General features: G+C 62.6%; 171 protein-coding genes and 1 pseudogene. 49 read left to right on the top strand and 123 right to left on the bottom strand.

Annotation, left to right across the window (positions count from 1 at the left end; translation table 11 throughout):
* The 3 genes from DWV00_RS27035 to DWV00_RS27025 form a co-directional block, all read right to left on the bottom strand.
* On the bottom strand, positions 1-970 hold a 970-nt coding region (locus DWV00_RS27035; RefSeq protein WP_147297990.1), incomplete at its 3' end, for an NAD(P) transhydrogenase subunit alpha.
* 257 nt (positions 971-1227) lie between these two features.
* Complete coding sequence (locus DWV00_RS27030) at positions 1228-2127, bottom strand: LysR family transcriptional regulator (RefSeq protein ID WP_115536684.1); 900 nt, start codon at positions 2125-2127, stop codon at positions 1228-1230.
* Positions 2127-2324: a hypothetical protein gene (locus tag DWV00_RS27025; protein WP_115536683.1), complete on the bottom strand. Its 198-nt coding sequence runs from the start codon at positions 2322-2324 to the stop codon at positions 2127-2129. The genes DWV00_RS27030 and DWV00_RS27025 overlap by 1 nt, the downstream gene beginning before the upstream one ends.
* A gap of 665 nt (positions 2325-2989) precedes the next feature.
* On the opposite strand from DWV00_RS27025, the gene DWV00_RS27015 reads away from it, so the two are divergent.
* Positions 2990-4429: a TetR family transcriptional regulator gene (locus DWV00_RS27015; protein WP_115536682.1), complete on the top strand. Its 1440-nt coding sequence runs from the start codon at positions 2990-2992 to the stop codon at positions 4427-4429.
* Between the two features lie 41 nt (positions 4430-4470).
* On the opposite strand, the gene DWV00_RS27010 is transcribed toward DWV00_RS27015, so the two are convergent.
* The 17 genes from DWV00_RS27010 to DWV00_RS26930 all read right to left on the bottom strand — a co-directional run bounded on the left by DWV00_RS27010 (position 4471) and on the right by DWV00_RS26930 (position 26945).
* The gene (locus tag DWV00_RS27010) at positions 4471-6114 is read right to left on the bottom strand and encodes a methyl-accepting chemotaxis protein (protein ID WP_245965057.1); all 1644 of its coding nucleotides are present in this window, start codon (positions 6112-6114) and stop codon (positions 4471-4473) included.
* A gap of 70 nt (positions 6115-6184) precedes the next feature.
* Positions 6185-7474, bottom strand: a complete 1290-nt coding sequence (locus DWV00_RS27005; protein WP_115536681.1) for an acyl-CoA dehydrogenase family protein — start codon at positions 7472-7474, stop codon at positions 6185-6187.
* 166 nt (positions 7475-7640) lie between these two features.
* A complete protein-coding gene (locus DWV00_RS27000) occupies positions 7641-8324 on the bottom strand; it encodes a TetR/AcrR family transcriptional regulator (RefSeq protein WP_115536680.1) in 684 nt (227 codons plus the stop codon).
* A 159-nt stretch (positions 8325-8483) separates the two neighbouring features.
* Entirely contained in the window at positions 8484-9875 is a 1392-nt protein-coding gene (locus DWV00_RS26995) for an NAD(P)/FAD-dependent oxidoreductase (protein WP_115536679.1), read from the bottom strand.
* Positions 9876-9888: 13 nt separating this feature from the next.
* A complete protein-coding gene (locus DWV00_RS26990) occupies positions 9889-11130 on the bottom strand; it encodes a thiolase family protein (protein WP_115536678.1) in 1242 nt (413 codons plus the stop codon).
* Between the two features lie 23 nt (positions 11131-11153).
* The gene (locus tag DWV00_RS26985; protein ID WP_115536677.1) at positions 11154-12707 is read right to left on the bottom strand and encodes a class I adenylate-forming enzyme family protein; all 1554 of its coding nucleotides are present in this window, start codon (positions 12705-12707) and stop codon (positions 11154-11156) included.
* 42 nt (positions 12708-12749) lie between these two features.
* Positions 12750-13880, bottom strand: coding sequence for a saccharopine dehydrogenase family protein (locus DWV00_RS26980; RefSeq protein WP_115536676.1), 1131 nt, complete (start codon positions 13878-13880; stop codon positions 12750-12752).
* A gap of 286 nt (positions 13881-14166) precedes the next feature.
* Positions 14167-14847, bottom strand: coding sequence for a c-type cytochrome (locus tag DWV00_RS26975; protein WP_115536675.1), 681 nt, complete (start codon positions 14845-14847; stop codon positions 14167-14169).
* Positions 14848-16356: a flavin monoamine oxidase family protein gene (locus tag DWV00_RS26970; protein ID WP_115536674.1), complete on the bottom strand. Its 1509-nt coding sequence runs from the start codon at positions 16354-16356 to the stop codon at positions 14848-14850. It abuts the gene before it with no gap.
* Between the two features lie 64 nt (positions 16357-16420).
* Positions 16421-17398: a WD40/YVTN/BNR-like repeat-containing protein gene (locus DWV00_RS26965; RefSeq protein ID WP_115536673.1), complete on the bottom strand. Its 978-nt coding sequence runs from the start codon at positions 17396-17398 to the stop codon at positions 16421-16423.
* A 78-nt stretch (positions 17399-17476) separates the two neighbouring features.
* Positions 17477-19837 carry an efflux RND transporter permease subunit gene (locus DWV00_RS26960; RefSeq protein ID WP_115536672.1) on the bottom strand — a complete coding sequence of 787 codons (2361 nt, stop codon included), beginning with the start codon at positions 19835-19837 and terminating at the stop codon, positions 17477-17479.
* Positions 19838-19924: 87 nt separating this feature from the next.
* Complete coding sequence (locus tag DWV00_RS26955; RefSeq protein ID WP_115536708.1) at positions 19925-21751, bottom strand: DUF1302 domain-containing protein; 1827 nt, start codon at positions 21749-21751, stop codon at positions 19925-19927.
* 72 nt (positions 21752-21823) lie between these two features.
* Positions 21824-23185, bottom strand: coding sequence for a DUF1329 domain-containing protein (locus DWV00_RS26950; RefSeq protein ID WP_115536671.1), 1362 nt, complete (start codon positions 23183-23185; stop codon positions 21824-21826).
* Between the two features lie 173 nt (positions 23186-23358).
* A complete protein-coding gene (locus DWV00_RS26945; RefSeq protein ID WP_245965056.1) occupies positions 23359-24090 on the bottom strand; it encodes a hypothetical protein in 732 nt (243 codons plus the stop codon).
* A gap of 23 nt (positions 24091-24113) precedes the next feature.
* Positions 24114-24752, bottom strand: a complete 639-nt coding sequence (locus DWV00_RS26940; RefSeq protein WP_115536669.1) for a hypothetical protein — start codon at positions 24750-24752, stop codon at positions 24114-24116.
* Positions 24753-24786: 34 nt separating this feature from the next.
* Positions 24787-25443 carry a c-type cytochrome gene (locus tag DWV00_RS26935; protein WP_115536668.1) on the bottom strand — a complete coding sequence of 219 codons (657 nt, stop codon included), beginning with the start codon at positions 25441-25443 and terminating at the stop codon, positions 24787-24789.
* 14 nt (positions 25444-25457) lie between these two features.
* Positions 25458-26945, bottom strand: coding sequence for a flavin monoamine oxidase family protein (locus DWV00_RS26930; protein WP_115536667.1), 1488 nt, complete (start codon positions 26943-26945; stop codon positions 25458-25460).
* A 374-nt stretch (positions 26946-27319) separates the two neighbouring features.
* Between DWV00_RS26930 and DWV00_RS26925 the strand changes: the two genes are divergently transcribed.
* Positions 27320-28339 carry an alcohol dehydrogenase gene (locus DWV00_RS26925; protein WP_115536666.1) on the top strand — a complete coding sequence of 340 codons (1020 nt, stop codon included), beginning with the start codon at positions 27320-27322 and terminating at the stop codon, positions 28337-28339.
* A 95-nt stretch (positions 28340-28434) separates the two neighbouring features.
* Here DWV00_RS26925 and DWV00_RS26920 read toward each other — a convergent pair whose 3' ends face one another.
* The 3 genes from DWV00_RS26920 to DWV00_RS26910 all read right to left on the bottom strand — a co-directional run bounded on the left by DWV00_RS26920 (position 28435) and on the right by DWV00_RS26910 (position 34185).
* Positions 28435-29583 (bottom strand): porin, encoded by a 1149-nt coding sequence (locus DWV00_RS26920; RefSeq protein ID WP_115536665.1) that lies wholly within the window; start codon positions 29581-29583, stop codon positions 28435-28437.
* 75 nt (positions 29584-29658) lie between these two features.
* Positions 29659-31347, bottom strand: a complete 1689-nt coding sequence (locus tag DWV00_RS26915; protein WP_220274742.1) for a fatty acid--CoA ligase — start codon at positions 31345-31347, stop codon at positions 29659-29661.
* 147 nt (positions 31348-31494) lie between these two features.
* Positions 31495-34185, bottom strand: a complete 2691-nt coding sequence (locus DWV00_RS26910; RefSeq protein ID WP_115536664.1) for a helix-turn-helix transcriptional regulator — start codon at positions 34183-34185, stop codon at positions 31495-31497.
* A gap of 222 nt (positions 34186-34407) precedes the next feature.
* Between DWV00_RS26910 and DWV00_RS26905 the strand changes: the two genes are divergently transcribed.
* The 5 genes from DWV00_RS26905 (at position 34408) to DWV00_RS26885 (ending at position 39367) form a co-directional block, all read left to right on the top strand.
* Positions 34408-35397, top strand: a complete 990-nt coding sequence (locus DWV00_RS26905; RefSeq protein WP_115536663.1) for a quinone oxidoreductase family protein — start codon at positions 34408-34410, stop codon at positions 35395-35397.
* 1 nt (position 35398) lies between these two features.
* Positions 35399-36247, top strand: coding sequence for a TauD/TfdA dioxygenase family protein (locus tag DWV00_RS26900; RefSeq protein WP_115536662.1), 849 nt, complete (start codon positions 35399-35401; stop codon positions 36245-36247).
* Between the two features lie 87 nt (positions 36248-36334).
* Positions 36335-37390 (top strand): beta-keto acid cleavage family enzyme, encoded by a 1056-nt coding sequence (locus DWV00_RS26895; protein WP_115536706.1) that lies wholly within the window; start codon positions 36335-36337, stop codon positions 37388-37390.
* Positions 37391-37454: 64 nt separating this feature from the next.
* On the top strand, positions 37455-38777 hold the full coding sequence (locus tag DWV00_RS26890; protein WP_245965055.1) for an MFS transporter: 1323 nt from the start codon (positions 37455-37457) through the stop codon (positions 38775-38777).
* A gap of 29 nt (positions 38778-38806) precedes the next feature.
* A complete protein-coding gene (locus DWV00_RS26885) occupies positions 38807-39367 on the top strand; it encodes an RBBP9/YdeN family alpha/beta hydrolase (RefSeq protein WP_115536705.1) in 561 nt (186 codons plus the stop codon).
* 80 nt (positions 39368-39447) lie between these two features.
* On the opposite strand, the gene DWV00_RS26880 is transcribed toward DWV00_RS26885, so the two are convergent.
* The 3 genes from DWV00_RS26880 to DWV00_RS26870 all read right to left on the bottom strand — a co-directional run bounded on the left by DWV00_RS26880 (position 39448) and on the right by DWV00_RS26870 (position 40780).
* Positions 39448-39966 (bottom strand): metal-dependent hydrolase, encoded by a 519-nt coding sequence (locus DWV00_RS26880; protein WP_115536660.1) that lies wholly within the window; start codon positions 39964-39966, stop codon positions 39448-39450.
* 86 nt (positions 39967-40052) lie between these two features.
* A complete protein-coding gene (locus DWV00_RS26875; RefSeq protein ID WP_115536659.1) occupies positions 40053-40208 on the bottom strand; it encodes a XapX domain-containing protein in 156 nt (51 codons plus the stop codon).
* Positions 40209-40219: 11 nt separating this feature from the next.
* The gene (locus tag DWV00_RS26870; protein ID WP_115536658.1) at positions 40220-40780 is read right to left on the bottom strand and encodes an NADPH-dependent FMN reductase; all 561 of its coding nucleotides are present in this window, start codon (positions 40778-40780) and stop codon (positions 40220-40222) included.
* A 123-nt stretch (positions 40781-40903) separates the two neighbouring features.
* On the opposite strand from DWV00_RS26870, the gene DWV00_RS26865 reads away from it, so the two are divergent.
* Positions 40904-41701, top strand: coding sequence for an AraC family transcriptional regulator (locus DWV00_RS26865; protein WP_115536704.1), 798 nt, complete (start codon positions 40904-40906; stop codon positions 41699-41701).
* 18 nt (positions 41702-41719) lie between these two features.
* On the opposite strand, the gene DWV00_RS26860 is transcribed toward DWV00_RS26865, so the two are convergent.
* Both DWV00_RS26860 and DWV00_RS26855 read right to left on the bottom strand, forming a co-directional pair.
* Positions 41720-42883, bottom strand: a complete 1164-nt coding sequence (locus DWV00_RS26860) for a M20 aminoacylase family protein (RefSeq protein ID WP_115536657.1) — start codon at positions 42881-42883, stop codon at positions 41720-41722.
* Between the two features lie 37 nt (positions 42884-42920).
* Positions 42921-44153, bottom strand: coding sequence for a diaminopropionate ammonia-lyase (locus DWV00_RS26855; RefSeq protein WP_115536703.1), 1233 nt, complete (start codon positions 44151-44153; stop codon positions 42921-42923).
* Positions 44154-44316: 163 nt separating this feature from the next.
* On the opposite strand from DWV00_RS26855, the gene DWV00_RS26850 reads away from it, so the two are divergent.
* Both DWV00_RS26850 and DWV00_RS26845 read left to right on the top strand, forming a co-directional pair.
* Positions 44317-44796: an Lrp/AsnC family transcriptional regulator gene (locus DWV00_RS26850; protein WP_115536656.1), complete on the top strand. Its 480-nt coding sequence runs from the start codon at positions 44317-44319 to the stop codon at positions 44794-44796.
* A gap of 200 nt (positions 44797-44996) precedes the next feature.
* Entirely contained in the window at positions 44997-46955 is a 1959-nt protein-coding gene (locus DWV00_RS26845; RefSeq protein WP_115536655.1) for a putative bifunctional diguanylate cyclase/phosphodiesterase, read from the top strand.
* A 45-nt stretch (positions 46956-47000) separates the two neighbouring features.
* On the opposite strand, the gene mdtD is transcribed toward DWV00_RS26845, so the two are convergent.
* On the bottom strand, positions 47001-48401 hold the full coding sequence (gene mdtD, locus DWV00_RS26840) for a multidrug transporter subunit MdtD (RefSeq protein WP_115536654.1): 1401 nt from the start codon (positions 48399-48401) through the stop codon (positions 47001-47003).
* A 184-nt stretch (positions 48402-48585) separates the two neighbouring features.
* On the opposite strand from mdtD, the gene DWV00_RS26835 reads away from it, so the two are divergent.
* Together DWV00_RS26835 and DWV00_RS26830 are read left to right on the top strand one after the other, a co-directional pair.
* Complete coding sequence (locus tag DWV00_RS26835) at positions 48586-49446, top strand: LysR family transcriptional regulator (protein WP_115536653.1); 861 nt, start codon at positions 48586-48588, stop codon at positions 49444-49446.
* A gap of 176 nt (positions 49447-49622) precedes the next feature.
* Entirely contained in the window at positions 49623-49943 is a 321-nt protein-coding gene (locus tag DWV00_RS26830; RefSeq protein ID WP_245965054.1) for a hypothetical protein, read from the top strand.
* Positions 49944-50115: 172 nt separating this feature from the next.
* Here DWV00_RS26830 and DWV00_RS26825 read toward each other — a convergent pair whose 3' ends face one another.
* Positions 50116-51237, bottom strand: coding sequence for a porin (locus DWV00_RS26825; RefSeq protein ID WP_115536652.1), 1122 nt, complete (start codon positions 51235-51237; stop codon positions 50116-50118).
* A 59-nt stretch (positions 51238-51296) separates the two neighbouring features.
* Positions 51297-51833 carry a hypothetical protein gene (locus tag DWV00_RS26820; RefSeq protein ID WP_115536651.1) on the bottom strand — a complete coding sequence of 179 codons (537 nt, stop codon included), beginning with the start codon at positions 51831-51833 and terminating at the stop codon, positions 51297-51299.
* A gap of 430 nt (positions 51834-52263) precedes the next feature.
* Here DWV00_RS26820 and DWV00_RS26815 point away from each other — a divergent pair, with 430 nt between their 5' ends.
* The gene (locus DWV00_RS26815; RefSeq protein WP_115536650.1) at positions 52264-53511 is read left to right on the top strand and encodes a LysR family transcriptional regulator; all 1248 of its coding nucleotides are present in this window, start codon (positions 52264-52266) and stop codon (positions 53509-53511) included.
* 36 nt (positions 53512-53547) lie between these two features.
* Here the strand turns inward: DWV00_RS26815 and DWV00_RS26810 are convergent, their stop codons facing one another.
* The 6 genes from DWV00_RS26810 to DWV00_RS26785 form a co-directional block, all read right to left on the bottom strand.
* A complete protein-coding gene (locus DWV00_RS26810; protein ID WP_115536649.1) occupies positions 53548-54453 on the bottom strand; it encodes an NAD(P)-dependent oxidoreductase in 906 nt (301 codons plus the stop codon).
* Positions 54450-55163: a substrate-binding domain-containing protein gene (locus DWV00_RS26805; protein WP_115536648.1), complete on the bottom strand. Its 714-nt coding sequence runs from the start codon at positions 55161-55163 to the stop codon at positions 54450-54452. The genes DWV00_RS26810 and DWV00_RS26805 overlap by 4 nt, the downstream gene beginning before the upstream one ends.
* Positions 55164-55182: 19 nt before the next feature.
* The gene (gene ligK, locus DWV00_RS26800) at positions 55183-55866 is read right to left on the bottom strand and encodes a 4-carboxy-4-hydroxy-2-oxoadipate aldolase/oxaloacetate decarboxylase (protein ID WP_115536647.1); all 684 of its coding nucleotides are present in this window, start codon (positions 55864-55866) and stop codon (positions 55183-55185) included.
* Entirely contained in the window at positions 55859-56899 is a 1041-nt protein-coding gene (locus tag DWV00_RS26795; protein WP_115536646.1) for an amidohydrolase family protein, read from the bottom strand. Before DWV00_RS26795 ends, ligK begins: the two co-directional genes overlap by 8 nt.
* Positions 56900-56983: 84 nt before the next feature.
* A complete protein-coding gene (locus DWV00_RS26790) occupies positions 56984-58336 on the bottom strand; it encodes an MFS transporter (protein ID WP_115536645.1) in 1353 nt (450 codons plus the stop codon).
* Between the two features lie 138 nt (positions 58337-58474).
* Positions 58475-59770, bottom strand: coding sequence for a gallate dioxygenase (locus DWV00_RS26785; RefSeq protein WP_115536644.1), 1296 nt, complete (start codon positions 59768-59770; stop codon positions 58475-58477).
* Between the two features lie 359 nt (positions 59771-60129).
* On the opposite strand from DWV00_RS26785, the gene DWV00_RS26780 reads away from it, so the two are divergent.
* Positions 60130-61026, top strand: coding sequence for a LysR substrate-binding domain-containing protein (locus DWV00_RS26780; protein WP_115536701.1), 897 nt, complete (start codon positions 60130-60132; stop codon positions 61024-61026).
* A 445-nt stretch (positions 61027-61471) separates the two neighbouring features.
* Here DWV00_RS26780 and DWV00_RS26775 read toward each other — a convergent pair whose 3' ends face one another.
* Together DWV00_RS26775 and DWV00_RS26770 are read right to left on the bottom strand one after the other, a co-directional pair.
* Positions 61472-62710, bottom strand: a complete 1239-nt coding sequence (locus tag DWV00_RS26775) for a MalY/PatB family protein (protein ID WP_281272671.1) — start codon at positions 62708-62710, stop codon at positions 61472-61474.
* A gap of 53 nt (positions 62711-62763) precedes the next feature.
* Positions 62764-63261, bottom strand: coding sequence for a GNAT family N-acetyltransferase (locus tag DWV00_RS26770; RefSeq protein ID WP_115536642.1), 498 nt, complete (start codon positions 63259-63261; stop codon positions 62764-62766).
* 75 nt (positions 63262-63336) lie between these two features.
* Here DWV00_RS26770 and DWV00_RS26765 point away from each other — a divergent pair, with 75 nt between their 5' ends.
* Positions 63337-64308: a LysR family transcriptional regulator gene (locus DWV00_RS26765; protein ID WP_181885600.1), complete on the top strand. Its 972-nt coding sequence runs from the start codon at positions 63337-63339 to the stop codon at positions 64306-64308.
* A gap of 19 nt (positions 64309-64327) precedes the next feature.
* On the opposite strand, the gene DWV00_RS26760 is transcribed toward DWV00_RS26765, so the two are convergent.
* Genes DWV00_RS26760 through DWV00_RS26740 form a run of 5 tightly spaced genes read right to left on the bottom strand, consistent with a single transcriptional unit; the run spans position 64328 to position 69607 of the window.
* Complete coding sequence (locus DWV00_RS26760; protein ID WP_115536640.1) at positions 64328-65770, bottom strand: aldehyde dehydrogenase family protein; 1443 nt, start codon at positions 65768-65770, stop codon at positions 64328-64330.
* A gap of 18 nt (positions 65771-65788) precedes the next feature.
* Positions 65789-66436 carry an RraA family protein gene (locus tag DWV00_RS26755; protein ID WP_181885598.1) on the bottom strand — a complete coding sequence of 216 codons (648 nt, stop codon included), beginning with the start codon at positions 66434-66436 and terminating at the stop codon, positions 65789-65791.
* A 41-nt stretch (positions 66437-66477) separates the two neighbouring features.
* On the bottom strand, positions 66478-66822 hold the full coding sequence (locus DWV00_RS26750) for a RidA family protein (protein ID WP_115536638.1): 345 nt from the start codon (positions 66820-66822) through the stop codon (positions 66478-66480).
* A gap of 56 nt (positions 66823-66878) precedes the next feature.
* Positions 66879-68186, bottom strand: coding sequence for an NAD(P)/FAD-dependent oxidoreductase (locus DWV00_RS26745; RefSeq protein ID WP_115536637.1), 1308 nt, complete (start codon positions 68184-68186; stop codon positions 66879-66881).
* A 41-nt stretch (positions 68187-68227) separates the two neighbouring features.
* The gene (locus tag DWV00_RS26740; protein WP_115536636.1) at positions 68228-69607 is read right to left on the bottom strand and encodes an MFS transporter; all 1380 of its coding nucleotides are present in this window, start codon (positions 69605-69607) and stop codon (positions 68228-68230) included.
* Between the two features lie 400 nt (positions 69608-70007).
* On the opposite strand from DWV00_RS26740, the gene DWV00_RS26735 reads away from it, so the two are divergent.
* Entirely contained in the window at positions 70008-71012 is a 1005-nt protein-coding gene (locus DWV00_RS26735) for a LysR family transcriptional regulator (RefSeq protein ID WP_115536635.1), read from the top strand.
* Between the two features lie 200 nt (positions 71013-71212).
* Here the strand turns inward: DWV00_RS26735 and DWV00_RS35120 are convergent, their stop codons facing one another.
* Complete coding sequence (locus DWV00_RS35120) at positions 71213-71377, bottom strand: type II toxin-antitoxin system CcdA family antitoxin (protein ID WP_115536634.1); 165 nt, start codon at positions 71375-71377, stop codon at positions 71213-71215.
* A 144-nt stretch (positions 71378-71521) separates the two neighbouring features.
* Between DWV00_RS35120 and DWV00_RS26725 the strand changes: the two genes are divergently transcribed.
* Both DWV00_RS26725 and DWV00_RS26720 read left to right on the top strand, forming a co-directional pair.
* Positions 71522-73498 (top strand): aconitase family protein, encoded by a 1977-nt coding sequence (locus tag DWV00_RS26725; protein WP_115536633.1) that lies wholly within the window; start codon positions 71522-71524, stop codon positions 73496-73498.
* Between the two features lie 82 nt (positions 73499-73580).
* Positions 73581-75032 (top strand): MFS transporter, encoded by a 1452-nt coding sequence (locus DWV00_RS26720; protein WP_115536632.1) that lies wholly within the window; start codon positions 73581-73583, stop codon positions 75030-75032.
* Positions 75033-75083: 51 nt separating this feature from the next.
* On the opposite strand, the gene DWV00_RS26715 is transcribed toward DWV00_RS26720, so the two are convergent.
* A complete protein-coding gene (locus DWV00_RS26715) occupies positions 75084-75989 on the bottom strand; it encodes a LysR family transcriptional regulator (protein ID WP_115536631.1) in 906 nt (301 codons plus the stop codon).
* A 100-nt stretch (positions 75990-76089) separates the two neighbouring features.
* Between DWV00_RS26715 and DWV00_RS26710 the strand changes: the two genes are divergently transcribed.
* Complete coding sequence (locus tag DWV00_RS26710) at positions 76090-79671, top strand: indolepyruvate ferredoxin oxidoreductase family protein (protein ID WP_115536630.1); 3582 nt, start codon at positions 76090-76092, stop codon at positions 79669-79671.
* Between the two features lie 13 nt (positions 79672-79684).
* On the opposite strand, the gene DWV00_RS35000 is transcribed toward DWV00_RS26710, so the two are convergent.
* The 22 genes from DWV00_RS35000 to tssB form a co-directional block, all read right to left on the bottom strand.
* A complete protein-coding gene (locus DWV00_RS35000) occupies positions 79685-80500 on the bottom strand; it encodes a DUF2846 domain-containing protein (RefSeq protein ID WP_342767011.1) in 816 nt (271 codons plus the stop codon).
* Positions 80501-80573: 73 nt separating this feature from the next.
* On the bottom strand, positions 80574-81233 hold the full coding sequence (locus DWV00_RS33805) for a hypothetical protein (protein WP_147297988.1): 660 nt from the start codon (positions 81231-81233) through the stop codon (positions 80574-80576).
* Positions 81234-81383: 150 nt separating this feature from the next.
* Positions 81384-82493, bottom strand: a complete 1110-nt coding sequence (tssA, locus tag DWV00_RS26700; RefSeq protein WP_115536628.1) for a type VI secretion system protein TssA — start codon at positions 82491-82493, stop codon at positions 81384-81386.
* Positions 82490-86635, bottom strand: a complete 4146-nt coding sequence (locus DWV00_RS26695) for a type VI secretion protein IcmF/TssM N-terminal domain-containing protein (protein WP_115536627.1) — start codon at positions 86633-86635, stop codon at positions 82490-82492. Before DWV00_RS26695 ends, tssA begins: the two co-directional genes overlap by 4 nt.
* 37 nt (positions 86636-86672) lie before the next feature.
* Positions 86673-87431 carry a DotU family type IV/VI secretion system protein gene (locus tag DWV00_RS26690; protein WP_115536700.1) on the bottom strand — a complete coding sequence of 253 codons (759 nt, stop codon included), beginning with the start codon at positions 87429-87431 and terminating at the stop codon, positions 86673-86675.
* 14 nt (positions 87432-87445) lie between these two features.
* Positions 87446-88777: a type VI secretion system baseplate subunit TssK gene (gene tssK / locus DWV00_RS26685; RefSeq protein ID WP_115536699.1), complete on the bottom strand. Its 1332-nt coding sequence runs from the start codon at positions 88775-88777 to the stop codon at positions 87446-87448.
* A gap of 81 nt (positions 88778-88858) precedes the next feature.
* Complete coding sequence (locus tag DWV00_RS34725) at positions 88859-89440, bottom strand: hypothetical protein (protein WP_245965053.1); 582 nt, start codon at positions 89438-89440, stop codon at positions 88859-88861.
* Positions 89437-90858, bottom strand: coding sequence for a dicarboxylate/amino acid:cation symporter (locus tag DWV00_RS26675; protein WP_115536626.1), 1422 nt, complete (start codon positions 90856-90858; stop codon positions 89437-89439). Before DWV00_RS26675 ends, DWV00_RS34725 begins: the two co-directional genes overlap by 4 nt.
* Positions 90855-91565 carry a cysteate racemase gene (gene cuyB / locus DWV00_RS26670; protein WP_115536625.1) on the bottom strand — a complete coding sequence of 237 codons (711 nt, stop codon included), beginning with the start codon at positions 91563-91565 and terminating at the stop codon, positions 90855-90857. Before cuyB ends, DWV00_RS26675 begins: the two co-directional genes overlap by 4 nt.
* Positions 91566-91573: 8 nt before the next feature.
* On the bottom strand, positions 91574-92851 hold the full coding sequence (locus tag DWV00_RS26665; RefSeq protein ID WP_115536624.1) for a dicarboxylate/amino acid:cation symporter: 1278 nt from the start codon (positions 92849-92851) through the stop codon (positions 91574-91576).
* A gap of 38 nt (positions 92852-92889) precedes the next feature.
* Entirely contained in the window at positions 92890-93864 is a 975-nt protein-coding gene (locus tag DWV00_RS26660) for a substrate-binding periplasmic protein (RefSeq protein WP_115536623.1), read from the bottom strand.
* Between the two features lie 20 nt (positions 93865-93884).
* On the bottom strand, positions 93885-94091 hold the full coding sequence (locus DWV00_RS26655; RefSeq protein WP_245965052.1) for a hypothetical protein: 207 nt from the start codon (positions 94089-94091) through the stop codon (positions 93885-93887).
* 42 nt (positions 94092-94133) lie between these two features.
* On the bottom strand, positions 94134-94520 hold the full coding sequence (locus tag DWV00_RS26650) for a DUF4280 domain-containing protein (protein ID WP_115536621.1): 387 nt from the start codon (positions 94518-94520) through the stop codon (positions 94134-94136).
* 2 nt (positions 94521-94522) lie between these two features.
* Entirely contained in the window at positions 94523-95251 is a 729-nt protein-coding gene (locus tag DWV00_RS26645; RefSeq protein WP_181885597.1) for a toxin-antitoxin system YwqK family antitoxin, read from the bottom strand.
* 76 nt (positions 95252-95327) lie between these two features.
* Positions 95328-97253: a type VI secretion system tip protein TssI/VgrG gene (gene tssI / locus DWV00_RS26640; RefSeq protein WP_115536620.1), complete on the bottom strand. Its 1926-nt coding sequence runs from the start codon at positions 97251-97253 to the stop codon at positions 95328-95330.
* 1 nt (position 97254) lies between these two features.
* Positions 97255-99957: a type VI secretion system ATPase TssH gene (tssH, locus tag DWV00_RS26635; protein ID WP_115536619.1), complete on the bottom strand. Its 2703-nt coding sequence runs from the start codon at positions 99955-99957 to the stop codon at positions 97255-97257.
* 15 nt (positions 99958-99972) lie between these two features.
* Positions 99973-101103 carry a type VI secretion system baseplate subunit TssG gene (tssG, locus tag DWV00_RS26630; protein ID WP_115536618.1) on the bottom strand — a complete coding sequence of 377 codons (1131 nt, stop codon included), beginning with the start codon at positions 101101-101103 and terminating at the stop codon, positions 99973-99975.
* Positions 101058-102821 (bottom strand): type VI secretion system baseplate subunit TssF, encoded by a 1764-nt coding sequence (tssF, locus tag DWV00_RS26625; protein WP_115536617.1) that lies wholly within the window; start codon positions 102819-102821, stop codon positions 101058-101060. Before tssF ends, tssG begins: the two co-directional genes overlap by 46 nt.
* 5 nt (positions 102822-102826) lie before the next feature.
* Positions 102827-103276 (bottom strand): type VI secretion system baseplate subunit TssE, encoded by a 450-nt coding sequence (gene tssE / locus DWV00_RS26620; protein WP_115536616.1) that lies wholly within the window; start codon positions 103274-103276, stop codon positions 102827-102829.
* 66 nt (positions 103277-103342) lie between these two features.
* The gene (locus DWV00_RS26615) at positions 103343-103831 is read right to left on the bottom strand and encodes an Hcp family type VI secretion system effector (protein WP_115536615.1); all 489 of its coding nucleotides are present in this window, start codon (positions 103829-103831) and stop codon (positions 103343-103345) included.
* Between the two features lie 77 nt (positions 103832-103908).
* Positions 103909-105402: a type VI secretion system contractile sheath large subunit gene (gene tssC, locus DWV00_RS26610; protein ID WP_115536614.1), complete on the bottom strand. Its 1494-nt coding sequence runs from the start codon at positions 105400-105402 to the stop codon at positions 103909-103911.
* A 63-nt stretch (positions 105403-105465) separates the two neighbouring features.
* Complete coding sequence (tssB, locus tag DWV00_RS26605; RefSeq protein WP_115536613.1) at positions 105466-106023, bottom strand: type VI secretion system contractile sheath small subunit; 558 nt, start codon at positions 106021-106023, stop codon at positions 105466-105468.
* Positions 106024-106907: 884 nt separating this feature from the next.
* Here tssB and DWV00_RS26600 point away from each other — a divergent pair.
* Positions 106908-108128 (top strand): DUF5621 domain-containing protein, encoded by a 1221-nt coding sequence (locus DWV00_RS26600; RefSeq protein WP_115536612.1) that lies wholly within the window; start codon positions 106908-106910, stop codon positions 108126-108128.
* 198 nt (positions 108129-108326) lie between these two features.
* Here the strand turns inward: DWV00_RS26600 and DWV00_RS26590 are convergent, their stop codons facing one another.
* Entirely contained in the window at positions 108327-109310 is a 984-nt protein-coding gene (locus DWV00_RS26590; protein WP_115536611.1) for an aldo/keto reductase, read from the bottom strand.
* A gap of 120 nt (positions 109311-109430) precedes the next feature.
* Between DWV00_RS26590 and DWV00_RS26585 the strand changes: the two genes are divergently transcribed.
* Positions 109431-110351, top strand: coding sequence for a LysR family transcriptional regulator (locus DWV00_RS26585; RefSeq protein WP_115536610.1), 921 nt, complete (start codon positions 109431-109433; stop codon positions 110349-110351).
* 899 nt (positions 110352-111250) lie between these two features.
* Positions 111251-111820 (top strand): cytochrome b, encoded by a 570-nt coding sequence (locus tag DWV00_RS26575; RefSeq protein WP_115536608.1) that lies wholly within the window; start codon positions 111251-111253, stop codon positions 111818-111820.
* Positions 111821-111822: 2 nt separating this feature from the next.
* Here the strand turns inward: DWV00_RS26575 and DWV00_RS26570 are convergent, their stop codons facing one another.
* The 4 genes from DWV00_RS26570 to DWV00_RS26555 all read right to left on the bottom strand — a co-directional run bounded on the left by DWV00_RS26570 (position 111823) and on the right by DWV00_RS26555 (position 117889).
* Positions 111823-115023, bottom strand: coding sequence for a bifunctional diguanylate cyclase/phosphodiesterase (locus DWV00_RS26570; RefSeq protein ID WP_181885596.1), 3201 nt, complete (start codon positions 115021-115023; stop codon positions 111823-111825).
* Between the two features lie 77 nt (positions 115024-115100).
* Positions 115101-115538, bottom strand: coding sequence for a type 2 periplasmic-binding domain-containing protein (locus DWV00_RS26565; protein ID WP_220274741.1), 438 nt, complete (start codon positions 115536-115538; stop codon positions 115101-115103).
* Between the two features lie 10 nt (positions 115539-115548).
* Positions 115549-116559, bottom strand: a complete 1011-nt coding sequence (locus DWV00_RS26560) for a hypothetical protein (protein WP_147297987.1) — start codon at positions 116557-116559, stop codon at positions 115549-115551.
* 283 nt (positions 116560-116842) lie between these two features.
* A complete protein-coding gene (locus DWV00_RS26555; RefSeq protein ID WP_245965051.1) occupies positions 116843-117889 on the bottom strand; it encodes a lysozyme inhibitor LprI family protein in 1047 nt (348 codons plus the stop codon).
* A gap of 243 nt (positions 117890-118132) precedes the next feature.
* Between DWV00_RS26555 and DWV00_RS26550 the strand changes: the two genes are divergently transcribed.
* Positions 118133-119263 carry a branched-chain amino acid ABC transporter substrate-binding protein gene (locus DWV00_RS26550; protein ID WP_115536604.1) on the top strand — a complete coding sequence of 377 codons (1131 nt, stop codon included), beginning with the start codon at positions 118133-118135 and terminating at the stop codon, positions 119261-119263.
* A 175-nt stretch (positions 119264-119438) separates the two neighbouring features.
* Here the strand turns inward: DWV00_RS26550 and DWV00_RS26545 are convergent, their stop codons facing one another.
* Positions 119439-119906 carry an MEKHLA domain-containing protein gene (locus DWV00_RS26545; protein ID WP_115536603.1) on the bottom strand — a complete coding sequence of 156 codons (468 nt, stop codon included), beginning with the start codon at positions 119904-119906 and terminating at the stop codon, positions 119439-119441.
* A gap of 359 nt (positions 119907-120265) precedes the next feature.
* On the opposite strand from DWV00_RS26545, the gene DWV00_RS33800 reads away from it, so the two are divergent.
* The 3 genes from DWV00_RS33800 to DWV00_RS26530 all read left to right on the top strand — a co-directional run bounded on the left by DWV00_RS33800 (position 120266) and on the right by DWV00_RS26530 (position 123103).
* Entirely contained in the window at positions 120266-121579 is a 1314-nt protein-coding gene (locus DWV00_RS33800; protein WP_147297986.1) for a DUF6402 family protein, read from the top strand.
* A 588-nt stretch (positions 121580-122167) separates the two neighbouring features.
* Positions 122168-122722 carry a flavodoxin family protein gene (locus DWV00_RS26535; protein ID WP_115536602.1) on the top strand — a complete coding sequence of 185 codons (555 nt, stop codon included), beginning with the start codon at positions 122168-122170 and terminating at the stop codon, positions 122720-122722.
* An 81-nt stretch (positions 122723-122803) separates the two neighbouring features.
* Positions 122804-123103: a superoxide dismutase gene (locus tag DWV00_RS26530; RefSeq protein ID WP_115536601.1), complete on the top strand. Its 300-nt coding sequence runs from the start codon at positions 122804-122806 to the stop codon at positions 123101-123103.
* A gap of 182 nt (positions 123104-123285) precedes the next feature.
* Here DWV00_RS26530 and DWV00_RS26525 read toward each other — a convergent pair whose 3' ends face one another.
* Both DWV00_RS26525 and DWV00_RS26520 read right to left on the bottom strand, forming a co-directional pair.
* Positions 123286-124452 (bottom strand): hypothetical protein, encoded by a 1167-nt coding sequence (locus DWV00_RS26525; RefSeq protein WP_115536600.1) that lies wholly within the window; start codon positions 124450-124452, stop codon positions 123286-123288.
* 174 nt (positions 124453-124626) lie between these two features.
* Positions 124627-125694, bottom strand: a complete 1068-nt coding sequence (locus DWV00_RS26520) for a serine endopeptidase (protein WP_115536599.1) — start codon at positions 125692-125694, stop codon at positions 124627-124629.
* 234 nt (positions 125695-125928) lie between these two features.
* Between DWV00_RS26520 and DWV00_RS26515 the strand changes: the two are divergent.
* Both DWV00_RS26515 and DWV00_RS26510 read left to right on the top strand, forming a co-directional pair.
* Positions 125929-126245, top strand: a pseudogene (locus DWV00_RS26515) (transporter substrate-binding domain-containing protein); the annotation flags it as partial.
* Positions 126246-126463: 218 nt separating this feature from the next.
* Positions 126464-127330: a crotonase/enoyl-CoA hydratase family protein gene (locus tag DWV00_RS26510; RefSeq protein ID WP_115536598.1), complete on the top strand. Its 867-nt coding sequence runs from the start codon at positions 126464-126466 to the stop codon at positions 127328-127330.
* A gap of 45 nt (positions 127331-127375) precedes the next feature.
* On the opposite strand, the gene pdeR is transcribed toward DWV00_RS26510, so the two are convergent.
* From pdeR to DWV00_RS26485, 5 genes are all read right to left on the bottom strand, one after another.
* A complete protein-coding gene (gene pdeR / locus DWV00_RS26505; RefSeq protein WP_115536597.1) occupies positions 127376-129379 on the bottom strand; it encodes a cyclic di-GMP phosphodiesterase in 2004 nt (667 codons plus the stop codon).
* A 244-nt stretch (positions 129380-129623) separates the two neighbouring features.
* The gene (locus tag DWV00_RS26500; RefSeq protein ID WP_115536596.1) at positions 129624-131390 is read right to left on the bottom strand and encodes a diguanylate cyclase domain-containing protein; all 1767 of its coding nucleotides are present in this window, start codon (positions 131388-131390) and stop codon (positions 129624-129626) included.
* A complete protein-coding gene (locus DWV00_RS26495; RefSeq protein WP_115536595.1) occupies positions 131387-132508 on the bottom strand; it encodes an extracellular solute-binding protein in 1122 nt (373 codons plus the stop codon). Before DWV00_RS26495 ends, DWV00_RS26500 begins: the two co-directional genes overlap by 4 nt.
* Before the next feature lie 277 nt (positions 132509-132785).
* Complete coding sequence (locus tag DWV00_RS26490) at positions 132786-134588, bottom strand: methyl-accepting chemotaxis protein (protein ID WP_115536594.1); 1803 nt, start codon at positions 134586-134588, stop codon at positions 132786-132788.
* 270 nt (positions 134589-134858) lie between these two features.
* Positions 134859-135158, bottom strand: a complete 300-nt coding sequence (locus DWV00_RS26485) for an ArsR/SmtB family transcription factor (protein ID WP_115536694.1) — start codon at positions 135156-135158, stop codon at positions 134859-134861.
* A 460-nt stretch (positions 135159-135618) separates the two neighbouring features.
* On the opposite strand from DWV00_RS26485, the gene DWV00_RS26480 reads away from it, so the two are divergent.
* Positions 135619-136602, top strand: a complete 984-nt coding sequence (locus DWV00_RS26480) for a GlxA family transcriptional regulator (RefSeq protein ID WP_115536593.1) — start codon at positions 135619-135621, stop codon at positions 136600-136602.
* On the opposite strand, the gene DWV00_RS26475 is transcribed toward DWV00_RS26480, so the two are convergent.
* Positions 136554-137495, bottom strand: a complete 942-nt coding sequence (locus DWV00_RS26475) for a LysR family transcriptional regulator (RefSeq protein WP_115536592.1) — start codon at positions 137493-137495, stop codon at positions 136554-136556. The two genes, DWV00_RS26480 and DWV00_RS26475, sit on opposite strands and share 49 nt — an antisense overlap.
* A gap of 242 nt (positions 137496-137737) precedes the next feature.
* On the opposite strand from DWV00_RS26475, the gene DWV00_RS26470 reads away from it, so the two are divergent.
* The 3 genes from DWV00_RS26470 to DWV00_RS26460 are packed head-to-tail and all read left to right on the top strand — an operon-like array spanning position 137738 to position 141920.
* Complete coding sequence (locus DWV00_RS26470) at positions 137738-139297, top strand: MFS transporter (protein ID WP_245965050.1); 1560 nt, start codon at positions 137738-137740, stop codon at positions 139295-139297.
* Between the two features lie 11 nt (positions 139298-139308).
* Positions 139309-140385: an HlyD family secretion protein gene (locus DWV00_RS26465; RefSeq protein ID WP_115536590.1), complete on the top strand. Its 1077-nt coding sequence runs from the start codon at positions 139309-139311 to the stop codon at positions 140383-140385.
* A complete protein-coding gene (locus DWV00_RS26460; RefSeq protein ID WP_115536589.1) occupies positions 140382-141920 on the top strand; it encodes an efflux transporter outer membrane subunit in 1539 nt (512 codons plus the stop codon). Before DWV00_RS26465 ends, DWV00_RS26460 begins: the two co-directional genes overlap by 4 nt.
* A gap of 7 nt (positions 141921-141927) precedes the next feature.
* Here DWV00_RS26460 and pcaD read toward each other — a convergent pair whose 3' ends face one another.
* The 5 genes from pcaD to pcaH all read right to left on the bottom strand — a co-directional run bounded on the left by pcaD (position 141928) and on the right by pcaH (position 145664).
* Positions 141928-142713 carry a 3-oxoadipate enol-lactonase gene (pcaD, locus tag DWV00_RS26455; protein WP_115536588.1) on the bottom strand — a complete coding sequence of 262 codons (786 nt, stop codon included), beginning with the start codon at positions 142711-142713 and terminating at the stop codon, positions 141928-141930.
* A gap of 26 nt (positions 142714-142739) precedes the next feature.
* Complete coding sequence (locus tag DWV00_RS26450; protein WP_115536587.1) at positions 142740-143378, bottom strand: 3-oxoacid CoA-transferase subunit B; 639 nt, start codon at positions 143376-143378, stop codon at positions 142740-142742.
* Between the two features lie 10 nt (positions 143379-143388).
* Positions 143389-144078: a 3-oxoacid CoA-transferase subunit A gene (locus tag DWV00_RS26445; RefSeq protein ID WP_115536586.1), complete on the bottom strand. Its 690-nt coding sequence runs from the start codon at positions 144076-144078 to the stop codon at positions 143389-143391.
* A 165-nt stretch (positions 144079-144243) separates the two neighbouring features.
* Positions 144244-144909 (bottom strand): protocatechuate 3,4-dioxygenase subunit alpha, encoded by a 666-nt coding sequence (gene pcaG, locus DWV00_RS26440; RefSeq protein ID WP_115536585.1) that lies wholly within the window; start codon positions 144907-144909, stop codon positions 144244-144246.
* Positions 144909-145664, bottom strand: a complete 756-nt coding sequence (gene pcaH / locus DWV00_RS26435) for a protocatechuate 3,4-dioxygenase subunit beta (RefSeq protein ID WP_115536584.1) — start codon at positions 145662-145664, stop codon at positions 144909-144911. Before pcaH ends, pcaG begins: the two co-directional genes overlap by 1 nt.
* 142 nt (positions 145665-145806) lie before the next feature.
* Here pcaH and DWV00_RS26430 point away from each other — a divergent pair, with 142 nt between their 5' ends.
* The 3 genes from DWV00_RS26430 to pcaC all read left to right on the top strand — a co-directional run bounded on the left by DWV00_RS26430 (position 145807) and on the right by pcaC (position 148765).
* Complete coding sequence (locus DWV00_RS26430) at positions 145807-146790, top strand: LysR substrate-binding domain-containing protein (RefSeq protein ID WP_115536583.1); 984 nt, start codon at positions 145807-145809, stop codon at positions 146788-146790.
* Positions 146791-146983: 193 nt separating this feature from the next.
* A complete protein-coding gene (locus DWV00_RS26425) occupies positions 146984-148345 on the top strand; it encodes a 3-carboxy-cis,cis-muconate cycloisomerase (protein WP_115536582.1) in 1362 nt (453 codons plus the stop codon).
* Positions 148346-148378: 33 nt separating this feature from the next.
* Positions 148379-148765: a 4-carboxymuconolactone decarboxylase gene (gene pcaC, locus DWV00_RS26420; RefSeq protein ID WP_115536581.1), complete on the top strand. Its 387-nt coding sequence runs from the start codon at positions 148379-148381 to the stop codon at positions 148763-148765.
* 171 nt (positions 148766-148936) lie between these two features.
* On the opposite strand, the gene DWV00_RS26415 is transcribed toward pcaC, so the two are convergent.
* Together DWV00_RS26415 and DWV00_RS26410 are read right to left on the bottom strand one after the other, a co-directional pair.
* The gene (locus DWV00_RS26415) at positions 148937-150085 is read right to left on the bottom strand and encodes a porin (protein WP_115536693.1); all 1149 of its coding nucleotides are present in this window, start codon (positions 150083-150085) and stop codon (positions 148937-148939) included.
* Between the two features lie 176 nt (positions 150086-150261).
* Positions 150262-152163, bottom strand: coding sequence for a bifunctional sugar phosphate isomerase/epimerase/4-hydroxyphenylpyruvate dioxygenase family protein (locus DWV00_RS26410; RefSeq protein ID WP_115536692.1), 1902 nt, complete (start codon positions 152161-152163; stop codon positions 150262-150264).
* A gap of 350 nt (positions 152164-152513) precedes the next feature.
* On the opposite strand from DWV00_RS26410, the gene aroQ reads away from it, so the two are divergent.
* The 4 genes from aroQ to DWV00_RS26390 all read left to right on the top strand — a co-directional run bounded on the left by aroQ (position 152514) and on the right by DWV00_RS26390 (position 156097).
* The gene (gene aroQ / locus DWV00_RS26405; protein ID WP_115536580.1) at positions 152514-152969 is read left to right on the top strand and encodes a type II 3-dehydroquinate dehydratase; all 456 of its coding nucleotides are present in this window, start codon (positions 152514-152516) and stop codon (positions 152967-152969) included.
* Complete coding sequence (locus tag DWV00_RS26400; RefSeq protein ID WP_115536579.1) at positions 152966-153838, top strand: shikimate dehydrogenase; 873 nt, start codon at positions 152966-152968, stop codon at positions 153836-153838. The genes aroQ and DWV00_RS26400 overlap by 4 nt, the downstream gene beginning before the upstream one ends.
* A 126-nt stretch (positions 153839-153964) precedes the next feature.
* A complete protein-coding gene (locus tag DWV00_RS26395) occupies positions 153965-155317 on the top strand; it encodes an MFS transporter (RefSeq protein ID WP_115536578.1) in 1353 nt (450 codons plus the stop codon).
* 99 nt (positions 155318-155416) lie between these two features.
* Positions 155417-156097, top strand: a complete 681-nt coding sequence (locus DWV00_RS26390) for a TetR/AcrR family transcriptional regulator (RefSeq protein WP_115536691.1) — start codon at positions 155417-155419, stop codon at positions 156095-156097.
* Positions 156098-156126: 29 nt separating this feature from the next.
* Here DWV00_RS26390 and DWV00_RS26385 read toward each other — a convergent pair whose 3' ends face one another.
* On the bottom strand, positions 156127-157275 hold the full coding sequence (locus DWV00_RS26385) for a 4-hydroxyphenylpyruvate dioxygenase family protein (protein ID WP_115536577.1): 1149 nt from the start codon (positions 157273-157275) through the stop codon (positions 156127-156129).
* A gap of 283 nt (positions 157276-157558) precedes the next feature.
* On the opposite strand from DWV00_RS26385, the gene shiA reads away from it, so the two are divergent.
* Positions 157559-158863: a shikimate transporter gene (gene shiA / locus DWV00_RS26380; protein ID WP_115536576.1), complete on the top strand. Its 1305-nt coding sequence runs from the start codon at positions 157559-157561 to the stop codon at positions 158861-158863.
* 89 nt (positions 158864-158952) lie between these two features.
* A complete protein-coding gene (locus DWV00_RS26375; protein WP_115536575.1) occupies positions 158953-159723 on the top strand; it encodes an IclR family transcriptional regulator domain-containing protein in 771 nt (256 codons plus the stop codon).
* Positions 159724-159795: 72 nt separating this feature from the next.
* Here DWV00_RS26375 and DWV00_RS26370 read toward each other — a convergent pair whose 3' ends face one another.
* The 18 genes from DWV00_RS26370 to DWV00_RS26285 form a co-directional block, all read right to left on the bottom strand.
* Positions 159796-160014 carry a pentapeptide MXKDX repeat protein gene (locus DWV00_RS26370; protein ID WP_115536574.1) on the bottom strand — a complete coding sequence of 73 codons (219 nt, stop codon included), beginning with the start codon at positions 160012-160014 and terminating at the stop codon, positions 159796-159798.
* Positions 160015-160169: 155 nt separating this feature from the next.
* Entirely contained in the window at positions 160170-160964 is a 795-nt protein-coding gene (locus DWV00_RS26365) for a molybdopterin-dependent oxidoreductase (RefSeq protein ID WP_115536573.1), read from the bottom strand.
* A 45-nt stretch (positions 160965-161009) separates the two neighbouring features.
* Positions 161010-161639 carry a cytochrome b/b6 domain-containing protein gene (locus DWV00_RS26360; protein WP_115536572.1) on the bottom strand — a complete coding sequence of 210 codons (630 nt, stop codon included), beginning with the start codon at positions 161637-161639 and terminating at the stop codon, positions 161010-161012.
* Between the two features lie 307 nt (positions 161640-161946).
* A complete protein-coding gene (locus tag DWV00_RS26355; RefSeq protein WP_245965049.1) occupies positions 161947-163467 on the bottom strand; it encodes a methyl-accepting chemotaxis protein in 1521 nt (506 codons plus the stop codon).
* A 106-nt stretch (positions 163468-163573) separates the two neighbouring features.
* Positions 163574-164734 carry a porin gene (locus DWV00_RS26350; protein WP_115536571.1) on the bottom strand — a complete coding sequence of 387 codons (1161 nt, stop codon included), beginning with the start codon at positions 164732-164734 and terminating at the stop codon, positions 163574-163576.
* 95 nt (positions 164735-164829) lie between these two features.
* Positions 164830-166290: an NAD-dependent succinate-semialdehyde dehydrogenase gene (locus tag DWV00_RS26345; RefSeq protein ID WP_115536570.1), complete on the bottom strand. Its 1461-nt coding sequence runs from the start codon at positions 166288-166290 to the stop codon at positions 164830-164832.
* Between the two features lie 23 nt (positions 166291-166313).
* Positions 166314-167045, bottom strand: coding sequence for a GntR family transcriptional regulator (locus DWV00_RS26340; RefSeq protein WP_115536689.1), 732 nt, complete (start codon positions 167043-167045; stop codon positions 166314-166316).
* Between the two features lie 16 nt (positions 167046-167061).
* Positions 167062-168153 carry an ABC transporter ATP-binding protein gene (locus DWV00_RS26335; RefSeq protein WP_115536569.1) on the bottom strand — a complete coding sequence of 364 codons (1092 nt, stop codon included), beginning with the start codon at positions 168151-168153 and terminating at the stop codon, positions 167062-167064.
* A 16-nt stretch (positions 168154-168169) separates the two neighbouring features.
* Positions 168170-168964, bottom strand: a complete 795-nt coding sequence (locus DWV00_RS26330; protein WP_115536568.1) for an ABC transporter permease — start codon at positions 168962-168964, stop codon at positions 168170-168172.
* 86 nt (positions 168965-169050) lie between these two features.
* Positions 169051-169938, bottom strand: a complete 888-nt coding sequence (locus DWV00_RS26325; protein WP_115536567.1) for an ABC transporter permease — start codon at positions 169936-169938, stop codon at positions 169051-169053.
* Positions 169939-170018: 80 nt separating this feature from the next.
* Positions 170019-171050 carry an ABC transporter substrate-binding protein gene (locus DWV00_RS26320; RefSeq protein ID WP_115536566.1) on the bottom strand — a complete coding sequence of 344 codons (1032 nt, stop codon included), beginning with the start codon at positions 171048-171050 and terminating at the stop codon, positions 170019-170021.
* 69 nt (positions 171051-171119) lie between these two features.
* On the bottom strand, positions 171120-171434 hold the full coding sequence (locus DWV00_RS26315) for an NIPSNAP family protein (protein ID WP_115536565.1): 315 nt from the start codon (positions 171432-171434) through the stop codon (positions 171120-171122).
* Between the two features lie 88 nt (positions 171435-171522).
* Positions 171523-172995 (bottom strand): aldehyde dehydrogenase, encoded by a 1473-nt coding sequence (locus tag DWV00_RS26310; RefSeq protein WP_115536564.1) that lies wholly within the window; start codon positions 172993-172995, stop codon positions 171523-171525.
* A gap of 41 nt (positions 172996-173036) precedes the next feature.
* On the bottom strand, positions 173037-174080 hold the full coding sequence (locus DWV00_RS26305; RefSeq protein WP_115536563.1) for an LLM class flavin-dependent oxidoreductase: 1044 nt from the start codon (positions 174078-174080) through the stop codon (positions 173037-173039).
* Positions 174081-174188: 108 nt separating this feature from the next.
* A complete protein-coding gene (locus DWV00_RS26300) occupies positions 174189-175145 on the bottom strand; it encodes a flavin reductase family protein (RefSeq protein ID WP_115536562.1) in 957 nt (318 codons plus the stop codon).
* Entirely contained in the window at positions 175138-176022 is an 885-nt protein-coding gene (locus DWV00_RS26295) for an alpha/beta fold hydrolase (RefSeq protein ID WP_115536561.1), read from the bottom strand. The genes DWV00_RS26300 and DWV00_RS26295 overlap by 8 nt, the downstream gene beginning before the upstream one ends.
* Entirely contained in the window at positions 176012-176599 is a 588-nt protein-coding gene (locus DWV00_RS26290; protein WP_115536560.1) for an amino acid synthesis family protein, read from the bottom strand. Before DWV00_RS26290 ends, DWV00_RS26295 begins: the two co-directional genes overlap by 11 nt.
* 82 nt (positions 176600-176681) lie before the next feature.
* The gene (locus DWV00_RS26285) at positions 176682-176897 is read right to left on the bottom strand and encodes a hypothetical protein (protein WP_115536559.1); all 216 of its coding nucleotides are present in this window, start codon (positions 176895-176897) and stop codon (positions 176682-176684) included.
* Between the two features lie 13 nt (positions 176898-176910).
* Here DWV00_RS26285 and DWV00_RS26280 point away from each other — a divergent pair, with 13 nt between their 5' ends.
* On the top strand, positions 176911-177600 hold the full coding sequence (locus DWV00_RS26280) for a GntR family transcriptional regulator (RefSeq protein ID WP_115536558.1): 690 nt from the start codon (positions 176911-176913) through the stop codon (positions 177598-177600).
* Between the two features lie 64 nt (positions 177601-177664).
* Here the strand turns inward: DWV00_RS26280 and DWV00_RS26275 are convergent, their stop codons facing one another.
* Together DWV00_RS26275 and gcvA are read right to left on the bottom strand one after the other, a co-directional pair.
* The gene (locus DWV00_RS26275; protein ID WP_115536557.1) at positions 177665-179197 is read right to left on the bottom strand and encodes a GGDEF domain-containing protein; all 1533 of its coding nucleotides are present in this window, start codon (positions 179195-179197) and stop codon (positions 177665-177667) included.
* Positions 179198-179310: 113 nt separating this feature from the next.
* Positions 179311-180258 (bottom strand): transcriptional regulator GcvA, encoded by a 948-nt coding sequence (gene gcvA / locus DWV00_RS26270; RefSeq protein WP_115536556.1) that lies wholly within the window; start codon positions 180256-180258, stop codon positions 179311-179313.
* 142 nt (positions 180259-180400) lie between these two features.
* Here gcvA and DWV00_RS26265 point away from each other — a divergent pair, with 142 nt between their 5' ends.
* A complete protein-coding gene (locus tag DWV00_RS26265; RefSeq protein ID WP_115536555.1) occupies positions 180401-181180 on the top strand; it encodes a hypothetical protein in 780 nt (259 codons plus the stop codon).
* Between the two features lie 35 nt (positions 181181-181215).
* On the opposite strand, the gene DWV00_RS26260 is transcribed toward DWV00_RS26265, so the two are convergent.
* From DWV00_RS26260 to DWV00_RS26240, 5 genes are all read right to left on the bottom strand, one after another.
* A complete protein-coding gene (locus DWV00_RS26260) occupies positions 181216-181635 on the bottom strand; it encodes a gamma-glutamylcyclotransferase family protein (protein ID WP_115536554.1) in 420 nt (139 codons plus the stop codon).
* Between the two features lie 169 nt (positions 181636-181804).
* Positions 181805-182989 carry a fumarylacetoacetate hydrolase family protein gene (locus DWV00_RS26255; protein WP_115536553.1) on the bottom strand — a complete coding sequence of 395 codons (1185 nt, stop codon included), beginning with the start codon at positions 182987-182989 and terminating at the stop codon, positions 181805-181807.
* Between the two features lie 98 nt (positions 182990-183087).
* On the bottom strand, positions 183088-183435 hold the full coding sequence (locus tag DWV00_RS26250) for a RidA family protein (RefSeq protein ID WP_115536688.1): 348 nt from the start codon (positions 183433-183435) through the stop codon (positions 183088-183090).
* A 37-nt stretch (positions 183436-183472) separates the two neighbouring features.
* Positions 183473-184792 (bottom strand): NAD(P)/FAD-dependent oxidoreductase, encoded by a 1320-nt coding sequence (locus tag DWV00_RS26245; RefSeq protein ID WP_115536552.1) that lies wholly within the window; start codon positions 184790-184792, stop codon positions 183473-183475.
* Between the two features lie 134 nt (positions 184793-184926).
* Complete coding sequence (locus DWV00_RS26240; protein ID WP_115536687.1) at positions 184927-186009, bottom strand: branched-chain amino acid ABC transporter substrate-binding protein; 1083 nt, start codon at positions 186007-186009, stop codon at positions 184927-184929.
* Here DWV00_RS26240 and DWV00_RS33795 point away from each other — a divergent pair.
* Together DWV00_RS33795 and DWV00_RS26235 are read left to right on the top strand one after the other, a co-directional pair.
* Positions 186008-186268, top strand: coding sequence for a hypothetical protein (locus DWV00_RS33795; protein WP_147297984.1), 261 nt, complete (start codon positions 186008-186010; stop codon positions 186266-186268). The two genes, DWV00_RS26240 and DWV00_RS33795, sit on opposite strands and share 2 nt — an antisense overlap.
* A 161-nt stretch (positions 186269-186429) precedes the next feature.
* Positions 186430-187314 (top strand): LysR substrate-binding domain-containing protein, encoded by an 885-nt coding sequence (locus DWV00_RS26235; protein ID WP_245965048.1) that lies wholly within the window; start codon positions 186430-186432, stop codon positions 187312-187314.
* 32 nt (positions 187315-187346) lie between these two features.
* On the opposite strand, the gene DWV00_RS26230 is transcribed toward DWV00_RS26235, so the two are convergent.
* Positions 187347-188147, bottom strand: coding sequence for an AraC family transcriptional regulator (locus DWV00_RS26230; protein ID WP_115536686.1), 801 nt, complete (start codon positions 188145-188147; stop codon positions 187347-187349).
* A 126-nt stretch (positions 188148-188273) separates the two neighbouring features.
* Here DWV00_RS26230 and DWV00_RS26225 point away from each other — a divergent pair, with 126 nt between their 5' ends.
* Positions 188274-189491 (top strand): YbfB/YjiJ family MFS transporter, encoded by a 1218-nt coding sequence (locus DWV00_RS26225; RefSeq protein WP_115536550.1) that lies wholly within the window; start codon positions 188274-188276, stop codon positions 189489-189491.
* A 36-nt stretch (positions 189492-189527) separates the two neighbouring features.
* Here the strand turns inward: DWV00_RS26225 and DWV00_RS26220 are convergent, their stop codons facing one another.
* From DWV00_RS26220 to DWV00_RS26205, 3 genes are all read right to left on the bottom strand, one after another.
* A complete protein-coding gene (locus tag DWV00_RS26220) occupies positions 189528-190160 on the bottom strand; it encodes an RBBP9/YdeN family alpha/beta hydrolase (protein WP_115536549.1) in 633 nt (210 codons plus the stop codon).
* Positions 190161-190401: 241 nt separating this feature from the next.
* On the bottom strand, positions 190402-191838 hold the full coding sequence (locus tag DWV00_RS26210; protein ID WP_115536548.1) for a YeiH family protein: 1437 nt from the start codon (positions 191836-191838) through the stop codon (positions 190402-190404).
* 151 nt (positions 191839-191989) lie between these two features.
* Positions 191990-192838: an IclR family transcriptional regulator domain-containing protein gene (locus DWV00_RS26205; protein ID WP_181885595.1), complete on the bottom strand. Its 849-nt coding sequence runs from the start codon at positions 192836-192838 to the stop codon at positions 191990-191992.
* 189 nt (positions 192839-193027) lie between these two features.
* On the opposite strand from DWV00_RS26205, the gene pcaF reads away from it, so the two are divergent.
* A complete protein-coding gene (gene pcaF / locus DWV00_RS26200; protein WP_115536546.1) occupies positions 193028-194230 on the top strand; it encodes a 3-oxoadipyl-CoA thiolase in 1203 nt (400 codons plus the stop codon).
* Positions 194231-194279: 49 nt separating this feature from the next.
* Here the strand turns inward: pcaF and DWV00_RS26195 are convergent, their stop codons facing one another.
* Both DWV00_RS26195 and DWV00_RS26190 read right to left on the bottom strand, forming a co-directional pair.
* Positions 194280-195536: an MFS transporter gene (locus DWV00_RS26195; protein ID WP_115536545.1), complete on the bottom strand. Its 1257-nt coding sequence runs from the start codon at positions 195534-195536 to the stop codon at positions 194280-194282.
* Between the two features lie 153 nt (positions 195537-195689).
* A complete protein-coding gene (locus DWV00_RS26190) occupies positions 195690-196598 on the bottom strand; it encodes a LysR family transcriptional regulator (RefSeq protein ID WP_181885594.1) in 909 nt (302 codons plus the stop codon).
* A gap of 310 nt (positions 196599-196908) precedes the next feature.
* Between DWV00_RS26190 and DWV00_RS26185 the strand changes: the two genes are divergently transcribed.
* Together DWV00_RS26185 and DWV00_RS26180 are read left to right on the top strand one after the other, a co-directional pair.
* Positions 196909-198309 (top strand): KamA family radical SAM protein, encoded by a 1401-nt coding sequence (locus DWV00_RS26185; RefSeq protein WP_115536544.1) that lies wholly within the window; start codon positions 196909-196911, stop codon positions 198307-198309.
* Between the two features lie 236 nt (positions 198310-198545).
* Positions 198546-198740: a hypothetical protein gene (locus DWV00_RS26180; protein WP_115536543.1), complete on the top strand. Its 195-nt coding sequence runs from the start codon at positions 198546-198548 to the stop codon at positions 198738-198740.
* A gap of 67 nt (positions 198741-198807) precedes the next feature.
* Here the strand turns inward: DWV00_RS26180 and DWV00_RS26175 are convergent, their stop codons facing one another.
* The gene (locus DWV00_RS26175; RefSeq protein WP_115536542.1) at positions 198808-199398 is read right to left on the bottom strand and encodes a dimethylsulfoniopropionate lyase; all 591 of its coding nucleotides are present in this window, start codon (positions 199396-199398) and stop codon (positions 198808-198810) included.
* Between the two features lie 13 nt (positions 199399-199411).
* Positions 199412-199583 (bottom strand): 4Fe-4S dicluster domain-containing protein (locus DWV00_RS26170; RefSeq protein WP_181885593.1); only part of this gene is annotated, 172 nt, incomplete at its 5' end.

Below are 199583 nucleotides of genomic sequence, written 5' to 3'. Positions count from 1 at the left end.
CGATCGTCACGCCGTACTTGGTCACCACCTTGTCTGGCTCCGTCAGCGGGCAGTTGCCGCCGCGCACGCCGGGCATGCCGGCCAGCTCGGTGCCACGCCCGGCGGCCAGATCGACGATGACCGAGCCCGGGCGCATCGCCTGCACCGTTTCGCTTGATAGCAACATCGGCGCGTCGCGGCCCGGGATCAGGGCCGTGGTAATGACGATGTCGGCGGCCTTGGCGCGCTCGTGCACGGCAGCCGCTTGACGCGTGAGCCACGACAGCGGCATCGGACGCGCATAGCCGCCGACGCCTTCCGCCGCGTCACGCTCTTCCTGCGTCTCGTAGGGCACGTCGAGGAACTTGCCGCCCAGCGATTCGATCTGCTCTTTGACGGCGGGCCGCACGTCGGAGGCTTCGATCACGGCGCCCAGGCGCTTGGCCGTGGCAATGGCCTGCAAGCCCGCCACGCCCGCGCCGAGAATCAGCACGCGGGCCGCCTTCACCGTACCGGCGGCCGTCATCAGCATCGGCATGAAGCGTGGGTAGAGATCGGCCGCGAGCAACACGGCTTTGTACCCGGCGATGTTCGCTTGGGAGGACAGAACGTCCAGGCTCTGCGCGCGCGTCGTGCGCGGCGCGGCTTCGAGCGCGAAGGCCGTCACGCCGGCTTCGGCCAGGCGCGCCCGGTTCTGCTCGTTGAAGGGATCCAACATGCCCACGAGCACGGCCCCGCGCTTCATCCACGCCAATTCCGATTCCGTGGGCGATTGAACTTTCAAAACGAGATCGGCGTTGAGAGCGGTAACCGCATCGGCAAGCTCCGCACCCGAAGCGGCCAACGCTTCGTCGGTGAAACTCGCGGCGATGCCCGCGCCCCGCTGAACGGTAACGCGATGCCCCTGACTGACGTACTTCTTCACCGTCTCGGGCGTCGCGGCTACGCGCGCTTCATGCAAGCGCGTCTCGGCTGGCACTCCGATGTGCATGTCGTGTTTGAAAAATTAGGTTTGCGCAACAGGTATGGGACCACCCGAAGGCGGCGTGATCCCGCTTGATTTACCGGCACCCGTTTCAGGCGTCATCGACGTCGGTCCCGGGCCGGCATCACGCAATCGAGCCGTACATGCTGATAAGCGCTTTCACCGAGAGGATATTCGGCAGCGCGCCATTCCCTAACTTTATTGTCGTGATGGCGGGTTATAAGCCTTTGTGATGCCGGACGACAACCCCGCTACCCGAGAAACTAGGTGCTCGTCTCCCGCATAAGACGGCAGACTTGCTCCCGCAGCCAGCGATGCGCGGGATCCTCCGAGACGCTCCGGTGCCAATAGCATCGCGCTTCGATACGCGGAATGTCGAAGGGCAACTCGAGAATCCGTGCGTCGTAGCGCTGCAGCAGCCTGAGCGGCGCTGTCAACACGAGGTCGGTGCGCATGGCGATCAAAGGCGCCACCAGATAATGCTGCACGCGCGTGAGGATCGTTCGGCTAAGCCCCATCTTGCCGAGCTCGGCATCGACGAGACCGATCCCTTGCCGGCGGCTCGACACATGGATATGACCGAGCGCGAGGTAGTCGTCGATCGTGAGTTCATCGCGTGCGTACGGATGATCGGGCCGCAACATGCAGGCGTATCGGTCCTGATCCACCGACTCCTGTTCGAGGGAGGGGTCGTTGATCAGCGGCGCGTCGATGGCAAGCGTGACCGCGCCATTGGCAAGCGCATCCGGAATGGCGCTGCGAGGCGTGAAGTAGCTTTCCACGCGAATGCCGGGCGCAAGCCGTTGCAGCACCTCTTCAAGGGCGGGCAGCAACAGCGCCTCCGTGAGGTCCGTCATGCTCAGCCGAAAGACGCGCTCCGACACGGCGGGATCGAATCGCTCGCCCGCATGCGCACTCGACTCGAGCAGTTGCAGCGCTTCGCGTACGCGGCCGACGATGTTCTCCGAGAGCGGCGTCGGCACCATGCCGTTCGGTGTGCTGACGAAGAGCGGATCGTCGAACACGCGGCGCATGCGCGCCAGCGTGTTGCTCACGGCCGGCTGCGTGATGAACAGCTTCTCCGCGGCCCGCGTGAGATTGCGTGTCGAATAGATCGCGTCGAAGACGACGAACAGGTTCAGATCGATCTTGGACAGAGACACTATGACAGTTCCTCTCTAGCACGGCGGCTTCCATCGGACGCCATCGGCATGTCACCCGCGGTCAACTCGCAAATGCTGTCGGCGAACCGCCGCAAGGCCTGAAGCGTTCCATACACGCTTTTGTATTCTTGGCGGCCGATCCGCCCATCGAGCACGACTTGCATGCCCGCCTCGCGAGCAATCTCTTCGATGTTCATGGCAACTCCTCATCTCATGCCGGCGTATCGGCCGGCCCTCCTTCGATCGCGCCTTCGACTCTTTCACGCTTCATTTAGTAGGCCATGGCCGGCCGCTCCAACTCCGGAGGAGAGACAGACCACGATCCGTTCGCGTGCCGGAAAAAGAAGATCGCCAGCGCACCGGACGATCCAACGGATTCGACACGAACGCAACGCGTCGGCCGGGACCTCGCGTAACTGAGGCGGGTCACGCATATCGGCGACGCCGGCGTCGGAGCCAGCCACTTGTCGATCAAGCTCCGCAAAGATACTACGTTGCTGTTCATCTCCTGCTCCTTCACCTTCGGCCATCCCCATTCATGCGACGATTTATCTTCTATTAATCACATATTATCGACCTACCAACCACGTATTATTGACCTAATAATAGTTGTTGATGGACCTACAAGCAAGATGATCTTCGAGAGGAGAACTACCGACTTGTGTGAACAAATTCTCTCTATCGCCCTGTCGGAAAAAGGCTTCTTCGCTCGGTGGCGTGGGCTTATCCACGCGCGAAAGGCCTGCGATCATCCGTTATTTTTTATCAATCCGGTCGTTCGAGCTTGCGTCTTTGCGCTCCACTCCATGTCGAAGCGACCTATAATTCGGTGTAACCAGGGAAATTTCACAGGGAGTCCGACGTGCAACGGAAAGAGCGAGAAACACTGCCTTTCGAGGGTGGCGGGCATGCCGATTCGGTGACGGGATCGGTCGCGCGAAGAAACCGGGAACTCCGTTTCACGCAGATCATCGTGGCCGCCCGGGAGGCATTCCAGGAGGATGGATACGCGGGGTTCACGACGCGCGGCGTCGCGGGCCGCGTCGGCATCACGCTGGGAAACCTTCAGTACTACTTCCGAACGAAGGAAGAATTGCTCCGCGCGGCGCTCGAAACCTACGTGCGCGAAATACTGGACGACTACGCGGCCATCGCGACCCGGCCCGGCGCCGTTGCCGCGCGGCGTTGCGCGGCGCTCGTGGAGCGCTTTCTTCGCGATATCAACGAGACCGATCTGCCGCGGTTCCTATTTGAAATCTGGGCCTTCGCCCAACACGAGCCGTTTGCGGCAGACCTGATCGATGAGTGGTACGCCAGGTATCGCAGCATGTTCGCCGGCCTCCTATCGGAGATTCATCCGAGTCTAACGAGCGAGCAATGTTTGACGCGTGCGGCCGTTCTCGTCGCCCAGACGAACGGCATGGCGATATTCGCGAATCGCGGTGCGGCACGGGACAAGGATTCCGCCGAATTCGCCCGCATGACCAAACGCGCAGTGAAAATGATCGTCGGCCTGTCGGGGCAGGCACTCGAAAGCCGGCCCGCCGCCGGCCGCGCGCGCAATCGCCGGCCAGCCCATGAGGGCAGCGCGTACGCCAATGCCACCGATCCGAAAGGACAGATCGAGGAGGCACAGTTCCAGTTGACCGTGCGGCAAGACGGGCAGGAGCGCCTGTATTACCGGCCGACGGTTCGCGGGCGGCGCCGGGAAGTGAAGATCAACGAGATCGTTTCTACCGCGGCCAATCTCTTGGCAACGGAAGGCTACGCGAACTTTACCCAAGCGCGCGTAGCCAGAGAACTCGGCATGCTGCCGTCGGCGCTTCAGAATTACTTCCCCATGCATGAGGATCTGCTGCGCTCGACCATCGACGCATTGATCCAGGTCTTTCTGGACCGCTACGCCGAGATGGCAAAGCCGAGCGGCAAACCCGCCCTGGAACGGCTGCGCGAAATCGTCTCGGACGTTTTCGAAGAGGCCCTCGATCCGCAAGTGTGCCGCTTCTCGTTCGAATTTCTTGCGCTGGCCGGGCACTCGGAGACCACGCGCGAACTCGTCGCGCACTCCTATTTCACCTATCGGTCGATCTACGTCAACCTAGTGCGCGAGATCGACGCATCCGCTACCGCGCGCGAATGCATTGTTCGAGCCACACTGATCGCGGCGCAAATGGAAGGCGCGGCGACCTTGATGTTCGGCGCGAAGTCACAGCCGCCGAACGTGGACCGCGTATTCGAATTGATGATCGAGATGGCGGCCCGCATCGCGCAAGGCGCCGTCGACGCGAAGACGGCGCTCTAACGCCGGATGCCTCGCCGCAATCGTCGAAAGAGTATGGGGTGTTAGTGCACCGTCGATCCGTAGAGCAGGCCCGCCTCCGCTCGACTCCGCATCGACGGACTCGCGCCCACGCCGGCACCGGCACCGGCACCGGCACCGGCATTCGCCAGCTTGAAGACCGATACGGCATCGTTCAGGACCCTCGCCTGCTCTTTGAGCGCCTGAGCTTCCCGTGCGGCCTCTTCGACCAAGACGGCATTTTGTTGCGTCACCTCGTCCATCTGAACGATCGCTTGGTTGACTTGTTCAATGCCGCGCGTCTGCGCCTCCGATGCCTCGGCAATTTCACCGACGATCGCCGAGACCTGTTCGATCGCAAGCCTCACCTCGCCGATCGTCTCGCGGGCCTGTGTTGCCTGTTTCGCGCCGTCTTGAATCATCGCCACCGACGAACCGATCAGTTCTTTGATTTCCTTTGCGGCGGCGGCCGAACGTTGTGCCAGACTGCGAACTTCGCTCGCAACGACGGCAAAACCACGGCCTTGCTCTCCGGCGCGGGCTGCCTCGACCGCGGCATTCAGCGCGAGGATGTTCGTTTGGAACGCAATGCCTTCGATCACGCTCGTGATGTCGGTGATCTTGTTCGAGCTGCCGCTGATTTCCTCGATCGTCCCGACCATGTGCCGTACCGCGTCGTTGCCCGCATCCGCCATGCTCGTGGCACGCGTGGCGAGCACGTTGGCCTCTCGCGCGCTGTCGGCGTTGTGCTTCACGGTTTCCGTCAATTGCGTCATGCTCGTCGCGGTTTGCTCGAGCGACGTAGCCTGCTTTTCTGTTCGGTCCGACAAATCGGCGTTGCCGTTCGCGATTTCCCGCGAGGCCACGGCCACCGATCCCGCGATGTCCTTGATCCCGCGCACCGTATCGCTCAGTTGGCGGGCCATCCGGTTCAACGCTTGGAGCAAATCCCCGAATTCGTCGCTGAGCTCCGCCGCGATTTCGTTCTCCAAGTTGCCGGCGGCAATCTGGTTCGCGACCGATAGCGCCTTGCCGAGCGGATGAGAGATGGCGCGTATCAGGTAAATCGAAACGCCGATGGTCAACGCAATGCCGACGCCGACCAGCCCGATCGCGATCCACAGCACGCTAAGATACGTCGATTGACTATCCACGACGAACTGCTTGGCCCGCGCAAGATGCAGAGCGGCATCCTGCGCCAGTAAGTCCGTGAACTGCGTGCCGATCGGAATGAGCTTCTTGATGACGGGAATAGCGACGTCATCGTTGCCCGAGTTCAAGGCGTCGATGGCGTCGTCCGTGACTTTCGTGAATTGCGGGAGCAGATCTCGGATCTGCATCGCGAGCGCTCGCTCCCGGCCGTTACGGATTCCCTTTCCGTAGTAGCGATTCCAGGCGTCGGCGATCCGCGTCTGATCGGCGCGAATGGCCTCGATGGCCCCCCTCGTCACGGTGGGATCGGCAAACATTTCAATCCGAGCGATCTGAAGTGTGAGATCCGACTGAGCGGCTCGCACTTCCGACAGCTCGTTGACGGGCACCACATGCCCCGAGAACGCATCGTCCAGATTCGCATTCAGGGTGTAGAGCCCATAGAGCCCGAACAGCCCGATCGCGGACATCAAAATCACGCACGCGCTCGAGCCGAAAGCGATTTTCAGCTTGATGCTCTTTGAAATATTTTTCACGTCGTTCCCCGTATAACGCCGATGCCGCCTGGAAGTGCCCTTTCTTTTGTCTTTGGTCAACGCACGATGCTCACTCGCGCGCCCAACCGTTCTCGTAGAGCTTGCCTGCGAGCACGCCCAATCGCGACGTGAGAATGTAGTTCTCGCCGTCCTCGATCAGCGCGGAACGCACGTCGCGGAAGAGCTTCTCGATCGGGAATTCGCGCGTGGTGGCGTTGCCGCCGAAGAGCTGGAACGCCTCGTGGGTGATCTTCATCGCTTCCTCGGTGACGCTGACCTTCGCCTGTGCCGTCGCATAAGGATGGCTGCGCGGCGCCATGCGGGAAAAAGCCAGGCTGCGGCGGGCGATGGCACGCGCCATCTCGAGACGGCGCAGCATCTCGCCGATGCGCAGATGCGTCATCTGATGCTCCATCAGCAGCGCGCCGCCCTGCTTGCGCTCATGGCAATAGCCGAGCGCGAGGTCAAACGCCGCCCGTGCCGCACCCACGAACACTTGGCACATGTGCGTCCCGGCGTACGACCACGCCGACGCCAAGTTGCCGAGGTACTCGTCCTTCAACGCAATGGCGAAGCGCTTCGGCACCTTGACGTTGTCGAAAAAAATCTCGCCCTGGGGCAGCGCGCGCTGGCCGATCTTGTCGAGCGGCTTGCCGCGAGAAACGCCGGGCAGATCGAGCGGAACGATCATCCCGATCCCGTTCGTGAATGGGCCGTGCTCACCGGCACCGTGAAATCCGTCGCCGTAGTCCGCCGCCATATAGGCGAGCGCGACCTGCGCCACCGAGCCGTTCGAGACCCACGCCGAACTCTGCCCGTTGATGACGATCTCTTGCTCGCCGACCTTCGCCGTCACGTTGCCGATCGGCTGCTTCCCATGTGCGCTGAGCTCCGCCCGATACAAGATCGCGGCATCGGAACCGCGATCAGGCTGCGTATTCATCCAGCAGCCGATTTTGCCCGTACACAGGTCGATCAGTTCTTGATTGCCGATCGATTGCGCCATCATCAACGGCATCGTGGCGCAACCCATCGACACGGCCAAGCCGGAATCGCCCCAGCCAAGCTCCTCGCCGATCAGCGATTCGATCCGCACGGCCGTCTCGGGCGGAAACTCCGCGATCAGCCGTGGATCGAGGCCGAGCTTCGCGCTTTCGACCATGACACCCCAAAACGGCGACCCCGGCGCGATCACCTCCTCCGGCGCCATCCGATCCAGTTCACGGCCGACCGGCCGCAGCACTTCGCGTGCGAAGCGATGGACTGTCGCTTGGATCGCGTTCTCCTCTTCACTGAGCGGGGTTTCGAAACCGGTGATGCCGACGGTGGGCAACTCGGCAGTCTTGTGCAGATGAATCATTTCGGCGCTCCTCCTTTACTGGATCCGTACCAACCGAACGACTCGTGCATTCGGTTGCACTAAAATAGGTCATGTTGCAAAAGTTAGGTCACTATACAAAACACAAGAGGCAAAAAAAAGACAGGGTAATCCCCTGTCCTTCAATCGCTGCTACAGCTTGCGGCGGCTATTCCTGAGGGGCCTCGGGCAACTCGCCCCAAATGAGCTGCTTCGCGGCGGCTAGGAAGCGCGCATCGAGCCCGCGCGTATAAGCGCGCTTGCTCCGTCCCGTTCCCATATGGAGCGTCAAGCCGTCGGCCATTGCCATGAGCAAGGCGGCGATTTGCACGCTTCCCGCCGCGCTGTGCTTGGGATTGGCGGCTCGGATCAGTTTGCCGAGTTCGCGTGTCAAAGTCTCGTACCATTCGTCGAGCAGTCCCGCGCACTCCGCATCGGTCGAGGCGAACGAAACGAAGTGCCACCACAATGCTACGTTCTTCGAATCCTTTGCGTCGCTCGCCGCTCGCTCCATCATCGCCTCGAGCACGTCTTTCGCCGGCACGTTGTTGTCGAGCGCATGCTTCAGCGCATCGAGATACGCGGTGATGATCGGCGCCATCACCGCGCGCAACACCGCGGGTCGCGTCGGGAAGTAGTACTGGAGATTGCTGACGCTGATCCCCGCGCCGAGTGCAACGGCACGCAGCGAGAATTCGAGCGGACCGCCTTCGAGCAGCAGCTTTCTCGCCACGCGGACGATCGTATTGCGGGTACGCACGCCTTGGGCGCGCAAGCCGTCGGGGTCAGCGGCTGCCTGAGCCGCGCTCGATGTGCGCCGTTTTCTGCTGCGCTGCTCGCTGGGCAGTGTCATCGTTGTCGTCTTAGTCTGGACGTTTCCGCCTTTTTGAGGCGATGTAATCGGGCTGGCGTTGAGTTGGGCGGAAATGACTATACCCGATGCCAGCCTCGATTTCCAATATGCGTCGCGACGCCGGGCGGCCCGTCCCGATTCAGCGGCGCGCCGCCCGCCTCAAGCGTTTTCGTCGCTAACCGCGGGAGGCGTTCCCGCGGCCGGCGCGTTTCGGGCCGCGGCACGCGCCTTGCCGTTCACGCGGCCGTCGAGCAGGTTCGCGATGCCGAGCATGCCGTTGATCAGGCACCATCGCAGCGGCTCGGGCAGCATCGAGGGAGGCGTATGACGCAGCGCCGCCAGCAGCGGATGCTCGCTGCCGCAAATCCGTTCGGCCAGCAGATGCCCCATCAGCGACTGGGTCCCGACACCGTGTCCCGAACAGCCGGCCGTGTACAAAATGTTGCCTTGCGCGCCGGCTTCTCCCACGACCGGCAACGCATCGCCGGCAATGCTCGCATAGCCGCTCCAGAACGCGCGGATGCCGAGGCCGCCCAACGAGGGGAAGCGCTCGCGCAACGCAGCTTCCAGCGCATGATTCGCCTTGGCGTCGGGAACGTTCGGCGTTGCCGACCCATAGGGGTAGCGGATTCGCTTCGTCGTCACGACCAGCGTATTGCGCGCCGTCAAGCGGTGGCTTTCCATCGTCCAATGCGCCGTGACGATGCCCTCGCGGCGAGGCCAGCCCAACGCGGCGAGCTGCGCGGCGGAAAGCGGCTCGGTTTCCATGGCCGAGACCTGCATCGGGATCACTTTGCTTTGCAGCAGGCCGAGCTGCGGCGTATAGGCATTGGTGGCGAGCACAACCACCGGGGCGCTCGCACTACCGCGCGCGGTACGTACCTTGACAGTCGCCCCCTCGTCATAGGACAGGACCGCGGTGTTCTCGTAGAGATCGACGCCCGCTCGCAGCGCGGCGCGCCTCAGCCCCATGACGTACTTGCCCGGGTCCAGCGTACCGCCGAGCGGCGTGTAGCTCGCGAACAGGAACGCCGGCGGTATCCCGCGCGCGCGCATCGCTGCCCCGTCGAGAAACTGCGTCGGCGAGCCGAGTTCGGTGCACTGCTGCTGGTTCTCGCGCACTCGGTGTTCCTGAGACGGGTGAACGCCCGCGCGGATGATCCCCGATGCGTTGTAGTCGCAGTCGATCCCGTATTCGCGTAGCTTGCGTTCGACGTAGCGCACGCCCTCGTCGTAATAGCTGACGATGTTCTTCGCACGCTCTTGACCCACACGCTTGAGGAACATCTCGAACTCGAGCCCCATCGCCCCGGCGAGGTAACCGGCGTTGCGCCCGCTCGCACCAAAGCCCGCGAACTCGCGTTCGAGAACGATGACCTTCGCGCCGCGCGCGGTCAACTCGAGCGCCGTGGACAGGCCCGCGAACCCACCTCCGACGACCACGACGTCCGCGCCGATCGCGCCCTCGAGTTCCGGCCGCGGATCGTCGGGCCTTTCGAGCCACCCGCCGATCGGACGATAGCGCTCCGAACCCCCGTTGCTGCTTCCCATATCTGCCTCTCGTTCAATCCCTGCTCAAAATATGAACCGCGAGCGCGGCCTCTTCGACGCCTTGCAGGCCGCCTCCGTTCTCCTGAATGGCATGGCGAGCAGCGGGCACCTGCCGGGCGCCCGCCTCCCCGCGCAACTGCGTGACGAGCTCGTAGAGCTGCCCGATGCCGGTGGCACCTAGCGGATGGCCTTTCGATTCCAGGCCGCCCGAGGTGTTGATCGGGACGCGCCCGCCGAGCGTGAAATCGCCGCGCTCGGCGGCGGGCCCGCCCTCGCCGAGCGGCGCCAATCCGAGGTTTTCGGCTTGGATGATTTCGCCCATGGCCGAAGCGTCGTGCACTTCGGCGACATGCATATCCTCGGGACCCAGGCCCGCCTGCTCGTACGCCTGGTTGGCCGCGAGGCGGCCGATGTTCTTTTCCGGTTCGTCCAGCCTTCGATTCGTGAAGCTGCGGATCACGCTGGCCGCGACACGGATGCAACGGTTCCGGTCGGCACCGATGCGGCGCAGCCCTTCTTCGTTACAGAGAATCGCCGCCGCGGCTCCATCCGATATCGGCGCGCACATCGGCAGCGTGATCGGATAGGTGATCGGCGGCGCGGCGAGCACTTCGTCGATCGTGAACGGCTGACGGAATTGCGAATACGGGTTGTAGGTCGAATGCAAATGATTCTTCGACGATACGGCGGCGATCTGCCGCTGCGTGGTGCCGTACGTCTTCATGTGATGCCGGCACAGCGCGGCATAGATTTTCATGAAGCGGCTGTACGGCCGATCCGATTCCGAGCCCGGCGGCGGCTCGATCCCTTCCCCGAGCTTCGCCAGCGTCTCGAAGTTCTCGTCGACGCGGGACACGTCCCAGCCCGCTTCGAAGAGCGCGAACGATTTTGCCTTGTCCGCGACGTTCATCTTTTCCGCGCCGAGCGCCAGCGCGACATCGCAGGCACCGGACTCGATATGCCTGACCGCCAGATGGACGGCGGTGCTGCCCGAGGCGCAGGCATTCTCGACGTTGAATACCGGAACGCCGTCGATTCCGATCTTGCTGCACACGACCTGCCCGGGAATCGACAACTGACCCTGCAGCGCCCCGTTGGTGATGCCGGAGTAGAACACCGCGCCGATGGCGTCGGTCCCGCAGCCCGCATCTTCCAACGCGCCGTTCAGCGCCTCGCTCGCTAGCGCGTCGACGCTGCGCTCGAGGTGCCGACCGAACACGGTCATGGCGATGCCTGCGATGTAGATGTTGCTCATGGTTTTTCGTTCGTAGAAAAAGGTCAAATCCTGCGTTGCAGCCCCTGCCAGTACTGCTCGCGCAGGTCTTTCTTCAGCACCTTTCCGACCGTGCTGCGCGGCAGCGCAGGGACGAAATCCACGCTCTTGGGGGCTTTGACGGAACCGAGCTTTTCCTTGCACAGCGCGACGAGTTCCTCGGCGCTGACCGATTGCCCCGCATTGAGCTCGACCACGGCTTTCACGGCTTCGCCCCATTTGTCGTCGGGCACGCCGATCACGGCGCAGTCCTGGACTGCCGGGTGCGCCCAGATCACTTGCTCGACTTCGCTCGGATAGACGTTGAAGCCGCCGCTGATGATCATGTCCTTCTTGCGGTCGGTGATGTGCAGATAGCCGTCTTCGTCGAGATGGCCGATGTCGCCCGTGTGCAGCCAGCCGCCGATCACCGTCTCGGCCGTCTTTTCGGGCGCCTTGTAGTAGCCCTTCATGACGAGGTCGCCCCGCACGCAGATCTCGCCGGTTTCGCCTTGCGCAAGGATGTCGCCGCGATCGTTCATGATCTCGACGCGCACAAGCGGATTGGGACGGCCGACCGACGACAACCGTTCGTCGGAAGCCAGCGCGCCGTCGACGAAATGCTCGGCCGGCGTCAGATACGAAATCGACGCCGGGGCTTCGGTCTGCCCGTAGCCGCCGGCCATGACCGGGCCGAACACTTCGATCGCGCGCTTGAGCTTCTCGACCGACATCGGGGCGGCCCCATAGAGGAAGCACTTGAGCGACGAGAAATCCTGCTTCTCGATGCCAGGGATGTCGATCAGACGGTAGATGACCGTCGGCGGCAGAAACAACTCGGTGACGCGGTGCTTGGCGATCGCGCCGATCAGCAGCGCGGGATCGGGCTTCGTCAGCACGACTACCGTCCCCCCTCGCGCCGTGCAGGGCAGCGAGAGCATCCCGGCCGTATGCGTCATCGGCGCCGCGGCGAGATTGACGGGACGCCCCGACTCGTATGGAAACGCCATCATGAATTGCGCGAAGTACGTCTGAAACGCGCGGTGCGTATTCATCACGCCCTTCGGGGCGCCCGTCGTGCCCCCCGTTGCGGACAGCGTCACGACATCGTGCATGTCGTAGTCGATCGCAGGCGGCGCCGACGGCTGACCCTCGCTCCACGTCGCCAGCGACGGCGCCCACGGCACATCGGCGTCGATGCACACCCAGAGCTTCACTTTCGGCAAGCTCGGGCGCAACGTTTCTATCGCCGCCGCGAACGCTTGCGAGAAAAACAGCGCTTCGCAGTCGAACGCATCGAGGATGTATTGGTTTTCGGCCACCGCGTTGCGCGCGTTGACGGGGAGGTAGGTCATCCCCGCACGCCACATGCCGAGCGCGCAGCTCCAGCCGACGACGTCGTTGTCGGACCACACCGCCGCCTTCGTCCCTTTTCTGAAGCCGGCGGCAACCAGCCCGTTGGCGATCCGGCAAGACAGATCGCCGATTTCCTGAAACGAAAAACTGCGTTCGTCTTGGATATAGGCAACGCCGCGAGGATTGATGCGCCACCCTCGGTCGAAGAAATCAATGATTGCCATTTGCTGTCTTCCCTTGATTGAATACCGGCACGGCTCTGGCGATCATTGCTGCTGCACCGACGCACGCGCGAGGCCGCGTTGTTCGAGGAAGCCGAGCAGGTAGCGGTGGCCGAACGCCTTCGAACCCGATGCGAAGCCGACCTTCGCGGTTTCGCCGTCGAGCAGCTTGATGGCGGCCGCCGCGTGCAACGCACCGGTGGCGATGTACGGCGTGATGCCGTAGACGGTTGCCCGTACCGATGCAAGCTGGCCACGGCCGATCGCGAAATCGACGCTGCGCTGAATCGTCGTGCGTTCGCGCGGCGGCATCGACGGCGTTGTCGAATCCACGACCTGCTTCAGAATCGCATCTTGCTGTTCGCGCGGCAGATGCTTGTACTCGGCTTCCCACTTTTGCCCGAAGCCATGGACCACCCGCATCACGTTGTTGTCGTAGAAGCCGACACTCGAAATGCAGCTGCGCACCCGCGAATCGTGCTGGAAGTGCACGGGCAGCGACGTGCCGCCCCACGGCAGACAGAACACCGGCTGCATGAACTCGGGCGCGACCACGTTGAACGACGCATCGGGCGCGTGCGGCTCGAGCTTCTTTTCCCAGAGGTAGCAGGAATGCTGGCGCGCGCCTTCGAAGATCGTGGCCGTCGAGCCCACGCTCACGCCCGCGGCGGCACGGGGGCCTCGTGTCAGCGTAGCCGTTTCCAGCGCATCGACGCCGGGCGTCTCGAGCGCGAGCTCCGCCGCGATTTCGGCATACGAGTACATGTAGGCAATCGACGGCGCGACGAGCAGCCCGGCCTGACGATAGTGCTCGCCGAACTCGTCGCGCACGCCGCGGATATAGCTCTGCTCGCCCGTGGTGTCGATGTGGTGGCAGCCTGCCTTCAGTGCCGCTTCGACGCCGACGAGGCCGAAGTTGTAGAACGGCCCCACGGTGTTGCAAACCACCTTGGCGCCGCGGAACGCGGCCGTGAGCGCCTCGACGTTGTGTTCGGCCTCGATGATCTCGTACTCGGCCGATTCGAGGCGCACGACGCGCTGCGCCATCATCTCCTGGGTGCGCTTTGCGTTGCGCGCCACGGCGGTGAAAGGAATGTTCTGGTCGATCAGCCAGTCCATGATCAACATGCCGGTATAACCGCTTGCGCCATAGACGACGACGGGATGCTTTGCCATGTGTGTCTCCTGAGACGTAAAAAACGCGAGAGTGAAGTCAGTCGGATGTGAATCAGTGAATGAGTAGATGAGCAAGTGCCCTGGTAGGCGCGAGGCCGTCGGTCGAATCCTTGGCCACATTTCGCTTACGTTTTAGAACACATTACCTATCTTAGTCAACATTGAATAACTTTGAGTCTTTAAAAAACAGGGGGATTCCCTGTCACCATGCATTGCTTCGATGCGATCGCTATCGACGACGCTGCGGCTCCCGTTGCCGGGGCCTTCGTCACCGCCATCGGCTTTGCTATTGCGTACCGACAGCGTGTCCGTCAGGCGAGAGGCTTGCGATATAACGGGCCACCGCTCGGATATCGTCCGTGGACAACGTGGACGCGATACCGTTCATCGGCCCGGCCGGGTCGAGACGCTGCCCCGTCTTGAACGCGGCAAGCTGATTCGCCAGATACCCTTCGCCCTGACCCGCTAGGCGCGGCGTCTTCTCCTTACCCATCAGGGCAATGCCATGGCAAGCTTGACAACTGCTCGCTCGGATCAAAGCCAGACCTCGCTGTTTCAGCGCCGCGTCGGCTTGAACGCTTTCGTTTCGCGCCGGGGTTTGCCGTGCGAAGTACGCCGCCATGGCTTCCATCTGATCGTCCGTGAGCGATCTCGCCAGCGGTCCCATGTAGGGGTTGCGGCGCTTATCCTCGGCGAACGCGTGCAACTGAGCGATGACATAAGCCTCCGGCTGACCCGACAGCGACGGGTACCAAGAATTGGACGACTGGCCGTGCGCGCCGTGGCAGAAGAAACAGGTCTCTTGAGGTTGCGGCCAGGAACCGGCGTTGGCCTCGTTCGCCTTACCGATCTCGCCCATCGCTTTTTCGAACTGCATGCCGTCGAGCAAGTCCCGTCCATAGAGCGCACCTACGCCCGAGAGCCCCGCGATTGCGACAATGGCACCGATGATGATTGCGCGCTTCATCTAGGCCACCTCGCTCGGCTGCGCCAGCGCCGCCAGCGCTTGCAAGGCCGCGCGGTGTCCGGATCGCACGGCACCGTCCATCGAACCGGCCCAGATGTCGGCCGTTTCCGTCCCCGACCAGATCAACGCGCCCACCTCGGGACGCAGGTATTCGCCCCACGTGGTCCAGAAGCCGGGCGGCAGCGGATGAATGCATTGCAAAGTCCACGGATCGACTCGGCCCCAATCGTAGTCGTGGTATTGCGTCGGATGCAGCGCCTTTTCCCCGAATGCTTTGGCATAGACGGCGGATAGCGCTTGCTCCGCCCCCTTGGAATCGCTCGGCAACGCGCCCGGCGGAACGAACGCGGCAATCACGCCGAGCGATGCGTCGGGCGGCGAATTGTCGTAGGCGAGAAATACCGGCCCGCCGACTTGAAAGATCTCGCCGCAGTAGCCGTCGTCGCGCCAGAACGGCTTGTCGTAGACGTGCACCGTTTTGCGCATCGGCGCGTTGGCGGGCCAACGTTGCTGCAGCTGTGCGCGCCCTTGCGGAAGCGGAGGATCGAAGGCAATCTGATTGCACAGCGCCGGATTGATTGCGGTGATGACCCGGCGCGCGCGCACGACGCCTTGATCGGTATGCAATTCGACGACGCTGCTATTCCAGCCCGAGATCTTTCGGACCGGGCATGCGAGCCGCACCTTGCTGCCAAGTTCGTTTGCCATCTTGATGCTCAGAACCTGTGAGCCGCCGACGAAGCGCGTTTCCTGCGCACCGCCTTTGATTGCTTCCAGCTGGTCGTACTTGCAGCTCGCGCTGTTGACCATCGACAAGTAGTGCAGCAACCCGAGCTGGGCGGGCGCACCGCCGAGGGAAAGCTTCGCGGCCAGACCGAGGAAATAGCCGTTCTCGTAGTTCACGCCTTGCTTCAGCAGCCAATCGCCATACGACAGATCGTCGAGTTCCGCGGCGTGCCGAGCTTTCCACGGCTCGGCCGAAGGCACCCCACGCGCTAGTTCTCCGAGCTTGGCGCCGATCGCCTCGTCGCCGCCCGTGCCGCCGTTGAAATCCTGCGTCACGCGTGCATCGCCCGCCAGCACGACCGACTTGCCGGCGTAGTACGTCGGGAACGTGCCGACCTCGAGTTCACGCGCAAGGTCGGCGATCGCCGTCTGGCCCGGGCCGATCCATTGCCCTCCCGCCTCGGAGATGACCCCATGCCCGAGATCGTGATTGAAGGTGCGCCCGCCGACGCGGTTGCGCGCTTCCAGCACGACGAATGAGTCGCACCCAGCGCGCTTCAGGTCGCGCGCCGCGGTCAATCCCGCGAGACCGGCGCCGACGATCGCGACGTCCAGGACGCCGCCGTCGGCCCCCTTGGATACTGCCGCACGTGCCGAAGACACTTCACCGGCCGCCAGCGACGCGGCGCCCACCGCCGCGAGACGCAAGAGCTGGCGCCGGGTCTGCGGATCCGGCCTAGGTTTGCGTTTTCGATCCATCTTCGTTGCCCAATCGATTTTCATTTCGTGCCCCCTGCTCGTCGATGCTCGCGAGACGCACGTGTTGCAAGGTCATACCGGCCATGCCTCAACGCGATGCGAGCACGCCATCCTGTGAAAACAGCATCTCCTTAGCCCCCGGTTCGGGCAGCGCCGCGGTCAGCGTCGCGCGATCCTCCCGGTGCATGACCTCGAGCGACTCGCCCGCGGTGCGCTGCTTGAACACCAAGCCGTCGAGCCCGACACCGAGCAGTCCGTTGCCCGCTGCAACCAGATCCGTGATCGAGCTTTTCGTGCCCGTGTTCACCGGCGACCACGTCGTGCCGCCGTCGGTGCTCTGGTACATGCTGCCTAGCAAACCGCCCACGACGATCCGCCCGTCGGGTAATGCCACTCCGCTCCACAACGTGCCTTTGCCGCCTGTCGTGAGGTAAGTCCAATCCGCGCCGCCGTCGGTCGACTTGAGCACCATCCCTTGTTCCGAGTCGATGTACAGCGCGCCTTGGCGATCAGCGAAGAGGTGATAGAGATTGCGGTCTGCTCGACTCGCCCCCGGCGGTTTCGGCACCGCGACCTTGGTCCATGTAAGGCCGCCATCGTGCGTGACCAGCATCAGCGACCACAGGCCCACCGCGATCCCGTCCCTCGCGCTCGTGAAGAGGACGGAGAACAGCGGCTGATCGGTCGAAAGGTCGATGCGCTGCCTGCGCCACGTATCGCCGCCGTCGCTCGTCGCGAGAATCACGCCCCATTGACCGACCGCCCAACCGTGCTGGGCGTCGGTGAACGTAACCGCCGACAGCGTTGCCGAAACCGGCACTTTGCTGGCCTGCTGCCACGTTGTCCCGCCATCGTCCGAATGAACGATGACGCCGTGCTCGCCCACGGCGACAAGGCGCGAACCCGCGCGCGCGGCGTCCATGAGCATCATGTGAGCCGGTGCGGGCCACGCATGGGCGGGCATCGCGGCCCAATCCGCTACCGTTCCGGCGGCTCCAGTTCCAGCTCCGGCGAACGCGGCGGCACTCGCACACAGCGCGGCGGCGGCAATAAGCGTTTTGATCATGGCTTCAGTCTCGGTAGGTCTCAGTCACTCTCTGTGGCTTGCTAGTACTGTCATCGTGCTCGTCGACATCCATGCGCATCAGTGGCTGAACAAGCCCGGTGCGCGCGCCGGTTTGCGGCGCGGGAACCAGCGCTCGAGAATCGAGGCCAAGGCAGGCAGCGCCGTCATCGCCATCAGCAGATTCACGAGGAACATGAACGCGAGCAGCTTGCCCATGTCGGCCTGGAATTTGAGGGCCGAGAAGCTCCACGTCGCCACGCCGATGGCCAGCGTGATCGCCGTGAAGATCGTCGCCACGCCCACTTCGAGCATGGCATGCTGCACCGCCTTCACAATCGTCTGACCGCCGGCGAGGTGCACTTGCAGCCGGTTGTAGATATAGAACGCGTAATCCACGCCGATCCCCACGGCCAGCACCATCACGGGCAGCGTTGCCACCGTCAGCCCGATCTGCAACTCCTTCATGAACCAGTAGCCGATGAAGGTGGCGACCGACAGCGGCACGCAGCAGGCCAACATCGCGCGCCAGTCGCGGTACGCAAGGAACACGAGAATCACGATCGCCGCGTACACGTACAGCATCATCGGCAACTCGCTCTTTGCCACCTCTTCGTTCGTCGCGGCCAGCACGCCCGCGTTGCCCGCCGCCAAGCGCACGTTGATGCCGGGGAACGGATGCGAGGCACGGTATTGCTTCACATCGTCGAGCACCCGATTGATCGTCGTGGCCTTGTGATCGCTGAGGAACAGATGCACGGCCGTCATGCTGCAATCGCTTCTCATGAAGCCCTTCACGCGGCCGACATCGACCGACACCGCCCCGTAGTTCTCCGGATCGATCGGCACGACGTTCATCTTCGGGTAGTCCTCGTTGTAGCCCTGGTTGTAGCGACGCAGCATCGCCGAATAGGATTCGACCGAAACAACGCCAGGTTCGGTACGCATGGCGCTCGTGAAGTCGTCCTCATAGAGGCCGACCGCCGGGTTGTCGCAGGCCTTGCCTTTCGATTCGATCGCCACCGTCAGCCAGTCGAGGCCGATGTCGTAATTGCCCGCGATCGACGTTGCATCCCGATTGAAACGCGCGTCCGCGCGCAACTCCGGTGCGCCGGGCTGCAGCGTGCCGATCACGCGGTCGCGGCTTTGCCATGCAGCCAGCGCGAACACGACGAACGTCAGCGCGACGGCCAACAAGGCGCATTTTGGCTGCGCGACTTTCGCGAGCACGCGCAGCGGCCTTGCGCGCTGCTCGGCACGCTCGAGCGCGCTGTCGGCGTAGGCCTTCGTAAAGTTGAAGCAGGAAGCGGCAACCGGCAGCAGGATCAGATTCGTGACGATCTTGTAGGCCACGCCGAGCGATGCCGTGATCGCCAACTCACGCACCATCGGAATCGGAATCAGCAGCAGCGTGATGAACGAAACGAACGCCGTCACGAGCGCCAGCACGCCCGGAATCAGCAGCCCCCGGAAGCTCTCGCGCGCCGCATCATACGAGCTATGGCCGTGGGCGATCTCGCGCACAATGAAATTGACCTGCTGCACGCCGTGTGAAACGCCGATCGCGAACACGAGGAATGGGACCAGCACCGCGAGAGGATCAAGACCGAAGCCTAGAATCCTCAACGTTCCGAACTGCCAGACGAGCGACGTCAAGGAACACGAGATCAGCAGGACCGTGAAGCGAACCGAATGGCAGTACCAGTAAACCGCAAGTGCGGTCAGCAGCAGCGCGATCCCGCAGAAACCGAGCACCGCCTTGGCGCCGTCCGCGATGTCGCCGATCTGCTTGGCAAAGCCGATGATCTGGATCTCATAGCCGGCATCCTCGAACGGCTTGCGGATCTGCGCTTCGAGCAGATGGTTGAAGGCGATGTAATCGAGCACCTTGCCGTTGCGGTCCCGTTCGTTCAGTTCAGCCGTGATCATCGCGCTGTCTTCGTTGTGCGAGACCAGCGTGCCGACATAACCGGCGACTGTCGTGGCGCGGCGGATCTTGCCGACGACATCCGGCGTCAACTGATCGGGCGTAATCGTGCCGGGAATGATCGGTTCGGCGCGAAACCCTTCGTCGGTAATCTCGTTGACGTAGGCGTTCGGCGTCCAAAGCGATCGCACGCCGATCCGATCCACGTTCGGCAGATACGTGACGGCCTGGGTCACCTTGTACAGGCGCGTGAGCCCCGCCTTCGTCCAGATCGAACCTTTGCGGGCGCGCACGACCACCGTAATCCGATTCGCGCCCAGCAGATCCGAACGGTATTTCTGGAAGGTACGGATGTATTCATGGCCGATCGGCATCTGCTTCTCGAAGCCCGCATCCATGCGCAGTTGGACTGCGAACACCGCCATGACGGCGGTAAACAACCCGATCGTCACGAGCACGGCCGTGCGGTGGCCGAAGAACATCCTTTCCAGCGTTTTGACTATACGATTCAACACGACAGATTCCCTTCAAACATGTGGACGGCATCGGCATCGAACGTCGATGCCGTCTCCCGGCAATGCGGTACTTCGGCAATGCGACGATCAGAAGTTGCGCGTCACGAACATCCCGACGAAATTGCGATCCGAGTAGGGATTGCCCACGGTGTTGTGCCCGCCCCAGAACATCGTGTAGTTGATGCCCGCTTGCCAGACCGCCGGGTTCTGGTTGAACAGCACGTAGAGGTTCACCGACTTCGCACCCTGCAAGTAATTCGCGCTCAGCGTCGGCGTGTAGCCGTACAGTCCATCGGCGAATGTGATGCCCGGGGTGACCTGCCAGCCGTGTATCAGGGAGCCGTCATAGGTCCAGTTGAAGTCGACCGTGGCCCCCACTGAACTCGATGTGCCCTGCGCCATCGTGACCGGATAGCCGAGCGTTCCGTTGGTCAGCCACGGCAGGTAGCCCGCCTGCGGCACCTGCGTGACCGTCTGCCCATTGACCGTGCGCGTCACGCCGCTCGAGCTCAACCCTGGGTAATAGATCCACGTGAGTTCCCACGTCAGCGCCGCGCTATCCGCGCCGATCAGCTTCAGAAACGGATACTCGCTGCGCGTGAGCGCCAGGATGCCGTTGAGGTCGTACTGAAACTTCTTCTCGTCGGCCCATTGATTGCAATTGATGCCGGCCACGCCGTTCGTGTTCAGATCGAGCGGACCGCCCGCGCCATAGCAGCTCGACAGCGCCACGGCATCGTGAGGGCGATACGACAGCTCGGTGCCGATTGCCCACGGGCCCAGCCCGAAGTTCGCGCTGACGCCGAACAGCTGCCGGTTCTGCAGATACGACCACTGCGCCGTCCCATTCGCCAGCGAACTGAGCACGGGAGATTTGTCGGTGTAGTTCTCATAGTAGAACGCGAAGTTCGCGTCGAACGAGCGCGGCGAATAGTTGAACTTCACGCCGAACTGCGGCTTGTACTTCGAAGGCGATTGCCAACCGACAGGAAGGCCGATGTCGTTGTACGGCGGCCCGGCGTACGCCCCGTTGACCAAACCGTTGTAGATCCCGTTGAGGGTGCCTTGATTGCCGCTGCTCGGTCCTGCGATCGTCCCCGCACTCGGACCCGCCGCGTTCAGATTATTTGTGCTGACCGTCAGCGGTTCGATCCCAAGGCCCAGGATATTCGTGGTCGACCAGAACGACCCGACCGGCGGATAGCGGTTGCCGTTCCACTGAAACTGATAGTAGTCCTCGGTGCTGATGCCGTGACCGAGATTTGCCGCGAAGCTGAGCATCGGCGCCGGCAGCAGCGCTTGCTTCAATTGCGAGCCGGGGATCAGCAATTTCTGGATGTCGAGCGAGTTGGTGGCGTTGATGCCGCCCATCGCGAACATGCTCTCGCCCCAGTTGATCACCTGGTTACCGAGCCGGAAATGCGCTGCCTCGCCGTTGATCGTGAAGTCCTTCTCGGCCCACAGATCGAGCAGCTGCGCGTTGTAGACGACCTGCGCCTTGGCCGTACTCGACAGCGGCGTTCGATTGGTATCGCCGGCGAGGAAGTCGTACATCCCGGTGCCGCGCACCATGAACTTGAGGCCTTCGCTGGGCATCGTCATCAGCAATTCGCTCGTCGCGCTGATGTACGTGCTGAACGGTTGACCCTTGCGATAGTTCAAATCGCCATCGTCGCCGAAGCCCCATTGATTGGTGTTCGCCCCCGCTCCGCAGCCGAACGAGTTCGGATCTCCGGTGAGCGAGCAACTCGGATTCTTCGTGCGAATCCCCGCCCCCGCCGTGAGATTCGTCACCCACGATCCCGTGAGATCGTTGATCCCCGTGGAAAACTGGTAAGCGTATGCAGTCGGCACCGCCGCTCCGAACATCGCCAGCGAAACCGCCGCGTGCCTGCCGATCGTCTTCGTTTTCATCATGTCTCCACCGTCAACCTCGTACCGGCGAACGCCTTTGGGGCTCGCCGTTCCCTGTTTTTGCGATGAGTCTTAGCGCTCGCTCACGGACCGCAACGATTCCGCCGTGTAGAAATCCTGCTTGAAACGCGGATCGTTGATTTGTTCGTACCAGCGAATGTCCTTGCCTTGGCCGATCGACGAGCCGTCGAAAACGTAACGCCCGTCACTGAGGTCGTACTGCGCGAACGGCTCGTTATCGCAGGCTCCGCCCAGCTCCCAGACCGGAATCGGATAGCTTTCACGTACCTTCCAGAGCTTGCCTTGCGCGTCGTAGTCCTCGCCGACGAGCGCGAGCCAGCTGTCCTCATCGAGATAGAAGACCTTCTTCGATGCGGCGTGGCGCGCGGTAGGCTTGAGCGTCGCCTCGACCTCCCAGACGCGGTGCACTTCATACCGGCGGTGATCGGGTGCGATACCGGCCGGCGTGGCCACGTCACGCAGCTTCGTGTTGAAGGTGTACATGCCGAAATCGTCGTACGGCACGATCATTTCCTTCTTGCCGACCAGCTTCCAGTTGAAGCGGTCGATCGAGCCGTTGAACATGTTGGATTCGTCGATCAGATACTGATTTTCGAAGCCGATCAGCGGCGCGTCGTGCGTGTAGGCCGGCATGCGCCGCACGCGACGTTGCCCCGGAAAGTAGTAGTACGTTTCGGAGTCCTTATCGAAGTACTGGCGCTGGACGAAAGCCTGCCCGGCGAGCGCCGGCGGCGAATCGATCGAAAAGTAGGCGGCCAGGCTCAGTTGATCGACGCTCTGAGGTGATGCCTTGCCGTCCTTGCCGGCGGCGAAATAGAAGACCTGCGGCCCCGTGGCATCGATCCAGTCGCTGCTGCCCGGGCGCGGAGAGATCACGGTGACGAGCGGCGCCCATTCGATTCCTTCGCCTCGATAGCGCGTCTCATAGTTCAGGATGGCCTCGGCGCCGTTCTTCGGCTGTGGGAACGGAACACCGGGGAACACCGCTGCCTGAACTGTTTCACCGTCGGACGCAAGCTTCGCCTGCGTCAGGTTCGCTTGAGAATTGCTCTCGACGAAATCCGGCAGCTCGCATTCGCGATGCGACGGATAGACGTCCATCCGATAGCCCTTCTGCTGCTTGATCAGCTGGATCTCGCCCGGCGAAAGTTTGTCGGCGTATTTGTCGACGTTTTGAGCGTCGATCGAATACAGCGGCTTCTCGCCTTTGTGCTTCCAAAAGTCACCGCGAAACTTGCCGTAGGCCCAGCCTGCGTCCGGTGCTTGGCGTCCCGAGAAGGCCGGAACGAGGCCGTCCTTGCTCGCAGCCCGATCGGCGCCGACCGGCGTCAGATCATCCGCAAACGCAACGTGGCCGATGAGCAGTAAAGCTGCCGCGACAGCGGACGCGGCTCCGATTGTGTGCATCTTCATCAAGGTTCTCCTTCCGATCAACGGCGGCGCAGTACTAGAACACACTGCCAAAGTTAGGTCATGATGACAAACAAAAGAAAAAGAAGAAGCCGGGGTATTCCCTTGTTCCATATGTGGCGGTATCGCGGGGTTTGGGTAATACCGATGGGCGGACGAATCGGGGCGAGATAACCTCAGGACGAGGCGGCGACCCCTGCATTCGGTTCGACGGAAGTCCGCATCCGCCGCAGCAACTGCCAGCCGAACAGCAGCATCCACAGCGGCAGCACCAGCACGACAATCAACTCGCTCGCATTCGAAAGGACGTCGCGTCCCGGGAAAAAACCGAACAGGAAAAAGGCTCCGAATCCCCAGCCGACGAACTTCAATAGGAATGATCCACGCCACCCTGCTCGCTCGAGGACGTTGGCTGCAATCGGCGTCCAGAACAGCACGAGTGGTCCTTCGCACCACCATAATCCGTTCTGGGTCGCGTTGGCGACAGTCGACCACGCCGCCGCCGCAGCCGCCTTCGTCGCATCGTCGCCGCCCGCATAGGTCCGTGCAAGCGGATCGAGAATGCCGAGCTGCATCGCCGCTCCGGCAATTCCCACCATGATGTATAGGCCAATGGCGAACGCCACCATGTTGCCGAGTGCACCCAACTCGTCACGGAACACGTGCAGGAAGTACCCGCCGACCACCGCGAACGGGAGATAGAAGCCGAATATGTCGGCGACCATGCACCAATTGAACAAATCGCGGGTGTCGGACGGCAGGGACAGCATCGATGCGCCGTGAAGAATCATGCCGGCATCCGATCCGGTCACCGCCACCGACAAGCCCACGTTCGCGTAGGCGAGCAGACCGCCGACGATCGCGCTCCATGCCGTGAGGCGGGCGATCTTGCTTGATGTCTGATTCATCATTCTCTCCGGTTCGGGGCGAACTACGCGCGCCCCCGCTCCAACGCGAAGTACGCATAGGAAAGCGAGGCGATCATGTAGGACCACGTGGTGAGCGCGAGGACGAAGAAGTTGAAGATGATGTTGTGGTCGCCGCCGGGAATCTTGTAGAAATCGTAGATACCCGCGATGCCGAGCGATGCGATCAACGCCAGGGTTACCGTCATCGCGTGAAAGGCCTCCCCTTGCTTTACCAATCGCTTGATGAAGAGCAGCAGGTAGAGCGACAGCAATGTCCACATCACCACGTAGAAGTAAGGCAGGATTTCGGTCACGAAATCGGCCGACACCAACACGAAGGTACCGAGGATAGCCATACCGAAGAGCACGATATCGTGGGCGACTGTCGGTCTGTAGCCATGCGTCACGACCATCAACCCGCCGACCGCGATGATCGGGACGCCGAAGCCCCGTGAAAACGCATCCATGAAATGCGCGACTTCGTAGTTGATCGACGAACTCGTCAGCAAGTAGATCAGAAAGTTCGACGCGGAAAACGTGACGGCCCACCATTCGAGGCCCAGCAAATAGTTGCCTTTCTTGACGAGCTTCCATCCAAACACGCCCGACGTTGCGATAAGCAACGCGCAGGCAAAACAAATGCTGCAACTTCTAAGATCCATGACTAATCTCCTGATGCGGATTGGTGTCGATTCTTTACTTCGTGTCGGGTTTGAGGCTGGCGAGATAGGCGGCGACCGCCTTTCGGTCCTCCGGCGACATCGCCGCGGCGAGGCGCTGCATCGTGCCGGTGGACTCGGTGCGGGTGCCTGATGCAAATGCGTCGAGTTGCTCACGCAGGTAGTCGTCGCCTTGAGCAGCCAGTCTCGGGAATTGCGCTTGGCCCATTAGGCGAGCACCGTGGCATGCGGTACAGGTCCCGCTCTTGACCAATTCCTCGCCCTTCGCGCGCAACTGCGGATCGGCCTGGAAGTAGCGGTTCGCGCCGACGCTCTGCCGCGAGTAGTAATCGGACAGCAGCTTGATTTGCGCGTCGGTCATCGTCATCGCCAAAGGGTTCATCTGCGGGCTTTTGCGCTGTCCGCGCGCGAAGTCGCGAAGCTCGGCCGCAACGTAGAGCGCCGGCTGTCCCGCGAGGCTCGGGTAGCCTTGATGGAGCGAATGCCCTTTAACGCCATGGCACCCCATGCAGACATCGGTCAGATGCGGCCAGTCGCCGCCGTCGGCTTTATAGGACTCGGCCGAAGCCGTCACGTACTGCTGAAGACGATAAACACCTAGAAGGCTCGGGCCGAACAGAACGAGCAGCAAGACCACGATGATGGGAACCGCGAGCAACATGAACTTTTTCATCTTCGCTCTCCTTCCTAAACGCTGCGAAGCGCGTTGAGCGCCTGAAGCGCGCCTTGATGGCCGGAGCGCACGGCGCCGTCCATGTAGCCGGCCCAGATGTCCGCGGTCTCGGTGCCCGACCAGATCAAATTGCCGCACGGTGCGCGCAATGCCTCGCCGTGAGCGGTCCAGAAGCCTGGTGGAATTGCCGAGACGCAAGTGATCGTCCAAGGATCGTCACGTCCCCAATCGCGATCGTGATACGACACCGGATGCAACGCCTCCTCGCCCCACGCCTGCGCGTAAAGCTGCGCCTGAATCTGCTTCGCGGCCTCGTAATCGGACGGCAGTTCGGCATTCATGACGAACGCGTTGATGATCCCGATCGCTCCATCGGGAGGCGAGTTGTCGTAAGCCCAAATGATGGGTCCGCCGATTTGAAAGATATGACCGTTGAGCCCCTTGTCGCGCCAGAACGGACGGCGATAGACCATCGCCGTTTTGCGCGCCGGCGAGTGGCCGGGCCAAGCGCGTTGCAGCGCCGCACGCGTTTCCGGCAGCGGCGGATCGAATTGCACTTGGTTGCACAAGGCCGGGTGGATACACATGATGACTTTCCGGGCGCGCACATCGCCGAGATCCGTATGTAGCGTGACCACCTCGCCGCCCCAGCCTGAAATCTTGCGAACGGGACACGACATACGTACTTTGTCGCCTAAATCCCGCGCCATCTTGGTGCTGAGAATTTGGGAGCCCCCGATGAAGCGGGTTTCCTGCGCGCTGTGCTTGATCGAGTCGAGCTGAGAGAAGTCGCAGTCGGCCGAATTGATCATCGACAGAAAATGCAACAACCCCATCTTGGCTGGCATGGCGCCGCCGGAAAGCAGGCTCGAGCCGTTCCATCCGATGCGATCTTCGGGACCGATCTTCTGTTTGCCGAGCCAATCGCCCATCGAAAGCTTGTCGAGCTCACTCGCTTTCGGCGATGTCCAGGGCGCGCCGGAGGGCACGTCGCGGGACATCGCGCTCAGCTTCGCGCCGATCGCCTCGTCGGTGCCGAAGGTGCCGTGCAGATCCGTTTCCACGCGGCCCTGGCCGCCGAGAATGACCGTCTTCCCCTCGTAGTAGCTAGGGAATGTGCCCACTTCCAACTGTCGAGCCAAATCCGCCACGGCTGTCTGGCCGGGGCCGATCCACTGTCCGCCGACTTCGGAAATGTAGCCGCCGCCCACTTCGTAATTGAGCGTTCGTCCTCCCACGCGATTGCGCGCTTCAAGGACCAGAAACGATTCGCAGCCGCCTAGGCGCAAATCGCGCGCGGCCGTCAAACCGGCCAGCCCCGCACCGATGATGACCACGTCGAGCACATCGCTCGAATTGCCGGCCGCCTTGACCGTGGCCGCGGCAGCCCTTGCCGGTCCCGCGCCCAACGCCAGGGCGCCCGCTGCCGCGGATGCGCCGGCGTACTTGAGCCATTGCCTGCGCTGCACGTCGGCCATGTTGTGGGAAGACTTCTTTGCCATGGTGTGTTCGTCACTCTTCTGAAAGCAATGAATCGATGGCCGGCGTCGCTGGCCTCGGTCGGTGTCGTTTTCTTAATTAGTACACATTACCAAACTTAGGTCATGATACCCAACAACGCATCGAGAAAAAAAGACAGGGTTTCCCCTGTCTTGGCTCGTCATGGCGACGGCGCCTTCAAACGCCCGTTCGAGACGCGGCGGTCGTGTGTCACGCAAATTGCGCTTGTCGAGCGTGACAGGCCCATTGCCGCTTACGGCAGGCAAAGTCCACGCGTGCAACCTATAGTCATCGGAGAGCGCGCTTTGCGTCATCCCCCGGCGAGGCCGGAGCGCTCGCTAACGAAGCGAGTTCGTCGTTCTTCAAGGAGCAAGCGATGCGTAAGATGAAAGCAGTGCAGGTGAAAAATGCGGGCGGCCCATTCGAAATCGTCGAACGCGACGTACCGGAGCCGCCGGAAGGTCATGTCCTGATCAAAGTACGGGCCTGCGGCATCTGCCATAGCGATTCGCTGACGAAGGAAGGGCATTGGCCGGGTCTGCAGTTTCCGCGCGTACCGGGACACGAGATCGCCGGCGTTATCGATAAGCTCGGCGCACGCGTCGACGAGTGGAAAGTCGGACAACGCGTCGGTGTGGGCTGGCATGGCGGGCATTGCGGCCACTGCGAAAATTGCCGGCGCGGCGATTTCGTCGCTTGTAAAAGCGCGCTCATCCCAGGTATCAGCTACGACGGCGGATACGCCGACTACATGGTCGCGCCGCGTGAAGCATTGGCACGTATGCCCGACGATCTATCCGACGTCGACGCCGCACCGCTTCTCTGCGCGGGCATTACGACGTTCAATGCATTGCGCAACAGCGGCGCGCGCGCGGGCAACGTGGTGGCGATTCTCGGCATCGGCGGCCTCGGCCATCTTGGCGTGCAGTATGCGAACAAAATGGGATTCGTCACGGTGGCCATCGCGCGCGGTCCGGACAAGGGACCGCTTGCGAAGCAACTCGGCGCACATCATTACATCGACAGTGCATCGCAGAACGTCGCGGAAGCGCTGCAGGCACTCGGCGGGGCACGTGTGATTCTCGCGACGGCAACCAGCGGCAAAGCGATGACGGCCGCACTCGGCGGCCTCGGCTCGAACGGCAAGCTGATCATGATCGGCGTCTCCCAAGAACCCGTGGAAGTGCCGATCACGCAATTCGTCTTGGGCCGCCAATCGGTTCAGGGCTGGCCGTCCGGCACCTCGGCCGATTCGCAGGACACGCTCGCGTTCAGCGCGTTGTCGGGTGTGAAGCCGATGATCGAGGAATATCCGCTATCGCAAGCGGCCGAGGCTTATGACCGAATGATGAGCGGAAAAGCGCGATTCAGAGTGGTGCTCAAGCCGGGGGCGTGAATGGGGAGGCCGGTCGGTGGCGATTTTCAACGCCGCCCGGCTCCTTTTCCCGCACCCCGCCGAGATGACGTTCCTTCGAGCAAGATCCACCAGCCTCAAAACGCGTGCCGCATCCCCACCATTGCCGCGGTCGTGTTCGCGTTAGGCGCGACGAACGAGCCGTAGACGATCATTTGATTCATGATCCCGCTGTTGGCGACGTGTCCGACCTCCGCATAGAGTGTGGTCTGCTTCGACAGGCTGTAGTCGAGCGCGAGCGAGACCTCGGTCGAATGTCCGGGAAGCGCCTGAGCTTTGCTGCGCAGATAATAGAGCCCCGACGTGACTTCGAGGGCGGGCGAGAACCGGTAGCCCAGCCCGGCCGACCAGAGATCGAGGTTCGCCTTGCCCGGGCTCGATGGATTTTTCCCGAGCGAATAGGACGCCGACACCGAGAAACCTTTCAGCGTGTAGAGTGCGCCGAGATAATAGAAGCGATTGTTGTCGTTGCCGGTTGCGGGCGTGGCCGGGCTGCTCGGATAGGTAGCCGGGAACGGATTCGTATCGTGGCCGTTGTAGTACACAGCGGCCAGATGCAAGCCGTCGTACACGTATCTGAGCACGGCCGACTCGCGCGTGCCGCCTTGCGCCTGTCCCGCGACGCCGCCCGGTGCGTACTCGAGTTCGAGCGTCGCCCCGTGAAAGCTCGGCGAATGATAGACGAGCGCATTGCTGTCGTAGAGTGCCCCGATCGGCGCGTTCGTGCTCGTGGGCACCCAGCCCGCGGCCTGATTCATGCCGATCCAAGCCGTCAAAATGCTGCCGAAGTACTGTGCGTGCCGCACGTCGGTATCGGCCATCGCCCAGATCATCGGCACGATTTGGCGTCCCGCATCGAAGCTGCCGAACGGGCCCGACACGCCTACCATCGAGTACTGGCTGAATGCCGCGCCGACGCCCGGCGTATCGCTGAGCTGGAAGCCGCCGTTGCTGCTGTTGAACGCCTCCTGCAGCTTGAAGTTGACCTTGTAGCCGTTGCCGATATCCTCGCTGCCTTTGATCCCCCATCCGCTCGCATAGATGCCGCCGTCCTTGACGGCAAAAACGTGCCCTGGGGTAAATTTCAAGCCGACCATCGCCGGCCCCGACGTGCTCTGATACAACAGGCCCGAATCGACGACACCGTACAGCGTGACCGACGACTGCGCGTAGGCGGACCCGGCGAACGCCGCGCCGACCGCCATCGCGGCGAGTTTCTTTTTCATGGATGTCTCCTCCTTTGGGTTTGTGTTCCGGCAGCTTCGAGGCGGCCGGCATGCTTGTGCTTGCTTAGGCGAATCTCAATCGATCCATTCGCGCAATCGCTTCTTGTCGAGTTTGCCGACGCTCGTCTTCGGCATTTCGTCGAGGAATACGATGCGCGTCGCCTCGGGGACTGCGTAGCGGCTGATACGGCTGGCCTCGGCAAGCGCCAAAAGGCGCTGCCGAATCGTGGCGACACTCACCGCCGAACCGGGCCGGCGAACGACGAGCGCCATCGGCCGCTCGCCCCATCGCTCATCCTTGACGCCGATTACGGCGCTCTCCTGCACGCCCGGCACTTCGTTGATGAGCGCCTCGATCTCGATCGACGAAACCCACTCGCCGCCCGTTTTGATCACGTCCTTGATTCGATCGACGATTTGCACGTAGCCGTCGGGGTGCATGACGGCAACGTCCTGGCTATGCAGATAGCCGCCCGCCCACAATGCCTCCGAGGCCTCGGGCTTCCCGTGATAGCCGAGCGTGAGAAACGGAGCGCGAAGCACAACCTCGCCCTGCGTACGGCCGTCGCGAGGCACGTCGCACATGTCACCGTCGACGACGCGCAGGTCGACCATCGGCACGGGTCGTCCCGCCATGCAGCGTCTGCGCACGCTCTCGTCCGTCCCCGCGTCCTTATCCGCCTCCGCATGCATGGCTCCGGGCGGAAACTGCGAGAGGGCAACGATAGGACCCGTCTCCGACATGCCATAACCCGCGAAGACATCGATCCCGCGATCGAGCGCCGCCCGGCACAATCCCGGCGACAGCGCCGATCCGCCGATCATCATCTTCCAGCCGGACAAATCGAAGCTGTCGCCGCGGGCGCCGTCCAGCAGCATTTGCAGAATCGTCGGTACGCAGTGAGAAAACGTCACTTGCTCGGTCTGCTTCAGTCGCAGCAGAAGATGAGGCTCGTAGCGGCCCGGCAACACGATTTTCAGCCCGAGCATCACCGCGATATACGGCATGCCCCAAGCAAGCACGTGAAACATCGGCGTGATCGGCATATAGACGTCTTCGCGGTGAAGGCGCTGCCCCTCACGCGGCGAAGCAAGCGTAGCGGCCGTGGCCAAAGCGTGCAGTACCACCTGCCGGTGGCTGTATGTCACGCCTTTCGGGTCGCCCGTCGTGCCGGTCGTGTAGAACAACACGGCGCGTGTGCGCTCGTCGAAGTCCCCGAACACAAAATCGGAAGACGACATGGACAAGCGCAGTTCGTAATCGCAAGCGACAGGCAGCGACGACGCAGTCTCGACCGAGCAATCATCGTCACGCGCAACGATCAGCAACGGGGGATGCGCCAGGCTCCCCCATATCTGCTCCAGCAGTGGCAGAAACTCCGCATTGGCGATCAGCACTTGCGCGCCCGAATCGTTCAACGTGTAAGCGATCTGCTTCGGGGAAATGCGCACGTTGACGGTGAACAACGTCGCGCCCATCATCGGGACCGCGAAGTAGCTTTCCAAATACCGGTGGCTGTCCCAATCCATCACCGCGACGGTCGTGCCGGCTTTTACGCCCGATGACGAGAGCATGCTCGCCAACTGCCCGATGCGCCGGCGCAAATCCGCGTATGAATACCGCGTTTCTCCGCGATACGTGATTTGCTGTTTTGCGCTGACGGCCAGCGCGTTGACCAGCAGCTGCTTGACGAGCAGCGGGTAGTCGTAGGCCGACGGCGTCGCCGTAACGAGGGGATCGGGGATGCGGTTATCTTGCTGCATGGGGTTTCCTGCTGGGAAGTCAGCGATGCGCCGTCGTGCCACACCATGAGACCCAGCATACCCACGCGATGAACGCGTTTCCCCTCCCACGGAGGGAGGGGGGACCCTATTCTCTTATCGTCCTGAAGCGAGCGCGCTGCGCCCGCTTCAAGCGCCTTCGAGCAGACCCAGCACCAGCGCCCTACGCACCACGTGCTTGCGCGAGCTGGCGTCGAGCTTGCCGAAGAGGTTCTTCAAGTGCCACTTCACCGTGCCCTCCCCGATAGCGGCAGCGACGGCGATCTCTTTGTTCGAGAAATTACGGGCCAGCAATTCGAGAATTTCGCGTTCCTTCGGCGTCAGCACCACGGTCGGTACCGCGCGAGGCCCGCTCGGTGCGCGCGGCGCCGCCGGGTGAGCGACGGGCGGCGCTGAAGCGGCGTAACCAGCGTGCCCGGCATCGCCCTCCTCCCGCGCAATGCGTAAGATCCAGTCCATGAGCGCGGGGTGGGCATCGGCGAGCGTCCGCGCAAGACCTCCGGCCTGGGCGAGATTCATCGCCTCCAGTAACAGTGCGCGTCCCTCGCGCCCGGCCCGGTCCAGCGCGAGCGCTCGCAGCGCCATGAACTCGATGCGATCGCGCCCGAGCGTCTGCGCATCGGCCGGCTCGTGCGTCTCGCCCAGCGCTTCGAGCGCCAACGGCCAGTTTTGCGAAGCCATCGCCGCACGCGCGCGCGACCGCGCAACCAGCGGCGTCACCACGCGCTGCCAGAGCGGCCCGTGCCGTGGCGCTGCTTGGGCCACCGCGCCGTCGAGCCGATGCATCAGCGCCTCGCACGTCGCGCCCCGGTAGTGCCCGGCATGCAATCGGATTTGCTCGGCTAGGCTCACGATGCAAAGGCGCGGCAGCGCCCGCATGACACCCATCGCGTAGAGCGCCTCCAGCACATCGACGGCGCGATGCTCCTGCCCCTGAGCCGCGGCGACACGCGCCGCCGTCGCATAAGCGATCGCCACCGTTTCCGGCGTACCGCTGCGCTCCAGCACGTCGAGCCGATTCGCCAGCAGGGCGGCGGCCCGATCGGCGTGATCGGATTCATAAGCATGCAGCGCAGCCATCGCGGCCAACATGCACGTGAGCGGATGGCGTCTGCCCAAATCCGCTTCCGCGCTCGCCAATGCCGGCGTGAGAATCTCGCCCGCCAGCCGGATTTGGCCTTCCCACAGGTAGCTCAACGCGCCGATATGGTCGCCCCATCGAACCAGAAAGCCGACCCCCTTTCCCACGTCGCCGCGTGGCATTCGTTGCAATTGACGCCGCGCCTGCGCCGGCTCCCCGAGCGCGATCGCGCGAGCCGCCAGCCGGTTGGCGTGAGCCTGCACGAGCCACGACCCGCTCTCGGGCGGCTGGTCGATCCAGGGCGAAAAAATCTCGACGAATCGGTCTATTTCATCCGCGTAATACGCCGCGGCGCTCAGGATCAATGCGCATTCATAGCGCAACGCGCGATCCTCTTCCTGCCCGGCGGAAATGTGCCCGACCTGCTGCTCGGCCTCACGATGACGCTCGCCGAGCGCGAGCGCCCAAGCAGCGGCAAGCCGCAATCGGGGACGGCGCTCGAGCTCCGCTTCGGGCAGCAGGTCGAGCCAGTCGAGCACTGCCTGCAGCCGCCCTTGCTTGACGGCATCGTGCAGGCACGCTTCCGCCAGGTCGTACGCCGTTTGGAGCTGACCGGCGGCATGCGCGTGGCGGGCCGCTTCCTCGATCATGCGCTGCCCGCTCAACCAGGCAGCGGCCGCGCTGTGCAACCGCACCAGTTCCTCGTCCGACAGCCGAGCGGCACGCACCATCAGCACTTCGCGCACCAGCGTGTGCAGCCGGCTCCAGGCGCTGGCCTCCGACGTCACGAATACGGGCGTCTCGCGCATGAGGCGCGCGAGACGGTCACCCGAGCGCGCATCGCCGGTCAATGCTTCGCACAGCGCCGGATGCAACGTATCGACGATGCTGATGCACGTGAGAAACGCCTTATCGTCGTCGGACAGGTTCGCGAGCAGCGCGCCGACAAGATGATCGCGCAATGCGCCGGTGTTCGAGGCCATTGCCTCGATGATTTGAAGCGGGTCGGCCGCGCGGGTCATTGCCGAGAGCGCCAGCTGCAATCCGAGCGGCCAGCCGTCGGTCAATTGCACGAGACGCGCGCAGGCGTCGGCGTCGATCCGCGGCCCGAAGCGCTTGCCGATCAGCGCGATGGTTTCGTCGAGACGAAAGCTCAACCGGTCGGGCCCGATCAGCACGGCCTGACCGTAAGCGAGCAGATCGCCGACGATATCGTCGAAGCCCCGCCGGGCCGCCACGACGATGCGCAGATTCCGGGGCGCATTGTGCAAGACATACGCGAGCGCCGCCCTGCCCGCCTCGGGCAGCCGCTCGGCCTCGTCGACGATCAGCAGCACGTCGCCGGGCAACTGCGACACTTCGGCAAGCCACGCGGTGATCCCCTCCAATTCGCCGAGCGCGGCGATCCCCCCGTCCATCAACAACCGCCCGAAAGCCGGCCTCGCGCATCCCGACCTGACCGCCTGCACGAGGCCCAGCAAAAAACGCTGAGCGTCGTCGCGCTCGTCCGACGAAAACCAGATGACCGCGACGCCACGCGCGAGCTGCTCGCGGCGCCATTGCGAGAACAGCGACGTCTTCCCGTAGCCCGCGGGCGCCTGCACCACGACGACCGCGTAGTCGCGGACAGATGGACCGTCGCTGCCCAAACGCTCGCGCATCAACAAATGAGGCTGCGGCCGAGGCGCGGTCGTCTTGAGCAGATATTCGGCTATGGCGCTATCGATCAGGGTCGTCATCGTTTCGTGAAATCGTCGTTATGGCTCCGCAACCGACCGGGAGCCCGTCGGAAAACATGTTTATTTCCGCGGCCCCCGGTTGCCCCCTCCCTTCGCGAGAGGGGTAGCCGGAACACGACGGCACTACGATACTTTCCAACAGACGTTTCACAAGAGGGAAAACCATGACGCCATGCTTTCCCGCCGGAAACGAACACGAACTGCAATGAACTGGAGACATGAATGGCACACGCGATTCGCTTTCATGAAACGGGCGGTCCCGACGTGCTTCGCTGGGAAAGCATCGAGGTCGGACGTCCCGGCGCCGGCGAAGTCAGGATTCGCCATGCGGCGGTCGGACTCAACTTCGCCGACACGTACTTCCGCAGCGGCCTGTATCCCGTGCCGTTGCCGAGCGGCATCGGCGTGGAGGCAGCCGGGATCGTCGAAGCCATTGGCGACGGCGTGGCGAACGTCGCGGTCGGCGATCGCGTCACGTACACGGGCTTTCTCGACACGCTGGGCGCGTACAGCACAACCCGCCTGATTCCGGCCGCCCCGCTCGTCAAGCTTCCGGATGCCATTTCGTGCGAGACAGCGGCCGCCATGACGATGCGCGGCCTCACCAGCGCGTATCTGCTGCGCCGCATCCGCGCCTTCCGGGAAGGTGACACGATTCTCCTGCATGCGGCGGCCGGCGGCGTCGGCCTAATTGTCTCGCAATGGGCCAGGCTGTTGGGCCTGAAGGTGATCGGGACGGTATCGAGCGAGGCGAAAGCCGAGGTGGCGCGGGCGCACGGATGCGATCAAGTCGTCTTTTATCGCCGCGAGGACGTCGCCGCCCGCGTGCGCGAGATGACCGACGGCAAAGGCGTCGATGCCGTATTCGATAGCGTGGGGAAGGATACGTTCGAAGGGTCGCTGAACTCGCTCAAACGTCGCGGGTTGATGGTATGCGTGGGCACGGCGTCGGGTCCGATTCCGCCGTTCAATCCGCAACTGCTCGCTTTGAAAGGCTCGCTCTTCTTGACGCGCCCGGCGCTGGCCGACTACATCGCCGATCCCGCCGAAAAGGCAGCCCTGGCCGATGAGCTGTTCGGCCACGTCGCCGCCGGACGCATCAAGATCGAGATCAATCAGCGGTATCCGTTGAACGACGCCGCGCAGGCCCATCGCGATCTCGAATCCGGCAAAACGACGGGCTCGTCCATATTCACGGTCGAGGGAGACTGACATGAGAATCGAACCGCTCACCTGTGCGATCGGCGCGGAGCTGGTCGGCGTCGATCTCGCCGACGCCGTGCAAGACGCGGGCTTGTTCGCCGAAATACGCGCCGCCTTGCTGAAGCACCGCGTCCTGTTTCTGCGCGACCAGCATTTCACGCGAGCGGAACATGTGGCGTTCGCCCGCCGCTTCGGCGAACTCGAGGATCATCCGGTCGCCGGCAGCGATCCGGAGCATCCGGGCCTCGTGCAAATCTACAAATCGCCGGAGCAGCCGAACGACCGCTACGAGAATGCCTGGCACACGGATGCGACCTGGCGGGCCGCGCCGCCGTTCGGTTGCGTGCTGCGCTGCGTCGAATGTCCGAGCGTCGGCGGCGATACGATGTGGGCGAACATGGTGCTCGCCTACGAGAACCTTCCCTCGCACGTGAAGGCGCAAATCGAAGGCTTGCGCGCCCGCCACAGCATCGAGGCAAGCTTCGGCGCGGCCATGCCGATCGAGAAGCGGCTCGCGCTCAAAGCTCAATTTCCCGATGCCGAGCATCCGGTGGTGCGCACGCATCCCGAGACAGGCGAGAAGGTGCTTTTCGTCAACGCGTTCACGACACACTTCACGAACTATCACACGCCCGAGCGCGTGCGATTCGGCCAGGATGCGAACCCGGGCGCGGGTCAATTGCTCAGTTATCTCGTCAGCCAAGCCTATATCCCCGAATACCAGGTGCGCTGGCGCTGGCAGAAGAACAGCGTCGCGATCTGGGACAACCGGAGCACGCAGCACTACGCGGTGATGGATTACCCGCCGTGCGTGCGCAAGATGGACCGCGCCGCGATCGTCGGCGACGTGCCGTATTGATTACATACGCGATTACATACGCCGCTTCGCTCCGCACTCGCAACCTTCGGATGCCGAGTATCGGATATCGAATTATTGGAGAACATCATGCAATTCCTCGACGATTCGCTTCACCCAGCCAATCAAGACAAGGTGGTCATCACGGTCGCGCCTTACGGGCCTGAATGGATGCCCGAGGACTTTCCCGAAGACATCCCCGTGACGATGGACGAGCATGTGCAAAAGGCCGTCGACTGCTACAACGCCGGCGCCACCGTGCTGCACTTGCACGTGCGCGAGCTGGACGGCAAAGGCAGCAAGCGTCTGTCGAAGTTCAATGAATTGCTCGCCGGCTTGCGCGAGGCCGTGCCCGACATGATCCTGCAAGTCGGCGGCTCGATCTCGTTCGCCCCCGAAGGCGAAGGGGCGGACGCGAAATGGCTGTCGGACGACACGCGGCACATGCTCGCGGAGCTGACGCCGAAGCCCGATCAGGTGACGGTCGCGATCAACACGGTGCAGATGAACATCACCGAGTTGATGAACGCCGACGAAGTGGCCGGCACGTCGCTGTTCGAGCCCGCCTATTGGGAGGCGTACAAGGAAATGACCGTCCCGGCCGGCCCGGGCTGGGTCGAGGAGCATTTGAAGCGGCTGCAGGCAGCCGGCATCCAGCCGCACTTCCAGCTCACCGGCATGCATTCGCTCGAAACGCTGGAGCGCTTGATTCGACGCGGCGTTTACCGAGGTCCGCTCAATGTGACGTGGGTCGGAATCGGCGGCGGCTTCGACGGCCCGAACCCGTACAACTTCATGGAATTCATCCGCCGCTGCCCGGATGGTTCGTGCATCACGCTCGAATCGCTGATGAAGAACGTGCTGCCGATCAACACGATGGCGATGGCGATGGGCTTGCATCCGCGCTGCGGGATCGAGGATACGATCGTCGATCAGAGGGGCAATCGCGTCACCTCGGTTCAGCAGGTCGAACAGCTTGTCAGGATCGCGCGGGAACTAGGGCGGGAGATCGCAACCGGCAAGGAGGCACGCGAGATCTACAAGATCGGCGTTCAGTATCGCGACGCGGATGAGACGCTCGAAAAGCTGGGCATGGCTCCGAATCGCAAGCCAGGCCAGGTCAACGTTCCGCTACGCGCAGCCTGAAGACCGGAGCGGCCGCGCGCTCGTTGCGCCGCGGCCACCGTGCGATGCCTTGGAGGAGACAACCTTGTACCTGCACAGTGTCAAAGACGCGCCGCGCGCCGCCGCATCACCCTCCGCCTCGTGCGCCTATGGGTGGATCGTGTTCGCGCTGACGTTCGGACTTCTCCTGTCCGACTACATGTCGCGACAGGTCTTGAACGCGGTATTTCCTCTACTGAAAGCCTCGTGGGGGCTGTCCGACACGCGGCTCGGCGCGCTGAGCAGCGCCGTAGCCTTGATGGTGGGCACGCTGACGTTCCCGCTCTCGGTGCTCGCCGATCGATGGGGACGCGTGCGCAGCGTCGTCCTCATGGGTGCGCTCTGGAGCCTTGCCACGCTCGGCTGCGCGGTGTCGCGCAACTACGGCGACATGCTGCTCGCGCGCGCATTCGTCGGCTTGGGCGAAGCTGCCTACGGCAGCGTGGGCTTGGCGATCGTGCTGAGTATCTTCCCGCCGTCGATGCGTGCCACGTTGACAGGGGCTTTCATGGCGGGCGGCGCCTTCGGGTCCGTGTTCGGCATGTCGCTCGGGGGTATCGTCGCCGTTCATCTCGGCTGGCGCTGGTCGTTCGGCGCGATGGCCGCGTTCGGCTTCGCGCTCGTCGTCGTGTATCGGGTGACCGTGACTGAAAAACGTATCGGCGTATCGCGCTGGCACGACGAAGGCCGCACGGAGACGCCTTCCGGTGGCCGGCCGAGCTTTCGTGCGCTATTGAAGAGCCTGTTCTCGACGGTGTCCGTGGTTTGCGCCTATCTCGGCAGCGCGCTGCAATTGTTCATCATGGGCGCGGTACTGGCTTGGATGCCCAGCTTCCTGAATCGCTACTACGGCTTCGCTGCGGACAAGGCCGGCGTGGTGGCCGCGATGTTCCTGATGCTCGGCGGTACCGGCATGATCGTTTGCGGCATCGTCACCGATCGGGTTAGCCGCGTCTTTCCGATTCGGAAATGGGTCTCGGCGATCGCCTATTCGCTGAGTTCGTTCGTCCTGCTGGCCGTCGGGTTTCATCTTCACGCGGGCCCGGCACAGTTGGCTGTGCTCGGTGCGGGCATCTTCCTGGTTGCCGGCACATCGGGCCCGGCCGGCGCGATGGTCGCCAGGCTGACGCCCGAGGCAATCCATGCCTCGGCGTTCGGCACGCTCACGCTGGTCAACAACCTCATCGGTCTCGCGCCCGGCCCGATCCTGACCGGGGTGATCGCCGACCGTATCGGCCTGCTCGGCGCACTGCAGATCATTCCGTTCGCCGCCCTCGCCGCCACGCTGGCATTCGTCGTCGGCAAGCAACGCTATCCGCGGGATCTTCGGCACCTCGCAACGTTAGAGAAAGCGGCCGCACGGCAATGACCTCCTTCACATTAGATGAGATGAACCGCATGAATGCTGTTACGACACCTACGCTCCTCGTCGTTCCCGGTCTGCGCGACCACGTGGAAGATCACTGGCAAACGCACCTCGCACGCAAGGTGCCGGGCGCGCGTTCGGTGCCGCCACTCGAGCATGACAAGCTCAGCTGCGCGGCGCGCGTCGAAGCGCTCGACCGGGCGCTTGCGCAAATCGATGGGCCTGTCCTGATCGTCGCGCATAGTGCGGGCGTCATGATCACCGTACACTGGGCCCGGCGATTTCGGCGCCCCATCGCGGGTGCGCTGCTTGCGGCGCCGGCCGATCTCGAAACGCCAATGCCCGCGGGCTATCCGACGCGCGATGATCTTGAGGCGCACGGCTGGCTGCCGATCCCTCGCGAGAAGCTGCCGTTTCCAAGCATCGTGGCAGGCAGCACCAACGATCCGCTGGCGGGACTGGCACGCGTCGAGGCTTTGGCGTCCGTGTGGGGCAGCCGGTTCGAGAATGTGGGCGCGGTCGGGCATCTGAATCCCGCCGCCGGCTATGGCGAGTGGCCAGAGGCCGAAGCGTTGATCGGCGAACTCGTATAAGCGACTTCGAACCGAGCGCCACCTTTTTCCGTGTTTGACAGGTACCTCGGGATGCGAATGCCGGCCATCTTATCCGCGCATCAATGAACGACGGCGTGCACCCAATGCACCAAAGGCGCAATGCGCGGCTCCCATAGCGATCGCGCGATCCAACATGCGGCAGCCCACGCCAACGTCACGACGAGCAGATCGCAACGCCCGCTCTTCCACAAATTCAAAGAGTGCCGTTTCCAGATCCAAGGCACACCGAGCGGATTCGGCCAATCGGCAAGCAAGTGCATGATGCCGCCGCAAGCAAAGCCGAACAGCGCGGCGGTGTAGGGACGGGAGTGATGAAGCGAACAATACGCGAAGACAAGTGCGGCGGCCCAGCCTAGGCCCCAATGCGTTGCGGTGCGATGCGTGATCCAAAGCCGCCGCGCGCGGCTCCACCAGGCAACTTCCATCCAATCGGGCGCGGTGCCGCCCGCGACGCCGGCCACGAATGCGACCAAGCTGCCCGCATGCCACGGACCGGCCGCTCCGGCCTGGGCGACGAGCACCGCCGCAATCAATCCGGCTGCCCAGCCGGTAGCGTGATGAGCACTGTTCGATGCCATACCGTCGATGCATTTGCCATGCGAAAAGCGAAGGGACGGTATTGTCGCAGAACGGCGCGCATTAGATAGGACCGACTGTCACGCCTTTACGCCAACATGCGAAATAAAAAGCTGCCGAGAAAGACGCCAAACGCGCCGATGATGCCCGTCAAGGTTGGCGGTGCCGGCAAAGGCAAGCGCAGCCATGAGAACAGAATACCGACCGTCAGCCCCGCGCCGAGCGCAAGCAGACTCTGCGTCATCGCCGTCTCCTTTAATCCACACTCACGGGAGCAATCGCGCCGACGAACTGCCGCAGCGTTTTGTCGATGAGCTCGAGCGTTGCCGGATCCTTCAATTCACCGTCCGCCACCTTGAGCCCGACCTGCGTGATCGCAATCTCGCGCAGCGGCACGAGGTGGCATAGCATCGACGAAAGCGTCTCGCGCAATTGATACTGGGCGCGCACGCCGCCCAGCGCTCCCGGCGATAGCGTCGCGAAGAAAACCGGCTTACCCAGCATGCAACTGTTGAATGCAGGGCGCGAGAGCCAGTCCAGCGCATTCTTGAGCACGCCGGGCAGCCCATGGTTGAACTCGGGCGTCACGATGATTACGGCATCGCAAGCCTGAACCCGGTCGCGGGCGGAAGCAACGGAGCGAGGCAGGGCTTCCCGCTCGGCATCCTCGTTGTAGTGCGGCAGCGACCCGATGTCGAGCGAGTCGACTTCGGCCCCCTTGGGCAACAGCCGGGCAATGGATTTGACGACGATTTGCGAATAGGACGCGGCACGAAGGCTGCCCGCGATGGCGACGACGTTGAGCGACGATGTCAAGGCTCACTCCAGGATCTAGAAATCGGCTGGCCACCATGGCCAACGCACCGATGTATTATTCTCGCAATAATTCACCATTTCTTTCGCGATCCTGCCATTTGCTGACGCCAGGCTGCCATGTTCATGTTGAACCTACCGGTTGAAGCCGTCGCCATCGATCACGCCGCGGGCGTCGAGATCGCGGGACACGCGCACGGCAGCGGGCAGTTGTCGCTCGTATCGCGCGGGACGATGACGATCACCGCCGAGGAAGGCTGGTGGCTTGCACCGCCAGGCCTCGCCGTTTGGATACCGCCGAACGTATTTCACGCGGCGCATTACAGCGAAGCGTCGTCTCTCGTCAATTTGAGATTCGCTTCGTCGTTCGCCTCACGTTTGCCGAAGGGTTGCCGCTCGATCGTCGTCTCCGACCTGCTGCGCGAACTCGCGCGAGAAGCCGTGCGATTGAGCGCGGCCGATCACGAAAGCGAGTTGCATACGCTGGGCCTGATTGCGGAACTGATGGTGGTCCAAGCACAACAGCCGCAACGCGGGCCCGGGCTGTTTGTACCGCACGGCGGCGACCGCAGGCTGCGTCAGGCCATCGACATCCTGCGGCTGGATCCCGGCAACGACATCAATCTCGATGATTTGGCCGCGCGCGTGCACACGAGTTCACGTACACTCGCGCGCCTCTTCACCGCCGAAACGAAGATGACGTTTGGACGCTGGCGTGAACATCTGCGCATCGTCTGCGCGGTGGACAAGCTCACTCGTGGGCAGTCGATTACGCAAACCGCGCTCGACCTCGGCTATGGGAGCGCGAGCAGTTTCACGACCCTCTTTACAAGGCAGTTGGGAATGCCGCCCCGCCGGTACATGGAGCAGTTGCGGCGGAGGCAGGAGGTCCTAAACGATCGCGTGAATACAAATGGCCACTAAATGGCCATTGTCAGAGCCTCAACCCAGCGGCAGCTCGAGCCGAGCGACCTCCGCGAAATATCGCGCACCGGTCAGCAAAATGTCGTCGTTGAAGTCGTACGTCGCGTTGTGCAGCGGAACGCCGCCCCTATCCGCCGATTCGCCGTTTCCGATAAAAATGAAGTTCCCCGGCACCGCTTGCAGGAACGCCCCGAAGTCCTCCGAAATCATCATGGGCTGCACATTGGCGTCGACATTGCCGTCTCCCGCCACGTTGCGGGCCGCCCGCACGGCCACATCGACGAACTGCTCCGAGTTCACGGTAGGCGCGAACTCGTGCGTGTACTCGAACGCGCATTCGACACCGTGCATGCGGCACAAACCCTCGCTTACCTCGCGCATGCGGCGCGCGAGCAGCGATTGCACCTCGGGCGAATAGCTGCGCGTATCGCCCTTGATCGTGACGTTGGACGGGATGACATTCCTGAGCCCGTCCGTGATGAACTCGGTGCATGAAATCACGGCGGGCAAACTCGGATCGAGGTTGCGGGAAACGATCGTCTGCAATGCGAGCACGATTTCCGAACCGATGACGATCGGATCGATGCCCATGTGCGGACGCGCCGCGTGGGTGCCCCGCCCCTTGATACGAATGACGAAGTTGTCCTCGCTGGCCATGATGCCGCCCGGCCGCGTCGCAAACGTGCCGGCCCGCATGCCCGGCATATTGTGCGCACCGAAGATCGCATCGACGGGAAACCGCTCGAACAGCCCATCGGCCATCATCGCCTTCGCGCCTCGGCCATGCTCTTCGGCCGGCTGAAAAACGAAGCGCACGGTGCCGTTGAAATCGCGCTGCTCGGCCAGCAATCGAGCCGCGCCCAACACCATCGACATGTGCCCGTCGTGTCCGCACGCATGCATCTTTCCAAGCGTTCGAGAAGCATGCGGCCGATCCGGCGCCTGCTCCACGATATTCAGTGCGTCCATATCCGCGCGTATCCCGATCGCGCGCTTGCCGTCGCCGACGGTCAAATTGGCGACGAGACCCGTGCCGCCGATTCCTCGATGCACCTCGTAGCCCAACGTCTTCAAAATGTTGGCGACATAGTCGGCGGTACCGATTTCCTCGAAACCGGTCTCGGGATGCTGATGCAGATGCCGGCGCCAGGTCTTCAGTTGTCCCTGCAGCGTGCTTTCCATCGCTGAAACCCTCGTCGAATAGATTGAAACGCCGTCGTTAGCGAACGGTGTTGCACAACCACGCTTGCTGCCGTGCCGCTACGGCCTGTGAGGATTCGCCGGCTAGTTCGGCGTAGACGTCCGGTGCTGTCGCTCCCTCGGTACTGATCACGAGCACGCGGGAGTGGCGATCAAGCCCGACCGCGCGGGCGAGCTCAGGGCTGCGCATCAACACGCAAAGGCCGGCAAAACCCGCCGCGCCCGATTCGCCGGCGACAATCGGCACGTCGTTGCCACCGCCCGCCGCCAACAAGCGCATGGCATCGATGGCATCGCGATCGTCGATCAGCATGAAATCGTCGATACATCGATCGAGAATCTTCCATGCGAGCGGCGATGCCTCGCCACATGCGAGCCCCGCCATGACGGAATCGACCGATCCCGTCGCTTTCGTCGCATAGCCTGCGATCGCGCTTTGATACAGGCAATCCGCTTGGCTGGGCTCGACAACGATAAAACGCGGCCGCGCGGCGCCGTAACGTTCCCATAGAAAGCTCGCGATACCCGCGGCAAGACCGCCGACACCGCCCTGTAGAAAGACGTGCGTGAATGCCGAGCGAGCCGCGCCGCTCATGGACGACTGCTCGACGATTTCCGCCGCAATCGCGCCGTAGCCCTGCATGACATCGCGCGGGATAGCCTCGTATCCCTCATAGGACGTATCGGACACCACCTGCCAGCCGTTGGCTTTCGCAAGCGCCGCCGCATGCTCGACCGATTCGTCGTAGCTCCCGGCGATCCGCACGATCCTCGCGCCGTAAGCCGCGATGGCCCGTTCGCGTTCGACGCTCACATTCGCATGCAAGACGATGACGCACTGGCAGCCGACCGCTTGTGCCGCGGCGGCCAATGCCTTGCCGTGATTGCCGTCCGTCGCGCTGACGACGGTGAGGTTCGCCACCATCTCGGCATAGCCGCCCACGATCAATGCCTTCGGGTCGACGTCGTGCGTCGGCCATAAGCGCATGACGAGGCGAATCAATGCGATCGGCGCGCCCAATGCCTTGAAGCTGCCGAGCGGCGAGCGGAACGCTTCGTCCTTCACCGAAATATGCGCCACGCCCAATTGCGCGGCGGCATCGTTCAAGTCCCATAGGGGCGTCGCCCCACGGCTAATCAGGCTCCAAGCCGAAAGCCACGCGCGGCTTTGCTCGGCCGCCTCGACGTTGAGAATCGACTTCAAAACACCCGGATAGGCATCGCGGGAAGCGCGGGAATTGGCAATCAGCATGGCGGCATCGCTCCTTCTGCCGAGGTTCGCGGCAGACATAGGTTCCGTGGAAAAGTATTCGTCCATGGAGCGAAATCATATTGCGCACCCTGTCGCAAAACGTCTCATAATTTAGGCGGTCAATGCAAAAATTTATCACTTACCCCACCCGAGGCGCTCAATCATGGCGGTCAACTTAGACAACTTCGATCGCAAGCTCTTGGCGGAAGTCCAACGCGACGCTCAGGTTCCGCAAAATGAACTCGGCGCACGCGTGCACCTGTCGACGGCGGCGGTCAATCGGCGGCTGCGCCGTCTTGCCGAAGAAGGCGTGATCGATCGTTACTGCGCCGTCCTTGCACCTGAAAAAGTGGACTACCCGCTCACCATCGTCACGACGGTCGAAGTGGAGAGCGAGCAGATCGACCTCATCGATGCGATGAAGCGCACGTTCGCTCAGTGCCCTCAGATCCAGCAGTGCTACTACGTCGCGGGCGAATGGGACTTCGTGCTGATACTGACCGCGCGCAACATGGAGCAATACAACGAACTCACGCGCGAGCTGTTCTTCTCCAACAACAACGTGAAGCGTTTCAAAACGCTGGTCAGCATGAGTCGCGTCAAGGCGGGGATGAGCGTGCCGGTTGATTTATCGGATGAATGAGCGGGATGCGTGAACCTTTCGAAGCCTCATCGTCCGCATTGCGCTCAATTCATCCTCTTCGATCCCTATTCGTCTGCTTTATCGAACGAACACGTCAATTTAAGCAAAAGAGGCGATCCATCCCCCTAAGGAAATTCTTACCCCCGCCGTAAACCTATGGGAAGCGTTTCGTAAAACATAGTCCGACCCCTGCTTTCCGCATGCGATTGATCAGATCATTCGAGCGCAACAACGCGGCGAACATTGCATTGATGCGCAGCCAGTTCGAAGCGTTCTCGCGGCAACTGCCGCTGCTCTATTTCACGCTGGTGGCCAACAGCCTGGCGGTAGCGTTCACGCACGCGCACAGCGCGCCGGCCTTCTTGAGCAAGATCGTTCCAGCCGTGCTGTGCGCGTGCTGCGTGCTGCGGCTCGTCATCTGGGCACGCCGCCGTTCGCTGCGCACGACGCTGACCGACGACGAGATCGCGGTACGCATCCGAAATACGGTCGTGATGGTCGTGATGTTCGGCGTGGCCTTCACCAGCTGGGGTTTGAGCCTTTATCGGTACGGCGACACTTACGCACACGTCCACGTGGCGTTTTACATGTCGATCACCGTGATCGCCTGCATCTTCTGCCTGATGCATGTGCGCATTGCCGCGCTGCTGCTCACGGCCATTGTGCTCGGCCCGTTCGTCGTGTTCTTTTCTCTGACCGGCAACGAGGTGCTGATCGCCATCGCGATCAACGTGGTGCTCGTCTCGGGGGCCATGATCAAGGTGCTCCTAACCTACTATCGCGACTTCGCCGATCTCGTGAACGCGAAGAAGGTGCTCGAGGACAAGCAGCAACAGCTGCTGGCGCTGAACAGCGAGAATCTGCGGCTCGCGAACATGGACAGTCTCACGGGATTGCCGAACCGGCGCCACTTTCTCGGCCGTCTCGGCAAGCACTTCGCGCACGACGGCTTGGACGAGCGGCGCTTCGCCGTGGGTATCGTCGATCTCGACGGCTTCAAGCAGGTCAACGACTTGCACGGTCACCGCGCGGGCGACGCCTTGCTGCGCGAGGTCGGCCGCCGGCTGAATCTATTCTCCAACGACGAGGTGCAGATCGCTCGCCTCGGCGGCGACGAGTTCGGCCTGCTGTTCGGGCGCGTCTCGGCCAACGATGCGCTCATTTCGACGAGCACCGCGATTTGCGACGCGCTGCGCGAGCCGTACGAGCTGCCGCAAGCGACCGTGCGCGTTTCGGCCACGGTCGGCATCGCACTGTTCCCCGAAGCGGGCCGCACGGCCGAGCAATTGTTCGAACGCGCGGACTACGCGCTCTATCACGCCAAGGTACATCGACGCGGGCAAGCCACGATCTTCTCCGAGCAGCACGAAAGCACGATTCGGCACCTCGGCCGCATCGAGCAAGCACTGCGGCAAGCAGACCTCGAACAAGAGATGACGCTGCATTTCCAGCCGATTCTCAATGTCGACACGGGCGAGGTCGTCACGTACGAATCGCTCGCGCGGTGGCACAGCCCCACCCTCGGCCCGATCTCGCCCGACGTCTTCATCCGCACCGCGGAAAAGAGCGACCTGATTCACCAGTTGACGGCGGTGCTGCTGCACAAGGCGCTCGCGTTCATGGAGGAAAGCGATCCGAGCATCGGCGTGTCGTTCAATCTCTCGGCGCGCGACCTCGCCTCGCCCGATGCCGTCGAACAGATCCGGCGGATCGTGCAGCAAAGCAACGTCGACGCGAGCCGCCTCACGTTCGAAGTGACCGAAACCGCCGTGATCGAGGACTTCGCGAAAGGCCGCGCGGCGCTATCGCAATTGAGCGCGCTCGGCGCAAAGATCGCGCTCGACGATTTCGGCACCGGATATTCGAGCCTGCACTGCATTCACCAGTTGCCGTTGAACAGCGTCAAGGTCGATCGGACATTCGTGGGAAATATCGAGCACGACGCCTTGGCTCAGGGAATCGTTCGCAGCATCGTCGAACTGTGCCGCAACCTCGAACTGAGCTGCGTGATCGAAGGCGTGGAGACCGATCGGCAAGCGGCCGTGCTGACCGAGCTAGGCTGCAATTTCATGCAGGGCTATCACTTCGGCAGGCCTGCCGCCATGGTCGGGGATTCGCCGCGACGCATGCCAGCCGCGACCGGCACGACCGGGCGCTAGCGTCCCGCTTCCTCACGGCTCACGGCACTGGCGCAATAGGGAGGGCTAGCGCCCGCCGGCGACAGCCGGTTTGGCGGGCGAGGCGATGGCCGGCGGCGTCTCCTTGATCTGGCGGAAGATCAGCGCGGCAACGAGCGTAATCCCGCCCACGCAGACGAAGCTCATCCGGAACCCGAAAATCGCCGATCCCCATTGGTCGGAGAACAGCTTGACCAGCGTGCCGCTGATCGACACGCCCAACCCCATCGCGAGCATCTGCACCATCGAGAAGAGGCTGTTGCCGCCGCCGGCGTCTTCGTGCGACAGCCCTTTTAGCGTGACGCTGTTCATCGCCGCGAACTGCATCGAGTTGGCCGCGCCGAAAACGATCAGCACGACGATCGCGACGATCGCGGGCGTGCTCGGCGTGATCAGCGCGAACGCGACGATCGATCCCCCGACGATCAGCGTATTCACGAGCAAAAACGTGTCATACCCGAAGCGGCGAATCAGCGGCGCGATCCAGCGCTTGGCCAGCGTGCCCGACAGCGCGGCCGGCAGCATCATCAATCCCGACTGCAACGGCGCATAGCCGAGCTGGAGTTGCAGCAGCAGCGGAACGAGGAAAGGCACGGCGCTCGACCCGATCCGGCACACGAGATTGCCGATCAGCCCCACGCTGAAGTTCGGCTCGCGAAACAGCGATAGCTTGAACAGCGGATTGCGGCGGCTGCGCGCATACGGCACATAGGCAAGCGCGGAGACGAGGCCGAGCGCGAACAGGCCGGTGGACCATGCGGCGCGGTGCGATTGCGACGGCGCGTCGACGGCGAGCGAGAACGCGATCATGCACAGCGAGAGCAGCGCGCAGCCGGTCAGATCGAAGCGCGGCGCGGCGGTACTGGTGGCGCGCGGCAAATAGCGGTGGACCGCGAACAGCCCGACCACGCCGATCGGCACGTTGATCAAGAATATCCAGTGCCACGAAATCGCTTCGACGAACCAGCCGCCGAGCGTCGGCCCGACGATCGGCCCCACTTGCCCGGCGACGGAAATCATCGCGAGCGCCGAGACGTATTGCTCGCCGCTGACGCTGCGCAGCACGGCGAGGCGGCCGATCGGCAACAACATCGAGCCGCCGATGCCCTGCAGGACACGAGCGATCACGAGTTGCCCGAGCGTGTGCGAGCTTGCGCAGCATACCGAGCCGAGCACGAATATCAGGATCGCGGTGAAGTAGACGCGGCGCGTGCCGAAGCGGTCGGCGAGCCAGCCCGACGCGGGCGTCAGCGTCGCCATCGTCAGCGTGTAGGCGACGATCGCCCACTGCATCACCAAGGGCCGGACGCCGAGGCTATGCGCGATGGACGGGAGCGCGGTGTTGACGATCGTCGTGTCGAGCGCCTGCATGAAAAACCCTGCGGCGACGATCCACAACAGCGCGGTTTGGGTGGAATCCTTATTCATCTGGAAAATGCTTCAAATGCGCGGCCGGCTGAAAGAACGAACGAGGAGGTCGCCCTTCTGCAAACCATGTCGATCACGCCTGACGCAATCGGTGGAAACCCAACCATGATATTGGAAGCGGTTTCAATCGAGAACCCCACTGGCGGCATTGACTGTTATCGGCATTGCCGATAACAATCGGCCCATGCTCAATCCTGTCTGGTTGAAAACGTTCGTGACCGTCTCGGCGTGCCATAGCTTCACGGAGGCGGCGCGCCAGCTCGGCCTGACGCAGTCGAGCGTCAGCGAACATATCCGGCGCCTCGAAGACACGGTCGGCCGGCGGCTGCTGGTGCGCGACACGCATTCGCTCGCGATGACGCCCGACGGCGAGGCGATGCTCGCCCATGCCGGCGTGATCCTGCAGGCGCTGAACCGCGCCGAATCGCAGTTTCGCGGGCCGCGGCTGAAAGGCCGCGTGCGCCTGGGCTCGTCCGACGACATCGCGCTCGGTCCGCTGCCTACCGTGCTGGCGGCGTTTCGCAACGCGCATCCCGATGTGGAACTTGAAATCGTCATCGGCATGACGGGCCGGCTTTACGAACTGGTCGATGACGGCTCGATCGATCTGTTTATAGGCAAGCGCAGGCTCGGCGACAAGCGCGGCGTCCCGCTCTTTACCGGGCGGCTCGAATGGCTCGCGCGGACGGGCACGCTCGTCGATCTCGAACAGCCGCTGCCGCTGATTCTCGTCGCCGAGCCTAGCGTGACGCGCGCGGTCGTGCTCGATGCGCTGGCGGAGACCGATTTTCGGTGGCAGATCGTCTGTACCAGCAGCAGTCATTCGGGTTGCATCGCGGCGGCGCGCGGCGGGCTCGGCATTACCGTGCGCGCGCAGTATGTGTCGGCGCGCGGGCTTTCTCAGCCGGTCAACGCCGCCGCCCTGCCCCTTTTACCCGACGTCGAATTCATCGCGCTGGCTGCGAAACGCCTCAGCCGGCCCGCGCAGACGCTGCTGCAATTGCTTTTCGACAGCGATCTGCGGGGGTCTTGGGTGGGGGAATAAGGCGGTGACGGAGAAGATCGCGAAAAATGATCAAACCTGTACCAGGATTGATTACACCTACCCCAGAACCGGGAGCGTCGCAGCAATTGCCGAGCGTCTGATTTCGCGCGTGCTTCGCCGCGAGCCATTTGAGGAGGAATACCCTGGCACAGGTTACGAGAGAGCGAATAGCACACATGGACCCGAAAATCGAAGCGATCATGTCTGGCGGCCAACCTGTTGAATCCGAGCAAGCCGTACACGCCGTCGCGGAATTGTTTCCGGACGTGCTCGCGGCGCTTCGTAGGGCCGCGAGAACCGAAGTCCACGCTTTCCTTGTGACGGCCCAGGATCCCTTGAACGAACTCTCGCCTGCGGAGATGCTGGCGGGTATGCCTTTCGCAACGAGAACCGGCCTCCACGCCAGCCAATCGCGACTGCTGCGGTTGCCCGCCGCCGAGCGACAGCACCGCGTTCTGGGGCTAATCGAGTTGCACAAGCGAGGCGTGGACGAATGAACGTCCATTGCAATGAATGAGCTTCGTGGCGGAGTTAGTCGAATCGAGGTGCTTTTCGTAGAGACTGTCGAAAATAAGCGGCTCGCAGCAGACGCGCTGCTCGTCGAGCCGCCACCCAGCAGTGCGTGATGCTTCGTCGCGGTTTTACGTTTTTGACGCCCGCCGACCACCCTCAAAACAAATGCCGAATACCGACCTGCACGCCCGTTTCGCTCTGCCCGCCATCCGGTGTGACGAACGAACCGCTCGTGATGCTCGCGCCCGTCATCTTGTATTGCGCCGTTCCGCTGTTGCTTAGATGCGAGACCACGCCATACACGCGAGTCCGCTTCGAAAGATCACAGTTCACGATCGCGCTCATCTGGCGCGCGTTGTTGCCCAACGATGAGCTGTCCTTAACGAACGCATAGCCGGCACCTGCGGATAAGAACGGGCTGAATCGATAATCCGCCGACAACGAATACGTGCTGTGCCAGTTGCCCGGCACGTTGCCGACGGGCCCAACCGAAGGATCGTATTTGCCGGCCGGGTTGCTGAGTGCGTTGCCCGTCGTAGCGGAAATGACATCGTTCGCCCTGAAGTAGCCGAAGTAAATCTTGCCCCTGCCGTAATCGACGTTGCCGCCGGCCATGAACTCCTGAACGCGGTTGTTTGCCGTCGCATTCGCCGCATTCAAGTATGCCGCGGCGAGGTATGCCGGACCCAACGTAGTTTGCACACCTGCCTGATAGACGGCGTTGCCCGCGAGCGTCCCCGGCTGCCCCCCCACGGAATAATGGAGTTCGACTTGTGTCGTTCCGAACTTCGGCGAGAGATAGCTGATGTCGTTATCGACACGCGCCAGCCAATTTGCAAAGTCGTTGTAGCCCGAAGCATAGGTTGCCGAACCGAACGCATCCATGCTGCCGCTCCACGCGAACATCGGCGTGTTCTGGCGACCAAATCTGAATTCGCCATACGGCGCCGCGATCCCGACCCATGCTTGCCGATCGAAGAATCGATATTGATTCTGCTGCTTGCCCGTGCCGGGATCGAATCCACTCTCCAAATCGAACGTCGTGCGATAGCCGCCGCCAAGGTCCTCGTATCCGCGCAGCCCCCATCGGCTTGTCATTTCTCCGTTGTTGCCGAGCGAGTACAAAGACGTGTGCTTGCCACCGACGGTGGCCGATTGATAGCCAACGAACTCGTCGAGCACGCCATACAGCGTGATCGACGATTGCGCTTGAGCCTGCGACGCACCGAGTATCGCCGCGACGGCGCCGAGCATCGTCACGCTGAGCCTTCGATTCATTTTGTCTCCGAGATCTTGTCGTGTTTTGAACTTAGGTTCTTCGTCCTTCCTCGCCTCAATCAACGCTGCGCCAACATGCGTTTGACGACCAAGGCAAGCGGAACGGTGAACACGAAATGCGACATGAACCCGCCGATGACGACATTCGGATCGAAATAGTTAGGGTGATTGGCGGACGCGATGCTGATGAGCGTATGCATCACGATCCAAGCGGCGATCGCGTAGAACAGCGCCACGAAGGTCGCTTCGTACCCGCGCCTGCGGAAGTAAGGCCAAATGACCGCAAACAGCACGCCCCAGGAAAGCGCGAATACGAAGTGGATTGCCGTCCCGAGAAAATACGCCCAGATACCGAGCGCATCCTGTACGCCCTTGCCGAAGACGAGACCCGTCGCGTTGCGCGGAATGCCCGCGAGCGGCATCAGATGCTGCGCCCCCACCCAGACCAACGCCTCGTACACCCAAATCAGCATCGCTCCAGTCAACCCACCGGCGAGACCCGCGCGAAGGGTCTGCTTGACGCTCGATTGAACCGGCACGCCCGAGTGCGGACCATTGTCGACGTTGCCGTTGCTCGCACTGTAATTGCCACTCATCTTCGTTCTCCTCTCATGTTCGATAAAGCCGCCGCGAGGCCGTGATCCTCGCGTGACAGAACGATAAGAAAGCGGGGCGGCCCGCGGACAGCGAGGGTAAACGTGAGCGAATGAGCGATTTCATGCGAAGCGTACGGCCGCACGCTTCGAAGCCCCGGTTGGGTTTTCCCGCGGAAGCCCGTGGCATAAGGCTCCGCAAGCCGCGCACGGTTTGCGTTAAGACGTCGATTGGGCCACCTCTTCGAAACGGGCCAATAAGCAAAACAGATGGCTAAAGAATCAAGTCGCAAGCATGCTGATCGATGCATCCGGTAGCCTTGCATGTAGCTATACTTCGCACTCGGAAACCGATAAACCGATTGTCGTAGCCTTGCATGGGCGCCATGCGTGCGACGACGCCCGGAAGCTTCGACGCCCCTCTTCCTTCCCGATGAACGAAAGCGACTCCCTGAACCTGGCCCATCTGCACGCCGTCCGTCTCATCGCCGAAACGGGCAGCGTGAGCCGCGCGGCGGCTGCGCTCTTTCGCGCGCAGTCGGCCGTCACGAGAGCCGTGCAGGAAACGGAGTCGGCGCTCGGAGAGCGCCTATTCGACCGCAAGCCGTCGGGCATGCTGCCAACCGCCGTTTGCCGCGCCGTGCTCCGGCGCAGCGAGCGCGTGTTTGGAGAATTGGAAGAAATCGCACGATGGAGCCGAGCGCGACGCGCGCCCCGGCACGCGGCAGCGGAAGCTGGTTTGCCGGCCTATCTGCTCAATACGCGAAGGCTGCAGCTATTCGTGACGCTCGCTCGGCACAAGCATATGCCTAGCGCTGCACGCGCCCTCGGAATCACTCAGCCGGCCGTGAGCAGCGCCGTCAAGATTCTCGAAAGCGGTGCAGGCATGCCTTTGTTTCATCGGAATCCGCGCGGGCTCTTATTGACGAGCGAAGGCGAGACGTTCCTGCTGCATGCGCGGCGCGCGTTGAACGAGTTGCGGCACGTTTCGGACGATGTGGCCGCTTTGCGCGGGCATATTCAAGGCAGCGTGACGGTCGGGGCGTTACCGCTCGGGCGCACGGTCATCCTGCCCGAGGCCATCGCCCACGTTATCCGGCAATATCCCGGCGTACGGGTGGTGACCGACGAAAGTGCTTACGAGTCGCTGGTAGGCGGGCTTAGAGCAGGCGATGTCGATTTCATTCTCGGCGCGCTCCGGCCGTACGATGCCGAAAGCGGCCTCGAGAACGAAAAGCTCATGACCGAGGAACTTGTCGTCTTGGCCCGCCGCGGCCACCCGTTGGAAACGCAGCATGACCTTACCGTCAAGCAATTGACGCAGGTGCAATGGATATTGCCGCGCCGGCAATCGCCCGCACGCGGCCTGTTCGAATCGATGTTCAAACGCCTGAAAATCAAACCGCCGACACCGACCGTAGAAACGGCGGACCTCGCCGTGATTCGCGGTTTGCTGCTTCGCACGGACATGCTCGCCGTGACTTCAGCCCAGCAACTTCACTACGAACGGCAATCCGGCGAAATCGTGGCGCTCGATGCGCCCACCCGGCAGACGAGCCGTGACATCGGATTGACGCTGCGCGCAGGCGGCGCACCGTCGCCTGCGGCACGCGTGCTGATCGACGCGATCCGGATAGCGATCGGGGATGTCGCGAGAACCACGCGGATCATCCGCCGCTAGGTGAATGAGCGAATACGCCGATCGTCCACCGCTCGCTCAGTCGTCATTGCGCTCCGGCATGAGTCGATCGACCACGTCCTGCCAGACGAAAGGAGACAACGCGGCATACCGGATATCGTGCGCGCCCATGTCGTCGACGAACTGATCCTGGAGTTGCGCGCATGCGTCGGTCATCCACGGCCTGATACCCGCGTCGTGAAGAGTCTGACCGACTTCCCGCATTTCTTCCGCACGACGCCGGCCATGCTCCGCGACACGGCTGATCAGATAGCCGGGTAAATCGCGCATGTCGCGCATCTTCTCGAATGTCTCGCGCAGCGAAGCGAGCACGATCTCCTCGGCTTCGTAGGCCCGCGCCGCACTCAAGCATTCGACGGTCAATGCTTCAACGCCTTTGATCATGACGCTGCGGCACATTTTGGCGGCGGAGGCCACGCCCACTTTGTCCGACACCGCGCGCGCGTTGAAGCCGAGCGAGGACAATTGCGCAGCGACCTCGTATGCCCATCTCCCACCCAGCAGCATCGGCACCGACAAACCATACGGAGGCACCGGCGCCATCACCGCCGATTCGACGTAAACACCCCCCGCGTTTTCGATCAGTCGTTGCCCCCGTTGCTTCGTTGCGGGCGAGACAGAGTTGATGTCGACGTAGGTTTGCCCGGCCACGATGCAACTCGCGACCGCTTCGGCGACCTGCTCGTCCGATGCCGCCGTGACGGCCGAGACGATCAGTTGTGCGCCCGATATGGCATCCGCGACCGTCATCGCGGCCCGCACGCGCGCATGCGCGGCTTTCTCGCGCATCGCCGATGCGGTGGCCGGATCGTCGAGCAGGCGGTCGTATATCGTGACGGCAATGCCCTTGCGCGCCAACGCCGCGCCGAGAATACCGCCGGCTTCGCCGAAGCCAACGAAAGCGATTCGATCGATTGAACTCATGAATTGACAGGCTCCATACCATTGCGCCGGATAACCGGTCCGGCTCCAAGCGAAGCGAGAAAGGTCAACCAATCTTTCGCATCTGCGCTGCGGGCCGAGCCCGCGCATACCGCCGCGGAAAAGACGGTGATCTGTTGAGCGCCTGGGGGAAGCGGGCCGACGACATCGATCCCAGGTAGATGAATCAGTTCGCTGAGTTGCTGAAAGCCCAGTTCGACCTCTCCTCGAGCGACTAGCGTGCCCACGGCGACGCCGGACGGCGCTTGCACCGCACGCGGGGCAAGCGCTTCGGCAATGCCCAAATGCCCAAACAAGCTCAGCAGATGCACCCCGCTAGGCCCCGTCGAGTACCCGATGCTCCGCGCGGTGAGAAGGGCTTCTCGAAGCGCGGCTTGGCTCCCGATCTCGGGGTGCGGCGCGCCGGCCCGCACCGCCACCGCTATACCTGATCGAGCCAAGTCGGTCCTACTGCCCGGATCGACGCAGCCCGCGCTCGCTAGACGCTCGATCGCGTCGGCCGCGAGCACGACGACGTCGAACGGTTCACCCTCCAAAATGCGTCGAACCGCGTCAACGCCTCCAACCGATTCGATGCGCACTCGGCGGCTCGAGTGCCGCTCGTATTCATCGGCGAGCTCCGCCAGTACCTGGCGAGTCGCCATCGACGAGATGCCGGCGAGCGGCCCAATCGCAAAGGGATCGACAGTCATATCCACTGCTCTTTCAGATTCAATCGATGTACCGCAGTCCGGCCTGCTTCAACGGCTCACGCATGCCATACATGTCCAAGCCCAGCACACCGGAGGCTAGCTTCGCGCGCTTCGCCGCCTCGTTGGCTTCACGCGCCACTGCTTTTTCTAGCACCTGTCCCGCCATGCGCGAGGGCACGATCGCCACACCGTCGTCGTCGGCAACGACGACATCGCCGGGATTCACCAACGCGCCCGCGCAAACCACCGGGATATTGACTGAGCCGAGCGTCGCCTTGATCGTCCCCTTCGCGGAAATCGCCTTGCTCCATACCGGGAACCCCATCTCTTCGAGCACGCGAACATCGCGGACGCCGGCGTCGATGATCAAAGCCTTCGCCCCGCGCGCCTGAAAACTCGTTGCCAGCAGGTCGCCGAAGTAGCCGTCGGTGCATTCCGCCGTGACTGCCGCGACGACGACGTCGCCGGGCTGAATCTGCTCCGCCGCGACATGCATCATCCAGTTGTCGCCGGGATGTAGCAACACGGTAACGGCCGTGCCGGACGCTTGCGCATGCGGGTAGATCGGCCGCATGTAGGGCTTCAACAATCCGGCTCGCCCCATGGCCTCGTGCACCGTCGCCGAGCCGAAGGCACCGAGCTGCTCGGCGATGGACTTGTCCGCGCGCGCGATGTTGCGATAAACGACACCCAACTCATACATGATCGGCGTTCCTTTCGATTGAGCGCAGCATCGCGTCGAGACGCGGATAGACGCGCCGGGCATTGCCTTCGTAAATCTTGTACCGCTCGCCGGCATCGATATGCGCCGCCTCGATGTAGCGCTTCGTGTCGTCGAAGTAATGCCCCGTTTCGGGATCGATCCCTCGTACCGCGCCGATCATCTCGCTCGCAAACAAGATGTTGTCTACCGGGATGACGCGCGTGAGCAGGTCGATGCCGGGCTGGTGGTAGACGCAGGTGTCGAAAAAAACGTTGTTCAGCAGATGATCCTGCAGCAACGGCTTCTTCAGCTCCTGCGCCAGCCCGCGGAATCGGCCCCAGTGGTACGGCACGGCGCCGCCGCCATGCGGTATGACAAAGCGCAGCGTCGGAAAATCGCGAAACAGGTCGGACGTCAGGCATTGCATGAAGGCCGTCGTGTCCGCGTTCAAATAGTGCGCGCCCGTCGTGTGAAAGCATGCGTTGCAACTCGTGCTGACATGGATCATCGCCGGGATGTCGTACTCGACCATCTTTTCGTAGATCGGGTACCAGTACCGGTCGGATAACGGGGGGCTCGTCCAATGCCCCCCGGACGGATCGGGGTTCAGGTTCACGGCCACACTCCCGTATTGCTCCACGCACTTGACGAGTTCGGGAATGCAACTGGTGATATCGACGCCCTGGCTTTGCGGCAGCATCGCCGCGGGAGCGAAATGCTCGGGAAAGAGCCGGCTTACGCGATAGCAAAGCTCATTGCAGATCGCCGCCCAAGTGCTCGATACCTGAAAGTCCCCGATGTGATGGGCCATGAAGCTGGCCCGCGGGCTAAACACCGTCAGATCGACGCCGCGCTCGCGCATCAGCCGCAACTGATTGGATTCGATCGATTCGCGCAGCGTATCGTCGTCGATCCGCAAGTCAGACACCTTGGGCATCTCGGACGGATTCGCGATGCCCGCGATCTGCCGATTGCGCCATGCCTCCAACGCTTTGGGGGCGGTGGTATAGTGTCCGTGGATATCGATAATCATTCGTATTCCTAACTGATAAATCGTTTGCCTCGTACTGCGACCAACGAAGCGCCGTTCGAGCCGAGGCGCCTCGCCCACGACCGTTCAATGTGCCGCGGTGTTCGCTCGTACCGCCGGCGCGCCTTCGGTCGATCGCTGCGCCATCAGGATGGCGGCTGCCGCCAGCGTCGCGGGCACGGCCAGCATCGCCAGAATCCCGGCGAACTCCCATCCGAGCCCGAGCAGCGCACCGCCGATCGCCGACCCGAAAATGCTCCCGAACCGCCCCATCCCGAGCATCCAACTCACGCCAGTCGCACGCGCGGCCGTCGGATACCGGCCCGGCGCATAAGCATTCAGTCCCGTCTGCGCGCCGCTCATGCAAAAGCCGGCGGCAAAGACCAGCAAGGCCAGCGACGACGACAACGCGCCGATCCACGCCAACCCGAGCACACAGAGGCCACCGCCCAGGTAAGCCGCGCCGATCACGGGCCCCGGCCGCACTTTGTCCATCAGCCAACCGACCCCGATCGCGCCGATCGTGCCGCCGATCTGGAACATGGCCGTCACGTTCGCCGCGGTAGTGACCGACAGTCCGGCATCCTTGATCAGCGTCGGCAGCCAACCGGTCAACAGATAGATGACGAGCAGGCCCATGAAATAGGTCACCCATAACGCAATCGTCGTGAGGCCATAGCCTTGCGAGAACAGCACACCGATCGGCTTACGCGTGGGCAGCGGCGGCTCGGTCGAGACGAACACCTCGTCGCCGGAAAAGCGCACGCCGCATACCTTCCCTAACAATGCCCCGACACGTTCGGACGGTGCCCCGCGGACCGCGAGCAAACGGGCCGATTCAGGCAGGAGCCACAACTGCAGCGGAATCAGCGCAAGCGGCAGCGCGCCGCCGAAGAGCAGCACCGAGCGCCAGCCGTGCACGGGAATGAGCCAGCCCGCCACGAATCCGATCAATGCCGATCCGAAGTTGAAGCCCGTGAACATGATCGTGATCATCAGCGAGCGCTTGCGCTGGGGCGCATACTCCGACAATAGCGTCGTGGTGTTGGGCATCGCTGCGCCAAGGCCGATACCGGTCAGCAAGCGCAATGCGGCCATGGCTACGGGGGAGCCCGCCTGCGCTGTCGCGATCGTGAAAATGCTGAATAGAAAAATCGATGCGATCAGCACGTTCTTGCGGCCGAACCGGTCGGCGCTCGGCCCCGCCACCAGCGATCCGATCACGAGCCCGATCGGGGCCGCGCTCATCACCAGACCGAACTCGGGCCGTGAAATCGCCCAATCGTGAATGATCGACGGCGCCACGAAACCCATGATGGCGACGTCCATGCCGTCCGCGATCACCACGAGGCAACAAAGCGCCACGAGCAGCCATTGGTACGGCGAGATGGGCCGCTCGTCGATGAAAGATTTAATGTCGATTGTCTTGCCGGTCGTCATCGCTTTGTCTCCTGTCTCCTGTTTTCCTGTGTCGGCGCACCGGTCGCCCGTCGTTTTCGTTTTTCAAGGTCGAGCGCCTCCGGTACCGCCTTGAAGGGCGGATTGGAAGCCGGTGCGGTGAGGTGCCTTTCGGCGCTGCTATTGCGATTCGCCGCGATCCCAAGCGAGATCGCCCGACCCTTTGCCCGCTACCGAGTAGAGGGCACCGGGCGCGTTCCGGGTACGCTGGAACGCCTCCAGCGTTTCGCCGCGCATGGCGGCATAGATATGGAGGTTCGATACGCCCGTCACGGCACCGAGCTTCTCGAGCATGAAGAAGATCACGCCGTAGTGAAGCAGGCCTCGCCAGTCACGCCGACGTATCAGATCGCGCTCTTGCTGCGTCAAGCCCGCGGCCTCGAAGCTGGCCTCCGGGTCGCGCAAAAACGCTTCGCGATGACTCGGCTCCACCATTCGATGCAAGTAGCTGTTGATCCGGAACGTCTTGACGGCACCTTCGAGCGTGAACGGATAGGTACCCTCGAGCTTCTCGATCCCGTCGAGCTCAGCCGCCATGCGTTGCCGGTGGCGCTCTGCGATTCCCGGCTCGATGTCGCCCTGCTCGGGCTCGTAGACGGCTGCGGCAATGCCCGTCATCGACGGCAGGTAATAGCTGCGATGTTTGCAGACGACATTGCTCGGCAGCGCCCCGCGCATCGTGAGCCACATGACGACCTCGGCCCCTTCGAAGCCGCCGAGCGTCGCGTATTCGGCGGTCGTCATCTGCGCGAGCTGCTCCGGGTCGCGCCCGAACAGATCGAGAAAGCGCTGGTCCCACTCGCTGTTGTTGAAACCGGCGCGCTCGCCGTGCACTTGATGCGACAGTCCGCCCGTCGCGACGATCGCCACGCGCAGATCCTCGGGGTAGCTTTCGATCGCTCGCCGCAGTGCCTGGCCAAGCTTATAAAAGCGCCGTGCGCTCGGGATCGGCATCTGCAGCACCCCCATCTGGAGCGGAATCAGTTTGGCCGGCCAATCGCGTTCGTGCGGGCAAAGCATCGACAGCGGCGAAAAGCAGCCATGATCGAGCGCCTTGTTTTGGAAGAAGGACATATCGAATTCATCGGTCATCAACGATCTGCCGATGTGCGCGGCCAGTGCCGGATGTCCCGCGATGGGTGGCAAATCGCGCGCGCCGCCGCCTTCGTCGGCCACGCGCCACGTGTCCCCCACCCCCAGCGTGAACGCCGAATAGTGATCGAAGAAGAACGAGGTCACGTGATCGTTGTAGATCAGCAGCAGAACATCGGGCTGCTTTTCGGCAAGCCAGGCGGCTACCGGCGCGAAACTCGCGAAGATCGGCGCCCAAACCGGGTCGTCGTGCTTGTTCTTGTCCAGCGCAAAGCCGATGGTGGGCGTGTGCGAGGCCGCGATGCCTCCGACGATTCGTGCCATTCCAATGATCCTCCGTGACCGCTGAGGCAAAGAGTACATGCGGCGCCCGCCGGTTTGAACGTACGGGTTAACGAGATTCGATTGAAAAAGCGAGGCGAAATCGAGCCATTCGGAGCGCTTCTTGCCCTTGAAAATCTGGCTCTAACCCTTACCGGATAAGGCTTGAGGCGGATATGAAGCGCCGGTGGCGCCCGCGATCTGCGGCGACCCCGCCCGATAAACGATTTGGATAGCTGCCAAATGAAGTCGCAAAGCGCGGCGCCGGATGCCGCCGAATCCTTGCCCCATGGCCGATAGCCGCCGAAAACGAGGCTGCTAAGATGACAGCCGGCGAACGATCGAAGAAGGATTCCGTCGGCATGCGAGTCGATCCCTACAGCTTAGAGCTGTTCATTTCCGTGGTGCACGAAGGCTCGATCGCCCGTGCGGCCGGCCGCAATCACATCGCTGCCTCCGCCCTCAGCAGGCGGATCGCGGATCTCGAGGCCGCCATGGGCCTGCCCCTGCTAATTCGCTCGCCGTCGGGCGTCGAATTGACGGAGGCCGGCCGCCATGCATTCGAGCGCGCCGTGTCGGTCCACGATCAGTTGCGATCCATGGCGCGCGAAGTCCAGTCGCTGAGCGGCGAGGTCGCCGGTGTCGTCAGGCTATACGCCAACGCATCGTCGATCGTCGGCTTCCTGCCGGAACGTTTGAAGGCCTTTCAAGCACGGTACCCGCTCGTTCAGATCGAACTGACGGAGGAGATCAGCGACGAAGTCGTGCGCGCCTGCATCGACGATCGAGCCGACGTCGGCATTTCGGCGAGCAGCGAGACACCCAACGGCTTGGAATCATGGCACTTCGCCGACGATCCGCTCATGGTCTTGCTGCCGCTCGGCCATGAACTGGCGGCGCTCGATGCCCTGACCTTTCATGACGTGATCCGCTTTCCGCTTGTCGCGCTGCAAGCCGGCGGCTCGTTGGATCAAACGCTAAAGGAACGCGCCGACGCGGCGCGCACCCCATTGCAGCTATCCGTGACGGTCAATAGCTTCGACGCGCAATGCCGGATGATCGAAGCCGGACTCGGCATCGGGATCGTGCCTACGAGCGCGGCGTCCGCTTTCGCCGGCTCGCTGGGCTTCGTGCGGCGTCCGCTCGACGAGACATGGGCGACCCGCCGCCGCTTGCTGGTCCATACGCTGAGGAAATCCTCCCGTCTCAAGGCGGTGCAGGCGCTGATCGATACGTTGCGGTGCGCCGCCATCGATTGACCGATTGATCGATCCGAGAAAATCGACTCCGTCTAAGGGCCAGTTCGTAGATCATTGAACCGAAAGGCTCGCGGCTCAGGAGTGTGCTCAAGTGCAAAGGCAGTCACGACGCGCGAAAACCGCAGATCGGCGATGCTGCCGCGGGCTGACGTTTGACTGTGAGGAGGTCATGATGGGGCTCCTGCTGAAGAACGAGGCGGATTTGCCTCATTCGCCAACATAAAGCCGCGTGACCGGCCTCTCCCTAACCTCCAGCGCCGGACCGTAGCCCCTACTGCGCGAGCGGTTTAGTCCGTCGGCCATAAAGCGTCTTTCGCCTCTTGCGTGACAAGGCCATTCGAACGTCCGTTCTACCACAGCAAGCAGCCGATCGGCTTGGCCGCGAACTTACGAGGCGCCGGGATTGCCTTCGAGACAGACCAGCCGACCGCGATTGGTTGCCCGTTCAGTATCCGGCTACCGCGGCGGTCAGTCGGCGGATCGCTTCATCGACCGTGGAGCGGGAGCATCCAAGATTGATCCGCATATAGCCATGTCCCTCGATGCCAAACTTTTGCCCCTTATCGAGCCACAGCCGGGCCGTGGTCAGCATGAATTTGTTCAGCGTTTCGGCATTCATGCCGAGACCGCGGCAATCCAACCACGCAAGGTAAAGCGAGTCGGCTGGCAATACTTTGATCTTCGTGGTGGCGCTGTTGATCGCGCTGGCGAAGTGGGTGTGGTTCTCGCGGAGATAGACCAGCATCGCTTCTAGCCAAGCCTCGCCATGCGCATAGGCTGCCTCAGCGGCGACCATCCCCAGCGTGTTCACCAGCGGGAACATGTTCCTGTCGTACTGCCGCAGCAGCGCTTCGCGCAGATGCCGATTGGGCACGAACACATTCGCGCTCTGCAAGCCGGGCAGGTTAAACGTCTTGCTCGGGGCCGTACACGTGATGCTGTTCTGCGCAAACGTCTCGCTCAATGAGGCGAAGGGGATGTGCTTCTTAGCGGGGTTGATGATCAGGTCCTGATGGATCTCGTCGGAGATCACAAGGACGCCGCGCCGCAAGCAGATCTCGCCCATGGTGCGAAGCTCGTCCTCGGTCCACACGTTGCCCGTGGGATTGTGCGGATTGCTGAGAATGAACAGTTGGGTGTTGTCCCGGATCGCGGCCTCGAACGTCTCCGCGTTGAAGCGGTAACCCGACTCTGTCCGCTCAAGCGGCGCGAGGGACAGATGACGCCCGTTCATCAGGACATCGTTGTGGAAATGGGCATACACGGGCGGCTGGATCAGGACCGTGTCGCCAGGTGCGGAAAACGCCTGTACCGCGGTCTTCAGCGTTGTGATGATGCCGGAGCTCTGAACGACCCATTCCTTGGGGATTTCCCATCCGAATCGCTTGGCCTGCCAGCCGACGACCGCGTCGACATAGCTGTCCGGCGCTCCGCCGGGATAACCGAACACGCCATGTTCCACTGCCTCGTGCAGAGCATCGATTACAGGGCGCGGAGATTTGAAGTCCATATCCGCGACCCACATCGGTAACGGTTGCGCCGCAAATTCGTCGGCGGCGAGCAGTTTCCCTGCGATCGCCCATTTCATCGAATTGGAGTGTTTGCGATCGATGACTTCATCAAAAATGCTGACGCTGCCGCCGATAGGAGCGTCCGTTCTCACCGCTGCGGAATAAGCCTTCACCCTAATTTTTCCTTATCTCAATGGAACGGCACACCTTGGGCGCGTGCGGCCACCTACAGCATCATCACCATCTCGTGCCACGACATCCCACCGTGATCCGAGTCGGACGGCTTGACGTAGTCATAGCCAAGCCGTTGATAAAGCTCGACGTGACGCTCCTTACACATCAAGTGGATGGTTTTCTTGCCCTGCTCACGCATGCGATTGACGAAAGTCCGCATCAGCAAGGACGCGAGGCCTTTTCCTTGGTAAGCCGGATCGATCACGACCGACATGATCACGACATTCGGCGCGTCAGGATCGTGTCCGACAAGCTCCTTGAACTGCTCATCAGACATCACGACGTTGTACGCGCAGCCGCTGTTGATGAATCCGATGACCCGTTCTTCCCGCTCCATCACTAGGAACCCTTGCGGGTACTGCCGGATACGGGTAGCGATCTTGGCTTCGGTCGCTGCCTCGTCGCCTTCGTAGGCCGAGGATTCGATCTCATAGCAGCGAGAGACGTCTGTAGAAACAGCATTGCGAAAGATCGGCATTGGGATGTTCATTGGGTGACCACTCGTATCAGCCATTCGTGAGGCTTTCTGAAGACCGGATTGTAGGACGCCGATGAATTGCATATAATGCATTGTTGTCACTTTAAAATGTATGTTGTGCATGATCAGTTGCGGCGTATCGATCTCAACCTGCTGGTGGTGTTCGATGCGCTCTATCGCCACCGGACGGTCGTAGCCGCATCCGATGAGTTGGCATTGAGCCCGTCGGCCTTCAGTCATGCGCTCAATCGCCTGCGCAATGCGCTGTCCGACGAGCTGTTCGTCCGGTATGGGGCCGGAATGCAACCCACTGCCAAGGCCGACCAGATTGCGGATGGCGTACGAGACGCACTCAGATCGCTAACGGCAACGCTAGCCGCCACTGGGCCGTTTAAGCCATCGACGAGCGCGATGACCTTTGTATTCGGGGCCACGGACTTCACGGCCTTCGCCTTGCTTCCTAGACTCGCGGCAATCCTGGAGCGGGCTGCGCCTCGTCTGCGAATCAAGGTTGTCTATTCGACGCACGGAGACTCCGCGGATGACTTGGCCACAGGGCGGATCCATTTCGCGGTCGGTTTTTCCGAACCCGGAAACGGCGATCGCGGGCTCGAATCACTTGAGTGCTTCACGGACGAATATGTCGTGGTTGCTCGCAAGCACCACCCCCGGCTCGGTCATACACTGAACCTCGAGCAATATCTGGCGGAGCGCCATGTCGTCGTCACCCCGTGGAGCAACGAAGGAAGCGTCATTGACGCCGCGTTGCTCAAGGCAGGCCACCGGCGCGACACGGCTATTCATCTTCCGAGCCTGATGGCCGCTCCGTTCGTCGTTGCCGGTTCGGACTTGATCATCACGATGCCGAGACGCATAGCGGAGGAATATGCCCCCCTTCTGAAATTGCGCCTCTATCCGACACCATTCGAGGCGCCGAGGTATGCCTTGAAGATCGCCTATCACAGACGACACGCGGACGCCCCAGGACACGCGTGGATGCGAGAACAAATACTCCTGGCGCTTCCGGCCGCAAAGCGGCCGTCGGACTTATCGCTTTGATTGAGCGGCTACGCGACCTTCAAGCTGAGCCAGGTGCAATGTAGGTGGTCTTGACTGCGGTGTAGAACTCCCGCGCATGGCTGCCTTGCTCACGCGGGCCGTAGCTGGAACCCTTGCGTCCGCCAAATGGCACGTGATAATCGACGCCGGCCGTCGCGGCGTTGATCATGACCATGCCCACCTGCGCGTGGCGCTTGAAGTGGCTCGCGAATTTGAGCGACGTCGTGCAGATTCCCGCCGATAGCCCAAACCGCGAATCGTTCGCAATGGCGAGCGCTTCCTCATAGTCGGCGACCTTGATGACCGATGCGACCGGACCGAACACTTCGTCGCGATTGATCGTCATCGCCGGTGTGGTTTCGGTCACGAGCGCCGGTGCAAGAAAGAAGCCGTCTGTCGCCGCCATTAGCCGTTGACCGCCGAAGACCGATCCTCCTTCGCTGCGCGCGATGTCGATGTATCGCTCGTCTTGCGCAAGCTGCGTCGCGTCGACAACCGGCCCGATCTGCGTCGAGGGGTCGAGCGCATTGCCGACCTTTAGCCTACGCATGCGTGCCTGCATGGTTTCGACAAATCGATCGTGAATTCCAGCGGTGACGATGAGGCGGCTAGATGCGGTGCAGCGTTGTCCGGTCGAATAGAAAGATCCGTTGATGCACGCGTCCACGGCAACGTCGAGATCCGCGTCGTCGAGCACGACCATCGGGTTCTTTCCGCCCATTTCCAGCTGAAACTTTTTGTTGGTCGCCACACACTTCGCCGCGATGGCCTGCCCCGTTGCAACGGAACCCGTGAAACTGATTGCGTCGACATCGGCCGATTGAACCAGTGTCTCGCCGACAATGGAGCCGCGTCCCATCACCAAATTGATGACCCCGGGGGGTGCTCCGGCGTCCGCGATGACGTTGGCGAGTTCCCAGACGCTGCCCGGCACGAGCTCCGCAGGTTTGATGACCACGCAGTTGCCATGCGCTAGGGCGGGTGCGATCTTCCAGGCCGGAATAGCAATCGGAAAATTCCAAGGCGTGATCAATCCGACGACCCCGATCGGCTCACGGGTGATTTCGACGGTCAACCCCGGCCTAACCGACGGGACGATCTCGCCACCGATGCGCAGCGCTTCGCCGGCAAAGAACTTGAAGATTTGCCCCGCACGGCCGACCTCGCCGATTGCCTCCGCAAGTGTCTTGCCCTCTTCACGCGCAAGGAGCTTACCGAGCTCGCCTTTGCGGGCGAGAATCGCGGTCCCCACCTGATCCAGCAAATCGAAGCGCTGTTGCGGTGTGCTTTGCGACCAAGCAGGAAACGCGCTACGTGCGGCCGCAATGGCGTCTTGGGTTTGGGCAGCGCTTGCCTGCGCGAACTCTCCGATCACATCCGATGCGTCCGACGGGTTGACATTGATTGCGCAGCGCTCGCCCGCAACCCATTCGCCGTTGATCAAATTCTTGAATTGCGTCATGAGCGGTCCTGTGTGGGCCTAGACTTCGTCCCAGTTCGTCACCGAGTCGGTTCGGACTTTCGCAAGCAGCTCTTCTTCCTGCGCGGCGATGCGAGTCGCGATCTCAACGATCTGCTCGGCGCGTGCGCCCGGGATTACGACGACGCCGCTTTCGTCGGCCACGATATAGTCCTGACGCGAAATGGCGACGCCCGCGATGTGGATGGTTTCATTGATCGAGCCGAAAGTGAAATCGTTGCGGCTGCGCTTCGGACACACGCCGACCGCCCACACGGGGTAGCCGATTTCGCGGATCTCTTCGACGTCTCGGCACGTGCCCCACATGATCGTGCCACGCACGCCACGACGCTGGGCCAGCCGCGATGCCAGCCCGCCCCAAGCCGAGGCATAATTCGCGCCGTCCAGATCCATCAGGACGACGTCGCCGTCCGCCATGGTCTTCAGCACCATTTCGAGCGGCTTTCCGACACCGCCGCCAAAACGGTAGGCGTCGGGGTCGTTCTTCTTCGCGAGCAGTTTGACCGGAAGCGCGCGTCCGACGACCCGGCCTTGGCCTTGGCGCTGCGCGGATAGGCCGGGAATGACACCGGGAATGCCGAGTTCGTCGAGCGTATCGGACAGGACTGAAGTCGGGAAGACAGAAAGCTGATGCAGAAGGTTGGACACGGGATGCTCCTTTAAAATCTCTGAAATGGATCGAGTTGGGTTTAGATAGCAGCGGTGACGATGACCTCGAACAGCATGCGCGGATCGGCCATTTCCACTGCACCGCAACATCGAACGGGAGGATGGTCCTGATCGATCCATTCATCCCATACGGCATTCATTGCTTGGTAATCCGACATGGATTTGAGCCACAGCGTGGCGGACAACACCTTGGTCCTGCCGCTATCGGCAAGCGCAAGCAAACGATCGACTTTCTCCAGTGCCTGACGGGCCTGTACCGTGATTCCCCCATCGAGATCGGTAGCGGTCTGTCCGCCGATGTAAAGGGTGTTTCCGTGCTTCACGACGCGGCTGCCCCGCGCGCCTATGCGACTAATCTCTGACATGTTTGTGTTTCGATACTCGAGAGCCAATAATTGACGGTGACCGTTAGCGAAGCGGCTTACCGCTCCGCGCCCGCAACCGCAGCCTGATAACGAATTGCCGACATGACGCTGATCCGGCGGAACGGTTCGGGCGGCAACCACGTCGGTCGCTCGAGCGCGAGCACGTCGTGCAGGGTTTGCGAATCGACGCCGAGCGCCAGTTCGCCTAGTAGCCGACCGAACATGGAGCCCTTCAGTATTCCGACGCCATTGCAGCCGACGGACACATAGAGCTTCGGGCGCAGTTCTCCGAAGAAGTTGGCACCGTTTCGTGTCAAGCCCACGACGCCTGACCAGAAATGCTCGAACGTGTGCGAGGCCATGTTCGGGTATCTGCGTCGGTAACTTTCCGTCAAGATCTTGAGGACCCTGTCGCCGGTATCCTCGTGCCCGTACGTTTGGGCGCTGCGCACGAGGAACCGGCCATCGGCCGTCTTGCGGATGGTCGATCCGATCCGCTTGCCCGGCAGTACGCCCCATTCGCCGGGGCGGCCCAACTTCGCGAGTTCTTCTTCGTGGAGCTTGGGCGTCATGGCCGCGTAGGTATGGATCGTCATCAGTCGATCCTTGAGCAGGCCCAGCGATGCAGCGAAGCCGTTGTTCGCCACTACGACTTTGTTCGCGGTGAATTCACATCGCGGTGTCGTGACGCGGAACGGAGAGCTTTCGGAAAGACTGGTGACAGGCGTTTGCTCGACCACGGTCACGTTTGCGGGCAGGGTGGCGGCCAGTCCGCGAATCAGCGCTGCAGGCTGGACGAATACGTTGTGCGACGAGTAAAAGCCGTATCGGTAATACGACGTGCCGAGTTCGGCCTTGAGCCCGTCACGGTCGAACTCGTTATACGCAATGCCCCAATCGCGATACTGAGGCAACATCCCCCTCAGCTTTTGCTCGCCGCCCTCGGTCACCGCCGCATAGAACTTGCCGACCGGATTCCAGCCGCAGTCGATCCGGTTCTCGCGTACCAGTTGCTCTAGCCATGAAAGCCCCTCCTCATAAATGCGGATTTGCCGCAACGCCGTTTCGCGTCCATCGGAGTCGTCGCCGACCTTGATGTTGTGGGGAATGTCAATGACGAATCCTGAATTGCGTCCGGAAGCCCCTTCACCGATCGTGCTGCCTTCCAAGACGAGTACCTGCTGATCGGGCCGCTCTTGTGCGATGCGTCGTGCAGCGGCCAATCCGGTGTACCCCGCCCCGATGATGACGATGTCGAATTTCCGTTCATCGGGAAGCTTGCTTGACGGCGCGCGTGCAGGAAGCAGCGCATTCCAACCACTCGGCCGGTGATAGGCCGGACACATGTTTTCAGTAACGTTCATGGCGATAGACTGCTGGCTGAGTACGCGGTGATGCTCGGTTGCTAATCCGAAGCTTGGGCAGACGACGTGCTGTTGTAGTAGGAACCGTCGCTTCGGGTGGCCGCCTCGTTTCCGTTTGCCACTTCGGCGAGCTTCTTGTTTCTCGTTTCGGGCGCGAGCATTTGACAGATCACGCCGCCGACGACAAGCGTTCCGACGCAAAACAGCAGAGATGCCTTGATCCCGATGTGCTGAACCGCCAAGGGCAACAGGAAAGTGGCCGATGCAGATCCAATACGGCTGCATGCGATCACGAAGCCGGCGCCGGTTGCACGGAGTTCCGTGGGGAAAAGCTCCGCGGTGTAGACAGGCTCGAGCGTCGTCGACGCGGACAGGATGCAGGCGAAGACACCGAAGGCGGCAATCGTGAAGGCTGCGCTGCCGTTGACCAGGGCGAGTGCGGCAAGCGCCGCCGCGCTGGCGTAGAACGCCGTGACAAGGAAGCTGCGTCTCGGTATGCGATCGATGATGGCGACCCCGACCAACGTGCCGCAGATCAGCAACGCGTTGTACACCATGGCGGCCATGAAGCCGTTACCGACGTGGAGCGCCTGCAAAATCCGCGGCGAAAACGTGCCTAGCGCGAAATAAGGAATGACCTGGCACGTGAAGAAGACGCAGCCGACGAACGTGTTTCGGCGCATGCCGCGTGAGAAGAGTGACGACATGCCGGTATGCTGGGTCGTCTCGCGTGCCGCCGGAGAGTTATCCATGACCACATTGGAGCCGAAGGTCTCGCGAACGATCGCCGCGGCGTCCTTCTCCCGCTTGCGTTTGAGGAGCCACATCGGCGATTCGGGGATGCCGAGGCGAAGCGGCAGAATCAACAGCGCGGGAATGCCGCTCACGGCCAGCATCAGGCGCCACCCCTCAGGGTTGAAGCTTTGGATCAGATACCCGATGTAGTAAGACAAGACATAGCCGCTGCCCCAGCAAACGGCGAGCATGCTGGTCATACTGCCTCGGAAGCGGCGCGGCAGGTATTCGACGACAAGCGATTTTCCGACGGCATAGTCGGCGCCGAGAATGAAGCCGAGGGCCACGCGGAAGACCAAAAGCTGCCACGGTGCCGTCACGAAATATTGCGCTGCGGAAATCGCGGCGAACGCGATCATGTCGTAGGCGAAGATACCGCGGCGGCCGAAACGATCTGCGAACGGACCGGTACAGATGCTCCCGAGGAAAATGCCGGCGAGCGCCGCCGCGGCGATGAGCCCCAACCACATGGCATCGAGGTGCATGGGCTTGGCGGCGATGCTCACCGCGATGCCGATGATGCCAAGAATGAAGCCGTCGCTGAATTGGCCCCCGCCGCCGGCCAACACGACGCGGAAATGGAATTTGCGCAGAGGCAAATCCTCCATGAACACTGTCTCACTCATCTCTCGTCCTTTGATAAGGCTACGTTGTGCTGCCCGCCGTTCCACGTTGGTTCGATCGGGCGCGAATCGCTCATGGGCGATGTACTGAACGCGATGGGCTGGGGACGCCTGCCGAAGAATTGACCTTTTCCGCGAGGACTTGTCCCGGCTTTCCGGTGCAGTTGAGAGCCAGTGTGCGCCCGCAATTTTGCGATCCGCTCGAACACAAGTACGATCTATGCTTAATACAAACGGCGCTCAGCTTGCGAGCCAGGCGGTTCGTGCGGTAGCTCATGTCGTCGCTTGGGGCGCGAGGCGACGATCGCCGGAAAGCGGACGATAGTGGATCTCGCAGCAAACCGTCTTAGAGGAGAGTACTTCCCTTGCTCCAAGATTCTTGCGCAAGGGGACCTTTAGATCCGTGAAAGACAATTCATTCGAGCGCTATCCAGAGTGGGAACTGCTGGTCAGTTGGGTTGCGATCATCGCATCAGGATCGATCTCGCAAGCTGCGACGCGACTGGGCATTACTCAAGCGGGCGTCTCACATCGCATCAGTGCCCTCGAGGCGATCCTGGGCGTAACGCTACTCGATCGTGCGACGCGGCCGGCGCGACCCACTAACGCGGGCCATCGCCTCTACGAGTACGCGACCGAGTTGCTGCAGAACGCCGACGATATGCTTACCGGCGTGCGAAACGTTGCACATTCGAAGCGAAGTACGATTCGTCTGGGCTGTGTGGACTCTTTCGCTGCGACCATCGGGCCCATCATCATCAAGGCGCTGGCCGCGACATCCAATCAAGTGCGGCTTTGGGCAGGGAGTACGGCCTTGCTGCAAGGGCAACTGGAAGCGCGCGAACTTGATTTCGCCGTCACGACGGGGGGAACGGTCGCGCCAGGCGTCCAGCGCCAGCAACTGTTTTCGGAGCCGTATCTGGCGGTGTTGCCGAAGAAATTCCCGACGGACCGACTAACGACGCTGACGGCTCTAAGCCGCAACTTGCAGTTCATCCGGTATTCCGCGCGCTCGATTATTGGCCAGGAAATCGAATATGGTTTGCAGATGCATTCGGAAAATATCGAACGCACCTGCGAGTCCGATACATCCGATCCAATGATGAGCCTGGTGGCCGCCGGAATAGGCTTCGCGCTTAGTACACCGCTGTGCATCTGGCAGACCCGCCAGTATCTGCCGGACCTGCAGATCGTTCCCCTGTCGGCTTTCTCCGGCGACGGCCGGCCGTATGCGCGGATGACTCGCTCGTATTACCTCTGCTTTCGCGAAAGTGCATTTGGGAATCTGCCGTCTTCCATACATGACTTGATAAGGATCGGCTATGCGTCGCAAGTCGCGAAAGATGTCGCGGCGGCACTGGGGCTGACGGTCGAGCAAATCTGCATACAGCGGGAGTCAAGGCGATGATCGCCGATGACGGTCAGGCGTAACCGAGCAGGATCTTTCGCCAGCGACGCCCACTCCATCGACACTGTCGTTGATCGATTGCGGGCTATCCCGGGTACAGACGATCATGTTCGATCGTAGAGTAGTTTCTAGCTGGAACCACTCTGTCAACGCGAGGGCTCGGTGTTGGCGAAGGCAGATGGGAGTTTGCAGGCCAATTGCTACCACCCATCTGATCGTCGGTTGCAGGTTCGTGGACGGTGACACCGAGGCAATGGCGACGCGGCAAGGTCGGAGACCGCTTTCGCCAGCCCCGCCTCCGCCGCCTGGGACACGTTCAGGCCAAGGTCTTTGGCTTCGGCCAGCAAACTTTCGACCAGTGACAAATCGGCGGATTTTTCGGCAAGGGTTCGTCGGTAACAGGATCAAGGGTTAACCTCGACATCGCGATCCGCGATGCCCCATGTGCCGATCGAGCACTTCATGGCCGTTGCCGGTGCCGTCTAGATTTCCATCGAAGGAGAAATCAGATGGCGCAATTGGAATTGGCAGGCCGGATATTGTTTCTGTGCAGAGACCCCGAACTTGTCGAACGGCAATGCGAGGGCGTCGATCTGACGAACGTCTCCCCCGACGCACTCAGAGACGACGTTTCGACCGACGAGATCACGCCGATGAGCGTGCTGACGCGCTTCGACGATCGTCTGGGCCGCGTCCCCTATCTCGGCGTTCGCACGGGTGGACGAAACCCTATCGGTCTCGACGCGATCCGCGCGGGTGGGTTCTGCGTGACGGTAGCGGGCAATCGCTACGGCAAAGGATCGTCGCGGGAGCACAGCCCGCTGGCGGAATATCGCGCGGGCATCCGGCTCGTCATCGCAAAGAGTTTCGAACGCATCTATCGCCAGAACGCGGACAACATCGGCCTGTTCACGTCGACGGACTTCGGCCTGATCGAGCGCATCCGGCGCGGCGAGCCGATCGAGATCGACGAACTCGTCGCCTCGCGCGACAGCTTGGCCGCCTCCATTCTGCGAAGCGGCGGCCTGCTGCGCTATGGCGCGCGATACATGAGCCAGGTGCGCAGCGCCGCGGTTGCACCCGATAACGCCCCCCGCACGCTCGCACAGAAAATCCTTGAACGTCACGTTCTGCAGACGGAAGGCACCAGCGATTCGATGACGCCCGGCACCGGCCGCTTCGTGCGCGCGGACTGGCGCTTCATCCACGAGTACTACACGGGCATGGCCACGCATATGCTGCATGCCGCGTTCGGCAAACCTTTGTCGCTTCACGAGCCAGAAACCATCCTCGCGTTCGAGGATCACCTGTCGTATTCGCATAAGAGCGAGCTTCATCTGAGGAACGGCTTGCTGCCCGACGTGCGCGAACTTTCGGCCGCGCATCGCCAATTCGCGGGCGACTACGGCATCACGAATCACGGCTACCTGAGCGAAATTGCAATGGATAGCCCAACCGACACGCCGATCGACGAAGGCTCCGAAGGCATTTCGCACGCGATGATGGCCGAACGCTATGCGTTGCCGGGACAAGTCGTCGTCGGCACGGACTCGCACACGCCGCACAGCGGCGCGCTCGGATGCGTCGCGTTCGGCGTCGGTACGACCGACATGGCGAACGCATTCGTCACCGGTGCCGTGCGGATGACGGTACCGCAATCGCTGCTGATCAACTTCAACGGGGCGGTTGCCCCTGGGGTAACGGCGAAGGACCTGGTCCTGCACCTGCTTGCCGATCCGCGAATCAGGAAAGGCGCGGGCGTGGGCAAGATCTTCGAATTCGCCGGCTCGGCGATGTCGCAACTGACGACCGACGAACGCACGACGCTCACGAACATGACGGCCGAGTTAGGCGGATTCAGCGGCATCGTCGCGCCCGATGCGGAAACCGTCCGCTTCCTCAAGGTGCGGCGAGGCATCGACTTCGTCATCGAGCCGTGGATGCACAGCGATCCCGGCGCGACCTATGCCGACGTCATCGAAATCGACTGCGCCGCCATCTCGCCGATGCTCGCCGCGCCGGGCGACCCCGGCAACGGCATACCGTTGCACCAGCTCGTCGATAGGCCTCGCATCGATATCGCCTACGGCGGTTCGTGCACGGCCGGCAAGCGGGAAGACTTCGACCACTATCACGAGGTGCTCGCATGGGCTGCCGCCCACGGGTTACGTGTGCCCGACGGCGTGAAGCTCTACCTCCAATTCGGCACGTCCGACGTAAGGGATTACTGCGAGCGGCAAGGCTATCTGGCGGCCTTCGAGCAAGTGGGCGCCACGCTGCTGCAGCCGTCATGCGGCGCGTGCGCGAATTGCGGACCGGGCGCATCCGTCGACGCCGATCAAGTGACCATCAGCGCCATCAACCGTAACTTCCCGGGACGCTCCGGCCCCGGCCAAGTATGGCTGGCCAGCCCGCCGACTGTCGCGGCCAGCGCGCTTGCCGGCAGGATCGCTTCATTCGCCGAGCTGCGAGCCCGGTACGCGTGAGCATCGAGCAGCACCTACAAAAACGCGATCGCGCCCGGCCCATGACCGGCGACCCGATCGAACAATCAAATTGGAGACGAATATGACCATGATGGAGGGTGCGTCGCAGTTGGGCGCGGGAGGCCGCACGGCAACGCCGGCCGATACCGCGGCGCGAGCCGGGACCGCGATCGGCGAGATATCGGCACGCCTCGATCGGCTTCCCGCGACGCCCGCGATCTGGAAGCTGATCGTATTGCTCAGCCTCGGGTTCTTCTTTGAACTCTACGATCTGCTCTACACGGGCTATGTCGCACCGGGCCTCGTCAAAAGCGGGATTCTCACGCCGACCACCTCGGGCCTGTTCGGTACCTCGGGCGTCGCCAGCTTCATCGCCGCGCTGTTCGCGGGCCTGTTTCTCGGCACCATCGCCTGCGGATTCCTGGCGGATCGCTTCGGCCGCCGGTCGATCTTCACGTGGTCCCTGCTCTGGTATGTCGCGGCCAACACGGTCATGGCGTTCCAAGACACGGCGAACGGTCTGAACCTTTGGCGCTTCATTTCGGGGATGGGCATCGGCGTCGAACTCGTCACCATCGGCACCTACATCTCCGAACTCACGCCCAAGCGCCTGCGCGGCAGAGCCTTCGCCATCTGTCAGACGATCGGATTCTCGGCCGTGCCCGTCGTGGCGTTTCTTTCCTATCTGCTCGTCCCCAAGGCACCGTTCGGTCTCGCGGGATGGCGATGGGTCGTGCTGCTCGGCGGCGTCGCCGCGCTCTTCATCTGGTACTTCCGGCGCAATCTGCCGGAGAGCCCGCGCTGGCTCGCGGGCCAAGGCCGCACGGACGAGGCTTCACAGGTCCTTGCTCAGCTCGAAGAGAAGGTCGCACGCCAGTACGGAAAGCCGCTGCCTCAGCCGGAGGCGCCCGACCCGGTGCCGAGAAAGGCCGGATTCGCCGATATGTGGAAAGGCCCCTATCGGCAACGCACGATCATGTTGATCATCTTTCACATCTTCCAGACGGTCGGCTTCTACGGCTTCGCGAACTGGGTGCCGACGCTGCTCGTCAAGCAAGGCATCACGGTGACGCACAGCCTGCTCTATACGACGGTGATCGGCCTCGCCGCGCCGCTCGGGCCGCTGATCGGCTTTTGGATCGCCGATAAATTCGAACGCAAGCACGTGATCGTGTGGATGGCCGCACTGAATATCGTCGCAGGGCTGCTGTTCAGCCAAGTGTCGTCGGTCTTGGCGATTGTCTTCCTCGGCGTCGCGTTGACGCTGGCCGGGAACATCATCTCGTTCACGTACCACACCTATCAGCAGGAACTCTATCCGACCGCGATTCGCGCTCGCGCCGTCGGCTTCGTCTATTCGTGGAGCCGCCTGTCGGCCGTCTTCAGCTCGTTCGTCATCGCGTTCACGCTAAAGGGATTCGGCGTAACCGGCGTGTTCGTCTTCATCGCCGGCGCGATGATGCTCGTCATGCTCGCAATCGGCTTGATGGGGCCGAAGACGCTTGGTCAATCGCTCGAAAGTATTTCGCACTGAGAGCCCGGTGCCGGGCGCGGAGATAGCGCTCGGCGATTGCTGTTATCCCTCTCACGTGCCGCAAGCATGGATCAGAAACTGCTGCAACGCAGTGGCGGGTCCGCTCAGCGGCACGCCCTTGCGCCAAATCATGCCCGCATCCATTTGCGGCACGGCATCCAAGATCGGCCGCGCCTCGATGCGCTTGCCTTCGAGCGACCACGGGCGAAACACCATGTCCGACAGGATCGTCACGCCGAAGCCGTGCGCCACCAATCCGCGCAACGCCTCCATCGAACTCGTGCGAAACGCGACGTTCGGCTCGAGCCGCTTCTTCTTCCAATAGCGCTGCGTCGATTGCTCCGCCTCGTCAACGGTGATCAGGATGTACGGATGGGGCGCGATGTCCTTCAGCGAGGGCGCATCCAACTGTGCCAGCGGATGCGACGGCGCCACCCATAACTGCCGCCGCGAGCGAATCAGCACCTGGCTACCGAACCGGCTCAAGCGCTCGAGATTCGACAGCAACACCACGCCGATCTCGACCTCCCCCTCCAGCACCGCGCTTTCGATGTCAGCGCGATCCATGTCGCGCAGGTCGAACTCGATGTACGGATACGTCGCCCGAAAGCGGGCCAGCAGCTCCGGTAGGAAATACCCGAGCACCGTATAGGAAGCGGCGATACGCGCGATGCCGCGCATATCGTGCGAGCGGAAAGGCGGCTTATGCACGGCATCCCGCGCCGCATCGAGCACGCGCCGCGCGTGATTGTAGAAATCCTGCCCGTCGGGTGTCAGCGTCACGCCATGGGGCAGCCGTTCGAACAAGCGCGTGCCGAGCCCGCTCTCGAGCGCCAGAACGGCATTCGTGATCGCCGATTGCGACACGTGCTCATCAGCCGCCGCCATCGAAAACTGGCCGGTTTGCGCGGCCGCCACGAAGTAGCGCAGCTGCCGGAGTGTGAGATCGAATGACATCTGTTTTTCGGATATCTGGTTTGCCTATTTGTGATTTTACGATATCAATCGGGCTTCCTATACTCGCGTGGAATATTGAGAAAGCCGGAGACACCCCACCATGAAAGCGCCCGATCTCGCATCCGACCTAGCCGCGCCCTCCCCCGCCACGACCGTCTCGCTCGACGACAAATACACGCTCGAACGAGGCCGCGTCTATATCAGCGGCACGCAAGCCTTGGTGCGCCTGCCGATGCTGCAAAAAGAACGCGATCGAAAAGCCGGGCTGAACACGGCCGGCTTCATCTCCGGCTATCGCGGCTCGCCCCTTGGCGGACTCGATCAGGCCCTATGGAAAGCAAAGAAACACCTGCAGGCCAACGATGTGGTGTTTCAGCCGGGCGTGAACGAGGATTTGGCCGCGACGTCCGTGTGGGGGACGCAGCAAATCAATCTATGGCCGGGCGCCACACGTGACGGCGTATTCGGCATGTGGTACGGCAAAGGCCCCGGCGTGGATCGGACCGGCGATGTGTTCAAGCACGCCAACTCCGCCGGCAGCGACGCGCGCGGCGGCGTGCTCGTGCTGGCCGGCGACGATCATGCGGCGAAGTCGTCTTCGGTCGCCCACCAATCGGAGCATGCGCTCATCGCGGCGGGCATCCCGGTGCTCTATCCGGCGAACGTGCAGGAATATCTCGACTATGGGCTGCACGGGTGGGCGATGAGCCGCTACTCGGGCCTGTGGGTCGCCATGAAATGCGTGACCGACGTCATCGAATCGACTGCCTCGATCGATCTCGACCCGGACCGAGTCGACATCGTCACGCCGGCCGACTACACGATGCCGGCCGGCGGGCTCAACATTCGCTGGCCCGACGCACCGCTGGCCCAGGAAGCGCGGCTGCTCGACGAAAAGTGGTACGCGGCCCTCGCCTACGTCCGCGCGAACAAGCTGAACAAGATCGTCCTCGATTCGGACAAGCCGCGCTTCGGCATCATCACCGCGGGCAAGGCCTATCTCGACGTGCGCCAAGCCCTCAGCGATCTCGGTCTCGATGACGAAACCTGCGTACAAATCGGCCTGCGTCTGTTTAAGGTCGGCTGCGTTTGGCCGCTGGACGCTCAAGATGCGCGCGCGTTCGCAACCGGGCTCGAAGAGATTCTCGTCGTCGAAGAGAAGCGCCAGATCCTCGAATACGCGTTGAAGGAAGAGTTGTACAACTGGCGCGAGGACGTCCGCCCGAAGATCTACGGCAAGTTCGACGAGCGCGACAACTCAGGGGGCGAATGGTCCGTGCCGCGCGGCGATTGGCTGCTGCCCGCGCACTACGAGCTTTCGCCCGCGTTGATCGCGAAGGCCATCGCGCGCCGTCTCGCTCGCGCGGATCTGCCCGCCGACGTGCGCGCACGCATGCTCGCACGCGTCGCGATCATCGAAGCGAAGGAACGCGAGGCGGCGAAGCCGCGCGTGACGGTCGAGCGCCAGCCTTGGTTCTGCTCGGGCTGCCCGCACAATACGTCGACCAACGTGCCCGAAGGCTCGCGCGCGCTGGCCGGCATCGGCTGCCACTACATGTCGATGTGGATGGACCGCAAGACCGAGACCTTCAGCCAGATGGGCGGCGAAGGCGTAGCCTGGGTCGGGCAGATGCATTTCTCGGGCGACAAGCACGTGTTCGTCAATTTGGGCGACGGCACCTACTTCCATTCGGGCCTGCTCGCGATCCGCGCGGCCATCGCGGCGAGCGCGAACGTTACCTACAAGATTCTCTACAACGATGCGGTCGCCATGACGGGCGGCCAGCCGATCGACGGCGTGCTGACCGTGCCGCAGATCGCGCACCAGGTGCATGCCGAGGGTGCGAAGCGCATCGTCATCGTCACGGACGAACCCGAGAAGTACGCGTCGGGCGTCGTGCTGCCGACGGGCGTCGTGGTGCATCACCGAGACCGGCTCGACGCCGTTCAGCGCGAGCTGCGGGAGATCGCCGGTACCACCATCCTCATCTACGACCAGACTTGCGCGACGGAGAAGCGGCGTCGCCGCAAGCGCGGCACCTACCCCGATCCGGCGCGGCGCGCGTTCATCAATGACGCCGTCTGCGAGGGATGCGGCGATTGCTCGGTGCAATCGAACTGTCTATCGGTCGAGCCGCTCGATACGCCGCTAGGGACCAAGCGCAAGATCAATCAGTCCTCGTGCAACAAGGACTTCTCGTGCGTGAAGGGCTTTTGCCCGAGCTTCGTGACCGCTGAAGGCGCGCAGCTTCGCAAGCCTGCGGCGGTGGCCGCGAAGAGCGCTGGCGGAAGCCGGAGCGACTTCGATGCGTTGCCTGCGCCGTTGCTGCCCACGCTGGCGCGCCCCTACGGCATTCTCGTCACCGGGGTCGGCGGCACTGGCGTCGTGACGATCGGCGGCTTGATCGGCATGGCCGCGCACCTCGAAGGCAAAGGCGTGACCGTGCTCGACATGGCAGGGCTTGCCCAGAAAGGCGGCGCCGTGCTGAGCCATGTACAGGTCGCGGCCTCGCCGGCAGGACTCTATGCCACCCGTATCGCTACAGGCGAAGCGCGGCTCGTGATCGGCTGCGATGCGATCGTCTCGGCCTCAAACGATGTGCTCTCCCGCACCCAGCGCGACGTGACATCGGCCGCGATCAACAGCGGCGGGACGCCGACCGCCGACTTCGTGAAGAATCCGAATTGGACCTTCCCCGGCACGCAGACCGAATCGCAGCTTCGCGACACGATCGGCGAGGGTTGTGCGTTCATCGACGCGAACGCGCTCGCGCTATCGCTGCTCGGCGACACGATCTACAGCAATCCACTGCTGCTGGGCTACGCATGGCAGAAGGGCTGGCTGCCGCTGGAACTGCCGAGCCTGCTGCGTGCGATCGAACTCAATGGCGTCGCAATCGAAAAGAATCGGCAGGCCTTCCATTGGGGACGGTATGTCGCCCATCATGGCGAAGCGGCGGTCAAGGCTTTCGTCAAGGCGCCGGCCGCCAAGCCGGCGGTAGCCGAGATCGAATCGCTCGACGATCTAATCAAGGCGCGCGAGACATTGCTGACGAATTATCAGAACGCGGCTTATGCGCAGCGCTATCGTCAAGCCGTCGATCGCATCCGCGAGAAGGAAATGCGCGTTGGCGGCGATTCCGCCCTTCCGCTCACGAGGGCCGTGGCCCAGAACCTCGCCAAGCTGATGGCCTACAAGGACGAATACGAAGTCGCCCGCCTTTACGCCGATCCGAGCTATCTGCAAAAGCTGCGCACGCAGTTCGAAGGCGAGCCTGGGCGCGATTACAAGCTGAACTTCTACTTGGCTCCCCCGCTGCTTGCTAAACGCGACGAGCACGGCCATTTGCAGAAGAAGCGCTTCGGTCCGTGGGTGCTGCCGGTTTTCCGGACACTCGCTCGAATGAAGGGGCTTCGCGGCACGGCACTCGACGTTTTCGGAAAGACCGCGGAGCGCCGAGGCGAACGTCAGTTGATCGTCGATTACGTGGCGCTTGTCGACGAGTTCTGCGCGACGCTGGAAGAAGATCGGCTTCCGACTGCACTGCAACTCGCCAATCTGCCCGATGAGATTCGCGGCTTCGGGCACGTCAAGGAGCGCAATGTATTGGCGACCGAGCAGAAAAAGGCACGGCTGCTGCAAACGTATCGCGAAACGCGGCGCGTAGCGGTTGCTGCGTAAGCGCGTAGCTTTGTCAGTCGACTTCGACGGATACAGAGCGCGTGTACGTCCGGTGCGGCGATGAAATTCGATAGTCGATTTGATCGTCCCCGTGATAATCGGGATCCGGAATGTAATAAACAGCCTTGCCGAGCACCGTTGCGCCGACGCACCAGGCTCTTGTTGTCATGGCCTTGCTGAGTTGGAACGATTCGGCCTTTACTTCGACGTGCCCATGAGCCGGCTCGCGGATAAAGGTCAGGTCGGGAGCCTGCTCGGCGCCGCAGCGCTTGTTCCAGCTCGCATGCTGCGATAGCCTCACTGACATGCCTCGCGTCGTCGTCACTCGTGTCGACACGTTGTGCTCCGGAGCCGCTGAAGCGGGCGCCAAGGCTGTCGCCGCCTGCGCGTGTCCGGCCCGAGCCGTTGCCGACACCGGGTTCCCTGTATAGTGCAGCTCCTGGATTTCCGCCTCTGCGGTTTCCGGCCAATCAAGCGATGGACTCACATGCCCGACGAGCACTCCGAGACCGACCTTCGTGCGCACGTAGCGTGTCTGGCCTGCTGCCAGGTCGAAGGTGATCTTTCGTTCGACCTCGGTGGCGGTGATGACGGTGTAGGTTCCTGGTGGTTCGTCGACGTAAAAGAAGCCCCCGGGCGTCGACCGTCCTACGACTTGGTCGTTGAGCCGGATCTCCGGCTGTATCGCGGCACCCAGTAGCGACGCGGAGCGGAGGAAATAGAGGCGTCCGAGGTTCGCGTCTAACGTAGGAATCGATTTGGCGACATCGCGGTAGGTTGGCCCCGATGCGCAAGCCGCGAGGAGCAGCAAGCTGCCGGCAGCGGCCAAGGCTCTGTAGGTTCGTGTCATGCAAGTATCCCCGTATTCTTCTTTCTTATTAGCTTGTTTTAACAACGTGCCTTCAAACCTCGACCTCGATAGCCCCTGACACCGTGCCGGTTAGTGTTACCGGTTTTGCCGGAGTGGACGGGTCGGCTTGCATTATTCTCAATGGTTCACCATTCGTCAGCACGACATTCTCTCGGACATCGAGGTTGCGGTAATAAGTATCGCCGTCGGCGAGATGACGCACCACGGCAAATCCGGTCAGAAATCCATTGACAAAAGTATGAGATTGCCCGGGTGCGATCTCAGTGGAGTTGACACCTAAATTGATGATGATCGTCGAACGATTAAATCGGTTGACGATCTTGGTATTTTGAAGCGTTACACGTTGGGGCGTTCTGCCCATATTATTGAAGTTAGCCGTCCGGATCAACGTCCTGAAGCGTGCCTTGAGCACGCTGGATACACTGTTGCGTAATGTCGCTGGATTGATCCCGCCCGCACCGCCTACCTCGAGGAAGCCTGGGCCTTCATCAAGCGTGATGCCGACGGCATTACTGATGTTGCATGTGAAGTTTCTATGATGACCAGGGCCGCGCCCCACGCCAACGACGATACGATTGTTTGGATGCCAGGAATAGTGATAGACGCCGTTGATTGGCGTGTAGCCGGCGCGTCTTGATCTAGTGTACAGGTCAGCTGCCTGAGCTTGGTCTATCACCGCATCCATTACCATAAATCCCGCTCCTTTAAATGAGGAGTTCCGTTCGCAAATAGCCAAGCTGCCGGTCAGGATAGCTTCGCTTCGCTCTCAGCGTGGTTCGATTCCTTGTTTCAACGTTTACCTCTCGCGCTCGGATGACGTCGGTTGAGGTATTTCAATAGCCTACGGCTCCACGCCGAGCATCGTCATATACCGCCCCAGATCACCTTCCTGGCTAACGATATCGCGCATCAGATCCGGCAGCGGCATGCGGCCCCAACTGACCGCACGCGCAAGCAGATAAGGCGTCGGGCTGTGAGGCTCTTGCTCGGCGAGATAGCGGGCGATGTCCTCGAGAAGCCGGTACGCATGCGCGCGATCGACGATATGGTCGAGGGTAACCGGTAGCGCTCGTGGCTGCATGTCGACCTCCAATTGCGGGGAATCGTGTTCAGTCATTCGAATGTCGGCCGGCTCGATGGGCACGGCCACCGGCTCGTCGTCCAGCGCGTTACTGCCGCGCAGCGCGCGCGCCGCGCGCTGCAACTCGCCCAGCGTCGCCTTCGTTCGCGTAAAGCTCGGCGCATCGTCGCCCAACCGCTCGTCGAGCCGGCGCGCCAGTTCCTCGATGGCGGAAAGCACGGTGCCGGCGGTCCGCTCGAGTTGCCGCAGCAACGCAAGGTTCGATCCCTGCGCCGCCTCGCGGTCGAGCATCTCGCGCGGCAAATGCGTGGCCGGCGCGTCCTCGTCTTCCTGCAGCGAGGCCGCGACCACCCGCTGCCAATCGTCGAGATTGATGAAGCCCGGCTCGACGGGCAGGCCGATCAAAGGGACATGCAGCTTCAGCACGCTCTCGAGCTTGCGGCTGATCCAATGGAACGGCGCGGCGCGTGCCTCCATGTCATCGCCGTCGAGTTGCGGGTAAGCACGGTCCCAGAACCGATCGACGAGCGCAATCAGCAACTGCAACCCGGCCATCATGCCTTCGAGGCGATAGAGCCGCGTCCACGCTTCGCACACCCATACGGCCAGCTGGAAATCCTTGCTGCGCAGACGCAGCGCCTCAGCGCTCAGCGATGCCACCGCTTGCCAGTCGGCCTTGATCAGCGGACGCTCCCACTCGCCCATCGGCAGCGAGGGGTCGTCCTCGCGCTGCGCGTCGCGTATCTTTAGCCAGACAGGGTCCGTGCGCAACGACACGCCAACGCCGTCGCCTTCCGCCAGCGGGCTCAGCAGCCGCTCCAAATCGACCGCGAAACTCAATTCGGCTTCGATCAGATCGGACGGGTTCATGATGCACTCCAGTTCGGGGCGTGAGTCGGAAAGCTGCCCGGCCAGGCAAGCGGAACCTTCTTGCCGCCCGGGGTCAACCGCACGCGGACGAAAACGCGGCCGCGCGGGTACTTCGCCACGAGCGCGGCATCGGCCGTGCTGGACGTCTCCAGCGGAAACTCGAACTTCAACAGCGACGCGCTAGCGCTCGCCCGAACCGTCGTATCGGCAACACGCTGCTCGGTGATGAACGAAATCAGCGCCCACGGATCGGCGAATTGCCATGTCAGCGTGGTCCCGTCCGTCGTGAAATTGCGCTGCGCCGGATCGTTCTTCGCGGCCAACGGCGAGTTCTTCGCAAAGCGCAGCACGAGCGTGACCGGCATGCCGTACTCCCAATGCAGCGAATGCGGAGCGTCTTGCATCGACAAGCTGTGATCGCCGATCTTCAGCGTCCAGTCGATCAGTTGATTGCCGGCTACCTCCGCCGTGCGGTCGGCACGGAAATCGGCGTTCACGTCGTAGCCCGCCGTCGTGCCGTCGGCCGCCGGATAGAGCGGCGACAGCAACGCATCGACCGGATCGAACTGCTGAACGAACTGTCGTACCGCATCCGCTCGAATGGCGCGCGCACCCGCGGCGCCGCCGGCCGAACGAAGCGATGACGCCACCTGCTCGTAGCGCTTGAGCGCCGCGCCGAGTTCGCCGTAGTCGGCCGGCATCGCTTGCGCATCGTTCAGTTTGACGGGCTGCAGCGGGCCGCCGAACGGCCGGCGCCAAGCCACGCTTTGGTTGAACACCGAGGCGAAGCCGTCCCATTCGCCGCGCAGCGTATCCGCGTAGCTCGAGCCGCAGCGCGCGAGCAGGCTGTCGTACAGCCGCATGTGCAGCGCCGTGAAGTAATCGCCGTCCACGCCGGCCGGACGCGCCGGGAAGCGGTCGACGCAAGCGCCGGCGTTCGGGTCGAGTGCGACCGTCTGCAGGAACTGCTCGAGCATCAGCAAGCCGCTGTTCGGGTTCTTGAGCTGGTAGCGGTCGAGATCGGCGACGATCGCCTGCCAGCGCTGCGCCAGCGGCGAGTTCGCGTCGGCGGCGTCGAGCGCCGACAAATACGACTTCGCCTCCTTGCCGAGATCGAGCGCGCGCAGCGACTGCTGCTGGAGATAGACGTTGAGCGCCGCCGGATCGTTGACGCCGAAGGCCGCGAGGATCGGTTTCACGCTGCCCGAGCCGATGCTCCCCGGGCGCGTCGCGTAGAGATCCGATTGCGCGAGCGCGTTGTCGACTAGCCGCAGATGCTGCATGGCATCGCTCGAGACGAGCGTGTCCAAATCGGCCGCCTGCGCGTTTGCGCCCATTTCCGCCAGCACGGCGCGAATCTTCACGAGCCGGGTGCGCGCGGCGTCGAACGACGTGCTCGCCGGATCGCCGTCGGCCGGCGATACCGCGGCTGCCCCCGCCACTTGGTCGAGGATCAGGCGCGCGAACTGCGCATCGAGCGCCTGCTGCACGGCCGGGCGCACCGCATCGGGCAACGTCGTCAAACCATCGGCGAGATATTTCTTGCGTTCGTCGCCGAGCGCGATCGCCTGGTCGAGCTGGGTCCGGTCCCACGTAACGGTCGAGCCGTCGGGTACCGCCGGCAACGGCAGATTGCGCGGCGCGACCATGAACGGCTGCGACAGCAGCTTCGCCAAGCCGTCGCGCAACGCAAGCCGCGCGGGCGATACCGCATAGCGCGCGTCCTTGTCGACCCAGGCGACGCCGCCGTCCGGGCCGCCGAAACGCTGCGCCATTTCGCTGGAGAACACCTGGAACCCCGTGCCGGAGCGCTCGCGTACACGCGTGACGAGGTCGACCCCGAGCAGCCGGTTCTGGGTGGCGTGGATGAACGTGCGCTCCCATACCGGACCGGGATTGAACTGCGCCTGATGCATCCAGCCAGCCTTGCCCGCGGCAAGCAGGGTTTGCTGCGTGTCGATGCCGGAGACGATCGCCCGATAGCTCGCGCTCGTCTGCGCGAAGTCGCCGAGGCCCACGCTGCCGACCGACAGCGCGTCGATCTGGGCAGTCACCGCACGCTCGGCCGCGAGCAGCGGGTTGGCCGTGAACATTTGCGCGTCGAGCTGCTGCGCGCCTTTGTCGAACGTGCAGCGCACCGCCTGCTGAATCACGGACAAGTTCAAACCGCCCGTGCCGTCCGCCGTATACGCATCGCCGCGGTTCGAGGCATCGTGATAAAAGTAGCGCAAGCTGCCGGCGACGTTGCCCTGCAACTCGGTGCCGAACGCATAGCGCACGACGAGCCTGAGCGCCTCCTCATTGCCGAGCGACGGCCGCTGCAAGCGCTGCATGGCCACCAGCGCCGCATCGAGCTGATCGACCGAGGTCACGTAGCGCTGCATCGCATGCATCGCGGGCAAATCCTCGACGGCCAAACTGTTCACGGCCGACGAGTCGCTGCCGAGCGTCGGTGCCATGCAGTCGTCGCCGACGATCAGCTGCCCCGTGCTCGGATCGCTCGCCACGCCCGTCATCTTGCTCACGTGCGCCAGCATCTCCCGTTCGAGCGCGGTCAGCGCGATCTCGCCGAACTCATGCTCGAAGCGCCCGCGAACGCGTTCGTCGAGATCGTCGAACACGCTCCACGAACCAGGCATGAAGACGGTCCAGAGCGTGCCGATATGCTGGCCGTTCATGCCGATCAGCGCCAGCGTCTTGCGGCGGTACCAGTCCGACGGCAGCGACTCGCCGCCGCGTGCCGCCGCATCGCGCTCCTGCGCATCGGCATGCAGTTCGTTCAATGCGGACACGAGCCGCGGATTGCGATGGCTCAGCGCCAACGTCGCGCCCGCCAGGCCCAGCGCCCAACCGCCCAGCAAGACAACGCCGCCCCAACGCACCGCCCGGTGCATCATGGGCCGTGTCAGGTGCTGCGAACGCGACGGCCGCGTCAGCCCGTATTCGACGAAGATCTTCTTCTCGAACAGGTCGCGCAAGAAAGCCGGCTGCAGCATGAGGTCGTTCAGCACACGGCTGCCGTCCTGCTCCGCTCCCTCGGCATCGCCTTCCGACGCGAAGTGAGGCTCCGCGCGCTCGCCATACGGATCGTAAGCCTCGGGCGAATCGAGCCCCGCGCCCTCGCCCGCTTCCTGCCGGCCTTCGCCGCGCTGCGCGAGTTCGCCGCTGTCGCCCGTCAGATAGATACCGCGGAAGAAGAACGGCTCGTGGTACGCGCTAGGCCGCATCAACTCGTCGAGATAGAGCTGCAACTGCGAGCGGATCGCGTCGATACGCGCCGGCAGCAGCAGGCAGCCCTGCACGTCGATCGTCCCCGTGTCGAGCGTGAAGAGTTCCGCGCTCGCATCGGACACGGCGCGCTCCATGCTGGCCATCGCGGTATCGACCCAGTTCGACTGGTAGGTTGTGGACAGATCGAACGGCGACGACCATCCCAGCATGCTCGCGCGCAACGGGTCGGGCAGCGCCCGCGCGAACGCGGCGAAGCCGGGCAGATCCTCGCAGCCGGTCACGACGACATAAACCGCGAACCGCATCGCGAAGCGATTCTGCGCGAGCCATAGCCGGCGGTGCGCCTGCTTCGCATGGCGTTCCAGCTCGAGCCTCGCATCGGGGTGATCGGCGAGCAGCATCGCGGCCGGGACGGTCACCACGACCGAATCGAACGGCCGCTGCGGCCGGTAGTTGCGGCACAGGCTCAGGAATTCGTCCCAGGGCTTTTCGTCGCTGCCATCGTCGGGCGAGCCGAGATACGCGGCCTTGATGTCGATCGCCACGCCGCGATCGAAGAAGTTCCACGAGATGCCCTGGATCGCAGCCGGATTCGCCGCCTCCGAACTCAGGACGCTGGCGACGCCCGCCTGGGCGATCGGCAGCGGCCGCGGGTCGTCCCCTTCGTTCAGGACGATGACCCAGGGAACGTTGTAACGCTCGCCGCGCGACGCAATGTTGCCTTCGATCAACTCGACGGCGTGGCGAAAGGCATTGCGCAGCGAATCGGTACGGAGCCGAACGATCTTGCGCTCCGCGGCCGGCTTGTTCTGCGCGCTGTGCGCCGCGATCCAGAGCACCGCGCCGAGCACGACGAGCACAACGAGGATCAGAACGGCGACCGACAAGAGGAACAGGTTGCTCGTCAACATAGCGCCGCCCCCGCATGGGTCGAACGATGGATGGCGTTCATGAGCTCACTCCCACGACCGTGTCGCCATGCAGCGCCTGGCGCACCGGCCACGATTGCCACAGCCACAAAATCTCCGAGACGGCGAGCAGCGCCACGACCACGAGCAATGCCATCACGCTCCATCGGCTGACCGTCGGCAGCTTGCGCGGCGCGATGTGGGACAGGGTGTTCGTATAGGCGGACTCGGCCACCACGCGATCGCGCCCGCCCAAATCGGCGCGGCGCTGATAGATGAATTCGTAGAGTTCTTCGCGATAGCTGCGCAGGCGCGCATCGGCCGCCTCGCCCGCGCCGCGGAAGCGCCCCTGAAAGCCCATCGCGAGCGCGAACAAGTACAGCCGCGCGATATCGCGGCGCGACGGCTCGCGGTCCGACAGCAATTCCTCGATCTTCTTGAAGACGAGATCGCCGGCGATGTTGGTGCGAAAGAGCGCCGATTCGAGCAAGTAGGCAGTCCAGCGCTCGCGCCCCGCCCACTGCGTGTTGAGCAGCAATTCGTCGGCGATGACGGCTTTGAGGTAGCGCGCGTCGGCCACGTTCTCGATGTCGAAGCGCGTGCTGTCGCGGCGCGACTGCAGCGTCTGAATTTCGAGCACATTCAGCAGATGCCGCGACATGCCCTGAGCGGCCTGCTCCGCGTCGGTCTCGGCCGCTTCGGAGAAACGGCGCTGTGCCTTGACGAGCTCGTCGAGGAACGCGCGAAACTGCTCCATCGCGAGGTCGTTCTCTTCGGTTTCAATACGGGTGCGTGCCATCTTGGTGTCCACCGTCAGTCTTTCGTGAACAACAGCATTTCCTGGGGCCGCTGCGCGCTCGCCCCTTCGTTCGGATTGCTGATGACAAATGCCTCGCCGGCGCGTACGAGCGCGGGATCGGCCTCGACCTCGAACAGCAGGTAGCCCGAACCCGAGCGGATGCCGAGTTCCTCGGCATACTCCACCGCGCGGCGCGAAGCGCCGAGCACGCGCCGGTTGCGCAGCGACGCGTAGGCCGATTCGGAACCGATCACCGCGCCGTCCATCCAAGCCAGCAGATCGCGATCGGATTGGCCGCGCAGGCCCAGCACGAGCCGTCCTTCCACCCACGGCGCCTGCAAGACGATGTCGAACATGTCGTTGCCGAAGTGGAACTTGCGTTCGCGGTAGCCCTCGCTAACCTCGGCGATCGCCTCGCGCAGCGAAGCGATCAGCGGCGTGAAAACGGCAAGCGGATCGGCGTGGTCGTAGTCGGGCGGCACGGGCGGCAAGCCGCCGGGCGCGAGCATCGAGAGCGAGCCGTGCAGCGCGGCGAGCGCATGATAGAGCGCGAGCGGATGCAGATGCGGCGTGCGCAAGATGGCTTCCGCGAGCGGCAGCGCCGCAAGCAGGCTGCGCAATCGGTCCTTCAGCTCGAGCTGCGTCAAGCGATCGTCGGCTTTCGACGAAGGAATGGCGGTCTGGCGCGCGACGAACGCCGCCTTGCCGCGGACCTGGCCGAGCAACGCGGCGACCGCCGTCCACAACGGATTGTCGCGCGAGACTTCGAGCAGCGGCGGCTGCCGCTCGCCCAGCTTGACCATCTCGTTGTCCTTGTACACGGTGCCGAGGCACAGCGAGACGAAGCGGCCGGACGGCACGTCGCCCGCCTCGAGCGCGAGATTGGGCACGAGGCGCGGGATATCGGCCGTCGGCGCACCCGATGTGTCGTCTTCGACTGGGTCTCCCGCCACCGAACGAAACCGGCGCATTTCGGCCTCGCCGCGCATCGACGCGGCGACGGGCAGCGTGAGATAAATCGGCAGCGTCTCGGTGGCGAGCCGTTCCGCGAACGGGGCGAGCGAGCATTCGAGGCGGCCGAGCTGAGCGAGCTCGGCGGCATAGGACACTGCCGTGCCGTCCGGCATGATCGCCTCGAGCGCGAGCACGCGCACGATGCCCGCTGCCAGCAAGCCTTCGTCGAACACGAGGCGGCGCACGCCCCAGCTGAACGGAGCGGCTGCCAACGTCTGCCAGGCGACGAGCGAATCGACGCGCGCGCCGAGCAGCTGAAAGTGCTGCGGCGCGAGCAGCATGCCCTCGAACCACTCGACGCGGTCAACGACGGGAACGAGCCGATCAGGCATGACGGCACCTCGCGCTGCGGGGAATGGCCCGGCCGCACGGCGGTGCGGAGCATCGGGAATCGAAAGCACTGCCAAGTTCTGTCATTTCACACTCGAAACGGAAAATGCGTTGTCGCCGAGCTGCACGACGAGCCGGCCGTTGAAGCGCTCGACCCGCACACGATAGGCACCCGGCCCCGGGTAGTCCGCGAACACGAAGACGCCTGCCACGCGAGGCCCGCGCAGCTTGTCTCCCGGCACCACGAGCCGCTGGCCGGGCACGAGCTCCCAGCTCTGATAGTGAAGCGAATCGGGGAACGTGGCGGCGAGATCGCCGCGCACGGTGAACCATTTCGAAGCGGGCAGCTCGGCGACGCGGGCAAGCAGGGTCTTGTCCGTCACGAACACGACGTCGACCGCGATGGGGCTGTCGTTGTTCGCCTGGTCGCTCGCCGCGAGCGTCATCTCGTCCCACTTCACTTTCTCGCCCGACGGAAACAGCACCGAGCATCCGGCGAGACCCGCAAAGCACAGCACGGCCGCGCACGACGCGGCCCAGCGCCGGATGCGCGCCGTCTCGCCGCGCGCCGCGCACCTCGTCTCGTGCGCGCACGCATCCGCATCGCGCGGTGTGCCGCCATGCACGTGCAGAGGCTGTCCCGCAGAGCGTCGCCAGTCCGTCATCTTGCCCCCACTCCTATACCCATCACTACGATCAAAGAAGCCGCCACGAGCGCACAGCCCGCCACCACGGCAAGCTGCGCCCGCGTAAAAGCGAGGCGCACCATCACCGAATCGCCGTATGGTGCCTTCTGCTGCAACGGCGCGGCGGCCCGGTCGGCCTGCAAGCCCGCCGACGCCAGGGCCACGACCGTGCACGTGGCGAGCAGGCTCAGCAGATTGCGAGGCCCGTCGCAAATCAAATCGATCGCAACGAACAGCACCAAGGCGGCCTCGACGGGCAGCCGCAGCACCGACAAAGCGATCCCCGCGGCGGCGATGCCGCTGATGCCGTTGCGGCCGGCCGACGCGAAGGCGGCAACCGAGGCGGCGACGGCGATCATCACACAATCGCCGAAACCAAGCGAGTGACCGTACAAGTTAGCGACGAACGACGCAACTAACGCGAAATACAATGCCGAGCCGGCGCGCAAGAATACCGCGCCGAACGGCACGACCAGTTCCGCCACGCCGCGGCTCAAGCCGAGCTTCGCGCTCATCGCTTCGATCGTATGCGGAATCGCGGCCGTCGCCGTGCCGGCCGTGAAGCCGACCAGCATGGGCGCGCGCAGACATGCGACGGCGCGGCCGAACGAGACGCCCGTCCGTGCGGCGATCGCCGTCAGCGCGATGCACGACAAGACGGCCGCCGAAATTAGGAAGACCGAGATGAAACCGCTCATCGCCGAAAGAATCTCTTTCGGCGTGTGCGCGACCAAGTGGGCCGCCGTGCCGAACACGAGCACCGGCAGCAGCAGGTTCGCATAGTCGATCAGCGCTTCGAGCGTGCGATAGATGCTTTCGAAGATCCCGTTGAGCACCCTCGTCTGTTCGCCCGACAGCGCGGCGAACGCCATGCCGAAGAAGATCGTGCACGTGAGGATGCCCAGCGCGCGGCCGCTCGCGAGCGCGCTGTAGAAGTTGTCGGGCACGACGTCGGCGAGCGCGAAAAGGTGATCGGCCGCCCCTTGCGCGCCTTGCGCGAACAAGGCCATCTTCAACTCGCCCGCGTCGCCGCTGCTGCCGAGGATCAGCCGGCCGAGCTGCGCATGCGCGGCACCGGAGATGTGCTGTCCCGGCGCCGCCGCTACGCCGGCCACCGTGCCGGCGAAGCCGCACAGCAAGACGAGCGCAATCGCGAGCATCAGCATCGTGCCGATGCGCATGCCGGGGCGCGGCAGGCCCATCAGCTGGCGCAGCCCGAAGAACATCGCCACCACGAGCAACGGCACCGCCGCCATATTGACGATCGAGATATAAACCTGCCCGACGGCATAGGCCGCCTCGCCGACCGGCTCGGCGAACGCACCCGCGACGCTGCCCAACAACACGCACAGCAGCAGGACGAGCGCGGAATTGGGCAGTTGTCTGAGCTTGTTCATAGGGGCCGGTTCCAGCCGTGCGCGAGCGCGTAGGACACCGTCGCGCGCGCGAGCTCGAGCGTGCTGTCGATGGTCGGGATCGGCGGGGCGCTCATCTGCTGCGCGGCGAGCGGCAGCTCGGTGCAGCCGAGGACCGCGACCTGCGCGCCCTGACGGGCGAACCAATCGAGGGCGAGCGCAAGATGCTCCGTCGATGCGCCGATCTTGCCCGCCTTGACGTCGGTAATGCAGGCGTCGATATGGTGCTGCGTGGCGGCGTCGGGCTCGACGGATTCGAACCCGCGCGCGGCGAGCATCCGCTGGTAGAGCCCGGAATGCAGCGTGCCGCCCGTCGCCAGCACGGCCACGCGCCGCACGCCGGCGGGCAGCGCCGCCACGCTCGCCTCGGCGATGTGGATGATCGGCGCGCGGCTCTCGGCGCGCATCTCGTCGTACCAGTGATGCGCCGAGTTGCACGGAATGACGATCAGCTCCACTTCGTTGCGGTTCAGCATGCCGATGCCGTGCAGCAGCGCCGGCAACGGGCTTTCGCCGTTGCCGAGCAACGCTTCGGAACGATCGGGAATATGCGGCAGATGCACGACCAGCATCGGCAAATGTTGTTGGTCGCGCGACGCCCCGGCCGAACTCGTCAACGCGATCAGCCGCTCCATGAAATCGACGGTGGCCAGCGGGCCCATGCCGCCGAGGATGCCTATCAGTGCCATGGCGGGTCCTAGAGCTTCAGCGGCCGGGGGCAAATGACCGACACGGCAGCCGTATTGCCGATGACGAGGATCAGCGTGCGCAGCATGTCGCACAGCGGATCGACCGCGAGAAACAGAATGAACGCCGCTTCGAAGGGCAGGCTCAGATAGACGCAGGTCATGCCGATCAGCGACACCGTCACGAGGCCGGTCATGCCGGCCGAGGCGAAGCCCGCGAGAACGGAGGCCAGCAGCACCGTGCTGACCTCGACCACGCCGAGGTGCCGGCCGTAGAGCTGCGCGATGAACAGGGTCGCGCAGACGTAGTAGACCATCGGCCCCACGCGCAGCAGCGACACCGTGAGCGGCACCATCAGTTCGACGCGCGAGCGGGCGAAGCCGAGGCGGTCGACGAGGCTTTCGATCATGCTCGGCATGCAGGCGGCGCTGTTGCGCGTGGCGAGCGCCAGCGCGAACGGAGCGCGCAGGGCATCGAGCGTGCTGGCCAGCGAATTCGCCGAGCGCTTCCAGATGATCGTGGCGGCGAGCACGAGCAGCAGCACCGCGACGACGAAGAATGCGATGACGAACTGCAGCATCGCATGCAGCGGCCCTACCCCGGACTTGCCCAACTGCGCCGCGCTCATGCAGAACAGAATCAGCGGCAGCGGATAGCTGAGCCAGTGCATCAGCTTCTGGCACGCGTGGTAGACCGTCTCCAGCGCCTGGCTCAGCCCCACGGAGATGCGCTCCGGCACGCGGCCGACGGCGAGGCCGAACAGCAGCGCGAACACGAGCGCCTTGAGCGCGTCGCCGCTTGCGAGGGCCGCGAAAATATTGCTCGGCACCATGCTTTTCAGCATGTCGGTCAACCCGACCGTCTTCGGCACGGTGTCCGTCCCGTACAGGCTCATCACGGTCTCGTTCGAACCCGAGCCGTCGCTGCCGACCATCGCGCCGAACGTATGCATCGTCGCGGTCGAGATGTTGGCGCCGGGCCGCATCGTCAAGAGCACGATGGCGCCCACGATCGCGACCGTGGCCGAGGCACCGAGGATCACCGCCACCACCCGTACGATCAGCCGCGACGTCCCGCCGTCGCGAAACAGACGCTGCAGGCTGAAGATCACGGCCGACACCATGAACGGCAAGGTCGTCATCTTCAGCAAGTTCACGTAGAGGTCGCCGATCACATCGAGCTTTGCCGCCATCATGGGCAGCAATAAGCCGAAGGCGCTGCCGAGCGCGAGGCTGCCGATCACCACCCACGGGTTCACAGCAATGGCATAAAGCTTTTTCGTATTCATCGTCCGGTCTCCGAAATGCGCCCTCGGTCTTTCATGTTTTAGTTATCGGTTGCTTGAAGCAATGTCTTCACATCGAGCTTGTTGCTGCGTTCCGCCAGGAACTGATTGACGAACGAGAGCAGCGCGGGCGTGGACACATTGACGCCGATCGCGATCGGATCGTCCAGATCGTCCAGCGTCACGACGCGCAGCTTCAGCGACGCCGTGGGATCGCTCTTGAGCACATGCTTGACTTCGAATTCGTCGCGATACGCGGCCGTCACCTCGCCCTTGTCGAGCCCGGCGAGCAGCGCGTCCCAGCTCGGATACGCCTTGACCTTCGCATTCGGGAAGTTGGTCTGCACGTATTGCGAGTAAGACGAGTTCATCACCACGCCGATCGTGCTGTCGTACGAACGGATCACCTCCGGCGCGGGACGGCCGTGAGCGACCTGGGCAAAGTTGATCCGGTTGAGCAGCAGCGCGCGATGCAGGCGGACATACGGCGTGCTGAAGCTGATGATCTCGGCGCGTGCCAAGGTGCGCGACAGCTTGCTGATCGCCAGGTCGGCCTCGCCGTTCGCGAGCAGGCTGACGACGTCGTCGAACGTCTTCGCATCGCGATCGAAGCGCACCTTGACGCCGAGCTTCGCCGCCAGTTCGTCGGCGAGGTCGACGTCGACGCCTTGCAGGCGGCCGTTGCGCGTTTCGAAGAACGGCGGCTGATCGACGCCCAGCATCGCCACCACCAATTCGCCCCGGTTCACGATGCGCGCGAACTCGGGGGCGAGCAAGCGTCCGTCGGGCATACGCACGAGGCCGGTCGGCGTGACCGCTGGCGGGGCGCTGGCCGGCGACGCAACGGCCGGCGCGGGTGCCGGCTTGCCGGCAGCGTGCGCGGCGCTCGCCGCACCGAAAAGCCCGAAGCTCATCGCGAGCGCGGCGGCGGCGATGCGGCCGGCCAATCCGCGCAGCGAACGCGCCGCGACATGCCGCCTGTGCGAGGTGTGACCCGAAGTGTGAAGCGTAGGCATAGCGATTACCGTTAGCAGTTTCAAGAAGCGTTGGAAGCCGGCGCGACGGACGCGGCTGCGCCCGAACTCGCCGGCAAGGGCGTACGTTCGCTCACGACCGGGCCGCCGGAGGCCGTCGCGGGCACATCGGCGGCGGGCGGCGAGGCATAGCGTGCGCCGATCTCGACCCCGAGCAGGAACAGCAGCACGCACAGCAGCAGAACGCAGCACGCCGTGATCGTGGCCATTCGCGCGGTCATGGAAAACACATAGGGCATTGCGAGTCGTCCTCAGGGCACCATGGTGGTGAATTGCGCCGGCGCGACGATCTGGATCACGCCGCCCCAGTTGCACATCAATTTCGAACTGTTCTGCAGCGCAGGCTGACCGCCGACCAGCACCGTCGGCGAACCCGGCGCCCACGGCGCCGCCGTGGCCGGCACGCACGGCATCGGCGTCAATACGCCGAGCGCCGCCGCGGTCGCGGCCGCGACTTCCGGGTTGGCCGGGCAGTTGCACATGCCGAACGGCATCACGTTGACCATCGGCGCGTTGTCCATGATGGTCGCGGCCGGCGCGCCCGACATGACGCACGGCGTCGGCAGCACGTTCAGCGACGAAGGCGCCACGCCGAAACTGCATTGCAACATCGTGCCGGTGGTGACCAGAATGCCCATCGTCAGCCCTTCACCCACTTTTCGAAATTCGCGACCATCTTCGGCAAGCCGCCCGCCGCACCGGCCACGGGCGCGTCGACGCTGCGCCACGCCTCCACCGGCTTGCCGTTCGCGTAGCGGCGCTCCGCGCTCACCGCGCCGTCCGCGTCGAAGCGGCGAGCGGTTCCGTGCAGCAAGCCTGCGTGATACGGCAGGCTCTGAACCAAGCTGCCGTCCGCGGCGTACTCGCGCGTCTCGCCCTCGAGCACGCCCGCCCGGTAGCGCACGCGGCGCACGACGACGCCTTCGTGCAGATGGACGGCTTCTCCGTCGAGCTTCCCGGCCACATAGGGAAGCCGCGACGTGACCTGGCCCGACGGCGCGTAGGCCACGGTCTCGCCCTGCAGCACACCGGCCACATACCGCTGCCGCGCGGACACGCGGCCGTCCTGATACAGCGTCGTCACGCCGTGCTCCTTGCCGTCCGCGTAATGCGCCTCTTTCACGGGCACGCCCGGCGGGTCGAACGCGTGCATCGGTCCCGACAACGCGCCATGCGCGTACTGCGCATCGAAGGTCGGCGTGCCGTCCGGCATGCATCGCGTCATCGGTCCGTGCGGCACGCCGTTCAGCATCGACGTGCGCCCGATCACGGCGCCGCTCGGATCGCGCTGCTCGACCACCTCGCGAGCGTCCGCCGCCGCCGGCACGGCCGGGGCAAGCGGTGAACTCGTGAGTTTCGGATCGGACATGGCGGTCTCGGTTAGGTGGGCTGGATAGGCTCGGTGGGCGATAGCGTTGGCATCGGCGTTGGCGTTGGCGTTGGCGTCAATTGATCTTCACCATGCCGCCCTTCACGGTCAGCATCCCGCCGCCGTCGACGGTCGCCGTCGCCGATGCCTTGGCCTGCACCTCCAGACCCTGAATCGTCAGCGTGGTGCCCGCCTTGTTCTCGAGCGTGGTACCCGCCTGATTGGAGAGCGACGTGCCCGCTTGGATGGCCAACGACGTACCCGACTTGAACGTGATCGACCCACTCACGTCTATCGTCAAATTCCCGCTCACCTTGAGCGTGTAGTCTCCCGTCACGTTGTGCGTGAACTTCCCATGATTCGTATGCGTCTCGTCCCCGGTCACGTCGAGCGAACGCGTGCCCTTGACCGTGTGCGTCTCCTTCCCCGTCTGCACGTCGACGGTCCGGTCGCCCTTCTGAACCGTGAGCGTCTCGTTGCCCGCGATCACCGTCGTGTCGAGGGCATTCTGGATCGAGACGTTCATGTCCTTCTGCGCGTGAACATAGAGCTCCTCGCTGCCGGTCTTGTCCTCCATGCGGATTTCGTTGCCGGCGCTGCCGCCCTTGGACGAACGCGACATGATGGTGCTGCGCGTCTGCATCGAGGGCTGCGCGTAGGGGAGCGTGCTCGATTGGTTGTAGACGCTGCCGGTCACGAGCGGACGGTCCGGATCGCCGTCGACATAGCTCACGATGACCTCTTGCCCCACGCGCGGGAGGAAGAAGTGCCCCCAACCATTGCCGGCCACGGTCTGCGCGACGCGCACCCAGCAAGACGTGTTCTCGTTCTGGGTGGTCGAGCGGTCCCAATGAAACTTGACCTTGATGCGCCCGTAGGAGTCGGTCCAGATCTCCTCGCCCGAAGAGCCCGTGACCACCGCCGTGTGGTTGCCGGCGACGACGGGCCGCGGGGTAACGAGCGGCGGACGGAACGGCACCGTCGAGGGGAACACCACGAATTCGTTCGCGTAGACGTCGTTCGTCGCGCTGTGCTCGACCGCACGCGCGACGTAGGTCGTATTGACCGCGCTGTTGGGATGGCCGCCGAGCGTGAAGCTCGAACCGGCCGTGAGTGCATAGCAGGCGCTCGTGCCGCGGCCGGTCTCTTGGCCGACCTGCTGCGCGGCGAGCCGCAGATCCGCGGTATGCGCGCTGTCCGACGCCTCGGCATAGCGCCCCGGAAAGGTGTAGCGCGTGCCTTTGGTCACGCCTGCCGCCGCCGACGAGGTCGCCGTGGAAACGGTCGCCGACGTGAAGTCGTAATCGGCCACGATATGCGTGTTCTCGGTCAGTCCGGTGACGAGTTCGAACGCGCTCACACGCTCCGATGCGCTATGCGCCACCGAATCGCTCGAAAACCACAGTTGCGAGGCATTCGCTGCCGGCTGGTGCACGGACGGGCTGTCCGCCAACACCATCGTGTGGGTGCTGTCGTCGAACGTGAAGAAGTAGAAGATGCCCTCTTCTTCCATCAGCCGCGACACGAAATCGAACGGGCTCTCGTCGTATTGCACGCAGTACTCGCGCGCCGCGTAGGTACCCGTCGTGCTCTGCTTCGTCGTGATGTTGAACGGAGCCAGCACCTTCTGGATGATGTCGAGCACACTGAGGCTCTGATAAATCACGCGGTCGCGGCCCAGTGTGGCGAGCCACAAAGTCGGGGCCAGCGCCGCCGAATAGTATCCGTATGACGCGTCGGCGCCGACCTGCGTGAAGCGCGTGACGATGCCGTTGAAGTAGCGCGCCGCCCCGCCGGACGACTGCAGCGTGACGGTCGCGCTTTTCCCGACGATCGACGCGGCCGAAAGCGCGGTGTTCGCCGAGCGCATGCGCAGCTCGAAATGGAACAGCTCGGAGATCGCCTCGCGGCCCGAGAAGCCCTCCAGCAACAGCACGTCGGCACCGAACGGCGTACTCACCGAAAGAAAGCTGCCTTCTTGAACGGTCGTGACTCCGAGCATGTCAGACTCCGTCTCCCGCCGTGAAGCTGAACGCGAGGCCGCCCGTAGGCGTGAACGCTAGATGCACGGCGTCGAACGCTTCGGCCACGGAGATCCGTTCGAGCACCTCTCTCGCAAGCTCGGGCAGCACGATCTGCGTGAGGATGTGATCCACGTTGCGCGCGCCGCTGTCCACTTCCTTGCAGCGCTCCGTGATAACGCGCGCGAACTCGTCGTCCCACGTCAACTCGGCGTGATGATTGCGCGCGAAGCGCTCCGCGAGCCGGTTCAGCTTCAGGTTCACGATCGCGGCGATCTGCGCGTCGCCAAGGTGGTAGTACGGCACGAGTACCAGCCGGCCGAGAAAGGCCGGGCTGAACTGGCGCAGCAGCACCGGGCGCAGCCGCTCGATCAGTTCCTCGGGCGGCGGCCGTCGTCCGCCTTGGGACGCTTCCGTAATGACCTCCTGAGCGGCGTTCGAGGTCAGCAGAATCAACGTGTTCTTGAAGTCGATCGGCACGCCTTCGCCGTCTTCCATGACGCCTTTGTCGAACACCTGGAAGAACAGCTCGAGCACGTCCGGATGCGCCTTCTCCATCTCGTCGAGCAGCACGACGCTGTACGGACGGCGCCGCACGGCTTCGGTCAGCACGCCGCCGCGTCCATAGCCGACATAGCCGGGCGGCGCGCCCTTGAGGCCCGATACGCTATGCGCCTCTTGGAACTCCGACATGTTGACCGTGATCATGTTGCGCTCGCCGCCGTAGAGCGTGTCCGCAAGCGCGGCGGCCGTTTCGGTCTTGCCGACGCCGCTCGGCCCCACCAGCAAGAACACGCCGACGGGCTTGCTCGGATCGTCGAGATCGGCGCGGAACGTGCGCACGCGCCGCGCGATGGCATCGAGCGCCTCGTCTTGTCCGACGACGCGTTCGGCCAGCTTGTCGTGCAGATAGAGCACCGTATGCAGCTCGTCGGCCAGCATGCGGCCGACGGGAATGCCGGTCCAGCCCGAGATCACCTCGGCAACCATCGCCGAATCGACGTACACCGGCACCATCGGTTCGTCGTTCTGCACCGCTTCCAAGCCCTTTTCGAGGCGGCCGAGATTGGCCAGCAGCGAATGGGCGTCCTCGCCCTCCTCCGCCGGCTCCTGCGCCTCCACCTGCCGCGCGATCTTGCGCCGCCATGCGAGGATTTCATCCACCGCGCGCTGCTCGGTTGCCAATTTGTCGGTCAGCCGCCCATGCTTCGAGCGCTGCTCGTCGAGCTGCTTGGTCAGCGCGGCGATCGCATCGGCGTGATCGGCGCCCGTCGCAGCCTCGTGGCGAAGAATGCGCAACTGATTCTCGCCCGAGTCGAGCGAACGACCGAGCGCCTCGATGTCCTCCGGCACGCCGCTTTGTCCGATCGCCACGCGCGCGCAGGCCGTATCGAGCACGCTGATCGCCTTGTCCGGGAGTTGACGTCCCGAGATGTAGCGATGCGAAAGCTTGACCGCGTCGCGCACCGCTTCGTCGACGATCTCGACGCCGTGATGGTGCGCGAGCTTGGGCACCATGCCGCGCAGCATCTCGATGGCGACCGCCTCGCTGGGCTCGTCCACCTTGACCACTTGGAAGCGGCGCGCGAGCGCCGGATCGCGTTCCACGTACTTCTTGTACTCGGCCCACGTGGTGGCGGCGATCGTGCGCAGCTCGCCGCGCGCGAGCGCGGGCTTGAGCAAGTTGGCCGCATCGCCCTGGCCTTCGCTGCCGCCGGCGCCGATCAGCTGATGCGCTTCGTCGATGAAGAGAATCACGGGGACCGGCGACGCCTTCACTTCGGCGATGACCGACTTCAGGCGATTCTCGAACTCGCCCTTGATGCCCGCGCCGGCTTGCAAGAGCGCGAGATCGAGCGAGCGCACAGTGACGTTCAGCAGCGCGGGCGGCACCTGGCCTTGCACGATGCGCTGGGCGAACCCCTCGACCACTGCCGTCTTGCCGACACCGGCTTCGCCCGTGAGGATCGGATTGTTTTGACGCCGCCGCAGCAGCACGTCGATCAGTTGGCGGATTTCCAGATCGCGCCCGTAGATCGGGTCGATCGCGCCTTCGCGGGCCAGCTCCGTGAGGTCGATCGTGTACTGCGCGAGCGCCGATCCGCCCGGCCCGCCGCCGGCCGCCGACGGCATCGCCGGCAGCGGAGATTTCCCGGGGGCCGCGCCGCTTGCGGCGGCGCCCGCGGCAGGCGCGGCGGCCGGGCCGCCGTCTTCGTTCGAAGCGGCGAGCACGGCCGGCAGCGATTCGCGCAGCGTCGCCCGCGGAATCTTCAGCAGCGAGGGTGCGGAATCGATCAGCAAGCCGCGCAGACTATCGACTTCGAGCAGCGCCAGCAGCACCGTGCCCGAGCGGATCTGCTGCTGCCCGAGCAGCATCGAACTCAAGAGCCAAGCCTCTTGAAACAAACGCGAAAAATTCGGCGACAGCGCGGGCGTGCGGCCGTTGCCTCGTTTGAACTGATCGACGGCCTTCTGCAACTGCCCGCCGACATCGGCGGAGGCGACCTCGAAATGTTCGAGAATGACCCGCAGGTCGGGCGCGTCGGATTCGAGCAGTTGCAGCAAGAAATGCTCGACGTCGACGTTGTAATGCGTTTGCCGCACGCACAGCTGCGCCGCCAGCTCCATGGCGTGCTTGCATGCCGGATCGAGCCGGCTCACCAACGTGCGAATGTCAATTTCCATGATGGCTCGGGCGCGTTACGCATTCGATGAGTGCCATGCCGCCGAGGACGGCGGCATGCGCAGAGTGAATCGGGCGGGTGCAAGCGGAGTCGGAGTCGAAGACGCAGCGCGCACGGCAGCCTTGGCGTCCGTGCCGGGGTTCGCGTTCGGGGCGCTTCGTGCACCGAGCCATGACGTCCAGCCGAGCCGGACCGCGCTCCCGCCGCCGACGGCGCAGGCCGCGGCGCGAGGCGCCGGCCGCAGCACGACGTGAACCTCGAGATCCTGCTCCAGATACGATTGCACGAGCCACGCGGTCAGCTCGTGCAGCGCCCCGCCGGGCAATAGGGCTTCGAACTGGGCTCGCGGCAGATCGACGAATTCGATGCGGATCCCCGCTGCCTGATCCCAGCACCGCCGTCCGACCACGGCCCTGCCGTTCAACCGCGCGGCCGTCCAGCCAAGGCCCGAGACGCGCGCCGAATCGCGCGCGTCGAGATCGCGCCAGCCGCCGACGAATTGCCCGCCTTTCACCGCCACCCCCAGCCGGTCGGACAGCATCGCCAGCAGGCCCGACATCGAGCGCGGCGCGCCGCCGAGCAGACCGGCATGGCGCAGCCAGCGCCGGGCGCCGCCCGGCCCGCGCTCGCCGGCACGCAGCCCAAGATTGCCGAGCGCATCGAGGCAGGCGGTCAGCGCCGCTTCGTCGGGCGCGCGCCCGTTCAGTCCCGGTGCATGCTTCTGCCGGCTGCGATACAGAAACGACAGGAAGCGATGGTTGAAGATGTCGAGAAAATCCGACATCGCCGTCTCGCGCGCCGCGCGCCGCATCAAGAGCCACTCGGTGAACGGCAGCGGCAGCGGCCCGCTCGCGCCGGCGAGCGTCATCGCGGCGGTGCTCACGGTATACGTGGCGCGATCGCCGCCCGCCTTCTGCTTTTGGCTGCGCACGCTGCGGATATCGCTGGGCTCGAACGCGAGCGACACGTGGCCCGCGAAGCGCACCGCCTCGTCCGTCCCATCGCCCGTTCCGACGGCGCGCGCCCACGGCTGAGCGCGCTCCAGAATATGAATGGCCTGGAACAAGTCGAAGTCATGAGGACGAGCGAGAAGCCGCGCGATCAGAGCAGCTGCTGGCAACCGGTCATCGGTTCCCATTGCTTCCATATCTCATCTCCACGGCAAACCACGAGCCGGACGAAGGAGTTGACCGACGCGCACATTGCGAAGAAGCGCGCGAGCACGGCGGCCATCAACAGCGGCGAGCTGCCCACGTACGCATCCGCGTCGAACTCGATGTTGACCTCGGTGCCGCGGCAATAGCCTCGCCACGCGTCGGTGCCGACATGAGCGGTCACGTGGCGCGCGCCGATGCGGCTGATGCCGCGAATCTGATCCTGCTCGCGCAGGCCGTCCGACGCGAACAAGCTCAACATCTCCTGCAACTCGACCCTGGCGTTCGGACCGCTGACGAGCGAGTAATAGTTGCGCGTCAACAGCGACACGAGCCGCCACAGCGTATCGCTGCCGAGCGGCGGATCGCGCGGTGCGGTCGGCTCGTAGAGGCACCGCACGCGCGCATTGCGCGAGACCCGCTCGACCAGCATGCGGGCGCCGATCGGCACATGCTCGGCAAGGCGCCGGTTCGTGCAGAGCACGTTCGCGTAGACGACCGGAGAAGCCGGATCGACGAAGTTGTGGCCCGCGTCGACAAAGCTCAGATACGTATCGACGCCCGGCACGTTGCCGCGCATGCTGTGCTCGCGGCGGGCGAACCAGAACGTCGATTGCTTTTCGGGGCCACCCACATCCATGCGGTCGACCGCCGTATAACCGGGCAGCACGATCGCGCGGTCCGCGACGGGATCCGAAGCGATCACGGAGACGATCGAATGGATCTCCGTGATCGCCTCGCGCTTCTGCTCGGCGACGAGACGGTGCTCGTAGCGGCGCCCGTCCACCACGAGCGGTTCGGTGGTCTGCGCGAACAGGTTGACGATCGGGGTGCAGCCGAGGCGGAAATGCTGCGCGCCGATGTGCGTGAGCGCGCGCGGCATCCGGTCCAGCTTCAAGACGATCTCGCAGCTGCGTCCGCTGCCGAACGCGCCGGCCGGCACTTCCAAGTCGAAGAAGTGAAATTTGCGCGCAAACGCGAAATATTCCTGCAGCAAGCCGTAGGCCGGGTGCGCATGGGCGGGCAGCGGCAGCACGCGGTCCTCTTCGGCGTACCCCACTTCACGCCACGCCGACTGTGAAAGGCGCACGCGCGGCGCGCCCTCGGGTTCGAGCCACACGCTGGAGACGCTCGATACGAGCAGCTCGTAGAGCGGCATCGTGACCATCCAGTCGCCGTGCAGATGCAGCCTGAGCGTGGTCACTTCGAGTTCGGAGAAATCGACGCCCGGCTCGCAATCGAGGCGAAGCCGCAGCGTCGCGTCGTCGCCGAAGTGGGCATCGCCGATCACGAGCGGCCACAAAACGGTTTCCCACGCGGTGCGGAAACGGCACGCCTCACCGCCTTCGGTGAGCGCCGACAGCCCCGTATGGCGCGGCACCCGAAAACCCGCCGTCACTTTGCCTTGCGTCGGATCGAGCTCGAACTGAGCGACGGTCATCGAGGGCACGCTCTGCGCGAGCGACGGGCAGACATTCTCGAGCAGCGCCGAGGCGATTTGCGGAAATGCCTGGTCGAGATCGCGGTGCACGCGCGCGGCGAGAAACGCGGTGGCTTCGATGAGGCGCTCGGTGTGAGGGTCGAGCGACTCCGTGCCGTGCAGCGCGAGACGCGCCGCCACCTTCGGGTAGCGCTCGGCGAAGTCGGCCCCCTGCACGCGCAGGTAGGACAGCTCGCGCTTGTAGTACTGAAGAATGTCGTCTGGCGCCATGTCGGTCAGCAATCGTCCGGGTCGTCCTGGCCCACGCCAGCACCGGCCGCCAATTCGAAAAACACATGTTCGACCGAGCGCTCGACGCGAATGTCGCCTTCGACGACGAGCATCGCATCGCGGCCGTCCACGCCGTGGAAGTCGAACTTCACGGCGACGTTGGCAAGCCTCGGCTCGAACAGCGCGATCGCGCGGCGCACCGCCACGAGGATCGCATCCCGATCGGCGCCCGAGCGCAACGATCGTTCGGAAAAATCCGGCACGCCATAATCGAGCACGCCGCATTCGCTGCGGGTGAATTCGGCCATCGTCAAGCGCGAGCGCGCATTGAGCAGGCGCGACAATTCCCGCGCCACCGATTCGCGCAGCGCACCCTCGCCTTCGAGCCAGGCGTCGGCATTTTCGACGAGGCGCTCGAACAGCGGCATCGGGTAGCCTTGGCGCATGGTCGACATAACGTAAGCCTTGGACGAACGACAACGCGGCGCGCCACCTTCGGGCGGCGCGCCGCGATCACTTCATTACGACACGCTGACCGCCTTGTTCGCGGCCAGATCCCAGCCGAACGACGCATTGCCCTTCTTCGTCGAATCGCTGTTCTGCTGCGTGTACTGCGACGTCATCTGCGTGAAGTGGATCGTGATCGAATCCGACATCTCCGAGCTGCCGCCGCCGGTGCTGATATGCGAGATCATCGAGTTCGTCAGCACGTACTTCATCAGCAGCATGAACTTGCCGCCTTCGTTGCGGCCGATCGAAATCGTCGCGTCGCCGAGCTTCGTGCCGGCCGCGCAGGCCGCGTACAGGGCGGGCGTCGCTTGGTCCGTCGCCTTGCTGATCGAGAATTCGCTGAAGCTCGGGCGGCCCATCGTCCGTTCCGTGTTGGCCGTGTCCGAGTTCATCGGCATGCTGACGCTGTGGCTGAACGAATAGAGGATGATGCCGTCGGCGTAGCCGTCGATGAGCGAGTTGCCCTTGATGTCCTTGAACTGCAGGATGACTGTATCCATGTCTGATCCGAATCGGTAAATGGCGAAAAGGGCGGCGGCGCCTTGGCGCACGCCGCGCGTTCATACGTCGTTTGCCGTCAGGCGGCGGCCGCCGGCAGGTCGGCCACAAGCCGGATCGAAGCCGTCAGGTCTTCCATCTGGAAGTGCGGCTTGATGAAGCAGGTGGCGCGATACGAGCCGGGCTTGCCGGGCACTTCCGTCACGTCAACGCGTGCCTCGCCGAGCGGGAAGCGCGCTTTCTGCTCCTGCGACGCCGACGGGTTGATCAGCACGTAGTCGGAGATCCAGTTGTTCAGATACGCCTCGATGCCGCCGCGCGTCTGGAAGCTGCCGATCTTGTCGCGCATGATGACCTTCAGATAATGCGCGAAACGCGACGCGGCCAACACGTACGGCAGGCGTGCCGACAGTTGGGAGTTCGCATTGGCTTCGTCCTTGTTGTACAGCACCGGCTTGTTGGTCGTCTGGCCGCCGAAGAACGCCGCGAAGTTCGAACCCTTCGAGTTGACGAGCGCGATGAAGCCCAGATCGCTGAGTTCCTTCTCGCGGCGATCGGTGATCGTCACCTCGGTCGGGCATTTGAGCGCGACGTCGCCTTCCGACGTCTTGTATGCGTGCGCGGCGATACCGTCCACCTTGCCGCCGCCTTCCACGCCGCGGATCGCCGTCGACCAGCTGTACTTCGCGAACGCATCGGTAATGCGCAGGCCCATCTGATAAGCCGAGTTCGCCCAGAGGTACTTGCCGTGATCCGTGCCGTCGACGTCTTCCTCGAAGTTGAACGACTCGACGGGCTTCGTCTTCGCGCCATAAGGCAGACGCGCGGCATAGCTCGGCAGCACGAGCGAAACGTAGCGCGAATCCTCGGAGTCGCGGAAGCTGCGCCACGTCGCGAGTTCGGCGCTTTCGAAAATCTTCGAGAGGTCGCGCGTCACGCCGAGATCGGTGAACGACTTCAGATCGAACAGGGCCGGAGCGGCCGCGGCGATGAACGGGGCGTGGGCGGCAGCGGCCACCTTCGAGATCCGCTCGAGCAGCGCGACGTCCTGCGGATGCCGGCCGAACGTGTAATCGCCGATCAGCAGCGAGTACGGGTAGCCGCCGAACGTGCCGTATTCCTCTTCATAGACCTTCTTGAAGAGCACGCTCATGTCGTGATCGACGGCGGTCTCGAGGTCCTTGAGCAGTTCCTTCTTCGTGACGTTGAGCAGGCGCAGCTTCAGGCGCGTGCTCGTCTCGGTGCCGAACACCATGTCGTGCAAGCCCGTCCACGAAGCTTCGAGCGCTTGGAAGTCTTCGTCGTGCATGATCGCGTTGAGCTGATCCGTGAGCAGCTTGTCGATCTCCGCGACACGCTCGTTGATCATCGCGACCACGCCCTTGTCCGGGCTCGTGCGCATGCCTTCATCGAGAATCTGCGAGGCGAGCTGGCCGATCAGCTTCTTTGCATAGACGCCCTGCGAGGGTTCGACGGCCATGTTGCCCTCGAGCACGATGCGGTCGAGCAGGCTCAGGTCTGCATTCGTCGTGGCGCCGGCGGCCGACGATTCGACGGCGGAATTCGTTTCCATCTGGTAGTCCTTTGTGAGTTCGTTGCATCAGCGACTACGGGCGCGTTGCCCGCGTCGCGCCGCTCATGCCGCCGGTGCGTCTTCGGCCGCCGGTTCGCCGGCTGCCGGCGCCGCCGCGGGAGCTGCCCCGCCGGCGTTCGCTTCGCTCTGCACCTTCTTCAGCTCTTCGGAGCTCTGGACGATGCGCTCGAGGATCGAATCGAGTTCGTCGTTGCCGTCGAGCTTGCCGAGCAGGTCGCGCAACTGCTGGCGCGCTTCGAGCAGCTTCGCGAGGCGCGGCACTTGGCGAACGATGCTCTCAGGATGGAAATCGGCGAACTGCTTGAAATTCAGTTCGACCTTCAGATTGCCTGCGCCCTTCATCGTGTCCGGCACCGAAATATCGAGGCGCGGCGCAACCTTGCCCATGATCTCGTCGAAGTTGTCGCGATCGACCTCGACGAAGCGGCGCTCCTTCAGCTTGGGGAGCGGCGTGGCCGGCTGGCCCGAAAGATCGGCGAGCAAGCCGACGACCAACGGCAACTCGCGCTTTTCCACTGCGTCGCCGATCTCGACGTCATAGGTGATCTGGACGCGCGGCGGACGATTGCGCCCGACCCACTTCTGCAAACTATTGGACATGGTCCCCTCCGGATTGAAAACACGAACACGCAATCTAGGTAGCCGCGTGCACGGCGCTTCGCGATGAAATGACTCGGATTCGTAGGGGGGCGGGTGCTGCGAGACGGGGAAAGGACATCACCCCTGAAGATGCCGGAACGAGACGCGAGACGAGACGAACCGATAGGCCGCTGCTCCGCGCCGATTCTCAGCTACAACAATGAACCGGCACGCCCCCCGACCGCACGCCAATTCACTGCCGAGGCGAGCGTGCGCCGATCGACGCCACGCATCCTCGTGATGAGTCACTCAAACGGTCGACGTTCGACTATCCGTGGGTTATCCCTGTGTTGAAAAGCTTATGTGGTCCGATGTACTAAACAAAGCAATACTTTTCTGGCTTCTTTGAGGCCGGACTCTAGCATAGAAAGTTTAAAAAGTGTTGAGCGCGCAAGGCATTCCGGGCATCCGCTTTTGGCGCCGCCGCTCATGATCGATCCCGAGTAAGGCGATGAAATGTTTGCCACCGATGTCAGAGCGAAATTACGTGCAAACCCTAATTGCGAACAGCCGAACCATCTACTATACAAGTCTGTCTTGAGGCCGCGCTCTTCGTACGAAGAATAAGAATTGGCTGCTCATTTTCCTTTTGCCGGTGAAAACGGTTCCATCCTCCCTCACGAATATTCCCTATCAGCATTGTCTTTCATTTCAATGACACCGGCATTGAGGCGGCATCGCCGCTGAACTGCGCACCCTTCGTCCTCGGATGCGGCTTTCCTTTCATTGATTGCAACATTCACAATCACGCCCTATGCTGCGATCCCAAGTTGCGGCAGCGCTCCGCTCACTCAGTAAAAACCCTAATTAATAATACTTTATCGCCTTATTAACGGGGAATACCCATGCCTGCATTTACCTCGCCTGTATTCACGGTGTTTAATCACGGAACCTGTGCCAGCCGTGACGGCCAAGGGGAAATCGTCGCGGAATTCGGCCGCTTGGCCGCGGGCGTCGAATACCGGGACTTTCTCATCTGCGACGGGCCCGGCAGCAATCCGACCACGAGCGCAATCCCAGGGCAATTCAATCCGTTCACGCGCGACAAGCAAGCGAAATCGTTCTTCGGCAACAAGGAAATGGGACACACCCATCACAATTGGCAAGCAACCGGTGTTATGACGGGTGCAGGCTGGGACGATAACGTCATGCATGCCGTCGCGACCATCGCGGAACTGAATCCCGCCCCCAGAACCATCAATATGCTTGGGTGGAGTCGCGGCGCGGTGACCTGCACGAAGCTCGCGTACAAGCTTCGAGAGATTTTTCCGGATATCGCGGTCAATATCTTCGCGGTGGATCCTGTCGCGGGCATCGGGAATAAAGGTGACGACGACACCAGCACCATCCGTGGAAACGTAAGGAATTATTTAGCCGTTCTGTCGATGCACGAGACCAGGGGGTTTTTTAAGCCTCAGGATATCAAGCGGGTGACGTTTACCAACACAGGAACGAACGCAATATACGTGCCATTCCCAGGAAATCACAGTGGCCAGGTTAATCTCGACAAAAGCGTCAAGAAAGAATTAGGTGAATCCGCACAGATGGTCTGGTTCCTCGCATGGAAATTTCTCGACCATTTCGGGACACGGTTCACTGCGCCTCCCTCACTCGATTACGACGGGCTCGAGCAATGCAACCTATACGCGAAGATGAAGGCCAAGATGCCAGGGTATAAAAATACGAGTCCCGGTTTCGGCGGGGCTTTTCTCGGCGCAAGAAAGACTCGGGATTTCCTCAATAATCGAATCGATCAATACGTCAAGTTTTCGGATTTTTTTATCAGCGAGCATCATCGGCGCATCTTCAAACGGACCCTGCCCGCGCTTTACATGTGGGTCTTCGAGAACCAGGGAAGCGACAACCGGGCGGTCATGCAGGACTTCAAGAAAGCCGCGTTTCACACGGCGCTCAAACAGTCGCTGGTCGACATCGGCTTTCAGACCACGCGCTTGAGCGGGGTCCCCACCGTATTGCTTCCGCTGCGCGGCGGTGGCCAGCAGGCGGTGGAGATCGCCCCGCAGCAGCTCACGGCAAGCATGTCGAGCATGGGGCTTTACGTTTGAGGTTCGAGGTTCGATGCCGCCCCGCAAGCGGGGTTAAGGCGCTGAGATAGCGCCGGCTGCACGTCAAAGTTCCTGCCGGGTGGGCCGAAACAGAATGTCGTCGATGTCGACGTCGGCCGGCTGGCTGATCGCGAATGCGACCGCGCGCGAACGAGTCGGCCGGGATCGTTGTTGATCATGACATCGTGCGTTGGCGTCTTACCGGTCGACCCGGTTTTGCCATTGCGCCGGATAGCGATCGCCCGCGATCTCGACCTCTCGCAATGCGGCCTCGATCCGCGCGAGATCGTCGGCCGTGAGTTCGAAGGCCGCCGCGCCGACGTTTTCATCCAAGCGGTGCAGTTTCGTCGTGCCGGGGATCGGGACGATCCATGGCTTGCGCGCCAGTAGCCACGCCAGCGCGATTTGTGCCCGCGTCGCGCCTTTACCTTCGGCAATCCGTCCAAGCAGTTCGACGAGCCCCGCATTGGCTTTGCGATTTTCTTCCGAGAACCGCGGCACGACGCTCCGGAAATCGGTTTTATCGAAAGTCGTTCGCTCGTTGATCGCGCCCGTCAGGAAGCCTTTGCCGAGCGGGCTGAACGGCACTAGGCCGATGCCCAGTTCTTCGAGCGTGGGCAAGATCCTTTCCTCCGGCTCGCGCCACCAAAGCGAATACTCGCTTTGCAGCGCGGCGACCGGCTGCACCGCATGGGCCCGGCGGATCGATTGCTCGCCGGCCTCCGATAGGCCGAAGTGTTTGACCTTCCCTTCGCGGATCAAGTCCTTCACCGTGCCCGCCACGTCTTCCATCGGCACATTCTTGTCGACGCGATGCTGATAGAACAAATCGATGCGATCCGTTTTCAGACGCTTGAGCGACGCCTCGGCGACGGCGCGAATCCGTTCGGGCCGGCTGTCCTGCGTGTTTTTCGAATCCCCGTCCTTAAAGCCGAACTTGGTGGCGATCACGACTTGATCGCGGAACGGCGCGAGCGCCTCGCCGACGAGTTCTTCGTTGACAAACGGCCCATAGCACTCGGCCGTATCGAAGAATGTCACGCCGCGCTCGAAGGCCGCGCGGATCAATTCAATTCCGCTTGCTTTGTCGGTCGCGGGACCATAGCCGTAGCTCAGGCCCATGCAGCCGAGTCCAATCGCCGAAACCTCCAGGCCAGTCTTTCCAAGCTTGCGCGTTTGCATACTGTTCTCCTTTCGTTGGCGGAAGCGTTTGCGAAAAATACCGATCGACGAAGTTTAGGTTGCTGGCTCGTGCTCAACAATCGGCGTACGATTTCATAGGCTAATGAGGAAAATTCATCAATGACGCGCGCCGGATTGACCGAACTGAACGCCTTCATCGCGATCGCCGAGCATCGCAGTTTCAGCGCGGCCGCGCGCGTGCTCGGCGTTTCCCCTTCCGCGCTCAGTCATACGATCCGCAATTTCGAAGCCGGTTTGGGCGTCAGGCTGTTCAATCGAACAACGCGATCGGTCGCGCCGACTGAAGCCGGTGAACAATTGCTGCGCCGCGTGAGACCGGCCGTCGCCGACCTCGACGATGCGATGAACGAAATCGCATCGACCGGCGACCATCCGTCGGGATCGCTGCGGATCAGCGCGTCGGAATCGGGGGCGCGGCCGCTCGTCCGCCATGTACTGCCCGGCTTTCTCGCTCGCTATCCGGACATACGGGTCGAACTCGTCGTGGATTCGCGGCTCGTGGATATCGTCGCGCAAGGATTCGATGCGGGCATCCGAATCTTCGAGGACGTGCCCCGTGACATGATCGCGATCCGCTTCGGGCCCGACATGCGATTTTGCGCCGTGGCTTCGCCCGCGTACCTTGCGAGGCGTGCACCGCCGAAAGCGCCACACGACCTGCTGAAGCACGAGTGCATTCGCTTTCGGTTCGAGAGCGGCGCTATCTATCGGTGGGATCTAGCGCGCCGGGGCAAGAGCGCGACGATCGACGTGGAAGGGCCGCTCACGCTCGGCAATGTAGGCCTCATGATCGATGCCGCGCTGGCCGGGATAGGCATTGCGTGGGTACCGCAAGAACGCGTGGCGGAGCATCTCGAGGCGGGACGCCTCGTACCGGTTTTGCCCGAGTGGAGCCCGACTTTCGCCGGCTTGTGTCTTTACTACCCCGCGAATCGCCACCCACCGACCGCGCTCCACCTGTTCGCGCAGGCGGTACGCGAGTGGGCGGGTTCGCCGAACCCGCCTAGCGATCCGGCTTAAAGCTTCCTGCAGCTTTCAGCCGTGCCCCGTTTGTCAAAGCACTACAAGGCCCCCTCAGGCATCGGAACGCGCATGTCCTCCAAGAGCTTAGCGAGATCGCCAGTTGTGAAATCGCGATTACTTCTGCTGTGGGCGCGGCGCAACTGGATAATTATCTCCGAAATCTCGTTGGCCGCTCGCTTATGCACGCCAGCCCGATGCTGCAGAAATTGGCTGAATTCAACTCGACTCGCCGTCATCGTATCCAGTCGATGACTCATGGACCGGGCTTGGATCCGGTGCACATCATCAACCGGTAGGTTCGACTCGATTCCCTCAACTACACGCTTCACGTCGCGCATGTTACGGCGATTGACAAGCATGCCCGCCGGCGGCTGATCGATCCATCGGCCCGGAGCGTCAAACAAGAGGCGGAGACCCTGGCTGCCCCCCATCGAATGAGCCTAGGCTCCCACAATAAAAATGTCCCTATCTTTCGTCGTCATCGCCACCGCGGCACGTCCCTCAGGATTGTCGACTATGCGCGGCGCCATATCCAGAGCGGTATGCGGATCGAGATACGGCATCAACGGCGCCGAGGAGCCGATCGCGCTGACGACCCTTGATACCGGCACCACATGCGACGATCGAAATGCCCTGGTTTTATCCGACAATAGCTCGCGGGATTTTCGCCTATTTTAATAGGCCCCGGTTAAGTAAATACAAACCGATCTTTGGCTGTCGGATATCCGATTGGTGTTCCCATGGAATGGAAGCAATCGGCCAAATTGCGGAGGCCGACGTTTATTGCATACACGCGATCCTGCTTAAGGTTGCCTTCAGCTTCGCGCCGCTATCGTATGTCGTTGCCCGATGTCTGGCCCGACGATACCCCCTGCGACGCGAGGAGTCCGTAAGTCTTGAAACCTTCTATCATCCGCTATGGAGCAGTCGCCCAGCTTTTTCATTGGGTCACGGCCGTTCTCGTTTTGGTTGCGTTCATTTACGGTCCCGGGGGTCCGGAAGCACGCGTGTACTCCGCCGCCTCGGACATGGGCCGACGGATTCACGAAACGCTTGGGCTATGCGTGTTCACGCTCGCGATACTGCGTCTGCTGTGGCGCGCGATCGACAAGCAGCCGGATGCCGAACCGGCATCGCCATGGATGAAAGCCGCGGCGACTGTTGTCCAATGGGTGCTCATCTTGCTGTTGCTCGCCCTTCCAATGACCGCCATCACGGGGGCTTGGCTCGAAGGGCATCCGCTCACGCTCGTCGCCGGGATCGATGTCGCGCCGTTGTTTCCCGATGCGAAAGCAGCGGGGGCAATCGTCGCATCGATACACGGATGGCTCGGCGACATCATCATGTGGGTAGCCGGCTGTCACGCGCTTGCCGCGCTTTTTCACCACTTCGTGCTCAAAGACGGCGTGTTGGAATCAATGCTGCCGCACTGGCTGATACCGAAGCGGGCTCGATCGGGCCGATAAACCTACGCCGCAACCGGCCCCGTCGCACGCAGCATCGCCTCGATCTCGCCCGGCGCCACGGGCCGGCTGAAGTGATAGCCCTGAATCTCGTGACAATTGTTGTCGCTCAGGAAGTCGACCTGCGCCTGGGTCTCGACGCCCTCCGCGATCACGCTCAGATTCAGGCGCTGCCCCAGCGAAATCACCGCGATCGCGATCGCCTTGTCGTCTTCGCCATGCGGCAGCTCGCGCACGAACGACTTGTCGATCTTGAGCCGGCCGACCGGGAAGTGCTTCAACGCACTCAGGCTCGAATAGCCAGTGCCGAAATCGTCGATCGACAGCCGCACGCCCATGTCCTCTAGACGCTGCATCGCTTCGATCGAAGCCTCCAAATCCCGCATGATCAGGCTCTCGGTCAATTCGAGTTCGAGGTACTGCGGCGCCAAACCGGTGCGCGCGAGCGTCTTCGCCACCTCGTCGATCCACCGCTTCTGCAGGAACTGGTGAGCCGATACATTCACCGATACCGTGATCGGCGGCAACCCCTCGTCCTGCCACCGGCGATTCTGCATGCAGGCCGTCTCGAGCACCCAATCCCCGATCGGCAAGATCAAGCCGGTTTCCTCGGCGATCGGAATGAAATCGGCCGGCGAGATCGTCCCTTCGATCGGATGGTCCCAGCGCAGCAGCGCCTCGACGCCGAAGATCGTCCCCGTGCGCACGTCGACTTGCGGCTGGTACACCAAGCGGAATTGGTTCTCCTCGAGCGCCACCCGCAATTGCTCGCGTCGGCGCAGCCGCTCGTGCACCTTGATGTTCATCTCCGACGTATAGAACTGGAAGTTGTTGCGACCCATCTCCTTCGCGCGATACATCGCGGCGTCGGCGTTCATCAGCAGCGTCTGCGCATCCTCGCCGTCGCCCGGATAGCGCGCGAAGCCCATGCTGCACGTCACTTTATAGCTTTGCCCATTCAAATGGACTGGCTCCGAGATCGCTTTGCGCAGCCGTTCGATCACGGCTCTCAATTCCTCTTCGCCCAGCTGATCGTCGAACAGCACCAACACGAATTCGTCGCCGCCGAGACGCACGACCGTATCGGTGCTGCGCACGCAGTCGCGCATGCGCCCCGCGATCGTCTTCAGCAATTCGTCGCCGGCATGGTGACCGAGACTGTCGTTGATGAGCTTGAAGTTGTCGAGATCGACGAAGGCGACCGAGACGCCGCGTGTATAACGACGCGCGTGCAAGAGCGCCTGGCTCAACCGGTCCCCGAGCAGCGTGCGGTTCGGCAGCCCCGTCAGCGCATCGTGATTCGCCATGTGGCGAATGCTGTCCTCGGCGCGGGTGCGCTCGATCGCGATGCCCGCGATACGCGTCGCCATCGCCATCGTCTGCGCTTCGATCTCGTCGGGCGTGCGCTCGCCGCGAGCGAACACCGTGAGCGCGCCCAACGCGCTGCCCTCATGCGAGAGGATCGGCATCGACCGGCACGCGCTGTATTCCTGCATATGCGCTTTCTGGATGAAGTCCCAATGAGGGACGCTGGCGAGCAGGTTGCCGATCGAAACGGGCTGATGGGTATAGATCGCAACGCCGCTCGGCCCGGCGTCTGGGCCGATCGTCCAGCCGTTCGCCAACTGGCTGAAGGCGGCGGGCAGGCTCGGCGCCGCGCCGACACGCAAATGCTGCCCGTCCTCGTCGCGCAGCATGACCGCGCACGCGCTGTCGGGAATCTGCGATTCGAGCAAATGCATGAGCGCGCTCAGGACATCCTCGAGCGGCGTGCTCGTCGCGATCATCTCCAGCACGCGGTTCTGCTCGGCGCGCATGACCTCGGAACGCTTGCGGGCGGTTACGTCGCGCACGATCGCGACGACGCCGTCGTCCACGCGCACCAGCTGCCGATGCAGCCAAACGCGCGAACCGTCCGGCAGGACATGCCGCCATTCGCGCTCGGCCACCTCGCCCGTCTCGAACACTTGGGCGAACTCACGCGACGTCCCGCCCTCGCCGAGATCGAGGAGCACGTCGTCCGACAAGGCGCCGATCAGCGCCTCGCGAGGCTTGCCCATCATCTCGAGGCCCCGCTTGCTGACGTCGCGCAGCACGAAGCTGAAATCGGCCGCCTGAAACGCGCGCGATACCACATTCGCCAAGCTCTCGCCTTCGCTTTCGCTAGGCACGCGCTCCCACACGAAAAAGGCATCCCGGCTCGCGTCGGAAGCCGCGAAGTACGTTTGCCGCAGCCGTCGCGCGCGCGCTCGACTCCTCAGCAATTCGCGGCTCTTCAGGCTCAGGATCGTCGTCAGCACCACAAGCAGCAGACTGCCGGCTGCCGTTTCGCCGATATACACCCATCGATCGTGCCGATAGCGCGCCAGTTGTTCGTCGCGCGACAGCCCGACGATGGCCACCAGCGGGAACCCGTGCAGCGCCCGCACGTTCGTGAAGCGCTCGACGCCGCCGTCCCATGGCTGATCCGCGACCTCCTCTGTCGCGTCCGCGCTATCGAGGCCGGCCCGCACCCTGGCGCCCCACGACACGTCCTCGCCGGTCTGCTGCACGCGCATCGATCCATCCGTACCCAGCAAGCCGAGGAAGCCGTGCCTGCCCATCCGCAGCGAATCGTAGCTGCTCGTGAAATACGACGGATCGACGGCGAGCGTGACGACGCCGGCGAAAGCGCCCGCGGCGTCCGACAATCGACGGCTAAAGATCAGCGCCGGCGCATGCGAGTCCCGGTCGGTCCTCGTGCGACTGATGAACAGCCTATCGCTCTGCCGCTGCGCCAGAAAATACGGCTGATCGGCGACGTTCCCCGGCGACGGGCTTCGCGTGCTGGCCGTCACGTCGCCTCGGCTGTTCGTGATCGCCATTTGGAAAACGATCGCCGAAGGCAGCATGTCCCTGTTCTGCAGCTCGGCCAGCGCGGCATTTCCGCTGACCGCATAGGCGTACGCGACGGTCTTGAGCGTCTGGTCGATCGATACGAGACTGCGCACGACTTGCGCTTCGTAGGTATCGGCCAGTTCCCGGCTCGACTTCACGGCGGCGAACGTAACCGCCGCACGCTCGACTTCGAGCACGTCGATCAACGCCCCCCAAGCAAGCACGAGCACGACGATGGCGAACAGCGGAAACCACGCCCAGGTCTCCGCCAAGCGCGGCCGCGCGAACGCGATCAGCGCACGCACCCGCGCCTGCATCCGATGTAGCACGGAGGAAGCTCGACGGCCTGTGGTGGATTCGCTATCGCTCATAGGGATCGGGCATGGAGGGCGCGGTCAGTGCGAAGTCACTGCAAGGTCAGCACGGCTCTGACGCTCGCGTCGAGCTGGCTGCTATCGACGTAGCCGATCGTGCTCGCGCCGCTCGCCACCAGCTTTTTCATGGCTTCGGCATCGGCCACTTCACGCGGCGGCTGCCCACTGCCCGTGAAGACGAGCTTCGACCAATACGCACGCAGTTGCGCGGGTGATTTGCCGCAAACGATCCGGTAGAACTTCGCCCGATTCGCGGCGTCGTCGGCCAGATCGATCGGTACGACTTGGGCGCCGCCGGGCAACTGGCCCATGCGTCCAAGGTAGATGTCGGCCACTTGGTTTTCGGACAGCGAACTGACCGGACTCTTGGCGGAGACGATCACCACGAGCTGCGCGTCGCATAGCGAAGTGCAGAGGCCCAGCGCGGCGCCGACCAGTGTCGACCACAGAATTCGTATCGAGTGTTTCATCGCGCCCCCCTCAGAAGACGAAGTCGAGGGTTGCGGTGACCACATTGGTGCCGCTGCCAAGCTGGAAATTCGGCTGCTCGTTGACGAAGAGCCCCGTCGATCCCGCCGGTGTCCAGACGCGGTCGTACTGGACTTTCAAATCCAGGTTCTTCGCGAAATCCCAGCGCACGCCGGCCGATGCCGAACGCTGCCCGGTATTGAAGTTCGGCGCCAGCACCGGACGATCGAGCGAATGCTCCACCGCGTAGGTCGCATAAGGCGTGAATCTCCCGACGCGCCAGCCCACGGTCGCATAGCCGGCGACATAGCCGGGCGTCAAACCGTCCACGGTCGCGCGCGCGATCTCGGCCTGCGCGAACCAGCGTTCCATGTCGAGACTGACGGCCGCGCTATAGACGGCGACCGGCATTCCAGTCGCAAACGGCACCGAGACATGCGCGTGAAGATAGCCCACGTGCGTCGTCAACGCGCGGTATTCGACCGTATCGAATATGCCGAAGATGCCCGTGCCTTGTACGCGCAGCGGCCCCGGCACGACGTGGAAGGTGCTTTCGCCGTAGAGCAGGTGCACCGTGTTCGTCACCGGACCGAAGTGCATCCGATACGACCCGTCGACGCCGTCGCTGTTCGAGATCGGCTCGACGTCGTACAACTCGGGCGGCACGCGCACCCATGGGTTCGCGTAGCCGACTTCTCTATAGTCGGAAGTCAGGAAGGTAGGCAACTCGATCCGGCCGACTCGCACATTGAGGTCGGGCGTGAACGCATAGTTCAGGTTCGCCCACTCGAGCGTGGGCGTGAAGCTGTCGTCGTAGTTGTTGTGCGAGACGACTTGGACGAGTGCCGACAGCTGGCTCGTGAATTTGGCGGTCAATTGCACGCCGATGCGAGAGTCGTCGGCGAAATCTACATTGCGGCTCGCGCCGGCACCATAGGGCTCGAACGGCGCGCCGGCGTAATCGGCCGTGCGCAGGCTCGAGTACGTCGCGCCGAGCGTGCCGAACCCGCTGAGGGTGAACATCGAAGAAGCGTCGCCGGCGTGGGCGGCCGGCGCCGTAAGGACTACGACGAACACAACGCCCAACGAGAGAACGCGGACAGGTGCTAAAGAAAAGGGTCGAAACATTCCCGCGAGATATCGGTTTGGCTGTCTCCATCAACGGCAACTCGCGGGTTTTCTTTAGCTGCTTCAGGGAAGAGGGCTAGGTCAAATACCGGCTATAAGCGTGCGCGGACACGGGAAATGCAGTTCATCGATCGCGCGCTTGCGTCGCCGCTTTCCTTCCGACGCAAGCGCGCGCCAATCACGGCATCATGTCGATCGGATAAGTTTTATCGATCTGATCGTGCCATGCGAGGATGGTCTTCGGCACCCGCTTCTTCCATGCGGGCACATTCGTGTAATAACGCATCCTCACGTTGTTGCTCTTGTCGAACACAAGCAAGCCGATCCACAACTGGCTGCCGTTGTTCATCACGATCGCCGCATTCGTGTTCGCGAGACCTCGCACGAAAAAATTCTGCGCATGCGCCCCGAGATGATCCAGGTCGTCGGTGCCGCTACCGAGATTGATCGTCGATACCAGCGTGTCGTAGTCGGCTCCCAGCAACGCACGCGCCGCATCGTCTTCGCCGCGGTTTTCCAAGACCTTGAGGCTGACGAGATTCGCCGACGGTTTAGCATTGAACGCGGCGAACGTCACGTACTTGCCGCCGAACGATACGCCCATCGCTTCGCCGCATGCGGTCGGACCAGAGTTCTCCGTCACCCCGATCGTTTGATTCGCGCGCGTGAACGTCAGCTTGCATCCGTCCGAATTACTATAACTCGCCGTTTCGCCGACGAGCGTGACATCGCCCTCGCTCTCGCTGGTATGGCCGCCGTTGTATACGGAAAGCTCAAACGACAAATGCGGCGCCTTGCCGGTGAACGTCAGTTGACCGCCTACGGTCGGATTGTCGACGTCGAGCATCCACGTTTGCTCCCAGCGGTTCGTGGCAAGCGGTGTTCCCGCCAACTGAGCGAGCCGTTCGCGATAGCGGTCGCTCAAGCACGGAGCGGCGCTATCGCATGCGTTGCGCTCATGAAGCCATCGCTGCTGGGCCGCCTTGAGCGTCGAGACGTCGCGGCTATCTGCCAGCGCCTTTTTCCAGGCAGCAGCGAGTTCGCTGTCGAGCCGGGAGACTTCCGGTGTCGTGCAGATCGCCTTCTCGGTCGGCGAAGCAGCCTTCGCGCAATCGAAGCTCGCCGCATGGCTCGCAAGGGGGATCGCCGTTAGTGCGATCAAGCCAATCCAATGCGGAAACGGTAGACTGCGGCGAGAGGGCGGCAAAAGCCGGGGCATTGTCATCGTTAGTCCTCGTTAGTCAATCGCGTTGGGGCGCAATACACGGTGCCTTCGGGGAACAAGGCGCGCTAGCCGGTTATCGAATACGGCGCGTTATCGAAATCGACGCAGAGTTTACCCGCATCCAACCGCCGTCACACCTTGCATGTGGCTTGCGGTATAAAGCCCGGTTTATTTTTGAATTCTCTCGCTTTCCCGAAATGTGGACTACATTGGTTCTTCCATCCACCCCATTTCGAACGGACCATGCGCTCCCTCACAACCCTCATCGCAGTCCTCTCGGCATTCGGCGCCATGACGGCGGCACAGGCTCAGGAAGACGTCTTGATCGGTCATTCGGCGCCGCTGACGGGCCCTCAGGCGGCGAACGGGAAAGACAACGAAAACGGCGCGCGGCTGGCCATCGATGAACTCAATCAACAGAAGGTCTCCGTCGCAGGCAAGCCGGTGACTTTCAAGTTGGTTTCAGAGGATGATCAAGCCGACCCGAAGGTGGGCGTGCAAGTCGCACAGAACTTGGTCGATAAGAACGTCGTCGCGGTGGTCGGCCCTTATAACTCCGGCGTGGCCATTCCAGCGTCTCGTGTCTACAACACCGCGGGCATCCCGATGCTGCCCGTTGCCTCGAACCCCGACCTCACGAAGCAGGGCTTCAACAACATCTTCCGTATCGGCGCGAACGATTCGCAGCTCGGCGGGACGATGGGCGACTTCGCCGCGAAGACACTCAAAGCCAAGACGGCGGCCGTCATCGACGACCGAACCGCTTACGGGCAAGGCGTAGCCGAGGAGTTCATCAAGGAAGCGAAAAAGAACAACATCAAGATCGTCGATCGCGAGTATACGAATTCGCAAGCCACCGATTTTCTCGGCATTCTCACGACGATCAAATCGAAGAACCCCGACGTGATCTTTTTCGGCGGCTATGCGGCGCAAGGCGCACCGATGGCCAAGCAGATGCGCGAGCGCGGGCTGCGCGCGAAACTGCTCGGCGGCGACGGCATTTGCTCGGCCGACATGGGCAAGGTCGCGGGGCCCGCGGCGTCGATCGTTTATTGTTCGCAAGGCGGCGTCGCGCTGGATTCGACGTCGGAGGGCAAGGCGTTTCTGAAGAAGTACCTCGATACCTATCACACGCAACCGCAGGTCTACGGCGTCAATTACTACGACGGCGTGATGATGCTCGCCGACGCGATGAAGAAAGCCGGGACGACGACGGATAAGGCCAAGCTCATCGCGCAATTGAAGAAGGAGCACTACAAGGGGATCGCCGGGACGTACTCGTTCGACGAGAAAGGCGACCTCGTAGGCGCGCCCACGACGGTGTACGTGATCCGCGACGGTTTGCCCGTTCCTTATGGGAAGGGCGAGAAGTGATGGCCCGACTGCCACTCCACATCGAGTTGGCGACCGAGCGCCGCGTGATCTGAAGCGATTCTCGTCCTGAGTCGAACGCGCCAAACGGCGTGCGCATTCGACTCAACGCTTCCAGCCATGTGCGAGAGGGCGAATGCCCTGTCGCACCGCCCTATTGCTACCGGATTCGCGAATATCAGATGTCCCGCGTGCGCGGGATGACAACCGCTTGCCCGTGCAGTTTGCCCTCCGCATCGAGAAGCTGCCATAGCGTCGCTTCCTCGATCATGAAGCGCTCGCCCGATTTGGTGATGCGCACGCCCTTGTAACCCGTCTCGTAGCCGAGCCTGCGCACACGCTCGAGGAACTGCTGCCGCTCCTCGCGATTGGGGGCTTCGGCGGAGAGGCGTGACGGTAGATGGGTGATTTCATCCCAGCTGTAGCCGAATCTCTGCTGCGCGGCCTTGTTTCCATAGATGAAGACCGGATCGGGATCGACGTTGTGCGCGAGCACCGCGAATGGCGCGCGCTCGTAGAGCCATGCGGCGGCATCCGTTACGGACATGGCGTTCGGCACCAGCGGGCGACCAAGGAGCCGAGCGTAGCTGTCGGCCAGCAGCTGGTAGAAAGCGGGATCGCTGTGGAGCGGAATCGGCTGAGACATTTCGATCGGGATCGTGGGGCGGTGCGAGGGACGCTCGCGGCAATCGGAATAAACGGCGTTTCGAAAGCGCAATTCTGATGTTTGAAATAAGACTAGGCGCGCGGATAAGGCGCGTCGGCTACCCGAACAGCATAGGCAAACGTGAATCGGTCCGATAGTAGCGCAGGCTTGCCAACATGACCACCACTGCGGGCTACGCTGCAACCCAGCCCGAACTCTTGTCCCGCGCGGCCTTCTGGCCCGCGACAGTGCGGACTCTCCTTCCACATCGGCGTGTTCGTTTCACCCGATGGGGCAAGCAACCGTACACGGTCGCAAACGATATGCGACTCGAATCAAACGCAGGATAAGCAATCGCAATGACAACACCCAATCGCATTCATTACTTCAAGCCGGAAAAGGTCGGCTTCTTTTCGCGCGATAGACAGTGGAAAAAGGACGTCTGCAAGCCGCTGAACAATCCGCAGGCTCGGGTGCTCGTGGAAAGGCCGCCTCGCGGGTGGACCCCGCCGCCGCCACCGCCTCCACCGCCTGCGCCTGTGTTGCCGAAGGGCGACCGGCCGAGGGCCGGTAAGCAGAAGACAAACATAAACGACGAGCCACATCTTACTGACCGGGAGAAATCCGAGGCTGTGGACGCGAGCAAGGACGACAGTCGCGACTGCCGCACGCCACCTCCGTTCGATATGCTCGACATCCCCAACGCGATGGAGAAAACTGGTTTTCGTGTCGCAGCCAAGTTGGCGCGACGGTGGTTCAATGGGCGAAAACACCTCCTCTCCGCTCGGTCATCTGATTTTTACCCAGATGACATGGTAGATTTAAATACCGTATCACTAAATTTCACACTCAACTATCGTGGAGCAAAAGAAAAGCTAAGAAAATTGCTTGCATCGGCAATCCACAACGATGCCGCAATACACGAATTGAAGAGATCCATACATCGTTTCGTAACAAAGGAATTCATCGCTCGCGGAGTTGCTTACACAGGCAACCTCGACACTTGGAAAGCTTCAAACGGGGACATCCAAACTCTCCATAGAAACTATCAATTTCAAATGATGAAGGTCATGACCCTTGACACGATGAATGATAGATTCGGTCCGAGTGATTTGACGGCCTCATTGGGGAATTTTTATTACGTGGCAGCCATTGCTAGCGTCACCGTGCATTCGGATAAATACTACAGATATGACCCTCCAAGTCCGGTTCTTTGTTGCCAATCAAGCGCTGAAGTGACCGAAATCTTTGTGTACCTCCGGGACAGCTACTCCTTTTCGGATAAACCAGGGAAAGAAGCGTCGCAGTATCTTGGCCACTGGAATAGAGATGGAATGATTCTCGTCCCGGCCTCCGTCGCCTCAGATTTCATAAACAATGTTGCAGGAGAGAAGGGCGGCAATTTTCAGTTCGGCGATCGTCCCGCCACACCGTTTATGTCATCCGTTTACGACAACGGGTTCAAATATCCGGTTGACATAATTAACGGACTATTCAAGAAGAATCTAAGGAAGCAAGATGTATACTATCCAATTCACAACAGCGATTACAATTTCTGGCGAGACAAATTTAATCGAGGGGGTGATTTCCTAATTTATTCGTCACCAGTAAAAGTAACGCTGCCCGAGTCGATTATATTTACTCTAGATGAAATATGTTTACCTCGAAAATAATGCAACTTAATTTAACCACAAAATCAATCAAGCGACTTCTAATTGTCGTCCTTGTGGGGTACGGGGCTATATTCGCTCTCGACAAAAAATTCCCCGACAAATTCTACGACTGCGGGCGTGACACGAAGGATCTGCATGGCGGAGACAGAATTTACGCAGGGAAATCATATAATTTAATTCTGTGCGGCACCGGTGGAGACGAAAACTTTATGCATGATAAGATCAGATTACAGATCTTTTCCGAGCAAGGAGAATTGCTTGCTCAGCGCAAATTCCATGTCGATTGGATAACAAATTTCCCCAGGGAGTTAGAGTACGGAGTTGATCACGTGACCTACTATGATGCCTCCCGAGAGAGCAATTTCAAGCACCGGATTGAAATGCCTCCCACACGATGGGATTGGGTCAGGGCGAGACTCCCGTTGCTGAGCTAGCCCGGCGGACATGCAGCATCCAGGCCCGCTACTTCAAAGAAGCTCCCATTCTCAACCCCAAGTTGACACCGAATCAACCCGCCCCCACCTTCCGGACCACCCGCGGCCCCAACACAATGCCAACCATCGAACATCCACGAAAGGAAGCAATCCGATGCTGGCAACCATCCTCTACGACAGCGGCTACGGCCATACGGAAAAGCAGGCCCATGCCGTCGCCGAAGGCGTTCGCCGCGTGCCGCACGCCGAAGTGCAACTGATCGCCGTCACCGACGGCGATATCCCCTGGGACAAGCTGGCCGCCAGCGACGCCATCATCTTCGGCTCGCCCACGTACAACGGCACGATCAGCGCCCGTCTCAAGAAGTTCATGGAGGACTCGACGCGTCCGGCGTGGATCCCGCAGACCTGGCGCAACAAGATCGCCGCCGGCTTCACGAACTCCGGCGCGCAGCACGGCGACAAGCTGAACTCGCTGATGACAATGGCCCTCTTCGCCGCCCAGCACGGGATGATCTGGGTAGGCCTCGATCTCTTCGCCGGAAAAGGCACAGAAGACCCCAACCGCATCGGTGGCTGGCTCGGTGCGATGGCGCAATCCGACAACGTCTCGCCCGACCTCTCGCCGATCGCGAGCGACCTGCACACCGCCGCTCATTTAGGGCAACGGGTGGCCGAGATCACGAGCCGATTCAAGGCGAACGCCTAACCGAGCACACCGCTACTGCGACCACGACCACCGCCACCGCCGTGAGCCGTGGTCGCTTCTTTTGCCCCTTGGAGCCTCGCCATGAAACTGCTGTGCCTAGACATCCCTCAACCTGGTGCAACCGCTGAGCTATATCGGCCGCACCTGCTCGATGAGACGCGTCACGGTTGGAAGCTCTATAAGAGCGGCTTCGTGCGCGATATCTACTTCCGCCAGGATCGGCCAGGCGTCGCCATTGTCGCCGAATGCGATTCGGTGGACGCGGCCCGCACAGTCCTAAGCGAATTCCCACTGGCCAAAGCGGGGCTCATCGGTTGGGAAATCATTCCGCTCGGCTCGTTCGTCGGTTGGGAAACGCTCTTTGCTCCGGATCACGTTTAATCGGCGGTCAAATGGTGTCAGTGGTAGATCAAAGCGATCAAGATAATGATTGGAATCGGTACACCGAGCAGATAAAGCAGGATCGAGCGCATACGTCCTCCTTGTTCGGTTGGGAATTTTGGTCGAGGATCGAACTCGGTTAGCCTCGATCCCCAACCGTGAAGTGTCTAGGCGGCGCTCCGTCAAACATCGCGCAGGCGTCCGCCGACGATCGCCATGAAGCTCGCCGAAAACGCCCCCAGCAGCAAAGAGACGAACAGCCAGAGCGACGCGGAGACGCTCGCGCGGCGCGCGCGGTCGGCAGCCACTTTGGCGACACCCTCGATAGCGACGATCTTCTGCTGAAGTTGCGCATACGTGGCAGCAACACGCACCTGTGCCGCTTGCGTCGAAAGCCCCGTGTAACGCGAAACGATCCTCGCCACGTAGGCGATGTCGGCGACCGATAGCGGGTCGTCCGTCGCCAGGCTGTTGAGGAAAATGCGCGTCACTTCCTGCTTCGGCGGCATACCGGTTGCCACGGGTTCGTTTTCCTGGGCGCTCGTAGGCTCCGTCATGGCAGTAGCGGAAACCCTCGGCGTAGTCACGGGACTGACTACCGCACCGGATGCGACGCTGGCATTCGGACTCGGGTTCGGGGTAGCAGGTGTCGCCGAAGCGGCGGCAACGGGCGCCGATGCATTGATCACCGCGCTCGCCGCGGCACCCGACGCTGCGGCACTCGACGCCGGGGCGGAAATAGCCGGCGCGGCGGACGGCTGCACCGCGGATGAGGCAGACGGGCCGGCCGCCGGCGGAGCGGGACGACGAAACAGCGCGTCTATGTAATACCCGACGGGCCAGCGATCCATTTCGGCCCGCGCGTTGCCCCGATCGATAGCCGGAGCAACCGGCGCCGCTTTCTCGACAGCTTGCACACCGGCGTGCTCGGCAGCAGGCAGCATCACGGCGACGAGCGCCGCAGTAGCCAGCGTCGCGAGCGCCCATGCCAGAAACCCGTGAGCCGTGTCGCGAAAGTAGACTTCATCGGCTTCCACGGCGGGCCAGCGATGCCTGAGACGTCCTGCCAGGTAGCCGCCCAGGCCCGAGGTAAGAATCTGCGTCACGCATACCCAGATGATCGCGGCGACGCCGAATGCGCCCGCGCTAGCGCTCGCCGCGCGCCAGGGCGACAGCGAGGCCAGCCCGAGGCCCGTGCCCAGCGTCAGCAGAATCAACCCGAACGCCGCGGCGGCGATGGCGCCCGCGAACACGGCGCTCCAAGAAACGACGGCGGCATGTCGCCGCCATACGGCGATGTCTTCCGGCGGCAATGCCGCGCGCCCTGCAGGTGCGTCGAGTTCGGCCATGACTTGTATCTCCCGGAGCCTCGGCTATCCCGGGCTCCTCTCATGCGGTTCGATCGGGGTCCGTACGGAATGAACGCATGAACGGGGAAGCATGCCTCGTGCCCGTGCACCGGGGAACACTGCTTTGTGTCGTCGTGCCGCTACGCCTCTCGTCGTCTCTCTTGTTCAAGCATTTCAGGCGGATGCTGTATCCGGCGAACCCGCCTCGATCTGACCGCACGCGTGGCAAAACCGGCTGAACGCGTTCTTGCGGGTGTGGCAATGGGCGCACGTGTTGAACACGCCAATTCCGCAATGGGGGCAAAAGTTCGCTTTCGGATCGGCGATGTCGATCGTTCGCTCACAGCCGGGACACACCTTGGCCGTGACGCGCGCGTAGGCCTTGACCAAGTCGAGCGACTCGCGCCGCGTCGCGCCGGGCTGTTGTTCCTCCTCGCGCTTACGCTCCAAATACCGCGAAAGCGCGCGAATCGAATATCGGCCGAGCAGGATGGTCAGCACGATCCCGACGGTATAGCGAACATAGCCGCCGTAGCTAGGCAGATACGGCACGAGTTCGACGAAGAACGCGAACAACGCAAAGAAGATGAAGCCCCACGCAAACGGCCAATAGCGGCTGTGACGCTTCTTCGCGAACAGCCAAGCTGCGATCAGCAACAACGGCAGCGTAAAGAGCAGCCGCATACCGAATACGCTCAACTCGACCTTGCGCTGCGCGGCTTCGTAGCGCTCGTCCGCCTGCGCGTTCAGTGTCGCGAGCGCCTGCGTCGCGTCGTCGCGCTCGCGAGACAATTGGAATGCGTCCTGCTTCAGCGCGTCGATCTTCGCTTGCGCCGCCCGCTCGCGCTGCGTCGCCGCCTCGAGTGCCTGCGCATGCGCTATCACCGCCGGGTCTTGGGCCGCATCGGCGGTCGCATGGCGGGTGGCGACCGTCGTCCGAAACGCTTCGCGCGCCTGCTGCGTGTCGTGCCGAGCGGCGGTCAGCATCAGCGAAGCCTGGTCCGTCGCATCGCTATTGTCGGTCAGCGCGGCCTGCGCCTTCGACAGCCGTGCTTGCAACGGCGCGGCCGCCTGCTGGTCGATGAATGCGTCGCGGCTCGGCGCGTGCTCGACCTGCGGGAGATCGTCCACCACTTTACCGCCGAGACCGATCAGGAAACTCGCGAATACGACCGCGATAATCCACAATGCGCGCTGATACCATACTTCGGCCAGCCGCAACCCCTTTGTCGATGTGGTCATTTGTTATTCCAGTGCACGCTTTCGCCCTGTAGGCAAAATTAATAAAGCGGATAAAGCGCCCGGCCATTCGCTTTTTATGATGGGCTACGGCCCGATGCAAGCCGCCATAGTGTAAGTGTTTTCCGCAACTGCGTAGGCGAGCCGCCGCACACTATGGATGCCGATCATTTTTGAAAATGATACGGTTTGACGGCGTGCAATCGTTAGGACTCCTTCTCAGAGAATGGGAGGACCCGCGCCGTTCCGGGCATCAACGTACAGGCCTACCCCGGTGCGCCGGAGAAACTGCGCGACCTTGCCGACGGACGAATCGACGCGACGCTCGACGATCGGCTCATGCTGCCCTCCATCATCAAGACCTCGAAGCTCCCGCTCAGGACCGGCGCCCTCCTGCCCGGCGGCGAGCAGGAAATGGGAATCCCGTTTCGCGAAGGCAACCCGCAATTCGAAAAGGCGATCGACGACGCTTCGACGCGATGGAGCAAGACGGCACGCTGAAGAAGATCTCGATGCATTGGTTCGGCACCGACGTGACCAAACCCGTCGCACAGTCATCGGCTCTCATCCTCGTTCTCGGGCCCTGGTATCCGTCGGAGCCGCGTGCTTCACCTCGACGACGCCCCATCACGATGGGGCGTCGCTCTCTCCGGACTTTCACTGACTGATTACGACAAACGAGTGACGTCACGCAAAATTGGCGAGGCTTTCCAAGGTGCGATCTCATCTTGAAGAGCGGTTCATCTCAACGCCAATCAAGCAAAGGAATAACATGCGATTCGACGTCAGCTCTGCATGCCGGCCTTTCCACGAGGCAGGCGAATTCAGTCAACTCACGGCGTACTATGAAGAGGACCGGCGCGCCATGTGGATGATGCTTCGCTCCGCGCCGCGCCCTTGCTTCAACCAGCAGTTGGTTTCGGACATCATTCGCTTGGCTCGCGCTGCTCGAGAGTCCGGACTCAGATTCGACTTCTGGGTCACAGGCTCGCTGGTGCCCGAGATCTTCAACGTCGGCGGCGATCTCAGCTTCTTCGTCGATGCCATTCGCAAAGGCGAACGCGATCGGCTCATGGCCTATGCACGCTCGTGCATCGATGGCGTTTGGGAGATCTACAACGGCTTCGGTACCGACGCGATCACCATTGCGATGGTGGAAGGCAGCGCGCTCGGAGGCGGCTTCGAGGCCGCGCTGGCGCACCACTACGTCCTTGCTCAACGAGGCACGAAACTGGGGTTTCCGGAAATCGCGTTCAATCTGTTCCCAGGCATGGGCGGCTATTCGCTCGTGACGCGCAAGTCGGACATGCACGTCGCGGAAACGCTGATCAGCACGGGCGAATCGCGCTTCGCCGAATGGCATGCGGAACGCGGGCTCGTCGACGGCTTGTTCGATACCGATGAAGCCGTCTTGGCGACACGAACGTTCATCGACGTCATGCGCCCCATGCTCAACGGCACGCGCGCGATGCTCAGGGCCCGTCAACGCGTATTGCCGCTCTCGCGCTCGGAACTCATGGACATCACGGAAGATTGGGTGCGATCCGCCTTCATGCTCGAGGAAAAAGACATTTCGTTCATGGAGCGGCTCGTCGTGTTGCAGAACCGGCGCGTATCGAAACTGAAAGCCGTGCCGTAAGCAATGGCATCAATGCTTGATATTGTTTAACCCCAAAGAAGAAGCTCAGGCAATGAGCCTCAGCTTCTTCTTATCGTCCAGCCAAGCCTCGAACGCCTCGGCAGCCATCGGCCTTGCGTAGAAGAATCCCTGAGCGTAGTCGACCCCGATGTCCTTGAGGAATTGGACTTCGCGCTCTGTCTCGACACCCTCGGCCACGACCGTGAAGCCGAACGCACGCGCGAGCCCCAGCACCGAGCGCACGAGCGACTGGGCCTGGAAATTCTGATCGATGCCCGTGATGAAGCTTCGGTCCAATTTGATCACGTCGATCGGCAGGCGCGTCAGTTGCGACAACGACGAATATCCGGTGCCGAAATCGTCGAGCAGGATGCGCGCGCCCATTTGCTTGAACTGCCTCATCAATTCGATTGCGGCTTTTTCATCCTCGATGAAGCTGCTCTCGGTCAACTCGATGTCGATCAGCGTCCGCGCCGTGCCGCTCTGCTCGACGAGCTCGCGCAACTGGTTGACGATCGCCGTGTCGCGCAGTTGTCTCGCGGAAATGTTGATGGAAATCCGAATGTTCAGCCCGCTTTCATGCCACCGCGCCGCCTGCCACGCCGCTTCCTGCATCAGCCATCGGCCGATCGGAATGATGAGGCCCGACTCTTCCGTGAAGCGGATGAACTCCCCGGGCGCCACCAGCCCGCGACTGTTCGAGCGCCAGCGGATCAGCGCTTCGACGCTATGCAGCCGCCCCGTGCAAAGGTTGATCAGCGGCTGATAGAACAGGATGAACTGCTTCTCGTCTATCGCTTTCCGCAGTTCGGTATCGAGCCAAATATACTTGGCCACCTTTTGGTTCATCTCGGGCAAGAACACCCGATAGGTATGCTTGCCGGCCTCCTTGGCCGCGTACATCGCCGTATCCGCGTGCGAGATCATGGCCTCGATCGTCTTGCCGTGCTCGGGGTAAAGCGCGATGCCGATCGAGCAGCTCGAATAGACGTCCATGAATTCCAGATGGATCGGTGCGCGCAAGCGATCGATGATCGTCTGCGCGAGATTCTCGAGCAGCGCTTGCGTACAAGGATCGACCAGAATCAGGAACTCGTCGCCGCCGAGGCGGGCCAGCGTCGCCCCCTCGGGCAGGCATTCGCTCACGATCTGAGCCACACGCTTGATCAGCCGGTCGCCGTTGACGTGTCCGTAGTGATCGTTGACGCGCTTGAAATTGTCGAGATCGAGAAACACGACGCCGAGCACGCGCGACGGATCGCTGCTCGCGTCCTCGAGCGCGGACTCGATTTTCGCGTTGATCGCATAGCGGTTCATGAGCCCCGTCAGGACGTCGGTCGATGCGAGTTCTTTCAGGCGCCGCTGCGCATCGCGCTCGTCGGTGATGTCCGTGCCGGAAGAGATGATGAAGACTTCGTCAACCCCGCTGCTGCTATGAACGAACTTATTGCGGAACTGGTACAGCCGCGGCCCTTTGACCGTGTTGATGAGGCGCTCGACCTCGAACGACTGCCGGTTTTCGAAAAATTGCTTGATGTTGGTGCGCGATTGCCGGCCTTGGTCGGGGCTCATGAACATTTCGAACGCGCTCTTGCCGATGACGTCGACCTCGCGCATGCCGGTGACCTCTTCGCACATCCGATTGAAACGCTGCACGATACCGTTCCGATCCAGAATCACGACGAGCGAATTGACTTCGGATACGACTTTCTCGGCCGAAGCGAGCCCGGTCGACAATGCTTCGGCCACGGAAAGCGCATCCGCATAGTCAGAGGCGGTCCCGGCCCAGTCGTGGGTATCGATCTTCTTGCCGACGAGGTGGAGCTTTATCGCCTGGCCGTAAAGCGCGATATCGAGCAGCAGGTGCGAGGTCACGCCCGTCAGGTCGCGGATCTCCTTGGCTTGCGCGGCGCTGAGTGCGACGGCGACGTTCGCCCGCCCGGGCACCGCGGCCAATTCCAGGGCATTGCTGTCGCTGCGCAGGCGCCAGCAGGGGCTTTTCGTTCCAAGCAGGACTTCAAGCACCGCGCCGTCATTTTCGTCGAACATAGCTGGCCCCGTTGAACAAGCAACTAAATTGCATCTACGTAACAAGCAAAATTCGATCCGAGCACGTTAGCCTCTATTAGCATCATCAGCGCCTATTGCGACCCGGAGCCTCAACCGCGGCTGCAACATCGCTTTGCAGCCAATTTCGAGGCCCTATTCTACTGCTGCGCCGCTTGGAACGTACTACCCTGTCTATCGATCAAATTGCTGAAATTACGATCGGTTCGAGCGCCGGCAAGCATCGCTAAGCCTGCCGGCTGATCTCGTCGCATTGCGCCGACGGCTCGTTCGCCACCAATTCCTGATAGCGAACGTGGCGGCGATGCAACGAAGTCTTCGCGACATACATCGCGGCATCGGCCTTCGCCAACAATTCCTCGGCTCGGTCTCCGTCGATCGGGAATTCACTGATACCCATGCTCGCGCCCACCGTCATGCAGTGCGCGCCGAGCGTCACGGCTTCGCCCATCGCAGTCCGGACGCGATCCGCCGTATCGTCGATCGCCTCGGGCGATCGGACGTCCGAGGCGAGGATGATGAACTCGTCGCCGCCGAGGCGAGCCACGAGATCGGCGCCTTGCAACGCCTCCCGCAAGCGCTGCGCAACGACGACGAGCGTTCGATCCCCGGCCGAGTGCCCCAATTGATCGTTGATCTGCTTGAAGCCGTCCAAGTCGACGAACATGACGGCCAGTCTCTCCCCGCTGTGCGACGCATGAAGAATCGACGCTTCGAGTTGTTCCATGAACCGCATCCGGTTCGGCAGACCGGTGAGCGTGTCGTGTCCCGCGAGATGCGTCAGTTCCCGCTGCTTGGCTTGAAGCGTCTTCATCTGCACACGGATCTCGTGGCGCATGCGATCGAAGCAGCGCGCGAGGACGCCGATCTCGTCCGAGCGCGAAACCGGCAGCCGCTCCACGTGGGCATCGTCGAACACGTGCGTCGCCGCATGGGCGAGCGCCCTCAGCGGGCGCGCCAAGGCGCGGGCAAACAGCGTGGCCAGTACGATCGCAACGGCGCTCGATATCACCACCATGCGTACGATCTGCGAGCCGAGCGCGTTGGCGGACGCGAGCACATTGGTCAGCGGACGTCCCAGACCGAGCACGATGAAGCGATTGCCATCCACCTTGCCGAACGGCGAGCGCACGAATGCAAAAGCTTGCGCCGGCGTCCCATTCGCGCCCGCTCTTGCGTGAAACGTCAAATTCGCCGGGCCGCCGTCGAAGAGCGGGCGCGTTGCGGGAAAGCTGGCCTGCATCAGCACGCGCCGTCCGCGCTCGAAACCGAATGTTTGGCTCGGATCCGGGTGAATGAGGAAATCGCCCCACTCGTTCGCGAGATACACGAGATAACCGCCCGGCAAGTCACGCTCCAATCGCCCGAACACTTGCGTCAGATCGATGTCGATGACGAGCACCCCCACCTTGCTTCCGTTCGCATCGACGATGGGCGCCCCGATTCTCATCGCCGGCTTTCCGTTGCTCGCGTTCGAACCGGCTTGGCGCTTAAGACCGATCGGTGACACATAGACGTCGCCCGACGCCGTCGCGAGCGTATCGAACACATAGGCGAACTGGCCTTTCTCCTGCAATTCGCTGTCGGGAACGACCACGACACCCTGCGCGCCTCGCTCGACGCGCAACCGCTCGAGCCCATGATCGGCGCGCGCGATGAGGCGAATCCCCAGATACTCCGGGTGATGCACCATGAATCCGACAATGACCTGCTCCAATCTAAGGCGGCCGCCCCCGGACTTCTCGTCCCCTCGTGCCACCGCGACTGCCGAAGGCGACGTCGCCAGAACGAGGACGTCGACGGCAACGTCGCCCAGCGCAGCCGTGAAGCGCTGATCGAGCAACTGCGTCGAGGTCAGCAAGCTGCGCTCCGCTTCCTGCTTGATCATCGCGCGATTGGCGCGATAGGCGTAATAGCCGGTGGCCCCGGAAGCCGCGACGCCGATACAAACGAGCAGAATCGAAAGCCTGGAGGTCAGACCGAGCTTGATCATTGCCGAAAGCTCCTCAGCCGGTCGCCCGCTTCGATTCTCTGCCATAGCGCTTCGCGCTGCCCGGTGCTCTCGACGCGCTGGAGCCAGACCAGATGCTGTCCACCGGCACGCGGCTCCTCGCCGGGCGCGGGTGTCAACGTATTGGCGAGCCCTTCGCGTTGCGTCAACGACGCGCCGATCGCCGGCTGCAGCATGTAGTTGATCCACTCGTAGGCAAGCTCGCGATTGCCTGAATTTCGAGCGATCGCCCAACAATCGAGCCAAGCGAGCGCGCCCTCGTCCGGAATGACGTAGCCCACGTCGACGCCGGCGCGGCGCAGCGACTCGACTTGCTGCGTGCCGTAGTTGCCGAACATCAATGCGACACGGTGCTGGACGAACAGCGCCGTCGCTTCCTCGGGCAACGTGTAGTACGTGAGCAGATTGCGCCGCAGTTCGACCAGCTTGCGCGCCACGGTCTTCATCTGCGGGGGCGACAAGCGGAACGGATCGGCGTAGCCGAGCGCCAGCGCCGTAAACGAGAAGTTGTGCTGCGCGCTATTGAAATCGAGCACCTTGCCGCGATAGCGCGGATCCCAAAGCGCGAGCATCGAATGCGGCGCAACGGCAATCTGCTTGCGGTCGTAAATCAGCCCCATCGACGAATAGGTGAATGGAATCGCGTAGGCGGTGCGCTCGGTCACGAGCCCGCCGATCGCATCGAGCTGCCGGAAATACGGCCGCTGCCGCGACCGGTTCGGAATCAGTGATAAGTCGAGCGGCGCGAGCAGGCCGTCGTGCGCATAACGCTGAATCTCCGCCGTATTGGCAGCCAATACATCGAACGGCGGGGGAGCGGCGCTATGCATGCGAGCCCATAACGCTTCGTCGGAATCGACGAACGTGACCTCGACCTTGGCATGGAAACGCTTCTCGAACGCGCTGATCCAATCGTCGTCCGCATAGCCGGGCCAAGCGAGCACGCGCAACACGGCTTTGCGCGGCGAGCCCGAATCGGCCAGCGTTGCCGTCCAAAAAAAGCCAAGCAAGAAAAGGATGACGGCGAGCGACGTGACGACGTTGCCCGCGCGCAGGCAAGCAAACCATCCCCGTATGGCTCGACGAACGACCACACTCATGCTTCGCCCCGCGTGTGACACTTTTTAGAAAATCTTTAACGCCGCCTGCCGGTCCGGCGCGCTATGCGGACCTTGCAATCAGCAAAAGGCCGCTTTCACAACGATTACATGCCAATATGCCGGTTCCGCGTGAACCGCGCAACATAAGGCCTTCCCGCATACGCTATGCGGGAAGGCCGCTAAAGAATATCTGCGCTCTGTGCGCTATGCCTCGCGCTCGTTGCGCTCGTTGCTCGTTTTCCGGGTGGTTCGCGTACCGGCGCGAACACAGCCGGCGCTAAGCCGACAACTTGAACTCGCCCACCGCCTCGGCAAGCTTCGCTGCTTGCTCGCGCAACATTTGCGCGGCGGCGGCCGATTGCTCGACGAGCGCCGCGTTCTGCTGCGTCGTGTTGTCGAGCTGGGCGAGTGCCTGATTGACTTGGCCCAGGCCCGTGCTCTGTTCCGTCGCCGCCACCGAGATCTCGCCGATCACGTTCGTGATCCCGCGCACGCCTTCCACGATTTCATCCATCGTCGCCCCGGCCGTCTGCACCAGCGAAGACCCAGTCTCGATCCGCTCGACCGACGAACTGATCAACTGCTTGATCTCCTTGGCCGCTTGCGCGCTACGCTGCGCGAGTGCGCGCACCTCGCCCGCCACCACCGCGAAGCCGCGTCCATGCTCGCTCGCGCGAGCCGCTTCGACGGCGGCGTTCAATGCGAGGATGTTGGTCTGGAAAGCGATGCCGTCGATCACGCCGATGATGTTCGCGATCTCCGTCGAGGCTTTCGTAATGGCATCCATCGTCGACACGACGTCGCCCACCACCTGGCCGCCCCGCATGGCGACGCTGGACGCCGATTCCGCGAGCTGGCTCACCTGCGTGGCCGCATCCGCCGAATTGCGTGCCGTTCCCGAAATCTCCTCGAGCGCGGCGGCGGTCCTTTGCAAGTTTGAGGCGGCGAGTTCCGTGCGGCTCGACAGATCCTGATTGCCCTGTGCGATCTCGGCGCTTGCCACGTTGACCGACTCGCTGAAGTCGCGAATATGCCGCAGGATCTCGCTGATCTTTTCCGCGAAGAGATTGAATGCGTGGGCGATCTGGGACGCTTCGTCGTCGCCGCTGACGGGCAGCCGCCGCGCGAGGTCGCCGCTGCCGCTGGCCACGTCGGTCAACGCGTCGCGCACGAGCAAAATGCGCTTGAACGCCGCGTTCGTCAGCGTCCCGACGAGTGCCGCCGAAATCAGCGCGACCAGGATGATCGCCACGAGCGTCGTCGTGGCCACGGCACGCATGCCGGCCGTCACATCCGATTTGTCCAGGGCGAGCACGAGGCTCCAATCGGTGCCCTTGATCGGCTGAGCGCGCAGCAGTTTCGCCGCACCATCGATGTGCACGGCGGTCGACGACGAAGCGCCCTGCATCGCCTTCAGTGCCTCGGGCGTCAGCTCCGGCGCCATGTCCGTGGCCGGCTTCATGATGAGATCGGTTTTCGCGCTTGCGATGACCTCACCCTTCTCGTCCACGAGGAACGCGAAACTCGCGGGCGTCGGATGCACGGCCGTCACGATCTCGCTCACGCTCTGCATGAACAGGCTCGCCGCCATGACGGCTTTCACATTTCCGTCACGAACGATGGGCACCGCGAAAGCGAATGCGGGCTTGCCCGAGGAGGCATCGCGGTAGAGCGCGGTGACGACGATGTGGCCGGCCTCGACCGCCTGCTTGTACCAGGGCCGCGCCGTCGGATCGTAGCCCGGCGCGAGCGGCACGTTCGAGAATGCCGTCTTGTCGGGCAGGCCGAGCGTCATGATCTCGAAGCCGCCCGATTTGGCCAGCAGTTTCAGCGCCGGCAAGGGATCGCCGTCTCCGATCGAAATCGTATCGGCGAGCGCTTGCGTTTCGCGCGTGCGGCTTTCGATCCATCCGTCGATGGCGAGCGCATGGCCGGTCAAAATCGACTGGAAGTTTTGGTCGATAATCTCGTCGTTGTGGATCTTGACGACGTAGTAGATAAGACCGCCGGTTACCGCGAGCGCAGTGACGACGATCGCGACGCAGGTCGCCAGGATTCGGCCGCGGATGGTTCCGAGCATTGCTGTGGTTCTCCAAGATCCAAGAGCTGCGATGAAGCGTTTGGAATGCGAAAGCACTACGTTGGAGATAACGACAGGTTGCAATAGGAACTTGAGACGCGACGCACCAAAAAAATTGGCCATTGGCGATTGACACGGCGGCATTCCAATTGGCGGAATGTCGCGTCGCATTACCCAATTAAGGATATTCTTACTTCGTTGCCGGAAAATCCTTAATGGTCGGGGCGTTCGGAGCACGGGCCTTGGCTGGCCATGCGGCCGCCGGCCCGTTCACAGGTGCAAGCGGATCTGCTCGGCGAATGCGTGAATGACGTCTTCGTTCCGGGACAAAAACGTCCACTGCCCCACCCGGGTCGCGACGAGGAGCCCCGCCTCGATCAATGCCGCGATATGCACCGACACGGTCGACTGCGATAGACCGCTGCGCGCATGAATCGCATTCGCCGGGACGCCATGGCAAAAATCGAACGGCCCTCGTACGAACGCCTCACCGGGCACTTTCAGCCACGCCAGGATTTCTCGCCGAAACGGGTTCGCCAGCGCCCTGTGAATCAGATTCGCGTCCATCATTTCGACCTCCGCCCCTATCGTCATAAGTCGTAACAATGCCGCAACGATCGGATTGCCAAGCCGATCGTTGCATCGGCAACCTTTTCGGCAACGTTCAAGCGATATACCTGCCGAGTCTCTCGCCCAGAGCGTGGCGCCCAGACCGGCCTTGTCTTCGAAACTTCGAAACCCAGTCTAGTCATGCGCCGCCCCGACGAACACATCACCTTGGATCGGTTTGCGGCCAATTACGATCAAATCTGGGCCAACGCGGGGCGCGGTAGGGGATGGCGGGCATTTCGCCTTCTTACGATGCCGCAAAAGTCATTTACCGGATGCACGGCTGGGTGCGGCGAGACTCGCGCGGTAAGCTGGCGCAACGCTCGTTACCGTGAGTCGGGAAGCCGAACCGGAACGCCGCGATGCAAAACCACCCGCATGGCGTCAACGCAAGCGTGCTCACATTGGTCAAGGGGCGAACATGAAAGTCGGCATTGTCATATTCGATGGGGTTCAGGCACTGGATGTCGCAGGCCCATTGGATGTGTTCGCGGAAGCCAATATCTATCTCCCCAAGCACCAAAGGTATGAAGTTTCGCTGGTCGGGAGCCAGGCCGGCCCCGTCACCTGCTCGAACGGCATGCAATTGACCGCTCGCTTCGGCTATTGCGAACTCGACTTTCAATTTGACCTGATCTTGGTGGCGGGCGGCCCGCAGCTGCCGGATTCGCAACCGCCGAGCGGCCTGCTCGATTGGCTAAGACGTCAGGCACAGGGCGCGGCGCGGTTTGGGTCGGTTTGCAACGGCACATTCATGCTCGGACACGCCGGCCTCATCGACCATAAGGAAGTGACGACGCATTGGGCCGTGGCCGAACGCCTGGCCGGCGAATTCCCGCTCGCGCGCGTGCAGCCCGATCGAATCTTCATCCGTGACGGAAGCCTATTTACCTCCGCCGGCGTCACGGCCGGCATCGATCTATGCCTGTCGTTCGTGTCGGAAGATTGGGGACATGAGATGGCCGTGCGCGTCGCGAAACAACTGGTGGTCTATATCCAGCGCGAAGGCGGGCAATCTCAGTACAGCCCCTTCGTCTCGGCCAGCAAGGAAAACGATCCGATCGTGGGAAAGGTGCACCGATACGTGACTGACCATATTACCGACGCGCTGTCCATCGAAGAACTTGCAAGCGCCGTATCGGTGAGCCGCCGGACCTTCTCGAGGCTGTTCTCGATGCATGCGAAAGTCACCCCATCCGTTTTCGTCGAGCAGATTCGCGTCGACACGGCGAGGAAGCTGCTAGAAGGCTCGGACGCGCCGCTCAAGACCGTTGCGTTCAATTGCGGCTTCAGAAGCGCCACCCACATGCGAATGACCTTTTCCCGCCGGCTCGACGTCACGCCGGCTCAATACCGTCAACGGTTTCGAGGGGTCGCCGAAGCCGGGATGACGTCCATGTCCTGAAGGTGCGCGTTGTTCCGTAGCGTTTCGGTGACGAACTCCAGGAAGGCGCGCACCTTTCCGCTGGCACCGCGCCGCTCCACATGCAGCAGACTCACCGGGGTCGACTCCGGCTCGAAGGCTGTCAGTATGGGGTGGAGTTTGCCCTCGCTCACTTCAGGCGCGGCCTGATACGACAGCAACTGCGTAATGCCCACGCAATCGACGGCAGCCGAGACGGCGGCCGGAACCAAATCGACGATCATTCGCGGCCGAAACCGAACCGGTAGCCTCGTCCCTTTATCGTTGAACACCCATTCGAGCGGAAGCGACACGCCCGTGCACGACACGCAATCGTGGTCGATCAGCTCTCTCGGATGACGAGGCTCTCCGTGAGCGGCAAGATAAGCGGGCGCCGCGTACGTCCTGCGCCGCACGAAGCCCAGCGGCACGGCGAAGATAGAGGAGTCGCCGAGGTGACCGATCCGAATGGCGACATCGACGCCCTCCTCGAGCAGCCGCGTGGTGCGATCGACATAGGTGGCATGAATGCCGACATCCGGAAAACGGAGTGCAAACGCATTCACGAGCGGAGCCACGAAGCGCTGGCCGAACAGGACAGGCGCGGAAACGGTCAACGTGCCCACGGGATTGAGGCGATCGGCCGCAAGGTTCGCTTCGGCATCGGAGATCGCGTCCAGCACTTTGCGGCAGGCATCGACATAAGCCGCGCCTGCGTCCGTCGGACGTAGCGTGCGCGTCGTGCGCGCAAGCAGTTGCGCGCCGACACGCTCTTCCAGCGAAGCGACCGCGCGCGACACCGCGGCCGTCGACAAACCGAGTTTGTTCGACGCACTCGTAAAGCTGCCTTGGTCGACGACGGCCACGAACACTTCCATCTCGCGCAATCTGTCCATTCTCGTTCTCCCGATCCGGCCGGCCGTGCCGCCATGTCGCGATTGTAGGCATCGCCGAGACCCTTGCCAGCCTCTTCGCGTTGCCTTGGCAAATTTCGGCTACTCATTGGCCTAAAAGACGATCTGCTTTGGCTATGGGTTATTCGGCCCATCTCCGACAATCAATCCCATCGACGCACAACCCCGTAATCATCATGATCACCACCGACGCTTTAGCGACTGCAACGGAAAATCCGGCACCGATGTCTTCGTCGGAGACGACGGTTCCCGCAGAGCCGGCCGCAAAACAGGCGGCTCTGTCGTTTCGCGTGGCAATCGGTTTGATCGGAATGCTGCTCGCGTCCTTGCTGGCGATCCTCAACGAACAAGTCACCGCCGCGGCGATGGCCGATATCCAAGGCGCGTTCTCGATCGGACACGACGACGGCACGTGGCTGACGGCCCTGTTCGAGGCCGCCAACGTCAGCACGATGGTGTTTGCGCCGTGGTTCGGGATCACCTTCACGTTGAAGCGGTTCACGATCGGCGCAGTGCTTGCCACGCTCTTGCTCGGCGTACTTTGCCCGTTCGCGCCGAATCTGCCCGCGCTTTACGTCTTGCGGGTGCTGCAAGGCGTTGCCGGTGGCTGTCTTCCGCCGATGCTGATCATCGTGGCACTGCGCTATCTGCCGCCGAAGGTCAAGCTTTACGGGCTCGCCGGATACGCCCTCACGGCAACCGTCGGCCCAGCGCTCGGCACGCCGCTCGCGGCATTGTGGACGGAGTACGTCAGCTGGCGCATGGCGTTCCTTCAGGTCGTACCGCTGGGCATCGCCAGTTGCCTGGCCATTCAGTGGGGGCTCCCGACCGATCCGCTCAAGCTCGAACGACTCCGTTCGTTCGATTGGACCGGATTCGCGACCGGGCTTCCCGCCGTCGCCATGCTCGTCATCGGTCTGCTGCAAGGCGACCGTCTCGATTGGCTCGATTCGGCGTTCATTCGCGCGATGTTTTTTGGCGGGACGCTGTTGTTCGCCGTGTTCCTCGTCAACGAATGGTTTCATCCGCTTCCGTTCTTCAAGCTGCAATTGCTCGCGCGCCGCAACTTCACGCACGGATTGGCGACGCTGGCCGGTGCGGTGACGCTGCTGGTCGGCGTCGCCGCCATACCGGGACATTACCTAGCCGAGACGCATGCCTATCGGCCGCTGCAAACGGCACCGCTGTCGCTGCTCGTCGCTATTCCGCTTTTGATTACGCTGCCTTTGACCGCCGCCGTACTGAACCTTCGACGGGTCGATGTCCGCTGGATACTGGCCATTGGGCTGTCGCTCATGATCGCCACCTGCATGATGGGCAGCTTCATGACCTCCGATTGGATTCGCGGCAATTTCTATTGGCTTCAGTCCTTGCAGATCGTCGCGCAACCGATGGTGATCATGTCGATTTTGATGGGGGTCACGACAGGATTGCCGCCCGCCGAAGGTCCGTTTGCCTCGGCGATGTTCAATTCGCTCAAGACTTTTTCCGCCGCCGTGGCAACCGCGCTCATCGAGGGGTTCGGCACGGACCGCGAGCGCTTTCATTCCAATGTGCTTGTCGACCGCTTGGGCAACCACGCACTCGTAACGGGCCAAAGCGCCGGCACGCCCCATGAGCTGGCCGAGCTTGCACATCGCATTCACGAGCAGGCACTCGTACTGACGTCGGCCGATCTCTATTGCGTCATGGCCTGCGTGGCCGTCGCCCTGCTTGTTCTTGTGCCCGTGTTGCCGGTGCGGATCTATCCGCCATGGAGCACTACGCCGCCCTCCTCCCGTTAAGAGACGATGTCATGTCAACCGTTACCCGCCCCCCTCTCAAGATCATCGGCGTTGCCGCGTCGATCGTCGTGCTCGGCATTGCCGCATGGTCCACCTCGAGACTGCTTTCCGAGCCGAACAGCGAATCCACGAACGACGCCTATGTACAGGCCGATTTCACGCTCGTGGCGCCGCGCGTCGCCGGTCAGATTGCCGACGTACTTGTCGACGACAACCAGCCGGTCAAGGCGGGGCAATTGCTGGTACGCATCGACGATCGCGACTTCCAGGCGGCATTGCAGAGCGCACAAGCGGACGTCATGGCCGCGCAGGCGTCCGTCGCGAACGACGACGCCGAGATCGCCAGGCAGCCCGCGCTCGTCGAGCAAGCTCGCGCGACGCTCAAGTCGGATCAAGCGAGTATCGACTTTGCGCGAGCGAACGCCTCGCGCTACCAGAATCTTTCGGAAGCGGGCGCGGGAACGGCGCAGGAACAACAGCGCGCGTCGAGCGCGCTTGCCGAACACCTCGCGCAGCAAGCCCATGACCAGGCGGTATTGACGGCGACCTCGCAGAACCTCGACGTTTTGCGCGCCGAACGAGACAAGGCGGCGGGTGCATTGGCGCGGGCGGAGGCTTTATTCGAACAGGCCAAACTGAATCTGTCGTACACGGAGATCCGCGCGCCGTTCGACGGCAAGGTCGGCCGACGTTCGGCTCGGGTCGGCGCGTTCGTCACACCCGGCGCTCCGATTCTCGCGATCGTCCCGCTCTCGGAAGCTTATGTCGTCGCCAATTTCCAGGAAAACCAGCTCGCCCATATTCGGCAAGGCGCCAGCGTGCGGATCAAGGTCGATAGCTTGCCGGGCGTGGTGATTCGAGGCCATGTCGACGGCCTCGCTCCCGCAACCGGCGTGAGCTTCGCCCCCATCGCGCCGGACAACGCCACGGGCAATTTCACGAAGATCGTGCAGCGCGTCCCCGTCAAGATCACGATCGACCGCGGGCAGCAAACGGCGTCCGCGCTGAGCGTGGGGCTCTCGGTCGAAACGGAAGTCGCCGTCGGTCCGCATCGCAATGCGCCTGCCGCGGAAGGGAGCAAGACATGAGCGCCGCCAAGCATTCCATCCGTGAGGCCTTGCTCGCCATATCGGCGTGCCTCCTGATGGCAGGGTGTACGTTAGGCCCGGATTTCGAGCGCCCTAAGACAACCACGCCGGCCGTTTTCGATCGCACGCAATCCGCGCAAGCCGAGAGCAAGCCCGTCGAAGCGTCGTTCGATTCGGATTGGTGGACGCTGTTCAAGGATCCGCAACTGAACGCGTTGGAGCAGCAACTGGCCGGCGCGAACCTCGACGTGGCCGCCGCCTCGGCGCGTCTGCAACAGAGCCGAGCCGAGCGGCGCGTTGCAGGCGCGGCGCAATATCCGACGCTCGACGGTGCCGCATCGTACGACCGCGAGCGTGGAAGCGAGAACGGCATTCTGTCGCTGCTTGGCGTGACGCCCACGCAAACCCAATCGCAATCGGCCTCGGGCAACGCCCCCCTTGGCGTGGCTGCGATGCCGGGCTCCAAAGGTTCGCCCGCATACAACCTCTACCAGGCAGGCTTCGACGCCTCATGGGAAATCGACATCTGGGGGCGCGTCCGGCGCGGGGTCGAAGCGGCGAGCGCGATGACGGACGCGTCGTTCGAGGATCGAAACGCGATCTTGCTGTCGTCCCGGGCCGAACTCGCGCGAGACTACATCGCGTTGCGCGATACTCAATCGTTGCTCCAGATCGCGAAAGACAACCTAGCGATCGCGCGCGATTCGTTGAAGCTGACTCAGGTCCAAGTGCACGAAGGCGTGACGACGGATCTGGACGTCGCGAATGCCTCCGCACAGGTCGAGTCGATTCAAAGTCTGATTCCGATGCTCGAATCGAAGCGCGAGACCACGATCAACGCGATCGGTGTGTTGCTCGGCGAAGCGCCGGGCGCGCTGCGTCAGCAGCTTGCCGAACCGAGCGAGGTACCCGAATTGCCGGGCCAGGTGCCGATCGGCTTCCCGTCCGATCTCGTGCAACGCAGGCCCGACATCCGAAGAGCCGAGGCGCAATTGCACGCCGCCACGGCCTCGATCGGCATGGCGAAGGCCGACTTCTATCCTCGGATTTCGTTGAACGGCAGCGCCGGCTTCCAAAGCCTTCAACTATCGAGCTTGGCTAGCTGGGCATCGGGCCAGTTCGTGGTGGGACCTTCGATCACGCTGCCGATTTTCGAAGGCGGGCGTCTCAAAGGCATGCTTCACCTGCGCGAGGCACAACAACAAGAAGCCGCGATCAACTACAAACACACGGTGCTGGAAGCATGGCGGGAAGTGGACGATGCGCTGGCCGTCTATGACGCTCAGCAGCGCCGGGGCGATCGGCTCGTTCAGGTCGTGGCCTTGAATCGGCGCGCGCTCGCGATCGCACAGCAACGATACAAAGCCGGTGCGATCGATTATCTCGATGTACTCAATGTGCAGAAGCAGCTACTCGATGCACAGAGCAATCTCGAGCACAGCAAGGCGGCCGCCGATACCAACCTCGTCACCCTTTGCAAGGCACTCGGGGGAGGCTGGGAATCGACGTACGGCAAGCAATATGTCGCGCGTTGACGAACGACTAGTGCTTCCGGCCGCCCGCCTCGGCCAAAAACGCCAGGACTGCTGCGGTGAATCCTTCCGCCGCCTCGATGTTGGACAGGTGTGACGCGTCCAACGTCTCGACCCGAGCGCCTTGCACGCGCTCGGCAATGAATCGGGCGTCGTCGACGGTTGTCACCGGATCGTATCGACCGGCGATGACCAGCATCGGCGATGCGATCGTGGCGATCTCTTCCCGCAGATCGGCCGCTGACAAGGCGTCGCAGCAACCCGCGTATCCGTGGGCGGACGTCGCGCGCAGTCCGGCGGTCATGCGTTCCACGACCTCGGGCCGCCGCGCGATGAAATCGGCGGTAAACCAACGCCTCGCTGCACCGTCCGCCACTTCGGCCATCCCGCGCGAGCGCACCAGGGCCGAGCGATCGAGCCATCCTTGCAACGATCCGATGCGCGCCGCGGTATTGGCGACGATCAGCTTGTCGATCCGCTCGGGCGCATGCACGCCGAGCCATTGGCCCGTCAAGCCACCCATCGAGATTCCGCAGAAATGCGCGCGTTCGACGTTCAACGCGTCCAGCACGGCGAGCACGTCGCGCCCCAGCGTGTCGAGCGAATACTCGCCCGCGGGCGCAATCGAGGCCCCATGCCCGCGCGTATCGTAACGAACGACGCGGTAGTGGTGTGCTAGTGCATCGACTTGGGGAGACCACATCTCGATGGTCGTGCCGAGCGAATTGGAGAGAACGATAACGGGGGCATCGTCCGGTCCACTAACCGTATAGGCAATGCCGTGGGCCTGCTGCATGTCGACTGCCTCCAATAGTGATCCGATCAGCGCGCCACGAGCGGCACGGGCGTCACTTCCTGCAGCGCCTCGAACGTGAGTCCTTCCACCATCTCGACGACGACGAGGCCATCCGCCGTCACGTCGATGACGGCTAGATCGGTATAGATTCGATCGACGCAGCCGATACCCGTCAGCGGGTAGGTGCACGCCTCGACGATCTTGCACTCGCCCGACTTCGTCAGGTGATCCGTCATGACGAACACGCGCTTGGCCCCGATCGCGAGATCCATGGCGCCGCCAACGGCAGGGATCGCGTCGGCCGCACCCGTGTGCCAGTTCGCCAGATCGCCTTTGCGCGAGACTTGAAACGCACCGAGCACGCAGATGTCGAGGTGGCCGCCGCGCATCATCGCGAACGAATCGCCATGATGAAAGAACGCACCGCCCTCGAGCAGCGTCACAGGCTCCTTGCCCGCATTGATCAGTTCGGGGTCTTCTTCGCCCGGTGCGGGCGCGGGGCCCATGCCCAGCAAACCGTTCTCGCTATGCAGGAAGATCTCGCGCTCGGCCGGCAGGTAATTGGCGACCTTCGTCGGCAAGCCGATGCCGAGATTCACGTAAGCGCCTTCGGGAATATCCTGGGCAACACGCTGGGCGATCTGATCGCGCGTCCATCTGTTCATACAACGCTCCTTATGCGGCACGTGCGCGTGCGTTCGCTTGCGGGACCGCAACCACGCGCTGCGTAAAGATCCCCGGGGTAACGATCGTTTCAGGATCGAGTTCGCCGAGCGGCACGATCTCCGACACCTGGGCAATCGTCGTCGTCGCGGCCATCGCCATGATCGGCCCGAAATTGCGCGCAGCCTTGCGGTAGATCAGATTGCCCCAGCGATCGCCCCGATGCGCCTTGATCAACGCGAATTCGGCCTTGATCGGGTACTCGAGCACGTACGGCTTCCCGTCGATCACCCGCGTTTCCTTCCCTTCCGCCAGACGCGTGCCGTAGCCGGTCGGCGTGAAGACGGCGCCGAGGCCGGCGCCGGCCGCCTGGATCCGCAACGCCAGGTTGCCCTGGGGCACGAGTTCGAGTTCGATTTCGCCGGCGCGGAACAACGCGTCGAACACTTGCGAATCAGCTTGGCGCGGGAACGAGCAAATGATTTTGCGCACGCGCCGCGCCTTCAATAGCGCGGCCAGACCGATCTCGCCGTTGCCCGCGTTGTTGTTGACGATGGTGAGCTCGCGCGCGCCCTGTGCGATCAGCGCGTCGATCAGCTCCGCGGGTTGCCCGGCGGAGCCGAAGCCGCCGATCATGACGGTGGCGCCGTCGGAGATGCCGGCGACGGCCGCTTCGAGCGAAGAAACAGTTTTATCGATCATCGGTGGATGCGCTCGCGAAAGCGCCTACGTCTTCAGGTTGATGAGCAATGTAGAACTCGGTCGCCGGACCGTCAACGGCGATTATCGAAAAGCAGTGCGATTATCGAACATATGACGATCCGGACCTGCGCGGTGCCGATACCGCTTGCTGCTCAGGCTTGCTGCTCAGATATCGAAGAACACCGTCTCGCGCCCGCCGTCCGGCGTGTCCTGCAGACGAATATCGAGCGAATACACAACGGCGCCGTTGCGCACGCTGCGCTCGGCCACCAGCGTCCGGCGCCGCACTTCCCATTCGATGCCGGTCAGCACGGGATCGCTGCGGTTCGCATCGGCTTCGTCGTCGAAATAAAGCCGCGTATGCAGCCCGATGTTGATGCCGCGCGCGAACAGGACCAGGCAAACATGGGGCGCTTGCGAAGCGCCGTTCGCGCCCGGCACGCGCCCCGGCTTGATCGTGTCGAAGCGGAACACGCCCGTTTCGAAGTCGGCGCCCGCGCGTCCCCAGCCGCGGAACGACGGATCGGTCGGCACGTCGCGGTCGTCGCCGGGATGCGCGTATCGGCCGTCCGCATTCGCTTGCCAGATCTCGACGAGCACGTCGCGCACGAGCGTGCCCGACCCGTCGAACACGCGGCCTTCGATGGCGATGCGCTCGCCGCGCGTCTCGGTTCCGACAAGGACGTTGCCGAAGTTGTTTTCGAAGATGTCGAAGCCGGCCTGCTCAGGGGCGAGCCCGATGTGAACATAAGGGCCGCCTGTCTGCGACGCCGTCTCGGGCAAACGGACTGGGCCGAAGGAGGAGATCGGCGAGAACGTGGGGCGATTCATTATTTGTCTCCTTGCTTCGCGGGCTCGAAGTACGTCATGCGCCGGCCGCGCAGCGTGATGTCGAAGCGGTAGCATCGGCTGTCGAGCGCGATGTTGTTGCCGGGATCTTGCAGCGCGATCAACCCGCGCACCTGTTCTTCGCTCGGCATCGTCTTGATGATCGGGCATTGCGCGATGAGCGGATCGCCTTCGAAGTACATCTGCGTAATCAGGCGCTGCGCCCAGCCGTCTCCGCTGAGCGAATAATGGATGTGGGACGGCCGCCAGTCGTTGATCCGATTGCGCCACGGATAAGGTCCGGGCTTGATCGTGCGATAGACGTAATAGCCGTTTTCGTCGGTCAGCATGCGCCCGCAGCCGCCGAAATTCGGGTCGATCGGCGCGATGTACTTGTCGTTGCGATGGCGGTAGCGCCCGCCCGCGTTCGCTTGCCAGACTTCGACCAGCGCGTTGCGAACGGGACGCCCGAACTCGTCGCGAACGAAGCCGTGCACGACGACGCGCTCGCCGATCGGCAACCCCTCTTTCGCGAAGTTCAGGATCAAGTCGTTATCGAGCGGCCCCAGTTCGTCGGCCCGAAAGACCGGCCCGGTGCGCTCCGATAGCGTGTTCAGCGTCGAAATCAACGCATTGCGCGGCGAACGCAGAACGCTCGTTTTGTAGCCCGGCGTGTAAGCAGCCGGATGCAACGCGGTGTCGCGTTGCGTGAAATCGCCGTAGTCGCGGCCCGAAGCGGTAGCTCGAGGATCCGACATGATCGCTGCTCTCCTCCAAAGGGATACGGCCGCACTCCGCACTCGCATGCCGAGAGAGACCGGATGTTGTCGATGCCCACTGTATGGCGCGAAAACACACGCGTAAATTGACTTCTGTTCCGCCAATCCATAACCTCTGGTAATGGAAACCAGAATCAGCTTCCGCCACGTCAGCTGCTTTCTCGCGATCGCGCGCGAGCGCAATCTCGGGCGCGCCGCCGAGCGGCTCAACCTGACCCAGCCCGCCGTTTCGAAAACGCTGACCGAACTCGAATCGCTCGCCGACGTGCGGCTCGTCGAACGCGGCAGGCACGGCGCGCGATTGACGCCGGCAGGCGAGCACTTCCTGCGCTATGCCGTCGGCGTCGCCCAGGCGATGGAGTCAGCCTCGGCGGCTCTGCACGCACCCGCGGCGCCACCCGTGCAAATCCTCACGCTCGGTGCGCTGCCGACGGTCGCGAGCGGCGTGGTGCCCGATGCGCTCCTGCGGCTGCGCGAACGGCATCCGCAAACCGGCGTGCGGCTTCACACCGGGACGAATCAAGTCCTGCTGTCGGCGCTCAAGGCGGGGCACCTCGATTGCGTGATCGGGCGGATGGCCGAGCCCGCGACGATGCAGGGCTTGTCATTCGAATTGTTGTATGCGGAGCCTCTGGTCATGGCCGTACGGCCCGGGCATCCGCTGCTCGGTACGCGTACGGCCTCGCCCCAGGCCGTGCTCGACTATCCGCTCGTCGTGGCGCCGGCCGGCACGGTGCCGCGGCTCCACACCGACGCGTTCTTCGATGCCCATGCGCTGCATGTGCCGGCCACTTGCACGGAAACGCTGTCGATCTCCGTCGCGCGCCTGCTGGCACGACGCTCCGACGCCGTCTGGATCACACCCGAGTTTGCCGCGCGGGACGATCTCGTCCGCGGCGAATTGGCCCGGCTGCCGCTAGCTGCCGCCAACGCCGAAGAGCCCGTCGGTCTGCTGCGGCGCAGTGCGGGAGAACCGCTCGATGCGGTGAAAGCGCTAGCCGAAATCCTGCGCGAACTGACGCGCGCGGATTCGAGGACAGCACAATCGCGGACTCGCCGGCCCCGGCAGCGGGGTACGCCATCGGCAAGCGAACGCACACGCTGAGCGAACGCGTCGTGCGCGTGGGCGGACTTGACCGCCTCCCTCACCGAGGCATAGGATTTAGGCGTTCGTTCGATAGTTGCAACATTGTTCGATAATCGCACAATGTGTTGTTCAAGCCATCGAGTGGCTGAATTCGTGACCGGCGCGTGCCCACGCCCGCGTCATCGCTTCCTTTCACTAGCGTCACTGCCCCATGTTCTCGTACCAAGGACGACTCAACGACCGGCTGACCTCGACCGAGCCGATGCTCGCCGTATTTGCGCCGAAGGCAACCGTGCAGCGGATGCTCGACGTCGAAGCCGCGCTGGCAAGAGCGCTGGCCAAGGCCGGCGTCATTCCGGCGGAAGCCGTCGCACCGATCGAAGCGGCCTGCGATGCCGATCGAATCGATGCGCAAGCGCTGACGGAAGCGGCGGCAAGTGCCGGCAATCTCGCCATTCCGCTCGTCAAGCAACTGACCGCCTGCGTATCGGCCCAAGCACCGGACGCCGCGAAATACGTGCATTGGGGCGCGACGAGCCAAGACGTCATCGACAGCGGGCTCGTGCTGCAGCTTCGCGATGCGCTCGATGGGATCGAGGCAGGCGTCGATGCGCTTTGCGCCGTGCTCGCGCGCCAGGCGGCCAAGTATCGCGACACGCCGATGGTTGGCCGCACGTGGCTGCAGCAAGCGCTGCCGATTACTTTGGGCTTGAAGCTGGCGCAATGGCTCGATGCGCTCGGCCGGCATCGCGAGCGGCTCGCACAGTTGCGCGAACGCGCGCTCGCGCTGCAGTTCGGTGGCGCGGCAGGCACGCTGGCCAGTCTTGGAGATGCCGCGCAGTCCGTTGCGCAGGCGCTGGCCCAGGCGCTTTCGCTGCCTTTGCCGAGCTTGCCGTGGCATACGCAACGCGACCGCGTTGCGGAAGCGGCCACCGTGCTCGGCCTTCTGACGGGGACGCTCGGCAAGATCGCGCGTGACGTCTCGCTGCACATGCAATCCGAAGTCGGCGAGTTAGCCGAGCCGTCGTCGGCCGGTAAAGGCGGCTCGTCGACGATGCCGCATAAACGCAATCCCGTTGGCTGTGCCGCGGCGCTAACGGCCGCGGCGCGCGTGCCCGGACTCGTCGCCACGATGCTTGCCGCCATGGTGCAGGAGCACGAACGCGCGCTGGGCGGCTGGCAAGCCGAGTGGGAGACGCTGCCCGAGATCGCGCGGCTCTGTGCCGGCGCACTGGCGAACATCACGGACATCGTGGACGGGCTCGACGTCGACACCGCACGGCTCTCGGCCAATTTGAACCTGACGCAAGGCCTGATTCTCGGCGAAGCGGTGATGCTCGCGCTCGGCGCGTCGATCGGGCGTCTGCGTGCCCACGAACTCGTCGAGCACGCGGCGCGCGAAGCGGTTCGAAGCGGGCGCACGCTGCGCCAGGTGCTCGGCGAGAACCCGGACGTCACGCAGGTGCTCGACGAACATCGGCTCGATGCCCTGCTCACCCCCGCCAACTACAGCGGACAGGCACGCGCATTCGTCGACATCGTGCTCGAACGCTATCGGGCCCGCTGCCCGTGATCCCCTCCTTTGAACCGATCCGTCACCCACACCATGAAAGACGAAGAACGCTATGAAGCGGGTATGCAAGTGCGCCGTGCCGTCCTTGGCGATGCGCACGTAGAACGCTCGCTCGAGCACCGCACCGATTTGACTCACGAGTTCCAGGAACTGATCACACGCTATGCGTGGGGCGAGATTTGGACGCGCGAGGGACTGCCGCGTCACACGCGCAGCTTGCTGACGATCGCGATGATGGTGGCGCTGAACCGTAGCGAAGAATTGGCGCTGCATTTGCGCTCGGCCAAGAACAACGGCGTCACGCGCGAAGAGATCAAGGAAGTGCTGATGCAAACCGCCATCTATTGCGGCGTGCCGGCAGCCAACTCGGCGTTCCATCTCGCCGATCGGATTTTCCGGGAAGAGGACGCGCAAGCTTAACGCACTTAACGCGCGACCCAATGCGCTATCTGTCCGGCGAGCGGTGCGCCGGAATCGCGTGGGTCAACATGGGCGGCGCGCACCGACGACTCTCTTTCCGAATCGATCGGGGCGCGCCGCGCGAGGACCGCGGATGCGGCCGAATAACAGCGCGATCACGGCCGCATCACATCAGAACAGCGTCGCGATCCCGACCATACCGACGAATTGCGAGTGCGTCGACGAAGGCGTTCCGTTCTGCGAATCGCCCACCGCCGGTGCCGCGTCGACGATGTTGCCGGCTCCGTTGGCGCCCAGCGTTTGCCCGCTTGCGTGTTGATAAGCCTGCAGCGCATAAAGCGTGGTGCGCTTGGACAAGTGATACGCCTCCTTCAGCGAATACTGCTCATAGCGCGCCGCGCTGCTGATCCCGTTCGCTTTCGACGCAGCCGTGTAGGCAACACCGCCGCCAACGTCGAACGTCGGCGTGAATCGATAGCTCGCCAGCGCGGCGTAGGTGTTGAAAACCGCCGTGGTGCCGAACAGCGAACGCGCGCCGGCCTGATACTCGACGTTCGAATACGAGAGCCCCAGCACGAGATTGCCGAGCGTATAGTTGCCTGCGGCCGCAACGTGCTGAACCGCCTTCGCCGAGACGTAGCCGGTGTTCAGCGCCGACACGCCGAAGCTGCCCGTCGAGGCGGTATCGAAGCCGGCCGTTTGCTGCGCGTTGTCCATGCGCAGATAGCCGAGCGCAAGCGTGATCGGGCCGTTCAAATAACGCAGCGCGCCACTATACGTCTCCCCCTTTCCGGTACTGCCCGCAATGCCGCCGAAGGCGTACATGGCGCTTGCCTGCAAGCCGCTCCAATTCGGGGAGGTATAAACCAGCGCGTTGTTGATCCGCACGGTCGTGTCGAGTCCGTCGATGTCGCCAGGGTGGGCGCCCGTCGCCCCGGTCAGCCATGAACTGCCGGTCAAGGGACCGACGAACATGTAATACGGAGTGTATTGCCGTCCCGCGGTCAACGTGCCGGCGCGCGTATTTTGAAGTCCTACGTAGGCCTCGCGATTGAACATGAGCCCTGCCGACGAGAGCGCTCCGGTGTTGGTATCGAAGCCGTTCTGGAGATCGAAGATGGCTGTCGTTCCGTCGCCGAGATCTTCCTTGCCCTGCAGGCCGAACTTCGACGCATAAAGATTGCCCTGCCGCAGATAAATGTTCGAATGGCCCTTCTGATTGCTGACGTAGGTCACGGCGTCGTCCACCGCGCCGTATAGCGTCACGCTGCTCTGCGCGAATGCCGGCGTCCACGCGAATACCGCCGCCGCAGCCGCCATGCGGCCGATTTGTGTGCTGTAGGTGTAGGTCTTCATCGAGCGTCTTTCTCCAATCTCCAAGGGTCGTCGCCGCGAGTCGATCTCGCGGTCTCTGCGGTAAAGCGAAGCGAAACTGAATGTGCCGGTCCTTGCGCGGCGGCACGGCTCGCCGGCCGCGACACGCTAGACCACCGCCGCTAGGCCGCGGCGTTGTCCCGGCGCCGGCGGGCCTGCGAGGCCAGTCTCACGGCGGCATTGGGTGCGCCGTAGCCGTCATACCCGCCGCGCCGCTCGACGATTTCGAGGAAGAAGCGCCGGTCGAGGGTCTCGGTGTAGGCGTGCAAGAACTCGCCGCCGCGCTCGTCGCGGTCATAGAGCAAGCCGTGCTCTTGCAGCCTCGCGAGCAGCGATTCGGGCAGCGCATAGCGCGCTTCGAGATCGTCGTAGTAGTTGCGTGGAATGTGCAGAAGCGGCAAACCCGCCGATTTGAATTCGGCCACCGCGCCAAAGATGTCGTCGGTACTGAACGCGACGTGGTTGAGTCCCGTTCCGTGGTAGACATGCACCGTTTCGGCCACGGCGGTATGAGGATCGACCGATGCGTTCAGCACGACGCGCAGCGAACGGTCGCGATTGGAGAAAGCACGCGAACGCACCAGGCCATAGGGATCGGGAACGAGGACGCCGGGCGAGGCATCGAGCCCGAACACGGCCTTCAAGAATAGCGTCCAGCTGTCGAGCCCACCCATCGGCAAAGCCAGGCAAATGTGATCGATGCCCGTCAACGGCCCGACTTCGTTCGGCCCGTCGATATCGGTCAATACGAAATCGGCTTCGAACAACGTCGGCTGACCCGACGTTTCGTTCACCAAGTAGTTAATACTGCCGTCCGGCGAACGCACGGCGGGCACGACGCGTTCGTTCGGACCGACGCGGCCGGAAAACGGCACGTAGCCGAAACCGGCGGCACGCTCGAGTGCGAGTCCGGCATCGTCGAGACGAAATGCCGACGCGCACAGCGAGAGCCCATGCTGCTGAAAGAATGCGCTGGCGAACGAATCGGGCTCCGCGTTCAGCACGATCGCGGCCATCCCATGCCGATAGAGGGTGACGTCTTTCGATCGATGCCGCCCCGCGCGCCGGAATCGCAGCTTTTCGAGCCATTCGACGAGGTGTTCGCGCGAGGCCGCATCGACGGCGAATTCCAAAAATTGCGTCGACAGATGCGCCGGCACCGCGGGCGGCGCGTAGAGCGGCAACGCATCGGTGTCGCTGGCCCCCGTCAACCGCGGGCGCGTTTGCTCCTCGAGCAGCAGCAAAGACCGATATCCGTCGGCGGCCGTCGCGGCAGGCGGTGCACTGCGAAACCCGTCGTTGAACACCTCCAGCGAGAGCGGGCCGCGGTAGCCGCTCTTGACGACGCGTGCGGTGAAGCCGGCCAGATCGAAGTCGCCTTGCCCCGGAAAGCACCGGTAGTGGCGGCTCCACTCGAGCACATCCATGTCCATGCGAGGTGCGTCGGCAATCTGCACGAACCCGATCCGATCTCCCGGGATGGAGGCGATTTCGTCGACCGGATCGCCGAGCGACAGCGTATGAAAGCTGTCGAGCGCGAGCGTGAGGCTGGGATGATCGACCGTATCCACTAGCCGCCACGCGTGGCGATAGGAGTGGACGTGCCGGCCCCACGCCAGCGCCTCGTAGCAGGCGGTTACGCCCGCCGCTTGCGCATGCCGCGCCAGGACGGCGAGTTGATCGGCAATCAGTTCGTCGTCGCGAATGGTATCCGGCGACACGCTGCTGCAAACGAGCAGACGGTCCGTGCCGAGCGCATGCATCACATCGAACTTGCGCTTCAGACGCTCGACATTGCGTTCCAAGCGCTCAGCACCGACACCCTCGAAGTCGCGAAACGGCTGATAGAGCGCGATTCGCAGCCCTAGATCGTCGCAAATACGCCGTACGTCGCCCGGCGTGCCGTCGTAGTAAAGCAGGTCGTTCTCGAAGATCTCGACGCATCCGAACCCGGCGGCCTGAATCGCCCGCAGCTTTTCGACGAGCGTGCCGCTGATCGAGACGGTAGCGATCGACCGCCGCAACGGTGTGGCGGCATCACGGACAGGGCAGTTCTGCATGGCGTTGTCTGGGGCTCGAAGCGATTGACGAAGCAAACGAGGCGCCGCTCGTCCCCTTCTTCCGCACGCGGATCAGACGAAAACGGAGGACATCGACGCGGCACGCACGCTTGCACGAACGACCCGAACTTTACGTGAACTAACTAGTTGGTACAAATTCGAGAAAACCCTAGAATGACTTTTCTCCCGTCCGGACGCACACTTGCGTGCATCGAGAACGCGGCTCGGGTTGTCCAAGTCGTTAAGTCGTACGGTCTTTCGTCTTTCCGTGCACACGCGCAGCGTTCGTTTAACAAAGCAATGGAGTAGTGGTGATGACGTTTGCTTCGGTTCTGGTCCTCAACGGACCCAATCTCAATCTGCTGGGCACGCGAGAGCCGGCCATCTACGGCCGCGAGACGCTGGCCGACGTCGCCCGGCGCTGCGCGCAAGCCGGCGAACGGCTCGGACTCGCCGTCGATTTCCGACAGTCGAATGCAGAGCACCAGCTAATCGATTGGCTGCACGATGCGCGCGAGCGTATCGACGGAATCGTGATCAACCCCGCCGCCTATACCCATACGTCGGTTGCCCTCGCCGATGCGCTGTCGGCCATCGCCAAGCCCGTGATCGAGGTCCACATCTCGAACGTGCACAAGCGCGAAGCGTTTAGACATCACTCGTACGTTTCGCCGATCGCCGAGGCGATCATCGTCGGCTGCGGTACGCAGGGTTACGTCCTGGCGCTCGAACGGATGGCCGTTCTGCTCGACAAGGGGACGGAGCAATGAGTGCCATATCGAATCGGAACGAACGCTCGATCCTCGTCGGACTGATCGGCGCGGGCATCAAGGGATCGCTGAGCCCGGCGATGCACGAGGAAGAAGCCCGGCAACAAGGGCTCACGTGCGTCTATCGGCGGATCGATCTCGAGACGCTCGGCCTCGATGCCAGCGCATTGCCCGAACTGCTCTTGGCTGCGGAACAAATGGGCTTCGACGGTCTGAACATCACCTATCCGTGCAAACAGGCCGTAATCCCGCTGCTCGACGCGTTGTCCCCCGACGCCCAAGCACTGGGGGCGGTGAATACCGTCCTGTTCAAAGACGGCAGGCGGATCGGCTACAACACGGACTGGTCAGGCTTCAAACGATCGTTTGAGCGCGGTCTGCCCGACGTGTCGCTCGCGCGCGTCGTTCAACTCGGCGCGGGCGGCGCGGGCGCCGCGGTCGCGCATGCCGCGCTGAGCCTGGGTGTCCAGCACCTGACGCTGTTCGACGTCGACGAGGCACGGGCGTCATCGCTCGCGGCCGAATTGCAGCGGCGCTTCCCGGCGGCTTTGGTTGCATCGGGCGGCTCGCTCGCCGATGCCATGCGCGACGCGACGGGCCTCATTCACGCCACCCCGACAGGGATGGCAAAGCTGCCGGGCATGCCGTTGTCCGCCGATCTATTGCACCGCTCGCTCTGGGTGGCCGACGTCGTCTATTTCCCGATCCGCACCGCGCTCATCGAGGCGGCCGAACGAATCGGCTGCCGCACGCTGAGCGGCGGCGGCATGGCGGTCTACCAGGCAGTGGACGCATTTCGATTCTTCACAGGCGTGGAGCCGGACGCCGATCGGATGTTCGCGCATCTGCAAGCGCTGCTGGCGAGGTAGCTGAAATAACTGAAGCAACTGAAGCAACTGAAGCAACCGAAGTCGCTGAAGTCGCTGCATTAAGTCGCTTCAGCGCGGCCCCATTCAACAACCCCGACTACTCGGGTCGACAGGAGACACAAGGACATGGCCCCACCGATTTCACCGCGCACGCTCAGCTCGGCGCCATTGCAAGCGGCTGCGCAGCCGTCCGCGGTTCGGCGCTCGCGCGCCCGCTACCGGATCCTCGGCCTGTTGGCCGCGGGGACGATGATCAATTACCTCGATCGGACGGTGCTCGGCATTGCCGCGCCGCAACTGACGAAGGAACTTGGTATCAACGCCGCGTTGATGGGCCTGATCTTTTCCGCGTTTTCGTGGAGCTATGTCGCCGCCCAGATTCCGGGCGGCGTGTTTCTCGACCGCTTCGGCAGCAAGTTCACTTACTTCCTGTCGATGACGCTGTGGTCGCTGTGCACGCTGGCGCAGGGCCTCGTGCATGGCGTGGGCGCCCTCTTCACTTGCCGGCTCGGGCTCGGCGTGAGCGAATCGCCGTGTTTCCCGACCAATAGCCGGATCGTGGCCACGTGGTTTCCGCAGACGGAGCGTGCGTTCGCCACGGGCACTTACACCGTCGGCGAATATATCGGCCTCGCTTTCTTCAGCCCGCTGCTGTTCGCGTTGATGGGCGCGTTCGGGTGGCGCTCCCTGTTCTACGTGGTCGGCGGCGCCGGCCTCGTGTTCGGCCTGATCTGGTGGCGCTGTTATCGTGAGCCGCTCGACCACCCGGCGGCCAACGACGCCGAACTCGAGTACATCGAAGCAGGCGGCGGCCTCACCCGGCACAGCCCGAGCGAACGCGCCGGCAACGAAGCCAAGAAGATGGATTGGCGCAATATCGGCCGGCTGCTGAAGCATCGCCAGCTCACGGGCATTTGCCTGGGCCAGTTCGCCGGCAACTCGACGCTCGTGTTCTTCTTGACCTGGTTTCCGACCTACCTGGCAACGGAACGCCACATGGGTTGGCTCAAGATCGGCTTCTTCGCGATCATGCCTTTCATCGCCGCATCGATCGGCGTGCTGTTCGGCGGCGCGTTCTCGGATTGGCTGCTGCGCCGGGGCAAATCGGCGAACGTCGCGCGTAAGCTGCCGATCATTGCCGGGCTGCTGCTTGCTTCGACGATCGTCCTCGCGAACTTCGTGCAGAGCAATCTCGCGGTCATCGCGATCCTGTCGCTCGCGTTCTTTGCCCAAGGGATGGCCGCGCTCGGCTGGACGCTCGTCTCCGACATCGCGCCCGACGGCATGCTCGGCTTGACCGGCGGGATTTTCAACGTCGCGGCCAACCTCGCCGGCATCATCACGCCGCTCGTGATCGGCCTGATCGTCGGCGTGACGGGCTCGTTCGTCTGGGCGCTCGCGTTCATCGGCGTGATCGCGCTGATCGGCGCGGCGTCGTATATCTTCGTCGTCGGCGATATCAAGCGGATCCAGCTTTAAGGTCCTTGCGGCCTCCGGCCCCGCCGCCGAGCGGGGCCGTTTTCGGAGAAAGTCGCCATGCTAGAATCGCGCGCATTCACTCTGGAAACGCAAGACGACATGGGAAGACCGGCGGCCTCGTCCAATTCCAATAGCAGCCGCGCCGGCACCGACGCGCGGCGCAAGTACGATCCGGAAGAGACCAAGCGCAACATTCTCGAGGTGGCAACGGCCGAATTCTCCGCGATGGGCCTCGCCGGCGCGCGCGTCGATGCCATCGCCGAGCGCACGAACACCACGAAGCGCATGCTCTATTACTACTTCGGCAGCAAGGAAGGGCTGTACGAAGCGGTGCTCGACAAGGTGTACGGCGATATCCGCGCGCTCGAACAAGACTTGCACGTCAGCGAGTTGGAGCCGGTCGACGGCATGCGCAGGCTCGTGGAATTCACGTTCGATTATCACGACCGGCATCGCGACTTCGTTCGCCTCGTCACGATCGAAAACATTCACGGCGCGAAATATCTCGAACAGCTGAAGACGTTCCGCAGCCGCAACGCGAGCGTCATCGCGACGATCGAGGATCTATTGAAGCGCGGCGTCGAATCGGGGCAGTTCCGTGACGATATCGATCCGATCGATCTGCACCTGATGATCAGCTCGCTTTGCTTTCATCGCGTCAGCAACCGGTCGACGTTCGGCACGGCGTTCGGGCGGGATCCGTCCCATCCGCGGCTGCGCGCCAAGCATCGGGAAATGATCGTCGATGCGATCCTGCGGTTCGTGGCCATGCTGCGCTAATTCGCTTCTCACGCCTATCGCACCGCACATCACGGTGTACGCGTGGGCAATCGAGCGCTCGCCAGCGCGCCGAGGTTGCCTTCGCCGAACCCATGATGGCCGCTGCGCTGCACGACTTCGAAGAAGATTTCGCCGGGCCAGCGTTTGACGAAGGTTTGGAAGAAGAGGCGAGGCACGCCGTCGGCGCCGATTTCTCCGTCGATCAGAATGCGGCGTGCGCGCAGCGCTTCGATATCGACGCCATGGCCAGGTAAGCGCGCATCGATCCCATCGTAATAGGCACGCGGCGGTTCGACGAACGCCACGCCGTTGCCGACGAGCGCGTCGACGCAGCTGAAGATGTCGTCGGTCGCAAGCGCAATATGCTGAACCCCTTCGCCCGGATGATCGGGCAAATAGGCATGCATTTGCTCGGTCCGAGCCGTCCCCTCTTCATAGAGCGGAATACGCACTTGCCCGCAAGGCGACACCATGACACGCGAATCCGCCGAGACGTGTCCGTCCGGATCGACCTCGTGAATCTCACGGAAGTGGAGCAGATCTCGATAAAAATCGAGCCATTCCTGCATGCGCCCGGCACCGACCGTTTGCGCCATATGATCGACGCGTCGCAAGCCGGTACCGCTATGCGCTAGATCCGCTTGCGCGGTCGCGATGTCGATCGGCCTGAAGTCGATGTCGAAGATCGAAATGTCGCCGACGCCGCCGCACAAACCGCCACGCCCGCGCCAACGGTCCACGAAATAGATATGCGAATCGCCGATGCCTTGAATCGCGGGGATCTTCAGCTCGGATGCGCCCGTTCGCTCGCCTTCAAACGGCCAGGCGCCAAGATCGATCGCCCGCTTGAACGCGCGCGAGGCATGGTCGACACGCATGCCGAGGGCGCAGATGCCCATTCCGTACTCTTGCGCATACCGTGCGGCGAACGATTCCGGTTCGGCGTTGACGAGGAAATTCATTTCCCCTTGCCGATAAAGCGTCACCGCCTTGCTGACGTGCCGTGCGATTGCCTTGAATCCGAGCTGCTCGAACCGGCGGCCAAGCTCGGCGGGCGCGGTCGCGGCGAATTCGACGAACTCGAGGCCGGCCAGGCCGAGCGGGTTGAATGGATCGGGAGAATCGGAATTGGGCGCCTGCGCGAAGGCATCCTCGGACGGTGAAGCGACAGGACACATGCAAAGCCTCCGGGCAACGTTGCTCGTGTCAATTTTAACTAAATCGTTCACCGTAGGGCAGCGCACGAAAGGCCTAACGGCACCGGGCCGAGTCGGGGAAACCCGAAAACCGTGCGATTGCCGCACACATTTGCGCGATAATCGCGCAATCCGAGCGGCAAGCGCATTGCGTGTGGGGCGGCGGCAGCCCTATGCTGCAGTGACTCACTCATGACGAATGCGCACTACCGAGCGTCGTTCCTTCGACGATCACGTTCGCGCAAAACACAGTAGGAGACGCCGGATGACCCCACAGTTCGACACCGCGAGTACCGCGACCCACTACCAGCCGAAGGGCCAAGCTCAGCGAGCGGCGATCGGCAGCTTCGTGGGTGCCGTCGTCGATTGGTACGATTTTCTGCTTTACGGGATCGTCGCCGCCCTCGTCTTCAACGCCGCCTTCTTCCCCAAGATCAGTCCGGCGATGGGCACGCTCGCCGCCTTCGCCACGTTCGGCGTCGGCTTTCTTTTTCGCCCCTTGGGCGGCATCGTGTTCGGCCATTACGGGGACCGGCTCGGGCGCAAGCGCATGCTCGTGATCACCGTCGTCATGATGGGCTTGTCCACCGCCGCGATCGGATTGCTGCCGACATTCTCGTCGATCGGCTGGTGGGCACCGGTCCTGCTCGTGACGATGCGGGCGATACAGGGCTTCGCCGTGGGCGGCGAATGGGGCGGCGCGGCGCTGATGGCGGTCGAGAGCGCACCGCGCGGCAACAAGGCTTTCTACAGCAGCGGCGTGCAGGTCGGTTATGGCGTCGGCCTCGTGCTGGCCACCGGCTTCGTCTCGATTCTGAGCCATTGGCTCGGCGACGCGGCCTTTCGCTCTTGGGGATGGCGGCTGCCGTTCGTGTTCAGCGTCGTCCTCGTGGGCATCGGCCTCTGGGTTCGCGCGAGCATGGACGAGTCGCAGGAATTCGTGGAGAAAGTCGAGCATCAGCACCGAAAGCTAAAGCTTCCCGTCATCGAAGCGCTCACGCGTCACCCGAAGGCATTCGCATACATCATTGCGTTGCGGCTTGCCGAATTGTTCTCGATGTATATCGTCACCGCGTTCGCATTGAGCTATTCGACGACCAACCTCGGCATGTCGCGCGACTTGTTCCTCAATATCGGGCTGCTCGTCGGCGCGCTCAGCTGCGTGACGATCCCCTGCTTCGCTTGGCTCGCAGACCGCTTCGGACTCAAGCGCATCTACCTCATCGGCGCGGCGATCGGCCTCGCCTGTGCCGTGCCATTCTTCGTTGCGCTGGAGGCGCGTGCGACGGTCTGGATCGTCATTTTCTCGGTCATGCTTGCCAACGTCGGGCACGACATGGTCGTCAGCGTGCAGCAGCCGCTCTTCACCGAATTGTTCGGCGCGGAGTACCGCTATAGCGGCGCAGGCGTCGGGTATCAATTCGCCAGCGTCGTCGGCGGCGGCTTCACGCCGTTCATCGCGGTGGCGCTCACGAGCTTTGCCGGTGGGTCGTGGCATCTCGTCGCGGGTTATCTGGCGATCGGGTGCCTGCTTTCTTTGGTCGTCGGCGCGCGGATGAAACCGCAATGAATGAGGCTGTGACGCAATGACGGCGGGCTTCATTCGCGCCGCTTGGCTCGCGCGGCGGTACGTGCAAGTATCGGCATCGCCCCATCGACATGGATAAGGTTTCCCTAGACAAGCGCGATTGGATTGCCGGGCTCGAAAAGGGCCTCGCGATCCTCGAGGCTTTCGATAACGAGCATGCGCGCATGACGCCTACGCAGGCGGCGGCGCGTACGGGTCTATCGCGTACCGCAGCACGCCGGTATCTGTTGACGCTCGAATCGCTCGGCTATGTCTATACGGACGGCCGCTTGTTCGGGCTGACGCCGCGTGTGCTCCGCGTCGGCTGGTCCTACTTCGATTCGGCACGGCTGCCTCGGACCGTTCAGCCGTACTTGCAGCAGATCAGCGCGTCGATCAACGAATCTGCCTATGTCAGCGTGCTCGACGATTGGGAACTCGTCGTGATCGCTCGAAACGGTGTTTCGCGTGTAATGACGACAGGCTTCGTGCTGGGGGCCCGCGTGCCGGCACCGCTGATTTCGCCGGGCGTCGTGCTGCTCGCTTACAAGGGAGATCGGGACGCCGTCTCGGCCTGGCTCGAACGCGTCGAGCTGGCGCCCTATACACCGCATACGCTGACGAGCAAGGCACGCCTGCTGGAAAAGATCGAGCAGGCGCGCGCCGACGGGTATGCGTTGGTAGAGCAACAGTTGCAAGTCGGCGTGCGCGGGATCGCCGTGCCGCTCAGAAATCGGCACGGCGAAGTCGTCGCCGCGCTCAGCACGAATATGCCGATCAAGAACGAAAGCGCCGATGCCGCGTTGAAGCGGGTGCTGCCCCATCTGCAGGAAGCGGCGGTCGCGATGTTGAATGTGCTTTGAGCCGGAGTGGCGAGGCGCTGGGCCGTGGCCGTTAGCCGGGTCCAGCACCAACGCTACGCGGCATGGGGCACGTCACTGCCCCATCGAACCGGAAGCCCCCTGTTTCATCCCCATCGAGCCGCCTTTCTTCATGTGCGAATGCTTCATTTGTTTCTTCGACATCGGAGTTTTCGCCATCGTGCCGCTCGCCATTTCGGACTTCGACATCGTACCGCTCGCCTCCTGAGCGAATGCGCTCGACATACCTAAGCTAAGCATGGCAACGAGTGCCGCAATTGCAAACTTACCCATGAGATGTCTCCTTAGTGAAGTGCAAATTGCATTGACGAGTTAGGCAAAAGCACCGCTCGTCATGGGTGCTGCAAGGGTGGCACCGACTACTGAGCCAGACCTGGTACCGATCGATGCAGCCGTCGCTTGGCGGGCCACGATACGGCCGTCTTGGTTCACGACCCGCCGAACCAGTTGTATCCCTGGTCGCTCCAATAGCCGCCAGGGTAGGTGTTGGTGACAAAAATTTCCACGATATGTTTCGGATTCTTATAGCCGAGCTTCGTTGGAATGCGTAGCTTCATAGGAAAGCCGTACTTGGGCGGCAAGGTCTTACCGTCGTATTCGAATGCAAGGAGCGTCTGCGGATGCAGCGCCGTCGGCATGTCGATACTTTCGTAGTAGTCGTCGGCACATTTGAAACCGACATACTTGGCGCTCGTGTCGGCACCGACCCGGCGCAAAAAATCCCCAAACGGCGTTCCGCCCCAATGCCCGATCGCACTCCATCCTTCGACACAAATATGCCGTGTGATCTGCTCCGCATGGGGCAGCGCATAGAGTTCGGGTAGCGTCCAGTCGCGTTTCCCGGCAATCATCCCGCTCAATTTCAGTCGATAGTCCGACCCATCGACTTCGGGCACGTCGTCGATACCGTAATAGGCGTTGAACGGGAATGGGCGCGTGAGCTCGGCCTCGCTGTAGGTGGGCGCGAGACGCGTCGGGTCGAAAAGCCATCCCTGGACGCGATCGTTCATTCGCGACACGCTCATCAAGAACGCGTTGACGGATTTCTCGTCGGTCAGCGAACAGCCGGTCAGCATCAACAGGCCGCCGAGTGTCAGCACGCGTTTGCCGAACGCCCTACGCGCGGGCAGAGCCAACTCGCGAAGCGCGTCGGCTGAAATCGCCTTGGTATCGAACGATGCCGGTCGAACGTCGGAATCGCCCTGAATTCGTGGCAGTTTCATAGCTATCTCCTACTCGAGGAGCCGGATACGGATGCCGAGCGCCGGTTATCGGCCCCGCAACATTGCGATAAGCGAGCGCGGCACGATCGCGACCATCACGATATGGACGGCGATAAATGCCGCAAGCAGCGACATTGCACAGAAATGCACGACACGGGCGTCATCGTAACCGCCCATCAAACCGCGCAGCAGAGGGAACTGGACCGACTTCCAAATGGCGAGCCCGGAAAGCACGAGCACGATGAGGTCCGCTATCGCGACCAGGTAGGCGAGCTTTTGCACGGCGTTGTACCGCGACAGGTCGGCATGTGAAAGCTTGCCGGCGAGCGCACTCGCGAGGTCGCGCCAAATCGCGCGCGGTGAGAGTGGGAAGAACTTGGCGAACAGTCTCCGGGTTACGAGATTGACGACCAAATAGACGATGCCATTGGCAATAAGCAGCCACATTGCCGCGAAGTGCCATTGCAGCGCGCCGGCTAGCCAGCCGCCGAGCGTGATCGACATCGGGAACATGAACCGGGGGAAAATCGGCGATGCGTCGTAGATCTGCCACCCCGAGAGCATCATCACGATCGCGGCAAGCGCGTTCAACCAGTGCGTTGCGCGAACCCACAGCGGATGGACGAGCCCGCTCCGCTGCAGACGATGCTCTTCGTGAAATTGCGAAGTCTCCATCGCGTCGCTCCGGTTGCCGATGCGGAATGACCGCCGCGCTGTCTCACCGGTACCGCCCAGCAGCCGTCATCCGCCCAGCAAACTTCGGCGGAGAAACTACCTGTTCCAGTGGTCGAACTTGGCCATCGAAGACATATACGCGTCAATTACCGACGTGGATGCGCGCTGCACGACAATTCGCCACATCCTTGCTAGGGCAGCTTAGGCGGTCAGTGACGCTTTCGCCACCGGTAACGCGTTCGCGCGGCGCCGAAGGCGCGCGGTCCAAAGGCGCAAATCGACAGACGAAAGAAATTGGACAAGCGCCCTATCGCTTTCTCGCGAACGTCACTTCGTCGACTTTGAATACAGTCACTGCGTTCTTCAGAGTGGCCGCCTGCTGTTCGAGCGACTGCGCCGCCGCGGCGGCCTCCTCGACGAGCGCCGCGTTCTGCTGGGTCACTTTGTCCATCTGACTCACGGCCTGGTTGACCTGCTCGATCCCCTGCGCCTGCTCCTCCGATGCGGTCGCGATTTCGGCGACGATGTCCGACACTTGCTTGATCGCCCCCTTGACCTGCTCCATCGTTTCGCCGACACCTTCCGCCTGCTTCTCGCCGTCCTGAATCATGACCACCGACGAGGTAATCAGCTCCCGGATTTCCTTCGCGGCCGTTGCGCATCGCTGAGCAAGCGTGCGAACCTCACCCGACACGACAGCAAATCCACGGCCATGCTCACCGGCTCGGGCGGCCTCGACGGCCGCATTCAAAGCCAGGATGTTCGTTTGGAAGGCAATGCCTTCGATCACACCGGTGATTTCGGAAATCTTGCTCGAACTGCCGCTGATCCGGCCGATGGTCTGAACCATGCCCATCACGGCGTCGTTCCCCGCGTCGGCCATCGTGGATGCCCGAGCGGCGAGCGCATTGGCCTGCCGAGCGTTATCGGTGTTGTGTCTGACCGTCTCCGTCAGCTCGGTCATGCTGGCGGCCGTCTCCTCGAGCGAACTCGCCTGTTGCTCGGTCCGTGCCGACAGATCGTAGTTGCCGGCCGCGATCTCGCCCGAGGCCGTGGCGATATGATCGGTGCTGTCCCTTACCTGACCGACGATCTGCGCCAAACTCCGATTCATCGCGTTTAGGCTCTGCACCAAGAGCCCGGTTTCGTCCGTCGACGAAGCTTCGATACTCGTGGTCAAATCGCCTTCCGCCACGCAAGTTGCAAGCGTCACGGCCTGTCTCAAAGGGCGCGACACCGCACGCGCGAGCCAGGTCCCCGCCAAAACAGCGGCAAGTACAGCAAGCAGCGACGTCACGCCAATCGTTGTATAAATCGTCGCCCGCAGCGATGCGAGTTCCCCTTGCGCTTGCTCCATCCGCCTGCGCTCATAGCCATCGAGCTTGCCGATCGCCGCGATCAGCTTTTCCGTTCCCAGATAAGAACCGAAGCCCTCCGTCATTTGCGAAAGATCGCTCACGTTCACCGAAAACGCATCCACCTTTTTTCGCATGTCCACCAACGGATGAACTACGGTGTGCAGCCAAGCGTCGTATTGCTTCTGACACTCGTCTACAAATTCCGCACCGGCGGCCGTGCCGTCCATCGTTCGCAAGGTCGACAATCGCTTGTCGAAATCGCCGCCGTGCTGATCGATCCATTCCTTATGCCCAGGTTTCCCGTTCAGGTTATTCGCCAATACGGCCCAGACGATGTTCAGATAATCGGCCGTCCCGTCCTTGAGCAGCAACAGCGTCTGCTCCGACGTCGCAATCTCCTTCTGCTTGGCATCCAGCGCGCGAACGCTGAAGATGCAAATGCCCGCGCTCACCGCGAAGACAGCAATCACACTCGCAAATGCAACACCTATCTTTGCAGCGATAGATAAATCCCGAATGGTCTTCATTATTGTCTTCGTCGGTCGGTGAGCGGCGGGCGGTATGTTCCGCTTCGTTTTAGAACTGATGCAGCATGCCGAGGCGGAACATCAACTGGCGGTTCGTGGTCGATGCGTCGGCGATCGAGAAGTCGAAGATGTCGGCTTGCTTCGCATCCCCCGCCGCCTGCTGGACCCCGGCCATCGCATAGAACGACGTGCGCTTGGACACGGCATAGCTGCCCATCAGCGAGACTTGGTGGTATTTCGGCTTCATGCCGTTATAGTTCACCTTGCCGTCGGTATAGGCATACGCCGCGCCCAGCGTCGCCGCCGGCGTGACCTTGTATTGCCCCCACACCTCGTAGTTGCTGAACGTCACCGAACTCGTCGTCCCGTTCGCATCGTCGAACTTCGTGTTCGTGTAGTCGACGCCTGCCGTCGCCGCGCCGAACGCATAGTCCGCGCCGATGCCCATGATGCGCTCGCTATGCGGCGCGCCGACATAGCTGAACGGACCGCTCGCGCCGATTGCCGATCCCGTGGTGTTGCCGACGAAGTCGCCGTCGGTGAAGATGGCGGCCGGGTTCTTCGCATAGAAATAGGCGGCGCCCGCGTTGAAACCGCTGTGCGAATAGGCCGCCCCCAAGCTCCACATGCCGGTGGTACCGACGCCGGACGCGTTCGAATTCGTGAACGAATACATGCCGCCGAACGTGAAGCCGCCGAATGACGGGCTCGCATACTTGACCGAGTTGTCGACGCGGAACGAGTTGTCCGTGTTGTCGATGTCGCCACCGCGCACGAACGGGCCGCCGAATTGGCCCACGGCGGTCACCGGCTGAACGTAATCGACGACGGAGTCGTACTGGCGTCCCAACGTGACCGTACCGAGATTCGTTTTGGAAAGGCCGACGTACGCCTGCCGTCCGAATTCTCGTCCGCCTTGACGCATTTGCCCGTTTTCCAAGCTGAAACCCGCTTCGAGCTTGAAGAGCGCGCTCAAGCCGCCGCCCAGGTCTTCCTTGCCCTTCAGGCCCCAACGGCTGCCGTACATGCCGTCGTAGGTGCCGTCGCGCATGCGGATCAGATGTTGGCCGCCGCTGTTGTTGACGTAGTCGATACCTTCATCGATCACGCCGTACAACGTCACGGACGACTGCGCAGCGGCAATGCCGGGAAGCAAGCATCCGGCGCAAATTGTGCTTAGGAGTGCTAATTTATTTCGATCTAATTTCATTTAAGTCTCCAAATCCTCATCGGTTTTTTTGATTCAACTTCTTACGCCACTGCAAACAACCGCCCACCTTATCAATCCCCGTCGCCCCCCGGCTGTCAAACGGCGACACATAGATACTTGATCACGACATAGTCGTCGATGCCGTAATGGGATCCCTCGCGGCCGAGCCCCGATTGCTTGACGCCGCCGAACGGCGCGACTTCGTTGGAGATGATTCCGGTATTGATCCCGACCATGCCGTATTCGAGCCCCTCGGCGACACGCCAAACCCGGCCGATATCGCGACTGTAGAAGTAGGCGGCAAGACCGAACTCGGTATCGTTGGCGAGACGCACCACTTCATCGTCCGACGAAAAACGGAACAATGGCGCGAGCGGACCGAACGTCTCCTCCTTCGCCACGTGCATGTCCGGCGTCAAGCCCGTCAAAACGGTCGGCTCGAAAAAGCCATGGCCCAGCGCGTGACGCTTGCCGCCCGTCACGAGCGACGCGCCTTTGGCAAGCGCATCGGCAATGTGCGACTCGACCTTCTTCACCGCCGCCTCGTTGATCAGCGGCCCGAGCGCGACGCCGCTCTCGGTGCCGTGTCCAACCTTGAGTTTGCTCACGGCCGATGCAAGCTTGTCCGCGAATGCATCGTAGACGCGTTCGTGCACATAGAAGCGATTGGTACAGACACAGGTTTGCCCGTTGTTGCGATATTTCGATGCGATCGCGCCCTCGACGGCCGCGTCAAGATCGGCATCGTCGAAGACGATGAACGGCGCGTTCCCGCCTAGTTCCAGCGACATCTTCTTCACCGTCGGCGCGCTCTGCGCCATCAGCAACCGGCCCACCGCAGTGGATCCCGTAAACGACAGCTTGCGAACGATCGGGTTGCGCGTCATCTCCGCGCCGATCGCTTTGGGATCGCCGGTAACGACGCTGAGCACGCCCTTGGGCACGCCCGCGCGTTCGGCCAGCACCGCCATCGCAAGCGCGGAAAACGGCGTCGACTCGGCCGGCTTGACGACGATCGGGCAACCGGCCGCGAGCGCCGGGCCTACTTTCCGCGTAATCATCGCGGCGGGGAAATTCCACGGCGTGATGGCGGCACACACGCCGATCGGCTCCTTCACGACGACGATCCGCTTGTCGGCCGCGGGCGAGGCGAGCGTATCCCCAGCGACACGTTTGCCTTCTTCGGCGAACCATTCAAGAAACGAAGCCGCGTAGGCGATTTCGCCCTTGGCTTCGGCGAGCGGCTTGCCTTGTTCAGTGGTGAGGATCAACGCAAGATCGTCGCTGTTCGCCACCATCAGGTCGAACCAGCGACGCAAAATGGCCGCCCGCTCCTTCGCCGTCCTCTTGCGCCAGGCACCCCATGCCGTTTGAGCCGCGTCGATCGCACGTGCCGTTTCCGCTGCGCCCATGTTCGGCACGGTGCCGAGCGAGTTTCCCGTCGCCGGGTCGAAAACGTCGAGCGTCGCGCCCGATTCCGCGGCTTGCCATTCGCCGTCGATATAGGCCTGATGCCGCAACAGCGAGGGGTCCTTCAATGCGTGTTCGAGATCCATGAAAAACCTTTAAAAAAGCAATTTCAGAACGTTGCGCAGCCGGTCGATTCGTTGGGCGCGTTCGAGGCCTGCTGCTCATCGCTTTGCTGCAGCAGTTGCGCGGCGATCACCGCCACGCGCGCCACGTGAGCCGTCGCGGCGTCTCGAGCGCGCCTGGGATCGCGGCAACGGATCGCGTCGAGGATGAGGCTCATTTCGGCAACGGCCTGACGTCCACGGTCCTCGGAAGCGATCGTCATCGCGCGCAGACGGTTGATCCGTGCGTTCAACGTCTGCACGATCTCCCAGGCGACGTTTCTATCGCCGCCATGGAACATCGCCTCGTAGAACGACGTCGTCAGTTCCCGGACGCTCTGATGGTCACGCTCCTCGAACGCACGCTCGATGCGCGCGACGCACTCGGCAAGCCGCGACACCACGGCTTCGTCGGCATGCCGCGCGCAGGCCATCGCAGCATCGCCTTCCAGCAACGCTCGAATCTCATAGATCTGCGAGGCCGTCTCCGAGTCGATCACGGCGACGATCGGTCCTTGATTCGGAATCGAATCGACCAGGCCCTCGGCTTCGAGATGCCGCAGCACCTCGCGCACGACCGTGCGGCTCACGCCGAGCCCTTCGCATAGGGAGCGCTCGACCAGCCGCTCGCCGGGTTGGAAATGCGCTTCGAGAATCGCCGTGCGCATCTTCTCCAGCGCGAGTTCGCGCAGCGTCGTCGTCCGGCGCTCGACTTTCAGGGAAGGCAGTGCATCGCTCATGTCCGGATCTGTCTCGTCATGCGCCCGCGAACACACGCGCGTCGCGTGCATCCCATTCGACGAATGCTTGCGTGCCGATCGACAGCCCGCTGTCGTGACGACGGGCCGCCGGCATCCGGATCGAGATCTCCTGCTGCCAGGGCGTGTCCACCGCGTAATGCATCGCGTCGCCGAGATACGTAATATCGCGCACGGTGACTGGCAACCCGGCCTCCCCCTTCGCGCTTTGCAACGCGCGAATGCGCATCTGCTCCGGGCGAATCATGAGCGCGCCGTCGTCGCCGGCCGTGAGTGCCGGACCGTGTCCGGCCGCCGCCACGGCATGGCCGTTCGGGAACACGCCGCTCATGCCGCCGTCGCCGTTCGCGGTGACCTTCATCGGAAGGAAATTCGAATTGCCGATAAAGCTCGCGACGAAACGCGACGCCGGGTTGGCGTACAGCTCCTCGCCCGTGCCGACTTGTTCGATGCCGCCCTTGTTGAAAACGGCAATGCGGTCCGACAGGCGCAGTGCCTCCTCCTGATCATGCGTGACGTAGAGAATCGTCACGCCCGTCTCCTGGTGAATGCGGCGCAGCTCGAGCTGAATCTCCTCGCGCAGCTTCTTGTCGAGCGCGGAGAGCGGCTCGTCCATCAGCAAGACGGGCGGATCGTAGGCCAACGCGCGGGCAATCGCGACGCGCTGCTGCTGGCCGCCGGACAACTGAGCCGGCATCCGATCGCGGCATTCGGCCAAATGCACGAGCTTGAGCATCTGTTCGACCTTCGCCTTCACCTCGGCATCGGGACGACGACGCACACGCAGCGGAAACGCGACGTTCTCGCCGACGGTCAGGTGCGGAAACAACGTGTATCGCTGGAACACCATGCCGATGTTGCGCTTGTTCGGCGCCACGGACAGCAACGGCTTGCCGTCGAGCAGGACACGCCCCTCGGTCGGCTCCTGGAAGCCCGCGACGATATAGAGCGTCGTGCTCTTGCCCGAGCCCGACGGCCCGAGAAACGTCATGAATTCGCCCTTGCGCACGTCCAACGACACTTGATCGATCGCGACCACGTCGTCGTATGTCTTGCGCAGGCGCTGGATTTGCAGAAATGCAGCAGTCATGGCTGGTTCACCTCATTCATCGGGCGCGGCGCAACAGCGCGCCGGCCACCATCAATACCGTCGTCAAGCCCACGAGCAACGAGGACGCCGCCGCAACGACCGGCGTCAGGTCTTGCTGAAGCGTGGTCCAGATGCGCACCGGCAGCGTTTGCAAGGTCGGGCTCGCCATGAAGATCGACACGACCACTTCGTCCCACGACGCGAGGAACGAGAAGATGGCTGCCGCGAAAAGTCCGAGCTTGATCGCGGGCAACGTCACGCGCAGCTTCACTTCGAGCGGCGACGCGCCGCAGACGAGCGCGGCATCTTCGAGCGCCGTGTCGAAGCTCGCCAGCGAGTTGCTGATCGAGATGATCGAGAACGGCAACGCAATGATCAGATGGCCGATGACAAAGCCCACCATCGTGCCGTTCAAGCCGACACGCAAGGTGAAGGCATACAGCGCCACCGCTAGCACGACGACGGGCAGCACCATCGGCGTGAGGAAGAACGCCTGCACCGCGCCGCGTCCGCGGAACTTGCCGCGCACGAGCGCGAGCGAGGCGAGCAGACCGATCAAGACGGAGAAGAACGTGACGGTGACCGCAAGCTCGGCGCTCGTCAGCAGCGAGCCGATCCAACCCGGATCGGTAAAGAGCTGGCGATACCACTCCAGCGTCCAACCGGGCGGCGGGAAGATCAGCCACTGCGAATCGCCGAACGAAAGCGCGACGATGAACGCGATCGGCAGCAGCAGGAACAGCGCGACGGCACCGCCCACCGTCATCAATGCCCAGCGCAACGCGCCTAGGCGGTCGAAATCGAGCAACATGTCAGCCTCCTGCCGGGCCGCCCCAAAGGAGGCTGGCGCCCCCTCGGGGGGCAGCGAACGTTAGTGAGCGTGGGGGTCGTTTCATCTCAGCGCCCTCCCCCAATGCTTGCTTTTGCGCCGCTGGTAAACCGCAACTGCAGCGCATAGAGCGAAAGCGTCACGGCAAGCAGCACGAATGCAGCCGCCCCCGCAAGCCCCCAGTTCAGCAGTTCCTGCACGAGCTGCGCGATCAGTTCGGCGAGCATCATGTACGAAGGGCCGCCAAGCAATGCGGGCGTCACGAAGTAACCGAGCGCCATCACGAACACCATCAACGCGCCCGACGCGATGCCCGGCATCGCGAGCGGCACCAGCACGCGCCAGAACGCCTGCCAGCGGCTCGCCCCGCAGATCGCCGCCGCCCGCAGCGTCGACGGATCGATGCTGCGCAGCGTCGCATGCAGCGGCATCACGAGAAACGGCAACATGATGTACGTCATGCCGATCGTCACCCCGATGAGGTTGTTCACGAGCGTCAGCGGCTGACTGATGATGCCGAGCGCCATCAGCATCCGGTTGATCGGCCCCGTCGCTTGGAGCAGCACCATCCACGCGAACGTGCGGGCCAGCAAGTTCGTCCACATCGACAACAGCAGAATCGCGAACAAGAGAGAGCTCACCTTGCGCGGTGCGATCGCCAGCAGCCACGCCGTCGGGAAACCGATCGCGACGGTCACGACCGTCACGACGGTGGCCACGAGAAACGTGTTGCCGAAGACGCGCAGGTACGTCGTCGAACCGAGCAGTTGCGTATAGTTCTGCAAACCGAGCGTCGGCTCGAGCACGCTGCGCAGCAGCAGCGACAGCACGGGCAGCAGAAAGAAAATCACGAGCAGCAGCAGCGCCGGCGCGAGCAGGCGAATGCTGCGCCAATCGCGCCGCCGGCGGTGCGGCCGCGCGGCTGGGTGCGCGACGGAACTTAGTACGTTAGGCATGGTGACTCCCGATACGGACGATGTGAGACTCGCCTGGCGGCGAGCCCACGTCGAGCACTTCGACTACGTCGATACATCGACTACTTCGATTGCCAGGCGTACCAGCGCTTCGCGATCTCGTCGCGATGCTCCGCCCAGTACTTCATGTCGAGGTCGATCTGCGACTGCTTGTACTGATCGGGCAGCGTCTTGGCGACCGCCGCCGGCATCAGCGAAGGCGATTTCACGTTGATCGGCGCATATCCGGTATCGGCGGCGAACTTCGCCTGCGCATCGGCGCTCGTGGCGGCGGCGAGGTATTTCATCGCTTCTGCCCGGTGCTTCGCGCCCTTCGGAATCACGAGCATGTCGGCGGCCGTAAGGTTTTGGTTCCACGAAATGCCGACGGGCACGCCCGTCTGTTCGAGCGCATGCAACCGTCCGTTCCAGAACATGCCGATCGGGGCTTCGCCCGAAGCGAGCAATTGCTGCGACTGAGCGCCGCCGCTCCACCAGACGATATCGCTCTTGATCGTGTCGAGCTTCTTGAACGCGCGGTCGAGATCGAGCGGATAGAGCTTGTTCGGCGGCACGCCGTCGGCCAGCAGCGCGATTTCGAGCACGCCGGGCGCCGACCACTTGTAGAACGTGCGCTTGCCGGGGAAGCGCTTCGTGTCGAACAGGTCGGCCCATGTCGACGGCTGTGCCCCCTTGAACGACGACTTGTTGTAGCCGAGCACGAACGAGTAGTAGAAGCTGCCGACCGCATCGGGCGACGTGAAGCGCGGATCGAGATCGGCCTTCTTGACGACCGAATAGTCGATCGGCTCGATCAGGCCGGCTTTCTGCGCGGCGTAGGCGAAATCGCCTTCCACGTCGACAACGTCCCAATTCACGTTGCCGCTGTCGACCATGGCCTTGAGCTTGCCGTAGTCGGTCGGGCCGTCCATCATGACGTTGATGCCCGTCGCCTTCGTAAAGGGCTTCGCCCAATCCTTGTCCTGCGACGATTGCGTCGTGCCGCCCCAGCTCGTGAAGACGATCGAATCGGCAGCCTGCGCGCCGGCTGCGGCAAACGCGGTCGCGCATACCGCGATCAGTGCCGCCTTATGAAAAACGCTCTTGCTGTTCATGCTTGTCTCCTGAATCGTTTTTGAATCATCGAACCGCGATGTCCGCGTACCCATTGCATTGCCGTAGCTTCATTTGAGCGGCGAGAAAGCAGCCGGCCTCATGATCTTGTTTTCCATTTCTTCCATCAGCGCTTGGATCTTCGGCGCGAAGACGCGCCAGCCCGGATCGTCGGCGAGCGCCGCACGGCGGCGCTCGCGTTCGTCCAGACTCGGATAAGCCCAGATATGAACGATCTGGTTCAGCGGGCCGATTTCCGAATGGAAGTAGCCGACCAACTGACCCAAGTAACGCTTCTGCAGCTCGATGCCTTCCTCCTCCACGAGCTTCAGATAGGCAGGCACCGCGCCCGTCTTGATGCGGTACGTGCGAATTTCGTAGAACATGCCGACTCCTCTCCTTTTCAAGCGCTTGCGTGGGTGGCCTGCGTTGCTTGGCCGTATCGATCGCGTTCGATGCCTTCGATGCCTTCGCTCAACGCATCACGAACGGGTCGGCGATCGGCTCGTCCGACGTGCGGATCCAGACGGATTTCGTCCGCGTGTACTCGAGTACCGCCTCGAGCCCGCCTTCCCGGCCGAGGCCGCTCAAGCCGTATCCGCCGAACGGCACGATCGGCGAGACCGCGCGATAGGTGTTGACCCAGACGATTCCGGCGCGCAGCGCACGCGTGAGCCGATGCGCGCGCGTCAGATCGCGCGTAAACACGCCCGAGGCAAGGCCGTATCGCGTGTCGTTCGCGAGCGCGACGGCGTCGGCTTCCGTATCGAACGTGACGACGCTGAGCACGGGGCCGAACAGTTCCTCCATCACGCTGGGCACTTTCGAATTCGGGCAGTCGACGATCGTGGGCAAGAAGTAGTGGCCCGCAACCGTTCCTTCGGGCTGCGTCCCACCGGTGACGATGCGGCCGCCGGCTTCGACGCTCGCTTCCAATACCCGATGGATATGGTCGAGCTGACGCCGCGTCGCGAGCGGCCCCATCTCGGTCGCCATGTCTTGCGGATCGCCGATACGAATCGCTTTTGCGCGAGCGGTCAAACGCTCGACGAGCGCGTCGTGAATACCGCGCTGCACGATGAGCCGCGAACCTGCCACGCAGCTTTGCCCCGTCGCCGCGAAAATGCCGGCGATCACGGCATTGCAGGTGCTCTCGAGATCGGCGTCGTCAAAGACGAGCACGGGCGACTTACCGCCGAGTTCGAGCGACATCGCGGCAAGGTTGTCGGCCGAATTGCGAACGACATGGCGCGCGGTTTCCGGCCCGCCCGTGAAAGCGATACGGGAGACGAGCGGATGGCTCGTCAACGTACGGCCGCAATCGTTGCCGAAGCCGGTCACGATATTGACGACACCCTTCGGAATACCGGCTTCATGCACGAGCCGCGCGAATTCGAGCAATGGCGCGGGACCGTCTTCGGACGCCTTGAGCACGACCGTGCAACCCGCCGCGAGCGCGGGGCCGACCTTCACAGCTGACAAGAACAGCTGCGAATTCCAAGGCACGATGGCCGCGACCACGCCCACCGGTTCACGGCGCAGCGTCACTTCCATGTCGGGTTTGTCGACGGGCAGCCAAGCGCCTTGAATCTTGTCGGCGATGCCCGCGTAATAGCGGTAGTACTCGGCCACATAACCGATCTGGCTGCGCGTTTCGCGGATGATCTTGCCCGTGTCGCGCGTTTCGAGTTCGGCCAGACGCGGCGCGTCCCGTTCGATCAACTCGGCCAGCCGATAGAGCAGCTTGCCGCGCGCGCTGGCCGTGAGATTCGCCCATGCGGAATCGTTCAGCGCGCGATGCGCCGCGCGCACCGCGCGATCGACGTCTTCCGCGCACGCGGCCGGCATACGCGCCCATACGTTCCCATTGGACGGATCGACGCTGTCGAATTCGTTCGCGGCATGCTCGAACGTACCGTCGATGTACTGCTGAAACCGTTGCAACATTTCAAGCCGCTCCTTGCGTGAGATTGCCCGAAGGCTCGATATCAACGCTTGCCGAATGCCGGCATCACCTCGGAGATGAACAGCTCCACCGACTTGCGCTTGCGCTCGAAACTCATGTGGCTGTCGAGCCAGAAACTGTATTGGTCGTAGCCGAGTTCTTCGTAGCGCTTCAGGCGCTCGATGACTTGCTTCGGCTCGCCGATGACGAGGTTCTTGCGAATGTTCTCCGACGCGTACTGCGGGAACATCTCGACGTCGGCGTCCGTGAGCGGCTCGATGAAGCCTTGCTCGACCGGACGTTCGTTCTTGAACCACTTGCTGAAGTAGCGATAGAAGCGCGCGAGATCTTCGACCGCCGCGTCCACTTCGGCGGCGTCGGCACCGACGAACGTGTGCATCAGCATCATGACCTCGGGGCGCGGCACCTGCGGGTTCGCTGCACATGCGGCGTTGAAGCGCTCCATCAGGCTCACGACTTCCGCGTCGCCCGATGCCAGCGACGTCACTTGCACGTTGCAGCCATTGGCCACGGCGAACGCGTGCGAGTTCGGATCGCGCGCGGCGAGCCACATCGGCGGATGCGGCTGCTGAATCGGACGCGGCACCGGCGTCGACGAAGGCCACGACCAAAACTCGCCCTGATGCGCGTAGTCGCCTTTGAATAGTTGCCGCAATGCCGGCACGAGTTCCCGCATCCGCGCGCCGGCACTCATCGCATCGAGTCCAGGCAGCAAACGCTCGTACTCGAACGAATAGGCACCGCGCGCAATGCCCAAATCAAGCCGGCCATTACTGGCGACATCCACCATGCCCGCTTCGCCGGCCAGCGCGATCGGATGCCAGAACGGGGCGATCACCGTGCCCGTGCCGAGGCGAATGCGCTCGGTCTTCGCGGCCAGATACGACAAATTGACGAACGGATTCGGCGCGATCGTGAATTCCATCGCATGGTGCTCGCCGATCCATGCGGTTTCGAACCCGCCGCGCTCGGCGATTTGCACGAGTTCGGTCATCTGGTCGAACAGTTCGCGATGCGACGTCTTCGCGTCGTACCGCTCCATATGCAGGAACAACGAAAACTTCATGATGGTTCATCTCCTATCGCGGGCGGCGCATCGGGCCAGTGAGTGATTGCCGAGCCCCGTTCGCCGCGCGTCAGTCTTCTCTTGATTGATGGAATCGAATGGATTCGTTCAGTGAGCCGGTGCCAGCGGTTGAACCGTGCCCGTCTCCGTATCGCCTACATAGATGCCGAATGCATCCTCGCTGCGCTCGCGCACGTAGCGCTCGAGCATCGAACGCACGGCGTCGTCGTGAAACGCATCCCAAGGAATTTGCGTCAACGGGACGATTCGGATCGTGCCGCCCGATTGCGGCAGGATGTCGTTCTTCACTCTGCCGCGGTAATAGATCTGCACGCCCGGTGTCGGTCCGCTGCCTGCCTCGAACACGGCGAACAGGAAATCCAGATGCGCTTTGAGGCCGAGCTTGCCCAACACGCCGAGCAGACTCGCGGCATCGCTTTCCGGTTCGAGCTTGACACCCGTCGGCAACTGCAAGCCATGGGGTGTATCGAGCAGCACGAGCCCATCACGATGTTCGAGGATCGCTCCGACACGCGCGCGCGGTCCGGCCGCGGCCAGCGCATCGAGCGACAGGCTGAAGTTCACATAGGCACCGCGGCAATAACCGAGCGGCGACGACGCCGTATGAATGAAGTCTAGGACGCGACCGATCAAAATAATGTGATCGCCCGCATCGACGACTTCATGCGTCGCGCAATCGAAGCTCGCGGCGGCGCCGGTCATCACGGGCGCCCCGGTGATGCGCTTTTGCCAGGCCACCTGATCGAACTTATCGGCCGCCTTCGAAGCGAACACGCCCGAAACCGACTTCTGATCCTCGGCCAGCACGCTGACGGCGAAATGACTCGTCTGCGAAAACACCGGATAGCTCGACGCCGTCTTTGCGATGCAAACGAGGATCAGCGGCGGATCGAGCGAAACCGACGTGAACGAATTGGCCGTGAAGCCGCGCGGCGAACCGTCGGGCTGGATCGTCGTGACGACCGTCACGCCCGTGACGAATGCGCCGAGCGCCCGGCGAAATTCGGCGATATCGATCCCCTTTTCGTTGATCGTCTCAGTCATGGCATCCTCCAGCGTCGCTGGGCCGATCGCTCGCCGTGCTTGCGGTCGATGCGCTCAGCAGAAATTCGAGCAGTCGTTCGTTCACTTGCGCCGGATTGGTGACATTCATCATATGGCGCTCGTTCGCGATGATCTGGGCACGGCCGAACGGCGCAACCGCCGCCATCGCCTGCGACATGGCCGGGTTCGAGTTCGCGTCGCATTCGCCCGTCAAGAACAACGCAGGCACGGCAAGCGCCGACAAGCGGCCCACGTGCGCATCGTCGGAACGCGCGAACAGCTGATAGGTGCGCGCATAGCCGATAGGATCGACCGTCAAGAGCAGCTCGCGCACGGCCTCGGCCGCTTTCGTCAGATGTGCCGGCACCGGATCGCCGAACCAACGCGTCAACGTCACGTCGATCCCGGCCTCGGCCGGCGCGTCGCCCAACGTGGCGGCGCGATTCATCACCGCTTCGCGCTGCCCCGGCGTGCGGTCGTACACCGCGTTCATGGCAACGACACTGCGCGTGCGCTGCGGATGCGTCAACGCGAATTCGAGTGCGACGAGGGCGCCCATCGAATGACCGACCACATGCGCACGCTCGACTTCCAATTCGTCGAGCACGCGTTCGAGCTGCGACGCATATTCGCCGAGCGTCGGTACCGGCGCCGGCATCGTACTGCCGCCATGCCCGAGCATGTCGTAGGCGACAACGCGATAGCGCGCGGTCAGTGCGTCGATCTGCGGCGACCACACGCTCTGGTTCATCCCGACGCCATGGATCAGCACCACCGTCTCGCACGCGTCGCCCGCCCGCGGCGGATAGACGCTGTAGCTCGTGCCCGCGGCATTGCCGCGCGTCACGTCGCGGTGGAGCGCGCGTTCAGGCTTCATTGGACTCGAGCTCCTTCAGGTCCTGATAGCGGTCGCCGATGCGGTGATGCGGCCGGCCGCCGATCGATGCACCCAAGGCGACCACGAGTTCATCGGGTGCGGGGGCATCGACGATCGAGAACTGCACCGTCAGGTAATGCGAGCGCATGCCTTCGTCGTGCTTGTGCATCAGCGGGATCGAGATCGGACAGTTCGGGCCGCCGCGCACGTTCGTGAAGGCCAGGTAGCTCTTGGCGCCGACCGCCTTGCGATAGAGATTGCCGAATCGCAGCGTGTGAATCAGTGCCGACGCATGTTCCAGCTCGCCCGACGTGCCGACGATCGCCGCCTTGCCATAGCCTTCGACCGCTTCGCCGGAACCCACGGCGCGCAGGATTTCGCCGGTCAGCAGCTCGCCCAATTGCGGCGCCAGCCCATGAATCTCCGGCTTCAAATCCTCGACGAAGCCGCGGCCGGCCCACGGGTTGCGGAGCACGGCGGCGACGCCGAACAGCTTCAAAGGCTGCGGCGCGGCCTTGCCGCCTTCGATAAACGTATCTTCGAGATAGGTGACCAGCTTGCGCACTTCCAGCTTCATAACAGTTCTCCTGACGCGGCACGATGCCGTGGATGCCATCTGTTGAGATTATGGTATACCAGCTTATGGCGCGAAACGAGATCTACATATTATGGAATACCATGATATGAGTTGCGGCATGACTGGCACGATTTTCGCCGCCGATACGCCCCGGGGCCGTCGAAGCCGTCGTGACCGTGATGACCGTGATGAATTCGACGACATCCCGCCGAAAGCCGCTGTCGGGCGCAAGATCGTCGATAATACGGAATGCCAGCGTGCCCGCGGATCCGTTGCCGCGGGCGGATAGATCGCTCACCCTTTCCTAAGCCATGTCAGACCTCAAAATAGACCGAACGGCCAAGACGCTGAGAGAACTCACGCTGGACAAGCTTCGGGGCGCGATTGTCCAGGGCTACTTCAAGCCGGGCGCGCGCCTCGTCGAGCGGACCCTATGCGATGAACTGGGCGTGAGCCGCACGGTCGTGCGTGAAGTGCTGCGGCACCTAGAGACCGAGGGCTTGGTCGAGATCGTCGCGCGGCAAGGTCCGATCGTCGCGCGCCTCGATCCGAGCCAGGTCGGCGAGATCTACGAATTGCGCAGCCTGCTCGAAGCGAATGCGGCGCAAGCTTGTGCCGAACGAGCAACGCCCGAACTGGTTACGCGGCTGCGCGCGATCCGCCGAAAGATCGAAGCCGCCTTCGCCGCGGGCGAAGCGCCGCGCGTGCTCGAACATACGGAGGCGTTCTACGATGCGATGTTCGACGGCGCGGGCAAGGTCGTGTCGCTCAGCGTCGTGAAATCGCTGAACGCCAGGATCAATCGGCTACGCGCGATGACGATCGCTACGCCCGGCCGAAGCGAGGAGTCGAATCGCGAGATGAACGCCCTGCTCGATGCGATCGAACGCCGCGACGGGGAAACGGCGGCGGCGGCGTCGCGTGCGCATATCAAACGCACCGCGGAGCTTGCGCTGCGCGTGCTCGCCGAGCAGGAAGAGCGCGCGGCGCAAGCGGAGTAACGTGGGCATGGAGCCATGACGCATCGCCGATGCACGGGAGCAGGCCGCATGACAGCGGACAAAATCAAACTGACTGACAGGTTCCTTGGCCGATAGCAGGTACGTGAGTCGCCCCATCGCGATCGAGACGAACCCAGCGGTTGCGGCCTTCGCTCTTTGCCCGGTACATGGCGGCATCGGCGGCATCCAGTAGCGAAGCCCTATCCACGGCCACCCCACGCTTGGAAAGCATCAGCCCGACGCTCACGGTCACATGCTCGTAAGGGCTATCCGCGTGAGCGATCGAAAGCAGCCGGACCCTTTGCACGATGGATTCGGCAAGACCTTCGGCCACCGCTGCGCTAGCGTCCGGCATCAACACCGCGAATTCCTCCCCGCCGATGCGTGCGGCAATCGCGCCGTCCGGCAAACGCTCGCCGATAACGTTCGCCACCGCCCTCAATGCCCCGTCGCCGAACGCATGTCCGTAGCGATCGTTGAATCGCTTGAACCAATCGACGTCGATGAACATGACCGCAACCTCTCCGCGATCCGCATTCGTGGTGAAGGATCCGTCGGCGAACGCCGATTCGAAACGGCGGCGGTTCGGCAGGCGCGTCAGCGGGTCCTGCAACGCCAGCGCCTCCAGCTCCGCGTTCGCTTCGCGCAGCTTGCGGGCAAGTTCGAGCTGCGTGCGATGGCCGGCTGTCGCCTGCGCCAGATACCGGCGGCGATCGGCGAGAACGGACGCCATGAGATACGACGCAAGCATGCAGGCCAACGTAAAGCCTTGCACCTCGAGGATGGCTTTTTCGGGGGTGGCGAACGCACCGAGGGGGCTCGAAAACGGTTGGCTCACGGTGCTGATCACGGCGACCGCGCTCGCGATGCACGTACCGGTGACCGCCGCATAGCTTCCGGCCCACAGCACGGCGAGGATGACCGAAGGCAACACCCAGTACGGCGGTATCCAGTGCCCCCGGTGGAACGTGGCGACGCTGACGAGCAACACGATCGCATGCGCGAGCACGCCATGAACCGAGGCACGCGAGAAGTGCGTGCCGAACCTTCGGCGCGACAGCCCGATGTTCAACAGACGTTGCGCCCCTCGAACCGCATGCCCTAGCGGCAGAAACAACGCGAGCCCAAGCGCGTCGCTGAACAGCCAGCTGCGACTGACGAACAACAGCGGCCAACCCCGCGTGAGATGCGCGACCACGCCGACAGCCAATGCCGAGACGGTTGCAGGGAAGAGTACCGCGCAAAGCAGAAATCGAAAAAGGCTGCGTGGGCTCACGACGGCGGATACCGGTGCACGCGAAGCGCTCAGCGAGACCCACAACGCCAACACTTCGACGACATTGCCGAACGTGAATAGCGGCACCGCCGGACGGTCGCGCAGAAAAAGAAGATTGGCGACGAGAGCGCCGGCGGCGACGGCAATCGTGAGCGTGCGCCAGCGAGTCTTGCGGCCGTTGAAGAACAGCCCGACGATCAGGCCGTTCGCCGGCCAGATGCTGCTGACGCCCCAGGTGGCATGGGTCAATGCGATGCCTAGGCAGGCAAAGGCTCCGAACGTAACCGCTACCTTGGCGAACTCGATGAGGCTGCGCTTCATGTCAAAAACGGTTACTTCGAGACGTTCCCGCCCCGTCCTTCTCTATTTCTCGGTGTGACTCGTACTGCCTTTTTAACGGCTACTTAAGATGTTTGATGTTTAGGGGTATACCCTCAACTCGACTTCGTTTCGATCGTTTCTCTGGAACGCTCGGGCTCGGTCAGAGCGAGAAACAAGCGAATCTCTTCCGCGAGCCAGTCACGCAAGGCACACACCTTGGGATCGTCCTTGCTCCCGATACGGTAGACAAGGTCATGTCCGCGCTCGGCCTCGAGACGGATCTCCGGAAAGGGGGCGACCAGACGCCCGGCGGCGATGTCGTCCGCGACGATCACGCTCCGGCCGAGCGCAACACCTTCGCCGCGAATCGCCGCCTCGATCGCAAGACTTCCGTAGCTGTAGGCCGAACCGCGATCGCTACGCACATTCCGCACGCCGGCCAGCGCAAGCCATTGCTCCCAATTGGCCAGCATGCCGTCCTCGTGCAGCAACGTGCAACGAGCCAGACTCGCCAAGGTCGACAATCCGCCCATCTTCGTCCGATAAGCGGGGCTGCAAACCGGCGTAATGGTTTCTTCGAGAATCCGCTCGGCGAGAACCCGCGGATAGCGCCCGCTTCCATAGCGGATCGCCACGTCCGCTTCTCTATCGTTCAGATCGATGTAGGTGTCGGTCACATCGAGGTGAACATCGAGTTCCGGATGACGAGCCTTTAGACGATGCAGCCGCGGTGCGAGCCATTTGTTCGCGAACGACATGCTCGCGTTGATCTTGAGCCTCAACGCGCCGTCATGGCCGCGGAGGCGCTCGGCTTCCTTCGTCAGTTCGCCGAGGGTCCGCGTGACGACCAAGAGAAACTCGGCCCCGGCTTCGGTCAGGACGATGCGCCGAGTCAAACGCTGGAAGAGCGTGACGCCGAGATAGTTTTCGAGTGTCTTGATGTGCCGGCTCACCGCGCCGTGGGTGACATGCAACTCTTCAGCCGCCAGCGTCATGCTCAGCAGCCGCCCGGTTGCCTCGAAAGCGCGCAGCGTTTGGAGGGGTGGAACTCGATCGAACATGAGCCAACGACGCGTGAGTTTGACTCACGCATTATATGACGACAAATGGTTTGTCGGGCACCCGTATCCGCCTTCAATATTCACATACACGTCATTCGAAGCACGCGTTCATTTAGGTCGTTTGCCACGCAGTTTGCCAACCATGGATCTTCTTGTTTTCAAGCTCGTCGTTACCCCGCTGTTGCTGGCGGCCACCACGCTCGCCGTTCGCCGCTGGGGCGAGTCGATCGGGGGACTCTTGCTGGGGCTGCCGCTCACGTCGGGTCCGATCTCGGTCTTCCTCGCACTCGAGCATGGGCCCGCTTTCGCCGCGCAGGCGACGACGGGATCGCTCATCGCGACCGTCGCTCAAGCGGCCTTTTGCGCCGTGTACTGCCGCGTCGCGTCCCGGGGATGGGTGCTCGCATTGACCTCCGCTTGCGCGACGTTTGCCGTCATCGCGGGCATTTTGCAGCACGTTCCGTTGCCGGAAATCGGCCTGTTTCTCGCCGCCGTTGCGGCCGTCTTGCTGGCGCTCGGCCTGATCCCCAACAAGGCAACCAAAGCGAGCCGGCTTGCCGCACCGTGGTGGGATTTGCCTTTGCGCATGGGCCTCATCGCCGGCCTCGTGGTCGGGGTGACGCTGATCGCGCCTTATGTGGGGGCTCAAACGAGCGGCGTGCTCGCATCGTTCCCGTTCATGGCGATCATTCTCGCGGTGTTCACGCACCGTCAGATCGGTCACGTGGCCGCACAACAACTGATGCGCGGCATGGTGGCGGGACTGCTGAGCTTTGCCGCGTGTTTCTACATCCTCAGCCTGACGCTGATGCGGCTGAACTTGGTCGCCGCGTATAGCGTTCCGATTCTCTGCACGCTCGCGATACAAGCGGTGTCTTTGTATCGAATGCAGCGTGTCCCGGTGGCTCTTTCCACCGACTGAGCCGCGTCCTATTGCGCTACCTATCGTTGTTTGCTCTATTGCTCGGCGTTCGTCACACGCGAACGCCGATGCGCAACCCAATCGCCGCCGGTTATTTCCGGCTTGTCTTGAACGGCCGACTCCGTAACCGGATAGTAGAGACACACGACCCGCTCCCCGGCAACGTCGAACGTCATTTCGCGCCCGACGAACATCCCGTCGATGCCCGGATAAGCCCGCTCGATTTCATCGAGGACGGCAATGAGTTCGTCTTCTATCTCATAGACATCGCCGGTCACCGGGCTGCCCGCTTCGTCGAGGACAAGCCCCGGATAGTTGCCGAAGTCGTATAGTTTTCCGCGTACCGCCGTCACGCCGATCAGCCGCGGCTCAGCCAAACCGTGGCTTGCAGCCGCATGGCGAATGTCGTTAGGCTCACCGGCACGTAAGGTGCCGTACACAAACACGTTCTGCATCGCGCGAACTCCGTTTCGGATGAATGATGTCTTCGTTCAAAACGATGCCGGAAAGCGCGGCGGCGCGCCTATGGGTAGATACACTAGGCGCTTAATGCGCCATTGAACAGAGCCTGCTCGAACCTAAACCGTCATGGCGGTCATGTAGCACTTACGACGCCGCTTACGCTCACTGCGTGCGCAGCAACGAGCGCGTGGCGAGGTTCGCGTAAAGTGCGCGCACGCCGAACGTCCAAGGCGCGATTTCGGTGGAGAGCCGCACGGTATTGACGATGGCGCCAAGCGGCGGCGCACTGATCGTCACGCGGTCGCCGAGATGGTGCGTGAACCCGCCGCCCGGCGCGTCGCGATCCTTGATCGGCGAGAACATGGTGCCGAGGAACAGCATGAAGCCGTCGGGATATTGATGATGACGCCCCCAAGCCTGATTCACGAGATCGAGCGGATCGCGGCTGATTTCCGTCATGTGGCTGATGCCATCGAGCAGGAAGCCGTCGTCGGTCCCATCGACACGAAGCGAAACGCTCGTCGCGCGAACCGTGTCGATCGTGAATGTCTCGTCGAATAGCCGAATGAACGGACCGATGGCGCAGGATCCGTTGTTGTCCTTGCACTTGCCGAGCAGCAATGCGGACCGGCCTTCGATGTCCCGCAGGTTCACGTCGTTACCTAGCGTCGCGCCTACGGTTTCCCCCTTGCTGCTCACCGCCAGCACGATTTCGGGCTCCGGGTTGTTCCATGCGGACGCCGGATGCAGCCCGATGTCGGCGCCGAATCCGACGGCGGACATCGGCTGGGACTTCGAAAATACCTCCGCATCGGGGCCGATGCCGACTTCCATGTACTGCGACCACGCTCCGCGACGTTGCAGTTCTTCCTTCAATTTGACAGCCGCTTCCGAACCGGGCTTGATCTTCGATAGATCGCTGCCGATCAAACGCGCAATGGTGTTGCGGACTTCTTGCGCCTTGGCGGGATCGCCGCCCGCCTGCTCTTCGATGACGCGTTCGAGCAGGCTGACCGCGAACGTCACCCCGCAAGCCTTGATGGCTTGCAGATCGCACGGTGCGAGCAAATGGGGGGCGCTAGCGTCGCCCTTCGGATCGAGACTGCGCTCGATCAACGCGCCCACTGGGCCAAGCGCCTCGCCAAGTGCCGAACGCGCCAGCACGACGAGATCGGCACGCTCGAACAGGTCCGATACGGTCGACGCGGTCTGCGAGATGTCGAACGCCATGCCGTCGCGGACGACGACGACACATGGTCCGGCACCCTGGGCGGTTTGGCGCCACACCCGCCCAACGAGCAGGGCATTGCCGAGATCTTGCGGAAGATAGCTGGAAGACGAGGTCATGTTTAGATCCTATGCGGGTCGGTCGATACCGTCATACCGTCGGCTGCGCGAGTCGCCAAGATTCGCGACCTCGTGCATGCCCGCCCATCGAGCTAAGCTCACGCACGATAGGCGAACGCTTGCACCTCGATCAGGTAGCCCGGATCGGCGAGCCGGCTCTCGACCGTCGCTCGCGCAGGCTTCTCGTAGCCTGCTACCCACTTGTCGTACACCCTGTTCATGCCGTCGAAATGGCCGATGTCCGACAGCCAGATTTGAACTCGCGTAAGGTCGTTCCGCGTCAGGCCGGCGTCCTTCAGCAACTCGTCGACGACGGCAAGCACTTGCTTCGTCTGCCCGACGATATCGGCCGACTTGTCGTCGGCTACCACGCCGCCGGTGACGAAGTGCCCACCATACTCGACGGCCCGCGATGCCCGGCTGCCCGGTTCGATGCGTTTGATCATCTTGTTCATCCTTGATATAAGCCCAAAACTAAAACGTTCAAACATCGCCCTTCGCGGTGCCGAGTTCGCGGGTCAATCGATGCTTCCCGCCGATCGAAAGCAGAGGCTCGGGCGGAATCCATGACGGATTCGAGTGTTGCTGGACGAAGCGCAAATTCTCGCTGTCGATTCCGGAAATGTAGTCGGCCATGTAGTAGCCCAGGTAAGTACCCTTCACTACGCCGACGCCGTTGCAGCCGCCGAGCACATAGACACCCTCCCCGGCATTCTTGAAGATGGGCTCATGGTTCAGCGTCAAAGCGAAAACGCCGCCCCACGTGTACTCGAACGTCATTTCCTTCACGAACGGGAAGCGAGCCTCGAACGATAGGCGGTGCTGATGCCACGCCAATTCGAGCTTCTCGCGCGTCGCCTTGAGATCCGAAAGGATGTCGTACGTGTTGCGGATAAAGATTCGCCGATCGTCGGTGAACCGAACCGTAGTGCCCGCCTGATGGGCCGATGTCAGCCCCCAAGGCTTCACACCGCCGAAGTAGCGGCGGATCTGATCGTCGCTAAGCGGTTGAGTCAAACTCGCGTAAGTGAAGATAGGCGCAATGCGATGCGTGAGCTTGCCGAACTGCTCGGAATACGAATTCGTGGCTTGCACGACTATAGGTGCCGAGATCGACCCGCCCAGAAACTGCAGCTTGTGCGGCGGCCCGTATTCGATGGCCTGAACCGGGCTGCTTTCGAATAGCGATACCGACGCCGGCAGCGCCTTGACGAGCCCGCGCACGAGCGCGGCCGGATTGACGAGCACATTGCCGCGCGTATAAACGGCCGAACGATAGTAGTCGGTGCCGAGGCGGCGATTAAGATCCGAACCCGATACGAGTTCATACTCGAACCCGGCCTGCTGCAGCATCGATGCGAAATTGTCGAGCCCCTTCAGATTGCTCTGCTCATGCGCCGCCATGAATTTTCCGGCGTCGTTCCAGAAGGGAATCGAATAGCGATCCTTGAAGCCCCGCAGCCGCTCGATCCCAAACATATTGAGGCGATGCTCCGATCGCGCATGCTCGACGCCGGTCTTGCTGAAATCGACGTTGTGCGGCAGATCGATGAGGAAGCCGGCGTTTCGCCCCGACGATCCCTCGCCCACGCGCAGCGCATCCACCACTGCGATCCGCGCGGAAGGGTTGATCTCGGCGAACCGCAGCGCGACCGACAACCCGGTAAACCCCGCGCCAATAATGGCGATGTCGAACTCCTGGTCGCCTTTCACGCGCGCGCCCAGCCGAACGTTCGACTCAGGGGCGGTTTCGAGCCAACCGAGTTCGCCATCCACCTGCGGAAGCTTCTCTACTTTGTGCATTGCCGTTTCTCACTTGACCACACAGCGACGATGCTTGAAGCCGGCAGGCGGCACAAACGAATTCGAGTCATGAGACATTCCACGGGGGAATACGCTGACGCGGGCGCCGCGCTGCCGCTCAAAGCAGTTCCTCGTTACTTCAGATGCACGGTCTGCAGAGGCACGAACTTACCGCCTTTCGCTTGATAGAGCGTCACGTTGCTCGTGCGCAGATCACCCTTCTGATCGAAGGCGATCGTGCCGGTCACATCCTGGAAATCCACCTTCTTCAATGCGGGCACGATGTCCTTGGGAGACGTCGAATTCGCAAGCTCCATCGCATGAGCCAACGCCATCACCGCATCGTAGCCATAGGGTGCATAGAGCACGACCGGGCCATACTTCTTCTCGAACTCGCTGGCGAACTTCTTGCCGCCCGGCATAGTTTCGAGCGGCTGCCCCGATTCGGCCGAGACGGTACCTTCGGCCGCCGGGCCCGCGAGCTTGATGAAGTTGTCCGTTTCGATCGCCGAGCCGATGAGCGGCGTCTTCATCGCCAGATCCGTCATTTGCTTGCGCAACGGGCCGGCTTGCGCGTCCACGCCGCCGTAGAAGACCGCCTGCGGATTCTTTCCCTTCACCGAGGTCAGCACGCCGCGGAAATCGATCGTGCTCGGCGTCACGTATTCGCGGTCGACCACGTCGACGCCGGCCTTCTTCAAGTCTTCCACGACGATGTCCGCCAACCCTTGACCGTAGGCCGAGCGATCGTCGATCACCGCGACACGCTTATAGCCGGCGGTTTTCGCCATGTATTGCGCCAGGACGCCTCCAACATAGGCGTCATCGCCGATCACGCGAAATGCCGTCGCGAATCCTTGGCGTGTCAGCACGGGGTTCGTCGCGGACGGAGATATCTGGGGGATGTCGGCTTGCGCGTAGACCTTCGAGGCGGGGATCGACGTACCCGAGGTGAGGTGTCCCACGACGCCTACGACGCCTTCGTCCACGAGTTTCTGAGCGATCGTCACGGCCGTCTTCGGATCGGCCATGTCGTCTTCGGCGACGATTTCGAAATGAACCGGCGTCCCCTTGATCTTGATCCCAGCGGCATTCAAGTGATCCACGGCCAGTTTGGCGCCGTTTTCGACATCCTTGCCTTGCGGCGCGAGCGGCCCCGTCAACGGCTCGGCAACGCCGATCTTGACCGTGTCGTCGGCGTAAACGTTAGCGACCATGACTGCGCCGGAAATCAACGGAACGGCGATTTTAGAAATGCGGTTCATTGTATTTACCCATGAATTTGAAACGAAAGAATCCAACCTGATCGGTCGCTGCAATTGGCCTCGACCGGTAACGTGCCTGCACGTCGCCGTCGCCGAGCCCATACCGATCTTCACGATCGCTAGACGTGGTCCGTCACTTGTCTCCAACCTCCTCCACCGCGAGCCGCCGAACCGATACACCTTGGGTGACGCTCCTTCTACGATCGATTAAAGGTTACGAAACCGTCATTTCGACCACAAACGAAATCGGAGCATGGGGTATGCTTCACTGGAATGGGGGATGCGCTTAAAAGCGCTGCTCTATGATCTCGCAGTGCAGCAATAAATTCCCCGTAGGAATGCAATGGTGATGCGATGGCGAACGTTCTGAGAATGCTGAATTCGTTGCCGCCGATCGAAACGCTCGTCTGTTTCGAGGCGGTTGCCCGATGTGGAAGCTTTACGTCCGCCGCTCGAGAGCTTTCGATCACCCAGAGCGCCGTCAGCAAGCAGATCAAGGCGCTGGAGGAGGCGTTGCATTGCGCACTGTTCGATCGGCACGCGCGAGGTATCGAACTCAGTCACGCCGGCGCAGGCTTTCTGGAAGAGTTGGAGCCGTTGCTTTACAAGCTACAGCGGGCGGTCGTGAAGGCTCGCAACGAGCAGTACGGTCAAGCCGTCTCGATCGCCTGCACGTTGTCGATCGCGCACTACTGGTTGTTCCCGAGAGTCGTTCGCTTCAACCAGCGATACCCGGAAATCACGGTGAGCGTCGTCTCCACGAACTCGAACAACGAGCATAGCTGCAACGAGGCCGACTTGGGGATTCTTTACGGAGACGGCGATTGGTCGCTGTTGGATAGCATTCCCCTCATCCCGACGGTCGTCTATCCGGTATGCAGCCCCGAATTGCAAGTCCCATCCCCCGCAACGCCGAGCGACCTGTGCGCTCTGCCGCTGATCCAGCTCGACTCGCACGAATGGGACTGCATCGATTGGCAGGATTGGTTCGCTTATTTCAACGTCGATTACCAGATCCCCAGAAAGGCGATCACGTTCAATCAGCTGACACTAACCCTCAATGCGGCGATCGAAGGGCTGGGGGTGAGTCTCGCGTGGGATTCGATGGCGCGCCCGGCGATCGAAGCCGGCAAGCTGAAGCGGCTGGGGGAGTTTCAATACGAAGCGCAGCGGGGCGACCACCTCGTGTATTCGAGGCATCGCCCGCTCAGTGCGCAAGCGTCGACGTTCAAGGACTGGCTGCTCACGACCGTTTGACCGCCGGATGCAGGCGGGCAAAAGAAAATCTCTCATGCGAGATGTGCGTCGTCTCCGCGCCCGCGCATATACGCTTGCGGGCTAGCGCCCATCTCAAGACGGAACGCATAGACGAACGCGGACGTCGAGCCGTACCCGAGTTCCATTGCGGTCCTCGTTACCCCTAGCCCGCCCGCCAGCAATTCGATCGCCCGAAACAATCGCATGCGCCGCCGCCACGAGCGCAAGCTCATGCCCGTCTCGGTCGCAAAATGGCGAGCCAGCGTCCTTGGCGACATGCCGACTATCCGGCCCCACTCTTCGGGCCCGCGCGGATCCGCGGGATCTGCGTAAAGCGCTTCGCACAGCGTGGACAAGACGCCCTCGCGTGGCCACGGCAGCGCCGCGGGGAGTGGATTCGCGCGGCGCAACTGATCGAATATCAACCGAGTAATCCGGCCGGCGTATCCGTCGTGGTCCTCCTCTCCACTGATTTCGGCTGCCTCGATTACAAGCGCCTTCAGCAACGGCGTAACGCCGAACACGGTGGGACCGTCGGCCGGCAACCCGTCGCCATCCTCCTTCTCGATCCATAGGCTTCGAAACTCGGCGCCCAATAGCGAACCGACCCGGTGATTTACTCCCACCGGCAACCAGACTGCCTGCTCCGGAGAGATGACGTAGGACCCGCCTTCCGCGATGACGGTCAGCGCTCCCGAGATCGCATAGACCATCTGGTTCCACCGATGGGCATGCTCGGGGAAGCAGTGATGCGCGGGGATGAACTGCACGCGTACCGCCAGCGGCCTAGGAGGCGGTAGTCCAGCCGGTACTTCGATCGTCTCCCAAGGCATTTCAGTCTCCCGTTTGGCGGTTATTCTATACATCCTGGCAACTCATCGAAATACGGCCACGTCGAACATTGTTCTAATAGCTGACGCTGCCCGCGACAACGAACCGGCTAATTGCCCCCCGAAATCATGAGTACCCAGCAAGGCCTGCCGCATTCGGCGACCCAACGAGAGCGAGCCAAAGTCATCGCGGCTGGGCTCTGTGCGCTCGTCCTTACCGTGGGCCTGGCTCGCTTCGCCTACACCCCGATGCTGCCCATCATGCGCGATCAGGCGGGCTTGAGCATCGTGTCAGGCGGCTGGTTGGCGACGTGGAACTACGCCGGCTATATGGCGGGGGCCTTGATTGCCGCCAACCTGTCGCGGCTCGAGTCGAAATATGTCCTCTACCGGGTGGGGCTAGTGCTCGGTGTGGTCACGACGATTGCCACGGGGCTCACGCAGTCACTGCTGCTATGGGATTTGCTGCGCTTCCTTGCAGGCGTCGCTGCGATCTCGGGTTCGCTGCTGGCGTCGGGTCTAGTGCTCGATTGGCATGTTCGAAACGGCCATCAACCCGAACTCGGGCTGCACTTCATGGGCATGGGCGCGGGCATCATCGTTTCAGGCATTGCCGTGCAGTACCTGTCGGCTCATTGGAAGTGGAATATCGATTGGATCGGATTGGGCGTGCTCGGCACGTTCTTCTTCTGCGTTGCTTGGGCGTGGATGCCGGCACCGGTCAGCCACGGCGGAAGTGCGGCACGCGCGACGCATAGCGTGCCCAGCAGATCGTGGACCACACTGCTTTCTCTGTCCTATCTTTGCGCCGGGTATGGATATGTCGTTAGCGCCACGTTCATCGTCGATATCGTCGACCGACTGCCCGCTTTCGCCGGAAAAGGAAACTGGGTGTGGGTCATTGTCGGATTGGCGGCAGTCCCCGCCAGTTACATCTGGGACGGCATCGCGCGTCGGTGGGGTATCGTTCAAGCGCTAATCGCCGCGTTTCTGCTTCAAACGCTTTCCATCGTTCTGCCCGTGCTCACGCGCGACGCGGGGTGGATCGCTTTGAGCGCGGTGCTATTCGGCGCCACGTTCATCGGCATCGTGAGCCTCACACTCGCGCTGGTGGGGCGCTACTATCCGAGTAATCCGGCCAAGGCGATGGCGCGGATGACGCTGAACTACTGCATCGCGCAGATAGCAGCGCCGGTCATCACCGGCTACTTGAGCGCGCATTTCGGGAATTACAACGCCGCCCTGATCTTCGTTGCCGTCGTCATGCTGGTGGGCATCGCGCTGCTTAGCCGCCTCGCCAAGACGCCCGTGTTTTCGCCGAGCCGCGCGATCGCGCCTGCCAAGTGACATTGAGCCGGGCATCGCCATCATGCTCAGCCCTCGCTAAGCGAGAAGGTGGTCACTTTTGCTGCGACCGCTCGGGACAAGATCGGGCCCATCTACGCTCCCGAACACACTCCTGGCCGCACAATGAACCAGCGTATCGATGAACAATTTAGCGCGCGGCCATGGCCCAAACCCTGCCGCCGTGTTGATGTGCCCCGCCGCACCTAGATTCACGAACGCACTGCCGAACCGCCGTGCAAGTTCGCGCGCCTCGCCTGCGGGCATCCACGGATCGCTTTCGCTGCCGACTAGAATCGAAGGCACGTCGATGCGATGCGCGGCGAATTTACCGACCGACTCGAATTTCTCCGGGCTCGCGGGCGCGACGAACAAAATACCCGCCACGTCAGCCGCGCCTGCGTGGCGCGCAAGCGCAATCGCATGCGCGGCCGCAAGGCATCCGTAGCTGTGCGCGGCGATAACGAAAGGCCCCCGCTCTTTGGCTAGCACTTCGCCAACGGTACGTGCCCATCCACCAAGATTTGGCGCTTCCCAATCCGACTGCTCGACGCGCAGCGAGCGAGCAAACTGCCGCTCGAGCCAACTTTGCCAGTGTGCGTTTTCACTGCCATGCAGGCCGGGGACGGTCACGAGCCGAGGCGGCCAACGATTTCTATCGCACGTACGCATTGATTTTCTCCACGTCCGCATGATGCTTCGAATTCGGAGCAACTATCGTCAGGCGACACGAATCGATCGCGCCGTAAGCACAAGCGTGTCTCAGCGACACTCGATCCGTATCCCGATCCGAAGACGGTAAGTCCCGAAACCGCACGCTCGATGCCGCCGCGATCGGGATCGCGGTGCGCGCAATCCTCGCAGCGGGCGGAGGACGGTACGCGCGGCATCGACGCGCTCGCGGTCGCATTCATTAGCCGAGGCTCGCCCAATAATGTCCGAACACATGCACCGACAACACGTATCCGACGATCACATTGACCGCCACCCCCGCGGTGAACGCAATGAACGGCCGCACGCCCGTAGCAGATAACGACCTCAACCGCGTAGTCAGCCCGATCGAGAAGAAGCAGAAGATGAATGCCCACGTGCGCAGCACGGTGATCGGCGCCGTGAATTCCGGCGCCACGATCTTGCGATAGGCGCCGAGCGTATGACCGCTCGCGACCCACGTGACGAACGCCGAAGCAATGACGAATCCAATCACGAATTTCGGAAAGCGCGCCCAAATCTCGCCGGCGCGGGACCGCACCTGCAACTCGCCTTCGCGGTCCCAGCGCGTCGTCGCGACGATCGCGAGCACGAACGCCCAGATGCCGATCCAGATGTCGCGGCCGACGACCTTCATCAGCGTGAATGCTTGCAGCGACGCTTCCGGCGCGCCGGCAATCGCACCGGCGCCGTGCTTCGCGAGATCGCCGTAGGCCTGCGCCGCGGCGATACCGGCGGCATCGGCGAACTCCGACGTGCCGATCCATGCGCCAGCGATGCCGGTCGGCAGGCCGAATGCGCGCGATATGAACGGCAAAGCGAAGATCATCACGATTGCCCAGACGATGACGAGCGTAATCGCAACGGATGCGTGCTCGCGCTTCGCACGAACCGCACCTGCAATCGCGATCGACGCTGAAACACCGCATACCGCGCCTCCGGTGCCGAGCACCGCGGCGAAACGTTTGTCCAGGCCGAGAGCCGAGCCGACGAGGAAGATCACGAAAAACGTCGACAGCGACACGATAGTCGCCTGCCCGACCGCAACGGGACCCGCCCACACGAGCAGCGTGAACGGCAGCGTCGCACCGAGCAGCACGATGCCGACTTTGATATAGAGTTCGACACGCAGCCCCGCGTGAAACCATTCGGGCAGCTTGAACACGTTCGACAGTATGAGACCGGCGGCAAGAGCGACGAGCGGTGGCTCGAGGTTGTACTTCGATGCGTCGGTCCATGCGCCGAGCGTGAAGATCACGATCGATCCTGCGAACACGATCAGGAACGACGGAACGAAGTGCGCGACTCGCTGGCCTTGCGCGGCCACCGCGATTGAAAAGAGCACGCCGAACACGGCGAGCAATGCGACATAGTTCGGCAAATGTAAGGCGAAGAAATGTGCGGCGTCGCTGACACTCGTCCATTGCGCCGGCGCGACGGCGAGCCACCGGATACTGCCGCCGTTCGCGTAAAGGATGTAGGCAACCAGCACGAGCCCCCATCCGATCCATATCGACCACCAGTCTTCTTTCGTCGTCCACTCGCGCCAGAAGCCTAGCCGCCTCTGCGTTGAACCCGTACTCGACTCATACCCGTTCACGTTCTCGGCGTTAGCCGCGCCCGATTGCGATCCGCTCATCGTTGATCCCCTGTCGTGTGCGTTTCGCGGGCAACGTGGCTGGCCCGCGCGCATGTTGAACGACAATTATCGAAAGCGGGGAAACGAATGTGAACGAACCGTTTGGACTAAGCATAGTGCGCTGGGCGAGGTGCAATGCGCTGCGACTTCTTCAAACCGCCAGCAACGCCAACTCCTGTGCCCCCTCACGCAACACGGGCAAGATTCGGCTTTCCATCTCCGCAATCGAAATGCGAGCCGCCTGTACCCCGACGTTGAGCGCAGCGACCGCTTTCCCCTCAGCACCGTAGATCGGCACCGCGATCGACCGAAGCCCGATCTCCAGTTCTTGATCGACGAGCGAATATCCGTTGGTCCTTATGGACTCGAGCGCGCCGCGAAAGCCCTCCCGCGACACGATCGTGCGCGGCGTGTACTGAATGAACTTCGCGCGGTCCAGAAACGCTTCGAGCACTTCCGGGCCAGCGTGGGCGAGCAGCACGCGTCCCATCGACGTGCAGAACGCAGGCAGCCTGCTGCCGACGTGAATATCGATCGACATGATGCGCGATACCGGCGCTCGTGCGATGTACAAGATCTCGTCGTCGTCGAGAATCGCGACCGAAGCCGATTCGTTGAGCGTACTGCTGATATGACGCAACACGGGCTGAGCCGCATGCGCGAGCGGCGTCCCCGCGAGGTACGCATGACCGAGCTTCAATACGCGCGGGCGCAGCGAGAACAGCCGGTTTTCGTCTTCGGCGACAAAGCCGAGCTTGGCCAGCGTATACAGGCAGCGCCTGACCGCCGCACGAGGAATCCCTGTGCGCTGACTGATCTGGGACGTCGTCAGGATGCGCCGCTCCTGGGTGAAGGCCTGCAGCACCGCCAAACCTCGCTCGAGCGACGTCATGAAATTTGGATCGCTGGCCAAAGCCGAATCCGAGGATTCACTGCTTTCCGGCCGCACGCCTTCCGTCTGAACTTCCGCTTCAGTTTCCGCTTCGCCACGACGGCTCATTCGTTTCATCCTTTTCCTCTGAACTTTGAGGGTTTGGTTCGGCACATCATTGACCGATAATCGCACAGTATTCCGCTAATCGCCCTTGACGGTCAAGTTCGCTGTCGCCAACATTTGAAGCCGAACGCCATGCGCCACGTGGGTGGCCGCGCACCGTATTCAAGCAAGCTCATTAGCCAAGGATCTTCCATGGAAAACGCCTTCATTTGCGACGCAATTCGGACTCCTATCGGCCGTTACGGCGGCGCGCTGGCGGGCGTGCGAACCGACAACCTCGGCGCGCTGCCGATCAAGGCGCTGATGGAACGCAATGCCAACGTCGATTGGAACGCGATCGACGACGTCATCTACGGTTGCGCCAACCAAGCCGGCGAAGACAACCGCAACGTCGCGCGCATGGCGGCCCTGCTGGCCGGCCTGCCCGTGGGCGTGCCCGGAGGCACCGTCAATCGTTTGTGCGGTTCGGGGCTCGATGCGCTGGGCATCGCGGCACGCGCCATCAAAAGCGGCGAGACCGGACTCATGATCGCGGGCGGCGTCGAAAGCATGAGCCGCGCCCCGTTCGTCATGGGCAAGGCCGAGAGCGCGTTCAGCCGCGCGGCCAAGATCGAAGACACCACCATTGGGTGGCGTTTCGTCAATCCGGCGATGAAGGCGATGTACGGCGTGGATTCGATGCCGGAAACCGCGGAAAACGTGGCGACCGAATTCGGCATCAATCGTGAAGACCAGGACGCATTCGCCCTGCGCAGTCAGCAGCGCACGGCCGCGGCACAAGAGAGCGGCCGCTTCAAGGACGAGATCGTCGCGGTCACGATCGCCCAGAAGAAAGGCGATCCGATCGTCGTGACGAACGATGAGCATCCGCGCGCGACCACGCTCGAGGCGCTCGCCAAACTCAAGGGTGTCGTGCGGCCCGACGGAACGGTAACGGCCGGCAACGCATCGGGCGTCAACGACGGCGCTTGCGCGCTGTTGCTGGCGAACGAGCGCACAGCGGCGCGATTCGGCTTGCAGCCGCGCGCACGTGTCGTCGCGATGGCGACGGCCGGTGTCGCGCCGCGCATCATGGGCGTGGGCCCGATCGACGCCGTGCGCAAAGTCTTGAGCGTTGCGGGTTTGAAGCTCGATCAGATGGATGTGATCGAGTTGAACGAAGCGTTTGCCGCTCAGGCGCTGGCTGTCACGCGCGCACTCGACCTCGCCGCCGACGACGAACGGGTCAATCCGAACGGCGGCGCCATCGCGCTCGGTCACCCGCTCGGGGCATCGGGCGCGCGTCTGGCGACGACCGCGACCTATGAGCTCGCACGCAAAGGCGGGCGTTACGCGCTGTGCACGATGTGCATCGGCGTGGGGCAAGGGATTGCCGTCATTCTCGAACGCGTTTGATAATCGGTAGCTGCCTTTTCGGCAGCTCACCACAAGCAGAGCCGCATCGTCACTGAAACAGCGCCGCCGTGTCGACGTCGGCCATCCTATCCAGTTCATCGCGGCGCGTATCGCAGGCTCGGCGTATCGTCGAACCTTGCGTGATCCATATGGCCAGCGGAACCACCGACACGCACCCGAGCGCGGCGAACGCAATCGGAAAGCCGAAACGGCTCGCGAGCCACCCGCCCAGCAATGGACTCAGGCAACCGCCGGCTCCTTGTATCCCCTTCACCGCGCCTTGACCGAGATTGACCCGGCCGCTGCCGTGCAATAGATGCACGATCAGCGCCGGCACGGCGACGCTTTGCAGGCCGGAGCCGATGCCGTCGAAGACCTGCACGGGCGCGATCCCCCACGGCGTGGTCAGCCACGCGGCAGCCACGCCTCTGAGCGGCAAGGTTATCAGCGTCGCGAGGATGACCCACCAAAATCCCCAGCGGCGAGTGATGCGATAAGCGTAGACGGCGGCAATCAACATGACGACCTGCGAAATGATGATGTTCGCCGCCGTGATCTGGCTTGCAACACCGTGATGGTTCGCCGCGACTGCAAGGCTGTAGAGGGGCAGCATGGCGGAATTGCCGAGATCGAACACCGCCAGAACGAGCGCGAGCAGCAGTAGCGGGCGGTTATGGAGCAGGACGCGCATCTTTTCCGCGCGCACCTGCGACCGGTTCTTCTCGTCCTCATGCGCAAGGCCGCGAGCATAGTGCCGGTGCACCGCACGCGACGGAATCAGCAGCACGGATGCGATGCACGCGACACCGAATATCGCACTCAGAACGAACACATAGGAAATGCCGAGCAACCATCCGGCTGCGCCCGACAACGCGGCCGCCGCGATGTTGCCTGCATGGTTCGATACCTGATTGCGCCCGTATTGCCGGTCGAAATTTCTTCGGCCCATCATGCCGAGCGTCAATCCTGTCAGCGCGGGGCCCATGGCCGAACCGCCGACGGCCGTCGCGATTTGCGAGAACATGATCGGCCAATATCCATGCGAGAGCCAGATCACCGCTGCGGCGACGATCGTCAACGCACTCGCGCCGACGACGACCGAACGCCGATGGTAGATGGCATCGACGAGCGCGCCGGCGGGAGCCGTCACCAGCATGCCGACGATCGCCCCCACCGTGAGGATGGTGCCGATCGTATCGGGATGCCAACCGTGCGACTGCAGGTAGATGCCGAGAAACGGCCCGGCGCCGGCCTGCACATCGGCAGCGAAGAAACTAACCGCCAGTAGTGGGATTGTCGGCTTCACTCGAACGCGTGGCTTGTTGACCTTTCATTCGCGAGCGCGTCCGATGGGCTTCTATCCGTCAAGCGTCCGCGGGCTCATTGCGCATGCGATCGACGCGCGCAACAGTGCCCAGCATCCCTCGTGCCCACTGTCTTGCCATGTCCTTGCCATCCCCTATTCCCCGCCGCGTTCGACGTACCATCTTGCCGCCGACAGCAGCCATGCCTCGAACGCCTGCAACCATGGCGAATTCTGCTTGTGTTCCGGATACACGAGGTAGTAGCCCTTCTCGCTTTGCAAAAGCAGATCGCAAGGACAAATCAACTCGCCGGTGGCCAACTCATGCGCAACGAGGAATCGAGGTACGAGCGCAATGCCCAATCCCGCGCGGGCAGCCTCCACGAGCATTGAAAACAGCTCATAGCGCTGACCTTTCATGCTGTCGGCATCGTGAACGCCTGCCTGCACGAGCCATTGCCGCCACGCATCGGGGCGCGCGGATTGATGCAGCAACGTGAAATTCGGGAGCTCGCAAGGCTCGAGGCTGGAGCGGCCGTTCATCAAGCGCGGACTACATACCGCGGTCATCTCCTCGCCGAACAGATACTTGGCGATGGCCCCGGGCCAGATCGGATCGCCGAAGTGAATCGCGGCGTCGAACTGCGTGTCGGTGAACAGAAACGGTTCGGCCCGCGTTGCCAGATTGACGACGATGTTTTCGTGCGCACCGTAGAACTGCGGAAGCCGAGGAATCAACCAGCGCGTAGCGAACGTGGGAATGACGGCGAGTTCGAGAATACCGCCGGCATCCCGATGCGCCATCGCGGCCTGCGTGTCCCGCTCCATTCTCTCGAGATTTTCGCGTACTTGTTTTGCATAGAGCTGGCCGACCTCCGTAAGACTGAGCCGCTTCTTGACCCGGTTGAACAGCGCGACGCCCAGATACTCCTCGAGGATCGCAACCTGCCGTCCAACCGCACTCTGCGTAAGGGCGAGTTCGTCGGCACTACGGGTAAAGCTCAGGTGGCGCGCCGCTGCCTCGAATGCGATCAGGGCTTCGATACTCGGAATCTTTCGTCTCACGGATCCTTCCTCAAACGCACAACGTCGCGAGTTTATATCGTTTGCCTGCTGCAAACCATATCGCAACAATGTCTTCCATATCGCGGTAGATCGTTCGAGTCGTTTCAGTCATTTATCGCCAGCCTGCGCAATGGGCCGGCGGCTTTGTCTCGCCTCGCTTCATGGGCCGATGCCGCCATTGTCTCGTAGGGGCTTTGCACAGACTGGTATCAGATTCGCGAATGCACTGCCTCAGTGAATTCCCGTATATCAATTTCATTAGTACTCCTAATTTCCTGCCAAACATCCGCTTTCGAATTGAAGGAGCATCATGTCCAACGACGCGCTTCCCGTAAAGTTCAAGCCTTATACTCGCCAGACCATCAGCCAAGCCCCGCAGTGGTCGTTCCTTTCGACGGAACTGCGCGAAGCGGTACAGGTCGTATCGCGCGTGCTGCCGTTTCGCACGAATCAGTACGTCATGGACGAGTTGATCGATTGGACCAATATCCCGAACGATCCGATCTATCGCCTGACGTTCCCCCATCCGGACATGCTTTCCCCGGCCGAGTATTCGCATCTCCGAGACCTCGTGCTCGTGAAGAAGGACGAGGCCGCCATTGAAGAGGCCGTCCGTGCGATCCGCATGAAGATGAACCCGCATCCGGCGGGGCAAATGACGCACAACGTTCCCTTCCTCGATGGTCAACCGGTGAACGGGCTGCAGCACAAATATAAAGAAACCGTGCTGTTCTTCCCCAGCGCCGGACAGACCTGTCACGCCTACTGCACGTTCTGCTTCCGCTGGCCGCAGTTCGTCGGCATGGACGATCTCAAGTTCGATGCGCGCGAATCGAACGAACTTGTTGCCTATCTGAAGCAGCACCCCGAAGTGACCGACGTCCTCATCACCGGCGGCGATCCGCTGATCATGAACACGCGGTCTCTCGCCGGGTATATCGAGCCGTTGCTGGCACCCGAGCTCTCCCACATTCAAAACATCCGCATCGGCACGAAATCCGTGTCGTATTGGCCGCAGCGGTTCGTGACGGACAAGGATTCGGACGATCTCATGCGCCTGTTCGATAAAGTCGTCGCGGCCGGCAAGAACCTCGCGATCATGGGCCACTACAATCACCCGGCCGAATTGCGTCCTGTCATCGCGCAACGAGCGGTCAAACGGATTTTTTCGTCGGGCGCGACCCTTCGGATGCAGGCGCCGCTGATTCGCCACATCAACGAAGATTCCAAGGGATGGGCGGAACTGTGGACGACGGGCGTACGGCTCGGCGCAATCCCCTATTACATGTTCGTCGAACGCGATACCGGCCCCAGCCACTATTTCCAGTTGCCGCTGGCGAAAGCCTACGAGATTTTCCAGGCGGCCTATCAAACTGTCTCGGGGCTTGCACGCACGGTCCGCGGCCCGTCGATGAGCGCATTCCCCGGCAAAGTCGTGATCGACGGCATCGTCGAGATCGCCGGCGAGAAAGTGTTCGCCCTTCAGTTCTTGCAAGCGCGCAACCCGGATTGGGTCCGCCGGCCGTTCTACGCCAAGTTCGATCCGGCGGCGACCTGGCTGCACGATCTCAAGCCCGCATTCGGCGCGAAGAAGTTTTTCTTCGAAGAGGAAAGCGTCGCGAACATCGCCATCGCTCGCCATGCTGGCCGCCACGTTCCCGGTGTGTCAGCCGAGCCGGCGCCCGCCATTGCGCTTGCTTCCAACGGATAACGGGAAGCGTTCCAGGGCAGTCTGGGCCGTCGCTTGCGATGGACGGTCCACTCGTCGAGCAATCGCATGGACTGCCGCGCCGATCTCAGTCGACATCCTTCCTTCAACGCACAACATTGTGCGTATACATCGCTTGATCCGGAGAGGCGGCGCCTCAAGAATACCGGACACGCCCTTTGAATCAGTGATTCAGGCAGTCGATCCAAAGGCCACAAACTCCTCCATATAGATAGAGCATGTCCGGAATCGACAATCAGCGCGCGCATTTCCAGGGTCCCGCCACCCGCACAGGCACCACGCCCGCAAGCCGCGTCGAGCAGCAACGGCCTTCGTCCTACGCGACGCTACTCGAAGCGCCTCTATCGTCGATTGTCAGCAACGTGCCGGACCGGGCGGACGTCATGTCGAACGCCATCCTCGGGTACAACTGATCACGACGAACCGAAGCCGAATCGTAAGAGCCGCGCCGCCTCGAAAAGCAGGCGGCGCCGAAATCCGTCAGATCTTCAGGCACCACAACGCCAAGAACGGGTTGTCGTCCGAGCGGACTGCGTGAACCGCATTCGGGGCGTTATGAATACCGCCGCCGATTCCCGGCGAAAGCCAAGGTCCGCGATCCTTACGGAATTCGCCCGCGGTCATCAGCACGTAGGTTTCCTCCGGCGGATGGCTATGATCGGGGTAGCGGACATCGGGCTTCATCACCGTAAAACCCAGTTGAAGATCGCGTCGCTGCTCGATGCCTCCCGGACCGCAAATCATCCCGTTCGCGTGGCCCTCTAAAAAGTTGGGGCTCGCGTTTGCGACGGTCATCCGTCTGGACCAACCGATGAAAGGCTCGAGCGCTTTGATGCTCTTTGCCACCTGGCCGTACTCGTCATCAGCATCGCTATACGGCTCGAGCGCTTTGTCGAGCGAATCGCAGGCGGGAAAACGCTCGCGCGTTTCGAAGCGAAACTCGCCCGGTTGCTCGAGGCGGGCGAAGATCTCGACTGCTAGGTCCCGCGCCTCTTTCGACCGAGTCTCGACCGCAAACAGGATGCGCGCGGCGTCTATGAACGCCTGTATCTCTTTCGGGCGTGATTGCATTGAATTTCCTCGCTTACATATTCGCGTAGTTCGGGCCGCCACCGCCTTCCGGCGTGACCCAGACGATATTCTGCGTCGGGTCCTTGATGTCGCATGTCTTGCAATGCACGCAGTTCTGCGCATTGATGACAAGGCGATCGGTGCCATCCTCGTTCTTGGCGAACTCATAGACAGCCGCGGGGCAG

Origin of the sequence: Trinickia dinghuensis (assembly GCF_003367175.1) — a bacterium.
Lineage (GTDB): Bacteria > Pseudomonadota > Gammaproteobacteria > Burkholderiales > Burkholderiaceae > Trinickia > Trinickia dinghuensis.
This window is presented reverse-complemented; position numbering and strand designations above follow the sequence as displayed.

Bases quoted from the DNA above. Each gene is read 5' to 3' on its own strand.
- DWV00_RS27025 (WP_115536683.1), bottom strand. From the start codon at position 2,324: ATGAACATCGAAGAGATTGCTCGCGAGGCGGGCATGCAAGTCGTGCTC.
- DWV00_RS27005 (WP_115536681.1), bottom strand. From the start codon at position 7,474: ATGATTCATCTGCACAAGACTGCCGAGTTGCCCACCGTCGGCATCACC.
- DWV00_RS27000 (WP_115536680.1), bottom strand. From the start codon at position 8,324: ATGACACTGCCCAGCGAGCAGCGCAGCAGAAAACGGCGCACATCGAGC.
- DWV00_RS26995 (WP_115536679.1), bottom strand. From the start codon at position 9,875: ATGGGAAGCAGCAACGGGGGTTCGGAGCGCTATCGTCCGATCGGCGGG.
- DWV00_RS26990 (WP_115536678.1), bottom strand. From the start codon at position 11,130: ATGAGCAACATCTACATCGCAGGCATCGCCATGACCGTGTTCGGTCGG.
- DWV00_RS26985 (WP_115536677.1), bottom strand. From the start codon at position 12,707: ATGGCAATCATTGATTTCTTCGACCGAGGGTGGCGCATCAATCCTCGC.
- DWV00_RS26980 (WP_115536676.1), bottom strand. From the start codon at position 13,880: ATGGCAAAGCATCCCGTCGTCGTCTATGGCGCAAGCGGTTATACCGGC.
- DWV00_RS26975 (WP_115536675.1), bottom strand. From the start codon at position 14,847: ATGAAGCGCGCAATCATCATCGGTGCCATTGTCGCAATCGCGGGGCTC.
- DWV00_RS26970 (WP_115536674.1), bottom strand. From the start codon at position 16,356: ATGAAAATCGATTGGGCAACGAAGATGGATCGAAAACGCAAACCTAGG.
- DWV00_RS26965 (WP_115536673.1), bottom strand. From the start codon at position 17,398: ATGATCAAAACGCTTATTGCCGCCGCCGCGCTGTGTGCGAGTGCCGCC.
- DWV00_RS26955 (WP_115536708.1), bottom strand. From the start codon at position 21,751: ATGAAAACGAAGACGATCGGCAGGCACGCGGCGGTTTCGCTGGCGATG.
- DWV00_RS26950 (WP_115536671.1), bottom strand. From the start codon at position 23,185: ATGAAGATGCACACAATCGGAGCCGCGTCCGCTGTCGCGGCAGCTTTA.
- DWV00_RS26945 (WP_245965056.1), bottom strand. From the start codon at position 24,090: ATGAATCAGACATCAAGCAAGATCGCCCGCCTCACGGCATGGAGCGCG.
- DWV00_RS26940 (WP_115536669.1), bottom strand. From the start codon at position 24,752: ATGGATCTTAGAAGTTGCAGCATTTGTTTTGCCTGCGCGTTGCTTATC.
- DWV00_RS26935 (WP_115536668.1), bottom strand. From the start codon at position 25,443: ATGAAAAAGTTCATGTTGCTCGCGGTTCCCATCATCGTGGTCTTGCTG.
- DWV00_RS26930 (WP_115536667.1), bottom strand. From the start codon at position 26,945: ATGGCAAAGAAGTCTTCCCACAACATGGCCGACGTGCAGCGCAGGCAA.
- DWV00_RS26925 (WP_115536666.1), top strand. From the start codon at position 27,320: ATGCGTAAGATGAAAGCAGTGCAGGTGAAAAATGCGGGCGGCCCATTC.
- DWV00_RS26920 (WP_115536665.1), bottom strand. From the start codon at position 29,583: ATGAAAAAGAAACTCGCCGCGATGGCGGTCGGCGCGGCGTTCGCCGGG.
- DWV00_RS26915 (WP_220274742.1), bottom strand. From the start codon at position 31,347: ATGCAGCAAGATAACCGCATCCCCGATCCCCTCGTTACGGCGACGCCG.
- DWV00_RS26910 (WP_115536664.1), bottom strand. From the start codon at position 34,185: ATGACGACCCTGATCGATAGCGCCATAGCCGAATATCTGCTCAAGACG.
- DWV00_RS26905 (WP_115536663.1), top strand. From the start codon at position 34,408: ATGGCACACGCGATTCGCTTTCATGAAACGGGCGGTCCCGACGTGCTT.
- DWV00_RS26900 (WP_115536662.1), top strand. From the start codon at position 35,399: ATGAGAATCGAACCGCTCACCTGTGCGATCGGCGCGGAGCTGGTCGGC.
- DWV00_RS26895 (WP_115536706.1), top strand. From the start codon at position 36,335: ATGCAATTCCTCGACGATTCGCTTCACCCAGCCAATCAAGACAAGGTG.
- DWV00_RS26885 (WP_115536705.1), top strand. From the start codon at position 38,807: ATGAATGCTGTTACGACACCTACGCTCCTCGTCGTTCCCGGTCTGCGC.
- DWV00_RS26880 (WP_115536660.1), bottom strand. From the start codon at position 39,966: ATGGCATCGAACAGTGCTCATCACGCTACCGGCTGGGCAGCCGGATTG.
- DWV00_RS26875 (WP_115536659.1), bottom strand. From the start codon at position 40,208: ATGACGCAGAGTCTGCTTGCGCTCGGCGCGGGGCTGACGGTCGGTATT.
- DWV00_RS26865 (WP_115536704.1), top strand. From the start codon at position 40,904: ATGTTGAACCTACCGGTTGAAGCCGTCGCCATCGATCACGCCGCGGGC.
- DWV00_RS26860 (WP_115536657.1), bottom strand. From the start codon at position 42,883: ATGGAAAGCACGCTGCAGGGACAACTGAAGACCTGGCGCCGGCATCTG.
- DWV00_RS26855 (WP_115536703.1), bottom strand. From the start codon at position 44,153: ATGCTGATTGCCAATTCCCGCGCTTCCCGCGATGCCTATCCGGGTGTT.
- DWV00_RS26850 (WP_115536656.1), top strand. From the start codon at position 44,317: ATGGCGGTCAACTTAGACAACTTCGATCGCAAGCTCTTGGCGGAAGTC.
- DWV00_RS26845 (WP_115536655.1), top strand. From the start codon at position 44,997: ATGCGATTGATCAGATCATTCGAGCGCAACAACGCGGCGAACATTGCA.
- mdtD (WP_115536654.1), bottom strand. From the start codon at position 48,401: ATGAATAAGGATTCCACCCAAACCGCGCTGTTGTGGATCGTCGCCGCA.
- DWV00_RS26835 (WP_115536653.1), top strand. From the start codon at position 48,586: ATGCTCAATCCTGTCTGGTTGAAAACGTTCGTGACCGTCTCGGCGTGC.
- DWV00_RS26830 (WP_245965054.1), top strand. From the start codon at position 49,623: ATGGACCCGAAAATCGAAGCGATCATGTCTGGCGGCCAACCTGTTGAA.
- DWV00_RS26825 (WP_115536652.1), bottom strand. From the start codon at position 51,237: ATGAATCGAAGGCTCAGCGTGACGATGCTCGGCGCCGTCGCGGCGATA.
- DWV00_RS26820 (WP_115536651.1), bottom strand. From the start codon at position 51,833: ATGAGTGGCAATTACAGTGCGAGCAACGGCAACGTCGACAATGGTCCG.
- DWV00_RS26815 (WP_115536650.1), top strand. From the start codon at position 52,264: ATGAACGAAAGCGACTCCCTGAACCTGGCCCATCTGCACGCCGTCCGT.
- DWV00_RS26810 (WP_115536649.1), bottom strand. From the start codon at position 54,453: ATGAGTTCAATCGATCGAATCGCTTTCGTTGGCTTCGGCGAAGCCGGC.
- DWV00_RS26805 (WP_115536648.1), bottom strand. From the start codon at position 55,163: ATGACTGTCGATCCCTTTGCGATTGGGCCGCTCGCCGGCATCTCGTCG.
- ligK (WP_115536647.1), bottom strand. From the start codon at position 55,866: ATGTATGAGTTGGGTGTCGTTTATCGCAACATCGCGCGCGCGGACAAG.
- DWV00_RS26795 (WP_115536646.1), bottom strand. From the start codon at position 56,899: ATGATTATCGATATCCACGGACACTATACCACCGCCCCCAAAGCGTTG.
- DWV00_RS26790 (WP_115536645.1), bottom strand. From the start codon at position 58,336: ATGACGACCGGCAAGACAATCGACATTAAATCTTTCATCGACGAGCGG.
- DWV00_RS26785 (WP_115536644.1), bottom strand. From the start codon at position 59,770: ATGGCACGAATCGTCGGAGGCATCGCGGCCTCGCACACGCCCACCATC.
- DWV00_RS26780 (WP_115536701.1), top strand. From the start codon at position 60,130: ATGCGAGTCGATCCCTACAGCTTAGAGCTGTTCATTTCCGTGGTGCAC.
- DWV00_RS26770 (WP_115536642.1), bottom strand. From the start codon at position 63,261: ATGAACATCCCAATGCCGATCTTTCGCAATGCTGTTTCTACAGACGTC.
- DWV00_RS26765 (WP_181885600.1), top strand. From the start codon at position 63,337: ATGCATTGTTGTCACTTTAAAATGTATGTTGTGCATGATCAGTTGCGG.
- DWV00_RS26760 (WP_115536640.1), bottom strand. From the start codon at position 65,770: ATGACGCAATTCAAGAATTTGATCAACGGCGAATGGGTTGCGGGCGAG.
- DWV00_RS26750 (WP_115536638.1), bottom strand. From the start codon at position 66,822: ATGTCAGAGATTAGTCGCATAGGCGCGCGGGGCAGCCGCGTCGTGAAG.
- DWV00_RS26745 (WP_115536637.1), bottom strand. From the start codon at position 68,186: ATGAACGTTACTGAAAACATGTGTCCGGCCTATCACCGGCCGAGTGGT.
- DWV00_RS26740 (WP_115536636.1), bottom strand. From the start codon at position 69,607: ATGAGTGAGACAGTGTTCATGGAGGATTTGCCTCTGCGCAAATTCCAT.
- DWV00_RS26725 (WP_115536633.1), top strand. From the start codon at position 71,522: ATGGCGCAATTGGAATTGGCAGGCCGGATATTGTTTCTGTGCAGAGAC.
- DWV00_RS26720 (WP_115536632.1), top strand. From the start codon at position 73,581: ATGACCATGATGGAGGGTGCGTCGCAGTTGGGCGCGGGAGGCCGCACG.
- DWV00_RS26715 (WP_115536631.1), bottom strand. From the start codon at position 75,989: ATGTCATTCGATCTCACACTCCGGCAGCTGCGCTACTTCGTGGCGGCC.
- DWV00_RS26710 (WP_115536630.1), top strand. From the start codon at position 76,090: ATGAAAGCGCCCGATCTCGCATCCGACCTAGCCGCGCCCTCCCCCGCC.
- DWV00_RS33805 (WP_147297988.1), bottom strand. From the start codon at position 81,233: ATGGTAATGGATGCGGTGATAGACCAAGCTCAGGCAGCTGACCTGTAC.
- tssA (WP_115536628.1), bottom strand. From the start codon at position 82,493: ATGAACCCGTCCGATCTGATCGAAGCCGAATTGAGTTTCGCGGTCGAT.
- DWV00_RS26695 (WP_115536627.1), bottom strand. From the start codon at position 86,635: ATGTTGACGAGCAACCTGTTCCTCTTGTCGGTCGCCGTTCTGATCCTC.
- DWV00_RS26690 (WP_115536700.1), bottom strand. From the start codon at position 87,431: ATGGCACGCACCCGTATTGAAACCGAAGAGAACGACCTCGCGATGGAG.
- tssK (WP_115536699.1), bottom strand. From the start codon at position 88,777: ATGCCTGATCGGCTCGTTCCCGTCGTTGACCGCGTCGAGTGGTTCGAG.
- DWV00_RS34725 (WP_245965053.1), bottom strand. From the start codon at position 89,440: ATGACGGACTGGCGACGCTCTGCGGGACAGCCTCTGCACGTGCATGGC.
- DWV00_RS26675 (WP_115536626.1), bottom strand. From the start codon at position 90,858: ATGAACAAGCTCAGACAACTGCCCAATTCCGCGCTCGTCCTGCTGCTG.
- cuyB (WP_115536625.1), bottom strand. From the start codon at position 91,565: ATGGCACTGATAGGCATCCTCGGCGGCATGGGCCCGCTGGCCACCGTC.
- DWV00_RS26665 (WP_115536624.1), bottom strand. From the start codon at position 92,851: ATGAATACGAAAAAGCTTTATGCCATTGCTGTGAACCCGTGGGTGGTG.
- DWV00_RS26660 (WP_115536623.1), bottom strand. From the start codon at position 93,864: ATGCCTACGCTTCACACTTCGGGTCACACCTCGCACAGGCGGCATGTC.
- DWV00_RS26655 (WP_245965052.1), bottom strand. From the start codon at position 94,091: ATGGCCACGATCACGGCGTGCTGCGTTCTGCTGCTGTGCGTGCTGCTG.
- DWV00_RS26650 (WP_115536621.1), bottom strand. From the start codon at position 94,520: ATGGGCATTCTGGTCACCACCGGCACGATGTTGCAATGCAGTTTCGGC.
- DWV00_RS26645 (WP_181885597.1), bottom strand. From the start codon at position 95,251: ATGTCCGATCCGAAACTCACGAGTTCACCGCTTGCCCCGGCCGTGCCG.
- tssI (WP_115536620.1), bottom strand. From the start codon at position 97,253: ATGCTCGGAGTCACGACCGTTCAAGAAGGCAGCTTTCTTTCGGTGAGT.
- tssH (WP_115536619.1), bottom strand. From the start codon at position 99,957: ATGGAAATTGACATTCGCACGTTGGTGAGCCGGCTCGATCCGGCATGC.
- tssG (WP_115536618.1), bottom strand. From the start codon at position 101,103: ATGGAAGCAATGGGAACCGATGACCGGTTGCCAGCAGCTGCTCTGATC.
- tssF (WP_115536617.1), bottom strand. From the start codon at position 102,821: ATGGCGCCAGACGACATTCTTCAGTACTACAAGCGCGAGCTGTCCTAC.
- tssE (WP_115536616.1), bottom strand. From the start codon at position 103,276: ATGTCGACCATGCGCCAAGGCTACCCGATGCCGCTGTTCGAGCGCCTC.
- DWV00_RS26615 (WP_115536615.1), bottom strand. From the start codon at position 103,831: ATGGATACAGTCATCCTGCAGTTCAAGGACATCAAGGGCAACTCGCTC.
- tssC (WP_115536614.1), bottom strand. From the start codon at position 105,402: ATGGAAACGAATTCCGCCGTCGAATCGTCGGCCGCCGGCGCCACGACG.
- tssB (WP_115536613.1), bottom strand. From the start codon at position 106,023: ATGTCCAATAGTTTGCAGAAGTGGGTCGGGCGCAATCGTCCGCCGCGC.
- DWV00_RS26600 (WP_115536612.1), top strand. From the start codon at position 106,908: ATGCCTGCATTTACCTCGCCTGTATTCACGGTGTTTAATCACGGAACC.
- DWV00_RS26590 (WP_115536611.1), bottom strand. From the start codon at position 109,310: ATGCAAACGCGCAAGCTTGGAAAGACTGGCCTGGAGGTTTCGGCGATT.
- DWV00_RS26585 (WP_115536610.1), top strand. From the start codon at position 109,431: ATGACGCGCGCCGGATTGACCGAACTGAACGCCTTCATCGCGATCGCC.
- DWV00_RS26565 (WP_220274741.1), bottom strand. From the start codon at position 115,538: ATGAAACACTCGATACGAATTCTGTGGTCGACACTGGTCGGCGCCGCG.
- DWV00_RS26560 (WP_147297987.1), bottom strand. From the start codon at position 116,559: ATGTTCACCCTCAGCGGGTTCGGCACGCTCGGCGCGACGTACTCGAGC.
- DWV00_RS26555 (WP_245965051.1), bottom strand. From the start codon at position 117,889: ATGACAATGCCCCGGCTTTTGCCGCCCTCTCGCCGCAGTCTACCGTTT.
- DWV00_RS26550 (WP_115536604.1), top strand. From the start codon at position 118,133: ATGCGCTCCCTCACAACCCTCATCGCAGTCCTCTCGGCATTCGGCGCC.
- DWV00_RS26545 (WP_115536603.1), bottom strand. From the start codon at position 119,906: ATGTCTCAGCCGATTCCGCTCCACAGCGATCCCGCTTTCTACCAGCTG.
- DWV00_RS33800 (WP_147297986.1), top strand. From the start codon at position 120,266: ATGACAACACCCAATCGCATTCATTACTTCAAGCCGGAAAAGGTCGGC.
- DWV00_RS26535 (WP_115536602.1), top strand. From the start codon at position 122,168: ATGCTGGCAACCATCCTCTACGACAGCGGCTACGGCCATACGGAAAAG.
- DWV00_RS26530 (WP_115536601.1), top strand. From the start codon at position 122,804: ATGAAACTGCTGTGCCTAGACATCCCTCAACCTGGTGCAACCGCTGAG.
- DWV00_RS26525 (WP_115536600.1), bottom strand. From the start codon at position 124,452: ATGGCCGAACTCGACGCACCTGCAGGGCGCGCGGCATTGCCGCCGGAA.
- DWV00_RS26520 (WP_115536599.1), bottom strand. From the start codon at position 125,694: ATGACCACATCGACAAAGGGGTTGCGGCTGGCCGAAGTATGGTATCAG.
- DWV00_RS26510 (WP_115536598.1), top strand. From the start codon at position 126,464: ATGCGATTCGACGTCAGCTCTGCATGCCGGCCTTTCCACGAGGCAGGC.
- pdeR (WP_115536597.1), bottom strand. From the start codon at position 129,379: ATGTTCGACGAAAATGACGGCGCGGTGCTTGAAGTCCTGCTTGGAACG.
- DWV00_RS26500 (WP_115536596.1), bottom strand. From the start codon at position 131,390: ATGATCAAGCTCGGTCTGACCTCCAGGCTTTCGATTCTGCTCGTTTGT.
- DWV00_RS26495 (WP_115536595.1), bottom strand. From the start codon at position 132,508: ATGAGTGTGGTCGTTCGTCGAGCCATACGGGGATGGTTTGCTTGCCTG.
- DWV00_RS26490 (WP_115536594.1), bottom strand. From the start codon at position 134,588: ATGCTCGGAACCATCCGCGGCCGAATCCTGGCGACCTGCGTCGCGATC.
- DWV00_RS26485 (WP_115536694.1), bottom strand. From the start codon at position 135,158: ATGATGGACGCGAATCTGATTCACAGGGCGCTGGCGAACCCGTTTCGG.
- DWV00_RS26480 (WP_115536593.1), top strand. From the start codon at position 135,619: ATGAAAGTCGGCATTGTCATATTCGATGGGGTTCAGGCACTGGATGTC.
- DWV00_RS26475 (WP_115536592.1), bottom strand. From the start codon at position 137,495: ATGGACAGATTGCGCGAGATGGAAGTGTTCGTGGCCGTCGTCGACCAA.
- DWV00_RS26470 (WP_245965050.1), top strand. From the start codon at position 137,738: ATGTCTTCGTCGGAGACGACGGTTCCCGCAGAGCCGGCCGCAAAACAG.
- DWV00_RS26465 (WP_115536590.1), top strand. From the start codon at position 139,309: ATGTCAACCGTTACCCGCCCCCCTCTCAAGATCATCGGCGTTGCCGCG.
- DWV00_RS26460 (WP_115536589.1), top strand. From the start codon at position 140,382: ATGAGCGCCGCCAAGCATTCCATCCGTGAGGCCTTGCTCGCCATATCG.
- pcaD (WP_115536588.1), bottom strand. From the start codon at position 142,713: ATGCAGCAGGCCCACGGCATTGCCTATACGGTTAGTGGACCGGACGAT.
- DWV00_RS26450 (WP_115536587.1), bottom strand. From the start codon at position 143,378: ATGAACAGATGGACGCGCGATCAGATCGCCCAGCGTGTTGCCCAGGAT.
- DWV00_RS26445 (WP_115536586.1), bottom strand. From the start codon at position 144,078: ATGATCGATAAAACTGTTTCTTCGCTCGAAGCGGCCGTCGCCGGCATC.
- pcaG (WP_115536585.1), bottom strand. From the start codon at position 144,909: ATGAATCGCCCCACGTTCTCGCCGATCTCCTCCTTCGGCCCAGTCCGT.
- pcaH (WP_115536584.1), bottom strand. From the start codon at position 145,664: ATGTCGGATCCTCGAGCTACCGCTTCGGGCCGCGACTACGGCGATTTC.
- DWV00_RS26430 (WP_115536583.1), top strand. From the start codon at position 145,807: ATGGAAACCAGAATCAGCTTCCGCCACGTCAGCTGCTTTCTCGCGATC.
- DWV00_RS26425 (WP_115536582.1), top strand. From the start codon at position 146,984: ATGTTCTCGTACCAAGGACGACTCAACGACCGGCTGACCTCGACCGAG.
- pcaC (WP_115536581.1), top strand. From the start codon at position 148,379: ATGAAAGACGAAGAACGCTATGAAGCGGGTATGCAAGTGCGCCGTGCC.
- DWV00_RS26415 (WP_115536693.1), bottom strand. From the start codon at position 150,085: ATGGCGGCTGCGGCGGCGGTATTCGCGTGGACGCCGGCATTCGCGCAG.
- aroQ (WP_115536580.1), top strand. From the start codon at position 152,514: ATGACGTTTGCTTCGGTTCTGGTCCTCAACGGACCCAATCTCAATCTG.
- DWV00_RS26400 (WP_115536579.1), top strand. From the start codon at position 152,966: ATGAGTGCCATATCGAATCGGAACGAACGCTCGATCCTCGTCGGACTG.
- DWV00_RS26395 (WP_115536578.1), top strand. From the start codon at position 153,965: ATGGCCCCACCGATTTCACCGCGCACGCTCAGCTCGGCGCCATTGCAA.
- DWV00_RS26390 (WP_115536691.1), top strand. From the start codon at position 155,417: ATGGGAAGACCGGCGGCCTCGTCCAATTCCAATAGCAGCCGCGCCGGC.
- DWV00_RS26385 (WP_115536577.1), bottom strand. From the start codon at position 157,275: ATGTGTCCTGTCGCTTCACCGTCCGAGGATGCCTTCGCGCAGGCGCCC.
- shiA (WP_115536576.1), top strand. From the start codon at position 157,559: ATGACCCCACAGTTCGACACCGCGAGTACCGCGACCCACTACCAGCCG.
- DWV00_RS26375 (WP_115536575.1), top strand. From the start codon at position 158,953: ATGGATAAGGTTTCCCTAGACAAGCGCGATTGGATTGCCGGGCTCGAA.
- DWV00_RS26370 (WP_115536574.1), bottom strand. From the start codon at position 160,014: ATGGGTAAGTTTGCAATTGCGGCACTCGTTGCCATGCTTAGCTTAGGT.
- DWV00_RS26365 (WP_115536573.1), bottom strand. From the start codon at position 160,964: ATGAAACTGCCACGAATTCAGGGCGATTCCGACGTTCGACCGGCATCG.
- DWV00_RS26360 (WP_115536572.1), bottom strand. From the start codon at position 161,639: ATGGAGACTTCGCAATTTCACGAAGAGCATCGTCTGCAGCGGAGCGGG.
- DWV00_RS26350 (WP_115536571.1), bottom strand. From the start codon at position 164,734: ATGAAATTAGATCGAAATAAATTAGCACTCCTAAGCACAATTTGCGCC.
- DWV00_RS26345 (WP_115536570.1), bottom strand. From the start codon at position 166,290: ATGGATCTCGAACACGCATTGAAGGACCCCTCGCTGTTGCGGCATCAG.
- DWV00_RS26340 (WP_115536689.1), bottom strand. From the start codon at position 167,045: ATGAGCGATGCACTGCCTTCCCTGAAAGTCGAGCGCCGGACGACGACG.
- DWV00_RS26335 (WP_115536569.1), bottom strand. From the start codon at position 168,153: ATGACTGCTGCATTTCTGCAAATCCAGCGCCTGCGCAAGACATACGAC.
- DWV00_RS26330 (WP_115536568.1), bottom strand. From the start codon at position 168,964: ATGTTGCTCGATTTCGACCGCCTAGGCGCGTTGCGCTGGGCATTGATG.
- DWV00_RS26325 (WP_115536567.1), bottom strand. From the start codon at position 169,938: ATGCCTAACGTACTAAGTTCCGTCGCGCACCCAGCCGCGCGGCCGCAC.
- DWV00_RS26320 (WP_115536566.1), bottom strand. From the start codon at position 171,050: ATGAACAGCAAGAGCGTTTTTCATAAGGCGGCACTGATCGCGGTATGC.
- DWV00_RS26315 (WP_115536565.1), bottom strand. From the start codon at position 171,434: ATGTTCTACGAAATTCGCACGTACCGCATCAAGACGGGCGCGGTGCCT.
- DWV00_RS26310 (WP_115536564.1), bottom strand. From the start codon at position 172,995: ATGTTGCAACGGTTTCAGCAGTACATCGACGGTACGTTCGAGCATGCC.
- DWV00_RS26305 (WP_115536563.1), bottom strand. From the start codon at position 174,080: ATGAAGTTTTCGTTGTTCCTGCATATGGAGCGGTACGACGCGAAGACG.
- DWV00_RS26300 (WP_115536562.1), bottom strand. From the start codon at position 175,145: ATGACTGAGACGATCAACGAAAAGGGGATCGATATCGCCGAATTTCGC.
- DWV00_RS26295 (WP_115536561.1), bottom strand. From the start codon at position 176,022: ATGAAGCCTGAACGCGCGCTCCACCGCGACGTGACGCGCGGCAATGCC.
- DWV00_RS26290 (WP_115536560.1), bottom strand. From the start codon at position 176,599: ATGAAGCTGGAAGTGCGCAAGCTGGTCACCTATCTCGAAGATACGTTT.
- DWV00_RS26280 (WP_115536558.1), top strand. From the start codon at position 176,911: ATGTCAGACCTCAAAATAGACCGAACGGCCAAGACGCTGAGAGAACTC.
- DWV00_RS26275 (WP_115536557.1), bottom strand. From the start codon at position 179,197: ATGAAGCGCAGCCTCATCGAGTTCGCCAAGGTAGCGGTTACGTTCGGA.
- gcvA (WP_115536556.1), bottom strand. From the start codon at position 180,258: ATGTTCGATCGAGTTCCACCCCTCCAAACGCTGCGCGCTTTCGAGGCA.
- DWV00_RS26265 (WP_115536555.1), top strand. From the start codon at position 180,401: ATGGATCTTCTTGTTTTCAAGCTCGTCGTTACCCCGCTGTTGCTGGCG.
- DWV00_RS26260 (WP_115536554.1), bottom strand. From the start codon at position 181,635: ATGCAGAACGTGTTTGTGTACGGCACCTTACGTGCCGGTGAGCCTAAC.
- DWV00_RS26255 (WP_115536553.1), bottom strand. From the start codon at position 182,989: ATGACCTCGTCTTCCAGCTATCTTCCGCAAGATCTCGGCAATGCCCTG.
- DWV00_RS26250 (WP_115536688.1), bottom strand. From the start codon at position 183,435: ATGATCAAACGCATCGAACCGGGCAGCCGGGCATCGCGGGCCGTCGAG.
- DWV00_RS26245 (WP_115536552.1), bottom strand. From the start codon at position 184,792: ATGCACAAAGTAGAGAAGCTTCCGCAGGTGGATGGCGAACTCGGTTGG.
- DWV00_RS33795 (WP_147297984.1), top strand. From the start codon at position 186,008: ATGACTGCGCCGGAAATCAACGGAACGGCGATTTTAGAAATGCGGTTC.
- DWV00_RS26240 (WP_115536687.1), bottom strand. From the start codon at position 186,009: ATGGTCGCTAACGTTTACGCCGACGACACGGTCAAGATCGGCGTTGCC.
- DWV00_RS26235 (WP_245965048.1), top strand. From the start codon at position 186,430: ATGCTGAATTCGTTGCCGCCGATCGAAACGCTCGTCTGTTTCGAGGCG.
- DWV00_RS26230 (WP_115536686.1), bottom strand. From the start codon at position 188,147: ATGCCTTGGGAGACGATCGAAGTACCGGCTGGACTACCGCCTCCTAGG.
- DWV00_RS26225 (WP_115536550.1), top strand. From the start codon at position 188,274: ATGAGTACCCAGCAAGGCCTGCCGCATTCGGCGACCCAACGAGAGCGA.
- DWV00_RS26220 (WP_115536549.1), bottom strand. From the start codon at position 190,160: ATGCGTACGTGCGATAGAAATCGTTGGCCGCCTCGGCTCGTGACCGTC.
- DWV00_RS26210 (WP_115536548.1), bottom strand. From the start codon at position 191,838: ATGAGCGGATCGCAATCGGGCGCGGCTAACGCCGAGAACGTGAACGGG.
- DWV00_RS26205 (WP_181885595.1), bottom strand. From the start codon at position 192,838: ATGAGCCGTCGTGGCGAAGCGGAAACTGAAGCGGAAGTTCAGACGGAA.
- pcaF (WP_115536546.1), top strand. From the start codon at position 193,028: ATGGAAAACGCCTTCATTTGCGACGCAATTCGGACTCCTATCGGCCGT.
- DWV00_RS26185 (WP_115536544.1), top strand. From the start codon at position 196,909: ATGTCCAACGACGCGCTTCCCGTAAAGTTCAAGCCTTATACTCGCCAG.
- DWV00_RS26180 (WP_115536543.1), top strand. From the start codon at position 198,546: ATGTCCGGAATCGACAATCAGCGCGCGCATTTCCAGGGTCCCGCCACC.
- DWV00_RS26175 (WP_115536542.1), bottom strand. From the start codon at position 199,398: ATGCAATCACGCCCGAAAGAGATACAGGCGTTCATAGACGCCGCGCGC.